This window comes from Marinobacter sp. R17, from assembly GCF_003789045.1.
GTDB lineage: Bacteria > Pseudomonadota > Gammaproteobacteria > Pseudomonadales > Oleiphilaceae > Marinobacter_A > Marinobacter_A mangrovi.
The window spans coordinates 1-197,164 of record NZ_RHGZ01000004.1; the positions used below are offsets into that span (position 1 = coordinate 1).

Genomic DNA, 197,164 nt, shown 5'->3' on the forward strand with positions numbered 1-197,164 from the left:
CCTGATACCTCCGGATCCACTTGTACGCCGTCTTGCGACTGATGCCGTATCCGCGGGCCAGGTCGCTCACACCATGCTCGCTCCGCAGCCAGTCTGCGATGAACTGCATCTTAAGATCCATTACACAAGTCTCTCTCCAGGGCATGGGCGCATCCTCCTTGCCCATACCGTAACTTGTGTCACCCATGTTCCCGGTTTGAGGTGTTACCTATGTTGCCGGTTTGCACACTCCAAACCTCTCTCCCTCGAGGGGAGAGAGGCTTCTTGGGCCTCTCACTCAGGGATCTACCTCGAGGGCGGCGGAAGCGATGGCCTCCATGGGTTTCTGACTCCCAACGCCTATTCCGCCCGCACATGGTGCACTATCTAACCAACTGACCCGAAACGGCTCTGTCACCTCGCACGCTGCCGAACCCGGGTTCACAGTAACCATCTGATGTTAAAAGAAATTAAAATCTGGCACGCCTAATGCTTAGTATTAAGTGACGATTACGCGTACTGAATCGGCTCAGTACCTCACGAGGGTGTTTCAAAAGCGTCGCGAGCGACGGCCAGACAAGGCGAAAATTAACGAAAGAGCGCAGTTTACGGGTTGTAAATGAGCATCTTGAGGCGATTTTCAACGCCGTATGGCCGAGCGCAGTAGCTTTTGCTCCACCCTCACACAGTTTGACTACAGACGATGACGATCTGCAGGCATTGGCGCCTGCCCCCGGCGACGGGGGTGGGCGTTTTTTTATGCCCAAAGGAAAAGATGACATAGGAGAGACGCATGGCGAGCCGTATCCTGACAGCAACCTTTGCTGCCGTATTGGGGCTGACACAATCCGTGACCGCATTCGGTGACGAGATCGGTCCCCCGGAAAAACCCGACCTCAAGCTGGGCTTTATCAAACTCACCGATATGGCCCCACTGGCTGTCGCCTGGGAAAACGGCTACTTCATGGATGAAGGCCTGTTCGTGGAACTGGAAGCCCAGGCCAACTGGAAAGTCCTGCTCGACCGGGTCATCACCGGTGAACTGGACGGTGCCCACATGCTGGCGGGCCAACCGCTGGGGGCCACCATTGGCTACGGCACCCAGGCCAACATCATCACCGCCTTCAGCATGGACCTGAACGGCAACGGCATCACGGTGTCCGACGGCGTCTGGGACCAGATGAAGCCGAACATTCCGACCAACGCCGACGGCAAACCCCAGCACCCGATCAGCGCCTCCGCGCTCAAGCCGGTCGTCGAGAAACAGCGCAACGCCGGCGAGCCGTTCAAGATGGGCATGGTGTTCCCGGTGTCGACCCACAACTACGAGCTGCGCTACTGGCTCGCAGCCGGCGGCCTGAACCCCGGGTATTACGCGCCGCAGAACGGCGACACCAGTGGCACCCTGCAGGCGGACGTGCAACTGTCCGTCACCCCGCCGCCGCAGATGCCCTCGACGCTGGAAGCCGGCACCATCCAGGGCTACTGCGTGGGTGAACCGTGGAACCAGCAGGCCGTGTTCAAAGGCATTGGCGTGCCGGTGATCACCGACTATGAGATCTGGCCCAACAACCCGGAGAAGGTCTTCGGCGTGACCGAGCAATGGGCCGAGAAATACCCCAACACCCATCTGCACCTGCTGCGTGCCCTGATCCGCGCCGCCTACTGGCTGGACGAGAACAACAACGCCAATCGTGAAGCCGCGGTGAAGATGTTGGCCCGACCCAATTACGTCGGTGCGGACGAAGAAGTCATCGCTAACTCCATGACCGGCACCTTCGAATACGAGAAAGGCGACGTGCGTGAAGTGCCCGACTTCAACGTCTTCTTCCGCTACTTCGCCACCTACCCGTACCCGTCGGATGCCATCTGGTACCTGACCCAGATGCGCCGTTGGGGCCAGATTCCGGAACAGAAGTCGGACGGCTGGTACATGGACATCGCCAAGAAAGTCTATCGCGCGGATATCTATGAGGAAGCCGCCAAGTCCCTGATCGCCGACGGCACGCTGCCGGCCAGCGCGTTCCCGGATTTCGACAAGGAAAACTTCACCCGCCCGCACGAGGGTGAATTCATCGACGGTGTGGCGTTCGATCCGAAACAGCCCAACGCCTATATCGACAGCTTCCCCATCGGACTTAAAGGCAAGGAGACCCCGTAACCGGGTCCCGGGAGACAAACCATGAGCACGCTAACGTCCACCAATCCACTGCTGCAGCTGATCCGACGCCGCTATCCGGACGTCACCGGCAAGGCACTGCTGCAGTCGGTGACCCTGCCGGTGCTGGGCATCGCGTTATTCCTGATTGCCTGGCAACTGGTCGCGCCCCAGATCAACACGTCGCTGGGCAATTTCCCGACCCCGGCCAACGTTTATGAACAGGCCGGTCAGTTGTGGCAGGAACACCAGAACGAACAGGATCGGGCGGACCGCTACGTCGAGATGCAGGAGAAGCGCAACGCGCGCATCCTTGCCGACAACCCGGATGCAGAAACCCGAATCCGGCCATATCCCGGGGCACCGACGTTCATCGACCAGATCTTCACCAGCCTGAAGACCGTGCTGGCCGGGTTCTTCCTGGCCACGATCATCGCGGTGCCGCTGGGGATCATGATCGGGCTCAATCGCTACTTCGCGGCAGCGGCCAACCCGATCATCCAGATCTTCAAACCGGTCTCGCCGCTGGCCTGGCTGCCGCTGGTGACCATGGTGGTCTCCGCCACTTACGTGAGTGACGACCCGATGTTCGAGAAGTCGTTCATCACCTCGATGGTTACCGTCACCCTGTGCAGCCTCTGGCCCACACTGATCAACACCGCCACGGGCGTGGCCCAGGTCAATCCGGATCTGGTGAACGTTTCCAAGGTGCTGCGCCTGCCGTTCTGGACCCACGCCCGCAAGGTGGTCCTGCCGGCGGCGGTGCCGATGATCTTCACCGGCCTGCGGGTTTCTCTGGGCATCGCGTGGATGGTGCTGATTGCCGCCGAAATGCTGGCCCAGAATCCCGGTCTGGGGAAATTCGTCTGGGACGAATTCCAGAACGGCAGCAGCGACTCCCTGAGCCGCATCATGGTGGCCGTGCTGGCCATCGGCTTCATCGGCTATGTGCTGGACCGGATCATGCTGATGATCCAGCGCAAAGTCGCCTGGGACGAATAAACACGGACTCTCGAGGAGACCGACCATGAGTAAATCGCATCTTGAACTCACCGGCGTCAGCATGAGCTTCGACACCCCCCAGGGTCCGTTCCAGGCGCTGGACACCATCAACCTGAAAATCCGCAAGGGCGAGTTCGTCTCGCTGATCGGCCACTCCGGCTGCGGCAAGTCCACGGTCCTGAACATCGTCGCTGGCCTGCTGCAGGCCAGCCAGGGCGGCTGCGTGCTCGACGGCCACGAGGTCAACACGCCGGGCCCCGAGCGGGCGGTAGTGTTCCAGAACCACGCCCTGATGCCCTGGCTGACCGTCTACGAGAACGTGGAGCTGGCCGTGCGTCAGGTTTTCCGCAAGACCATGACCAAGCGTGAGCGAACGGACTGGATCCTGCACAACCTGGAGCTGGTCAACATGGCCCACGCCCGGGACAAGCGCCCCGGCGAGATTTCCGGCGGCATGGCCCAGCGGGTCGGCATCGCCCGAGCCCTGTCCATGCGCCCCAGCGTCCTGCTGATGGACGAACCCTTCGGCGCGCTGGACGCCCTGACCCGCGCCCACCTGCAGGATGCCCTGATGGAAATCCAGCAGGATCTGAACAGCACGGTCATCATGATCACCCACGACGTGGACGAGGCGGTGCTGCTGTCGGACCGCATCGTGATGATGACCAACGGCCCGGCGGCCACCGTGGGCGAAGAACTGACCATCGACCTGCCACGCCCGCGCAACCGGGTCACCCTGGCGGATGACGACCAGTACGTTCACTACCGCCAGGCCGTGCTGCGCTTCCTGTACGAAAAGCAGCGTTTCCCGGGAAAGGGCAGCACACCGGAGACGGTGAAGACGGCCGAAGAAACGAGCGAAGCCGCGGAGTCGCCGATGGCCACCCCCGACCCGGTGTCGGCGGAACCGGTGAAGGCCGAAAAGCCGGTGGCCACGGCGGAGCATCACTGATCGTTTTTAGTGCATTTTCAACCCATCACGAACCAGTGCTGGGCAACCGAAAGAGGATGGAGAGAGCCGAAAAGCCGGTAACCGATTGTTTTTAAAGCCACACCAATACTGGCACGGTTATCGCTTTATATAGATCAGGACGACTTGCCCGATCAGGGATTGATCGGACCATCAAACATCGTTGTTGGCACTGACGCCGGACCATCGCTCTCCGCAAGGAGAAGATGCTCCGGCTTTTTTTGTTGGCGGAAAAAGGTCAGGAACCCATGGCAGAACGCACATTACTGGTGGTTGGACACGGCATGGTGGCCCAGCGTTTGCTGGAGCGACTGGTGGCCAGTGCCGATCATCCGTACACAAGCATCGACGTGCTGAGCGCCGAAGCCGTGCCCGCCTACAACCGGGTACTGCTGTCCTCGGTGCTGGCCGGCGACGCGAGTCTGGACGCCATCACCCTGCAACCACTGGACTGGTTCCGTGCCCACCGGATCCGCCTGCACCCGGACACCCGGGTGACCCGGCTGGACGCCAACGCAAAGCAGGTAACCGCCGAGGATGGCCGCACCTTCGGGTACGACGACCTGGTGATCGCCACCGGCGCACGGCCCTCGTCGCTGTCGCTCCCGGGGGAATCCCTGGAAGGCGTGGTGACCTTCCGCGACATCCGCGACACCGAGCAGCTGCTGGCCATGAGCGCTCATTACCGTCGTGCCGTCGTCATCGGTGGCGGCTTCCTGGGGCTGGAAGCCGCGGAAGGGCTGAGCCAGCAGGGCATGGCGGTCACCGTGATTCATCGCAGCCCCCACCTGCTCAACCGCCAGCTTGACCCCACCGCCGGGGAACTGCTCGGCGAGGCGCTGGAAGCCCGCGGCATTCACTGCATCACCGGCGAATCCCCGCGCAGCCTGGTGGGCCAGCGCCGGGTTCGGGCGGTGGAGCTGTCGAACGAAACCCTCGTCAGCACCGACCTGGTGGTCCTGGCCGCCGGCATTACGCCCAACGCCGAACTGGCCCGCGATGCCGGTCTGGACTGTGACCGGGGCATCCATATCGATCACCAGCTGCAAACGAGCGCGGACAACGTCTACGCCCTCGGCGAATGTTGCCAGTTGGGTGAGCACACCTTCGGGCTGGTGGAGCCGGGCTACCAGCAGGCCGAGATCCTGGCGGGCGTCCTATGCGGCGACGCCGAGCGGTTCGAGCCGAGCGATGTTGCCACCCGGCTCAAGATCAGCGGCATCCCCATTTTCTCCTGCGGCCAGGCCAGGCCCGGCCCGGACACCGAATCCGTGATCTGGCAGGACCACGAATCCGCCCGTTACTGCCACCTCCTGCTGCGGGATAACCGCCTGGCGGGCGCCGTCCTGTTTGGCGAGACCCAGGATGGCCCGTGGTATTTCGACCAACTTCAGCAACAGCGGGACCTGTCGGCCTACCGGCAGCAACTCGCTTTTGGCGCCGCTTACTGCGACGCCTGACGGACAGACAGAGAGAGAGACAGACCATGGCAAACAAAACATTGATCGTGATCGGGAATGGCATGGTTGGCCATCACTTTCTCGAACAGTTTGCAGAGACGCCCGCCGCCGCGGACTACGATATCCACGTGTTCGGCGAGGAACCGCTGATCGCCTACGACCGGGTTCATCTGTCCGAGTATTTCGGCGGTTCCACCCACGCCGACCTGGCGCTGGGTACCACCGAGGACTACGCCGCCAAAGGCCTGACCCTGCACCTGGACGAGCCGGTGACCGAACTGGACCGGGATAACCGCAAAGTCCTGACCCCCAAGGGGGAATACACCTACGACGCGGTGGTGCTGGCGACCGGTTCCTACCCGTTCGTGCCGCCCATCGACGGCCACGACCGGGACCACTGCCTGGTCTACCGCACCCTGGCGGACCTGGATGCCATTCGCGCCAGCGCCGAAGGCAGGAAAACCGGCGTCGTCGTTGGCGGCGGCCTGCTGGGACTCGAAGCGGCCAACGCCCTCAAGAGCCTGGGCCTGGAAGCCCACGTGGTGGAATTCGCCCCGCGCCTGATGCCGGTGCAGCTGGACGCCGACGGCGGCGCGCTGCTCAAGCGCAAGATCGAGGAATTGGGCGTTCAGGTGCACACCGAGAAGGCCACTACCGCTATCGTGCCGGGGGAGGAAGCCCGTCTGCGCATGAACTTCTCCGACGACACGCACCTGGAAACCGACCTGATCGTGTTCTCCGCCGGCATCCGCCCGCAGGACACCCTGGCCCGGTCCAGCGGCCTCGAGATCGGCGAGCGCGGCGGTATCGTCATCGACGACCAGTGCACCACGTCCGACCCGCAGGTGTTCGCGATCGGTGAGTGCGCGCTGTGGGACAACCGCATCTTTGGCCTGGTGGCCCCGGGCTACACCATGGCCCGCACGCTGGCGGCGCGCCTGAACCAGGACGCGGAAGCCGGCTTCCGTGGCGCCGACATGAGCACCAAGCTCAAGCTGCTGGGCGTGGATGTGGGCTCGATTGGTGACGCCCACGGTGCCACGCCGGGCGCCCGCAACATCCGCATCAACGACGAGCAGGCCGGCACCTACGGCCGCCTGGTGATCAGCGAAGACGGCAAGAAACTGCTGGGTGCCATCCTGGTGGGCGACAACGGGCCCTACGACACGCTGCTGCAATACGCGCTGAACGGCATCGACCTGCCCAAGAACCCGGAAAGCCTGATCCTGCCAGTCTCCGAGGGCGGCGCCCCGGCACTGGGCCCGGATGCGCTGCCGGAGACGGCCTCGATCTGCTCGTGCCACAACGTCAGCAAGGGCGACATCTGCGGCGCCATCGACGCCGGCTGCACGGACCTCGGCGCGGTGAAGGGCGAGACCAAGGCCAGCACCGGCTGCGGCGGCTGCGCGGCCCTGCTCAAATCCGTGGTGGACAACGAGCTGGAAAAACGCGGCGTGGAGGTCAGCAAGGACATCTGCGAACACTTCCCCTACAGCCGCCAGGAGCTGTTCCACCTGGTGAAGGTCAACGGCATCCGCACCTTCCACAGTCTGATCAAGCAGCACGGCAAGGGCCACGGTTGCGATATCTGTAAACCGGCGGTCGCCTCGATCCTGGCCACCTGCTGGAACGAGCACATCATGGCCACCGACCACGTGCCCCTGCAGGACACCAACGACACCTTCATGGCCAACATGCAGAAGAACGGCACCTACTCCATCGTGCCGCGCATCCCGGGCGGTGAAATCACCCCGGACAAGCTGATCGTGCTGGGTGAAGTGGCCAAGGAATACAACCTCTACACCAAGATCACCGGCGGCCAGCGGGTGGACCTGTTCGGCGCCACGCTCAGCGAGTTGCCGGAGATCTGGGAAAAACTGATCGCCGCCGGCTTCGAGACCGGCCACGCCTACGGCAAGTCGGTGCGCACGGTGAAATCCTGCGTCGGCAGCACCTGGTGCCGCTACGGCGTGCAGGACAGCGTGGGCATGGCCATCCGGCTGGAGGAGCGCTACAAGGGCCTGCGCTCCCCGCACAAGCTCAAGTTCGCCGTGTCCGGCTGTACCCGGGAATGCGCCGAGGCCCAGAGCAAGGACATCGGCGTGATTGCCACCGAGAACGGTTGGAACCTCTACGTCTGCGGCAACGGCGGCATGCGCCCACGCCACGCCGACCTGTTCGCCACCGACCTGTCCGACGACGAACTGATCCGCACCATCGACCGAGTGCTGATGTTCTATGTGCGCACCGCCGACCGCCTGCAGCGCACCAGCGTCTGGCTGGAGAACCTGGAAGGCGGCCTGGACTACCTGAAAGAGGTCGTGCTGGACGACAGCCTCGGCCTGGGCGAGGAACTGGAAGCCCACATGCAGGGCATCATCGGCACCTACCAGTGCGAGTGGAAGACCACCGTGGAGGATCCGGAGAAGCGCAAGCGCTTCCGCGAATTCGTCAACGCGCCGGAGAAGAAAGACCCGGTACAGCACTGGACCACCGAACGCGACCAGCGCCGCCCGCTGGCCAAAGCCGACATCGCCTGAGATCGATCTTCGGCCAGCATTTTATGGAAGGAGCAAACACCATGACTGCACACAACAACTGGGAAGCCGTCTGCACGGTGGACGATCTGGTGCCGGAGTCCGGCATCGCGGTCTGGACCGAAGCCGGTCCGGTGGCGGTGTTCTACCTGCCGCATCACCTGCCGGCCCTGTTCGCCATCAGCCACACCGACCCGTTCAGCGGCGCCAACGTGCTGGCCCGGGGCATTACCGGCGATCTGAAAGGGGAACCGGTGGTGGCGTCGCCGCTGTACAAGCAGCACTTCAGCCTGCGCACCGGGATCTGCATGGAAGACGAATCCGTGCGGGTGAAGGCCTATCCGGTATTGCTGGACGGCGACCGGGTGCGCCTGAAGGTGCCGGCGTCCCAGCGCCGGACCACCGCCGCCTGATGCCCGTTGCCGCCGCTACAGCCAGCGGCGGCGGCGAAAGTACCAGACCAGGGCCCCGGTCATGACGAGCATGACGCCCCACACCAGGGGGTAGCCGTAGCGGGCGTACAGTTCCGGCATCGCCCAGGGGTTGTCCGGGTTCCCGAAGTTCATACCGTAGACGCCAACGATGAAGGTCAACGGTATGAAGATGGTGGCGATGATGGTCAGCACCCGCATGGTGTCGTTCGTCCGGTTACTGATCGCCGACAGGTACAGGTCCAGCATGCTGGTGGCCATGTCCCGGAAGCTTTCCAGCAGCTCGATGATCTGCACGCTGTGGTCCATGCAGTCCCGCAGGTACACCAGGGTCTCCGGCTTGATTCGATGGTCCTCGGTCCGCATGGCGCTGGCGATCATCTCGCGCTGGGGCCAGAGTATCCGCCGCATGAGCAACAGCTCCCGCTTCAGGCGGTGGATGGCCGCCAGCGTCTGCCGGTCCGGATGTGCCAGCAACTCGCTTTCCAGGACTTCCAGATCGTCGCCGAACGACTCGAGGACGGGAAAACCGGAATCGACGACGAAGTCGAGCAGCGCGTAGAGCAGGTAGTCGATACCCCGGGAGGTAAACCGCCGGCCGTTCGGCTGGCGTATCCGTTTGCGGATGGGATCGAACGGGTCCGCGGCCAGCGGACAGAAGCAGATCAGGTAATTCTCGCCCACAAACAGGCTGATCTGGACTATTTCCAGACTGCCGTCGTTCAGTCGAGGGAAGGCCGCGGTGACGAAGAGCTGCTGGTCGTACGACTCGATCTTTGGCCGCTGGCCCGCGTTGAGGACATCCTCCAGGGCGAGATCATGCAGACCGAACAGGTCCCCGAACTGGCGCAAGGTATCCGGGCCGACGGCGCCGTTGATCTGCACCCAGGTCTTGGAGTCGCGTTCCAGGTAGCGGACGCAATCCTGCACGGCGTCCAGATCCAGCTCCTCGACGCCTTCCTCGGTGTAGTCCGTCAGATGCATCGACAGGGGCGCTGTCGTTGCCGGACTCCGCTGGACCAGCGTGCCCGGCGCCGTGCCCGGTTCGTGGTAATGCTTGCGAAAGTAGCTCATCGCGCTGACCGCCTCCGTTCGGTTACCGGAACATCGACCACGAATCAGTCCATGATGGACGCGTTCTTCACCGAGATCTGGTCGTTCAGCGTCCAGAAGTCATAGAGCACCCCCAGACCGCACAGTCCCAGGGTCAGCAGGTAGATCACACCGGTGATCCACTTGCCCATGTACATGCGATGAACACCGAACGCTCCCAAGAAGGTGAGCAGCAGCCAGGCGATGTTGTAGCTGGTATCGCCGCCGCGAAAGCGGAAATCGGCTTCCCGGTCCATCGACGGAATCAGGAACAGGTCGATGATCCAGCCGATGAAGAACAGACCCAGGGTGAAAAACCAGATGGTCCCGGTGACCGGCTTGCCGTAGTAGAAACGGTGCGACCCCAGGAACCCGAAAATCCAGAGCAGATAGCCAAACAGCTTGCTGTGCGTGTCCGTCTGCGGCATGCGTGCCTCTCCAGCCAGATGAGGTGTCTCGATCAGTCACACTTGCAGACCGGGGCTCAGGGCCCGAGTTCCGGCGCCGGGTCCGGCCCGTCCTCGCGGAATTCGCTCGCCGACTTGCCGGTCCACTTGCGGAAAGCGCGACTGAAGTTTGAAAGATCAGCATAACCCAGCTCGTAGGCAATTTCGCTAATCGATTGATTCGTGTAGCGCAGCAGCTGGATGGCGCGATCCTTGAGGACCGCTTCGACAATTTCACGGTAGGTGGTCTCCCGATCCGCCAGCCGGCGTTTCAGGGTGCGCGACGACACGCAGAAGCGCTCCGCCATGTCCTCCAGGGACGGCAGCGGGCCGGGCATCACGTGCAGCATGTTGCGGATGGCGATGACGATGTCCCCTTGTTCTTTCAGGGCTTTCTGCAATTCAAATTCACACTGGCTGCGCGCCATATCCGACGCATCGGCGTCCGCCAGGCGCATGCGGATATCCAGGAAACGCTTGGGGAAAATCAGCATCTCCGAATCCGCGCTGTAATCGAAACGGATCGGCAACTGATGCGCGAAATCCCGGTAGTAGGCGGGCTCCGGGCAGGACAAGCGCGCCGAGACGCCGGGCAGCTTGCCATTGCGCAATTCGAACCCCAGCTCCTCGCCGCTGGCGTGGTCCACCAGCTGTTCCGCCAGCAACACCAGCGTCGCCATCACGGTTTCCGCCAGGAAGTGATAGAGCGAAGGCACTTCGAATTCTGCTTTCAGCTGGACCAGCACGTGCTCGCCGGTGTCCCGCATGATCATACTCAGGAACGGCGCCCGCAGCTGCAGGTAACGACGCACGGAATCCAGCGCGCCGCCGACGGTTGGGCTGGTCAGTGCCGCAAAGCCCAGGGTGCCGTGGATGGTGACCCGCAGTTCCCGGGCCAGCGCAAAGCTCAGCCCCTTTTGACCGGCCAGCGCCACCGCGCGATCGGCCATGATCACGGCGTCGGTCACAAACACCCGGCTGTCGGCCGCCTGCAGATCGGTCTTTGAAAAGCTGAGCCCTTCGTACAGAGGCCGGTCGTCAAACCCCAGGCGCTTGACGGTATCCCCCAGGACACGCAAATACACGCCGGGCAACAGGAACAGCCCCAGCATCTGGCGCTCTCGATCCGGACTCACCTTGGCCATCCTGTTTCCTTCTTCGATTGACTCGGGGGGACACGGCCCATGGCGGGCCGACGGCATAGGTCGATGCTACCAGATGCACCGACCCCCCACTATTTGGCGTAGCGCCCGAAAATCCTGTCGTTCTGGTCAATTCAGGCCCGCAAAAACGCCCGTGTGTCCCATCATCCACGACGGCCGTCCCGTTTGCGCATGGCCGAAATCGCTTGCACCCCACAGACTGGCCCCATGACATCGCGGCTTGCGTCATTCACCACCATCACCGACGCAAGTCTGAGCCATGAGCGCCCCGACGTTTGGCGCATAGGAGGATCCATGCTGAGAACAGCGATCGCAAACAAAAAGGCAGCCGTCCGTAAACCCGACCATGTGGACATCAAACCCCAGCGCATGGGTTTCGAGTTCGGTGACCAGGTACCCCGTTACTGGCTCGACAACAGCCCGTTCCTGAGCCACATGATGAACGCGCTGTCGGTCCTGTTCCCCCAGGGCGAACAGTTCTTCGTCGATTCCGTCCGCTACTACCGGGACCAGATCACCGATCCGGCCCTGAAGAAAGAAGTCGCCGGCTTTATCGGCCAGGAAGCCATGCACTCGCTGGAACACATCGCCATGAACCAGCACGTGCGCGACCAAGACATGCCGGTGGAAGACATGGAACACCACCTGCGCATACTGCTGGACGGTTTCGGCAAGCGCCTGCCCAAGCGCCACCAGCTGGCCATCACCTGTGCCCTGGAGCACATGACCGCCATGATGGCCGACATGCTGCTCGAGCGTGACGACGTGCGCGAAGACATGCACGAAACCATGCGCCCGCTGTGGGTCTGGCACGCCATCGAGGAAACCGAGCACAAGGCGGTGACCTACGACGTGTTCCAGGAAGTGGGCGGCACCTACCTGGAGCGCTCGTTCTACCAGATCCTGAGCACCGCGCTGCTGGGCGTGATGACTACCTACTTCACCGCCCGCATGATGTGGAACGACAAGCGCGGCTTCTCACTGAAAGACGTGGGTAAAGGGATGTGGCGCATGTGGGGCACCGATGGCGTCTTTTCCAGCCTGATCCCCACCTGGATGGAATACTTCAAGCCCGGTTTCCATCCCTGGGAGCACGACAACAGCGAGCTGATCGCCCGCTTCAAGTCCGAGGTGGCCGAGTACATCGCGCCGCAATACCGCAACGGTAACCGCCGGACGCTGCAGTAATTCGAAGTCCTTGCCTGCCCGTTCGAGCCCGCCTTTGAGCGGGCTTTTTTGTGGGGGCATGGTCGAGATGTTCGGGATGACATCGGTTGTCCTGTGGACAGCTCCGAAGCTGAAGCGCCGGCTACATTCAAGAAGCCACCCCCAAACATGTAGCAGATGCTTCAGCTTCTGAGGCGCCGCCAGGTGCCCATCATTCACTCCAAGGTCCTGATCGCTGTCCGCGCACCATGGACGTTCTGCACGAGGCCCGATCGAAACCAATGGAGGCCATCGCTGGAGCAGAGGACAGGACGTCCTCGTCACATAAGCGGCCAGGGACGGCCCTCTTAGGTGACGGAAGCGATGGCCTCCATTGGTTTCAGACTCCCAAGGTCATTGCCACCTCCACTGAACCCACCCTCATTTTTCGATTGCTCTACGACAAAGGTTCATTTGACAGAAACCCGCTTTGGGTGAAGGTTTAAGGTTCGTCCGGATTGAATCGGATCATGCCAACAGGAGGGAGTCGAATATGAAACGTCTGCTAATGCTGGTCGGCGATTATGTCGAGGATTATGAAGTGATGGTGCCGTTCCAGGCGCTGATGGCGGTGGGCTACGAAGTCCATGCCGTGTGCCCGGACAAGAAGTCCGGCGAGACCGTCCGCACCGCCATCCATGATTTTGAAGGCGACCAGACCTACTCGGAAAAACCCGGCCACAACTTTGCGCTGAACGCCACCTTTGCGGCCATCAATCCATCGGACTATGACGGACTGGTGGTTCCAGGCGGTCGGGCGCCGGAATACCTGCGCCTGAATGAGGACGTGCTGAAAGTGGTACGGCACTTCTTCGAAACCAACAAACCGGTCGCCGCCATCTGTCACGGCGCCCAGCTGCTGGCAGCCGCGGGCGTACTGGAAGGCCGGGACTGCTCTGCCTATCCCGCCTGCGCGCCGGAAGTCACCGGTGCCGGCGGCCAGTATCAGTCCATCGAGGTGAACGAAGCCCACGTGGACGGCAACCTGGTCACGGCGCCAGCCTGGCCGGCGCATCCGGCGTGGATCGCCAAGTTCCTGGAGGTCATGGGCGCGAAGATTACATTGTAATGCACCAGGACCTGACCAGGCCGGGTGAACGCTCACCCGGCCTGTATTGAGTGCCGATCAGACGTACAGGTTCTTGCGCGAGAAGCGTGCGACCAGCGGCTGGTAGGCGGCGCCAAGGGCACGGTTGAGCACTTCGATACCCCAGGCGTCCGGTCCCACCAGAATGCGGGACTCGTCCTTTTCGATTCCGCGCACGATGATGTTCGCCGCCTTTTCCGGCGTGGTCATCGCCAGCTTGTCAAAGCCGCTGCGCTGGGCTTCGGCATTCTCCGACTTGCCCATGCGCGCGGCCCGGGCAATGTTGGTCTTGATGCCGCCCGGGTGCACGCAGCTGACGGTCACCGGCTGGTTCTCCAGCGCCATCTCCTGGCGCAGGGCTTCGGTGAAGCCGCGCACCGCAAACTTGGCGGCGTTGTAGGCACTCTGCTTGGGCACCCCAATCAGACCGAAAACACTGGAAATGTTGACCACATGCCCATCGCCGGAGTTGATCAGGTGCGGCAGGAACGCTCGCGTCCCGTGGGCCACGCCCCAGAAATCAATATCCATGATCCACTTGAAATCCTCGTCGGTCATCTCGCGGACCGACGCCGACAGGGCCACGCCGGCGTTGTTGATCACCAGATTCACCTGGCCGAAATCCCGGGCCACTTCCTCGGCGTGGGCGTAGATGGCATCCCGGTCGGACACATCCAGCAGATAGGTTTTGACTTCCACCGCACTGCAGGCGGCTGCGGTTTCCTTCAGGCCCGCCTCGTTCACGTCGGACAGGGCCAGGCGGCAGCCGCGGCTGGCCAGCTTGGCCGCCAGGGCCCGGCCAATGCCGGAGCCGGCGCCAGTCACAACGGCGACTTTATTCTGGAGTTCTTTCATCGGGTCATCCTCAGATTGGAGGGGGTGTCTGTGACAGGCCGACTTGCTGTGCGCCGACCGAATTAAAGCATTTACTTTAAATAGCACTTTATCAGCCGACGTCCACCTGAGAATGGCAGTAAAGGATGAAAACCCGGGCAATACGGCCACCACCGGGCATTGCCCCGGGCCTGATAGAATGAAGCACACCCACCAAGGAGCCGCCCATGCCTCATCCCCGCCCGGCCGTCATCGTCATCCTGGAGCGCGACGGCGCTTTCCTGCTGGTGCAACGGAGCAATCCGCCGGACAGCGGCCTCTGGGGCCATGCCGGCGGCAAGCTGGAATGGAGTGAAAGCCTGGAGCAGGCTGCCCTGCGGGAGTTGAAGGAAGAGACCGGCCTGGACGCCAGGCCATTGGGACGCCTGCCACCGCTGGATGTGGTGACGGACGGGCATCACTTCGTGCTCTGCCCGGTGCTATGTGAGGACCAGGGTGGTGAACCGGTGGCCGGCGACGATGCCTGCGCCACCGGCTGGTTTACCCTGGCGGAAATGCGGGCGCAGTCGGAACGGTTCAGTCGGGATGTCGCCCGGGTCTGTGAGCAGGCCCGGGTCTGGCAGGCGGGAAACGTCCCAGACTAGTCCGCGTCGCGTTCCTGCTCCAGCTCTTCCAGGGTCTGGTAGCCGCATTCCTTGGGCGCCTGGAAGCTGTCGGACGAATCCACCAGGACGTTGTCGTCCCCGAGGAAGCGACGCCCCAGCAGGATCGCGTAGTTGAAACGGCTGCGATCGGTCAGGGAAAACTGGGTTTCGTGCTTCTCGCCGGCGATGCAGAAGTCCATCTTCACCACGTAGCGGCGCTGGGACTCGGCGCCCTTGCGCTTGATCAGCACCGTGCGCTCCACCGGGCGCTCGAACTGCAGGACGATGTTGTCATCCTCGGCATCGTCCGGCGACTTGTGATCGTCCAGCGGCACCTCAAAGCTGACCCAGCGTTTGCCGTCCTTCTTGAACGGTTCCACGTTCACCGCGTGCAGCGACGACGTCTTGGCGCCGGTATCGAGCCGGGCCTTGAGCCGCACGCCGGAATCCTGCAGGACCACCCATTCCACAAAGCCGAGGGTTTCAGCGTCTTTCTTGTGATCGTCCGCGAAGGCGGCGGGAACGTTGATGACCAGCAGCGCAGCCAGCCACAGGGGAAATCCGAATCGCATGCAGTACTACTCCTTGTTCAGAAGGAACCATCACCGGCCAGAGCCGGACAGCGATTCGGATGATGCCAGAGCCGCGGGAACTCGGCCACGGTCCTGACGGAAAGGTAATCGCGCGGTAACGGCGGAACGGTCAGTCGACGGCCGCCAGGAGCTGGCGACGATTGCGATGGGCGCTCGGGCTGATGCCGGTCCAGCGCTTGAATGCGCGGGTGAAATTGGCCGCATCGGCGTAACCCAGGGCGTCGGCAATCTGGCTCAGGCTCATGCGGGTGTTGGCGAGCAGATCCCGGGCCCGCTCCAGGCGCACCTGGTCGACCAGCTGTTGGAAGCTGACATCCTCTTCCTGCAGGCGACGTTTCAGGGTTCGCTCGGACACAAACAGGGTGCCGGCCACCCGGCCCAGCTTGGGCGGGAAGGGATGACTGGTCTCGATCACCCGGCGAACCCGGGCGCCAAAGCCGGCGTCTTCAGTCAGCCGGTGCAGGGCCTGCTCGCACTGTTCCCGGGACGCGCGCGCCACTTCGTCGTCACTGAAACGGATGGGCGTGGCCAGGGCACCGCTGGGAATCACGATGGCGTCTTCGTCGCGCTCGTACTCCACTGGCAACGGCAACTGATTCCGGAAACGCTGCACGTAGCCCGGCTCGCGGCCCCGGCGATGCACCCGGGCGCCCCGCACCGGCTGGCCCAGCAACTGGGTGCCCATGGTCACACAACCGAACACCATGGCATCCATGATAAAGCTCTGCAGCGGCCCGAGTTCCAGGCCGGCCACCACGCGCAGGGTCGTGGTGTCGCCTTCGTTGACGCAGAAAATCCGCAGGTGCGGCGCGCGCAGGGTCAGGTAGCGCACCATCAGGTCCATCGCCTCACCCAGTGTGCGGCTGTTCATGGCGGCAATACCCAGGGCACCATGCAACGGCAGGCGAAGCTCCGAGGCCAGCAGGATGCCGAGCCCCGGCTCGCCACTCTCGACGATGGCCCGGGTCACGAATTCACTGGCCTGGGACAGGGACACACGAACGTCGTCATCGGCCAGGCACGCCGGATCCAGCCCCACTTTCGTCAGCAATGCCCGATCGTCCACGCCGCGCTGGCGCAGCAGTTCGGCAATGGTGTGCAGGTAAATCGCCGGTAAGCCCAGATCCTGAACCTGTGATGCGGCAGCAGGCATGTCATCCGTCCTCAGAAGTTGCATTATTGTAATAGTGCAACTGATTATGAATGGATCCGATCACCGACCCCATGACTCCAGTGACGCGTCAACGGGATGAAGGGGCCAATTGTTCCGGGAGGCGAGGCCAGCCAGGGCCTAACGGGGCGTGTGCCGGTCCAGGAAATCCATGAGGATGCGATGGGAGCCCAGCGGCTTTTCAAGCATGGGCAGGTGTCCGACTTTGGGCAGCATGTGAACTTCCGCGTGGGGGACCTGCTCGCGGTAGAAATCCACACAGCCGGGCAGGGTGATGCGATCCCGGTCCCCCCAGATCACCAGCAGCGGTGGCGTATCCGCGCCCAGTTCCTTCGCCGGGGCGTACGGATCGGCCACCATGTCGGCAAACACATGGCGGTTCTGGCCGGAGCGACGCAGCAGATCGACCCCCAGCAAACCCACCATGGCCAGACCTGCCGCCGTGGGCGTGCCGTTGCTGACGCTGTTGAACATGCGGTAGATACCGGGCCAGTCCTCCGGGAGCAAGAGCGAGGAATCGAAGCGCGGCGGCCGTGACAGATCCATGTCCGGCTGGGCCGGAATCCCGGCGCTGTTCATGACGGTCAGGCTGGCGACCCGTTCGCCGGCCCGGGCCGCCATCACCGTGGCAATGGCGCCGCCCATGGAGCTGCCCACCAGGTGCACCTGACCCAGACCGGCCGCACCCAGCCACTGCAACAGACGACCGGCCTGTTCCCGGTAGCCATAGCCGGCACCGACCTTGTAGTCGCTCTCACCGAAACCGGGGATGTCCACAGCCAGCACGTGACTGTCCGACGGGAACAGGGGCAACCAGGCGCTCCAGTTCTCCTTCATTGCCGCCAGACCGTGCAGCAACACGATGGACGGCCGGTCACTCCGCCGCCGGCCCCGCTCCAGCCAGACGATGCGGTGCCCATCCACGGTGGTGCTGTGTCGTTTGGCTCGCTGCAACCAGCGGTGCCCGGTCCGGGCCAGCGGCCAGGGGTTGGGCAGGCGATCTTGCAGCGTGTTGAACAACGGCGTGTTAGCGAGCATGAAGGGTAACCTTTGTTGCGTGGAGTCCTTTGACCCTGAGTCTAACCCGTCCTGCGTGACGTCCTATGGCCTCGCTGTCGCGTCGAACGGGGCGCGCCTGCCAGTCCCGCGTCAGAGTCGCAGGTCGAGATACACCGGATCATGATCGGAGGAACGCCAGGGGCCCGGACCATACAGCCGATCCGCGCGGTCACCGGAATGGTATTCGAGGTTGTAATCCAGCACCGGCGGTTCATCGGCATTGATGTGCCAGACGGCGCCACCCATCACACGCGCCTGCAGCGACGGATCCGGAAGGAGATAATCGAGGGTGCCGCGCACGCCGTGGAAGCGATAGCTGTAGCCGTCGTCGCCGGCCAGGACCGCCGGTCGACGGAAGCCGCCCTCGGCCAACATACGCAGCGGGGTGTCGGTAGCGTGGCTGTTGAGATCCCCCAGCACCAGCGTGCGCTGGGGCGGGAGGTCGTCCAGCCACGCCAGCAGCGTCCGGGCGGAGCGGGCCCGCACCGGCGCGTAGCAACCCTCACCGTCGCCCTGGTCGGCATTGGCGCCCCGGGCATGGCGGCAGGATCGGGATTTGAAATGATTGGCCACCACCCGCAGCGTCTCGCCGCTGTCGCGCACCCGGAAAGTCTGTGCCAGGGGAACCCGGCTGAAGGCATCGAAGGGCGCCTCATCCAGGCTGTCACTCTCACCCACCGGCTCAACGCGATCGGCGCGATACAACAGGCCCACCCGGATGGCATCGTCACCGGCGTCTTGCGGGCGAACCGCGGCCCAGTCGTGCCCCAGCGCGGCCACCAGTTGCGCCACCGCGGCATCCGGCCCGCGCCCGTCGTTTTCCAGCTCCATGACCCCCACGATATCGGCTTGCAGCCCTTCAATGGCGCTGACCAGCTTCTGGCGCTGACGCGTCAGTTCCGCCGGACTGTCCGCCCCCCGCGAGGTCGGGAAGCCGCCGCCCCGGCCGTCGCCGTTGAAAAAGTTGAGCAGGTTGAAACTGGCCACCCGCAGGGTGCCGTTAGCCGGGGGCGCCGGCCAGTCGGGGCGGGTGTTGCCGCCCACCACCGAGGGCCAGCGGTCAGGCTGCAGCCGCCAGCGATCGTAGCGGAAGTCGAGCACGCCCTCCACCGGCGACAGCAGGCTGCCCGACCTGAGCGTGTGGTTTGCGGTCAGCCCAGGCCGGGGCCAGGGCAGATCGGCGGGATTCTGGTCGAGGCTCCGGTCGTCGAGGAGGAGTTGCTGCTGTGGCGACAGCGAATAGGGATAGCGTGGATCGTTCCCGGCCAGCGTGACCAGACCGTAACGCCCCAGGTCGTGGGTGTCGACGACCGTTACCGGATCCGCGAACGCGACGCGCATCCCTTCCAGGGCTTCCGGGTCGGCGGGCAGGGGAAACGACAGGACGACCGGATCCGGCAAACCGCTGCGACCGCACACGCGTAGCTGATCCCCGGCTGCGATTTCCGTTAACCCATGAAATTCCTTCACCCGACCGCGCACCCGCACGTGCTGACCCACGGCACCGCCAGACGCCCGGGTATAGACAAATACGGCGTCCGAGGTGGTGGGATCGCGATCGGCGTCTTGCGGCAGGGCCTGCAGATAGAAGCCGCCCAAGCCCTGGGGGCCGCGGCCGTCGAGGGTGATCACGCCTTCGACCGCAACGCGGCGACCGGCCAGCGGTGACTGGTCGCCGGCACCCTGCACCTGGGACAGCGGAGTCGCGCTGTCTCCGCAGCGTTCCGCCAGGGCCGGGTTGGCCAGCAGAAGGCCGCCCAGGAGCGCGAGGTTGGAGGCGATGCCTTTCATGATGCCCTTCGTGAAACCATAATGCGTTGTGACCGATGTGCGACCGGCAGTGTCCCCAACGTTCACTGCAGATGCAATGGAGAAACGCAATGAGCCATCCCGTGATCCTGATTGTCGTGGCGCTGGCCGCCGTTGGCGCGCTGATGGTGTTTCAGGCGCGGCGCCGCAACCGTTCCATGGGCCAGTTACGTCGGGAAGGTTTCATCCCCGATCAGCGCTGGTCTTCCAGTCTTACGGTGGTCACCGAGCAGGGGACGGATCGTTTTGCCGTGGTCTGGCCAGGCCGCTACCAGATATTCCGGGCGGCCCAGATCGTCAACATCGAGGTCATCGGGCAGGAAATGGAATCGGCCCAGCATCGTCACAAGGTGCAGATCGAACTGGACGACCCCGACCATCAGGCCATCGGGCTGGCCACGCTCAACCGGCGTGACCGTGCGGAGAAATGGGCCCGGGAACTCCGCGACTGGCGGGCCGCCCACGTCGCGGACGGCTAGGCAGCTTACAGCCAGGCGCGCAGGTCGTCGCGATTGGCCAGCTCAAGCTGCTGGACCAGCGGATCGCTGTGCGGGGTATCGCCACTGAGCCCGGCCAGGGTCAGCATGTAGCGGACCAGGGCGGCCCGGCTTTCGATCTTCAGCTGGCCGTCGACCATGGCGTAATCGTTGGCCACAATGGCCTGCTGATCCGCCGACAGGCGCTGGTCCGGCCGCAGGATAATGTTGACCGTGGTGTTCCAGGCCTCGTCGTTGCGGGCCTTATGACGGCTGCGCTCGGGCAGGACCTGGGGCACACCGCGGAAGCGACTGAGCACGAAATCACGGTATTCGCCGTTGGTTTCGCACCAGGCGCGCACGTGCCAGCGCTGGCCGCTGTAGACCAGGGTATGCGGCTCGAGCGTTCGGCGTTCGCCTTCCGGCCGGGTGAGCGAGAAATATTCCGCCTCCAGGCGACGGCCCTGACGCGTCGCCAGGACAATCGGGCGCACCACTTCCGGCTCCGCCAGGCGGCGCGGTACGTGCAGGATCTCGGTGTTGGGCAGACCCAGATCGAGGGATTCGAAGGTCTCGCTCAGGGCGTGATCGCGGCCCAGCACTTCCAGGTATTCGTCCGAGCGCCCCTGCGTCACCGCGGGACGGAACTGATCGGCGGGGACGTAGCCTTTCAGGTGACGGTCGTATTCCAGGTTGCCTGGCGCGACCTCCCGCAAGTAGGTGTTGATGTCCTTTGATGCCTGCTGGCGACCAATCCCGAAAGCATGGCAGATGTGGTTGGTCGTCAGACGACCTTCCCACAATGCGATGATCTCAATCAGGCGGTAACGTAGCAGGAGATCCCATCGAATGGGCCAGTCCGTTTTCTTCATCATGTGGCGCTCTTTCTTGACTGATTGAATTTCGATCAATCCGTAACCAAAGTCGATATGCTAGCAGCTTCCCGACACGCCGCGTGTTACGGCACATTAATGTCAAATAACGTTAAACAGTGGACTAATAGTTTGGCTGTTTCCAGAGAAATCCACCACTTACATTCAGGTAACATCCGCCATTCGGGAAGTGCGTAATCGCTTACAAAGCCGGCCTCTGATTAAATCGCGGACGCCCGGCACGCTCTCCTGATGCCTGCTATGGTGTGTACGTATCTGCTGTCGCCAAAGGCCTCCGGAAAAACTGCCATGAGACGAATGGTCGCCTCCCTCTCTGCCCTGATTCTCAGCACCATGCTGCTGGTCAGCGGCAACGCTTTCCTGATGACGCTGCTGGGTATCCGACTGGGTCTCGAGTCCATTGATCCCGCCACCATCGGGCGCGTGCTGGCGTGCTACTCCATCGGCTTCGTCATCGGCACCCTGACCGTCAACCGGGTCATCGAGCGGGTGGGGCACATTCGCGCCTTCGCGGTGTTTTCGGCGCTGACGGCCGTCATGGCCCTGCTGTACCCGGTCGCCCTGTCGATGACCTTCTGGGCGTTCCTGCGGGTGCTGTCCGGATTCAGCATGGCCGGCGTGCTGCTGGTGGTGGAAAGCTGGTTCAGCAGTCGGGCCACCAACAGCAATCGCGGCACCCTGTTTGCCGTCTACCAGATCGTGTTCTTCGTGTCCGTGGCGGGCGGGCAGCTGATCGTCAACCTGGGCGACCCGGCGTCGTTCCTGCTCTACACGCTTGCCGCCATCCTGCTGACACTGTCGCTGATCCCCCTGTCCCTGACCCGGATGGAAGCGCCCGCCATCGAACAGGTGGCCCGCATTTCCATCTTCACCATGCTGGGCCAGTCCACCACCGGGGTGCTGGGCGCGCTCACCTGCGGCGTGCTGATCGGCACCTTCTACGCCCTGGGACCGGTCTACGCCACGCTGATTGGCCTCGACCTGGCACAAACCTCCGTCTTCATGGCCACGGCCATCATCGCCGCCATGTTGCTGGCCTGGCCCATGGGCCGGGTCTGTGACCGTTTCGACCGGCGGCGGGTGATGCTGACGCTGTCCTTCGTGGCCGCCCTCGCCGCCTGCGCGGCTGCGTTCCTGGGCGTCGACCATCCGGTTCTTCTGATCGTCGCGGTGGGCGCGTTTACCGGGCTGTCGGCGGCGCTCTACCCCATCGCCGTCGCCATCACCAACGACCGCATGGAGCAAACCCACATTGTGGCCGCCAGCGCCACGCTGCTGCTGAGCTACGGCCTGGGTAGCGTGTTGGGGCCGCTGGTGATCTCGGAGCTGATCGGTGTGATCGGCCCCGGCGGCCTGTTCCTGGGCAGCGCCGGCTTCCTGGTGCTGCTCGGCCTGATCACCGGCTGGTACATCTGGACCACCGAGGACATCCCGGTCGAGCAGCAGGAACACTTCGTCAGCACCATGCCCGAGGCCATGCCCGTGCTGACCGAGATGGATCCACGCAACGAGGAGTTCCACACCTCGCCGGAAGCGGCTGAAATCGCCGAAGAGATCGCCACCGAGCCCTCAGCCTGACGTGTCCGTGGGCTCGCCCCGGTCGCACTTCACACAATCCAGGCAGGCGCCCAGCCGGCTGTGCCGTCCCGCGTCGGTGGTCACCCAGGGGCGGTTGATGAACGGTGGCCGGTGCCGCACATGCTGGCCGTGACCGCAGGCCAGTTGCGCCACCCAGTCGCCGGCGTCGTCCTGATAAAAGCCCTTAATCGGTTGTTTCATGACCCGAAACGTTAATCAGTGGGTTCCTAAAGATTGCCCGGGCAAAGCGCTTTCGGTTTTCCCTCATGTTAATTCTGATCCCGCATCTGTTTTCATTACAACTGTTAGCAAACTAGTATTAATTATCCTGTCACGCGTTCTTTTTGTCATCCAGCGTGACCGCATCCTGTCGGGAGTTTTCTGATGAAAGACCAGTTTCCCTTCGCCGTGGCCCGGGTTACCCGCCGCTGGCGCAAACTGCTTGATGAACGCCTCAAAGACCTGGGCGTTACCCAGGCCCGCTGGACCACCATGGTCTATCTGCAGAAAGGCGGCGAAGGCCTGACCCAGCGCGAGCTGGCCAGCCTGATGGCAATTGAGAACCCGACGCTCGTGCGCCTGCTCGACAGCCTGGAAGGCCAGGGCCTGATCGAACGCCGCCCCTGCCAGAAAGACCGCCGTGCCCGCCGTCTGCACCTGACGTCCGCCGGTGAAGCCTTCATGGACGACCTCAACGGCCGCGGCGAAAAGCTCCGTGAGGAAATGCTCGAGGGCGTGGACGACGCCGACCTGGAAGTCGTACTTCGGGTCTTCAACCGCATCATGAAGAACGCCGAGCAGCTGCAGGGCCACTGACCCCTACCGATTCCGCCGACGCCATGGACGGAGGCACCCCCTGAAAGACTTCAGTCTGGACGCACTGCGTGAACGTCACGGTGCCCGCTGGCGCTGGCTGGCGGTCGCCACGGTGATGCTGGGCACCATGGCTACGGTGCTCAGCGCGACCATCGTCAACGTCGCGTTGCCGGACATCATGGCGTACTTCGCGATTGGCCAGGGCCAGGCCCACTGGCTGGTCACCGGTTTCATCGCCGCCATGACCACCACCATGCTGACTACCGGCTGGCTGCTGGACCATTTCGGCCTGCGCCGCACACTGGCCAGTGCCATGGTCCTGTTCAGCGTGATGTCGGTGGCCGGCGGTTTTGCCACGTCGCCGGAATGGCTGATCCTGTCCCGCATCGGCATGGGCGCCATGGCCGGCCTGATGCAGCCGATGGCCATGTACCTGGTGTTCCGGGCGTTTCCCCGGGAGCAGCGCGGCCAGGCCATGGGGATCTACGGGATGGGCGTCATCCTGGCGCCGGCACTGGGCCCCGTCATCGGCGGTTTTATCGTGGATCAACTGAGTTGGCGCTACGTGATGTTTGCGCCGGTCCCGGTGACCCTGCTGGGCGTGATCATGGTCTACCGCTATCTGCCCTGGCCTGTAAGCCGGCCGGCCCCGTACCGTTTCGACTTTGCCGGCTTCCTGTGGCTGGCCCTGTTCATTGCCACCAGCCTCGATGCCCTCAACACCCTACAACATGCCGAAGGCGAAGGTCTCCGTATTGCCCTCAGCGGCACCCTGGCCCTGCTGGCACTGATCCTGTTTGCCCGCCGCGAGCGCCGGGCCGCCAACCCGCTGCTGCACCTGGGGCTCATGCGCCGTCCGGAATTCCGCAGCGCTTGTCTGGGTGCCGTGGCCCTGGGGCTGGCGCTGTTCGGATCGACTTACCTGATTCCGCTGTTCGTGCAGTCGGCGCTGCAGTTCTCGGCCACCGAAGCCGGGCTCCTGATGCTGCCTGCCGGCATCGCCCTGGGCATCACCTTCCCGATCGCCGGCTGGCTGGCCGACCGCAAACCGGCACGGCGCATGATCGTCATCGGGATTCTGGTGTTTGCCCTGTCCACCGCGCTGTTTGCGGTTTCCGACCAGGCGCTGGGCTTTTTCTGGCTGGGCACCTGGGCCGTCATCGGCCGCGTCGGTCTGGGCCTGATCATGCCGTCCCTGTCCACCGGTGCCCTCAACCCGCTGGAGCCCCACGAGCTGGGCTACGGCTCCAGCATCATCAACTTCACCCGCCAACTCGGCGGCGCCTTTGGCGTCAACGTGGTGGCGCTGACGCTGGAGTACGGCGAGCACAGCCACGGCCTGCCCACCATCGACGCCTTCCACAGCGCCTGGTGGCTGGTGACGGCCTTTGTCCTGCTGGCGCTCTGGCCGGTTCGCCGCATCCCCGGCTGATCAAACGCCCTGGGCATTTCCTCCCTAACCTGACAGAGAGTTAATCCACCCGGTGGCGATTCCGGGTTGACTTTTCTGCACCCATTTAACGAGAATGATTCGCATTAGCTTATGCGTATATATAGCAATTACCCCGGCAATTGCTTCCTCCAACGCCAACCCGATGGATAAGGCTTATGATGGATCAACCAAGCCCGCTACACCCGTCCCTGTTTTCCACCACCTCAACCTCGATAGCCAACCCCGAAGATTTCCTGTTCAACGCCCAGCAATCCGAGCGTTACCGCGTCACACTGGAGCAGGGGATCGACCTGATCCAGCGCCGCCTGGCGTTGGCCGACCAGCCGTTCTCCGGGATCCTGCCCGGCGAGCTGGCACCCCGCTTTCAGGGGCTCGATCTGGATCAGCCGCTGGACGGCCTGGGCGAGGTGCTGTCCGAGTTGGATGAGCTGTACCTGCAGGACGCGGTCTACTTTCACCACCCCCGTTATGTGGCCCATCTCAACTGCCCCATCGTCACACCGGCCATCCTGGCGGAGCTGATCCTCAGCAGCGTGAACACCTCAGTGGACACCTGGGACCAGAGCGCCGGCGCCACGCTGATTGAGCAGAGCCTGATCGACTGGACGACCGGTCGCATCGGACTGGGTCCGAAAGCCGATGGCGTATTCACCTCCGGCGGCACCCAGTCCAACCTGATGGCCATGCTGCTGGCGCGGGACAACGCCTGCGAGCGGCTCTGGGGCCACAACGTCCGCGTGCTGGGCATTCCCAGCGAGGCCAGCCGCTTCCGGATTTTCTGCTCCGAGGTCAGCCACTTCAGCCTACAAAAGGCCGCGGCGCTACTGGGATTGGGCTACGACGCCGTGGTGCCGGTCGCCTGCGACGAGCACTTCCGCCTGGATCCCCACGCGCTTCGGGCATCACTGGATGCGGCCGCCGAGGCGGACCAGATCCCGCTGGCCATCGTCGGCACCGCCGGCACCACCGATTTCGGCAGCATCGACCCGTTGCCTGAGATCGCCGCCATCGCCCGCTCGGTGAACGCCTGGTTCCACGTGGATGCGGCCTATGGCTGCGGCCTGCTGCTGTCGCGCCATCACCGCCAGCGGCTGGCGGGCATCGAGCAGGCGGACTCGGTCACGATCGACTACCACAAATCGTTCTTCCAGCCGGTCTCCTGCAGTGCGCTGCTGGCCCGGGACAGCGCCAACCTCGGCTGCGTCACCTGGCACGCGGAATACCTCAACCCGCTGAGCCAGCGCCAGGAAGGTACGCCCAACCTGGTGGACAAGAGCCTGCAGACCACGCGCCGGTTCGACGCACTCAAGCTCTGGCTGACCCTGCGCACCATGGGGCCCGATGCCCTGGGCGACGCCTTTGAACGGGCCATGGCCCTGGCCCGCAAGACCTACCTGTTGCTGCTGTCCGACGAGCAGATCGACGTACTGCATCAGCCGGCCCTGAGCGCGCTGGTGTTCCGCTATCACCCGGCCCGGGCATGTTCCCCCGAGCAGCTGGACGCCGCCAACCGTGCGATCCGCAAAGCCATCATGCGCTCGGGCGAGGCCATGGTGGCAGCAACCCAGGTGCGTGGCCGCCACTACCTGAAATTCACCCTGCTGAATCCGGCGACCCGGATTCATGACATCCAGGCCATCCTGCGCCTGATCAAACAACACGGGGAGGCTTACTTCCGCGAGGCGGACAAGCCCCCGGTCCAAACGGCACGCAAGGAGGCGGTCCATGGCTGAGCGCATTTACGACGTTATCGGGATCGGGATCGGCCCGTTCAATCTGGGCCTGGCCTGCCTGGCGGAACCCATCGACGGTCTGGACAGCCTGTTCCTGGACGAGAACCCCGGCTTCGACTGGCATCCGGGGCTAATGATTGAGGGTGTCCACCTGCAGACGCCGTTCATGTCCGACCTGGTCACCCTGGCCGACCCCACCAGTCCCTACAGCTTCCTCAACTACATCAAGCAGCAGGGGCGCCTTTACAGCTTCTACATCCGGGAGGATTTCTTCCTCCAGCGGCGGGAGTACAACCAGTACTGCCAGTGGGCCAGCAAGCGGCTGCACAATGTCCGGTTCAACACCTTCGTCGAGCAGGTCGAGTTCGACAGCGACCGGGACTGCTACCGACTGCGCACGCTCTGCTCCCGAACCGGCCAGCCCCGGGATTACCTGACCCGCCGCCTGGTTCTGGGCACCGGGCCGCGCCCCCATTGCCCGAGCTGCTGTGACGACCTGGACGGCCCGGTCCTGCACGCCTCGGACTATCTCAATCGCAAGGAAGAGCTGCAGTCCCGGAACGCCATCACCCTTGTCGGCAGCGGCCAGAGCGCGGCGGAAATCTTCTACGACCTGCTGCAGGACATCGACAGCCACCACTACACCCTGAACTGGCTGACCCGCTCGCCCCGCTTCTTCCCGCTGGAATACAGCAAACTGACGCTGGAAATGACGTCCCCGGAGTATGTGGACTACTTCTTCAGCCTGCCGCGGGAAAAACGCGATCATCTGGTGACCCACCAGAAGCACCTGTACAAGGGCATAAACACCGACCTGATCAACGCCATCCACGACCTGCTGTATACCAAACGACTCGCCGGTCACGTGCCGGTGAATCTGCAGACCAACGCGGCACTGCTCGAGGCCCGCTTCAATCGCCAACGCCAGCGGTACGACCTGACCTTCGAGCAGGTGGAGCAGCAGCGGCGCTTCCATCACCAGACCGAAGCGCTGGTGCTGGCCACCGGCTACCAGTACCGGCCGCCGGCGTTCCTTGAGGGCATTGCCGACCGCATCCGCTGGGACGAGCAGGGACGCTTCGACGTGCGGCGCAATTACAGCATCGACCGTGAGGGCAGCCGTATCTTCGTGCAGAACGCCGAACTCCACACCCATGGTTTTGTGACGCCGGACCTGGGCATGGCCTGCTACCGCAACAGCTGCATCCTGCGCGAACTGACCGGCGGCGAGCCGTACCCGATCGAGGAACGCATTGCCTTCCAGCAGTTCGGGGTGTCCGACACAGAGGCGCTGACCCGCCCCCGGGACGCGCTGGCCTGATATGTCGGTGTCCATGAAAGCCTGGCTCATCGGCCTGACCGCCATCGCGGTGGTCAGCGACTCGATGCTGATTCCCTTCTATCCGCACTTTTTCGAGAGTGCGTTCGGCGTGACCGACGCCGGTCTGGTCGGCCTGTACATCGCCGCCTGCTGCCTGACGGTCATGCTGGCCTTCCCGGTGTGGGCGCGGGTGGCGCGACACCTGTCGTTGCTGCCCCTGCTGATCGGTACGCAACTGCTGGCCGGCGTGCTCAGCGTGCTGTGCTACTGGACCACCAGCCTGACCCAGTTCTGGGCCATCTCGCTGGCCATGCTGGTGTTCAAGGCCAGCTACCTGCTGATCTATCCCCAGATCATGCGGCTGGAGCAGGCCGACGCCCACGGCCGGACCATCGGCTTGCTGTCGGTGATCGTCCATTTCGGTGGCATCGGCGGCGCGCTGTTGGGTGGCGCGGTGCTGCAGTGGTTCGAACCGCGGCAGGTGTTCCTGTTAATGGCCGTGGGTGACTTCCTACAGACGGGTATCTGTTTCCTGCTGCGACGCCAAACGCCAGTCCCTTCAGCCGCCGATGACACTGAGGACACATCGACGCCCGCCTGCGGCGCCTCCAATACCCCCGTGGTACTGCGCCTGTGTCTGGTGATGGCGGTGTTCTACTTCAGCGCCTTCCTGGTGCGGCCGTTCTTCGTGCGCTACTGGGAAGCCCTGTCCGGCTGGAACGATGCGTTCTACGCCGGTGTGATTTTCGCGATTCCCGGCGCCGTGGCCCTGTTCGCGCTGTGGCGCAGCTATCGTCAACCGGTTGCGGCCGAAGCCCACTGGCAGATCCTGCCCGCCATGGTCTATGTGACGGTCGGCCTGCTGTTGCAGGCGGTGCCGTCGATGCCCGTGGTCCTGGTCGGTCGCCTGCTGTTCGGCTGGGGACTGTTCCGCGCCACCGTGCGGCTCGATCAACTGCTCTTCGCCCTGAGCCAACCCAAAGACTACGCCACCGACTTCAGCAAGGTCAGCTTCAGCCAGAACCTGGGCGTACTGGTCGCCTCCTGGGCCGCCGGCGCCGTGGTCGCGTCGACCGGCCTCGATGTTCCGTTCTACCTGGCGGCCGCCGGTCTGGTGCTCAGCGCCGGCCTGTTCTACGGCCTGCTCTATCGCCCGCAACGCCAGACGGGCGTTGCGTCCCCCTCACGTTCCCGCCTATCAAGGAGCGACGCATGAACGCATTACCGGCACAGCAGCCTTTCACCTACCTGGACCCGACTCTCGGCGCCTTCGAGATCCGGCCCCTGCAAGTACCCGACGATATCCCACTGGTCAGGAGCTGGCTGCGCCAGGAGCGTGCCCACTACTGGGGCATGCAGTCCATGGACGAAAATGACCTGGCCGCCTTCTACCGGGACCTGCCCGAATCCGGCAAGGGCGATGCCTTTATTGGCTACCACCAGGGCTACCCGGCCTTCCTGATGGAGTGCTACGACCCGGCCCGGGATCCCGTCGGTGAGCATTACACCGTCCAGCCCGGCGATCTGGGCATGCACATCCTGATCGCACCAACGGACACGCCACTCAAAGGTTTCAGCCGCGCGGTCTTCCGCGGCATCATGACGTTCATGTTCCGCCAACTGGGTGCGCAGCGGATCGTGGTGGAACCGGACACCCGCAACGAGGCCATCCACACACTCAACAAGGCGGTCGGTTTTGTCTATGAACGCCAAATAGAACTACCGGACAAGACCGCCGAGCTGGCGTTCTGCACCGCCGCCCAGTTCGAGGCGACCCAGCCGCAGAGAGCCTCCCGGCAAACGCCGCAGCGCCGCCCGGACCCGCGCACGGTCAGCGATCATCTGCAACCGGCGATCTGGGAGAAGGTCAACCGGCTGCTGGTGCGCAAAGCCATCAGCGAACTGTCCCACGAGCGGGTGCTGGCGCCGGATCCGATCGAAGGCGAAGACGGACGCTATCGGCTGTTTGCCGACGACGGCACCACCGAATACCGCTTCAACGGGCGCTGCATCACCCTGGATCACTGGCTGGTGGATCCGGACAGCCTGGAGAAGTGGGCCGATGGCGGCCAGGGCGAGATCGATGCCAGTCGCTTTATCCTCGAGTTCCGCGAGCAACTGGGTATCTCCGAAGCCATGTTGCCCACGTACCTGGAGGAAATTTCCAGCACGCTATACGGCAGCGCCTTCAAGCACCATCGATCCAGCCCCACCGCCGAGGCGCTGACCCGGGCCGACTTCCAGACCGTGGAAGCCAGCATGTCTGAAGGCCATCCCTGCTTTATCGCCAACAACGGTCGGATCGGCTTCGACGCGCTGGACTATCCGGCGTACGCCCCGGAATCCGGCCAGCCGGTGCAGCTCCTGTGGCTCGCCGCCCATCGTGACGATACGGTCTATGCCGGCACCGACGGACTGGACCACCGCAACCTGCTCCGGGATGAGTTGGGCGAAGGCCAGTTGCGCCGCTTCGACGACCAATTGCGCAACGACGGCCACGACCCGGCCGACTTCCACCTGATCCCCGTTCATCCGTGGCAGTGGTACAACAAACTCGCCCACCTGTTCGCCAAGGCGCTCGCCCAGGGACGACTGGTCTGCCTGGGCTACGGTGAAGACCAGTACCGCGCCCAGCAATCGATCCGCACCTTCTTCAACCAGGACCAGCCGGAAAAGCGCTACGTCAAAACAGCCCTGTCGATCCTCAACATGGGCTTCATGCGCGGCCTGTCGCCGTATTACATGAGCACCACGCCGGCCATCAACGATTTTATCCACAACCTGATCAGCCAGGATCCCTACCTGTCGGACACCGGCTTCAGCATCCTGCGGGAAGTGGCCGGGGTGGGTTACATGCACCCGGATTTCGAAACCACCCTCGACAAGCACAGCCCCTACCGCAAGATGCTCTCGGCGCTGTGGCGCGAAAGCCCGATCCCGACGCTCAAACCCGGTCAGCGACTGATGACCATGGCCTCCCTGCTGCACGTGGATAACGACGGCCGCGCCGTGCTGCCGGCGCTGATGCGGGCCTCGGGCCTGGCGCCGGAGGACTGGCTGAGACGTTACCTCAAAGCCTACCTGAGCCCGCTGCTGCACTGCTTCTATGCCCACGACCTGGTGTTCATGCCCCACGGCGAAAACCTGATCCTGGTGCTGGACGACCAGGTGCCGGTGCGCATGATCATGAAGGACATTGCCGAGGAAGTGGCGATCATGAACGAGGAGGTGGTGCTCTCGGAGAAGGTGCAGCGTCTGGCGGTGTCCGTGCCGGAAGAGCTGAAGATCCTGTCGATCTTTACCGACGTGTTCGACTGCATCTTCCGCTTTATCGGCGGCCTTCTCGAAGAGCAGGGGGATATCGGCGAGGACCGGTTCTGGGCCCTGGTGGCCGAGTGCGTGCACGACTACCAGGCTGCACATCCGCACATGGCCGACAAGTTTGCTGCCCACGACCTGTTTGCACCGGAGTTCACGCTGTCATGCCTGAACCGTCTGCAACTGGCCAACAACCAGCAGATGATCAACCTGACGGATCCGGCGGCCAACCTGCAGTTTGCCGGCACCCTGAAGAATCCGATTGCGGTTTATGCGAAGCGGCCGGAGGCGGTGGCGACGGCCGGGGACTGAGCGACACAAGCAAGCTGACGGGCCGTCCCAGGGACGGCTCGGAAGCTAAAGCGTCCGCTACATTACCCAGCCAACTCGAGCCTGTAGCAGATGCTTCAGCTTCTGAGGCGCCGGCAGGCGCACGTCGCCTCAACCATCCCCAAGGGCCTTTTGTTCCAAGAGAGTTTGCATGAGGTCTGATCGAAACCCATGAATGCCATCGCTGGAGCCGAGGACAGGATGTCCTCATCGCATAAGCGGCCATGGACGGCCCTCTTAGGCGACGGAAGCGATGGCATCCATGGGTTTCAGCCCCCAAGACAGCCCCGGGGGCATAGCTTCAAACCACCTACCGCAATCGCCGCCGAGCCAGCAGGTAAATGAAATAACTGCCCCCAAGGATGGCCGCAAGCGTCCCCGCCGGCATCTGCTTGGGATACAGCAACACCCAGCCCAGCCAGTCGGAAAACAGCATCAACACCATGCCGACCAGCGGTGCCAGCCACAGCTGCGGCCAGACCTTGCGCGCGCCCATCAGTGTCGCCACATGGGGCGCCAGCAGGCCGACAAAGGCAATCGGCCCCATCAGCGCCGTGACCAGGGCACAACAGGCGCACACCAGCACCAGCAGCACCAGACGGGCCCGGGACGCATTCAGACCACGCGCCTGGGCCATGTGATCGCCCGCCGAGATCAGCGTCAGCCAGCGCCCGGTCGCCAGCGACAACCCAAACAGCAGCACCGTGCCACCGGCGAACCAGAGCGCTTCGGCATCGGACACCCGATAGGTGGACCCGGACAGCCAGCCGATAATGGCGTAGGCCTGGTCGCTGCCCTTGGCGAGCACGAATTGCACCAGCGCCTCGATCAACGCCGACAGGGAAATCCCCACCAGAATCATGATGCCCGGGGCGTAGTGAGCCCGCCGCCCCAGCAGCAGAAGCAACACCAGAACCCCGGCGCTACCGGCAAAGGCAACGAAAGGCCCGGCTTCATGAATCGAACCGCCGATAAACACCGTGAAGGCGACCAGGGCAAACGTAGCGCCGGCCGACATCCCCAGGATATCGGGGCTGGCCAGGGGATTGCGGATCAGCCGCTGCAGGATCAGGCCCGCCAACGCCATGCCGATACCCGCACAGGCGGCCGTCACCAGCCGCGGCCAGCGCAGGGACAGTACCAGATCCGACGGCCACTGGAAGGCGACCCAGGGCTGACGCCAGCTGAAGGCATCCGGCACGAAACAGAGCCCCAGAATCACCAGCACGACCACGGCCAGCGGCGCCAGCCACCAGGACCAGCGACTGACCCGGGCCGCCCCTTCCGGCAGCTGCAGGGCCGTTTGATCCTTCGCCGACAGCTTGCGACGCACGAACCAGATCAAGGCCGGTGCGCCGATCAGGGCCACGGCCGTCCCGCTGGGCAACAGATCCGGGAGCCAGTCGCTGGCCATCACGGCCAGGCTGTCCGTCAACAGCAGGCCGGTTGCACCCAGCAGCAGGCTGAAGCACAACTCATCCCGGGGCGTGCGGGCACCCATGGAGCGGGCGATGTTCGGCGTGATCAAACCAATGAAGCTGATCACTCCAACAGCCGTGATGGCACTGGCCACCAGCCACAGGGACAGCATCAACAACACGACCAGGATCGGTCCGGTGCTCAAGCCCCGGGCCCCGGCACCGGCATCCCCCAAGCGCAACAGCGCCAGCGGTCGGGGGGCGATCAACAGCACCAGCAGCGCTACCGACAGCTTGGGCAACAGCCACTGCACCCAGCTCCAGTCGGTCTGGGTCAGGTCGCCGGCGCCCCAGATAAACAGGTTCTGGGTGGCGTACTGGTTGAGCAGGATGACGGCGGTCGCCACCGCGCCCATCAGGATATGGGTGGCCATGCCCGCCAGGATCACCGGCAATCCGCTGAGGCCGCTGCGCCCGGCGATCAGCAGCACCAGCACAACCGACGCCACGGCGCCGCCCAGGGCGAACCAGGAACGCCCATCCGGCGCCAGATCCGGCCACCAGACACTGACGCACACCAGCGCCAGCCAGGCCCCGGAGGCGGCCCCGAGAGTCATCGGCGACAGCAGCGGATTCTGGGTCACCTGTTGCAGCAGACTGCCGACCAGGGCCATCACGGCACCGACCAGAATGGCCAGCACCACGCGCGGCAGGGCGGCGTAGACAAACTGGATGTCGTCGAAGGTTTCCGGTGCGCGACCGAGGATCAGCGACCACTGCTGCGACAGGGACAGCGTCGAGTTGAGGTGCAGGTGCCACAGCAACGCCAACAGCAGGACCGCCAGCGCCGCCAGGTAACGACCGGCCGCACCCTGCCAGAGGGCCGGGCGGGGACTTGCCAGGGTGTCAGTACCGGACATCACGGCTCGATCGTCAGCAACGCGTCCGTCATGGCTTCCGCCAGGTAGCGTAACGACAGGGCGCCACCGTAGGACCAGGTGGATTCAACACCCGCCACGTGACCAGCTTTCACCACCGGCATCGCCTGCCACAGGGGCGATTCGAACAGTTTCTCCACGCCCGGCGCCGGCTTGAAATAGAGCAACACGTCGTCGGCCTTGAGCGTGCTCAGGGTGACCATCTTCTTCTGGGTCACCCCCCACTGGCTGGGTGGGATATCGAGCGCCGACGCCAGCCCCAGTTCACGCAGGACATAACTGGACATGGCGTTCTCACCGTAGACGAACACCACGGCGTTGTTGTTGAAGCGGATGTTGGCGACTCGCGGCAGGTCCGTACCAAAATGAGCGTGCAGCTGCTGCTTGAGCGTGTCAAAGCGGGTGTCCATGGCCGCCAGTTTCTGCTCGGCCACGTCCTCCTTGCCGAACAGATGGCCCAGCTTGCGGAAGATCCGGCGCGCCACGGTGGCGTTGTTGTGATCGGCACTGAAGGCATCGAAGTAGAGCACCGGCGCCACCTGCTCCAGCCGGTCGATCAAGTCTTCCTGACCGTTGGCCAGGATGATGACGTCCGGTTTGAGTGCCGCCAGTTCCTCGATGCTGGGCTCGTCCCGGGTGCCGATGTCCGCCACGCCTTCGGGAATGGACGGCCGCACCACCCAGGTGTGGTAACCGTCGATATCGGCCACGCCGACCGGTTTGACGCCCAGCTCGACCACGTCTTCAGTCATGGCCCAGCTCAGGGTCACCACCCGCTGGGGCGTGCGTTCGAAGGTGTGCTCACCACGAGCGTCCGTGATGGTCACCGCTCCCAGGGCCTGGCCGCAGAACAGCCCTGCCAACAATAAGACGAAGAAGCGGAATACGCCTCGAATCACCATAAAGGCCTCCGACAGTCAGGCGACGACAGCAACCGGACGTGACTTGCCGGGCTGGGGAATGAGTTGGATATCGATACCGTAAAGCTGGCTGAGACGATCCCGGGTGAGCATCTCGTCGGGCGTGCCGTCAAACACCAGCTCGCCGCCCTTGAGCGCCAAGATGCGGTCGGCGTAGCGGGCCGCCAGATTGACGTCGTGCAGGATCGCCACCACGCCGCGACCGGTGTCCTGGTTCAACTGACGCAGCAGGCCCATGGACTCGTACTGGTGGGACAGGTCCAGCGCCGAGGTGGGTTCGTCCAGCAACAGCAGGGGTGATTGCTGGGCCAGCAGCATGGCGATCCAGGCCCGCTGGCGCTCACCGCCGGAGAGCTGGTCGGTCAGGTGGTCGGCATACGCCAACACACCGGTCTGTGCCATGGCCTCATCGATGGCCTGGGCGTCCGTCGCCCGCCAGCGACCAAACAGGCCACGCCAGGGATAGCGCCCCAGGGCTACCAGTTCGCGCACGTTCAGGCCCGCCACCGGCGGCAGGTGTTGGGGCAGGTAGGCGATTTCCCGGGCCAGCGACCGCTGGGAATAAGCGTCCATCGGGCGGCGATTGAGCCGGATCTCGCCGGCATCCGGCGCCATCTGACGCGCCAGCAGGTTCATCAGAGTCGACTTGCCCGACCCGTTGTGACCGAGAATGACCGTGAATTCGTGACCGGAAATCGACAGCTCCGGCAGCGCCAGGATATCCCGGCCGTCCCGGTGGACGCGTATGCCGTTTAGTTCAAGCATCGTGCAACAGCTCTTCTTGCAGGCGGGTGAACCGGACCTCGTCCTTCTGCTTGGGGCAGGAAGCGCACAGTTCACCATCGTGGCGGCGGTAATGCATACAACAGCCCTTGCGGTCGAGCACCAGCGGGGTACGGCCATCGGCCAGGGGCAGCGGCATCAAGGCACTCTGGCCTTCCAGCCCCATCGCCCGCAGCCAGGTCCAGGCCAGTTCCAGCCGCTGGGTCTGGGTCAGCTCGGGGCGAATCCGGTCGAGTCCGGCGATGGCGCTCAACAGGCTGTCCGCCACCAGCCGCAGGGCATTGAGGGGCTTGATCAGCGTGATCTCGCGCAGCTCTGCCAAGAGGCTGTCGCAGAGTGCGCGCAGGGCCTGCCCGCCACGCTGGATCAGCTGTGCTTCCGTGCCGTGCTCCCAGCCGTCGTCCGGCAGCGAGTAACCCGCCACCATCAAGGTGCCCACGTTCTGTCGCAGATCCTGGAGCGGCGGCAACACACCGGCACCATGCACACCGATCACCGTCAGGATGATCGGCTGCCACACCATCAGCCCCCAGGTCCGCACGGACCAGTAGGGCATGCCGGCTTCCGGGTAGGCTTCACTCAGGGTGGCGTAGAGGGTTTCGAGGACCGCCCGATTGTCGTCCCGCGCGCACAGGCACTGGTCCACCGGCGGCACCTGATCGCCGGCCAGCACCGGATTGATCTCGGCCGAGATGGCGTAGAAGCGATCCAGGGCGATGTGCTTTGCCAGAGACTGTTGGGCCATGGACATCGTGCAACGACTCCCGCGATGTGAGCGCCAGCCGGTCGAGAACCTGACTGACCGAGAATGATCAGCAGTTTACCGAGCGCCTTCCATCAGCGCAAATGCAAATTGATCGCATTTAATTTCTCGTCACCACCTGGCCGCCCGTCAAGAGACCCGTTGTGCCGGGCAGGGGAGTTCGGTAAACTTCGCGCATCTCCGGGGGAGTAGTCTCCGCGAAGGACAGACTGGTTCTCACAGTCGGCCTTCCGGGTGGCGGTCAACAAACTTGAGGCACATCCTCATGGCTGCCACGTCCCACCTGTCATGGGATTGACGAGACCTGGGATAACGCGGTCTGCCGTTGGGGCGGAAGGCCGAGTTGTCCCTGTGTCATCGTAAATCCGCCCCTGCTTGGAGATTCAATGGACGCCTTCCTATCCTCGACCTTCGCCGTGGCCATCGCGGAAATCGGCGACAAGACCCAGTTATTGTCCCTGTTCCTGATCTGCCGTTTCAGTAAGCGGACACCCATCATTCTGGGCATCCTGTTTTCCACCCTGCTCAACCACGCCCTGTCCGCCCTGCTCGGCGCCTGGATAGCCAAGCTGATTCCCGCCAGCTGGCTGCCCTGGATTGTCGCCACCAGTTTTATCGCCATTGCGCTGTGGCTGTTGATTCCCGACAAGGACGACAGCGAGGATACCGGCCTGCTGCGCTATGGCGCGTTCTTCGCCACGCTGATCATGTTCTTCCTGGCGGAAATCGGTGACAAGACACAGATTGCGACCGTGGTGCTCGCCGCCCGTTTCGACGATACCGTCATGGTGGTTCTGGGCACCACGGTGGGCATGCTGCTGGCCAACGTTCCCGTCATCCTGGCCGGCCAGTGGCTGATGGATCGCATGCCCCTCGCCACGGCCCGCCTCTTTGCGTGTGGGCTGTTTATCGTGCTCGGGGTCATCACCCTGGTCGGGGCTTTCAGCGGCATCAGCCTGACGGCCGGCTGATTACTGATTCGTCATGCGTTTTTGCCGCAATCCAGCGGTGCGGGAGAAGAAACGCGCCGCACTCTGTGGAATAATGGGCTTTCTTAATAGGTGCCTATAAAGTAAACAGGTCGGCAGGCATCCCTGCTGGCCTGCGGTTCAACGAAGTGACGGAACACCTGTCCCAAGGATTTCAGTAATGACATGTTTCAGACGGGGCCTGATGGCAGCCTGCCTGCTGTTCTCCACCCAGGCTGCACTGGCCGGGCAACCGGTGATGCCGATCAAGGGCGACCTGATCGGTCACATGGAGACCATGAAAACCCGCTATGAAGACACCTTTGCGGACATCGGCACCCGCAACAGCATCGGCTACCTGGAGCTGGTCCACGCCAATCCGGGGGTCGATCCCTGGCTGCCGGGCGACGGCACGCAGATCACCCTGCCGGAACAGCACATCCTGCCGGATGCCCCACGCAAGGGCATCGTCATCAACCTGGCCGAATTCCGTCTCTACTATTACAGCGATGACGGCGTGCAGACCTACCCGGTCGGCGTCGGCACCGAACAGAACCCGTCACCGCTGACGCAAGCCAAGGTCACCATGCGCCTGGAATCCCCCGCCTGGTACCCGCCCACCAGCGTCCGCGAAGAGTACGAGAAAAACGGGGAACAGCTGCCGCTGATGGTGCCGCCGGGTCCGGAAAACCCGCTGGGGCCCTACGCCCTCAAATTGAGCGCCAAGGGCTACCTGATCCACGGCACCAACAAGAAATTCGGCATCGGCATGCAAGTCAGCCACGGCTGCATCCGCATGTACAACGACGACATTTCCCAACTGGTGTTCGAGGTGCCCAAGGGCACGCCGGTGCAGTTCGTCAAGCAGCCGGTCAAGGTGGGCATGAGCGGTAACGAGGTGTGGCTGGAGATCCATCGTCCCAAGGAAGAGATGGACAAGGCCACCAAGGACCAGCTTTGGAAGGACGTGATGCAGAAGATGGACAAACTGCTCGACAAACATCCCGGCATCGAATTCCAGCGCCATGCCGTGGAACTGGCGGTGGACCAGGCCGACGGCGTTCCGCGCCTGGTGGGTGAGCAGGTTCGCCAGATGGCCCAGAACCACGACAAGGAGACCGACGACAAGCCGTCGCTCTAAAGGCGCTCCTGAAGAACACTGAGTTTCTGCGCGGGCCCTGGCCCGCGTTATCGCAGCCAATCGATAACAATAAGGACACCGTCATGGCTAAAGCGGTACTGATCACCGGCGCCAGCTCCGGCCTGGGCGAGGGTATGGCGCGGGAATTTGCGGAACGGGGCTACGACCTGGCGCTTTGCGCCCGCCGCACTGAACGCCTCGAAACGCTGAAAACCGAGATCCAGCGCCGCCAGCCCAACATCCGCATCCTGATCCGGGCCCTGGACGTGAACCAGCACGATCAGGTCTTTGACGTGTTCAACGGATTCCACCAGGACCTGGGCCGACTCGACCGCATCATCGTCAATGCCGGCATCGGCAAGGGCCAGCCCCTCGGTTCTGGCGGCTTTAACGCCAACCGGGACACCGCCGAAACCAACTTCGTCGCCGCCCTGGCGCAAATGGAAGCCGGCATGGCCATCCTCCGTTCCCAAAACGAGGGCCAACTGGTGATAGTCTCTTCGGTTTCGGCGATCCGTGGCATGCCCGGTAACGTCACCACTTATGGCGCCACCAAAGCCGGCGTCGCCGCGCTCGCCGAAGGCCTGCGCGTGGAACTGGCAAAAACCCGCTCACCGATTCGCATCACCACGCTCTTTCCCGGCTATATCAGCACCGCCATCAACGCCGACATCAAACACAAGCCCTTCGTGGTGGACGCCGAGACGGGCTGCCGCGCCATGGTCAAAGCCATCGAATCCGAAAAGGCCGAAGTCTATGTGCCCGGTTGGCCCTGGCGCGCCATCGGGTTCATCATGAAACGGGTACCCACGTCCCTGCTGGCCCGGATGCTCTGAGTAACATCGGTTAATCCCCCCCGGTCAGGGAACGTATACTCTATAGACGGATCTTAAAAGCCAGGCGAGGGGCCAAACGCCCTCGCCCGGACGCAGCGAGCGGAGACCGATGGCCATGATCTGCAGTCAACGCCTCAAGCACAGCCTGTTCGCGTGGATGCTGGGATTAGGAGTCCTCCTGGTGCTGGCCGGATACGTCCAGGCCCAGTCGTCGGGTTCGGCCTCTTCGGGCAACGCCCGCCTGTTGACCGTCAACGGCGCCATCAGCCCGGCGACCATGGATTACCTGATGCGGGGTCTGGAGCAAGCCGCCGATGACCAGGATCCGCTGGTGATCATCGCCATGGACACGCCTGGCGGTCTGATGTCGTCCATGCGCAGCATCATCAAGGCTATCCTGGCCTCTCCGGTTCCGGTGGTCACTTACGTCTCGCCGTCTGGCGCACGCGCCGCCAGCGCGGGCACCTATATTCTCTACGGCAGCCACATCGCCGCCATGGCGCCCGCCACCCACCTGGGATCGGCGACACCGGTCCAGATGGGCGGCCTGCCCGGCCAGCCGGAGGAATCCCCGGCTCCGGACAAACAGCCGCCTGCCGACGACAGCAACAACGCATCAAAAGAAGAGCCCCATCAGGGCGGCAGCGCCATGGAGCGTAAGGTGCTGGAGGATGCCGTCGCCTACATCCGGGGCCTCGCCGACCGCCACGGACGCAACGCCGACTGGGCCGAACGGGCGGTGCGAGAGGCCGTCAACCTCAACGCCAACGATGCCCTGAAACAGAACGTGGTCGATGTGGTGGCCCGGGACATTCCCGACCTGCTGCGGCAGATCGACGGCCGAATAGTGGTCATGGCCGACGGCGAGCGGGTGCTGCAGACCGCCAACCTGACCGTCAAGCGCGCGGACCCGGGCTGGCGTACCGACTTGCTGTCCGTGCTGACCGATCCCAACGTCGCCTATTTCCTGATGATCATCGGTTTCTACGGGCTGATCTTCGAGCTGGCCAACCCCGGCAGCCTGTTCCCGGGGGTGATCGGCGCCATCTGCCTGGTGCTCGCCCTGTTCGCCTTCCAGGTCCTGTCGGTGAACTACGCCGGACTGGCGCTCATCCTGCTGGGCCTGGCGTTTATCGTGGCGGAGGCCTTCATGCCCAGCTTCGGGGTGATGGGGCTGGGCGGCCTGGCCGCCTTTGTGGTGGGGTCGGTGATCCTGATGGACGGCACCCACCAGGCCATTTCCCTGCCGATCATCGGCGGCACCGCCGCGGTGGCCGGCGGTTTCCTGCTGTGGGCGGTGACCCGGTTTGTCGGGCTGCGCAAACGGCGCGTGGTCAGCGGCAAGGAGCAGATGCAGGGTGAAAGCGGCATCGCCCTGGATACGTTTGTCATCGACGACGATCACTACAAGGGACATGTCCGACTGAATGGTGAGCGCTGGAACGCCACCAGCACGGCCGCGGTCCATGAGGGCCAGACCGTCCGCGTGGAGGCCATCGATGGCCTGACCGCCCGGGTCAGCCGCCAGGACGACACGGCGGACGCCCCAACGACGCACTGAATCAGGACAACCAACCGGAGGGAACAACATGCTGGGCAACCTGATACCGTACATTGCACCTCTCGTCATCCTGCTGATCATTCTCGGCAGTGCCATTCGCATCCTGCCGGAATACGAGCGCGGCGTCGTGTTCTTCCTGGGGCGCTTCCAGGGCGTCAAGGGACCGGGGCTGATCATCGTCATTCCCGGGATTCAACAGCTGATCCGGGTGGACCTGCGGGTGATCACGCTGGACGTTCCCAGTCAGGACGTGATCTCCAAGGACAACGTCACGGTGAAGGTCAACGCGGTGCTCTACTTCCGCGTAGTGGATCCGGAAAAGGCGATCATCCGGGTGGAAAACTACGGTGCGGCGACCAGCCAGCTGTCGCAGACCACCCTGCGTTCGGTGATGGGCAAACACGATCTGGATGAGATGTTGTCCGAACGGGACAAGATCAACGCCGATATCCAGGAGATCCTGGACACACAAACCGAGGAATGGGGCATCAAGGTCGCCAACGTGGAAATCAAGCACGTGGATCTGGATGAATCGATGATCCGGGCGATCGCCCGTCAGGCCGAGGCGGAGCGGGAACGCCGGGCCAAGGTCATCCATGCGGACGGTGAATTCCAGGCGTCACAGAAGCTGGTCGAAGCGGCGGATGTCATGTCCCGCAATCCGGCAGCCCTGCAACTGCGCTACCTGCAGACCCTGGCCGATATGAGCAACAACAACAGCTCCACCATCGTTTTCCCGCTGCCTATGGATATCATGAAGAGCTTCATGAAACCGGCTGGCGACAAGGCCCCCAAACCGGAAAACAGCCCGGAATAACCCAATCTGCAGACACAAAAAAAGGCCGGTCAAGCCGGCCTTTTTCGCATTCGTCAGAGCAACTTACTTCATGCTCGACTTCTGCAGCATACGCTTGGCGCGCTCGTTCGCTTCTTCAGCGGACTTCTGCGCTTGCATGGCAGCAGACATGGCTTCTTCTGCTTTTTCATAAGCAGCGTTGGCGCGGCTCTGTGCAGAGTTGGCAGTGCTCAGCGCGTTGCTGGCTGTCTGCTCTGCAGAGTTCGCAGTTGCTGCTGCGTCATCAATGGCTTCCTGGTTGGCTGTGCTGGCACAACCAGCAGTCATAGCGGTGGCCAGTGCAAAACCTGCGATCGTCAACTTACGCATTCTCATTACCCCTTATTGATGGTTATAGCTTCCTTAGACTGCAGAAGTCTTTGGAACCAACTCCCTGTCTGTTCCACAAGTTTGGACCACTGTCGTCCAAATCGTCATGAACAGTGTAGAACACTGCCTTACGAATTGAGAACTATAGATCAACCGATTACGTTCGCCAATTACCGGTTCGTAACGCGTCCACTTAAGTTACGCGTCAGGGAAGGATACGGATTGGTGTGCCGTCGGGAACCAGCGTCCAGATCTGATCCATGGCCTCGTTGGTCACGGCAATGCAGCCGTCGGTCCAGTCCAGCCCGGCAAACGCAAACGCCATATCACCGGCATCGTTGGGCAGCCCGTGAATCATGATCTCGCCGCCGGGGTTCAACCCCCAGTCAGAGGCCAGTTCGCGATCGTGGGCGTTGGGGTAGGAAATGTGAATGGACTTGTAGTAGCTGCTGCCCGGGTTACGCCAGTCAAGAACGTAATCGCCTTCGGGCGTACGCTCATCGCCCTCAAACAGCTTGTGGCCCGTGGGGTTGTCTCCCAGGGAGATGCGGAAGGTTTTCACGGCTTCGCCGTCCACCATCAGGTCCAGGCGCCGCTTGGCCTTGTGGACCACGACCCGATCCACCGCCAGCGATGCGTGGGCGGTTTCAGGCCGCTGATAATCGGTCGTTGCCATGGCGAGACTCTCGGCGGAGGCCAGGCCCGGTACCAGAATACTGAGCGAAAGCAACAACTGCGCTAGACGACGAAAAAGCATAGAAAACCAGCAGATTGCACAAAGTTAATGCGCATTTTATAGCACAACCCCGGAGGGTGTTCGATTTCTTAACGTTACAGTGAGAAATCGGCACGTTTCCGGGGGTAAATAATTTAGTCCAGCACCGTAGCACGCAACCGATCGTCCAGACAGGTCGCCTTCAACGGCTGGTCGGCGATCAGCTCCAGCCGGTTCTCCGGAGCCGGCGCGGTCGGATAGCGGCTGATTGCACCATCGCCACCATTGAAGGCAAGCCAGCCATCGGCCGTGTTCAGCACGGCCTTGTAGCGGGCGCAGTCGGTACCGGTCAGCCAGGCGACCACGGCGTCGGCATCAAAACGCCGATCGGGCGCAATCCGCCAGCCCAGGCTGACATAGCCCTGGCCGTGGTTTTCCCGCATCTGCCAGTCACGGTCCGCCCCATCATCCACCGCGCCGGGTTCGGCATGGTGATGGTCATGAGCATGGGGCGACTCGAATTGGGGTATCTGGGGCTGGGCATCCAGCCAGGCGAGCTCGAGCCGGCCCTGTCGGGTCTGGGCGATGCGCTGTTTGGCGGGCGCCAGCGCTTCGGCCCACTGCCAGAAGGAGCGGATTTGTTGGGGCGTACACAGGTCGGTCTTGTTGGCGACCAGCACATCGGCAGCGGCCACCTGATCCCGGAAGTGGACGTTGTCGGTGACCCGGGAATCTTCCAGGCGACGGGGATCCACCAAGCCAATGGTGGCACCGATCGTCAGGACGTCCTGATAGAACTCGTTTTGCAGCGTTTCGATGATGCGAGCCGGATGCCCAAGGCCCGTGGGCTCAATCAGAAGACGATCCGGACGCGCTTCACGGATGAGCATGTTTAGCCCCATCTGCATCGGTAAGCCGGCCACACAGCACATGCAACCGCCGGGCACTTCCCGCACAAAGGCACCGGTATCGGCCAGCAACTGGCCGTCGATGCCGATCTCGCCAAACTCGTTGACCAGCACCGCCCAGGTCTCGTTCGCCGGTTTGCGGGCCAGCAGATCGCGGATGGCCGTGGTTTTTCCCGCGCCCAGGAAGCCGAGAATGAGATGGGTTGGAATCGGCATGGCCGTCACTCAAAACGTTATATTATAACAACTGTACCATGCCGCAGGCGCAAAGAACGAATCGGTCAGAATTTGGACGGCGCGGCGCCCTCGTCCATTTTCAGACCGACCTTGGTGACCCGGTCGGCTTCGGTGGCCCGGGCCACCAGGGTGACCGGACCCAGCACCACCCGGTCGCCGACGACCGGATGCCCCTTGGCCCGTTTGGCGAAGCAGTCGGCCAGGGAGAGCTCCGGCGACAGCTCGTCGAACTCGATGCCGTAGACCTGCTCCACATCCCCCAGCAGCGCGTCGCCATTGAGCACGAAGTCGCCGAAGAAGGCCCGCTCCATCAAGTGACGCGGCGGCTGCCGGCCGCTGAGCGTGTGCCCCAGGTCGTTGAGGCTGTCCGACAGCGCGAAGACGGCCAGTACATCCCCTTGCTGGACCAGGGTGTCCGGCTGGGGTGACATGCAGAGCCGGTCCCGGAACACACCGGCGACGGCCGCATGCTTGGGCATGGTGATGCGCGACAGGGGACGCGGATCGGACCAGCGCTCGCCCCGCAGCGGGAACAGCATCAATTCGTGATCGCCGGCGGCCGGGACATCCAGCGGCAGACGCCGATAGGGCTCCTCCGGCGCCGGCACCTCCAGCTTCAGCCAGCGGGCAATGCGCGCCAGCGAGCTGCCCTGGACCACCAGCGACACCAGTACCACGAAGAAGGCGATGTTGAAGATCAGCGGCGCCTCGGGCAGGCCATCCATCATTGGAAACAGCGCCAGCACGATCGGCACTGCGCCGCGCAGGCCCACCCAGCTAATGAACGTCAGTTCACGGCGGTTGAAACTGAACGGCCACAGCGTGGCGAACACCGCCAACGGCCGGGCAAACAGGATCAGGATCAACGACAGTGCCAGGGCGCCGCCAACCAGCGGCATCAACTGGCTGGGGCTCACCAGCAGGCCCAGGATCAGGAACAGACTCATCTGCGCCAGCCAGGCCAGACCGTCGTGCACCTGAAGGATCAGCGGCATCATCCGCACCGAACGATTACCCAGCACCACCCCGGCCAGGTAGATCGCCAGGAAGCCACTGCCGGACAGCATGTTGGTCACCGAGAACAGGGCGATCCCGGCGGCGGCCACCAGCAGCGGATACAGCGCCGGCATCAATCGCGCCCAGTTGACCAGGCGCACCATCAGACGGCCGCCCAGTACGCCCATCACGGCGCCAATCCCGAACTGCTCGATCAGCAACCAGAGACTGCCCAGCAGCCCGGATTCTTCCTTGGTCATGATCGCCAGCAGCGCCAGGGTGAGGAAGATCGCCATCGGGTCGTTGCTGCCCGATTCAATCTCCAGGGTGGCGCCCACCCGTTCGTTCAGGTGCAGACCCCGACCCTGGAGCAGCGAGAACACGGCGGCAGCGTCGGTGGAGGAAATGATCGCGCCCATCAACAGGGACGGAATCCAGCCCATGTCGAACAGGTAGTGGGTGGCCACCGCGGCAATGCCGGCGGTTATGACCACGCCCAGCGAGGCCAGCAACAGAGCCGGCCGCAAGCCCACCCGGAAGGTGTCGGCACGGGTGCGCATACCACCGTCGAGCAGGATCACCGCCAGCGCCAGGTTGCCCACCAGGAAGGCCAGCTCGAAATCGTCGAAGCGGATGCCCCCCGGCCCGTCTTCGCCGGTGAGCATGCCGACCGCGAGAAATATCAGAAGCACCGGCATTCCCAGCCGGCTGGAAAGAGGGCTCAGGAGGATGCTGATCACCAGCATCAGGGCCCCGATTAGGGTGAGAGTTGGATCCATGCGAACTCCAGTCCATTCGAGTGCATGATAACAGCTCCCGGCCGCCAGTCAGAGATGCCGTGAGAGGAACATCAGTGCGACGGGATCAGAGGACCGGTTCCAGCGGGGCCGACACGACCTGGTCACGGCCATTGGCCTTGGCCAGATACAGCAGTTCATCGAGGCGCTTGAAGGCTTCGGGCATGGGCTCGTCCAGTTCAACTTCCACCACGCCGAAACTGGCCGTGACCCGATCCGGGAAGGGCATGGGATGCTGGCGCAGCTGGTCCCGCAGCAATTCGGCCAGACGGCGGGCGCCCCCGAGGTCGGTATCCTCGCACAGGATCAGGAACTCCTCGCCCCCGAGCCGGTACACCACATCCGTCGAACGCACTTCGTGGCGCAACAAGCGTCCGAGGCGAACCAGAACCTCATCCCCCACGTTGTGGCCGTGACTGTCATTGACGCGCTTGAAATGGTCGATATCCAGCATGATCATCGCAAACGCCAGGCCCTGGCGCCGGAAACGGGCCATTTCCCGCTGCCAGTGGGTTTCCAGGTGACGGCGGTTGAAGGCGCCGGTGAGCGGATCCATTGTCGCCTGTTCCCGCAGCTGGAATTCCAGCGTTTTCATCTGGGTGATGTCGGAAATATAGCCATGCCAATAGGTGCTGCCGTCTTCGGCCCGTCTCGGGGTCGACTCGCCCCGCAACCAGCGGATGCCGTGCTGCGGCAGCACCACCCGGAATTCACAGATCCATGGCACCAGGTTGGTCCGGGAGCGGTCGATAGAGGCCTGCACGGTGGCTGCATCGTCCATATGGATGCGTCTGAGCGCGTTGGTGGCATCCTGGTGGGCTTCTTCCGCGGTGATTTCGAACACGTCCCAGATCCCGTCACTGACGTAGGGGAACGACGCCGTGCCGTCCGGCCGGCTGAGGTACTGGTAAATGACGCCGGGCACGTTGGTGGTCAGGTCCTGGAGCAGGTGATCGTTCTGCTCCAGCGCTTCCATCGCCCGCAGGTATTCGGTCATGTCGATGGCGACACCGAGGTAACCCAGATCCTGTCCGGATTCATCGAAAATCTTGGACAGGGTCAGCTGCACTTTGCGGCGTTCACCGTCCTTGCGCACAAACGTCCAGCGTTCCGAGCGGTGCATCCCCTCTTCAATGCCCACCTGGAAGACCCGGAAGCCGGCCAACGGCTTGCCGGTGTATTGGGTCAGCCGCTCGCCCCAAGCCGCCACTTCCCCGGGATCGTGGAAAGCCAAAGGCGTCATCCGGCCCACCACCTCGGCCGCGCTGTAGCCCAGCAGGTGTTCCGCCCCGCGGTTGAACAGCGCGATCCTGCCGTCGGGACGGGCAACGATAATCGCCACGTCTTCCGCCGATGCAAAAATGCCCGAGAGGTAGGCATTCGCTTCACGCAGTTCCAGTTCGGTCTGTTTGACGTGGCTGATGTCGGAGTGTGTGCCGATCATCCGCGCGGGACGATCCGGCCCATGCCACTCAATGACTTTGCCGCGATCGAGGATCCACTTGTAGGTGCCGTCCTTGCAACGGAGTCGGTGCATGCTCTCGTAATAATCCGTGAGGCCCTTGAAGTGCGCATCTAAAGCCTTCTGACACGGGCCCAGATCCTCAGGGTGAACTCGGCCGGACCACTCGCTGAGGGTCTGGCCGATTTCGTCCGGCGTGTAGCCCAGCATGGTTTTCCAGCCCTCGGAGAAATACACCTCGTTCTCGGGCATGCGCCAGTCCCAGACGCCATCGCCGGACCCGTCGAGGGCGAACTGCCAGCGCGCTTCTGATTCGGACAGTGCTTGCAGGGCCTGCTGCAGTTCCTGGGTACGCCGCGTGACATTGGCCTCCGCCCGGGCCCGGCCCAGCAGGGCCATCGCCAGGTAGCCCGCGCAAAGCAGGGTAGCGCCCAGTCCGGTGATGACCACCAGCAGTGCGGTCTGGCGGGGCTGCCACTGCGCCGGGTCGGTCGGTTCCGCCCGGATCAAGACCGATCCGTCTGCCAGGTTGATATCGCGGGAAAAGGTCAGCCCCGGGTCGTGGTGATGATCCTCACTATGATCGAGCGTCACGGCCGGACTGTTCGAGGCGAATTCGTCAAAGCCCAGAGCGATGTCGGGTGAATCACTGTGCGCCGAGGACACCCATTGGGCCAGCGCGCTGAGGCGCAGCCCCAGACCGATAAATCCCCGCAGGTTTCCGTAGTGACGATCGGTCACATCCTTGACGGTGCCCTCGTTAAACACCGGAGCAAAGACGACGATGCCGGACTCGTCATCCGGGTCGTCAAGCGTGCGGATGCCGCCAATCATCACCGCTTTGCCCGTGGTCATGGCCTGTTCGAAGGCGTGGACCCGCGACGGCAGGTAGCTGACGTCCATACCCACCAGATTGGCGCCGGGGACGTTGGTCTTCTGGTAGGTGATGGGGAAATGGCGGCGAATGTCGCCGGAGCTCAGGTCCTCCACCGATTCGGGCAGGCGCAACCGGAACTGATGGTGGTAGTAATAGGCCATGCGCTCGCGGTACAGCGCCATCTGGCTGGCCGGCACGTTCTCGGTCCAGCTGACGGTCATCTCGATGCGATCGGACAGGCGGGTCAGCGTTTCAAACTCGTGGCGGGTGAGCTCCGACTCCAGGGTGATGAACCGGCGCATGGCGTCCAGCTCGCGCAGCTGGCCCTGGATCAGTTCTTCCACAAGCAGGATACGTGAGCGGGCCTCCTGCTCGAAACTGGATTGCACGATCTGGCGTTCGGCCTCTGCCGCCCGCTGGGCCAGAATCATTGTCAGCGCCGCCCCCAGTGCAAGCACCAGCAGGACAGGCCATCCCTGGACCAGAGCGCGTCTTAAAGCAGGGCGCGAATCGGTGGTCAAATCAGTCTTCCGGGGAGTTCAAACTCACGTCAAGAGAATAGCATAGGCAATCGCTACGTAGACCTTGCCTGACAAGAGTTCACAATCTATATTGGCTCCCTGCAAGGCCCCCGTCCCGGGGCACGGCAAGCGGGTGTAGCTCAATGGTAGAGCAGAGGCTTCCCAAGCCTACGACGAGGGTTCGATTCCCTTCACCCGCTCCACCTCCATTCCTGAAGCCTCAACATAGCGACATTCATTTTCAGGCCGCCGGATTGAACAGAATCGACCCACCACAGCCTCAGCCCCTCGGTAATGAAAATCTGTTCTGAGTAATCGATAACGCATGAATTCGAGCATTACTGTACTTCTACCTCAAGTTGTTTAGCTCAGAATCCTAAAGACATCACCTCGAACAAAGCAATTCAGTCATGAAAGAGACGAAGCACTTGTTAACCTGGTAGTATTACTCGCAAATTCGATGGAAGGTAGAGCAACAACGCATGATCACGTTTGCGGATCTTTTCTGTGGGGGTGGTTTCGGTGCAAGAGGTGCCGTGACTGCAGGCGCCCAACCAATCCTGGCGGTCGACGCATGGGATATCGCCACAGAAACATACAAAAGCAATTTCCCTACCGCAGAGGTACATTGCTCCCCCATTGAAAAAATTGATCCCAAAGAGCTGGCAAAAAAATACTGCCCTGACGTATTACTTACCTCTCCGGAATGCACGTCCCACTCAATTGCGCGCGGAGCTAAGCCAGGCTCCGAGCAAAGCAAGGAAACAGCCATCGGAATTATCCCTTGGATCGATGCAATGGCACCGCGCTGGTTGATCGTTGAAAACGTCAATCGCATGAAAAAATGGGGACGCCACAATGAGCTGGTGGACAGTATCGAGTCGCACGGCTACAAAGTGAACGATCTTGTTCTCAACGCCGCCGACTTCGGTGTGCCCCAGTCACGCAAACGAATGTTTCTAGTCTGCGACCGAGAGGGCTCTGAGATTTCAAGGGAAGATTTACTCTCGCTGCAGAAGCGATCAATTCAGACTGCTCGGTCCATCATCGACTGGTCTGGCGTTTACAAAAGCCGACCGCTATACACTGAAAAGAGAGCCCAGGCCACGATCGAAAGGGCTGAGAGAGCAATTAGAGAGCTTGGCCCTGGCAAAGATTTCATCGTTGTGTATTACGGCTCGGACTACGCTGGGGGGTGGCAATCACTGGATGTGCCTTTGCGTACTGTCACCACCCTCGATCGTTTTGGTTTGGTCACGTGGGAGAGTGGGATTCCCCATTTGAGGATGTTGCAGCCGCCGGAACTGCTGAAAGCAATGGGTGCAGGATCAAGGCACCTACTGCCGCATGGCAGTCGACGGGACAAGATCAAGTTGTGCGGTAACGGTGTATGTTCCCCCGTAATGGAGATCATCTTCAGGAAAATTGCGCAGATTGAAGATGAAGAGTTAGGACTGGCCTCCTGAATGAACTTGGCTGAAACTGATCTAATTGTCGACCACGTCTATGGCGGCTCCCGTAACGGAAACGCCTCGGATGATCCCTTGCCGCGACTGCTGGGTGTTGATAGTGGCGCCGGTTTTCGCCACCTTGGGAAGCGGCCAGGCATCGACACGCTGAAGTTACTAGCACTGGTCACCAACTTTAACGATCCTGACTGGCCGGACTATTTGGACACGGAAAGCGGGCTGTTCACTTACTATGGTGACAATAAAGAGGCCCGAGGGATCCACGACACACCCAGACAAGGCAACCAGATTCTTAGGAACTTGTTTGACGCCCGTCATTCTCCTATCTCCTTCGAACACTTCCCCGTTGTGCTTCTTTTTGGTGGTACCGGAGACTATCGGGATATGCGTTTCATGGGGCTCGCTGTACCGGGAGCTCAAAATCTAGGGTCTGACGACGACCTGGTGGCGATTTGGCGATCGAAGGGGCCTAACAATTTCAGATTTCAGAACTACAAGTCGATATTCACCATTCTTGACGTACCTGTCATCACTCGCAAATGGCTTGACGACATAAAGGCTGGAAAAGCAGTTTCGTCAAGACATGCACCCAAACCGTGGCTTGATTGGGTATCAGGACGGAAATACTCACCTTTATATGCGCCACACACAATCGACATCCGAACCAAAGAGCAGCAGCTTCCCCGGTCAGAGGAAGACTGCCGCATTCTCTCGCTGGTACATGAAACGTATCGGGAAAATCCGATAGCGTTCGAAGCGGCTGCGGTGGAGATATCTCGTCTTTTCATGCCGGACATCGGTCACTGTGAAATCACCCGCCCGTGGCGTGACGGTGGTCGGGACGCTGTTGGAGCATATAGGGTCGGAAAAGGTCGGAGTGCAATAGAAGTTGAGTTCGCGCTCGAAGCGAAATGCTATGCTCCGAACGGGAAGGGGGTTGGGGTCCGAGAACTTTCCAGACTCCTGTCACGCTTGCGGCACAGGCAATTTGGTGTTCTCGTGACGACGTCTTACCTTGGAGCGCAGGCATATAAAGAGCTGAAAGAAGATCAACATCCCGTTGTCATCATATCTGGCATAGATATCGTCACAACGCTGAAGAATCGTGTTGGATCTTTCGACCAGATAAAGAAATGGCTCGCTAGTTTGTAAGCCGCTTACTGTCCTTCTGCTCTTCCAATACTTGAACTACCCGGGCAATGCTGTCTTCCAGTGAAGACTTGATCTCATGCTCCCAAATACGAATGACCTGCCATCCCTGAGATTCCAGCGTTTCACTATTTTTATGATCCCTTTCGACATTTGCATCGATCTTACTCTGCCAGAAAATAGCTCTCTTCTTGGGCTGTACAAAATGATCGGGACATTTATGCCAGAAACAACCATCCACGAAAACTACAACTTTGTGCTTAGCGAAGACCAAATCGGGCTTTCCTGGTAGTTTGCTCTTTAGTCGATACCGATAGCCCATTCTCCATAATTGCTTTCTAAGAGCCATTTCTGGAGAGGTATTTTTACCCTTGATCTGCGACATGCAGTAAGAGCGCTGTTTGGGGCTTAGCGTATCCATTTAACTTAAGCTAACTATGCCAGGGCGAGTCGCCATTCTGCCGTACCAAGAGATAAACTCCTGGAGCATCTGTTCACGAACTCTTCCTACAAGTTCAAGCTTGGAAACCATAGGGACAAACGGAGGGCATTGTTCACGATCCCTGCTTGAAAAATACTCTGCTTGATCAGGAATTGACACTACTAACTTTGAATTAAGAACCAGATACCAAGTATCTTCCCCATTTTGTAGCTTTGGAGTAGCCTTCAAAAATTCGCCTGGAAGCTTCTTCCCACCATCTCTGTAGAAATGTTTCTTGGCTTTTTCATAAACAATTATGCCCACCAAAAACCTACGCCAAAACGCCTTGTCTTGCGCATGATCGCAGGCCGGAGTGATGTCGAACAAGATAGGCCTTACGTTCTTCAAAAACTCAGGATCTTTCCTGGCATCTCTTCTTTTATTTACGTCATCTCCTATAAACGCATCCATGATAAATTCTTTGATGTTGTCTTTAGATACACAGATAGTTCCAAGATTCACCAGCTCATCTGACGGCCATTCGTATACACAACCAGGGGAAGGGGTGATTTTTTTGGATGCAGAGTCCCAGTGTAGCATGCTGTTTATTCGTGGTGCCTCAACGCTCTGCTTAACATCATCAGGAACCTTCACCTCCGCAGAATTCATATGGCTCACTTTGTCATATAACATGCTTGACAATATTTGGTATAGCGGAAACGCCAAGTTGTCACTCTTCTTGAGTCGAGAACCTTCTTGAGCTTTTGCTAGCTGGTAAAGTACGCCGCCCAAACTTTTGTTTAATTCTTGAGGGGAGCTTGGAGGGACCATATTCCAAAGATTATGTAATACCCTAGAAGCACTGCTCCTAACGTTCGCTTCCCAGTGGGCGAGAGATTCAAGAGACTCTACAGGAGTTATGGAATCTTGGACATTATGAAATAGTCGATTCTTTTCTTCCATACTAAGGTCAGTTCTGACTGCTCCGTGTTCACGATCTTCTGCATACGGCCTCTTGTCAATAACGGCATATTGATATGGGCGCTTTCCGGAAGGAAGTCGTTCCGATAGATAGTCAAAAAGTTCTTGTGCATAACGGTTGCCGAGCTGCGGATCATTTCCCCACGTGGACCACGTTATTAAAAGCCACGGACCATTATTGTCGTCTAATATTCTGTCTATACCGGCTGCTGCTGCAGAATAGTCATCGTTCCCGGGAAAGTCTGGAGACACTAAGGCAATGTCTTGAAATATAAATCTAATGCCATCTAATTTTTTATTCGAGTCAAGACTCGAAATAACATCCTGATCGTAATGTAGAAAAAAGCTAGGCACCTGTAATTTCCATAGACTTCTAACGATTGCTTCCCCGTCTTCCGTCTTATCATCAATTACGACCACTCTACCTCTATGTGGCATATTACTCCCCCTTGAAAACCATCGCGACCAACGCACCATCACAGGCGGCCGGCACTTCAACCGCATTACTTTCAGGAAACGCAAGCCTACCTTCATGCGATTTCATGATCATATCGCTATAATAAAGCCCAATACCCATCCCGTCTGATTTTCTAGAGAAAAAAGGTTGTACTACATCTTCAGCACCATCGAGCAGGCCTGGGCCGTTGTCAGCTACGACGATCGCGTTACCTTCAAGGTCCCGGCTTGGGCCTACCCAAATAATAGCTTCGTCGGCTTCGGTTTGAGCACTCCAGTAAATCGCATTGTCGATAAGATTAACTAACGTAGCGGTTAACATACGACGTATACCGAGGACCTCGAAGTCCTTTTCAGGTTGGCTTTCGAAACCATTCTTAAAATTGATCTTGTGGTATTTGAAGCGAAGGTCTTGAGTAAGACAAGCGAACTCCACCAAGCGAGAGGCCGAAATCTTTTCCATTTTTCCTCTGCTGACCATATACATAGCGCCCTGGAGCAGAGATATTAATCCTTTTGATTGTTCTTTTAGCTGCTCTGGGGATTGGCCTTCCGATATAGAGGAATGTAGGTTTCGTACTCCCCTCTCTAATTCATGAAATACTGTGACCAAACCCATCCCTGCTCCGGCTGAACTTAGAAGAACGTCCCTGGTTTCTGTGTAGGATTTAGACACCTTGTCTACAATATCACCGATTTCGTTTGTCAACTTTTTTTCGAAAACTGCTGTTTTCAGTTCACTTAATAGTTCGTCAGTTGTTTTTCGCCGGTTTGGCTTATATTTCGAGGCGCCAGGAGGCGTGTCTAGTATAGAGCGAAGGAGCTTTTTATCCTTGTTTCGCTCAGCTTCAAAATCAGTGAGTATACAAAGCATCGCATATTGTAATTCGTAGTATGCATCGTTCTCTATAAACCCTTCTCGGTTCGTCTTCTCTCGAAGGTTGTAGCTGTCTGAAAGTTCAAGTTGAACTTCGCCAAGCATAAGTTGGTTGCTGAGTTTTCCTGTCGGCCTTTGAATGCGGCGGTGGTCTAGGCCCAGCCAGTCGTCGCCGGGTTCGCCGTAGTTATATACTCTAAGGCCATCCCTATATACTCTGACGCCGCCTTGCTCCTTCAAAAATTCTGAAAGACCTGACATCTCATCTTTTAAATATCTTTGTTTTACATCTCTATCCAAGTCGAACGCAATAATTGACCCTTTTAAAGGTCCTATTCCAAGGCTATTTTCATCTTCTGACTTGCCAAGGATGGGGCGTGCGGCCCGCTCGTTCCTTTTGCGCCATCCATCGTCACCAGGTGGCGCTTTTGTAAAGAATTCCGGATATTTCCTTTCGATCTCAATTTTTCGCCCCTCAATAATGTTTGGGTAATCGGATTTGATTGCTGGAAGCGGCTCAAACTTGTAGGTATATTTTAGGCCTTCGTCTGTTAGTTCGAAATCAAATTTGAACATTGCCTGGTCTCTGGCTGTTTCTGGATCAAAAAATCCATTAAGCCAACCGATATCAGGCTCAAGTGTAAAATCGACAGTGAAGTCATTTTCACCGTTTTGGCCGATCTTTCCGCTAGTCATTCCAAGGACTGATCGGTAAAGTTTCCTTACGTCACCCCTGCGCCATTTTTGTTTTAGACCGGATATGGTGATTCTTGTACCATGGGTTTGGTCAGAGAAGACTTCAGGGGGTCGTTCCTTAATTTGTACTTTTGCCTCATCTAAGTACTTATGGCTTTCTAAATCAAGCCAGTTAATATTAACAACAACCTCTGCCGACTCCTTTGATTTCGTTACGAGTTCGATTTCAGTTCCTAAGCGGTGCACTGCAAACCGACCTACGCCCTTTTCACCTACTGGAAGACGTCCCTTCTCGGTCCTAATTCCTTTCTTTCTGCTTTCGCCTTTATGACCATGTGCGGGTTCCATCCATATATTGGAAACTGTATCAAAGTCCATGCCAATACCATCATCTTGAACTTCAATCGCGCCGTCCTCGGCGTTTATGTTGAGCAAAAGTAAAGATACATTTTCGGCATCAGCGTCGTATGAATTTTTGATAAGTTCGAAAAGAGCTAGAGTATGACTCTTGATTAATTGCTCTCCCAAAAGCTCCATTATCCGTGCTCTTGGTCTAAACTCTTTCTTCGTTTCCTGCATACAAGGCCCGCTGTATTGATAAAATGATTGCCAGTTGTATAGAGATTCAATTTTTATAAGATATTTAATTTGGATATAATAGGCGCGTTATTTATAATGGTCTAAAGTGGGTTATTTAATGTATTAAGTATACCCGAGAGCCAATCTTCTGATTTTCTAGTTCGTAAATGGTGAGCGGACTGCCATGTATCACAATATTGGACGGTGGCGTCTCTTACGCTCGTCGACATCTCGAAAATTAGGACGCTAAAATCGTATTCGAGACTTTATTTTCGCTACAGTCAACCACATCTCGGGCTACGCCTTGCGATTTCGGTGTCAATTGACGAAGACTGGAGCGGTTTCTCAAGGTTTTGGCCCCACCCACAGCAGGGAGGGAAAGTTGTTGAAGGACAAAAAATGGTCGTCGGAGACTGACGATGCATTGTCTGCCCGCCTGGGGCAATTCCAGGAAGAGGCGCTCCGGGCCTTTGAGGGTAGGGAGGCTGAAGCTGTGATCGCAATTACACGGGTCCTGGACTTCACCACTGTGTCTGCCTTATGGCGATACTCCGGACAAGCAAATCCGGCGCGAGCTCAAAAAGTAAATCCGATGGTATTGCTTAAAGGATGTGCTCCTGCTCTTCGGCCATTCCTCGCTGCGACGAAATTCCAGGGCGGAGGTCTTCCGTTCGGGCCGAGCGATCCGGTTCAAACCGATTTCGCGTACTCCTATCTAAACGCTTGTGGCAGTTTGACCTTTCTTCGTCGTATGGCAGCCTTAGAGCGTTTCGGCTTGGCAAGTACTGAGAAGATCACCTCTGACCATTATAGGATCACCGTGTCGGCTGGTGTACCCGAGGAGGCTTCTCGTTATTTGCGGAGTATGCTCGCAGAGGAGCGCAAAACATTTCTAAGCACTCGAAAACGCAAGTACTGGAACAAGCTTCACGCCCGAATGAAGAAATACGTACAGCCGTCAGATGACTGGTTCATCCGCTACGACAATGACTGGCCGATTGTCGAAGCCTATCGTGAAAACGCTAGGCTTTTTTCTCGCTCGTTTCCCGAAGGAGAAGCTTTTCCGGATGAGACTCCCATTGGCGACAGGACGTTCGGCGACTGGAAAGAAGCATGCAACCAAGCTCTTGGCCGTATTTTGACCCATATAGATTTTGCGATGTTTCTTCATAACAAAAAGCCGTCTATAGCCCTCGACAATGTCCTTACCATCTTCATCAGGCGGGACGATGCGGAGGCGGTTTGGGAAGAGGCGGGTCTACCTCCCAGCCAGATCAGAGCCACGATGCGAGCTTTGACCCTTGAGCACGAGGATTTGGACGGGTGGGAGCAGGCGTTCGAGGTGCCCACGGTTTTCTATATTGGAATCGGAAAAAACTTTCTTCTACTCCCATGCTTTGGGGCACTTTTGAACTCTTATTTCGCCCTATTCCGTCATTTGCGAGATCGCTATCGGGTTGATTGGGACCGCGCAGTTGATAACCGTGAGGCTGTTTTCAGGGCGAGTTTGGGGGAGCTTTTCTCCCATTCAAGGTATTTAGTTCCAGACCACGGTTTCAAGCTTCGTCGCGAAAGTGGCTCTGTGATCACAGATATCGATGCTGTGATCGTTGATCGGGAAACCGGTGACCTTGCATTGGTTCAGCTTAAATGGCACGACGTGTTTGGCTTCTCATTAAAAGAGAGAGAAAGTCGAAGAAAAAATATTGAGAAAGCAAATGAATGGGTGAAGCGTGTTGTATCTTGGATTGACGGACGTTCTTCGCAGGAGGTTGCTGCGGGGCTTGGGATAGAGGGGACGCTGTCCCGCCGCCCGCCTGTTTTATACGTGATAGCGCGATACGAGGCTCGGTTCTCGGGAGACCATGTCTACGATGACCGAGCTTGCTGGCTAGGATGGCCGGAGATGCAGGCTGTCTATACTCATTTGTTGTCAGGCGCCGATTCACCGCTACTGGAAATTCCCGTTAGAGTAAAGGAAGGAGAAAGTTACTTTCACGAGCCGGAGTTTCTGAGTCGTGACTTCAAGTTTCCTAACTTGACTGTCACTCTTGATTATCCGTCTTACCCTTCTGACTCTGGAGAATGATAGGGCTGCAGCGCTAGGTGACGGGAGCGAATCGCTTCCGAAGTTACAAAAAATAACGAAAAATGCAGCGCCTGCCCGCTTGTATGGCGACTTGTATGGCGAACCAAGTATTCGCATCTAACCGCATGATCTATAAGTATAGTTAGATTCCCTTCACCCGCTCCATTTCCTCTGCCGATCGATGCCGCCCCAGCGTCTCCGCCAGCTCCGGTGGCCCAAACAGCACCAGACCCCGTTCTTTCAGCGTCAGCCCCGGCGCTACCAGGTCCCGGAACATGTCCCGCCACTCGTGGAAATTGAGCGTCACCGGGTTGTGGGTGCGGATCTGGCGCGGGATGCCGTAATCCGGCTTTTCCACCGCATCTTCTTCCACAAACGTGCCAAACAGACGATCCCAGATAATCAGGATGCCGCCGTAGTTCTTGTCGATATAGCGCGGGTTGCGACCGTGATGGGCCCGGTGGTGGGAGGGCGTATTGAGCACCCACTCCAGTGGGCCCAGCTTGCCGATGGCCTGGGTGTGGATAAAAAACTGGTACGCCAGGCTGATGGCGACGGCGAAGATGACCGTCTCCGGCGGAAAGCCGATAAACACGATCGGCAGCCAGAACAGCCACATGCCGGTGATCGGGTAGGTCACGCTCTGGCGGAAGGCGGTGGAGAGATTGAGCTTCTCCGAAGAATGATGCACCACGTGGGAGCACCAGAACCAGCGGATGCGATGGTGCGCCCGATGGAACCAGTAGTAGACAAAGTCCTGCACCAGGAACAGCAACGCCACCGACCAGCCGTTGAAGGGAATATCGAACAGGCGCACGTCGAACAGGGCGTTGTAGACCACGATAGTCAGCAGCGCCGCAATCACGTCGCTGGCCTGATAGAGCCCGGCCAGGGTCATGTTGCTCAGGGTATCGGCCCAGGTGTAGGTGGCTGACGGATAGGCCGCGCGGTTGTGGCGCAGATGCAGCCACTCACCCGCCATGGCGAGGAAGAAGGCCGGCGCCAGGGCCAGGGTGACCAGATGGGGATCGAAACCCAGTAGATCCGTCAGGGGGGTCGGTGACATACACACTCCAGTTTATCGTTGTACTGGATTCAGTATGTCACCGGAAGCCGTCGGGATCGGTGACCCATCCCGACGTTTTCACTGGCCGATGGCGTCAGTGCAGTTTCAGGCGCGGCTGCATCGCCCGGCTGATGCGATCCATGAACCAGATCACGCCGGTGCGCAGCAGGCCATGCAGCGCCACCTGGTGCATGCGGTAGAGGGACAGGTAGAACAACCGCGCCACCTTGCCTTCCACGTACATGCTGCGGCCAGACAGGTTGCCCATCAGGTTGCCGACGGTGGTGTAGCGGCTGAAGTTGATCAGCGAGCCGTGATCGTTGTAGACGAACGGCACCGCCTCCTTGCCTTCCAGACGGTTGACCAGCGACTTGTACAGCGTCGCCGCCTGCTGGTGCGCCGACTGGGCGCGCGGCGGCACCGGGCGGTCCGAATCCGGCTGCGGGCAGGCCGCGCAATCGCCGAGGGCGAAGATATTGTCGTCCTGGGTAGTCTGCAGCGTCTGCTTGACCAGCAACTGATTGCCCCGGCTGGTTTCCAGACCCAGCTTGGCCAGGAAGGCTGGCGCCTTGATACCGGCAGCCCAGATGGTCATTTCCGAGGGCAGTTCCGTGCCGTCCCTCATAACGATGCTGTCTTCACGCACCTCACTCACCGGCTGGCCGGTCAGCACGGTCACGTTCTGGTACTCCAGCTCTTTCGTGGCCGCCACGGACAACCGTGCCGGCAGGGCGGGCAAAATGCGTTCGGCGGCTTCGACCACCGAGATGCTGATGTCTTCCGGGCGCAGGTAGTTCATGCCGTACACCGGCAACTCGCGGGACGCCAGTCGCAGTTCCGCCGCCAGCTCCACACCGGTCGCACCGGCGCCGATGATGGTGATTGGAAGCTGGCCGCTGCCGCCTTCGCCAGCGTCGTGATTCTTGCGCAGGAAGGCATTGAGCATCAGGTCGTGGAAGCGCCGGGCCTGCTCCAGGCTGTCGAGGAACAGGCAGTTGGACTGGGCGCCCGGGGTGCCGAAATCGTTGGCCGTGCTGCCGACGGCGATCACGAGGGTGTCGTAGCCGATGCGCCGCTCCGGCACCACTTCCTCACCGTCCTGATCGTGGAACGCGTCGATGACCAGTTCGCGCTTATCCCGATCCAGGCCGGCCATGCGGCCAAGCTGGAACTCATAGTGGTGCTTGCGGGCGTGGGCCCGGTAATTGATCTCGTTGGCGCTGGCATCCAGAGATCCGGAGGCCACTTCGTGCAGCAGGGGTTTCCAGACGTGCGTCAGCCCGGCGTCCACCAGCGTGATGCGGGCTTTCTGCTTTTTGCCGAGCCGGTTGCCCAGACGCGTCACGAGTTCAAGACCGCCGGCGCCACCGCCGACGACGACAATATGATGCAGTTTATCCATTGCGGGGTTCCCGATAAGAAAAGACAGCCAACAGCTCTGACCGGACAACGGCACCGGACGGACCAGACGCTTTTGGCTGTCTTCACTCAGGGTGAGGAGGGCGTATCCTATCGAGTGGGCAGGATACACACAATGCGACTTCCGGAGGCAGCGTGGAAACTACCTGCACCGGTCGTTCGCTCGTGATTCGTGATGCGGACCCTCAATATGTCGTTATTTTACGACATCAACAGTGACGCTCCAAGGGCCGTGGTGGACCCGCGTCATCCGTCGACACTGACAAAACCGACACTGGACACAGGGAAAAACGCCCTGTTACAACGTATCTGGGAGTCTCTGGACAAGCGCTGCTGGGCCTCAGGTTGATCAGTGCTTGTTCAGCGGCTTCCCCCGTTCTCCAACACCAAAAGGAGCAAACCGTGAAACTGCAAGTGAAAGGGATTACCGAAGGCCAGCCCGTCCCGGAAACCTTCGCGTTCGGTGTCTACAGCGAAGAGGACCACATGAGCTTCGGCCCCAATCGCAACCCGGAAATGGAGTGGTCGGACGCCCCGGCCGGTACCCGGAGCTTCGTGGTCATGATGTATGACCCGGATGTGCCCAGCGTCGCCGACGACGTGAACCAGGAAGGTAAGACGGTCGACAAGGATCTGCCGCGGGTCGACTTTTTCCACTGGCTGCTGGTGGATGTCCCGGCCGACACGTCACGCATCCCCGAAGGCGCGGACAGCGACGGCGTGATCCCCAAGGGCAAGAAAGGCGGCCCGGGCCCGATCGGCATTCGCGGCATCAACACATACACCCATTTCCTGGCCGGCAACCCGGACATGGCCGGCACTTACGCCGGTTATGACGGTCCCTGCCCGCCCTGGAACGACGAGCTGGTGCACCGCTATTACTACGAGGTCCATGCCCTGGATGTGGAGACCCTGGGCCTGAGTGGCGATTTCGAAGGCGATGCCGTCCGCGAGGCCATGCAGGGCCACGTGCTGGCTAGCGCCCGTGTCAGCGCCACCTACACGCTGAACCCGGCGTTGCGCTGATCGACCATCTAACCCACACCAAAAACCAAGGGCATGCGCGAAAGCATGCCCTTTGTCGTTCCGGGTTCTGTCCTAGTGGTGCAGGATCTGCTTGAGGAACTGCTGGGTGCGGGGTTCCTGCGGGTTGTCGAAGAAATCATGCGGCGGCGCCGATTCCACGATCTCGCCGCCATCCATGAAGATCACCCGGTCGGCCACCGTCTTGGCGAAACCCATCTCGTGGGTCACGCAGAGCATGGTCATGCCGCTGGACGCCAGCTCGATCATGGTGTCGAGCACTTCCTTGATCATCTCCGGATCGAGCGCCGAGGTGGGCTCGTCGAACAGCATGATCTTGGGCTTCATGCACAGTGCCCGGGCGATCGCCACTCGCTGCTGCTGACCGCCGGACAACTGGCCGGGGTACTTGTTCGCCTGGTCCGGGATCTTGACCCGCTTGAGGTATTCCATCGCGGTCGCTTCCGCTTCCTTGCGCGGGGTCTTGCGGACCCAGATCGGCGCCACGCAGCAGTTCTCCAGCACCGTCATGTGCGGGAACAGGTTGAAGTGCTGGAACACCATGCCCACTTCCTTGCGCACGCTGTCGATGTGGCGCACGTCGTCGGTGAGCTCCACGCCATCCACCACGATCTTGCCTTGCTGGTGCTCTTCCAACCGGTTGATGCAGCGAATGAACGTGGACTTGCCGGACCCGGACGGGCCACAGATCACGATCCGCTCGCCCTGGGCCACATCCAGGTTGAGGTTCTTCAACACGTGGAAGCTGCCGTACCACTTGTGCATGGCTTCCACGTGAATGATGGTTTTGTCCGCCTTGGCGGAATCAACGACCGTCTGGCCCTGCTCGGATTGCATTTGTTCAGTCATGATAGTTATCCATCAGGTCTTGTGACCGGTATCCAGCTTGCGTTCCAGGTTCTGGCTGTAGCGCGACATGCCAAAACAGAACACCCAGAAACAGAAGGCAACGAAGACATAGCCTTCGATCGCGACGTTCTGCCACGCGGGGTCGGTGATCGTGGACTGCACCGTTCCCAGAATATCGAACAGGCCGATGATCAACACCAGCGTGGTGTCCATGAACAAGCCGATAAACGTGTTAACGATGCCCGGGATGACCAGCGTCAGTGCCTGCGGCAGGATAATCAGCCGCATCTTGCGCCAGTAGCCCAGACCCAGCGCACTGCCGGCCTCGTACTGACCACGGGGAATCGCCTGCAGACCGCCGCGGATGACTTCCGCCATGTAGGCCGACTGCCACAGGGTGATCCCGATCAGCGCCCGCAACAGCTTCTCGAAGTTCATGCCTTCAGGCAGGAACAGCGGCAGCATCACCGACGCCATGAACAGCACGGTGATCAGTGGTACCGCCCGCCAGACTTCAATGAAGATGACGCAGAAGCCCCGGATTACCGGCATTTCGGAGCGCCGGCCCAGCGCCAGGATGATCCCCAGCGGCAACGACCCGATGATGCCGACGTAGGCCAGGATCAGCGTCAGCATCAACCCGCCCCACTTGTTGCTCTGGACTTCTTCCAGCCCGAACCAGCCGCCGGGAATCAGGATGTAACCGATGATCGGCAGGCCGGTCATGCCGAAGATGCCCAGCCAGCGCCGCGCCGGGAAGCGCTCGATGAACTGGGGCACAAAGGCCACCGCCAGCAGGAAGAACATGATGTCCACCCGCCACTGCTGGGCATCCGGGTAGAAGCCATACATGAAGAAGTTCAACCGCTGGTTGATAAACAGCCAGCAGGCGCCATCGCCCACACAATCCTTGGGATCGGCGCCGGTGAACGTAGCGTCCAGGAACAGCCAGTTCAGCAGCGGTCCGATGCTGGTGCCGATCATGTAGACAACCACCACGGTCAACAGGATGTTGTACCAGGTGTTGAACAGGTTATCCCGCATCCACTGCACGGGCGCAAACGCGCGTTTGGGAGGTGCCATTGATTCGCTCATCATCTCTCCTTAAGCGCAGCGGCGCGGTTGTACAGGTTCATGAAGAAGGAGATCAGCAGACTGACCGTGAGGTACACCGCCATGGTCATGGCCACCACTTCCACGGCCTGACCGGTCTGGTTGAGCGTCGTGCCCATGAAGACCGACACGAGATCGGGATAGCCGATGGCCGTCGCCAGCGAGGAGTTCTTGAACAGGTTCAGGTACTGACTGGTCAGCGGCGGAATGATCACCCGCATGGCCTGGGGAATCACCACCAGACGCAAGGTCAGGCCGTTGTGAAGGCCCAGCGCGCGGGCGGCTTCGGTCTGTCCCTTGCTGACGGACAGGATCCCGGACCGCACGATCTCCGCGATAAAGGCCGCGGTAAACAGCGTCAGGGCCACCCACAGGGCCGCCAGCTCGGGAATCAGCGTGATGCCACCGCCGAAGTTGAAGCCCTTCAACGCCGGAATATCCCACTCAATGGGCCCACCGGTCGCCAGATACGCCAGCAGTGGCAGACCGATCAGGAGGCTGATGCCGACCTTGACCGTCGGGAAGATCTCCCCGGTAGCCAACTGGCGCTTCTTGGCCCAGCGCTTGATGACCACGACCGCCACGATGGCAATGACCAGCGCAGCCTCAACCCAGCCAAACCCGGGTTGCGCGATCGGATCGGGCAGGTAGAGCCCGCGGTTATTGAGGAAGAACACGCCACCCACATCCACGCTCTGGCGTGGTGTCGGCAGGCTGCGCAACACGGCGAAATACCAGAAGAAGATCTGAAGCAGGATGGGAATGTTGCGGATGATCTCGATGTAGGCCAGCGACAGCTTGGCGATCAGCCAGTTACTGGAGAGGCGGGCCACGCCGATGATGAAACCGAGTATGGTGGCCGCCACGATGCCCATGGCTGAGACCAACAAAGTATTGAGCAGCCCGACAAAGAACGTGCGGCCATAGCTATAGGTCGCGTCGTAGGGAATCAGGCTCATGATAATGCCGAAGCCGGCGGACTGGTCGAGGAAGCCAAACCCCGTGCTGATCCCGCGGCTCTCCATATTGGCGAGCGTGTTTTCGATCAGTGTCCAGCCGGACCAGGCGATCGCGGCGAGCGCCACGACCTGGAAGAAAATCGCGCGCACCCGCGGGTCGTTCCACGGTTTGCTGCGAGACGGTTGTAGAGGCGGATTATTATCGTTCATGGACAATCCCGGAAAGCAACTGGAGGGAATAAAACGTCATTCACGGCAAAACCGGCAGGGACGCACCCTGCCGGCTTCACAGCTGCTCTCAGGATTTACCGCATCGGCGGCGCGTACATGATGCCGCCTTCGGTCCACAGCGCGTTCAGACCACGGTCCAGATCCAGGGGCGTACCCGGTCCGACGTTACGGTTGTACATTTCGCCGTAGTTACCCACTTCCTTGATGACCTTGTAGCCGAAGTCAGCCGGCAGGCCCAGCTTCTCGCCCATGTCACCATCGGTGCCCAGCAGACGCTGGATGTTCGGGTTGTCGGACTTTTTCATGTCATCCACGTTTTCAGACGTCACGCCCAGTTCCTCGGCGTTGATCTGCGCGAACAGGACCCACTTCACGATGTTGAACCACTGGTCGTCACCCTGACGCACCACCGGGCCCAGCGGCTCCTTGGAGATGGTGTTCGGCAGGATCACAGCACTGGACGGATCCGCCAGCTTGGAGCGCAGGGCCGCCAACTGCGAACGGTCGGAGGTCAGTACGTCACAGCGGCCGGCTGCGAAGCCCTGAACCGTCTGCTCGGAGGTATCGAACACGATCGGCTTGAATTCCATGTCGTTGGCACGGAAGTAGTCCGCCAGGTTCAGCTCGGTGGTGGTACCGGCCTGGATACAGACGGTGGCGCCGTTCAGTTCCTTGGCATCGGTCACGCCGATGTCTTTCTTGATCAGGAAACCCTGACCGTCGTAGTAGTTGGTGCCGGTGAAGTTCAGACCCAGGGAGGCGTCACGGGTCAGGGTCCAGGTGGTGTTTCGCGAGAGCATATCGATCTCGCCGGATTGCAGCGCAGTGAAACGCTCCTTCGCCGTCAGCGGCGTGAACTGCACCTTGTCGGCATCGCCGAAAATGGCAGCAGCCACTGCGCGACAGGTGTCGACGTCAATACCGGTCCAATGGCCCTTATCATCCGGCTGGGAAAACCCCGGCAGACCGGAGGTAACACCACACTGGAGATGACCCTTGTCTTGAACAGCCTTCAAGGTTGTCGCCGCCATGGCGTTACCTGCCATCAGCGCGCTCAGCAGCGTAGCCGTACCTGCAGCGAGTGTGATCAGTTTTTTCATTATGAGTTGTCTCCGAATATCGGTTGTGTGCATAGCAACCCCGCACGAGCAAGGCCCAAGCCAAGCTTTGCAGGTTGTTGATTTTGTTGTCGTTGTTCGACGCTATCGCGCAAAACCACTGCTCTATCGGACCGCATCCGGCGATTTCTGCCTCACAATAGTGCGCACAGAATCGGTGCCGGCTCGTTGGCGGTCTGAATACAGGATAGGAGAAAAAGCAGGATTGCACCGAATTGGTGACATAAACATTGGTCGAAAGCCGACGCCCGCCTGTTCCGGCCCGCCATGGCGGCCGTTCGATCGACTCACCGCTGCGATGCGAGACCGCCCCCCCCCAACAGACGGCACCGACCATGGGCGTTGAGCCGGTTTCCAACCCTCCGGCACAACTTGCACATAGACAGTGCACCGGCTCCATGCATCCTGTCCCGGTTTTCCGACGTAGATGCTGCATACTCCAACGTTTCCCGTGGACAGGGGCGCCCGGTCTGCGATGAAATCGTTATAACTTTGTGACTTTCGCGTGCGAGGCGGGGTCCATAGTGGACACCATCCAACCATCCTCGCCGCCAATGACGGAGACACCATGACCATACTTGCCGGCACCGCTCAACGCATTCCGGCCACGGAGTTGGTTTCGCCGCGCCATCCAGACAGCTGGACCCACACCCGGAACGGCGATCCGCGCGGCTACATCGACGCGGACCAACTGACCGAGCTGTGGATCCACACCGGCACGGCCTGCAACCTGGCCTGCCCGTTCTGCCTGGAAGGCTCGCATCCCGGCGACGGCCGCATTCCCGGCATGACTCTGGACGACGTGCGCCCGTTTATCCACGAAGCGCTGGACATGGGCGTCGAGCAGTTTTCCTTTACCGGCGGTGAGCCGTTCGTCATTCGCGACTTCGTCAATATCCTGGACTACGCCAGCCAGCACCGGCCCTGTTTCGTGCTGACCAACGCCACCGATCCGCTGCTCAAGCGAACTCATCAGCTGTTGCCCTTGCGGGACAATCCCTATCCGATCCTTTTCCGCGTAAGCCTCGATTTCCCGGACCGGGCCCGGCACGACGTGGACCGGGGCGAGGGCAGTTTCGACAAGGCGCTGGAAGGCATCCGCTGGCTGCACGAAAACGGCTTTGCGGTTTCGATTGCCCGCCAGTCCGACGCCAACGAAGACCCGGAGCAGGTGGAAGCAGCCTTCCGCGCCATTTTTCGCGAGGCCGGCATTCCCGAGGATCTTGCCTTCACGGCGTTTCCGGATTTCGGCACACCGGGCGCCGAAGACGGCAGCCCCGAAATCACCGAAACCTGCATGGAGAAATACCCGACCCGGGAGAGCCGGTCCCACTTTATGTGCACCTACACGCGGATGCTGGTGAAGCAGGGCGATCAGGTCCGGGTCTATGCCTGCACGCTGGTAGATGACGATCCGGACTACGACCTGGGCGGCAGCCTGCGGGAAAGCATGGACACGCGCATCATGCTGCGACATCACCGCTGTTTTGCCTGCTACCGTTTCGGCGCCAGCTGCAGCGCCCCGGCCGGATCCTAACCGGGCGACACACGGGCCCGACAAACAACCATTGAAAAAGGAACCTGTCACCCATGTCGTTTGCTGAAGCGGGCCTGTTCTGGGGCTTTCTGGTGGTTTACGGGATCATCATGTACGCGCTGTCCCCACGCAGCCGGAATGCCGCGTCCTTCTATAAGGGCGCGGACGATCGGGGGAAACCCGTGAGTCAGTGGTCACTGACCGCCAGCATCTTTATCAGCTGGATTTTCGCCAAGTCGGTGACCAATGCCGCCAACCTGGGGGCGGCCTATGGCGTGGTCGGCGGGCTGGCCTACGCCACCTACTGGCTGTCCATTCCCGTCGCCGGCTACATCATCTACCTGATCCGCACCCAGACCGGCGCCCGCAGCCTGCAGGAATTCCTGACCTCACGCTTCGGTCGACTGGCTGCGGTCAGCTTTGCCGCCGCCATCCTGATTCGCCTCTATAACGAAGTCTGGAGCAACACCGCCGTGGTGGGCGGTTACTTTGGCCTGCCCGGCGATACCGCCTACTACGCCGCCGCCATGTTGTTCACCGCCTTCACGCTGGCCTACAGCCTCAAGGGCGGTCTGCGCAGCTCCATCTTTACCGATGTAATCCAGGCGATCCTGTTCGTGTTCTTCGTCGCGGCGGTGCTGTTCCTGATCGTTCCCGCCAACGATACGGGCACCCTGCTGACCACCGGCGAATTCAAACTCGACGCCGGCGCCGATCTGTTGCTGGTGGCCGGACTGCAGATCTTCAGCTATCCCTTCCACGATCCGGTGCTGACCGACCGCGGCTTCGTGAACAAGGAAAAGACCATGCTGAAGAGCTTTGTCGTCGCCGGGTTGCTGGGGTTTGTGGCGGTCTTTGTCTTCAGCCTGGTGGGCGTTCATGCCCAGCTGCACGGCATTGCCGCCAACGGTAACGCCCCCGCCGCGGTGGGCGCTGCCGCCGGTCTGACGGCCCTGTTCTTTATGAGCGTGGTGATGATGACGTCCGCCGGCTCGACCCTGGACTCCACCTTTACGTCGTTGTCCAAGTCCATTGCCGTAGATTTGCCACAGTTGGCGAAGCGTTCCGCCGACCGGCTGCCCAACATGCGCGTGGGCGCGGTGGTCATGGTGGCCTTCGCGATTCTCGGCAACCTGCCGATGTTTGCCGGCACCGACATCCTCAAGGCGACCACCATCTCCGGCACCATGGTGATGGGCCTGGCACCGGTGTTCCTGTTCTATGGCTTCACCCGCTGGTCACCCTGGAGTTTCCACCTCAGTTTCTGGACCGGCATCGCGCTGGGCCTGGGCCTCGCCCTGGGTCTGATCCCGGAGAGCTGGTCCATCGGCAACGGCCAGTACGCGGCGCTGTTGGGGGTGAACGCCTGGGGCATCCTGATCTGCACCGCCGGATTCTTCCTGCCGATCCTGGTGCAGCGGCTGCTGGGCCGCACGCCGGTCTCCAGCGGAGTCTCATGACATGACGGAGGCGCCCGGCCGGAGTTGTCCGATCCATTACCGGTATCGGCCCGAGCCATTGTGCGCCGACCCGCAGCCGGTCGATGCGGATGTGCTTTATGTGATTGGCGGGCTTTACGGCAATCCGGAGGCGCTGGACACCCTTGAGCGGATGGCCGCCGAGGAACAGGCGGCCGGTTACCGGGTGCGGCTGGTGTTCAATGGCGACTTCAACTGGTTCAACGCCGACCCCGAGACGTTTGCCCGCCTGAACGAACGCGTCCTGAATCACGACGTGATCCTCGGCAACGTGGAGTACGAGCTGGCGCATCCCAGCCCGGAGGCGGGTTGCGGTTGCGCCTATCCGGACTTTGTCGACCAGGACGTCGTGGAACGCTCCAACCGCATCATGGCGCGCCTGCAATCCGTAGCGGCCCGTTTTCCCGACCTGCAATCACGACTCGCGGCAGCCCCCCGCTGGCGCTGTTACGAGATGGCCGGCCAGATCCTGCTGATTCTGCATGGCGACCCGGAATCCCTGGCCGGCTGGGGGCTGGCCCACGAAAACCTCGCGCGCCCGGATCACGATGCCCGGGTTGCGGACTGGTTCAGGCTCACCGGCGCCGATGTTTTCGCCGGTACCCACACCTGCCTGCCCGCACTGTGGCAACGGTCTGTCGAGGACGGCGGAACACGCACCGTCATCAACAACGGTGCGGCCGGCATGGGTAACTTCCAACAGGACACGCGCGGTTTGATCACACGCATCGCGCCGGCGAATCTTGCACCGTGTATCCAACCGGTGGCGCAGGTCATGCAGGGCCCCTTGGCGCTCTCCCTGCTGCCGGTGGCCTTTCCCTTCGATCCGTGGATGAACCGATTCTCGACCTGGTGGCCGGAAGGCACCGACGCCAATCTGTCATACAGACGGCGCATCCTTGAGGGGACGGCATTGCGGCCTGAGCAGATCAATCTTTAGCCGGCCAAGCCCTTGCCAGCATTGGGATTACGCCCGTTTTCCGGTTGCAACTGTCGCTGTTGGCAACCCGTCCCGGTTTGATTTTTCTTTCGAGGTCTATATAATTACAACTCTAAAGATTAGCGCCGAGCCGCCATTATTGTTTCTATTTCAGCGGCTTATAGGCGATCGAAAGGCCCTTACGCGGTAACAACAGGCGTTTAAGCCCTTTCGAATGAATTCAACTCTAAATGACTGAGTGCCCAACACCGTTATGACCACTGAAGGTTCGAATACAACCGCCATCACCCTTCGTACTCCAAACAAGGATGATGGCTTCCGGCTCCACCAGTTGGTGGCTGAGTGTCCGCCGCTGGATCCGAATTCGATTTACTGCAACCTGCTGCAATGCAGCCACTTCGCCGAAACCGGCGTCGCTGCCGAAAAGGATGGCGATCTGGTTGGCTTTATCTCCGGCTATATTCCTCCTCAGCAGCCTGAGACCGTCTTTGTCTGGCAGGTCGCCGTCCATGAAAAGGGACGCGGCCAGGGTCTGGCAAAGCGGATGCTCAAGGCGATCGTGAGCCGGGATGCGTGCAAGAACGTATCTCATCTCGAGACCACGATCACCGCAGATAACGAAGCGTCCTGGGCGCTGTTCCGCTCGTTCGCCCGTGATCTCGGTGCTGAGCTCACCTATACCGAGCATTTTGAGAAGGAGGCCCACTTTGGCGGCCATCACGACTCAGAATTCCTGCTCCGTATCGGCCCCTTCACCCAGCCTGTAAACGGCTAGGAAGCGCGCCGACGCCTCCGGCAGGCCGGGCCTGCCGGGGCGGTATTCCCCGCAGCGCCGTGTCCCCTGGGCGACCGAGCACACGCGACCGGCGTTGCATTCACCTCGAACCTGACATGCTAAGAGGCAAGACAATGGAACTTTTCAAGACGACCGAATCCGAAGTCCGCGTTTATTCACGTGCCTTCCCGGTGATCTTCAACCGGGCCAAGAACGCACACCTGTACACCGAGGACGGCAAAGCCTACCTCGACTTCCTCGCAGGCGCGGGCTCGCTGAACTATGGTCACAACAACGACATCCTGAAGAAGGCTCTGTTGGAGTACATTGAGAACGACGGCGTCAGCCAGGGTCTTGATATGTTCACGACGGCCAAGCACGACTTCATGGAAGCGTACAAGCAGTACATCCTTGAGCCGCGCGGCCTGGACTACAAGATGCAGTTCACCGGCCCGACCGGCACCAACTGTGTCGAGGCGGCGCTGAAGCTGGCGCGCAAGGTGAAGGGTCGTGACACCATCATTTCCTTCACCAACGGTTTCCACGGCGTGTCCCTGGGCGCGGTTGCGGCCACCGGTAACAAGCACCACCGTGGCGGTGCCGGCGTTCCGCTGGGCGGCGTGAACTTCATGCCGTACGACGGCTACCTGGGCGACGACGTTGATACCATCGCCGTGATGGACAAGATGCTGAGCGACGGTTCTTCCGGCATCGAACTGCCGGCCGCTGTGATTGTCGAAGCGGTTCAGGGCGAAGGCGGTCTGAATGCCGCAAGCGCCGAGTGGCTGCAGAAGCTCGAGAAGCTGTGCCGCAAGCACGACATCCTGCTGATCGTCGACGACATCCAGGCGGGTAACGGTCGTACCGGCGAGTTCTTCAGCTTTGAATTCGCAGGCATCAAGCCGGATATCGTGACGGTGTCCAAGTCCCTGAGTGCCTACGGTCTGCCGATGGCCCTGGTGCTGTTCAAGCGTGAACTGGACGTGTGGACCTCCGGTGAGCACAACGGCACGTTCCGCGGCAACAACATGGCCTTCGCCACCGCCAAGGCGGCGCTGGAGACCTACTGGAAAGACAACAGCTTCGCCGATGAGGTGAAGAAAAAGGCAGGCATCCTGAACGCTGGCCTGAAAGCGATCGCCGATGAATTCAAGGGCGAGTTCAAGCTCAAGGGCCGTGGCATGATGCAGGGCATCGCCTGTCGTGACGGCGACCTGGCCGGCAAGATTTCGGCCCGCGCCTTCAAGAAAGACCTGATTATCGAAACCGCAGGTCCGGACGACGAAGTCGTCAAGTGCCTGATGCCGCTTACCATCAGTGAGGAAGACCTGCAAAAAGGTCTGTCCCTGCTGAAGGAAAGCGTGGAAGAGATCATGAAGGAAGACATGAGCGAAGCCTCCTGATCCAGGCAGTGCAGGAAGCCGAGAGGGACGGCAGGCGCGTGTAGGCGCGCCTCGTCATCCCTCGGGAGGGCCGCCTCCGGCCGGGACGCCGTCAGGCGCGACGGCCCTCCCGCTTTAACACTCCCGGCGCCCATTCAGAAGCGACCGAAGATCAGAATCATGACTAGCCAACAGCACACTGTAGAAAAAATCGGCGGTACGTCCATGAGCGACTACCAAGCCGTACGTGACAACATCATTGTCGGTGATCGCAGCGCCGACGACCTCTACCAGCGTATTTTCGTGGTTTCCGCCTACGGCGGCGTGACCGATGAGCTGCTGGAGCACAAGAAGACCGGTGAGCCGGGCGTTTACGCCCTGTTTGCTGACGCCGAATCCGACTGGGCCTGGGGCGACGACCTCAGCAAGCTGACCCAGTTCCTGACCGACTTCAACGGCGAACTGTTCGATGACCCGATGCTCAAGCAGCAGGCCGACCAGTTTATCGTGGACCGCATCGAAGGCGTCCGCGGCTGCCTGATCGACCTCCAGCGCCTGTGCTCCTACGGCCAGTTCCAGCTGGAAGAGCACCTGCTGACCGTGCGCGAAATGCTGGCCGGCATCGGCGAAGCCCACAGCGCCTTTAACACGGCACTGAAGCTGCAGGCCGAAGGCATCAATGCCCGTTTCGTCGACCTGACCGGCTGGCGCGACAACGAACTGCTGCCGCTGGACGAGAAGCTGAAGCAGGCGTTCGACAACGTCGACCTGAGCCGCGAGCTGCCCATCTGCACCGGCTACGCCCAGTGCGAGGAAGGCCTCATGCGGACCTTCGACCGCGGCTACAGCGAGATGACCTTCAGCCGCATTGCGGTCATCACGGAATCCGCCGAAGCGGTGATCCACAAGGAATATCACCTCAGTTCCGCCGATCCCAAGATCGTCGGCGAGGACAAGGTCGTGCCGATCGGCCGCACCAACTACGACGTGGCCGACCAGCTGGCCAACCTGGGGATGGAAGCGATTCACCCCCGGGCCGGTAAAGGCCTGCGCCAGAACGACATCCCGCTGCGGGTGAAGAACACCTTCGAGCCGGAGCACACCGGGACGCTGATCACCCGCGACTACATCAGCGAGAAGCCGCAGGTGGAAATCATCGCCGGCCGCAAGGGCGTGTTTGCGATCGAAGTGTTTGACCAGGACATGCAGGGCGATCCGGGTTCCGACCGCCGCATCCTGGACGTGCTGAGCCGCTTCAAGGTGCGTTGTGTCACCAAGGACACCAACGCCAATACGATCACGCACTACGTGGACAGCACCCTCAAGCACGTCAAGCGTGTGGTTCGCGCCCTGCAGGATGAATTCCCCAACGCGGAAATCGCCACCCGCAAGCTGGCGGTGGTCTCGGCCATCGGCAGCGACATGCAGGTGCCGGGCATCCTGGCCAAGACCGTGACCGCCCTGGCGGAAGAGGAAATCAGCATCGTCGCGCTGCACCAGTGCATGCGTCAGGTGGATATGCAGTTCATCATCGACGAGGACCATTACGAGAAGGCGATCGCCAAGTTGCACGCCACCCTCATCGAGCCGCATAACCACGAATACGCCATTGTTGCAGCGGTCGGCTGAAGAGCCCCGGGACCCGACAACGGGCCCGCCCTGGGCTGACAGAATTATCGGGGCCGGGAACGGTCGCCCTGGCTCCGGTAATGGAGGATGTCTTGCCTCCTGATCGGGCCGCCTGAACTGCGAATTTCGGGCGGTTCCGATCACCTTTTGCGACGGCGTCCATCTCGCCGCTTCCTGTCTCTTCGGTTCAATCCGCCGGCTCACGATCGTCGTACATACGGGTACATTCCAACCGGAACCCTCAGACGATGCGAGATACCCGTTGGCCCGACCGCCCCGTATCGGCGGAACACACTGACGACCTGGACTTCGCGGAACAACCGGCCCGCGCGCCCGAGGCGCTGCCGGCGTCCGACAGCGGCGGCGACAGCCTGTCGCTGATCTCCCATTATTTCCGCGATGCCGCCCATCATTCCCTGCTGGGGGAACGCGCCGAGCGCCGGCTGAGCACCCGACTCAATCGGGCCTTGCGCGTCTTGGAAACCCATCGTCAGCTGCCTCCCGGAACGCCACGCACATTACGTGATGTGCTGGATGGCCACAGCGAAGCGGATTTCAGATCCCCCCACGCGCGTCGGGCGGTTCGTCTGGCGCTGGCCTGCCGCCGCACCCTGATCGAGAGCAACCTGCGACTGGCGGTCCACCTGGCCCGACGCCATGTCAACCGCGGAATACCGCTGACGGACCTGATCCAGGACGGCAACATCGGCCTGATCAAGGCGGTGGAACGCTTCGCCCCGGACAAGGGCTTCCGCCTCTCCACCTACGCCTACTGGTGGATCAGTGAGGAGATCCGGCGCAGCCTCAAGCGCGGGCGCCGCATCGTGCGCACGCCGGAACAGGTGGTGGATGAGATCCGCGCCCTGCAGGCCGCCACCCACAAGCTGCAACAGGCCTCCGGTCAGGCGCCGTCGGCCCGGGAGCTGGCCAGCCACCTGGATACCACGCCGGAACGGGTCGAAGAATTGCGCGGGCTGTCCGTGCCGGAAGTGTCCACGGAGACGCCGCTCAGTGACAGCGAGGATATCCGCCTGGGCGACGCACTGGCGTCGGAAGCCCACCACACCCAGCCGGACCTGGCGCTGGTGCCTCGCGATCAGCAACGTCTGATGGATGATATCCTGTCCAACCTGACGGACCGGGAGCGGGACATCCTGTGCCGCCGCTTTGGCCTGGGGCTGCCCGAGCCGGAAACGCTGCAAAGCATCTCCGAGCATCTGGGCATCAGCCGCGAGCGGGTTCGTCAAATCGAGAAGGGTGCGCTGGCCAAGCTGCGGTCCCAGTACGCCAATCTGGCCAGCCTGGCTGGCAACTGAAGCTCAGGCGCTGACCGCCGGCGCCGCCAGCAGCCACACGGCAGCCAGGATCTGGCACAGGCACGCCACCAGGGTGAGCACCATGCGCAGCCGACGGTACCACCCCGGCCAATACAGGCGCATCCAGCGCACATCCACGATGTAGAGGATCAGGTAGGCCAGGGGATAGACCACGGTCTGTGCCGCCAGTGGCAGCAACAAAGCCAGACCGGCGGTGAGGAAGAACAGCTGGCTGATCACCAGCGTCCAGATAGGGGACAAGGGAAAACAGCGCTGCTCCAGCTGCAGGGCGATCGGCCAGTAGACGCCGGCCATGAACGCCAATACGCCGGCGCTGTAGATATAGAACAGTTTCACACACAATGCTTCAGCGGCCGGCCAGAGGATGATCGCCAGTGCCCCGAAGATGAACGGCACCAGACCGGCAAGGCCGATGGCGGTGGCCAGTCGAGCAACCGCAATCATGAGCGGCGGTCCTGAACGCGAATGCGCATTGGCTCGGCGGGGGCGTCCAGCCCCACCATCTCGTCGTAGGCGGAGGCATGAACGACTTCCGTGCGCTTCACATCGAACGAGCCCAGCAGATCCTGCGCCTGCCAGGCACTCTTGAGAAGACGCGTCTTGCCCTGGTCGTCGGACAGCACCTGCATACCGTCTTCCAGATGCAGTCTCGCCATGTAGAACTGACCTTCGAGGGATAACAGCTCAAGCAGATCGATCTGCGGGTTGCCCCGCTGCCTGAGTTCTTCCAGCGTGATACGCACGTTTATACCCTCCATCGGGCCAGACAAGCTGCACCCGGCGTTGCGTGTAAAACCTGCGAAGACATACGCCGGACCGGCGGGATAGGATCAGACGGCCGACGAATCCGGTCGGGGAAATGACGCGTCGTCGGCCAGTTCGGCACAGACCAGATGCTGGGGACAGTGCCAGAGGTGGTCATTCACCATGCCCACGGCCTGCATGAACGCGTAGACGATGGTGGGCCCGACGAACGTGAACCCGCGTTTCTTGAGGGCTTTGGAAAGCGCCTCGGCTTCGGGCGTCGTGGCCGGCACGTCGGACAGCTCGCGCCAGGCGCCCTGAATGGGTCGGTAGTCCACGAACGACCAGAGGAACTCGGAAAACGACTGGCCCTGCTCGGGAAACGCCAAAAAGGCCCGGGCGTTCTTGACGATGGACTGCACCTTGAGCCGGTTGCGGACAATGCCGGGATCCTGCAGCAGCTCGGCAATGCGGGCGTCGTCGTAGCGGGCGATCTTCTCCGGGTCGAAGTCGTCGAACGCCGCCTCGTAGTTGCCCTGCTTGCGCAGGATGGTGATCCAGCTCAGTCCGGCCTGCTGGCCATCGAGGCAGAGCTTGGCGAACAGCTCCCGATCATCGGAGACCGGGCGCCCCCAAACGTTGTCGTGATAATCGACGTAGAGCGGATCCGTGCCACACCAGCCACAGCGGTTGTCTGCGTCCATACCGACTCCTTTCCAACAGTTTTGTCCTGGCTACGGTTGCAGCCGCTGAATGCGCCAATGGCCGTCGTCACGCACGTATTCGAAGCGGTCGTGCAGTCGACTGGGCCGCCCCTGCCAGAATTCAAACCGTTCAGGGACCAGACGGTAGCCGCCCCAGAACGACGGCAACGGCACCTCACCCTTCTGGAAGCGCTGCTTCATCTCCGCGACCTTCTGCTCCAGCAGCCCGCGCGAGGTGATGGCCTGGCTCTGTTCGGACACCCACGCACCGATCTGGCTGCCCCGTGGCCGGGATGAAAAATAGCGCAACGACTCGGTCTTGCTGACCTTCTCCACCGCGCCCTGGATGATCACCTGACGATTCAGGGCCAGCCAGGGGAACAACATGGCCGCGCGGGGATTCTCGGCCAGTTCGTGAGCCTTGCGGCTCCCATAATTGGTGTAGAACACAAAGCCGGCGCCGTCGAAATACTTCAGCAACACGGTCCGCAAGCCGGGCTGCCCGTTGGCACCAACGGTGCTCAACGACAGTGCATTGGGCTCCAGCACGCCCGCTTCCCGGGCATGGTTGAACCAGGTTTCGAACTGGCGCACCGGATCCGCATCCAGTTGATCACGATCGAGCCCCTCGGACTCGAAATCCCGGCGCATGTCACTGATATCCATAATGTCGTCCCATCGCGACCTGTCTCGCCCAGGCCTGTTACCCATACATTCGATCGCCGCACCACCGGCGGATGCAGGCGGCTGTCGTCCGCCTGAAACATACGCGCAGACGGCCACCGCCGGTTCACGCCCCGCCACGCCGCAATTGGCTGGCATGGCCGTTGCTCCTTTCCGGAACAGGATGCATCCCGGGCCCGGCACGACCGAAAACGGCCCTTCAACCCCGAACGACACCCGGCGATGCGTTGCGGGTCCTCATGATACGGCGATGTGTGGCCTGATGGTATGTCGCGATCGTCGCATCAGCCTGCCACCCAACTTGATCCAGGTCATTATTTAGATGCCAAAGGTTTTTCGGGGCCGGATAATGGAGCGGGAATTGCCTAATCTGTTATGTATGCCGAACCGACATACCGTTCTAGCCTTTGATTTTAGGCTTTGATAGCGTGCAGAACAGTTTTTCCAGGGAAGGAAGATGCGTGTATGAGTGGGATTTCAAATTTTTACTATACTGAATAAATCATGGGGTAGAAGGCCGCGAGCCTCGCAGGACCACCTGAATGAAACCAAAAGTTGTTATCAAACACCTCTTCAAGGTCTTCGGGGATAACCCGGAAGAGGCAATGGCCCTGGTCAGACAGGGCGTTGGCAAGGCCGACATCTTCAAACAAACGGGTATGACCCTCGGCGTCATGGATGCCTCCTTCGAGATCTACGAAGGGGAGATCTTCGTCATCATGGGGCTTTCCGGTTCCGGCAAATCCACCCTGGTACGTCTGCTTAATCGCCTGATCGAGCCCACCGACGGTGAGGTCTGGGTCGGCGACCAGAACATCTCCTCTCTCTCGGAAACCGAGCTCAACGAACTGCGCCGCAAAAAGATGAGCATGGTGTTCCAGTCCTTCGCCCTCATGCCCCACATGAACGTAATCGACAACGCCGCATTCGGCCTGGAGCTGTCCGGTGTACCGCGCGACGAGCGCCACAAGCGGGCCCGGGCGGCCCTGGCGCAGGTCGGTCTCGAGGCCAACGCCCGCAGCTATCCCGACGAACTGTCCGGCGGCATGCAGCAGCGCGTGGGCCTGGCCCGGGCGCTGGCCAATGATCCCGAGATCATGCTGATGGACGAGGCCTTCTCGGCACTGGACCCCCTGATCCGGACCGAAATGCAGGACGAACTGGTCAAGCTGCAGAAAGACTCCAAGCGCACGGTCATCTTCATCTCCCACGACCTGGACGAAGCCATGCGCATCGGCGATCGCATCGCCATCATGGAAGGCGGTCGCGTGGTCCAGGTCGGTACACCTGACGAGATTCTCAAGAACCCGGCCGACGATTACGTGCGCTCCTTCTTCCGGGGCGTCGACGTGTCCACCGTGCTCTCCGCCAAGGACGTGGCCACCAAGAAACAGGTGACCGTCATCGAGCGCGAAGGGGCCGGCATTCCGGCCGCCGTGCAGCGCCTGCGCCACAACGAGCGTGACTTCGGCTACGTGGTCAGCCCGGACCAGGTGTATCACGGCGTGGTGTCGCTGGATTCCCTCCAGGCGGCGGAAAAGAACGGTCAGCGCGTGAGCGATGCCCTGCTGCCCGACATTGATCCGATCAACGCCTCCACCCCCCTGACCGACGTCATCGGACCGGTGGCCGAAGCCCCCTGTGGCCTGGCGGTCGTCGACGAGAACGGTCACTACCTGGGTGTCATTTCAAAAGCAGCGCTGCTGCAGGCTCTGGATCGGGAGGGCGAATAACATGGCGGATAACAACACCACACAGACAGGCGATACCGCTCCCCAGGACACGGGCGGCGCCAACCCCTGGGCCGACGCGACCCAACAACAGGGCTCCGGCGGCGATGCCAGCAATCCCTGGGGTGCGGCCAGTGGCGGCGCGGATGCCGGCGGCGACGGCGGTGCCAGTTGGCTGAACGGCGCCGACCAGGTGGACGTGGTCCACAACACCCTGGCCCACCCGTTCCAGACCGAATGGTTCGACATCCAGGGTGGCGTCGAACACGGCATCGACTGGATCGTCGACAACTTCCGGGTGTTCTTCCAGCTGGTCAAACAGCCGGTGGATCTGGCCCTGGGCTTCTTCGATGCGACGCTGCTCAGCGTGCCACCGGTGGTCATGATCATCCTGTTCGGCCTGGTGGCCTGGCAGCTGGCCGGCATCCGGCTGGCCATTGCGGCGATGGTCGGCATGACCGCCATGGGCGCCATCGGGGCCTGGCACGAGGCTATGACCACCCTGTCGCTGGTGATCACCTCCGTGCTGTTCTGCATGATCATCGGGATCCCGTCCGGCATCTGGATGGCCAAGAGCGACACCGTATCCCGCGTCATCCGCCCGATTCTCGACGCCATGCAGACCACCCCGGCGTTCGTTTACCTGGTGCCCATCGTCATGCTGTTCGGCATCGGTAACGTGCCGGGCGTCATCGTCACCATCATCTTTGCCGTGGCACCGGTGATCCGCCTGACCAACCTGGGGATACGGCAGGTGCCGTCGGACCTGGTGGAAGCGTCCCGTTCGTTCGGCGCCAATTCCCGTCAGCTGTTGTTCAAGGTCCAGCTGCCGCTGGCGATGCCCACGATCATGGCCGGCGTGAACCAGACGCTGATGCTGGCCCTGTCGATGGTCGTCATTGCCTCGATGATTGCCGTTCCGGGCCTGGGGCTGATGGTCCTGCGGGGCATCGGCCGGCTGGATATCGGCCTGGCCACCGTCGGCGGCATCGGCATTGTCATCATGGCCATCATCCTGGATCGCATGACCCAGGCACTGGGCCAGGACTCCCGGAATCGGGGGACCCGTCACTGGTACGAATCCGGCCCCGTGGGGCTGATCTACTCACTGGTAAAAAAGAAGAAAGAAGCCTGAACAAGGCTTTAAACCCGAAGCAGGAGGAGAATTAAATGACTCTCAAACAAGCACTGACAGGCGCGCTGTTGGCCGGCGGTGTCGTACTGGCCGCACAGGCTGAGGACATGCCCGGCAAGGGCGTGACCGTCCAGGCCGTCCAGAGCCCGATCGCCGAGGAAACCTTCCAGACCATGCTGGTTGACGAAGCCCTGCGTGACCTGGGCTACGACGTCAAGGACATCCAGGAAGTCGACTACAGCGCCGGCTACACCTCCATCGCCAACGGTGATGCCACGTTCATGGCGGTCAACTGGGATCCGCTACACAACACCATGTACAAGAACGCCGGCGGAGACGATGCGTTCTACCGCAAGGGGCAGTACATCGAAGGCGCAGCACAGGGCTACCTGATCGACAAGAAAACCGCCGACAAGTACGGCATCGACAACATTGCCGACTTCAAGGACCCCAAGATCGCCAAGCTGTTTGACACCGACGGTGACGGCAAGGCGGATCTCACCGGCTGCCAGGCCGGCTGGGGCTGCGAAGGTGTGATCGAGCACCAGCTCGATGCGTTCGATTTGCGCGGTTCCATTACCCACAAGCAGGGCCAGTATGCGGCCATCATTTCCGACACCATCACCCGTTACAACAACGGCGACCCGATCTTCTACTACACCTGGACACCGTACTGGGTCTCCGGTGTGCTGGTGCCGGGCAAGGACGTGGTCTGGCTGGAAGTGCCCTTCTCATCCAACCCGAACGGCGCCGATACCGAGCTGCCCAACGGCAAGAACTACGGGTTCCAGATCAACAGCGAGCGGATCGTGGCCAACAAGGAGTGGGCTGCAGAAAACCCCGCCGCTGCGAAGTTGTTCGAAGTCATGACACTCCCTGTCAACGACGTGAGTGCCGAAAACATGAAGATCCGCGACGGCGAAGACTCGTCGCAGGCGATCATGGGACACACCAAAGCCTGGATCAAGGCCCACCAGGACACTTACAACGGCTGGCTGGAACAGGCCCGAGCCGCCGCTGAGTAAGCGGCTACCCCGGGGTGCCTGCGGGCACCCCGTTTTCCCTTTCCCCATCCCTCTGTATCCATAACGCCGAATGACCCAATCGGCCATTCCGGACACGCCACCATCGAAGCAATGACAGTCACCTTGCCATCGGACTATGCTTCTATACTCGACATATCCCATTGTTTTGGTGACGTCCGGGGCTTGCCTGCATCCTGATGACACACCGACAATATCCGTGCCCCCGCAATAACAAGGAGAGAGTTCGTGGCCGACCCCAAGGCGCGCAAGCCCATCTACAAGATGGTCTCGTTCTGGCTGATCCTGCTGCTGGTCCTGTACACGCTGGCCGGCTTCATCGGATTACCCTGGTGGCTGCAGCGTCAGGTGCCGGCACAGCTCAAGACCCAGCTGGGCTGGGAGGGCTCGGTGACCGACGTCGACTTCAACCCGTTCACCATGACGCTGGATGTCGAGGGGCTGGACGCCAAGGATGCGGACGGCGAACCGGTCGTGTCGGCCAAACAGCTGCACGTGGATCTGACGGTCTGGCGACTGGTCACCGGCACCATCGCCTTCGAATCTATCCGGCTGGACTCACCTTTCGTTCGCGTTGATCTGCTCAAGGACTATGGCGTCAACCTGGTGCGGGATTGGACCCACAACCACCCCGCGAAAGACGAGCCACCCGAGGAACAAAGCGCCTCCAGCGAGCCACCGCACCTCTACTTCCATGAGATTCAGCTCAATGACGGCAACGTCCGCTTCCGCGACTACAGCCAGGGCGAACCGGAAACCTTCGACATCCAGCCGCTGAACGTCACCCTCAACGACCTGGCCACGTTCAGCGACGACGGCAACCCCAGCGACTACACCCTGTCGGCCGCCATCGGTGAGCAACAGATCGACTGGGACGGCAACATCGGTCTGATGCCTTTCCACTCCAACGGCCACATCCGGCTGAGCGACATCAGCCACACCACGCTGGTGCACTTCGCCTCGCCGTACGCCCCCTACGTGGTCAACCAGGGCACCCTGTCGCTGGATACCGACTACGCCATCTCCAGCGCCGGCGAATTTGCGCTGGTCACCCAGAACGGCGAACTGCGAATCGACAACCTCAGTGCCGGCCTGCCGGACGCCGATGCGCCGTTCGCCACCCTGGGCGCGCTGGTGGTCAAGGGCATCACGTTCAATCTCGGGGAACGCTCACTCGCCATCGGCTCGGTCGATCTGGATCAACTGAAAGGCGATGTCAGTCGCGACAAGGATGGCCTGATCAATGTCATCAAGCCGTTCACCGGCCAGCCGGAAGAGGACAAGCGCGATCAGGCTGAATCCGGTGGCGACAACGGTGGCACCGGCTTCAACTGGCGCATCGATACCGTGCGCCTGGCGGACAGCGAGGTCCACTGGCAGGACGCGGTGCCGGAGACGCCGGCCGACATCACCGCCAGCGGCATCAACGCCGAAATGGGGCCAATCAGCCAGGCACTGGATGAGCCGGTCCCCTACGACCTGAATCTGCGTACGGGCGAGGCGGGCAAGATTGCAGCCAAAGGGCAGGTAACGCTCGCACCATTCACCTTGGAATCCACCCTGTCGCTGGATGGCATTGCCCTGGCGCCGTTCCAGCCCTACGTCCAGCAGAGTGCCGATGTGGCCTTCGCCGGCGGCACCCTGAACGTCGAAGGGGAACTGGATCTGGACGACCAGACACCCGCCCTGACCGGCACCTTCAACGGCAACGGCCAGGTGAAGGACCTGAAACTCACCCGCGCCGGCCAGTCCGATTCGATCCTCAGCTGGTCCTCGTTGCGCCTCAACCCGGTGGAACTGAACCTGAACCCCGGCCGGCTGGAAATCGGCACCATCACCCTGACCGATCCGGATGCCCATATCGTGCGGGCCGCCGATGGCTCGACCAACCTCTCGGGGCTCATCAAAGGCAGTGACACGGCCGGACAGGACACCGCCGAAGAGCCCGCCAAGGAAGACAAGGGGGACAAGCCGGACTTCGTGTTCCGGGTGACCCAGGTCGAGTTGGAGAACGGCCAGTTCGATCTGGCGGATCGCACCGTCAAACCGGTCTTCACCACGGGCATGCGCAACGTCAACGGCATGATCGAAGGCCTGAGCAACGTACCGCCACAGCAGGGCAGCGTGCGCATGAGCGGCGAACTGGGCCAACGGGGGCATGTCAAAATGAACGGCTCCATCGGCACCCTGGGGCAGGAAGACACCACCCATCTGGAGCTCAACCTCGACAACATGGCCATGGCCGAACTCTCGCCCTATTTCGGCCGTTACCTGGGCTATGCGGTGGACAGCGGGAAGCTGCGGATGGACCTGAAATACGACATCACCGGTCCCCAGATCAAGGCGGATAACCGGATCGTGCTGGACCAGCTGACCCTGGGCCAGTCGGTCCAGAGCGACGACGCGGTGAACGTCCCGGTGAAGCTGGGGCTGACCCTGCTGCGCGACACCGATGGCGTGATCGATGTGGACCTGCCCATTTCGGGCAACCTGGACGATCCCGAATTCCGCGTTGGCCAGGTGGTGCTGCGGGCCTTCATCAACCTGCTGGCCAAGGCGGCCACGTCACCGTTCAACATGCTGGGTTCAGTGGCGGAGCTGGCCGGCTTCTCCGGGGAAGAACTGGGGCAGGTGGCCTTCGTGCCCGGCACCACCACCCTGGCGCCGGGTGAAGACAAGAAGCTGAAGCTGCTGGCGGATGCCATGGCCGACAAGCCGCAGCTGTTGCTGAACGTCCGTGGCGCGGTCGCGCCGGACATCGACGGCCTGGCCCTGAAAGCCGAGCGGCTCAATGCCCAGCTGGATCTCACCGCGGACGTCGACCGCAAGCAGCGGGTCCGCGCCCTGGAGAGTCAGGTGGTCAACCAGCAGGGCGAGGCGGCCCTCAAGAAGCTGCAGGCCGACAACAAACAGACCGGGGACGACCGGCTCAACAGCGCCGAGTGGGTCACGACCCTGGTCCGCGCCCTGACCAAAGACGTGCAGCTGCCACCGGAGGCGCTGAACCGACTGGCCCAGCAGCGCGGCGCGATCCTGCAGAAGCAGCTATCGGACCAGTACGATATTCCCGACGATCAACTGTTCCTGCTGGCGCCGTCCGAGGACGCCAAGACCGAGATGGGTGAAGACGCGATTCGCGTGATTGTGCCCTTCGCCATGGATGCCCGATAGATGAGCCGTCGCCTGAGCCATTTCTTCGCCTACATCGCCCGCCTGCGCTGGATCAAGCGCTGGGGGCTAATGCGCAACGCGATCGAGGAAAACGTGGCGACCCACTCCTGGGAAGTCGCCACCATCGCCCACGCCCTGGCGCTGATCCGCAACCGTCACTTTGGCGGCGCGGTGGATGCGGACCACATCGCTGCGGCGGCCCTCTACCACGACGCCACCGAAGTAATCACCGGCGATATGCCGACGCCGGTCAAATACCACTCCAGCGTCATGCGCGAGGCGTTCAGCGAGATCGAGCACAAGGCCGAGGATGAACTGCTCGATCTGCTCCCCGAGAGCCTGCAGGCGGACTTTGCCACCTACATCAAGGAATCCCGCTGGGATGACGATGTGAAAGTCCTGGTGAAAGCGGCCGACCGGCTGTCCGCCTGGCTCAAGTGCCAGGCCGAGATCCAGGCCGGCAACAAGGAGTTCGAGCCGGCGGCGGTGCAGATCCTGGAGCGGCTCAGGAGCGAGGACCTACCGGAAGTGCAGTATTTCCTGGACGTGTTCGCGCCCAGCTACAGCCAGCCGCTGGATCATTTGTTGGGGGATTAAGTCTCGGGCGAGGGCGCGCCGACTGGTAGGTTGGGCTGACGCAGGAAGCCCAACAATAGGCAAGTACCGGACGTTCTCGTTATCGTGGGCAGGCCTTGGGACATGGATTCTTAAAAACCGTCCTGGCGAGATAAGATCGGGCGCAATCCCGGTTTGTTGGGCTTCCTGCGTCAGCCCAACCTACGGTGCTGAAGAGGGTGTTGCAAAAGCCCCAGTATTCCAAAAGTTGCGTCGTACACTCCCTCTCCCCTCGAGGGAGAGGGCCGGGGAGAGGGGGAGGCGCCGTCAGGCGCCCTTCTATAGCAGGCGTTTATGTCCGGCGAGGCTTTCGCCTCGACCCCCTCTCTCCAAACCTCTCTCCCGCCAGGGGAGAGAGGCTTTTACCCGAAAGCTTTTGCAACACCCTCTTCAGCTTCGGAGCAGCCCGCAGGGCTGCCCATGGAGCCACGACAACGTTCTGACCCTCCACGCCTGAATCAATCAATCCCCACAATCTTGTGCATCTGCAGCGTCAGCCGCCACTGGGGGTGCGCCAGGCAGTAGTCCGTCGCCCGGCGCGTGTTGCTCTGCTTGACCGGATCCGGCCCGTTTTCGGGCAGCGTCGGCGACGCCATCGGGGACAGGAAAAAATGATCCGCCTGGATGTGCTCGAAACGCTCGGGCATCGCCAGCGGCTGCGGGTACACCAGTTTCAGCTCATTACAACGCTCCAGAACAATCTTGGCGTCGGCCTTCGGGCTCATGCACAGCCAGTCGATGCCGGCCGGCGCGGGCAAGGTGCCGTTGGTTTCCACACCCACTTCAAAACCGCGGGCATGAAACGCCTCGATCAGCGGTTCATCCAGCTGTAGCAGCGGCTCCCCCCCGGTGCAAACCACATAGGGCCGGCCGCTGTCGTGGGGCCAGAGCGCGGCGATGTGATCGGCCAGCGCGTCGGCGTCGGCAAACTGGCCGCCATTCTGCCCGTCCGTGCCGACGAAATCCGTATCGCAGAAATTGCAGACCGCGCTGGCCCGGTCCTTCTCGCGGCCGGTCCACAGGTTGCACTTGCTGAAGCGGCAGAACACCGCCGCGCGCCCGGCCTGGGCGCCTTCGCCCTGCAGGGTGTAGAAGGCTTCCTTGACCCGGTACATCAGACCTCGACCTCGTAAGGCAACGGATCGCGCAGGCCATGGGCGGCAAACGCCTCCAGGCGCTCCACGCAGGACCCGCAGCGGCCGCAGGCGGCGTCACGGCCGTTGTAGCAGGTCCAGGTCTGGCTGTAGTCCAGGTTCATGCCCAGGCCTTCGGCCAATATCTCGCCCTTATCGAGCGCCATGTAGGGCGCTTCGACGCGCACCGGCTCGTAGTTGGCGATCTGGCAGACGGCGTCCATTTTTTCCACGAACTCCGGGCGACAATCCGGATAGATCGCGTGATCCCCGCCGTGCGCGCCGAACCAGACCGCCTGGGCGCCGACCGACGCCGCATAGCCGGTGGCCAGGGCGATCAGGATCATGTTGCGGTTGGGCACCACGGTGGACTTCATGCTGTCCTCTTCGTAGTGGCCTTCCGGCACGTCGATGTCGTCGGTCAACGACGAGCCGCTGAGCAGGTCGCTCATAGGCGACATATCGACTACCTTGTGAGGGAGCCCCAGCTGTTCGCACACCGCCCTGGCGCATTCCAGTTCCCGCACGTGTCGCTGACCATAGTTGAACGACAGCGCATGCACCTCATAACCGGCGGCCCGGGCACGGTGCAGCAGCGTGAAGGAATCCATGCCACCGGAATAGATGACGACGACTTTCTGGGACATAGGTGGGCAACCTCATAACAGCCAATAACGGGAATGGACGAATTGTAACAGGGACGCGGCAGGATGGGTTCGCGTCCGGTCGCAGGGCCGGTTAAACTCAATGGATCATCCGGATCCAACCTGCCGACACAACCCCATCGGCAGGCTTAAAAGAACACAACCAGAACGACGCAGTATGAACGTTTCCGAGTCACCGGCATTTATCGATTTCGAGGCCTCCAGCCTGGACCTGATCGCCAGCTACCCGATCGAGGTGGGCGTCAGTCTGCCGGATGGAACCCTCCACAGTTGGCTGATCGCCCCCCACGTGCTTTGGCAGGACTGGTCGGACAGCGCCGAGGCCATCCACGGCATCAGCCGCGACACCCTGTGCCGGGAAGGTCACGAGGTGCGGGACGTCGCCCATGCCCTGAACGAGCTGTTGGGCGATGCGGTGTACTGCGATGCCTGGACGTTCGACAGCTTCTGGCTGCACCGCCTGTTCCGCGCCGCCCGCATTACGCCGACGTTCGTGCTGGAGTCGGTGTCCTCCATCCTCGACACCCACCAGGTGCAGTTGTGGGCGGAAGTCCGCCAGCAGGTGATCGAGTCCCTCGGCCTGCCGGTACACCGGGCGGCCAACGATGCCCTGATTCTGCAGGAAACCTGGCGCCGGGTGATGGATCAGGGCGCACACCGCAAGGCGGAAGTTCGCGCGGCGCGCTCCTGAGTCCCGGAATTCAGTGCTTTTTCGCCTGCAGGCGCTGGGCGACGACCTCAATCACATCCCCGGCCGTATTCAGCGTCCAGAAGGTCACCAGCGCCATCAGCGCGGCGCCTAAGGCGGTAAACGTCACGTCCGTTCCGACGACCTGACTCTTGGCCAGAACAAAATAAAGGGCCAGTGCCACGACCAGCAGTACTTCAATGACGATGTGGGATTTCAGTTTGACGATGCGGCCTGTGTCGTCGGACATGATGTTCTCGGTTTCACCTCGGTTTTGTGAGTTCAGGAATTGCCGGGCCAACACCCGGTAAGATAGTGTCCTAATTATCGCGCGCGCGCCTGAATAGGGCTGTACGAGGAACTCAGTACGCAACAACCGAGAGGGGAGCGTACAGGTAATACCAAGGATAAAAACGGGGATAAAAAAAAGACGCAGCCAAGAGGCTGCGCCATTAAAGGAGAGATTCATCATACCAACCCATCGTAGGTGGATAAGGGCTGATGAAATGCACAACGTAAACACGTGACAACATGCAGTATGGCGCCGGGAGGCCCTGTTATCTGTACGGGATTGCCGCAAACGGCCTCCCGGGCGGGGCTGGCGGGACGCGGACACAAAATGCCCGCTTCGCCCTATTGCAAAGTCCCCATGAACGGATAGACTGGCAACAGGTGACAACGGACAACCGTTGGCCGGCACCAACAGCGCCGGTTCAGACAGAGACAGCGACGAGTGATTGCATTGAATCGAAGCAAAGCCGAATAACCGACGAATCCCCGCAACCGGGCGATTCGCGGTGCGAATCTTCCGGTGGCAGAAAAGCCCGGAAGCACAATGATTCCGGGCTTTTTTTATGGTTTCGATTCAGCAACCCAGTGGAGAGGTCAGCCTCAGATGTACGGACAACCGAAGCTTGCAGTCAACCGCGAAGGCGCGGATCAGGCCCTGTACCAGGCGGGCATCCACGCCATTGTCATGCGCATGTTCTAACGGCTTCCCCAAACCCGGAAGCCGTTGGGCGACCGGGCCGAGATTCTCTCGAACAACCCCGGTCGCCCTGATCGGGGTTTGTTTTTTTGCACGCGCGATAGAGCAAAAAGGAGAGAATGATGAGAAAGCACCACAACCGCCCCGGCCCGCAAACCAAAGCGAATCCTCAAGGCGCCCTGCGCCGTCCGGCCAAGCTGCCGCTGCTGGAGGCCATCTGCAAGAAGCTCAACCAGCGCGTCAACCTGGACAGCGAACAGAGCGTTCTGGGTCTTTACGAGCGCGGCTGGATCTTCAATGGCGTGATCGCCACGATGGACAGCCAGGAGGCCCGCTATGTACGCGCCCTGGCCACCAAGTACAATTCCTGGATTGCCCGTCAGGTCGCCTGACCGCGGGTACGGGCACTCAGTAGGGTGTTGCAAAAGCGTCGCGAGCGATAGCCAGACAAGGCGAAAATCGACGAAAGAGCGCAGTTTACGGGCTGTAAATGAGCACCTTGAGGCGATTTTCAACGCCGTATGGTTGAGCGCAGTAGCTTTTGCAACACCCTCTCAGCCGTCAGTGATGGCGGCTGATACCTCGCAGGGCGTCACCTTCCCCGCCGTGAACCATCACGTAGTTGTTCACCACATCCTGAATCTTTTCCAGTGAATAGGGCTTGACCACATAGCCGTTGGCGCCGGCGCTGATCGCGCGCTGGATACTGTCGATGGAGTCGTCCGCAGTCACCAGGACGATGTGCTGCTGTTCGTTGGCCGCCTTGAATTCCTGCATCAGCTCATGGCCGTCCATGTCCGGCAGGCCCAGGTCGAGCATCACGATATGAAAGCTGCTTTCGGCAAACTGCTTGCGGGCACTGGCGGCATCGACACAATCCACCACCATGGTGGCGCCGGTCTGGTGCAGCATGTCCTTGAGCAGTTCGCGCATGGTCGGCTCGTCTTCGACCACGAGGACTCGCAGGTTTTCCATTCTCAATTCCTCTCAATAGGCATCATTCGTTTCGGCACCGGGTTACTCGCCGTTCGACGTCCGCCGCGGGATAACCAGGGGAGTGGGCGACGCGGATCGTCCGGCTGAAGACGACCGGGCCGCAGAGCCCCTCGTGTCGTCGTCCTCGCCGCCACGCAGCAGCAGGTTGCTGATGGAAATGGCCGTGGTATACAGCGAAATCGCCACGATCAGCAGCACCGGCTGCAGGAAGGCCACGAAACCGGGGACCTTGTCGCCACCGACAATACTCAGGATCAGGATGATCGCCGGCCCCATCACCAGGAACAGGGTCAGCGCAATGAAGAAGACGATGCGTTCCTTGTAGCGCCCCAGATCGCGATTCATGACCAGTCCCAGTACGAACTTGCCGATCGCCAGTCCGGCCAGGATCGCCGAGGCAATGCTCAGGTCCGGGCGCAGCAGCACCTCGGTCAGCTCGCCGTCCCACATCCGTTGCATAATGATCACCAGGAACGGGAACAGGACAAACAGGACGTCGGCGTAGGTCCCGAACATGGTGTTGAGAGACGGCGCTTCGTTGTTTTGCTTCTCGTCCACGACTAACGATCCTCAGTTGGCATCTCGGATGCGTAACGGCGGCTGGCGACCGCCTGGCGCATCAGGTTGATGAGTGTATCAGACTGTTCAGTGGCCTGACCGGTGTCCCCCCGCTTGATGGCCCCTTCGACCACCCCGGCCTGCTCGGTCATCAGCGGATAGCCCATGGCGCCGGCGGTGCCCTTGATCTGATGGGCCTGGTTCTGCAGGGTCGGCCAGTCGGCATCCGCCACAGCGGTTTCCACGATACGGATCCGCTCGGGTAGCCCGTCCAGGAACTGCGACACCAACGCCCGGATGCCCTCGCTCTCCTGACTGGCCGCTGCCGTCGCACCGCTGGCCGACAGGTAGCGGGCCAGCGTGGCGCCCAGGTGCCCGTTGTCGATCGGCTTGTTCAGGACGCCATCGCAGCCGGCGTCCACCAGCTCCTCGATTTCCCGCTGATCCCCGGCGGTAAAGGCGATAATCGGGCGCCGGAAACCGGTCTGACGCAGCATCCGGGTGGCGGCAGGCCCGTCCATATCCGGCATGTGGCGATCCATCAGCACCAGATGCACCGTTTTCGCCAGGGCGATCTGGACCGCCTCCCGGCCTGACGTCACGGCGATCACGTCGAGTCCGTAACGGCCCAGCAGGCGCTCCACGAGTCGGCGGTTGTCGTCGTTGTCTTCGGCCACCAGCACCGTGCCTTCGTACTGCTGGTCTTCCGCCGGCGTGGGCCACTCGTCCAGGGTCAGGTAACGGGCCAGGATTTCATAGAAGCGGCGTTTGTCGATGGGCTTGGCCAGATGATCGGTACAACCGGCACGGCGATAGTCCTCGATGTCCTCGGCCATGACGTTGGCGGTCAGGGCGATGATCGGCGTGTTGATCCCCGCCTCGCGCAGGGCCGCGGTGGCGTCGCGACCGTTCATGACCGGCATCTGGATGTCCATCAGGATCAGGTCGAAGGAACCATGGGTGGCCGCGTCCAGGGCTTCCGCGCCGTTGCTGACATGCACGATGTCCGCGCCGGTCCGCTGCACCATGAGTTCCACCAGTTTGCGGTTGACGTCGTTGTCCTCGGCGCACAGGATCCGTCCGCTCAGTCGCGGCGCCGTGACCATCGGCAGCAGGCGCCGGCGCTGGGTCAGTTCGGAGGCATCACGCAGCAGATGCACGCCTTCCAACGGCCCGGTGGCAATGGTGACTTCGAATTCGCTGCCCTCACCGTAGACGCTGTGGACGGCGATCGAGCCCCCCAGCAGTTCCGCCAGCCGCTTGGAAATGCTCAGGCCCAGGCCGGTGCCGCCATACTGGCGGGCAATCGCGGCGCTGCCCTGGGCAAACGGATCGAACAGGCGCTGGAGCTGTTCCGGCTTCATGCCGATGCCGCTGTCCACCACCCGGGCGACCAGGGTCTCGGTGTCCCGCTGGCAGCGAATGGACAGCGAGATCGATCCCTTTTCTGTGAATTTCAGCGCATTACCGCACAGGTTGATGATGATCTGCCGGAATCGGGTCGGATCAGTCCGGATCTGTTCGGGCAGGGGGAAATCGCAGTGAATCCCGAACTCGATGCCTTTTTCCCGGGCCCGCGGCACAAAGAACGCACGCACTTCGTCCAGCAATTCGGGCAGGTCGACGGTCAGGATCTCGACGTTCAGCTTGTTGGCGTCGATCTTGGAGTGGTCGAGGATGTCGTTGACCAGATCCAGCAGATGGCGGCCGCTGCGCACGACGGTCTCGGCGCTGTTGCGCTTCTCCTCGCCGTCCAGCTCCGGATCCAGCAGGTTCTCCCCGTAGCCGATGATCGCCGCCAGCGGCGTGCGGATCTCGTGACTCATGTTGGCCAGGAACTGGCTCTTGGCCTCGGCGGCGTTGCGGGCCAGCTCCTTTTCCATGCGTTCGTTTTCGCGCTCTTTCTCGATCACTTCACGCTGCATGCGCTCGGTGATGTCGATGCAGGTGCCTTCCAGGTGGATCGGCTCACCGTCGGCGTCATAGACGGTGTTGAGCGAGACGTTGAGCCAGCGCTCCTCGCCTTGCGGGGTGAAGCAACGGGTCTCCATGCCCTTGGCGCCACCGCTCACTTCCAGCCGCTCGATCACCTGCTGGCGCTGGCCGGGATCGGCGAAGCAGGCGGACAGCACGTCCGTCACCTCGCTCATCAGGGTTTCGGCGTCGTCATAGCCTAGCAGTTCGGCCATGGCCGGGTTGGCCGCCAGGAAGCGCCGCTCCAGGGACATCTGGAAAATGCCTTCCACGGCGTTGTTGAACAGCGACTGGTAGCGGGTCAGGTTGGACAGGGCGCGCCGGCTCCAGTCCAGTGCCTCCGCCTGGATCAGCTTGATCCGGTCAGCCAGGGCAAAGGAGAACAGGATGACCTGCGCGGTGAGGCCGATCTGCGGCGAATGGCCGGTGATGTAGTTGAGCGGGAAATAGCCCATCACCGTCAGCGCATAGAGCCCCACACCCGCCAGGGTGCAGGTCCAGGCGAAGAAATAGGTACGGGCCGCCGGATTGAAGTGCCGCCAGGCCCAGTAGCTGACCAGGATCATGATAATGGACAGACTGATCGAGCCGATGACCGTCCATTCCATCGCAATGTGATAGGGCATGAATAGGCTGAGCATGAACGTCAGCACCACGCCGCCCAGACAGACCCGCATGGTCTTGTCCAGCTCCGGAGCACGCTGGGGCAGTTCCAGCAGCTCCCGCGCCATCTGGATACCGAAGAACCAGGTGAGCAGGATCTGGTAGTGCAAGAAGTCCTTGTCCAGGAACCAGGGCCTATGGTCGAACAGCTGCAGGCCGTGGACCTGCTCGGTCGCGATGAACAGCGTGGCGAACACCAGGTACAGCACGTAATAGACGTTACTGCGCTCGCGGACCGACACCGCCACAAACAGGTTGTAGGCCAGGATGGCCAGAATGCTGCCCAGGAAAATCCCCTGGATGGTCTCGTCCACCGCCACCTTCTCCACATAGGCGTCCGGTGACCAGAGGGTCAGCGGCAGGCGGAAGGTGTTGGCGGTCTTGACCCGCAGGTAGATGCGGACCTTTTCGTCCGGATGCAGGGTGAGCTTGAACACCGGGTTGGGCACCAGCAGCTCGCGGTCCGCCCAGTCGGCGGTGTAGCCCAGCTCCCGTTCGTCGGTCAGGGTGCCGTCGCGGTAGACGTGGACGGCCACGTGGTCCACCAGCGGCAGGCTCAGCTCGAGGATGCGCTCGACCGGCATGTCGCCGGTGTAGTTGAGGTCGAAGCGGGCCCAGTAGGCGGATTCGGTATAACCGAAGTTGAGGATACCGCCGTCGTGCTTGCGGAAATCACCGGCCTGATCGCGCTGACGCACGTCCTCCAGGCTCAGCTCGGCGCTGGGATCCTCCAGGTACCAGAGGCAGGATGCCAGATCCACCTGGTCCCGGCCCGGATCCACCCGGACAGGCACTTCATGGCAGGCCGGCTGGGCCGCCAGCGCCGGAAACGACGCCAGCAGGGCCAGGGCGACAATGATCATCCGGAAAAGCGTTGCGGAGTAACGCGCCGGATGCTGATTGGGATACCGCAAAATGTGATCTCCGAGCGGGCAGGCACCCACGATTTCCGCTATCGTGCGGGATCGTTGGGCCGGGCTTTGTGATGTTATTGGATGAGCCCACTTCCTTAACCCAACTTTAGCGCGTTATCGGCATCTTCGCACCTGGGCAGCCTCTATCGAGTGCCTCCATGTTAACGGTGTTCGCGGCAAGGAATCCTGTAATGGCGACAGACAAGACGTTTTTGGCCCTGCTAGCCAGCCTGCTGGTCCTGGCCGGTTGCGGCGGTGGGGACAGTAACGGCGATGGCGGCAGCACGGCGGACTGCGGTTCCCAGTACAACCCGGCCAGCAACGTGCTGGCCAGTTTCAGCAGTTTTGACGTCAACGAACCGGAACGACTGGACTATCACATGTTCCGCGACGTGATCGCCGGCGTGCAGCCTGCCAACGACGGCGATGCCTACGGTCAGTCGGTCGCCGAAGACGTGTTTTCGGAAACCGCCCACTTCAACGGCGGCAGTCCTTCCAGTGGCGCCAGCGCCTATACCAGCGTGCGCAATCCGCTGGACCTGATCAACCTGGTGATCGGCGAAGGCACCATCAACAATTTCAACGTCGGCCGGCGCTATATCAGCACCTGCATCGATGCCGGCAATGCGGCTGATTACAGCAACAAGGCCAGCAGTACTGAAGATAAGCCAAATCGAATCGTGTTTAGTGAGGATGAAGGACAAAAGGAAGTTTATTACTACCCTGTTCTTCGCTGGGTCTACTCTCCAGATGAGGCTGACAAAGTCATTCGGGTGGCACAGTACCGGGGTTCCAGTGATAGCTGGCTGGACGGGGCAATCGCGGGTGCGCAATTTGATAGCAAGACTTTCTCAGCCATCGGTTTCAATAACCCCGAACTACTCACTGCATCATTTACTGCTAGCAACAACGAGGAACGATTAAGCCTTCAACAAGATTTCATCGATCTTGACCGGGACGAATGGATCCGCAGCAGCAGCAATACGTTCGACTTCGCTGACCAAACGGGCGTCGACTGCGCCCGCGTGGTGCTTGATTACGCCGAGCAGACCGCCGAGGTCTTCACCTCAACCTGCAGCCTCAGTGGCTCGGACTGCGACGACCCGGCGAAACGGGAGGCGCAGTACACCAGGACGCAGGACTATTGCGGTAACTTCGATGACGGGACAGGGAACAGCTATGCGACGCAAGCGGTGCCCGAACGCCAGTAAGCACGTCCGGGGTGCCGACGATCCGGTTCAGTTTGAGCGGTGACTTCTGCCGACCTGATTGCCCATCCCCCAGGTCGACATGAAGCCCTTCTTTCGATCGATCATCCTCTCGTAGGTGGCGATGATGATCGCAGTATGGGGCGCGCGGCTGCGGCGCAGGGATTCGATACGTTCTTCCAGGTCCGCCACTTCCCGGTTCAGGCGTTCCTGCAGGTGTTTGCGGACGCTCTCGTGACGGTTCAGGTTGGGCTGATGCGGGTGGCGTGGGCCACTCTGGTCAGGCAGGTCGGTTTCTTTCAACATGGGCTCTCTCATCCTTGAGTCGTTCAGCGACGTTATCATAACGCTCCGCGTACCCGGTGTGGGCTCCTCACATCCATGGAACCCGCATGCGGCAGGGCTTTATTGTGCACAACCCGATCAGGATCCGCAACAAAGTATGAACATAGGTTCATTTTACGGCCATAAACGCAGTCTACAGATCCTTACGCTCATCCTCGCGCCTGCTATTCTGGAATGCAACCCTACGTCTGACCGGAGCCTGACATGACCGCACCGTCCGTCGCCGATACCCTGCGGGAATACCTGTCCCTGCTGGAACTGCTGGATGACGCCTACTGGGAAGCGAGCACCATCCAGCACAAGGACCTGCTCTACGACATCATCAGCATCTTCCATCAGGAAGTCTCGGAGCTGAACAAGCTGAGCGTCATGGACCACCACTATCCCTACGAGGTGATCACCGAAGGCATCCGGCGGGTGATTCCCAAGCTGCACCAGCTGGAAGAACGCCAGGACGAGGTCATCCAGCGCACCCAGACGGTCACGGATTTCAAGGAAGTGCAGTCCTCCGTGCTGGCCATCCTGGAAGCCCAGCTGGACGACGTCTGACGCGGATAAGAGTCGGCAATCCGATCAGGCCACCACCCGACGGGCTTCTCCGGGGTGACGCGGGAACTGTCGACCGACGGACCACAGGAAGCGGGCCAGGGCGGGCAGGTGATGGGCGACGATCGGCAGGCCGGTGTTGACCAGGCTGACCGAGATGTCCCGGGATGGATCGGCCCAGCAGAATTTATTGATCAGCCCCACGTGCCCGAACGCTTCACGACTGTCCGGCCCCCATAACCCGACCGGGTTGCCCCCCAGCATGAAACCGGCGCTGAACCGCATGGGAATCATCAGGGTCCGGTCGATCTGGGGGGAGCCGAACTGCTGCACCGCCCGCCGGATCGTCTCCGGCTGGCAGATCCGCTGCCCGTGCCACTCGCCGCCGTTGAGCATCATCTGGAAGAAGCGACTCATCTCTTCGGCGGTACCGCACAGGTTCGCCGCCGGCACCACGGTTTCCTGGAACTGCGGATCGTTGACCACGGTTTCGATGGTGGCCATGTCACCGCCCAGCGCCCGACGCAGCACCCAGGACACCGGAAACACCGGGTTCGGACCGGTGGCGTAGTTCGAAGCCAGCTCCGACAGCTTTTCCCGGCGAATGCCGTAGGTAAACCATTGCATGCCCAGCGGCTGACGGATGTGGCGATCAAGGAAGGCCTCGATGGATTCCCCGGTCACCGTTTCCAAAACCCGCTGCAGGACAAAGCCTCCGGTAATGGCGTGATAGGCGAGCTTGGAGCCGTCCACTTCCACCGGCACCGCGTCGCACAGGATTTTCCAGATGGCGTCCCGGTCCCACAGGGTCTCCAGCGGCGTCTCCCGGGGAATGGCCGGAATGCCGCCGCGATGGGACAGGACCTGGTGAATGGTGATGGTGCCCTTGCCGTTGCGGGCGAATTCCGGGCAGTAATGGCTGACCGGATCGAGCAGGTTGATCCGCCCCTGTTCGGCCAGGATATGCATCAGCAGCGCCGTCACCGCCTTGGAGGCGGAGAAATAGCAGATCGGGGTATCGGTGGTCATGGCCACTCGCGGCGCATTCCGGCGATCCCGGGGGCCGTTACCGTGGGCGTGGCCGATCGCCCGATGCAGCACGACATCGCCCCGGTAGCGCAGGCACAGCTGCATGCCGGGGTGAACGCCGGTCCGGTACAACCGCTCCACCGAGTTCCAGATACCGCCAACCGCATCGGCGTTCAGACCCAGTGACGCCGGCGCCACTTCGGCCGCGTGATCGATGTGGGTGACAGCAGCCAGGTCCCGGGGAATGACACTGGTGTTGAAAGCGCGACGGGTGAGTTTGTTCATGGGCAGATATCCTCGTGGAGGGCGACAGCGGTATCCGCGTTCTTGTCGTTGTCAGGCACCGGTGCTGGACGGCCGTCCATCACCATCAGGAATGATGATACATTGCCCCGGACGCCCGCTGCGATGCCAACCGGTATGCAATGCGGGCCAACCCACAGAATGGAGTTCCCATGACGCCCCTGCTCTACGCGCTGTGTGTCGCCGTTGTGATCGCCCTGGCCGCCTGGCGCCTGTTCTTCTATCGCCGGGCCCGGAGGCAGCGGCTGGCCGCGAGCGCCTTTCCCGCCGAGTGGGCGCGCTGGCTGGAACGGGACATGGCACTCTACCGGCGACTGCCCGGGCCGGTCCGGGAGCGGGTCCACACCGGCACCCTGATCCTGATGGACGAGTTGGAATTCTACGGCTGCAACGGCCTGGAACTCACCGACGACATGCGCGTCCTGGTGGCCGCCCACGGCGCGCTGCTGGTGTCCGGACTGTCCATGGATTACTACGACAGCCTGCAGGCCGTGCTGATCTACCCCGACGCCTACCGGGCGCCCACCCACCATCGCGAAGGGCCGGTGGTGGTCGAGGGCACGGACACGCGGTTGGGCGAGTCCTGGGGAGAAGGTCGGGTGATCCTGGTGTGGGCGACGCTTCAGGCCGAGGCGGCCGATGAGTGGGCCGCCAGCAATGTGGCGCTGCACGAATTCGCCCACCAGCTCGATCAACTGGACGGCAGCTCCGACGGGGCACCGCCGCTGCATTCCGGGGAGCAGGCCCGCAACTGGCAGGCGGTGTTCAGTGACGCCTGGGAACGCCTCAAGCACGAGGCCCGCCATGGCGATACAGTGCTGGATCCCTATGGCGCCACCAATCCGGCGGAGTTCTTCGCCGTGGCCACGGAAGCGTTCTTCTGCGATCCGGAGGCGCTGCGTCACAGCGAGCCCCGGCTGTACGAATGCCTGAGCGGGTTCTATCAGCTGTCGCCGGCGGAGTGGGCCACACAGACCTGATTGCGCCCGGCCCGCTTGGCCGCGTACATCGCCTGGTCGGCCGCTTCACAGATGGCTTTGACCCCCTGCCCGTGTTCCGGGTAGATCGCAACACCCACACTGATCGACAGCGGCACGTCAACGTGATCGTTGATCCGGATGGGCTGGCTGGCCACCATCCGGCGCAGGCGCTCGGCCGTCTCGCGGGCTTCCGGCAGGTGATGCTCCGGCAGGATGACCACGAATTCCTCGCCGCCGTATCGCCCGACGATATCCACCGCGCGCACGGAATCCAACAACTGCTCGCTGACCCGGCGCAGCACCTCGTCGCCGCCGGCATGGCCGTGGGCGTCATTGACGTCCTTGAAGTGATCCAGGTCGATCCAGAGCACCGCCACCGGCCGCTTGTAGCGCTCGGCCCGGACCAGTTCCTCGCGCAGTCGCCGTTCCACCTCACGGCGATTGAACAGGCCGGTCAGGGCGTCGTGGGTGGCCAATCGCGCCAGCTCCTCTTCCAGCGCCTTGCGGTCACTGATGTCGAGGATGATGCCTTCCAGCATCAACTGGCCGTCCACTTCCACACTGCGGCCTTTCTCCCAGACCCAGATGCGGCTTCCGTCGCGCCGGGTGAGGCCGTATTCCAGCGCATAGGGCTCAGCGTTGCCGATGGCCTGTTCCACCGCCCGGGTACTGGTTTCGTTGTCCGCCGGATCGATGAGGTCGGCAAACGCGACCGTCCGGTTGTTGATCAGTTCGTCCGGCGAGTAACCCGTCAGCGAACGGCAGCCATCGGACACGAATTTCATGGTCCAGGATTCGTCGAACAGGCAGCGATAGGTCATGCCCGGCAGGTTGTCCATCAGGGTCTTGAGCTGGCGTTCGCTGTCGTGGGCCAGATTCTCCATCTGGCGCTGTTCGGTGAGATCCTGGCCAATGGTGATGGCACCAGCCACTTCGCCGTCCGGCGTAAAGAAACGCCGGGAATTCCAAGACATGGCCCGCAGCAGGCCCTGCTTGGTCTGGATCCGGCTTTCAAAACCGCTCAGGTCGAGCCCGTCACGGATAATGGATTCCGCCAGCTCCAGCACGTGAGCCCGGTACTCGTCATCCGGATATAACAGCCCCCACATGGAATCGGAGTGCAGCACCTCATCGCGGGTGTAGCCACTGATCCGCTCCGCCGCCTTGTTCCAGATCAGCACCCGGCCGGCGGGGTCGAGCACGTTGATCCAGATGCTGGCGTTGTCGATGATGCTCTCACGGAACTGGCTCAGATCGTGGATGGCTTCCGCCTGTTCGTGGTTGACGGCCAGCATGCGTGCATAGCGGCGAAACTGGTGGTAAATGAGGGTGAACAGGAAGAGGGATGTCACCAGGACGAACCCACAGCCTTTCCAGGTCTGGATACTGGTCAGGGTGTCCGGGTTATGCACCATCATGCCCAGCATGCGGTCACTGGCGGCCACCCACAGGGCGCTGAGGATGGCGTAGGCCAAGCAGATCAACAAGGCCCGGCGGAACGGCGAGCCGACTTCCCTGGACGCACTCATCTGATACGGAATCCCTCTCTATCAACGTCCCGTGGGGCATCGTCCAGGTGAAGCCGTCGCTGGCTCCGTGACACTCCCACCATGGAGCCTCTGATGACCACCTGAGACGCCTTCGGATCGCTCAAAGGGACCCCGGGCATTTTAATCGGAGACTCCCTAAGCAACTTAGCCGCTCCAGCGCCGGGCGTCGAGCCGCAAGCCCGTCAAACACCCTGTTTTCACAGCTTTTTGCAGGACAGTCCGATGCGCTACAGCTGCCGGGCCGACAGTTTGCGCAGCCGCCGGCTCCAGCGCTCCTTGGCGTAACGGCGCAGGTTGGCGACGTTGTCGGTCTCATCCATGATCTCCAGTCCCAGGATGGTTTCCAGGATGTCTTCCATGGTGACCACCCCGACCCAGGTATCCATCTCGTCGTAGACCACCGCCATATGCTGGCGTTCGCGCAGCATCAAACCGAACAGCCGCTCGATGTCGGTGCCGGCGCGGACGATCTCCATCTCCCGGGCCACGGTGTCGAGGCGCACGTCGCCGTCCACGTCCAGCACATCCGGCTTATGGACATAGCCCAGGCTTTTGCCGTCGGCATCGATCAGCGGGTAGCGGGTGAACGGCAGGTCCTGGAAGCGTTCACGAAATTCCGCCACCGTGGCATCCGGGCGCACCGTCTGGCACACGGTGCGCGGGGTCATGATCGAGCCCACCGTAATGTCATGCAGGCGCAGGATGTTCTGGATGACCCGGCGTTCGTCCTCGTCCAGCGCCCGCTGGTCCCGACCGATTTCGGTCAGGGCGCTGATTTCGGCGCGCAGGTCCACATCCGCAGCGTCTTCGCCGATCCGCCGTGTGATGAGATTCGACAGCCAGACGAACGGCGCCAGCGCAATCATGATCACCCGCAGGACACCGGGCAGCCAGGGCGCGAGACTGCGCCAGAACTTGGCCCCGATGGTCTTGGGGATAATCTCGGAAAAAATCAGGATGGCCAGGGTCATGATGCCCGACGCCAGCCCCACCCAGGTGCTGCCGAACAGACCCGCCACCTGGGCACCCACGCCGGTCGCCCCGACGGTATGGGCCACAGTATTGAGGGTGAGTATCGCCGCCAGGGGGTCATCCACGTTGTCCTTGAGATGGCGCAGGCGCCTGAAAAGCTCGGGGCGATCCTGCTTGAGGGAGGCAATGTAGCTGGGCGTGACCGACAGCAGGGCGGCCTCCAGCACGGAACACAAGAATGAAAAACCGATGGAAAGAGCGGCAAACAGTACAAGCAGCAGCATCCGGGGTATCCGTTGGCAGCGGAAAAGTCATTCTACCCACGGAGCTGGCGACGATTAAACCGCAAAACGGGGCGCGTCCCTGCGCCCGATGAGATCCCCGAAGACGCCTTTCAGGGAGTAAGCGCGCTCTGACCGTCCGACGCGAGCAGGGGGAGCCGGACACTCCCGTCCAGGACAAGGGAGTAACTGGTCAGATCGCGGGAAAACGCGCCAAGGTACGTGCTGGCATACTGGCCATAGACCATCAGGGCCAGCTTGTCGCCGGGCTGCAGGCGCTCGGCAATGCCGGTCAGCTCGATGTCGTGCTCACCCAGACCGCGCACCGGCTGCACCTGGCCGTCGATCAGTTCCGGCACGCCGTTGCGGATCCGGCCGATACCGACAAACACGATGGCGTCGCAGGTGCCCAGGCCAAGCACCGGATCGCCGTTGTCGAGGCAGGCGCTGTCGAGACCGTCCACCGGGAAGGACAGCGACAGCGTCGCCGTGGGAATGCCGGCAATCACGGCATCCTGGTCCACGGACGTCAGCGGAATCACGGTCGGTAACGGGTTCGGCCCCGCCAGCACCGTCACCGGCAGCGCTGCCGAGAGCGGGTTGTCGATGGGGAAGGCCTCCCCGCCCACGGTCATCGACGGCGCGTTGACCGAATCCCCCGGCGCCAGCGAGAAGCACACCTGGTGGCCGCTGGTGATCACGTTGTCGGCATTGCCCTCGCCACGCAGTTTCTCGTTGAACCAGGCCAGCGTCGCCTGGGTCACATCAATGTCGCCACAGCTGGAGAGCGGACCGGTGCCTTCCGATGGGAATTCGGGCAGCGCCTGAGCGTAGAAATCACCGTTCTCCAGCGTTTCCTGCACCAGCCCGACGCTGGGCGCCAGGTAATGATGGCCGAAGGGATAGGTCAGCAGGCGCACGTCACCACCGGCGGCCGCCATGGTCTTGTAGTTCTCGTAGGCTTCGTTGAGCGGAAACAGGTTGTCGCGCACACCCTGAAACATCAGCACGTCCACCGGGTAGGGCGCGCGCGGCGGCGTCTTGACCACGTAATGGCCGTCACCGGTGATGGGCAGCTGGCCGGTCAGCGGGTCGAGCAGGTAGTCGTCGGTGTTGCCGCTGTCATACAACGCAAGGTCCCGTCCGTTGTCGCTGAAATAGTCCGGGCTGTGGTAGTAGAAGAAATCCAGCGCGGTGTCGGGAATCCGGTTGGTGGCCACGCCTTCCAGCAACGTGGACCGGATAAACGGGTCCATGCTGAAGCCGGTGCCCGCATCGCCCAGGGACGCCAGCACCGCCGCCCAATAGGTTTTCACCACGCCGCCCGGATCGAGGCTGTCGGTCAGGTCGTGCCAGGTGATCTGCGGCACCATGGCGTCCATCCGCCGATCGGGATCCACGTTGTAGAGCATGTACTGGAAACCGCCGCCGTAGCTGCCGCCGACAGCACCCAGCAGCAGGTTGTCATCCCGGTAGGCCAGGTAATCCAGGTTGGCTTCGGCCCAATCGACGATCTGCACCAGGTCCTGGCCGGCGTAATCCGGATCCATCACCCGCACGGTGCCGCCGCTTTCACCATGGCCCCGTTCATCGATGCTGATCACGGTATAACCGGCATCCACCAGCGGCTGAACCGGGGCCAGCGGATCATTGCCCGCTTCGGTCTCGCGGCTGCCGCTGAAACCGTGACTCTGCAGGATCAGCGGATGGTGGTTGCGACAGTCAAACAGGCGCGGTTCGAACACCTGGAACACGATGGCGGCGCCGTCCACCCGAGACGGCATGTCCACCCGATAGCTGCGGTCGCCTTGCAGGTGCTCACCGGTTTCGCAGGAGGCGGCCTCCAGACCCACCGTCGCTTCGGGCAGGGCCCGCTGCTCGTCGGTGGCCGGTTGGGCCGGGGTGGTGGGGGATTCGTTGTCCGATGTGTCGGCGGCCTCCACGTCGCCCAGGACGGCCGAGTCGGAGTCCGAGTCGCCGGAACCACCACCGCCACAGCCGGACAGCAAAAGCAGAAGAAGACTGGCCGTTGTCAGGCCACTGACGTGCTTGTTCATTGGACTGTACCTGTTTGTTGTCTTTATTTTTCAGGTCCCGGCGCATCCTGCCGGATCCCGGACAGTCCCAGACTAATTTGGTACAAATGTACAATTCATTAGCCTTTGTTACACATTGTTACGTCAAGCGAGTCAACTTGTGGACAATTGATCGACAGATCAGGGCGTTGCCCGATCACCAGGAGAGAAACGGCGCCACACTCAGCCCCAGGATCAGGGCGACCGCCAGTAAGGTGGCGAGGATGGTCACTGGCCGGCGCCACAATCGCTGGGCAAAGGACGGCACCTCACCGGCCGCAAGTCGGCGCGCATAGTCGGCTCGCTGGGTATCCTGGCGGGACTGCTGATACGTGGCCAACAGGTCGCGGGCGCGCTCGGCCTCGTCGGCTTCCCGGGCCCAGAAGCCGCCCATGCTGATGCCCCAGCGACTGGGGGGCGTCTCGTAGTAATCCACGTCGTGCTCCTCGAACAGGGCGCGGATCTCGTCCGCCTCGTCGTCCGGGACATGGCGCAGGTTCATCAGGAAATGGGGCATCGGGCGTACTCGAATTCGGGATGACTGTCCGGTCATTGTAACGGCTTCGGCCGAAAAGCGGACGACGCAACGGCGCAGATCCGTGCCGGACACGCTATCATGGCGGATTACCCGGAGACGCCCATGACCGATACCCACAACCCCGCCATCGCCGACACCCGCCGCTGGGTCGAAACCGCCGTGATCGGCCTCAACCTGTGTCCGTTCGCCCGGGCCCCTTACGTGCGCTCTCAGGTGCATTTTGCCGTTACCGAAGCGACGGATGACGAGGGCATCGCCGAGGCCCTGCTGGCCGAAATTCACCAGCTTCAGGCGCTGCCCGCCGAAGAACGGGAAACCACCCTGCTGATCCTCACCGAGGGTCTGGCCGACTTCGACGCCTTCAACGACTTCCTGGGCCTGGCAGACAACCTGCTGGAACACCTGGAGCTCGACGGCACCTTCCAGATTGCCAGCTTCCACCCGGATTATCGCTTCGCCGACACGCCTGACGACGCCATCGACAACTACACCAACCGCTCACCGCTACCGATCCTGCATATACTGAGGGAAGACAGCGTGGCCGAGGCCGCCGAGGCCATGGACGATCCCGACGCCATCTACCGCGCCAACATCGAGCGCCTGCGCGCGCTGGGGCACGACGGCTGGCGGCGGCTCTGGCCATCAAACGCATCGCCGGACCGCCGCTAGCCGCCCGCGTTATCAAGCGGTTACACTCAAAACAACACCCACACCGCCAGACCTGAGGACCCGCCCCGGATGCGCCAACACCCCGTCACGCTGCTACTCGCCTTCGACGATCAGGTCCGGCGTGACCAGGCCCAGTCGGCCGCTTTCCTGCACCGGCGCGACCGGCGCTATGCGCTGAACTGCCAACAGGCAAGCCACCAGCCTTCCGTTGCGGGCTGGCTGCAGCACATCCAGCCCCATCGCACGCCCGGACCGGACGACGATCGCCGGCTGCGCACCTGGCGCCGCGTCTCACGCCTGCTGCTGCCGGCCGGGGCTGTACTGGGCATCCTCACCATGCTGGGCCTGCTGTTCTACGACGGGTCCCAGCAGATCAACGTCACAGTCATCATCGGCTTCATTGCCCTGCAGGGGTTGCTGGCGCTGGGCACCACGATCCAGGCCCTGATCGGCTGGCGCCCCTGGGGACGTTTGCTGAGCCCGCGCCGGGATGCCGACGACCGCCCCACGGCGCTGGATGAACTGCAACCCCAACTGGCAGCCTGCACCGCCCAGCAGACGGCCCTGGTGTTTACCCTGTTCGCCTGGCTGACACTGATGGGGCTGGTGGTGGTACAGGACCTGGCGTTTGGCTGGAGCACCACGCTGCGCGCCTCGGCCGAGACCTATGCCGGCCTGGTCCAGTCGCTGGCCACGCCCTGGCAGCACCTCTGGCCGGCGGCGTATCCGTCGCTGGCCCTGGTGGAGCAGACCCAGTTCTACCGGCTGGGCGAAACCGCGATCAACGAACCGGCCCGCTACGGCGACTGGTGGCCGTTTGTCAGCATGCTGTGGCTGACCTACGCCGTACTGCCTCGCCTGTTGCTGACTCTGTTCGCGCGCACTCACCTGCGCTGGCAGGCCCGGCGACTGCTCCGTCGGCACCCCGGGCGCAGCGCCCTGTGGCACCGTTTTGACACGCCCATCGTGGAATCGGTGGCGGAGGCGGACGACAGTCACCGGGAAGCGGTGTCGCAGCCGGGCAATGCCCTGCACACCCTGCCTCCCGGCCACGCGCTGATCCGCTGGGCCGGCACCGCAACCCACAACGAACCGGCGATCCGCGGATTGCTCGCGCAGCCGGACGCCCCGATTGTCAGCGCCGGCGGCACCCTGTCTCTCGCCGACGACCATGACGTGATCCGCCAACTCGCGGTCGGTCGCGACCCGGTCATCCTGCTAACCCGTGCCTGGGAGCCGCCCACCGGCGAGCTGGCGGACTTCCTGCACGATGCCCGCCGGGCCTGGTCCCGGGAGCGCCTGATCGCGCTGTTGCCAGTGGGCGGAGAAGCGCCGCTGGAACCCGCCAGCAGCGTGCAGCTGGCCCAGTGGCAGCGCTTCGCCGAACGTCAGCAGGACGCCAACCTCTGGGTCTGCCGCCTGCCGGATCACACGGAAGGGGTCCGACGTCATGGCTGATGCCCCGGTCTTTGCCGTCGTCGGCCACCCCAATCGCGGCAAGTCCAGCGTGGTGGCCACCCTGTCCCAGAACGACAGCATCGCCATCGCCATGGAACCCGGCACCACCCGGGAGAGCCACGCTTACCCGCTGACGGTGGACGGCGACGTGCTCTACACACTGATCGACACGCCGGGCTTCCAGCGACCGCGCAAGGTCATGGCCTGGCTGCAGGCCCACAGCGCGTCCGCGTCCGACCGGCCGGACACCGTGCGCGCCTTCTATCTCCAGCATCGGGACGATCCCCAGTTCCATGACGAATGCGAACTGCTGCGTCCGATCCTGGAGGAAGACGCCGGCATCATCTACGTGGTGGATGGGTCCGTGCCCTACAGCCCGGCCAACGAAGCCGAGATGACCATCCTCCAGTGGACCGGGCGACCCAGCCTGGCGCTGATCAACGCCATCGGCCCGGACGATCACAGCGACGACTGGGAAAAAGCCCTGGGCCAGTACTTCCGCATCGTGCGCCGCTTCAACGCGGTCACCGCCCCATTCGACCAGCACCTGGGTTTGCTGCGGGGGTTTGGTCAGCTCGAACACCGCTGGGAAGACCGTCTGACTCTCGCCACCGGGCACCTGCAGGCCCAGCGCCAGCAACGCCGGGACGACGCGGCCGACCTGATGGCCGCGGCCCTGGGTGACATGCTGCAGATGCGGGTCAGCGGACGCGTGGGCGAACACGATGACCGGCGTGCGGTACGCCAGCGGCTGCAGCAGAAGTGGCTGGACGCCCAGCGCCAACGGGAACGCCAGCTGCGCAAGTCCATCGAGGGACTGTATCGCCATCACCGGCTGCAGCGGCAGGAGGACGATCTCTACTGGCAGGACGAGGATCTGTTCAGCGAACACAGCCGGGCCCTTTGGGGCGTCAGCCGGACGTACCTGGCGACCATGGGTTTCGGCGCCGGAGCGCTCGGCGGCGTGGGCATCGACGCCCTGACCTTCGGGACGTCGCTGGGCGCCGGGGCGCTGGTCGGTGGGGTCCTCGGCGCCGCCGGCAGCTATTTCTACGCCGACCGTCTGGCACGCTGGTCACTGGGGCCGCTGCATTCAGGCGGGCGTGAGCTGCGCTACGGACCGGTGGCGGACCTGCAGTTCGGTTACGTCATCCTGGGCCGGGCCCTGAATCACTGGCACCAGATCAGCCACCGCAACCATGCCGGCCGTGGCCCGGTGCAGCTCGACCAGACCGGCGCGCGCTGGCTGGCCCACCTGTCCCGGGACGACCAGAAAGGCCTGCAGGCGATGTTGCAGCGACTGGCCAAAGGCAGTGGCGACGGCCGTGCCGCCAGCCGCTATCGACCGGTGATCCTGGCGGCCATGACGGCGTTCAGCGAATGGCAAGAGGCGTCACTGCACGCTACGATAAATCAGGAATACATTTGAACTGCCTGAATAGGCCATGTTTATACTAATGAGCTTATCCCCAGACTCCCCAAGGGTGATGCAGGCAGAGGCCGCGAGTCGCCTCCAGTCACCCTGAAGGAGTACTCGCCACAAAACGAGGATAGCCTCCAATGAAAATTGTTGACCTGCAAGAAATCATCGGAAGTGACGCTGACGTCTTCGGCCCGGGCGAAAAGCCCTGGAACAGCCGTCGACTGCTGCTGAAAAAGGATGGCATGGGCTTCTCCATGCACGAGACCATTATCCCGGCCAACAGCGAGTTTACCTTCTGGTACAAGAACCACCTGGAAGCCGTCTACTGTGTCTCCGGCAACGGCAGCATCGAAGACCTGGCGACCGGTGAAGTGCACCAGATCCGCGACGGCATCCTGTACGCACTGGATAAGCACGACAAGCACATCCTGCGTGGCGGCACCGAGGACATGCGCCTGATCTGTACCTTCAACCCGCCGGTGAGCGGCCGCGAGACCCACGACGCGGACGGCTCCTATAACCTGCCGGACGACGAGTAAGTCGCCCTGACATCGCCCGCCTGTCCAGCCGGACGGGCGGGCGGCACACCCCCGATATGCCCACCTGAAAGACACGTCCTCGCTCTTCTGAAGGCTTAACGCGACCACCTCAGTTATTGATAATTATTTGCATTTGTTAAAGCGCATTAATATTATTCGCCTTATTCATCAGGCAATAAATTGCCTCCAGCACGTCCGCATGATTGAGGTGTTCATGAGTTTGCATTCCCCGTCCGCCCGCTGGCGGTCCTGCGTTGTTCCCCTGGCCGTCCCGGCTGCACTGTTAAGCGTGGCGCCCATGGCGACCGCCCAGTCCGATGACAGCGACAGCTCGTCACTCAACACGCTGGTGGTTTCCGATACCGCGCTGAAAGTGGCAGCGCCGTTGGTGGAGACGCCCCGCCCCGCATCGGTGGTGGAGCAGGAAGAGCTGAAAGAGCGCAATGTCCAGTCACTGGACGAGACCTTCCGCTATCGCGCCGGCGTGCTGTCCGGCCAGTATGGTGACGACAACGATACGGACTGGTTCAAGGTGCGCGGCTACGACCAGTCCACCTATCAGGACGGTCTGCGCATCTACCGCGAGGGCTTCTATCAGTGGCTGCCGGAAACCTACGGACTGGAACGGGTGGAACTGCTCAAGGGACCGGCCTCGATTCTCTACGGTGAAGCCCCTCCGGGCGGGGTGATCAACGCCATCAGCAAACGGCCGACGGACACCACCCAGGGCGAAATCGTGGTCCAGGGCGGCACCAACAATCACCAGCAGTACGCCTTCGACACCAGCGGACCGGTGGCCGGCAGCGATGACGTTCGTTATCGCCTGGTCGGCCTGTACCGCAATGAAGACGGCGATATCGATGGCACCGAGGACGAGCGCTATTACATCGCGCCCAGCGTCGAGTGGGACATGTCCGACGACACCCAACTGACGATTCTGGCCAGTTTCCAGAAGGACAATGCGGTACCCTACAACGGCTTCAAGCTGGGCTACGGCACCGTCAACGATACACCGTTTGGCAAGGTCGATCCGTCCACCAACTACAGCGAGCCGGATTTCGACACCAATGAGCGCGAGCAGTCCGCCATCGGCTACCAACTGTCCCATCGCCTCAACGACACCTGGACCTTCGAACAGGACCTGCGCTATAGCCAGCTGGACTTGACCCTGCGCTCCAGCTACATCCTGTTCCAGACCGGCCCGCGGACCGGTCAACGTGGCCTGACCTATCGCGACGGCGACATCAAATCCTGGACGGTGGACAACCGGATGGTCGGCAAATGGTTCACCGACCGGACCGAGAACACCCTGCTGCTGGGCGTGGACTACCAGGACCTGGAAAACACCGGCGACGAATACGACGACTACGCGTTCGGCGAGATCGACCTGTTCAATCCGCGGTACGGCACCTACAACCCGGTCGACACCTCGGCGATCGTCAATCGCAAGATCAGCAAGCAGCAAACGGGTTACTACATCCAGGACCAGCTGCGCCTCGATGATCACTGGATCTTCCTGGCCGGCGCCCGCTACGACCAGGCGGACACCGATAACGTGAACCGCACCAGCGGCACCCGGGAAACCGCGGATGTCGACGAGGTCTCCCTGTCCGGCGGCATCATGTACCTGGCGGACAACGGCCTGTCGCCCTACGTCAGCTACAGCGAGTCGTTCCAGCCGATCGTGGGCACCGACAGCAATGGCGATCTCTACGATCCGCTGGAAGGCAAACAGATCGAAGCGGGTGTGAAGTACGCGCCAGACGGGTTGGACGGGTACGTGACCGCGTCCGTCTACCGCATCAACGAAAAGAACTCGCTGGTGACCACCGGCGGTATCCAGTCCCAGGCGGGTGAGCGCAACACCAACGGCTTCGAGCTGGAAGGCGTTGCCTACCTGACGCCGAACCTGCAGGCGACGGCCGCGTTCACCTTCAGCGACACCACCACCGAGAATACCGCCAGCAGCGATGACAAGGTTCAGGCGCCGCTGATTCCGCGGCAGATGGCCTCGGCCTGGCTGGACTACACGCTGGCCCAATGGGTGCCGGGCATGAAAGTGGGCGGTGGTGTGCGTTATGTCGGCAGCACCGAAGACAAGGCCAACGGCTATGAGGTGCCGTCCTACACCGTGTTCGACATGATGGCTCAGTACGACGTTACCCGGCACTGGCGTGTTCAGGTCAACGCCGACAACGTGTTCAACCGCGAGTACGTCGCCAGCTGCGATTACTGGTGTTACTACGGCGCCGAACGCCGGGTGATCGGCAGCGTCAGCTACCGCTGGTAAGTTCTGTTACCGGCCGGAGTACCATGCTCCGGCCGGTCTCAATTCCCGACTACGACTCTTCGCCATTCTCCACCAGCTTGTGGTGCAACCGTACCTTCTCCGCCCGTTTCTTGCGCATGCGCAGGTTGAGCAGTTCCACGCCGAAGGAGAAGGCCATGGAGAAGTAGATGTAGCCCTTGGGAATGTGCATATCGAAGCCTTCCCCCAGCAGGGCCACGCCCACCAGGATGAGGAAGCTCAGCGCCAGCATCTTGATGGTCGGGTGCTCGTCGACGAACTCGCCGATCGGCTTGGCAGCAAACATCATCACGCCCACCGCAAGAACCACCGCAATCACCATCACCGTCACGTGATCGGCCATGCCCACGGCGGTAATCACCGAGTCCAGGCTGAACACGATATCGAGCACGGCGATCTGCGCCAGGGTCGCCGCGAGGCCGGCCGTGGCCGCCGAGGCCCCACTCTCTTCCTCGCCCTCGAGGCTGTTATGGATTTCATGGGCACTCTTGGCCAGCAGGAACAGGCCACCGATGATCAGGATCAGGTCCCGGCCGGAGATCTCTTCTTCCAGGATCGTGAACAGGGGTTGGGTCAACGTCATCACCCAAGCCAGCGACAGCAGCAACAGGATGCGGGTGATCATCGCCAGCCCTAGGCCCATGATGCGGGCCCGGTTGCGCTGGTGTTCCGGCAGCCGGCCCACCAGGATCGAGATGAAGATGATGTTGTCGATGCCCAGAACAATTTCCAGCAGGGCCAGGGTGGCCAGGGCAATCCAGGCCTGGGGATCGCCGATCCAGCTGAACCATTCCACCATGGGGTCAGTCCTCAGTCAGTGATTTAGAAGGTGATTGAATCCGTGCGGGCGCCCTGCAGCCAGAGCGCCCAGTTGTCCTGCAGCACGCGCATGCCGCCGATGTAGTTGTCGTCCACCAGGCCCGCGGCCAGCGTGCGGTCGCCCCGCTGATACTGGTGGATCAGTCGCACCAGGAAGCTGCGGCCGGTGGGTGTGGACAGCAGGAAGTAGACGAACTCACCGGTCTGGGCCTGCAGTGAATAGCCCTTATCGGCGTAATGATTACGCCAGTCCCGGCTCTGCATCGCCAGAAAATCGGCCACGTCCGGCAGCATCCTGTTGGCCCGCATGTAGTCCACGATCCGGGTATTCTCCGGATGGGCATCGATCACCAGATGGCCGTCGCGGCGCCGGAGCATTTCCATCTGTTCCGCCAGGCCTTCGTTAAGCCAGGCCGGTACGTAAGGCGTCAGGGTCGCGACGATGGCGTGGGCGGTTTCGTGGCTGATGGTGCGGAGGGTATCTTCGCGGTTCTCCCGCAAATAGACCGCGATCTGGTTGCCTTTATTAAGGAATATGCCGCGGGACGGGGGAACCGGCCCTTTCGTGTTGGCGGCCACGAACTGGTTATAGGTCGCCTTGTCCGGCAGCACCCGGATGTTCACCGGTACGGTGCGGTGAATATCGAAATAGAGAATATCGTCGAAGAACGCGTAAACATTGTTCACGTTCGCCGAAATTTCCGCCCGTTCGTCATCGGTCAGGGTGACACCGTCGGTGACGATGTCGATCTGGAAGCGCTGGAATCGGGACGCGCTGCCACGCACTTCCACCCGTTCCTGCTGGCGATCCGGTTCCTTGCGATCACTGAAATGCACTACGCCGTTTTCGTCGGTGTAGCGATAGATGTCCGCGTGTCCCCACAGGGGCAACAGGCACAAGGCCAACAACAGCCCACGTGTCATACGTCTATCCGATCATCCTTGCCGTTACAGGCTGAGTGTATAGTGACCGGTCGGGAACAACCAGTACCCTGTCCGAATCCCGGCCGATTGCGGATAATGCGGTCCGTACGAAGCGATCTTTCTTTGCGAGGAGCCCCTGTGACGCCGTGGCGCAGTCGTCTGAAACGCTGGTTCGGTGTCCAAAAGCCGCCGGCGAACCTGATCATCGTGGGTGTGGGCTATCCCGGTTTCAGTCTGGGACAGGCCGTTCAGGCCAGCGGCCGTTTCCACCTCGTCGAGTTTATTGACGATGAGCCCTGGAACAACCGGACCCGGCTCCTGGGGGCGACGGTGCAATATCCCGGGGAACTGGCGGCACTGATCCAGCGGCATGAGGTCAAGGTGGTGGTTCGGATTGAGGGAGAGCCGCCGGTGATCGCGGATAATATCTGGGAGGAGGTTATGGCCACCGGTGTCCGGACGCTCACCTTGCGCGCGGATTCAGATACCGAGACACGCTTGTCGGAGTTGCGGGGCATTCAGGACTGACAACCAGCGCAATGGCGTAGGTTGGGCTGACGAAGGAAGCCCAACAAACCCGGTTGGCGGCCAACCTCATCCAATCCCATGGCCGCCAAGCCGGTTTTTGAGTACCCATGTTCCAAGCATGCCCGTGATAACGGGAACGTCTGGAGCCCGCTTATTGTTGGGCTTCCTTCGTCAGCCCAACCTACGATACGCGCTCCCCAAGGAACTCGCGATTAACACCATCCCTGTTCAACTGCTTCAGATGTAATAGTCCTGAAGCGGAGGAAAACCGTTGAAGCACACCGCGCTGTATGTGGTGGTGTACGCACCCGTGGTCAGCCAGTAAAGCCGGTCGCCCATCGCCAGGTTCAGCGGCAGGCCGTACTTGTAGTGTTCGTACATGATGTCGGCGCTGTCGCAGGTCGGGCCGGCGATCACCACGTCTTCGCATTCCCCGGTTTTCTCGGTGTGGATCGGGAACTTGATGGACTCGTCCAGGGTTTCGATCAGGCCCGAGAATTTGCCCACGTCGGTGAACACCCAGCGGTGCAGACCGGTGCGGGATTTACGGGAAATCAGCACCACCTCACTCACCAGCACGCCGGCGTTGGCAATCAGTGAACGACCCGGCTCGATGATCACTTCCGGGAAGTCGTCGCCGAAATCCTCACGGATAAAGCGCTGGATTTCCTCGGCGTAGGTGCCCAGTTCATTGGTCCGGGTCATGTAGTTGGCCGGGAAGCCACCGCCCATGTTGATCATCTTAAGCTCGATACCGTCTTCCTCGCGCAGGCGATCGAAGATCACCTTCACGTTGCCCAGCGCCGCGTCCCAGGCGCCGATTTCACGCTGCTGGGAACCCACGTGGAACGACACGCCGTAGGGCACCAGGCCCAGGTCGCGGGCCAGGATCAGCAGGTCCATCGCCATGTCGGTGTGGCAGCCGAACTTGCGGGACAGCGGCCAGTCGGCGGTCTGGGTGCCTTCGGTCAGAATGCGCACATACACCTTCGAGCCCGGCGCCGCCTTGGCGATGTTGCGCAGGTCCGCTTCGGAATCCGTGGCGAACAGGCGCACGCCCCGCTCGTAGAACGCGCGCACGTCCTTCGCCTTCTTGATGGTGTTGCCGTAGCTGATGCGATCCGGCGACACGTCCAGGGCCATCACCTTGTCCAGCTCGTAGATGGAGGCGATGTCGAAGCTGGAACCCTTGTCCCGCAGCATGGTCAGGATTTCCGGGGCCGGGTTGGCCTTCACCGCGTAATAGACTTTGGCGTACGGGAAATTTTCCACCAGTTCGTTGTACTGACGGTTGATCGTGGCCGTATCGACCACCAGGAACGGGGTTTCTTTCGTGTCGGCAAAGGTCTTGATGCGCTGGAAGGTCGCATCGTCGTAGTAGTCGGAAACCTGGATCGGGGCGTGTTCGTTCATGGACGTCTATGGGTTCCTCATCTGGGACGACGCCAATAAAAATGGCCCGGACAATGGTCCGGGCCGGTATGGGCGCGAATGTAGGAACAAATCGGGGACCCGGATAGTGCGCAAATCTACCCATAACCCGGCGACGCGATATGGCACGAAAGTTTCCCGCTACGTACCATCAACCCCTCACCTGACGATCAAGGAGCGACCATGGCCGCACAACGCCTGCAGGATCTGATGAATACCCTCCCGCAACAGGGCACACTTGAATGGATCGGCCTGCGGCCGGGCCGGGACGAACCCATGCTGGCGCCGGAATCCGCCACCATCGAGCGGGGCCAGGGGCTGATCGGCGACCGCTTCCGGGGCCGTCCGGAGAGCAAGCGCCAGGTGACACTGATCCAGGCGGAGCACCTGCCGGTGATTGCCTCGCTTGTACACCAGGACGCGATTACCCCCGACCGGCTGCGCCGCAACCTGGTGGTCCGCGGCCTCAACCTGCTGGCGCTCAAGGGCAAACGCTTCCGGGTGGGTGAGGCGGTGCTGGAAATGACCGGGCTGTGCGATCCCTGTTCCAAGATGGAGGCCGAACTCGGGCCCGGGGGTTACAACGCGATGCGCGGGCATGGCGGAATCACAACCCGGGTCATCGAGGGCGGCGAGATCCGGCTGGGGGATGGGGTCGAGGTGCAGGCGTCAGACCGCGCGCCGGTGCAGACGTCGTTCGATGACCTGACAACCGGGTGAGGTCACACCATGGATCGCGGATAGCGCCGCTTTCAGGGTGGCCGCCGCGATGGCCTCGTGCTGCTGTGGCAGGGCGTTGACGCGGATCGGCAGAAAATCCAGCAGGCGGTCGTCGCCGAAGGTGGCCAGGTGCAGGTCCGCGGGCAGGCCGTCCGGCCGCTCCAGCAACACGTCCAGCACCCCCTGGAGCAGGGAATAGGACGCCGTCACCAACGCGTCCGGCTGGCCCCGCCCCGCCAGCAGCTCCCGGGCCAGGGCGGCCCCGGAGGCCCGGTCGAACCGATCGCCGCTCATCACGATGGCCTCGCCGCTCCAGTCTGCGACGGCCTCTTCGAAGCCCTGGCGCCGCTGGCGGGTCATGGCCAGCTCGGGCAGGGCATCCAGCCAGACCACCGAATGCACCCCCGGGCCCAGCACCGAACGGGTGAGAGCGGCCGCGCCGGCCTGGTTATCGCTGACGATGCAGGTCAATTGTGAGGGATCCTGGGCCCGGTCCACGGCAATCACCGGCAGCCCCTCGGCCTGCAGATCCCGGTAGAAAGTGCTGTCCGGCGGCAGGCAGCTCGCCACGATCAGGGCGTCGCAACGCCGCGCCCGGAAGGACAGCGCCAGCGAGCGCTCCGTCTCGGCGTCATCGTCGGAGCCGGCGATCAGCAGCTGATAGCCTTCGGCGCGGGAACCCACTTCCAGCAACTTGGCCAAGCGGGCGTAACTGGCGTTCTCCAGGTCCGGCAGGATGAAGCCCAGGGTGCGCGACTGGCCGCCACGCAGCGCCGCCGCCTGGGCGTCGATGCGGAAACCGTGTTCCCGGGCCAGCGTGGTCACCCGCTCCACGGTCTCGGGCTTGATGCGGTTGGCAGCGGCCCGGCCATTGAGCACGTAGCTCGCCGTGGTGCGCGAAACGCCCGCCAGTCGGGCCAGTTCTGCCAAGGTCATTGCGGTCTCCTGCTGTGCCTGTTGCCGGGCGCCTGTCGATAAAGCCGACATTCTACGGGATCACCGAAGTCAACGTGACCCGACCGACGTGATTTGCATTGCTTGAAATCTGATCAATGTTGTTTCATGATCCATTCTAGTCATTGCTGACACGATTCAGCAAATGCTTAAATACGTTTTTAACCACGGCGCCTGACCGGCTGCTGTGAGACAACAACAAGGTCAACCAAGGGGATTTCCCCATGCTTACGTTAACTGCCGACGACATCCGTCTGGGCTGCCGCGCCGCCGACTGGCGCGAGGCCCTCGCCCTGGCCGGCGAGGAGCTGGAAGCCGCAGGCCGGACCACCCCCGAATACCTGCAAGGCCTGCTGGACCGCGAGGCCCAGTCCTCCACCGTCCTGGGCAACGGCATTGCCATCCCCCACGGCACGCCCGAGAGCCGCGAGCACGTCCGCTCTACCGGCATCCGGGTGCTGCAGTTTCCCGATGGCGTGACCTGGCACGACGATGCCCGGGTCCACGTGCTGGTGACCATCGCTGCCCAGTCCGACGAGCACCTGGACATCCTGCGCCACCTCACCCGGGTGCTGGACAAGCCGGGCCTGGCGCAACAGCTGGCCGAAGCCACGGAGCGGGACACCCTGCTGGCCTGCCTGTCTCGCACACCCGCCACGCCAAAATGCGATCGCGATACCCTGCTATTGAAGGTACCGGCCAGCGATACCCGCGAACTGGCGCTGACCGCCGCCGCCCGCCTGCAGAGCCTGGGCTGCGTCGAGCCGCCGTTTATTGCCAGCCTGGTGGCCCAGGCGCCACAAGCCCTGGGCCGCGGCCTGTGGCTGGTTCACGCCACCGATGGCGTCACCCAACCGGCCCTGGCGGTGGCCACCCCGGCCAAAGCCGATGACGCGCTGGACGGCGTGCTGTGCCTGGCCGGTCAGGGCGAGGACACTCAACCGCTGCTGGAGCAGATCGATCACCTGCTGACCCAGCCGGAATCCATTGCCAGCCTGTCCGCCGACGAGCTGCTGGCGCGCCTGGCCGGTGAACAGGCCAACGCCGTCACCCGCCAGGTTCGCCTGCTCAACGCCCACGGTCTGCATGCCCGTCCGGCCAAGCAACTGGTGCAGGTGGCCCGCCAGCAGTCGCTGCCCCTGCAGCTGCGCCTGCTCGAAGGCGACGCCCAGGCGGTGTCGGCCACCAGCCTGACCCGAGTCATCGGCCTTGGCGCACGTCGCGGTCAGACACTGGTGATCAGCGCCGCCGGTGACGGAGCCGAAGCGGCGGTGAAAGCCCTGGCCGAGGCCATCGAGTCCGGCCTGGGCGAGGCAGTGACCCCACTGCGCGCCCACGATGAACGCAAGACAACCGACAGCGATCAGCCGTCCCAACCGGTCGAACCGCTGGAGCCGGATACCCCGATCAAGGCCGTTGCGGCGTCCCCGGGACTGGCCGTGGCCCCGGCCTTCGTCATGCGCCTGCCCGAACTGACCTACGCGGCCACCGCCAACGATCCCGACCACCAGTGCGAGCGCCTGAACCAGGCCATCGACGACGCTTTCGAGCAACTGGAAGCCCTGATCCGACACGCCGAAGGCGGCGAGGCCGGTCCCATCCTCGCGGTCCACGCCGAGATGCTGCGTGACGACGACCTGCACCAGGCCGCGTTCGACATCATCCGCGAAGGCGCCTCGGCCGAGGCCGGTTGGTGGCAGGCGATCGACACCGCCGCCAAAGCCCAGGAAGCGCTCGCCGACCGTCTGCTGGCCGAACGCGCTGCGGACCTGCGCGACGTCGGTCGGCGTGTACTGGCCAACCTCTGCGGCGTGTCCATGCCGACACCCCCGGACGAGCCCTACATCCTGGTGGCCGACGACCTGGGCCCGTCCGATGTGGCCCGGCTGGATACCCAGCGGGTTCGGGGCCTGGTGACGGCCAAGGGCGGGGCCACCGCCCACAGCGCCATCCTCGCCCGCGCCCTCGGCCTGCCGGCCGTGGTGGGTGTGGGTGAGCGTTTGCTGACCCTGGAAAGCGGCACGGATGTCGTTGTGGATGGTGAGCGGGGCTGCATCGTCCCGGCACCCGGCAGCGAGCGTCGGCGCCGCCTGAACCAGCGCCTGGAGCAGCTGGAGCAGCTTCAGGCCAGGGCCCACGAAGCCCGCCACGAGCCGGCCAGCACGGTGGACGGTCATCAGGTGGAAGTCTGCGCCAACCTCGGCAACACCGCCCACACGCCGGAAGCGGTGGAACGCGGCGCCGACGGTGTGGGTCTGCTGCGTACCGAATTCATTTTCATGGCCCATTCCGAAGCCCCGGACCTGGCCACCCAGCGCACCGAGTACGCCAAGGCGTTCGACGCGCTCGACGGCCTGCCGCTGGTGGCCCGGACCCTGGACGTGGGCGGCGACAAGCCGCTGGATTACTGGCCGCTGCCCGAGGAAGACAACCCCTTCCTGGGCCTGCGCGGCATCCGCCTGTCCCTGACCCGGCCGGAGATCCTGGAGACCCAGCTGCGCGCGTTGCTGACCGAAGCCGGCAGCCGCCCGCTGCGGATCATGTTCCCCATGGTCAAGGACCTGGCCGAGTTCCGTGCCGCCAAGGCGCTGGTGGACAAGCTGCGCGAGGAAATCGACGCCCCGGACGTGCAGGTGGGCGTAATGATCGAGATCCCTTCCAGTGCGCTGCTAGCGCCGACCCTGGCGCCGGAGGTGGACTTCTTCTCCATCGGCACCAACGACCTGACCCAGTACACCCTGGCCATCGACCGCGGCCACCCACAGCTGTCGGCCGATTCCGACGGTCTGCATCCGGCCGTGCTGCGCCTGATCCAGATGACCGTCGAGGCGGCTCACGAACACGGTCGCTGGGTGGGTATCTGCGGGGAACTGGGGTCCGATCCCCAGGCGATTCCGGTGCTGCTGGGGCTGGGCGTGGACGAATTCTCCGTCACCAGCCGCCGGGTGCCACTGGTCAAGGCCTGCATCCGTAACCTGGCCCTGTCCGATGCGAAATCACTCGCTCAGCTGGCCCTGCAACAGGCCACGGCGAGTGACGTGCGGGACAAGCTGGAGGGCGCGTAATGGCTCGTGTACTGACCATCACCCTGAACCCGGCGCTGGACCTGTCGGTGGAAACCCCGCCGATTCGCCTCGGCGAGGTCAACCGCACCGAGCGGACCCAGCTGGACGCCGCGGGCAAGGGCATCAACCTGGCGCGGGTACTGCGCCGGCTGGGCCACGAGGTCATGGTGTCCGGCCTGATGGGCCTGGATAACGCGGCGCCGTTCGAGCAGCTGTTTGCCGACGAGGGCCTGGAAGATCACTTCCTGCGAGTGCCCGGAACCAGCCGCACCAACGTCAAACTGGCCGAAACCGGCGGACGGGTCACCGACCTCAATGGCACCGGTTTCGATACCCCGGCGGACGCCCTGAACCGGCTGCAGTTCCGCCTGAGCCCGTTGCTCGGCGACTGTGATGCGGTCGTCATCGCCGGCAGCCTGCCCCTGGGTTTCGCACCGGAAAAACTGGCCGGGCTGATCCGGCGCTGCGCCGAGGCCGATCGGCCGGTCTGGCTGGATACCAGCGGCCCCGCGCTGACGGCCGGCATCCGTGCCCGCCCCAGCGGCGTCAAACCCAACAACGAAGAACTGGCGGAATGGGCCGGCCGCCCCCTGCCCGACCTGACCGCCCAGGCCGACGCCGGCCGCCAGTTGCAGCAGTCGGGCATCGCCCACGTGGTGATTTCCCGCGGCCCGGAGGGCGTGCTCTGGCTCAACCCGCGCCGGGACCTGCTGGCCCGGGCCCCGCAGGTGCCGGTGGTCAGCACCGTCTGTGCCGGCGACACACTGCTGGCCGGCCTGCTCCATGGCGAACTCAGCGGCCTCAGTGACTTCGACACCCTGCAGCTGGCCACCGCCCTGTCCGCCGAGTGCGTCCGCCATGTGGGCGTGGGCAATCCCGACGCCGACGACTTCCTACAACTCCAACAACACACCAGGGTCACACCCTGGCCGGATACAACCCTGTCCGGGGAGGCATCATCATGAACCTGATTCTCGTTACCGCCTGTCCACAAGGACTGGCCACCTCATTCCTGGCCGCCCGGGCCCTGACCCGCGCCGCCGAAGCCCGCCACTGGCAGGTCACGGCCGAAGTCCACAGCCAGGCCAGTCCGGTCACACCGATCGATGACGACGCCATCGCCGCGGCCGATCTGGTGATTGTCGCCGCCAGCGCACCGGTCGATCTGAACCGGTTTGCCGGCAAGGCGCTGTATCACGCGCCGGTCACGGCGCCGCTGACCGATCCCGATCAGTTCCTGGACGAAGCGCAACAGGCCGCCACGCCCTACGTCCCGGATGACTCGGCGCCCGCCGCGCCCGCAACCGGTGCGCAGGGACTCTCCATCGTCGCGGTCACCGCCTGTCCCACCGGCGTGGCCCATACCTTTATGGCCGCTGAAGCGTTGAGCGAAGCCGCACGGGCCGCCGGCCACCGCATCCGGGTCGAGACCCAGGGCTCGGTCGGCGCCCAGGATGCGCTGACGGAGGCCGAGATCGCCGAGGCGGACGTGGTTGTCCTCGCCTGCGACATCGAGATCGATCCGGAGCGCTTTGCCGGCAAACGGGTCTGGCGCACCTCCACTGGCGCGGCCCTGAAGAAACCGGCCGACACCCTGCGCGATGCGCTGGACCAGGCGGAGACCGAAACCGGCGCCAGCACAAGCAAACCCGCCGGCAGCAAGAGCGGCGAACGCAAGGGCCCCTACAAGCACCTGCTGACCGGCGTGTCGTTCATGTTGCCGATGGTGGTCGCCGGGGGTCTGATGATCGCCCTGTCGTTCGTGTTCGGCATCCACGCGGCCGAGCAGAAAGGCACGCTGGCCGCAGCGCTGATGCAGATCGGCGGCGGCACCGCCTTCAAGCTGATGATTCCGCTGCTGGCCGGCTACATCGCCTACTCCATCGCCGACCGGCCGGGGATCGCCCCGGGCATGATCGGTGGCTACCTGGCGGGTACGCTGGGGGCGGGTTTCCTCGGCGGGATTGCCGCCGGCTTCCTGGCCGGCTATGCCGCGCGCCTGGTGAGCCAGAAGCTCCCGCTGCCGGAGAGCGTGGCCTCGCTGAAGCCGATCCTGATCATTCCCCTGCTGGCCAGCCTGTTCACGGGCCTGACCATGATCTACATCGTGGGCGAGCCCATCGCGGCCATCATGGCGACGATGACCGACTTCCTGACCAACATGAACACCGGCAATGCGGTCCTGCTCGGGGCGCTGCTGGGGGCCATGATGTGTTTCGATCTGGGCGGGCCGGTCAACAAGGCCGCCTACACCTTCGGGGTCGGCTTGCTGTCCGAGGGCGCCGGCGGTTCCGCGCCGATGGCAGCGATCATGGCTGCGGGCATGGTGCCGGCCATCGGTATGGGCATTGCCAGTCTGCTGGCCCGGAGCAAATTCGCCGACGACGAGCGTCAGGCGGGCAAAGCGTCGTTTGTACTGGGGCTGTGCTTCATCTCGGAAGGGGCCATTCCGTTCATGGCCAAGGATCCGCTGCGGGTGATTCCCATCTGCATGGTGGGCGGGGCCATCACCGGCGCGCTGTCGATGCTGTTCCAGGTCTCACTGATGGCGCCGCACGGCGGCTTGTTCGTGCTGCTGATCCCGCACGCGGTGAGCGCGGTGCTGCCCTACCTGTTCGCGATCACGGTCGGCTCGCTGGTGATCGGCATCAGCTATGCCTTCGCCAAGACCGGGAAAACCGCCCTGGCCAACGCCACCTGAAGGTAAAACGCCCGGCGATCAGGACGATCGTCGGGCGCTCTCATTGCTAGTGATGAATGCCGTGCTGGACGGGATCGAGACTATTTCCGGAAGAACAGCATGAACGCGCCGCCCACCGTCGCCGCGGCACCTGCAATCAGGAACCACATCGTATTCTCACTGAAACGTCCCGTCAGGCTCTGTGACAGCTGTTCACCCACGCTTTGCGTCGATTGCCAGCCGAAGTAGAGCAACAGGACACCCACCACGAGCGCTACCAGTCCAATTAGCCGAGTCGCAGCCAAGTAACTTCTCCTTTGACTTGGTGAAACCTTCTTTACCGAAGGCTCGAGGAGCCTCTGATCGACCCCTTCATTTAACATTTTTTTACGAAGCTACACGCCGCATCCCCAAATTGAAAGTTACGGATGCAGCGCCGGCCCGGTGTGACCTGTCGATGGCGGCTCTACGGCGGGTCGCAGACCACTGGCAATCGCCTGTTCAATCAGCCAGCGGCGCACCGCACGCAGGGCGGGCTCGTTGCGCCGGCTGGTCTTGTGGGCGAAGTAGAAACTGTCGCCGGTGATCAGGCTGTGGCAGGGCAGGCGCACGACATCCTCCGTGTCGGGATCCTCGCTCAGCATGTAGTCGTTGGTCAGGGCAATCCCCTGGTGGAACCGGGCACCTTCCAGCGCCATCAGCATGTGGCTGAAATGCTGGATCCGGGATCGCGCCGGCCGGCTTTCCCCGGCGACCTGGAACCAGGTGTCCCAGTCGCCGGCTTCCCGGTCGTAGATGCTGTAGGTGGAGAGCAGCGGAAAGCGGGCGATCTCCGCCGGTGTCAGCGGCCGGCTGTCGGCGGGATCCTCCGGCAAGCCCAGCGTCTCGCGGATCTGGCGCCAGTAGGGACGACTGCAGATCGGGAACAGGCGCTCCCGATACAACAGGTCGTAGCTGAAGGCGCGGGCACTGGTGTTGATGGTGATGAAGCAGTCCGCCACCCGGTCGGAAAGCTGCGGCGACGTGCTGGTCATCTCCAGCGCCAGGTCGATCTGGGAATGGGCCCGCTGCAGGCTGGGCAGGCGGGGAATCAGCCAGCGCACGCAGAAGGAACTGAACACCGCCAGGCGCAGGCGGGATGTCGGCGCGCCCAACAGGGTCTCGCTGGCCCGTTCGATCTGCAGCAGGGCCGAGGTCACGCTTTCCTGGAACGTACGGCCTTCATCGGTCAGCGTCAGATAACGGCCGCTGCGCTGGAACAGCGGTTCTCCCAGGTAGGTCTCCAGCGCCTTGATCTGGTGGCTGACGGCGCTCTGGCTCACCGCCAGCTCGTCCGCGGCTTTCGAGAAGCTGTTCAGCCGCGCCACCGCCTCGAACATGGGCAGGGCACGCAAAGGGGGCAGTTTCATCATGTTGCGCCGACTCCATTATCGATATTTCTCATACCTGAGCTCTAAATATCATTAAACAGCGGTGTTTGGCGACCGTACACTGTGGCTTCCATTCACTCGACGCAGGAGGCAGCCATGTCCGGACGGACCGTCAACAGCGCGATCCTGTTGCTCATCCTGGGCAACGCGATGGCGCTGGTTTCCGATGTGTTTATCAAGCTGCTGGATCCGGGCACGCCGGTGTTCCAGTTCGTGTTCCTGCGTTGTGTGATCACGCTGCTGTTGCTGCTGCCGCTGTGGCGCCAGATCGATCGCGGCCATTTCTTCGAGGGGCTGGGCATCCATACCGTGCGGGCGCACATCCACCTGGTGGGCATCGTCTGCATGGTGCTGGCGCTGGGCGCACTGCCGCTGGCGACGGCCAACGCCATTTTCTACGCCGCGCCGGTACTGGTGATGGTGTTTTCCGTCCTGTTCTTCCGGGGCCGTCTGGACGGAAGAAGCCTGTTCGCGGTGGTCAGCGGCTTCCTCGGCATTGTGGTGATCCTGCGGCCGGTGGCGGTCAACTGGATGGCGCTGAGTGCCCTGGCGGTCGCCGCCACGCTGGCCGTCAACGCGCTGCTGGTGCCCAAGCTGCCCAGTGGCCAGTCGATGGTCCACAAGCTGTTCCTGAATTACCTGCTGGTGCTGCCGGCCAGCGGCGCGCTGATGCTCTATGAGGGGGCCGACTGGGATCCGGACCTGCTGTTCAGCGCGGTCGGGTCGGCCCTGTTCATCCTGGGCTACAACATGACCATCCTGCTGGCCTACCGGCAGGTGGAAGCCAGCCAGGTCGCCAGCGCCGAATACACCGGTCTGATCTGGGCGGTGCTGTTCGGCTGGATCGGCTTCGGCGAGACCCCGGACCTGTGGTTTGCAGCCGGGTCGGCAATGATCGTGGTGCCGCTGTTGCTGATTGGCCTGCGTCAGCGGCGGGTCGGCCGGGCGAGGGGCTCGCTGGCCGGCGAATCCGGCTGAGTCACAGCCGCCTTGCCGAATGGTAAGGCGGCGGTCATCGAATCGTAGTCAATAACACTCCGCCGGACGGGCGCGCCGGCATACAATGGCGTTTTTGCCACAGGGAATGCGTTATGGCGGAGTCCTCCCAGCGTCTTCAGGCACTGGATGCCCTGCGTGGCCTCGCCGCGTGCGGGGTCATGCTGTTTCATTACGTCCCCTACTACGACGAGCTCTACGGGCACGATTTCGAACCGTGGAGCCCACTCTGGTACGGGCGCTACTGCGTCCACCTGTTCTATATCCTGAGTGGTTTCGTCATCTTCATGACGCTGGAGCGTACCCCCACCGCCGGCTGGTTCGGACTGGCCCGGGCGTTCCGTCTGTTGCCCGCGCTCTGGGTGGGGATTCTCCTGACCAACCTTTCCGTTTACTTTCTCGGCCCGATCGACCGCGGCGTCACACCCATTGAAACCCTGTGGAATTTCACCCTGCTGCACGAGTACCTGGGCATGCACCCGGTGGACGGCGCCTATTGGAGTCTGGTGGTGGAAGCCACGTTCTATGTGTGGATGGCGGTGCTGTTCTTCGGACTGGGAAAGGCGCGTCTGCGGAGTGTGTTCTGGGTCTGGGTGGCCGTCAGCTATGCCGGCGTGCTGTTCTGGAAGCAGATTCCGGATGGCCTGGATTTCCTGGTCAAGGACCTGCTGTTCGTCAAATACGCGCCGCTGTTCATCAGTGGCATGCTGCTCTACCGCTGGCACCACCACGGCAAGCCGCCGGTCAGCGAACGGGTACTGCTGGTGCTGGCGATGGCCCACTGCCTGTTCGCCTATAAGGCCCCGTTCAACGGGTTTGTGCTGGGCTGCTACGGCGTCTTTATCCTGGCGATCACCGGCTACCTCAACATTCTGGCCAATCGGGTCCTGCTGACGCTGGGCAGCCTGTCCTACGCGCTGTACCTGGTTCACCAGAACATTGGCTACGGCATCATGGACCTGGCTTACGACGCCGGGCTGCCCGGTCCGGTTGGCGTGGCGCTGGCCATCACCACCGCGCTGACCCTGGCGTTTGCGATCCATCACGGTGTGGAAAAACCCGCCCTGCGCTGGTTCCGCAACTACCGCCGGAATGCGATGGCGCAGCCGGCGCGGACGCCGGTACCGGAGCAGGTGAGCAGCCGTTAACGCCTAAAAGAAACTGGAGCCGACGAAGCCCAGGGTGCCCACGGTGACCAGCAGGGCGAACAGGGCCACGGCGCCGTCCCGGGCGATCATCGCCAGGCCGAACGCCACCAGGGCCGCGCCACCGCCATTGGCGCTGAAGGGCACGACTTCCATCGCCGGCATGGCCAGGGCCACCGCCACGCAGGCGAGGGAGAGGATAAGCAGACCCGGACCTTCAACGAACAGCGTCAGCCGCGGCCGGGTCCAGCGATCGATCCCACGCGCTGGCTTGCGGGACCAGGCCAGGCCCTTGCGCAACTTGTCAGTCGGCAGACGGCGCTTGACGATCCATCCCGGCAGCCAGATGTGCTGCCGACGGAACAGCAGTTGCCCGGCGGTGAGAACCACCAACAGTGCCAGCAGGGTGGGCACGCCGGGAATGTCCCCAACCAGCGGGGCCAGGGTGATCAGCCCCGCCACCAGTACCACCGGCCCGAAGGAGCGGTAACCCACCGCCTCCAGGATATCGTCCACCGCCACACGCTCCCGCTTTTGGGCAACGCTGTCGATGCGGTCAATCAGGTCTTCCAGATCGTTCAGGTCACCCCGAACATTCATGACTCGGTCATCCTTCTCCTTTCGGTCCACGTTTGGCCGTGGTCTAGCGCAGCTGATGGGTCAGCCAGGAATGGATCTGGGCCGCCGAGAGGGCGCCGCTCTGGCGCGCCACCTCCTGGCCGCCCCGGAACAGGATCATGGTCGGGATGCTGCGGATCCCGAAGCGGGCCGAGGCCTGCGGCGACTGCTCGGTATTCAGCTTGGCAAACAGGGCCTGCCCCTGCCAGTTGCGGGCCGCCTCGGCGAACGCCGGGGCCATCACCTTGCAGGGGCCGCACCAGCTGGCCCAGAAATCCACCAGCACCGGCAGGCTGGAACGCGCCGTGACGTTGGCCAGGCTGGCGTCGCTCAATTCGGCCACGGTGCCATCGAGCACGGGCTTGCCACAGGCGCCGCACTTGGGGCCTTCTTTCCGCCGCGCCTCAGGCACCCGATTGGTCTTGAGGCAGTGGGGACAGGGGATATTCAGGATGTCGGTCATGGCCGCACCTCGTCTGTCGATATATCCCCGTCTTGGGGGTGGATGGCGGCAATATCAAGCACCCGTGCCATCGGTGAACTGGGGCCAAATGCTTGGCCGCCGTTGTTTAAAACTTGCACGACCCCGGTGACTCGGGTTGAAATAAATAAAGCACATGCTTTATTCAACAAGAATCCGCCGTAACGAGGTCCAACACGATGGCCAACACGCATTTCGACGTCCTGATTGTCGGCGCCGGCATTTCCGGCATCGGCGCCGCCTATCACCTGCAGACTCACTGCCCCGACAAGCGCTACGCCATTCTGGAAGGTCGCGACAACATGGGCGGCACCTGGGACCTGTTCCGCTATCCGGGCATCCGCTCCGACTCGGACATGTACACCCTCGGCTTCAGCTTCCGGCCCTGGCGCCAGGGCAAAGCCATCGCCGACGGACCGTCGATCCTGGACTACCTCAAGAACACGGCCACAGAAAACGGCATCAATCAACAGATCCGTTACAACCACTGGGTGACCCACTACGATTGGTCCAGCGAGAACGCCACCTGGACGGTGACGGCGAAAAACCAGAAGACCGGACGCCCGGTCAAACTGACCTGCAACTTCCTGCTCAACTGCTCCGGCTATTACCGCTACGACCAGGGTTACATGCCGGACTTCCCGGGCATCAAGCAGTTCAAGGGTCAGGTGATACATCCCCAGCACTGGCCGGAAGATCTGGATTACACCGGCAAGCGGGTGGTGGTGATCGGCAGTGGCGCCACAGCCGTGACCCTGGTGCCGTCGATGGCGGACAAGGCGAAGCAGGTCACCATGCTGCAGCGCTCGCCCACCTACATCCTGTCGCTGCCGGATGTAGACTTGATCGCCCGCTGGCTGAACCGCCTGCTCCCGGCCAAGGCGGCCTACCAGATCACCCGCTGGAAGAACGTGTCCATGCAGACGCTGTTCTACCAGGCCTGCCGGCGCTACCCGAAGCTGATGCGTCGCGTATTGCGCCAGCACCTGAAATCCCAGCTGGGTAAAGACTTCGATATCGATACCCACTTCAACCCCAGCTACAACCCCTGGGACCAGCGCCTGTGCCTGGTGCCCAACGGCGACCTGTTCCGGGCCCTGCGCAAGGGCGACGCGGACATCGTCACCGACCACATCGACACCTTCACCGAGAACGGCATTCGCCTGAAGTCCGGCCAGGAACTGGAAGCGGACATCGTGATTTCCGCCACCGGCCTCAACCTGGTGACCCTCGGGGGCGCCGAGCTGCATGTGGACGGGCAGCTGATCCAGCCCAACGAGACCATGGGCTACAAAGGCATGATGCTCAGCAACGTGCCCAACCTGGCCATGGTGGTGGGGTACACCAACGCCTCCTGGACCCTCAAGGCGGACCTGACCAGCGAGTACGTCTGCCGCCTGCTGCAGCACATGGACAGCCAGGGCTACGACACGGTGACCCCGGTGGTCAGCGGCGACGTGGAAGAGGAGCCTTTCCTGGACCTCAACGCGGGTTACGTCCTCCGGGCGCTGGAGCACCTACCCAAGCAGGGTGACCGCAAACCCTGGAAGCTGTACCAGAATTACCTGCTGGATCTGATCAACCTGCGTTACGGCAAGGTGGACGACGACGCCCTGGTCTTCTCCCTGGCTGGTCAAACGGCCGGTCAGCCGGACCAACTGGCCACCGCCCAACAGGCCTGATCCCGCCGCCGGCAACCACCGCCCGGTTGCCGGCATTTCCCTTTTCCTTGATTCAGAACAAGGCCATCCCACCCGATTCTGCTAGTGTCCCGTGGACCGTTGTTTTATTGACCTTTTGCGTCTTTCCCACTGAAGATTCAGGCTCGCCTGTCGATAACCCCAAAGGACTGACAGGAAGGACCTGTTTCGGTGCTGTCACTGGAGAAACCCGGACGCCTATGATGAGCCTGCTGAAGAACGCCCGTCTCAAATACAAATTCTGGTTGCTCAACAACGTCGTATTGGCGGTGATGCTGTTGCTGGTGTTGTTTGCCATGTCGCGCATGGCCGATGCGACCGGGCAGCCCCTCAGCGTCATCGTCAGCGATCATGCAGCCGCTTTCGCCGGCGTCGTGGTGGTGCTGATGATCTTCGAAATGGCCTGCTCCCAGCTGTTGATCAGCTTTATCGAGCGCCACGTGCACCGACTCAAGGACACCATGGTGGAGGTTCAGGCCAGCGGCAACCTGAGCCTGCGCGCCCCGGTGGATTCCACCGACGAGATCGGCGCCATGGGCGAGGCGTTCAACGCCATGCAGGCCCGTACCGGTCGCGTGGTGAGCAGTATGAAGGCCGCCATCCAGCGACTCGAAAGTGAAGTCGCCGCGCTGACCGAAGCCGCCGAGCGCAGCCGGGACGAACTCAAACGCCAACAGACCGGTACCGACCGCTCTGCCGAGGCCATCCAGGCCATGCTGGAAAGCTTCCGTGGCATTGCCGGGCAGGCGGATGCGGCCAAGGAGCTGTCCCATGAGGCACGCCGTGCCGCGGTCGAGGGCAGTGAACGGGTGGCCCAGTCTTCCCGCTCCATCCAGCAACTGGCCGACGTCATCCAGAAATCCGCGGGCAGCGTGGAAGCGCTGGCCGAGAACAGCCGGGAAATCGGCAGTGCCGTCACCGAAATCCAGGGGATCGCTGAGCAGACCAACCTGTTGGCGTTGAATGCCGCGATCGAGGCCGCCCGGGCGGGCGATCAGGGTCGGGGCTTTGCGGTGGTTGCCGACGAAGTGCGAAAGCTGGCCCAGCGGGTGCAGGATTCCACCGAACAGATCCAGGGCACCATCGACCGGCTGTTGGGCACCATGGGCGAAGCCGTCCAGCAGATGAACACCAGCTCCGTGGACGCCAGCCGCTGCGTGGAAGAAGCCGACGCCGGCGCCGCCGCGCTGCAGGAAATCAGCGCCATGGTGCTGCGCATCGACGACACCAACCAGGACATCGCCGACGTGTCCGCCCAGCAGACCTCGGCCACCGACGAGGTGCAGCAGAACGTCCAGTGCATCCGCGAAACCACCCAGGCGATGGTCAATCAGCTGGTGGAAAGCGCCGACATGAGCCGGCGCCTGCGGGAACTCATCCGGGAACTGGAAAGCGCCGCGGCGCAGGTGTCGGTGGAGGACGCCTGAGCCGGATCAGCGACCGGGCTTCCAGGAGCGCTGCATTTCCAGGAACAGGAACGAGGCGCTCCAGGTGATCAGCACCAGCCCGGTCAGTGCCTCGATCCCGCACAGGAAGCGAATCGGTCCAAACGGCTCGATGTCACCAAAGCCCACGGTGGTGTAGGTGGTGAGCGAGAAGTAGACACAGTCCAGTAGCGTGCCGGAGAAATTGCCTGCCAGGTGCCCCCAGTAAGGCGACGCGTTCATCCAGTAATACACAACGCCAAACAGCCAGACTTCCACCATGTGCGCCAGCATGGCGCCGCCCACTCCGACCACGATGCGGAAATGATGGGGAATACCCAGCCGCGGTATGTAGCGGTTGAGCAAAGACAGCCCCCGGAAATGCACCAGCACCGCGATAGCCGTGACGAGCGTGTTGAGCGCCACCATGAGCGCCAGGGACACATCCGGTAAGTCCAGGGATTCGGGCATCCGTTTTCACTCCTGCCTGTCACCGGCCCAGCTTAAAGGGGACGGCGACCGGAAGCGAGACACCCCTGCGGCGATCAACCACAGCCCTCGACACATTCGCCGCCGGCGTCAAATGCCATGGTGCGGCCGCTCAGCGGCACATGCACCGGCACGTCGGACGCCTGAATAAACGCGTCGGTCCGCGTCCCCGGCCGGACCTTGCCCTTTTCCGTCGCCGGCTCATTGGCGTGGGATGGAATCACGCTGGCGGGCTTGACCATCTCGTTGATCACGTGGGCCGCTTCCTCTGGCCCGGTCGTGTAGGTGTCCCCAATGTTAATGACCGCCAGCTTGGCCCCGTAGTAGTCGTGCACCACGGCTTCCTGATCCGCGGTGATGCCGGTATCGCCGGACAGGTAGACCACCAGGCCGTTCGTGAACGTCAGTACGTAACCGGTGGGCGGGCCGACATAGGCGGTCAGCCCCGCCGCCGAGAGGATCTTGCCCATCTGCCCATCGATAAAGGCCGGCGACAGGCCGTTGCTGTGCACCGCCGGCACCGTGGTGATCCCCACGCCGCCTTCCTCCACATGGGCACCGAAGCGAACCAGCACCGAAGCCTTCGGGTCGCCGTCCGCCGCTTTCAGTCGCCCGGCAAAGAAACTCGCCATTTCACTGCCCGTTACGATCCGGGCGTTCTTCTTGACCGCAATCTTGACGCTGTTGGACAGCGGCGCGTCGTCTTCGGAGGCCGCCGGTGAGGCACAGCTGCCGGCGTTGGGTTCCGGAATGTGCCGGTCACCCAGATGGTCGCCGTGAACGTGGCTGACCAGGACCACGTCGATGTTGCCCAGGCGCGGGTCATCGGCCCCGGCGACCGTGCGGCCGGCGTCATACAGGATGCGCGTACCATTGGGGTCTTCGAACACCAGGGCCCGGTCGAGAACGCAGAACTCGCCGTCCTGACCGCCCAGTGGCGTGACGCGGACCGTATCGGCGGCACGCGCCACCGGCGTTACCAGTGCCAGCAAGGCGAGAGATACAAGGCTGTTTCGAATGAGGTGCATGAGCAGTCTCCCTGGGAATCAGAATCCATCGGTGTGTCGCTAATGCTACGTGGGTCGAAGTAAAGCCGATGTTTCGCCAATCGATTGCGACTTTGAACTATGTCAGTATGGTCGCCGAAAACCCATTCCACACATTTTGTCGCCAGGGGAGTCCACCGCACGCCGGCGGGCTGAGAATACGACGGGAAACCGTCCAAACCCTGGAACCTGATCCGGTTCATACCGGCGGAGGAAGTGCGACGTGATCATCACCGTAGCGGCCGTTGCCGCCGCATTGCTTGTCTTTACCTGGTTGGGCCTGCGCGCCCGTTTCGCGGATGGCGGCCTGGACGACTACGTCACCGCCCGCAACTCCCAGGGCGCCCAGGCTCTGGGGCTGTCCTTCCTGGCCTCCGGCATGGGCGGCTGGATCCTGTTTGCCCCGCCCGAAGTGGGGGCCATGGTGGGCCCAATTGCGCTGGCCGGCTACGCCGTCGGGGCGGCGCTGCCGTTCCTGGTGTTCGCGGCCTGCGGCCCGGCCATCCGGCGTCACCTGCCCGAAGGCCGCAGCATCGGCGAATTCGCCCAGGCCTGCTTCGGCACCGGCGTGCGCCGCTGGGTAGCCCTGATTTCCGTGCTCTACATGCTGTGTTTCCTGACCGCCGAACTCACGGCCGTGGGCGCCATCACCGGCCTGCTCACGGACCTCAACGGCAACCTCGCCATCCTCGGCGTGGCGATCACCACGCTGGTCTACACTGCCTGGGGCGGCTTGCGGGCGAGCCTGGTGACCGATCGCTGGCAGGGTCTGTTGCTGATCGCGCTGATCCTGCTGGTCGGGGCGGTGGCGATCCCGGCCTTGCCGGACGCGTCGGCCTCGGCCAGTCAGCCCCAGGTCCCGGTAGCGGATGCCCTGGCCGTGGCCCTGACCCTGGTGATCGCGGTGACCGCGGCCAACCTGTTCCATCAGGGCTACTGGCAACGGCTCTGGGCTGCGAAGGACGGCGCTGCCTTGGGTCGCGGAGCCATTCTGGGCGGTGTGACCACCGTACTGGTGGTGGCCCTGGTCGGTGGGCTTGGCATCGCCGCCGCGTTGAGTGGTGCCGACCTCGGCTCGCCGCCGATTCCGTTCTTCGCCCTGCTGCACAGCGCGCCGGCCTGGCTGGCGACTGTCGCGCTGGTCCTGGCTCTCACGCTGGTCGCGTCGTCGGTCGACACGTTGCAGAATGGCCTGGCGTCGCTGGCGGTCACCGAAAAGCGCGGCCTGTCCCTGACCGGTGCCCGCTGGCTGACGGTGCTGTTGATGGTGCCGGTGATTCTCATCGCCCTGCAGGGCTACTCGGTGCTGCGGCTGTTCCTGATTGCCGACCTGCTGTGCGCCACCACGGTGATTCCGGTGCTGCTGGGCCTCTGGTCACGGATGACCACCGCGGCTGCCGTCGCCGGTGCCACGGCCGGCCTGATCGGTGCCGTGCTGCCGGACTGGATCGCAACGGGCAGTGTGATTGAAGGCCTGCACGCCGCCAGCTTCCCCGGTGGCGTGCCGACCCTGGCGCCGTTCCTCGGCGCTCTGGTGGCGTCGGCGGCTGTCAGCGTCAGCCTGGGCTTGCTCCGTCCCAGCACAGCCGGTTAAAGGCGGCTGAGGCGCCGGTAGCCACCCTGCTATCGGCGCATTCCCAACCCGAGTGTCCATACTGGCGGACACTGTCTGTCAGGACGGACACCCAAAGCGGTTGCCCTGAGCCCTGTTTCCCAGTGGTTTCCTGCCTGCCGGGCCTCATCAGCTGTCCGGATTTCCGGATGGTTTTCCCCTGACCCAATCCTGCCTCGTTCATTACCTCGCTGTTTTACAAACGTTTTACCTTTTGGCACAGCATGCGCATAGGTGTTCCGGTGCCGGGCAGATTGCCCCTCCAACACAACAACAAGAGAGCAAGGAGCACGCTATGCCAATCCGACGTTTTATGGCGGTCGTCCTGACCGTGCTGATTCCGGCGCTGACCAGCGCCGGTACCGTGACATCCGACACCCTGCCGGCGGGCAGCTATTCCGCCTCCCGCGATCGGCAGTACCAGGTCTATGTCCCGGACGCCTTAACCACGCCCGCTCCGATGGTGATGGCACTGCATGGCTGCAGCCAGACCCAATCCAACGCCCTCAATGAGTGGGGCCTGAAAGCGGCGGCGGATCGCTACGGCTTTATCCTGGTCACGCCGTTTATCACCAGCTACGACGGCCTGCGCAATGAGAATTGCTGGGGCTTCTGGTTCGACCAGCACCAGCATGAAGGCTCCGGCGAGCCCCAGGACCTGCTGCGTATCGGCCAGGCGGTGGAGGCGGCATACAGCGTCGACCCAAACCGGCGCTACATCACGGGCCTGTCCTCCGGCGGCGCTATGACGGTGGTCGCCGCGATCGCCCACAACGAGTATTGGGCCGCGGCCGCCTCGGCTTCCGGTTTACCCTATGGCGAGGATTCTGCCTCGGTCTCCCTGTCCGGCCAGTGCCCCGGCTACGCCACCTTCCACAGCGTCAGTCAGGTGGCCAGTGATATGGAAGCCGAACTGGACGACACCTACCCGATCCCGTTGATGGTGCTGCAGAACAACAACGACTGCACCGTGATCCAGCCGGCCGGTCGCAATATCCGCGACGCCCACCTGCAGGTCTTCGGCGACGCCAGTCACAACACGCCCGCCCAGGCCCAGCAAAGTCAGGCCTCCTGCACGCCGTTCTACCAGGACAACTACGACTGCCTGCACACCCGCTACGGCAACGGCGATGGCCGCTCGGTGGTGGAAACGGTGTTCTTCGACGGGCCTACGACCACGGCCAACACCACGGATACCGACCACGGCCACTACTGGGTCGGCGGTGAGGACGGCAGTGAGGGCGCCTGGGCGGTCCGCGTCGGCCCCAGCTATCCGGACATCATCTGGGACTTCTTCAACCGTCACAGCCGGAACGGGTCGGGTGGCAGCAACGGCGATCCCACGCTGACGCTGAACGGCGAGAACCCACTGGACATTGACCTGGGCGCGTCCTTCACCGATCCCGGCGCCACCGCCACGGATCCCGAAGACGGCAGTCTGAACGTCTCGGCCGATTGCAGCAGCGTCGACACCAGCACCGAGGGGGACTACACCTGTACCTATTCCGCCACCGACAGCGATGACAACACCGTGACCCGCACCCGGACCGTTTCGGTCACCGATCCCAGCGCCCCGGATGTCACCTGCGACACTGCCGACGCGTCACCCAGCGGCCACATCACGGCGGGCCGCGCCATCGCCGGCGGCACCTCCAACCTGCGTGCCTTCTCGTTAACCGACCAGCAGGACATCGGCGGCTCCTTCGACACCTGGTCGACCGTCACGCTGTACCAGGGTGAGCCGGGCACCTGGTACGCCGCGGAACCGGAAGCCTGTCGCACGGGGGGCGGCGACAGCGGTGGTGGTACCGGCGATTGCCAGGACTGGTATGGCACCAACCTGCAACACGACTCCGCTGGCCGGGCCTACTACCAGATGGGCTATTACACGGTCGGGGGCGATGATTCACTGGGCGCTGTTTCCGGCACCTACAGCTGGGTCCACAGCAGTACGGCGGGCGTTTACGAAGTCGGGCAGTGCCCGTGACAATGGCGTCCCATTCGGTCCTGGACCGGATGGGACGGATACCATCCTTAACAACAATCGATAAAAACCGAGGAAATGACCATGCAACGCCTGACACGCTATGCCCTGCTGGGGGCCTGCACACTGGTACTGGCCGCCTGCAAGACCGATGACCTACCGATCACCGGCATCAACCAGAAACCGGACTTCCTGACCAGCGACATCGTTCACCAACGCTATGACGGCAGCAGCAACGACCTGCTGACCGGTGGTCTCGGCGCCAGCGGACTGGCCAGCGGCACCGCGCCGGCGCCGGCCGATCCACTGAATCCCACGGCGACCGAATTGCGCACGCTCGCGATCTACAACAACTACCGGGCGCTGGTGGATACCAGCGATGGCGGGGGCTACGGCACGCTGTTCGGCCCGCAGGTGGGAGCCGACGACAGCGAGGGCATGATCCCGGGAGACGAATACCTGGCCCTGATGACCCTCGACGACAGCGACGTACCGGCCACCGTGATGTTGCAGGTGCCGGACAGCTTCGATCCCGACAACGCCTGCATGATCACCGCACCGTCCTCCGGTTCCCGCGGGATTTATGGCGCCATCGGCACCGCGGGTGAGTGGGGCCTGAAAAAAGGCTGCGCGGTGATCTACACCGACAAGGGCACGGGCACCGGCGCCTTCAACCTGATGACCGGTGCCGGCCAGACCCTGCAGGGGCAGACAACGACCGATCCGACGGCCTCGCTCCAGTTCCGGCCGGATCTGTCCGCGTCTGACATCGAAACGTTCAACACCGACTGGCCGGATCGCTTTGCCGTCAAGCACACCCATTCGCAAACCAACCCCGAGGCGGACTGGGGCCAGTATGTGCTCAAGTCGATCGAATTCGGGTTCTACGTGCTGAATGAGGCCTACGGGGAGGCATTGCCCAACGGCAAGATCCGGGTGACGCTGAAACCGGGCAACACGCTGGTGATTGCCTCGTCGGTGTCCAACGGGGCTGGCGCCTCGGTGCGGGCGGCGGAAGAAGACAGTCGCGGCCTGATCGACGGCGTCGCCGTGTCCGAACCCAACGTGAACCCGACGGTGGATAGGAGCTTCAGCATCCGCCAGGGCAGCGCCACACCCATCACCGACCACAGCCGCAGCCTGCTGGATTACACCACCGCCCTGGCGGTCTACCAGGGCTGCGCCAACCTGGCACCGGGAGTGAAGGACACCGCGCCGTTCAACGGGATCCTCAACGACTTCACGGTGGATGACAACATCTGCAGCGCGCTGGCCGCCAAGGGGCTGGTGACGGGTGCGGACACCGACGCCCGGGCGACGGACGCCCAGCGGATCCTGAATGAGACCTTCGGCATCCAGCCGGAACAGAACCTCGTGGCCCCCAGTCACTTTGGTGCCGCGGTGGCCCAGAGCATCAGCATGACCTACGCCAACGCCTACGGTCGTTTCGACGTGACCGACCGCCTGTGTGAGCTGAGCTACGCCGCGACCAACGCCAGCACCGGTGCTGTCGAGCCACTGGCAGAGGCCGCCGAGGCCACGCTGTTTGCCACCAGCAACGGCATTCCGCCGTCGGCCGGTATCCATCAGGTCTACGACGCCGCCAGCGGCGGACCGACCAACCTCAAGCTGAGCACGTCACCCTCCAGCGGCCTGCAGGACTATGGCCTGGACGCCCTGCTGTGCCTGCGCAGCCTGGCCCAGGGCAGCAATGCGGTCACCGGGGCCGACCTGTCGGACGAACAGGCCAGCCAGGCGCAGCGGATTGCCGACGGCATCGACGCCATTCGAGCGAGCGGCGACCTGCACGGCATCCCGACGGTGATCGTGACCGGGCGATCCGACGCCATCCTGCCCATCAACCACACGTCGCGACCTTATTTCGGGTTGAACCGGACTGTCGAGGGCCAGAAAAGCCAATTGCATTACTACGAAGTGCTCAATGGCCATCACCTGGACGCATTCAATGCCTTCGCCGGCTTTGACGAGCGCTACATCCCGCTGCACCGCTACTATCTGGAGGGACTGGATCGGGTGTACGCGCACCTGACCGATGGCACAGCCCTGCCGCCCAGCCAGGTGGTCCGGACCACCCCTCGCGGCGCTGGCGCGCCGGCGATCACCGAGGCCAACGTGCCGCCGATCGCGGATAGTCCGGACGAAGCAGACCGGATCGTGTTTGAGGACAACGAGGTGCGTATTCCGGACTAGGCCGTTAAGCCACTACTCCAGGTCGATGCGGCGGATCGCCTGACGCAGGAAGTCCGCCCGGACCTGGAGCTGTTGGCGCAGGGTGGGATTCCGGCTGGCCTCGTACTGGCTTTCGACGCCGTCCAGCTCCTGCGACAGCCAGCCGCGGATCATGATGTAGTAGCGGCTGTCGGTGCCGTAGCGGACGATGGTCTCCAGGGACTCGGGATCCGCCGGGTGATCGATGGCCGCATCCACCGCCTGCACCATATGGCCGATCCGTTCAGCCTCCCCGGTCGGCTGTGTCTGACAGCCGGCCAGTCCCATCATGAGAACGACAGCCAGCAACAGGGAAGAACGACGCATCCGTTCGGTCATGGCCAGAGTCCTGTCAGCGAGCACCATTCGGTGCGGATTACCTAAGCTGGTCCAGCACCGCCTGGCAGGCCTGCTCCTGGTTCAGGGCATCGCAGTCGACGATGAGGTCGGCGTAACGCCGATACAGGGCGTTGCGCTCGGCGAACAGCTCGTCGATGGTCTGGTCGGGCCGCTTGGAGATGCCGCGCAGGCTGTAATCCCCGATACGATGCTGGACTGTGGCCAACGATACATCGAGAAACACCACGCGGCCATTTGTCTTCAGGTGCGACATGGCGGCGTCGCTGTAGACCGCGCTGCCCCCGGTGGAGATCACCGCGCCGTGAGCGTTGAGTTCACACAACACCCGCTCTTCGATGTGCCGCAGGGCCTGGTAGCCGGCGCCGTCGACGATCTCCTGCAGGGTCTGGCCCTCGGCCGACTGGATCAGCAGGTCGGTGTCGATAAAGTCCATGGCGGTGCGCTTGGCCAGCAGGACACCGACCGTGCTCTTGCCCGAACCGGGCATGCCGATCAGGACAATATTGGGGCGTTCGTTCATCTCAGGGTCGTCCTTCATTCCGCAGATTTTGGGACGCCCATCATACCGAGGCCGGTTGCAGCGAGCTTGCCTGCAAGCGCCCCAGTGCAGCGTCCCACTCCCAGAAGCGATCCGGCCGCAGGTGGACGCCACCGATCCAGCGATCGCGCACCATCAGGTCCCCCGCCGAGGCCTGGCCCGCCAACACGGCGCGGCCTTTTACGGAGAGGCTGAAGCGCTGCGTCGGATCGATCTGCCAGGCGGGCAGGGCGCTGTCCGTTTCCAGCAGCGGTTCGACGCCGGCACACAGGCTGTGCAGCAGCCAGCGAAACCCCAGATCCCCCATGAAACGGCGTTCTTCGGTGTTCTGGACTTCGCTGAACAGGGTGCTGAACGATTCTTCACCCTGACCGATCAGACTCAGGGCATGGTAGGCCGTGCGCGATAAGCCGGTGTGGGGTTGCGGGTATTCTTCCAGTAGCCGGCGGACCGCCCCCTCGAGGAACGGCAGGGCCTGCGTATCCTGCTCGAGCAATCCGGCCCATGGCTCCGGCGTGTCCGCGCGAAACGCCGCCCAGGCGGTTTGCGCCAGTTGCCTCTGGGCGTCGCTGACCGGCTGTTCGGCCGCTACGTAACGCTCGATCAGCTCGGGCGAGGCCGTGCCCAGATAATCATCCAGCGACAGCAGGGTAACCGGCGTGGACGGCGGATGGTCCGCCAGCCAGTCCAGGATTTGCAGCAGCTGCAACTGATCGTAGAGATCGTGTTCGAACCAGAGGCGAATGCGATCGTACTCGCCGCCTTTTGCTAACCGGGCATCCCGGGCTTCGAAATCTGCCTGCACCGGCTCCAGCGGCGCCCAGCCCCGCTCGCTGATGAAACGGGCCCGCAACACCGACAGTGCGGTGAGATCCAGTCCGGCCGGGACCGGACCTTCATGCAGGATATCCCGCCAGGGCAACCAGTCTCCCGGCTGCCCGGCCCGGGTCAGGGCCGCGACGGCGCAGTCCCCATTGGTGATGTTGAGAATACGCTCGCTCATCGCCGGTCAATCAGAGCTGGTCACCGGACACGAATTGCAGAACGACCTCGTTGTCGCTATCCAGCAGTTGCAGGATCGGCCCCCGGATCTGGTAATGGGTCGCGGCCTGCAGGGCCTTCTGGTACGCGTCTTCCTGCTCCATGCCCTTGAAACAGGCCATCATGGTGGAAGCCAGCGGGCCGACCTGGAGCTGGTCGCCATTGAGGGTGTAGGTGCCGGTGAACTGGTTGCAGCCGGAGAAGCCGGAAATCCGCTGACCTTCCTCGGACAGCACCATGTTCAGCTTGCGCTGGTCGCTTTCCTTGTTGAGGGCATCGCCACGGATCTCGGTCAGTTCCCAGAAGGTGCCCACCAGGCTGTTGGGCTCGCTGTCGGCCCGGGCCATATCGGCAACGCTCCCGCTGGCGCGGCTCACCATAATATCGACCGGCCCGGTGTCGCCCGGCAGTTCAACCGGGTAAGCCTGGGTGCTCATGAACAGCAGCCGGTCATCCAGGGTGACTTTGGCGCGGAGGTTGTAGCGACGACCTTCAATCACCTGTTCCGGATCGTAGGACAGGGTGAAGTCCCAGGGCGGCGCGCCCTCGGCCTTGAACTGTGTGTCAGCCACTGGCTCGGCTGGCGCATCGGCCAGCGACACGTCTTCCAGCGCCACCGTGACCTGGGCCTCAGGCGGCACCATCATGCGCTCCCGGTAGGTGACCGAGCCTTCGATCTGGCGCATTTTCGACGCCTGGAAACGTTCCATCATGGGCGCACACCCCGACAAGACACCGGCGGTGACCGCGGCCAGTGCGGCCATGGCCATACCCCGCACGATCCCGCCAAACGCTTGTTTACCCTGCATCATCCTGATTCCTCCTTCCGAGTATGGATATAGGATAGTCGTGACAAACCGGTTAATCAGATTTTTACCTGACCTCTGAGCTGTTTGGTACGCCCACGCTGGGTTTTGCGATCCATGCGTTTGCGCTGGGAACTGCGGGTGGGGCGGGTCGCCCGGCGTGCCTTGCGCGGGCGGGCGACGCTGCGGATCAGCGCCTGCAGACGGGCCAGCGCATCCTCCCGGTTCAGTTCCTGGGTACGGTATTGCTGGGCCTTGATGATGATCACGCCGTCCTTGCTGATGCGTTGGTCCGCCAGCGTCAGGAGCTGCTCCTTGTAGAACTCGGGTAACGACGAGGCCCGCACGTCGAAGCGAAGATGGATCGCCGACGACGTCTTGTTCACGTTCTGACCGCCGGCGCCTTGCGCCCGGATCGCGCTCAGTTCGATTTCGGACTCCGGCAGTGTGACATTGCGGGAAATCTCCAGCATCCGCTCTCCTGTGTTGCGTTGGCTCCGATTCAGTCGGCCGCCACCAGCGGCTTGACCAGGGCAGGCCCGCCCAGCTGGCGCATCTGGCGCAGGATCCAATCCACCCGCTGCCAGACATAGGCTGATGGGCGCGCGGCGCTCAGCGCCTTGGGGTTGGGCAGCACCGCCGCCAACCGCGCCGCCTGGCTGGCACTGAGCTGACTGGCGTGAATGCCATAGAAACGCAGGCTGGCCGCTTCCACACCGTACACGCCGTCGCCGAATTCAGCCACGTTGAGGTACACCTCCATAATGCGCCGCTTGTTCCAGAGCGCCTCCATGGCCAGCGTCAGGCCCGCTTCCAGCCCCTTGCGGATCAACTGGCGACCGTTCCACAGGAACAGGTTCTTGGCGGTCTGCTGGGAGATGGTGCTGGCCCCGCGCAGGCTGTCACCCTGCTGATAGTCTTCCACGGCGGTGGCGATGGCGTTCAGGTCCAGCCCCCAGTGCTGCAGGAAACGCTGGTCCTCGCTGGCCATCACCGCCAGCGGCATCCACGGCGACATCTTCTGGATCGGCACCCAGTTCTGCACCTGGCGACGCTCGGGATGGGCGATGTGGTCGGCGATCATGAACGCGGTGGTGGGTGGGTTGACGAAACGCAGCACGCCAATCACCACCAGCATGAACAGCATCACCCCGCACACCGTGTACAGCAGCCACCGGGCCGCGCGTTTCCAACCTGATTGTCGCGCCACGCGTGAACCTCACTCTCTTCAGACGATGGCTCATCATGCCCTGCCAGCCCCTCAGGTCAAGCGCGGTTGTTACCCGAGCGGCTGCAACCGGGTGCTCTCGAAACGGTCCAGCAGATGGTGCATCAGGTAGACGGCGGACAGGGCGGCCGAGACACCCACCGCCAGCGAACTGAAGCGGTAGAGGTCGCTGTAGATCAGATCCTGCTGCGGCGACAGGTACTGGCCGAACAGGATCGCCATGGTGGTCAGCCCACTGAAACCGGACGCCGACACCCCGCCTTCCAGCGTGTGCAGCCGGGCAAAGATGAACAGGCTCAGCCAGAGGCCGAAGGCGGTCAGCGGGAGGATGTTGAAGTGGTTGAACAGCAGCAGCTGCAGCAACAACCCGACGTTACAGCCCACCAGCGTGCCGATGGCACGGTTCCAGGCGGCCGGCCCGGCGCCTTTCCAGTTCAGCGGGAACAGGATCAGGATGGTCGCCACCTGGGCCGACAGGGAGCCGCGCAGGTCCATCACCTGGAAGGCGACGAACGACAGGGTCGCGACGGTGGTGGCCAGGATGACTTCGTGGCGCTGGTTGCTCGCGGGCTTTTTCGGCATTTGCCGGGGCTGACGCGGTTCCACATCCGGAAAAACCGTGTGCATCAGGCACGCGATAAACACCGTCAACAGGGTGGCCGCGCCGTTGGACAGCACCAGGTTCACCACGTCCGACCCGGGATAGCTGGCGAAATTGAACTGCATGGACAGGGCGACGATGGACTGGGCGCCGAACAGCAGGTTGGGCCCGCGCGCCATCTCCCGGAACAGCAGGGCAAAGAGGCCGGCCACCAGCAGCGTCATCGGCACCGGCTTGTCGCCGAACAGGCCGTGCAGCACCAGCACCACCACGGTCACCAGACCGGCGCTGGCGGCAAACTGGCGCAGGATGTGGGCATTGATTACCGGCACCATCCCCAGCAGCAGCATCGGGTAGACCACGTAGAAGGCGCCGTAGCTGCTATGGGTGAGCTTGCAGTACAGGAAGCCCAGGATGCCGCCAAAGGCAATGCGCAGGCACTGGCGCAGGTCATTGGCGTTCATCTCCCGCTTTTGCACCATCAGCAGGGGCTTGATACGGGGCATCGGCGAACCTCAGTAGATGTAGTGCATCAGGCTGACGGCGTGGATCTGGAGAGACCCCAGCCAGGCCGCCGGGCCGCCCACCGGAAACAGCTGCACCGTGGCTCGGGCGCCGGAAGGCAGCGTCTGCAGCAGCCCGGGGTTTTCGGTCAGGCTCAGATGCAGGCGCTGGCGCTGGGCATCGCGCACCCAGCGATCGGTGGACTGGGGCGCGGCCAGGGTCCCATCGGCGGCCAGCTGGCCCTGGCGGGTGCCCGCATCCACCGCATCCACGCGGGCGTCGAACACCTCGCCGGGCAGGGCATCGAACACCACCGCCGCACGGTCACCCGGCTTGACGTGGGACAGGGACTTCTCGCGGAAATCGGCGATCACGTCTGCCTCGTCACCGACCAGCGCGGCCAGGGAAGTGCCCGCCCTGGCGTAGGTGCCCGGCTCCACCTGGAGGTTGGAAATCACCCCGTCCTCCTCCGCGCGGATTTCGCTGTAGCTCAGGTTCAGCCTGGCCTGGGACAGGGCATTGCGGGCCTGCCGAAGGCGCAGGTTGGACTCGCCACTCAGGCCCCGCTGGACCTCCATCTGTTGCACCTGTGCCTCCGCGGCCTTGACCTTGGCCCGGGCCGCATCGTACTGGGACAACGTCTGGTCCGCCTGCTGGCGGGACACCCCCCCCTGCTTGATCAGGTGTTTCATGCGGGTGGCCTCGCGGGACAGTTCCGTCGCCTGCGCCCGGGCGGCAGCCAGGTTGGCTTCCGCCGAAGCGATCGAGGCGTCGTACTGGTCGTTCTGCACGCTGGCGTTTTCCAGCGCCAGCTGCGCCTTGTCCAGCGCAAGCTGGTAGGGCCGCTGGTCGAGGGTAAACATCACCTCACCGGCGTTCACGTGCTGGTTGTTATGCACATGGACTTCAGCCACCTGGCCACTGACCCGGGGCGCCACCTGCACCACGGTGTGCATGACCCGCGACTGGGGGGTCAGCGGCAGCCACAGATCCGCCACCAGGAAATAGATAAACAGGACAACAAACGCCACCAGGGACACATGGACCCACCGGGCAAACTTCTGATCCGGCGTCATGACGGGGACGACTCCTTCTGTTTGGCATCCGCAAGGTGTTGGCGGACATTGTTTTCCATGACGGTGATCACCTCGGCAAACTGATCCAGCTGCTCCGGCGTCAGGCCGTCGCAGATGTTGGCCCGCACCGTTTTGATCTGGGCCTCCATCTGCGTCACCCGCTCACGGCCGCGGCCGGTGAACCAGAGGGTGTGGGCCCGACGGTCATGGGGATCGGGGCGGCGTTCGATCAGCGCCTGATCCTCCAGCTGGTTGAGGGTGCGGGTCAGCGACGGCATCTCGATTTCCAGGGCGCGGGCCAGGCATTGCTGGCTGATGCCTTCGCCCAGCTTGAACAGGTGCACCATCACCGACCAGCGGCTCTCGGTCAGATCCATGGGCGCGACGGCGTTGGTGATGGCCCGGCGCCACAGACGGTGCAGCCGGCCCAGGGCGCCGCCCAGCGACGGCTTGAGGCCGTCATGGATCGATGATGTCAGCGGGCTGGCGGCGGCGTTGCCGCCGGATTCGGTATCCGTCATGGGGAAAACTCCTTGAGTCGCCGATGGAGCGGGCCGCCGGCGGACCAATTCGTTAGCAAGCTAATATGGGCCCATTCTACAACGGACCCCAATTGCTTAGCCAGCTACATATTGTAAGGGCATCCCCCTATGGCTGGGGGCGATATCCGCGATTCAACGAGCGGCAACAGGGTAATCCGGGGATCGGCGGAGGCAGGTCAGGCGCAAAGGTAGGTCCGGTGCCCGGCCTGAGGATCTCAGGCCGGGCACCGGAGGAGGATCACGGAGTGCGGGTTACCACATCAGATCGTCGGGAATCTGGTAGTCCTTGTAGGGATCGTCCTCGTCCGGCTGATCGGACTTGGGATCATGGAGGATCACGGGCATCTCGGCGTCCCGTTCCAGGATCTTGCTGGCGGTATCCGCCGGGATCAGGTGGAAGTCCTCGCCCAGCACCGCGATGGCCAGCCGGCCGCGGGCCAGCTTGTCCGCCTGCTCGGCGCTGACGTAGATCTTGTGGATTTTCGTACCCACCACGAACTGGTAGGGCGTCTCGCCCTTGTCCCGGGCGACGCCGTGCTGATCGACCATCTGCCGGATCTGCGCCTGACGGGCCTGTTGCGCCTGCTGTTTCTGGCGCTGGCGATTGATCTCACGGTCCCGCTCGACCTTTTCAGCGCGGGCTTTTTCGGCCTCCGCTTTACGGGCGGCCGCCTCGGCATCCGCCGGCTGTTTCTGTTTGCGGGCCTTGCGTTTTTCCTGCCGCACCTGGCGGGCTTTTTTCTCGTCCGCCAGGCCGGCCTGGAGAAGCTGTTCCTGCAGGGATTTCGCCATGATTCACTCTCTCTGCTTGCAATGGGCGCATTATCAACAATGCCCATGGGTAGAGGCAACGGTCAGAGCCGACCCTGTCGATGCAACCGGCGCAGCACCCAGCGCCGGTAGAGCCAGGACAGCAACGGCCTCACCACTGGCAGACCGATCAGCCAGGCCAGGGGTCTGAGGCGCGGCACCCGGGCCATCAGCAGGCGGTAGGCCTCGAGTTCCCGGTGGATACGGCCCTCCGCATCCCGGACGTGCAGTTCCCGCAGGGCCGTCCCGGGATCGATGCCCAGGGACGCCAGTTCCGCCTCCCGCCCGGTAATGTCGTACCAGACCACCGACTCGGCGGCCGGCCCGGCCCAGCGTTCATAGCGCCGCCGGTCCGCCCGGCAGCGTGGGCAGGCGCCGTCGTAGTAGACGGTGATCGGTGCCTTGTGGTCCGTCATGATTCCCCGTGTTTCATCCATCCGCACTCAAGGTGGTTATAATGGTCTGCGAAAAGCGACAGGACGAAGCCACCATGAAACGCCCGGCCTTCATTGTCCAACTGGAACAGGATCAGTCTTCGGGTGCCTCTCAACTGACGCTTGAGGCGCTGCAGGGGCTGGACGACTTCCTCGCCCATGAAGACAACCCCACCGTCGATCTGCTGAACGAGCTGGCCGATACCCTCGCCGACGCCCGTCCCAGCATGGTGCCGCTGGGCAACGCCATTCGCCGCTGGCTGGCAGCGATCGACCTGACACTGACCGGCGATGACCTTCGGCGACAGGCCCGCGATGCGGCCCAGGTGCTCCACCGCGACCTGACCCACGCCGGCCGCGACACGGCCCGGCACGCCGTCAACCTGGTTCCACCCGGTGCCGTGATCATGACCCACAGCCGCAGCGGCACGGTCATGCAGCTCTTCCAGGCGCTGGTGGACCGACAACGCCCGTTCAGCGTGGTCTGCACGCTCAGCGGCCCGGGCAACGAGGGGGTGCAGGTGGCCAATGAACTGGCCGGTCTGGCGGTGCCGGTGACCCTGATCACCGACGCCGAGATGGGCCTGTTCATGCCCCACGTCGACCTCAACCTCACCGGCTGCGACTGCTGGCTGGCGGACAATCATTTTCTCAACAAGACGGGCACCTACCTGCAGGCGCTGGCGGCGCGGGACCGGGGCAAACCCTTCTGGGTACTGGCGGACGGCTTCCGCGACAGCCCGCTGACCCGGGCCTCGGTCACACTGGAGGAAATGGACCCGGCCGAGGTGGATCGCATCGACAACCATCACATCCGCGTCCGCAACGTCTATTTCGAGCCCATACCCGCAACCCTGATCAGTGGCCGGGTGACCGAAAACGGCTTACAACCGACCGCTGGTACCGTTACTGGAGCCAGTCAAAAGAGTCGTTGAGGAACTGGTTGTCCTTTTCCCGGACCACTTCACCGTGGGCCATAATGATCCGCCGCGGCGTCCACGCCTTGATCTTCGCCAGGCCAGCCTGGGCCTGCGATTTGTGGAAGCTCAGCCTCCAATCCAGCGGCGTCTTGCCGTGCGGCGCAATGATCCCGGCCAGCCGGGCAATGGGTTTTTGCCACCAGTTGAAATGCCCGGCCGGGAAGTTCTCGATCAAGTCCGCGACGATCAGCGTCTCGGACGGCCGATGAAAGAACACCGCCTCCTCCATCAGACGGGAGCCGGTGAAGAGGACTTCATCGATTTCCTGTCGCCAGGACTCCCGATGCTGGCCGTCAAGCATCTCGTCGAAGTGAAGGTCCGGTCGCTTCTCCATCACCTGACGGGTGCCGTACACGGTCGCCTCGGGATAGGCCTCGATCCAGTCCGCCAGAAACAGGTGATGCAGATGGTTGGGGGCGATCAGGTGCGCAACCGGGCCCAGGCTGTCGACCCGGAAGCGCATGGCCGGCGTCAGGGTGACGGGGCTGTGCACCCAGAGCGTGCCGTCCGACAGCCGGACCACCGTCATGCGTGTGGTGTAGGGAAACCCGTGGAACGACACGGTTTCGCCATCCACCACCCAGAGATCTTTCGCCAGCTGTTCCATTGCGCTCTCCCCCCCGGCCTCCCTTCAGACCGCCTCGTCCGTGTTCTGCAGCCATTGCCGGGCCTCGCCCACGGCGGCTGCGGGGAACGTCTTCACCTGCGCGGCCACCAGATGGCTGCCAAGGGTCTCGGCCGCATTGACGACCCCGGAATCCGTCACCAGCGCCACGCGCCGGATGTGGCGATGGTGGTCCCGGACAAAGCGCAGGTGATGCTGCAGGGACGCAAACGACGCCCAGCCGGGAAACGACGCCACCTGGATCAGGAGTCCATTGAGGTCGCCGTGCTCTTCGATATACGGATCGATCACGTGGGCGGCACGCTGGACATCCTCCCGGGTGATGGCCCGGTCCGGCTCCAGCGTGGCGATGCCGTCATCACGATCCAGTGTCACCTTCAACATGGTCACCTCCCTGCGAGAACCGCGCTGTCGGTCGGGGCCCCGGTCTGGCCCCGGGAACTATTCCTCCATGCCCCAGTCTAGCGCCACAATCCCCGTGTCGGATAGCCGTCTGCCCGGGTGGTAATGAAGCGGCAAGGTTGCCCCCAATCGCGCTATACTCCCGTTAAACAAGAGCGCCTTGTGCAAGGCCCCATACAGCAAGAGCCAGCGTTGTCGATGACTGCCATTGAAGCCTACCGCCTGCGTCGAAAGCCGGCCCGGGTCCGCATCGAAAATTACCGCAAGTACGTGGTCCTGAACATCGCGGCCATCGCCGGGACGCTGGTGCATACCGGCTTCATTGCCCTGTTTGCCGTGATCGGCGCCGACACCCTGGCACAGTTCAACGTCTTCAGTGTGCTGGTCTGGGGCATAGCGCTGTGGTGCAACCGCAACGGCCGACACGCCACCACCATTTACCTCATGTGCCTGGAAATCGCCGGCCACGCCTTTCTGGCCACGGCCACCCTGGGCACCGCAGCGGGCTTCCACTATTACCTGTGGCCGGTGGCCTGCGTGGCGACCATCAACCCCCGGATGCTGCCCAAGCAGGCTGCGGTGATCGGCTATACCCTGATTGCCCTGTTCGCCTACCTGCAACTGCGCTATGCCGGTGTGCCCTATGTCTTCGATTATGCGGAATACCAGCCGTTGATGCTGTTTTTCAACATCATGGCCTCGGCGCTGCCATTGATCCTGGCGGTGGTGATCGTCCGGCACCTCAACGAATCCCAGGAGCGGCGCCTGACCGAGATTGCCAACCGGGACGAACTGACCGGTCTCTACAATCGCCGATTCGGCAACGATTTCCTGCACCAGACGTTCGCCGCCAGCGACCGTATGACCCGCAATTTCTGCATCGCCATGGGCGACATCGACCACTTCAAGCCGGTGAACGACCGCTACGGGCACGAAGCCGGGGATCAAGTGCTGGAAGACATTGCCATTGCGCTGCTGGGCGGGTTCCGACGTTCCGACTGCCTGTGCCGCTGGGGCGGCGAGGAATTCATGATCGCCTTCCCGGACACCACCCGTGAAACGGCGCAGGCGGCACTGGAACGCTTCCGGGACCGACTCGCCCGGCATCACTCCAGGGTCGGAGACGACCGGATCAACGTCACCATGAGTTTCGGTCTGGTGAGCGTGCGGCCCGGCGAATCCGTCGAGGCGGCCATCAAGCGGGCCGACCACTGGCTGTACGAGGCCAAGCGGCAGGGCCGCAATTGCATCGCCAGCGACCTTCACGACACCGGCGCGGATGTCCTCAGTCACACGGGCTAGCGCCCGCCGGCGACATCGATAAAGCTGCCGGTGACGTAGGACGCCTTGTCCGACGCCAGCCAGAGAATCGCTTCAGCCACTTCCTCCGGTTCGCCACCCCGCTGCATCGGCACCGCCGCCTTGACCCGCTCGACCCGGTCCGGCTCACCGCCACTGGCATGGATGTCGGTGCGTATCACCCCGGGGCGGACGGCGTTGACGCGAACCCCCTGGGCCGCCACTTCCTTTGACAGGCCGGTGGTGAGGGCATCCACGGCCGCTTTGGCCGCGGCATAATCCACGTACTCATTGGGCGCTCCCAGCCGCGCGGCCATGGAGGAGACATTAACAATGGCGCCGCCGGGGCCTTCATGGGCGGTTGACATACGCCGCACAGCCTCCCGGGCGCAGAGGAAAGCACCCTGCACGTTGACGGCGAAAACGCGGGCCAGGCGACCGCTGTCCATTTGTGCCACCGGCATTTGTCTCTCCAGAATGCCGGCGTTGTTAACCAGGACGGTGAGCCGGCCAAACGCCCGGTCCACGGTCTCGAACAGTTGCATCACCTCCGCTTCCACGGAGATGTCCGCCGCCACGGCCAGCGCACGACCTCCGTCCGCTTCAATCGCCCGAACCACGGCCTCGGCCGCGGACTGGTCATGCCGGTAGTTCACCGCCACCGCGTAACCCTGACGTGCCGCCAGTTGCGCCGTAGCTGCACCGATGCCACGGCTCGCTCCGGTAATGATCATCACCTGATCCATACATGCTGTCCTTACGACTGATGACCTGCTGATAGTAGCCGACTTTGATCCGACGGGCGTAGGGCTGGATTCTTCGCGCACCCAGGTACTAACCTGTCGCCATGAGCGAATCGTTGATGGTTGTCTTTGGCGGTACCGGCTTCCTGGGCGCCCGTATCGTGCGGGAAGCGCTATTGGCCGGCTACCGCGTACGCATCGTCGCCCGGCATCCGGGCACCTTGGCGGTGTCGTCCCCCCGGGTGGATTACCAGACCGCCAACCTGCTGGAACCGGCCACCGTTGACGCGGCACTGAACGGCGCCGATGCTGTGGTCAATGCCGTCAGCCTCTATGTGGAGAAGCCACCGGCACTGACCTTCGAATCGGTGCATGTGGCCGGCGCCGCCCTGCTGGCCCGTCACTGCCAGGAGCTGGGCATCCCACGGCTGATCCATCTGTCGGGACTCAACCCCGATCCCGCGTCCCGCTCGCGCTACGTGAGCGCCCGGGGCCGGGGTGAGGTGGCGGTGCGCGACGCGTTCCCGGATGCAACCATCCTGCGTCCAGGCGCCCTGTTCGGTGACGGCCAGGGGCTTCTGGCGACTCTCGCCGGCCTCACGCGTCTGCCGGTGATCCCTCTGTTCGGTCATGGCGACACGCGACTGCAACCGGTGCATGTGGATGACGTGGCCCGGGCCGCCCTGAACGCTCTGGATGATTCCACCACCCGCGGCCGGGTGTATGAGCTGGGCGGGGCCGATACGCTCAGTTATCGCGGTCTGCTGGAAGCGGTGATGCGCGCTCAGAAGCGGCGGCGCCCGCTACTGCCGGTGCCGTTCGGCCTGTGGTTTATCGGTGCCGCGCTGCTGTCCGTACTCGAATCACCGCCACTGACCCGGGACCAGCTGATCCTCATGGAAACGGATAATGTGGTGGGGCGGGAGGCTGCCGGCTTCGCGGACCTGGGCATCGAACCGCGGGGCATTGATCACGGACGATGATGTGCTGGGCCTGTGACGGCAAAAAAAGGAGCAACCGAAGTCGCTCCAAGGGGGTTCGATAACCACTGCCGCCTCGCTTGGCGGTCAGCGGCTCGGTTCAGATCGCCTCGGCTAAAAAGGCCCTGAGCTGGCCCAGTCCGGTGACGCCATTCTGCTGGGCAACCGCCTTGCCGCCGTTGAACACAATCAACGCCGGTACGCCACGAATGCCCATGGCAGCAGTAATCTCCGGGTTCTGGTCCACATTCACCTTGACCACATCCAGTGTGCCGGCAAACTCATCCGCCAATTCCTCCAGAAGCGGCGACAGCGTGTGGCACGGACCACACCAGGGCGCCCAGAAATCAACCAGGACGGGCCGTTTGGCCTGGATCACCGCCTCGGTAAACTCGTTGTCGGATACCTCACGGATCACATCGCTCATGGGGTCGTCTCCGTTCTGTGGACTGACTTGATGACACCATATTGGACGACCCGCCCCCGGCCGACTAATTGCCCGTCGGTATAGTGGACATCACGGCTGATGATGACAGGCGGCCTTTGGCATACTGATCCACCTTCCGCAGCCAACGTCACAAGGCGTTCGCCAAGGCCCGTCCATTGTCCGATCCACCGGCCAACGCAACGGGACGCGCCCCACCGGTCCGGAGTCATGCCATGAAAAACCAGGAACTGACCCTGCTCTATGTCTTCGACGCGATCATGACCGAAGGCTCGATCACCCGGGCGGCTGAGCGCCTGTCCATGACCCAGCCGGCGGTGTCCAACACCCTGTCGCGGATGCGCCAGGTCTGGAACGATCCGTTATTCATCAAGAAGGGCCGTAATATCGAGCCCACCTCCTACGCCTTGAGCCTGTGGAACCAGGTGCGCGGACCGATGTACGAGCTGTCCAACGCGGTCGAGGCCACTCATTTCGAGCCCGCCGAGTCCAAACGCGAATTCCGCATCGCCATTACCGACGCCATTCTCGAGCTGATCTGGCAGCCGTTGGTGTGTGAACTGGAAAAGCGGGCGCCGGGCATCGACCTGCATGCCGTGCCCTACACCGCAGAGACGGCATTCGGGCACTTGCGCGAGGCCCACGTGGATCTGGCCATCGGCCTGCTCACCGAACACGACCACAGTCTGCGCAGTATCTGGTTGTTCGACAGTGGCTACACCCTGGCGATGCGCGAAGATCACCCGCTGGCTGGCCAGCCCGTTTCGGTCGAGGACTTCATGGCGGCACGCCACCTGTTGGTGTCCATGTCCGGGGAGGCCACCGGGTTCGTGGATATGGCGCTGATGCGCAAAGGGCTCAAGCGTCGGGTCGCAGTGACCGTCAACCACTTCCCGGCGGTCCCCAAACTGCTGCGGACGTCGAACATGATTGCCGCCATCCCGGAAATCGCCACCAACGACGCCGGCTTCCACGACGGCATCTGGATGACCGACCTGCCGGTGGAGGTGGACCCCACCAGCCTGTACCTGATCTGGCACACCCGGCACGACCGGGATCCCGGCGTGGTGTGGATGCGGGAACTGGTGGAGCGGGTCACCAAGGAACGCTGGGCCACCTGCATGGGCCCGTCCAAAACCGGCCACCGCAAACCCGCCCTGCTGGCCGGCAACGGCTGATCGGTTCCGCGTCTTGCTGAACACCCGCCCGCCCCGGACCACGACGCGGCCCGCCTCGCCCCCTGTCACTTCCCGGGTGTGGGCGGCGGCAATCAGCCAGCCACAAACAATGGTCCCGGGAGGGCTTCTGCACGGTCTGCGACGGTTCTGTCGCGGTGTTGCCGACGCTCCTGACCGCGAAAGCAGGCCATTCCAAAAAATAATGGCAACTCGATAATCAATATATGAAAGGCATTGACATATTCAGGAAGTCATCCAATACACCGCTGATTTGTATGAAAAAATACGTACATCAGCAAACGTGATGTTTGAAATATCTCTATAGAATTATTCTATGCCGGCGGGAAGATTGATAATGATTGCATCTGGCGAGGAGGCCCTTCTCCCCTGACCAGCCTTTTCATTATCACGTTGATGAAGGAGTTATCACGATGCGTACTTCAGCTCTCAAAACTCTGCTCGCCGTTGCACTGACCGCCACTGCCCTGTCCGCGAACGCCAGCCTGGCCGACCGCGCTTCCGATGGCCCCGCCGAACCGATTGTGTCCTGCATGCCGCAAAGCACCGGTGATTTCGGCGATGTCAGCGGCTACAACAAGCCGACCGTCTGCGTTCCGCAGAGCACCGGCGACTACGGCGATGTCAGCGGCTACTGAGCCGCTCTGCGCACCGGTTCCGGGAAGGGCCTGACGGCCATCTTCCCGGCCGGATGCGGCTTTCCTCTCTATCCGGCCACTCACCACCATGACCTTATGGCAGAAAACGGGGCAAGATCAGTAAGACCACGCCCACCCCCATCATCGGCCACACCGCGCTGACCACGTACGGGTAGAACATCAGCCCCAGCCCCGTATAGAAATACCGCTTGTCCTGCTGACGCCGCCCATAGATGAAATAACCCAGTCCGATCGAACTGAACACCAGGGCCACCAACAGCGTTGTCGGATCCAGCATGTCGTTAATACCTCTCGTGTGTGTCACTTTCCCGGATAAAACTCTGCGGCGGCTTGCCAAAATGGCGTCGGAACGTCGCCACGAAAGCGCTGCTGCTGCGATAACCCAACGAATAGGCCACGGCGGCACTGCTTTCCCCCTCGCCCAGTCGGTTGATCGCCTCCAGCAATCGCAGACGGGTGCGCCACTGCTGGAAGCTCATGCCGGTTTCGGCGCGGAACAGCCGCTCCATGGTGCGGGGGCTGGCGCCACAGGGGCGGGCCAGTTCATCCAGTCGACCGGTTTCCGCCGGATTTTCCGTCAGCACCTGCATCAGGGCCTGTAATCGTCGATCCTGACCGGCCGGCAGGTACAGCGGCGAGGGCGTCAGCCGACCAATTTCGTCCAGGGCCACTTGCAGCAGACGCCCCTCGGCGCCGGCCACCGGTTGTGACAGATCCATCCCCATGATGCGTCGGATCAGCGCCCGCAGCAGCGCGGTCATTTCCATGACCTGGCAATGCTCCGGCAGGTCCCTGCAGGCGCTGGCATCCACGTAGAGATAGCGGACCGACGCCGGTGTGTGGGTGGTGACCTGATGATTCAACTGCGGCGCAATCCAGACGGCGTGGGTCGGCGGCACCACCCAGGCGCCGCTGTCGGTGTGGATCCGCAGGACGCCGGATTCCGCCCACGCCAGTTGGGCCCGCGGATGGCGGTGAACGCGCACGGTGCGATCGCTGCCGTAGACCGCCGCATGGCAGAGCACCGGCCGGTGGGGGTCCTCGATGAAGCCCTTGCCCTGGGGTTCATGCTGTGTCGTGTTTGCGATATCCATTGTCAGTCTGTCGTCTTTTCACATGACGAGCATACACCCATGATGGAGCCACTTTCACGACAGGAGTCACGACGTGCTTGATAAGCGTCATCTCAGCCAGGGCCTGGTGATCGTCGCCGTGTTCCTGGCGATTCTGGTCCAGATCCATCCCCCGGCCGCCCTGGACACCGAACAGACCCGAACGCTGGGCATCGTCCTGGTGACCCTGGTGCTCTGGGCCACCGGGGTATTGCCGGAATACCTGAGCGCGCTGATCTTCTTCCTCGCGGCGCTGTTGCTGGAGGTGGCCACACCGGCGCAGATCTTTTCCGGGTTTTCCTCTTCCGCCTGGTGGCTGATTTTCGCCGGCATGGTGATCGGCATGGCGATTCGCTCCACCGGTCTGGGCGATCGGGTGGCGGCCGTCCTGGGACGGCATCTGGCACACAGCTATCGCGGGTTGATCATCGGCCTGGTGGTGTTTTGCGGGTTGCTAGGTTTCGTCATGCCGTCGTCCATGGGGCGCATCCTGATGATGGTGCCGGTGGGCCTGGCACTGGCCGAGCGCTGCGGCTTCGGGGCCGGCAGCCAGGGCCGCACCGGCATCGCCCTGGCGGTCACCTTCGGCTGCCACGTGCCGACCTTTACCATCCTGCCGGCCAACATTCCCAACATGGTACTGGTGGGCGCCGCCAACACCATCTACGGCGTCGACTTCAGCTACACCCAGTACCTGCTGCTTCACTTTCCCATCCTGGGAGCGCTCAAGGCCGTGATCATTGCCGGCCTGATCCTGCGGTTCTTTCCCGCCCGTATCGCCGCTCAATCCGTCAACCCGGAAGCGCAGGTGCCCATCGGCCCGATGTCCGGGCAACAGCGCTACCTGTCAGGCATCCTGCTGCTGGCCCTGGCGCTGTGGCTGACCGACAGCTGGCACGGCGTCAGCCCGGCCTGGGTCGGACTGGGCGCCGCCATTTATCTGCTGCTGCCCCGAATCGGGCTGGTGGATAACAGCCGGGTGAGCCAGCAGCTGAACATCACGGTGCTGCTGTTCGTGGCCGGCGTGCTCGGGCTGGGCGCGGTGGTGAACAGTTCGGGACTGAGTCAGGTCCTGGCCGCCACCCTGGAGCGCTGGCTGCCACTGGCGCCGGGCGAGGATGCCCGCAACTTCTTCTCACTGGTAGGGATGGCCTTTTCCACCGGTATCCTGACCACACTGCCCGGCGTACCGGCGGTGCTGACCCCGATGGCCGGCCAACTGGCCGACTTGACCGGGATGAGTCTGGAGTCGGTGATCATGACCCAGGTGGTCGGCTTTTCCACGATCCTGCTGCCGTACCAGTCCGGCCCGCTGCTGGTGGGCATGCAGCTGGCCAATGAGCCGGTGCGCAGCCTGCTGAAGATCACCGTGCCCCTGACCGTGATCGCCCTGCTGATCCTGACGCCGCTGGATTACCTGTGGTGGCAGTTGCTGGGTATGTTCGATGGCGGTGGCTGATCAATGGTCGAAACGGCGGGCCTGACTGTATCGGTCCCGCCAGTAGTAGCCGTCGAGACGGGATTCGGTGACGCCGACCGACGATGAAGCGTGGATAAACCGCTCGTCGCCCATGTAGATGCCGGCGTGCTGGTCCTTGCCTTCGATGCGGAAGAACACCAGGTCGCCCGGCCGGATCTGGTTGAGGGGCACCACATCGCCCATGGCCAGCATCTGGTCGGTGGTGCGCGGCAGCAGCCGGTCCAGCCCCTCGCGATAGGCGGTCATGATAAACCCGGAGCAGTCGAAGCCATCGCCGTCGGTGCCGCCATAGCGGTAGGGCGTGCCCTCGTAACGTTCGAACACCTGCCACAGGCGGGCCGCCGTGTCCGACGTCGCGATCGTATCCGGCGGCGTCGCAGGGCTTCGCGGCAGGGCACTGTCGCTGGCGCAACCGCCCAGACCCAACATGACCAGCAGGAGCCCGGCGGCGGGCAGGGCGCCGCGCTTCCCGGCAAAAAGGCTGCAAAACAAGACACTGGCCATGATCGGATAACCAACCTGTGAAAACGGACGTGCACCCGCCTACTTTATAAGCGAATTCACAGGCTGTCAGGTTACGATTCCCTCAGCGGGTGACCCAACCGCCGCTCATCGGAAACACCTGCCCGACAAAGCAGTCCGCGGCGTCACTGCACAGGTAGGCCGCCAGGCTGGCATCCTCCCGGGGTGTCACCAATCGCCCCAGCGGCACCTCCCGCTGCACCCGTTCCTGAAAGCGGGGATTGGCCTGGACCTCCGGCGGGAAGTAGGTGGGGTTGTCCACGAAGTTCTGGGCGATGGCATTGAACTGGATGTTGTGCCGGGCCAGCTCCACGCCGGCCGACTGGACGTAGGCCAGCTGCGCGCCCCGGGCGGCGCTGTAGGTGGACGCCCGCTTCATGCCGCGCAGGGCCGAAGCGCTGCCCATCAGCAGGATCTTGCCGCTGCCATGGTCCAGCATGCCTGGCAGGACCGCCTGGACCAGCCGCGGCAGCGGATCCACCAGGGCGGAAAACACGTTGCGCCATTCGTCCTGGGTCACTTCATCCACGGGCGTGCTGGGCGCGGCAATCGCCAGGTTGGCCACCAGCACGTCCACATCGCCGGCGGCACGGACCACCTTGGCCGCAGCGCCGGTGGGCAACAGCGGCGTGGTGTCGTCGATCACCGTCGCGCCGTGTTCCGCCAGCACCTCGCACAGCGCCGGCCCCATAAAGGCATCCGCCTGGGTGACCAGAATGCGTTTACCGGCCAGGGATTGACCAGACAGGGACATAAGCACCTCCTGACAGACCCGGAATGTGTGGCCTTACCATAACCCGCTGATGTCGAGATTGCAGCCCGTCGCCGTCCTCGCCCCATCCCGGCCCACGTCGGGTCGCATCAGCCGGTCTCTCCATGCACCACCGCTCGATTGCGCCCCTGGCGCTTGGCCCGATAGAGCGCCCGATCCGCCTGCGCCAGCACCTCAGCCACCGGCTGTTCGTCCGCCGGCATCAGGGTGCTCAGACCGATGCTGATGGTCACCACCGGCGCCACCTCCGAATGGGCATGGGGAATCTGCAGGGCCTCGACCCGGGTGCGCAGCCGTTCGGCGATGGCCCGGGCGTCGGCTTCCGGCGTCATGGGCAGGACCAGCGCGAATTCCTCGCCACCATAGCGGGTCACCAGATCCGTGGGGCGGCGCACCACGTCCCTCAGGGCCTGCGCGATCGCCTGCAGGCAATCGTCGCCCGCCTGGTGGCCGTAGTGGTCGTTGAAGGCCTTGAAGCTGTCCACGTCGCACATCAGGATCGACGTCGGCAGTTGATCCTGGTGGGCCCGGCTCCAGTCGTGGTTGAGGAACTGATCCAGACTGCGCCGGTTAGCCAGGCCCGTGAGCTTGTCGGTGGTGCTCAGCTTTTCCAGGTTACGGTTTGACTGGATCAACTGGTCCTCGGCGTGATCGATCTCTTTCCGGAACAGGTGGGAAAAGCTGCCACTGAGGGTCATGGCCCCGACGACGCTCACCGCAAACATCCAGTTTACATAGGCCTCGGGCACCGGCGTCGCCGCCTCGGCAAACAGGAACTGGCACATCAGGAACAGGGTCACCAACCCGCCCAGCAGCCACACCAGCACCGCCGTGCGGTGGCGGATAAAGATCAGCGCCTGCACGCTGCCAATGGCGTAGTAGAAGAGATGGACACCGGCTGCTGCCCCGATGAAATAGGTCACCACGAGGATCTGGGTGCAGGCATTGATCAGCACCAGGTTCCGGGAATAGGTGTATCGATGACTTCGATTGAAGCCCAGCACCGTCAGGTAGCCCGCCATGAACAGCATGTTCAGGGAAAAAACCGGCCAGTACAGGGCGATGTCGTAGAACAGATAGAACACCTGGTACGGCAACGTCGCCATGGCACCGAACAACGCAATCTGGTTGGTCAACGCGATCTGACGACGCAGACGGGGCGGTCGGCCTGCCGTGCCCTGCAACCAGAGTTTTTCGATGGACGCGTACATAAAAGCCTTTTCCGGACATACTTCTACACTATAGGCCAGATGTACGATAGGAATGTTGTCGCAGCCCGCAACCTGTCCGGATTGTCATGTGACGCTCACCCGCCCGGACACTCCGCTCAGGGGCAGCTTTCGCGCACCATCAGGCGGGTCGGGATCAGGACGTTGCGATCAGGCTCTTCGCCCAGGAACAGGCGTGCCGCCATGCGTCCCTTTTCGGCACTCTGCTGGTAGACCGTCGTGAGCGATGGATGCAGGGTGTTGCCCTCGGGAATGCCATCGAAGCCGACAATGCGCAGGTCTTCGGGGATGCGCAGTTTCATCTGCAGCGCCACCTGGATCGCCGCCAGCGCCAGGCGATCGCTCATGCACAGCAGCAGGTCCGGCCGCTGGTCGCTGTTGAGCGCTTCCCAGGCGGCCTGATAGGCGTCGGGATGATCGTTGGTGGGAGTGGACCAGATGCGCTCGGCCGGCACGTCGTAGCCGGCGGCATGCAGGGCATCGAGATAGCCACCCAGGCGCCGCACGGACACAGCCCGCTGCTCACGGAACAGTTCCCGGCCGGCGATACGGCAGACCGTTTCCGACGCCACCAGTCGCAACCCGAGGATGCTGACCCGCTGCGGTGGCGTTTTCAGGGCGTGCTCGGCGCTGGTACGGGCGCCTTCATAGTTGTCGATATTGACCCAGGTGCAACCGTCCAGGTCGAAATCCACCGCCACCATGGGCTTGCCCTGTTGCAGCAACCGGTCGTAGGTGCGTCCTTTGGACAGCCAGCCGTAAATGATGAAGCCGTCCACCATGGCTTCCTGCAGATGGCTACGATACTCGCTGTCCGGATCCTGACTGGAGAGCAGCAGCATGTTCATGCGGTTCTGGTCGAAGACTTCAGCCAGGCCGTGCAGGAATTCGCTGGCCACGGGATCGGTCAGGGAGTAGGCGAGATTGTCCGCCAGCATCACGCCGACGTTGCCGGTGCGTCCGGTACGCAGGCTGCGGGCCGCGGCGTTGGGCCCCATGTAGCCCAGGCGCTTGCACTCGTCCAGAATCCAGCGCCGGCGGGCTTCGGACAGCTGATCCGGGCGGTTGAAGGCGTTGGAGATGGTCGCGGTGGAGACGTCAAGCAGCTCCGCCATGCGTTTGACGGTCAGCCGCTCCCTTCCTGGCCGCGACGGCGCTCCGGTGCCGGTCATCCCTGGGCACCTCCCATCCGGGCTTCCCCGACCTCATTGGCGGCCGGTGCGCGGGTCCGACGCAGCACCTGCCCGCTTTCATCGAACAGATGCGCGCTGTCGACGCTGATCACCGGCACCAGCGACTGGCCCTGGATGACCGGACAGGGCACCGGCTGGCGCACCACCAGGGGCTCGCCGGCGCCGGGTACGTCCAGATAGACGTAGGCCTCGTTGCCCAGGTATTCCACGTTCATCACCTCCAGCGGCGTGTCGTCGGGTCCCGGCTTGCGCAGTTGCAGATGCTCCGGGCGAATGCCCAGGGTCACCGTCGCGCCCGCCTCCAGCCGCGAACTATCGCACGCGCAGCTGGCCAGGCCAATCCCGTCCAGCGTGACCTCGCTGGTGTCCGCCCCGGGGGTTGTGAGAGTCCCGGGCAGCAGGTTCATCTTGGGCGAGCCAATAAAGCCCGCCACGAACAGGCTTTCCGGGTTCTCGTAGAGGTCAAACGGCGAGCCCACCTGCTCGATGTGGCCCTTGTTGAGCACCACGATCTTGTCCGCCAGGGTCATGGCTTCCACCTGGTCGTGAGTCACGTAGATCATGGTGGACTGCAGCCGGTTGTGCAGCTTGGCGATCTCGTTGCGCATCTGAACCCGCAGGCTGGCGTCCAGGTTCGACAGGGGTTCATCGAACAGCATGATGCGCGGCTCCCGCGCCATCGCCCGACCGATCGCCACGCGCTGGCGCTGGCCCCCGGACAACTCCCGGGGCTTACGGTGCAGCAGTTCGCCCAGCTGCAACACATCGGCGGTTTTCTGCACCCATTCGCGAATCTTCTCCTTGCCTGCGCCGCTGCCCAACTTGAGGCCAAAGGCAATGTTCTCGAAGACGCTCATGTGCGGGTAGAGGGCGTAGGACTGGAACACCATGCCCACGCCCCGCTCCTTGGGGGACAGCTCGTTGACGATCTCGCCGTCGATCTCCAGTTCACCGTCGGTGATTTCCTCCAGGCCGGCGATCAGCCGCAGCAGGGTCGACTTGCCGCAGCCGGAAGGGCCGACGAAGACCACGAACTCGCCGTCGTCCACCCGCAGGTCGATCTGGTGAATGATCTCCTCGTTGCCAAACGCCTTGGTGATGTCTTTCAGTTCCACACAAGCCATGTTCATTGCTCCCGGGCGTCGTACGCGCCCTGTCTCAGAGTTCGGCGTAAAAAGCCTGGTACGGCGGCAGGTCGATCTGACCGCCCTTCCATTGGCCGCTGAATCCGTGGCCCTCTACGGGCGTCAGTCCGGCTCCGGACCAGGTCAACGATTGCGCCTGGCCCGTGATATTGATGGCCACCAGCAGGGTCTGGTCCGGGTGACGGCGGATCCAGCACAGGACGTCACCGGTGTCCTCCACCAGCTCCAGTTCGCCACCGCACAACGCCGGCTGCTGCTGACGCCAACGAATCAGGGTGCGGACACGGTTGAGGATGGAATCGCTGTGTTCCTCCTGCACGCTGACCGCATACTCCAGATGATCACGATCGATCGGCAGCCAGGGTTCGCCGGTGGTGAAATCGGCCTTCTCGGTGGGTGTCCAGATCATCGGCGTGCGACAGCCGTCGCGGCCGCGGAACTCCGGCCAGAAGTTGATACCGTAGGGATCCTGCAGGCTTTCGAACGGCACGTCCGCCTCCGGCAGCCCCAGTTCCTCGCCCTGGTAGATGCAGACGCTGCCACGCAGGGACAGCAACAGGGCCATCAGCACCGGCGGGTAGGCCTGCGGGTCTTCGTCACCGTGGCTCCAGCGACTGACCACCCGCACCACATCGTGGTTGCTCAGCGCCCAGCAGGGCCAGCCGTCGCCGATCCCGTGCTCATAGTTGCGCACCACGTCGCGAATATAGGTCGGGCTGAAGCTGTCCGCCATCAGGTCGAAAGAGTAGGCCATGTGCAGCCGATGATCGCCGGCGGTGTACTCGGCCATGCGCTCGAGCGGCTTGTCGTCGCCGATTTCGCCGACCAGCGACGTGTCCGGGTAGCTGTCCATCAACGCCCGCATGTCGCTGAGGAAGTCCAGGTTTTCCGGCTGACTCAGGTCGTTGACGTGGCGCTGGTAGGTGTAGGGGTTCACCCCCTTGGCCACGACCGTTTTCTTCTCCCCCGCCGGCACCGCCGGGTTGTCCGCCAGCGAGCGGTTGTGGAAGAAGAAGTTGACGGTGTCCAGACGGAAGCCGTTCACCCCCAGATCCAACCAGAAGCGCATGTTGTCCAGGTGGGCCTGGCGCACGTCCGGGTTGTGGAAGTTCAGGTCCGGCTGGCTGGCCAGGAAGTTGTGCAGGTAATACTGCCCGCGCCGTGTGTCCCAGGCCCAGGCACTGCCGCCGAAGATCGACAGCCAGTTGTTGGGCGGCGTGCCGTCCGGGCGCGGGTCGGCCCAGACGAACCAGTCCGCCTTCGGGTTGTCACGGCTGGCCCGGCTCTCGGCAAACCAGGGGTGCTGGTCGGAGGTGTGGGACAGCACCTGGTCGATCATCACCTGCAGTCCCAGCCGGTGGGCCTCGGCGGTCAGCGCCCGGAAGTCGTCCAGGGTGCCGAACATCGGGTCCACCGCCCGGTAGTCGGAGACGTCGTAGCCGAAATCCTTCATCGGCGAGAGGAAAAACGGCGACAGCCAGATCGCGTCCACGCCCAGTGAGGCCACGTAGGGCAGGCGCGACGTGACGCCCTTGAGGTCGCCAATGCCGTCCCCGTTGCTGTCCATGAAGCTGCGGGGATAGATCTGGTAGATCAGCCCGCCTTTCCACCAGGGTCGTGCTTGGGTCATAAGAAGGAACTCCTAAAATCAGCCTTTGACCGCGCCCGCCGTCAGGCCGGACACGATGCGTCGTTGGAAGATCAGGACCAGCACGATCAGCGGCACGGTCACGATCACCGAGGCGGCCATCAGCGTGCCCCAGGGCAATTCATGCTGGGAACCGCCGGTGATCAGGGCGATGGCCACGGGTACCGTGCGCTGGTCGTTGGTCAGGGTGAAGGTCAGGGCAAACAGGAACTCGTTCCAGGCGGCGATGAAGGCCAGCAAACCGGTGGTGGCCATGGCCGGCCCCATCAGCGGCACGAACACCTTGAACAGGGTCACCACCGGTGACGCGCCATCCACGATGGCCGCCTCTTCCAGCTCCTTGGGCAGTTGCCGCATGAAGGTGGTCAGCACCCACACTGTGAACGGCAGGGTGAAGATGGTGTAGGAGAACACCAGCGACCAGGGGTTGTTGTACAGGTCCATCGCCCGGATGACCTCGAACAGGCCGGACAGCACCGCCACCTGCGGAAACATCGACACGCCCAGCACGATCATCAGGATCGGCCCGCGTCCGCGGAAGCGCACCCGGCCCAGGGCATAGGCAGCCGTCACACCCAGCAGCATGGCGATCAAGACGGTCATCGACGACACCAGCACCGAGTTCCAGATGCTGTCCAGGAACGACTGCTGGCCGAGTACCGAGGCGTAGTTGCCGACGTTCAGCGAGTGGATCCAGTAGTCCACCGTGAACAGCTCGGAGCCGCTCTTGAACGAGGTCAGGATCGCGTAATAGAACGGGAAAACGGTAAACAGCAGGATCGCCACGATCAGGAAGAAGAAGGCCACCTTGCCCACATAGCGTTTCAGCTTGCGACGGGACACCAACGGCTGCGCGCTCATGCGTCACCTCCGATCTGTTTTCGGCCCAGGTAGAGGTAGGTGATGGTCAGCAGGGCGATGATCAGGAACAGCACGGTTGAGGCTGCCGAACCGTAACCCACGTCCTGGAACTGCACCAGCTGCTGGCGGGCGTAGACCGACATGGACATGGTGTCCTCGCTGTTCGAGGTCAGCACGTAGATCACGTCGAATACCCGTAGGGCGTCGAGCACCCGGAAGATGATCGCCACCATCAGCGCCGGCGTGATCAGCGGCAGGGTCACCCGGAAGAACACTTTCACCGGGTTGATGCCGTCCACCTTCGCCGCCTCGTAGCAGTCCGACGGCAGCATCTGCAGCGCCGCCAGTGCCAGTAGCGCCATGAACGGCGTGGTTTTCCACACGTCCACCATGATCACCGCCCACATGGACAGGTCCGGATTGGCGGTCCAGTTCAGCGGCGAATCGATGACCCCCATGCCCAACAGGATATGGTTGATGATCCCGAACTGGTCGTGGAGCATCCAGCCCCACATCTTGGCAGAGACAATGGTGGGAATGGCCCAGGGCACCAGCGTGGCGGCCCGCACCCAGCCCCGACCGCGGAACTGCATGTTCAGGGTAAACGCGATCACCAGACCGAAGACGGTCTCCAGACTGACCGACACCACAGTAAAGAACACGGTGTTCCAGACCGCGTGCCACCAGACCGGATCGGCCAGTACGCCGTACCAGGCGCCATCGTCATAGACCAGGTAGTTCTCCAGGCCGATGAAGTGGTAGCTGGTCAGATCGGAGAAGCTGGCGTCAGTGAGCGAGAACCAGATGGTCCGCAGCAACGGCCAGCCAGCCACGCCGGCCAGAACCAACAGCATGGGGATCAGGAACAGCCAGGCGGCACGCACCCGCTGGCGGCTCACCCGGCCGCGCCGACGGGGCATTGCCTGCACCGGCGCAGGAGGGACCGGCCGCGTGGCGACCGGATCGGTTTTGGACAGAGCCATGGTGACCTCGATCGATAGGCGGCGGGCTTACCAGCCGCGCCGCCCCAGACGGTTCAGTTGGTGATCGAGGCTACCCAGGGCGTCCCCTGGTGAGCTCTCACCGGACAGCACGCTGTGTACCGCGTTGTAGAAGGCGTTGCTCACCCGACCGTACTTGTCGCCGGTGGCCGAAGAAGGCCGCGGTACGCCATTCTTGAAGGTCTCGAACAGGTCGCCAAAGAAGGGGACCTTGGCCAGCACCTCGTCGTCCTTGTAGAGGTCAGGACGGGTCGGGTTGTAGCTGCCTTCAATGGCGCGACGCTTCTGCTCCTCGTAGCTGGTGAGGTACATCACCAGGTCCGCCGCCACTTCGGGATGTTCGGAATATTTGGAAACCGCCAGCTGCCAGCCCCCCAGGGTGCCGGCGTGACGGCCGTCCTCGCCGCCCTTGGGCAGGGCGACCACACCGACCTTGCCCTTGACCGGGCTGTCGGCGCTCTGGGCCAGAGCCCAGGCGTAGGGCCAGTTGCGCATGAACACCGCATTGCCGGACTGGAACACGCCGCGGGCCTCTTCTTCGGTGTAGTTGAGGACGCTCACGGGGGAGATGGTATCGATCCAGCCCTGGGCCATTTTCAGGGCTTTAACGGCTTGCGGGTTGTCCACCGTGACCTTGCCGTCGCGATCGACGATGGTGCCGGCGTTGTAGCTGGCCAGCCATTCCAGGGCATCGCAGGTCAGGCCTTCGTACGCCCGGCCTTGCCAGACAAAGCCCCACATCTTGTCGTTGCCGGCCTTGCGCTCACCGGCCTGGACCGTCTTGGCCACATCGGTCAGCTGCTGCCAGGTTTCGGGCACGGGCTGGTCGTATTTCTCCAGCAGGTCCTTGCGGTAATAGAGCACCCCGGCATCGGTGAACCAGGGCATCGCGACCAGACGGCCATCCACCGTGTCGTTACGCACCAGGGACTGGAAATGCGCCTTCTCGGCCCCGTTGCTGTACTGGCTCAGGTCGATGAAGTTGTCTCCCAGCATGCCGGGCCAGATGACGTCGATCTGGAACACGTCCACATCGCCGGACTGGGCGGCCAGCAATTGCTGGTACAGGGAGAGACGCTCGGTGGAGGAATTCGGCGTGGAAACCACTTTGACCTGGTTGCCGGTCTTGTCGGCCCAGGCCTGGGTGCCCTGCTCACAGAGCTGACGCTCGGCACCCACGGCGCCGCAGGAGATGGTCACAGTGGTCGCCTGGACGGCGCTCACGCAAAAGCCGGAGAGAAACGCACCGGCCAGGATCAGGCTACGGATCGGTGTAGACATAGTAGAACCTCATCTTGTTTTTGTTGGGTTCGTGTCTTTTTTAGAGAGCCGTCCCACAAGCCCGGCGGTCTTTTGGACCGTCAGACCTTGAGCGATGGCCCGCTTACTTAATGCTTTAAGTTAACGTTTAATACGTTAGGAGACGTGTGGAACGGGTGCAACCGTCGGCGGGACTTAAATTTAACTTAAATTTGCAATGACTCCGGGAAGGGCTCCGACAGGGACGTCCAACACACCGCCCTGCCGGGAGGCACGGTTAACTGGACATAGATTTGGCGCCGTCCATGCGTTTTTCATGTGCCTCATCCATGTGATCGGCCAGTTGCTGGCGTGCCGACTCGAGGCGCTGCCAGGCGCTGCGTAATTCCGCAAGGTCTTCGTTGGGCGGCGCCTGGTCCTGCAGACCGCTATCCAGCGATTCATAGGCTTCATGCACCCGCTCCGACACATCCTGATAATGACGCCAGGCGGCATCATGCTCTTCGCGCAGGTTTTTCCATTCAGACGGCGCTGCCATGGTTTCCTCCGGTTTGTCGGTCCTTTGAAGTGTGCCTTCCACCCTAAACCCTCAGCCCCGGCCGACATCAACCCGATTCCATGAACCGGGGCTGAACGGCGCATGACGATCTGCTCATTCCCCGCGCCAGTTGACGCTGTATAACTCGTGCCGACGATCGTACAGGTTCTTCACCGTGCCGCTGTTGCGGGCGGTCAGCAGCACCTGCGGGCGCAGGTCAGCGAAAGCCACGGTTTCCACGTTGGGCGTAGTGTCGGCGGCAATGCCGTCGCGAGCGAAGGGGAAATCACAAGGCGTCAGGATGCAACTCTGGCCATACTGCAATTCCATGTTGGGCACATTGGGCAGGTTGCCGACGTTGCCGGACATCACCACGAACAGCTGGTTCTCCACCGCCCGGGCCTGGCAGCAGTATCGCACCCGCAGGTAACTCTGCCGCTCGTCGGTGCAGAAGGGCACGAACAGGATCTGGATGCCCTGGTCCACCAGGTGGCGGGTCACTTCAGGGAACTCGGCGTCATAACAGACCAGCACGCCGATCGGCCCACAGTCCGTTTCGATCGCGCTAACCCGGCCGACCGCCACGGATGTTCCACCAGTAGGCCTCGTTCGGCGTGGGGTGGATCTTGGGCTGGCTGAAGACCTGGCCGTCGCGCAGGAACACGTAGGCCATGTTGCGGATGGCATCGTCGTCCTCCCGCACCGGCGTGGACCCGCCGATGATGTTGATGTTGTAGCGCAGGGCCAGGTCCCGCATGAGGTCGTGGTAGGCCCCGGCGTATTCGGTGATCGCCTCGATCGCCGCCGCCGGACTCTCCTTGCGGCGCTCTATCGACAGCAACTGCAACGTGAACAGTTCGGGGAACACCACAAAGTCGCCCTTGTAGGTGGACACCACATCGACAAAGTAAGTGACGATGTCGCTGAATGCCTCGAAGGACGCCACCGGCCGCTGCTGGTATTGCACCGTGCCCACACGCACCGTGTCGGGCATGCGCTTGCCGTAGCGCTTCTGCTTGCCGCGGTCGCCGTTGCGTTCCACTGCCGGGTTGCGCCAGACCAGGTGAATGCCATAGCCCATGGAATCGTGATCGGCATCCAGGTAATGGGGAATGATGCCGTGGATCTCGAATGCGTTGTGGAGCTGGAAGGACAGCACGTCGTCGCGCTGTTTCTTGCTCTTGATCGCCTCGATGTAGACCTCGACGGATTCGAACTTGCGGATGCGCCGACGTAGAGACGGCAGCCGTCCCGCGAACACCACGCCCTGCAGCCCCAGGCTCTGACACAGGGCCTTGCGTTCGTTATACAGGCGCTGGCCAATGCGGTAGCCGCGGTAATCCGGGTCGACGCATACCTCCATGCCGTAGAGCCAGTCGCCCTCCGGGTCGTGTCGTGAGGCGTAGCCATTGCCGGTGATGGACGTCCAGTCGTGGGGCGCCAGGGCGACTTCCCCGGCAATGCGGAACGTCGCGCAGTAGCCCACCACCTGGTCACCCACGACGGCCACAAACTGGCCTTCGGGAAAGTTGTTCATCTGCCCGGTCAGCGGGCCTTCGGTGTAGCCGTACATGCCGGTGTTGGCATACACCCGGCGACTCAGCCGAATGATGCCGGGAATATCCTGCAGGGTGGCCTGACGTACAGACAGGTGTTGGCTGGGATCGCTAAACGGCGGACACATGGGCACCTCCAGAACGCAGCGATGGTTACGTCATCGTTCTCCGCGAATAGCCCCGCCGTCAAGAGAGTGCCGATCAACGATTGCCGGAAAGGCTCGTGCCCGGAAAAGACATGGTGGCAAGCCAGCGACGCGGCACTGTTAGACCTGGCGGGGTCGAACGACAGTCCATGCACCGCCAGCCCCAACGCAAAAAAGCGGACGACCTGTCCCGGAGAGAACGCTCCGGAACGCGGTGCCCGCCAAATAGGCTTAGTTGGAAAAGCACTGGGGTGCTCTCAGCACCCCATCGTCAGAACCTGAACAACCAGGGCAGGAGAACCTCGCCGTAACCCCAGAGCATCACGGTCACGGCCAGCAGACCTTCAAGTACCAGCACCCCGACGGCGAGGGTGGTACTGGAGACGATGAAGCCTTCTTCCGAGCTGATCCCCAGGAAGTAGGGAATCCCCAAGTAGAGGAGGTAGGCGCTGATACACAAGCCCACGATGCCGGCCAGCAGACACAGCCAGACCAGTGGATACACGGCAACCAGGCCGCTGAGGAACATGGGGGTCGCGATGTAACCGGCGAAGATCACGCAGCGGCGCCGACTCGGGGGTTTTCTGAACCGGTGGGCCATCCAGTAAATCACGTTGCCGACCAGGAACACGGCCGCCAGGATGGCGATATAGAAGGCAATACCGGCGTACAGCGCGCTCAGCAGGTCGAGCTTGATAAAGGCGTGTTCGCCTCCAAAGCCCCACCCCACCTGGGTCGTGCCAATGTAGGCGCAGATAACGGGAACAGCGGCGAGCGTAAACACGTGGTGCGCATACAGATGCGTTACCGTTTCGTGCTCGTCCTCGATGTGGCCCCATTCACTTTTCGGGTGAGTCAGAAGGCCCCAGACGTGTGTCAGCATACAAGCACCCCTCTCAATGGTGATGATGGCTTTCTACACTTAGCTTCTATTACTCAAACATATAGTTGATGATTCTGAAAATAGCACACCGGATATCGAACAGAAATTGCCCGAATCATGACTCAATCACAGGCCGGAAAGCGCTTTCAGTGAACAACAGCGTGGTGGGGATTTCGAGAATAAGGAAGGGAAAAACGAGCTGCTACAACACATTACAGCAGCTCGTCAGGATGGCGATTCAGGCCAGGAAAGCCGGCAGGACGCCGTTGATGCCCATCATCAGGCTCAGCACACACACCGTAAGAATGGAGAAGCCGAAGTTGCCCTTGGCCCACTTCACATTGTCTTCGGTGCGGAAACCGGCGATTCCCAGTTTCAGCCAGTACAGGCCCATCAGCAGCATCACCACGAAATAGGCGATGCCGGTGTAACCCGCCAGGCTCAGCGACAACGCCGCCAGCATAAAGGCCACGGTGTAACCCACAATGTGGATCTTGGCCGTGCGAATGCTCCGGGCCACCGGCAGGACCGGAATACCGGCCATTTGGTAGTCGCGGAAGCGGAAGATGGCAATCGCGTAGGAATGGGGCATCTGCCACAGGCAGAAGGTGACCAGGATGATCGCTGCACCAACGTCAAACTGACCCTTGACGGCGCAGTAGCCCACCACCGGCGGGACCGCCCCGGACAGGCTGCCAATCAACGTGCCGTATACGGAGTGCCGCTTTGAGTAGAGGCTGTAGGCGCCGACGTAAATCGCGAAGCCGAAGACCGCCAGACCCGCCGTCAGCACATTGGTGCTCAGCAGCATGGTGAATCCGGCCAGACCCAGCAGGGTCGCAAAACCCAGGGTCGTGGCCGGCGTGATCGTTCCCTGAACAAGAGGCCGGTTCCGGGTGCGTTCCATCACCGCATCGATATCGCGATCGATCAGGTTGTTGAACGCACAGCCAGAGGCAATCACCAGGGCCAGCCCCACCAGTGTGGCGATGAACAGGCCCGGGCTGAACTCACCCTGGGCGGCCAGAAAGAAGCCGCCCATGACGGAGATCGAATTACCGAAAATGATCCCCGGCTTGGTGAGCGCGATGAACTGCCCAAGCACGTCTTTGAAGGACGTGCCCGGCATTACATCAAGTTGATGTTCAGGTGATACATAATCCACAGGGTGCCACCAATGACGAGGACCAGGATCACGGCGGTGAAGAAGACGAAGGAACCGGAGTCTCGGCCTTCCTGTGTCTTCAGGTTCAGGTGCATGAACAGGATCAGCTGAATCAGCACCTGGAACACCGCCAGGATCGCAATTGCAATGACAACGAACGTCTCGTCGAATCCGCCTTTCATCACCATGCCGAACGGAATGATCGTCAGCAGGATGGAAAGGATCAGCCCGATAATGTAGGACTTGGTGCTGCCGTGGCTATGGCTGTCGTGGTCGTGAGAGTGACTCATTTACAGTGCTCCCATCAGGTAGACGAAGGTGAACACGCAGATCCACACGATATCGAGGAAGTGCCAGAACAGACTCAGGCACATGATGCGCGGACGCGTCATGTCAGTCAGGCCCTTGGTGGACAGCTGGATCAGCATGATCGCCATCCACAGCAGACCGAAGCTCACGTGCAGGCCGTGCGTGCCGACCAACGCGAAGAAGGAGGACAGGAACGCGCTGCGATCCGGCCCCAGGCCTTCCACGATCAGGTGATGGAATTCATAGATTTCCATCCCGACGAAGCCTGCACCACAGGCGAAGGTGACCAGCAGCCAGCCAATGACCTGCTTGACCTTGTCCTTGTGCATGGCCAGCACGGCCAGGCCATAGGTGAAACTGGAGAACAGCAGCAGGAAGGTTTCGACCAGGACGAAGTCCAGCTCGAAAATGTCCTTGCCACCCGGGCCACCGGCGGTGCCGTTGTGCAGCACGCCGTAAGTCGCGAACAACGAGCCGAAGATGATCAAGTCACTCATCAGGTACACCCAGAAGGCGTACATCTTCGTGCCGGTCATATCGTGATGTTCGTGATCGTCGTGGCCGTCATGCGCGGCCACGTGTTGGTTAGTCATCGTATCTGTTGCCATGATTACGCCTGCATCTCCACCTGTTTATGGTGTTCGGTTTCGATCCGCTTCACTTCCTCAGCGGGCACGTAATAGTCGATATCCTCGTTGAAGATCCGACCCATGAAGGCCGCGAACATACCCAGGGCGCCGACGCCGACCAGCCACCAGATGTGCCAGACCAGGGCGAAGCCAAACACGATGCTGAAGGCACCCATTACCGGACCGGCAACCGTGTTGCGCGGCATGTGGATGTCCTTGTACTCAATCGTTTCCGGATCAGCCAGCTGCGCCTTACCCTGATTCTTCTGCTTGTCTTCCCAGAAGTTATCGATCGAGTGGATCTCAGGCAGATGCGCGAAGTTGTAGTACGGGGGCGGTGAAGACACGGCCCACTCCAGGGTACGACCACCCCACGGATCGCCGGTGACGTCCTTGTTCTTCTCGCGATCGCGGATACTGACGATCAGCTGGATCGCGGTGCAGGCAATGCCGCACAGGATCAGGACCGCGCCGAACCAGGCGACGATCATCAGCGGCTGCCATTCGTCGTTGGCGTAGGACTGCATGCGACGGACCGCACCGTAGAAACTCAGGATGTACAGCGGCATGAAGGCCACGTAGAAGCCGACCAGCCAGAACCAGAAGGAGCGTTTGCCCCATTTCTCGTCCAGCTTGAAGCCAAACGCTTTCGGGAACCAGAAGGTGTAGCCGGCCATCATGCCGAACACCACGCCGCCGATGATGACGTTATGGAAGTGGGCAATTACGAACAGGCTGTTATGCAGGACAAAGTCCGCTGCCGGTACCGCCAGCATCACACCGGTCATACCACCGATGGTGAAGGTGATGATGAAGCCCAGGGTCCACAGCACCGGAGAGGAGAACTCCAGGCGACCACGGTACATGGTGAACAGCCAGTTGAAGATCTTCACACCGGTCGGTATCGCGATGATCATCGTCATGATGCCGAAGAAGGCGTTGACGTTGGCCCCCGCACCCATGGTGAAGAAGTGGTGCAGCCAGACGATGAACGACAGGACACCGATCGCCAGGGTCGCCCAGACCATGGTGTTGTAGCCGAACAGACGCTTCTTGGCGAAGGTCGAAATGACTTCAGAGAACACGCCGAATGCCGGCAGGATCAGGATGTACACCTCAGGATGGCCCCAGGCCCAGATGAGGTTCACGTACATCATCATGTTGCCGCCCATATCGTTCGTGAAGAAATGGAAATCGAAGTAACGATCCAGGGTCAGCAAGGCGATGGTCGCGGTCAGAATCGGGAAGGCCGCGATGATCAGGACGTTGGTCACCAGGCAGGTCCAGGTGAAGATCGGCAGACGGAACAGCGTCATGCCCTTGGTGCGCATCTTCATGATGGTGACGAAGAAGTTGATGCCGGTCAGGGTTGTCCCGATACCGGAGATCTGCAACGCCCATATCCAGTAATCCACCCCGACGCCGGGACTGTACTTGGCCTCAGACAGGGGCGCGTAAGCCAGCCAACCGGTCTTGGCGAATTCACCGACAAACAGGGACACGTTCACCAGCACAACGCCGGCGGCGAACAGCCAGAAGCTCAGGTTGTTCATGAACGGGAAAGCAACGTCGCGCGCACCGATCTGCAGCGGAACCACCAGGTTCATCAGACCGATCACCATCGGCATGGCGACGAAGAAGATCATGATCACGCCGTGGGCGGAGAAGATCTGGTCATAGTGCTCCGGGGGCAGGTAGCCCTCGGCACCGCCAGCGGCCATCGCCTGCTGGGTCCGCATCATGATGGCATCCGCGAAACCACGGACCAGCATGACCAGGGCCACCAGGAAGTACATGATGCCCAGTTTCTTGTGATCGATGGACGTGATCCACTCACTCCACAGATAGGTCCACTTCTTGTTGACCGTAATCCAGCCAACAAGCGCCGCGCCCACGATGGCAATCACGGCCACCGTCGACATGATGATCGGCTCGTGATAGGGAATCGAATCGAGACTTAATTTTCCGAACATATGCTTACTCCGCTGCCTCTGCGCTCATGCGCTCGCCATGCTCTTGTTCACCGGTTTCACCATGCTCATCACTGATGCCCTTGCGGAAGCTGTTGAGAATGTTGTTGTAAAGATTCGGTGAAACCTTCGAGAAGTATTGAACCGGCACGTCTTCGCTCGGCTTGGCCAGTTCCTGGTAACCGTCGTCAAAGGACAGGGTCTTGGACGACTCGTCCTTGACTTTCTGTACCCATGCCTTGAAGTCTTCCTCGGACAGGGAATGCGTCGGGAACGTCATCCCGGCGAAACCGGCGCCACTGTAGTTGGAAGACTTGCCCTGCCATTCCCCTGTTTCGTTGGCAATCAGGTGCAACTGACTGTCCATACCGGCCATGGCATAGATCTGCGTACCCAGTTCCGGCACCCAGAAGGAGTTCATGACCGAACCGGAGCTGATGTGGAAACGGATCGGCGTGTTGGTCGGAATCGCCAGCTCGTTAACGGTGGCAATCTTTTGTTCCGGATAGATGAACAGCCACTTCCAGTCGAGAGAGACCGCCTGGATTTCCATCGTCTCCTTGCCGTCTTCGGAGGCGATTGGCTTCATCGGGTTGAGGCTGTGAGAGGTGATCCAGGTGAGAATCGCGAGGACGACGATGATCACGCAGGGAACCAGCCAAACCACCACTTCGATCGCAGTGGAATGCGCCCAGTTCGGCTTGTAGGTCGCCTCTTTGTTGCTTTCGCGATAGCGGTAAGCGAAGAGCAGCGTCATCACGATTACGGGGATAACGACAATCAGCATCAAAGCGAAAGCCGTGATGATCAGGACCTTCTGTTCCTCACCGACCTGCCCCTTTGGATCCATCAGCGCCGAGCTACAACCCGACAACAGCAATGGCAAAGCGGCTAGTAGTACAGCGCCCAAGACGCGTAAATAGCTCTTCTCTCTCATTTTTCAACCTCATTAGAGCAAGGGCAGGCCAGGGCCTGGCGGGCAAGCTCATATGTAGCTATCAATGGATTACGGAAGTTTCAGGAATCTATAGCGGACAGTGCGGCCAGTCAGGCCCGACTGCGTGCAGGTGAAGCCTGACTCCATGCAGAAATCGGCGCCAATAGTGGAGTAGCTCACAGTCGGATTCCACCAGCAACTTGACCTACATCATGCAGAGACAATTGACGGCAGCGATTCTCCCAGTTAGTCAAGGGAATCAGCAACATCGCCTGACGCGACACATCCGCTGAAATCGCCGAATAGTCAGACAGACTGTCCGTCATATGACGGATTATCCTTAACGGATTGTCATGTCCGCCTTATGTCTCCAACCAGAACCGCTGCATTGACGCCGACATCAACATTGCGACACTGATCACTCCCTCAGCGGGGCGAGATTCTATCACACCGTTCATGTGGCTCCACGCCCCACCCAACCCTTGACCCTTTAGTGGCTCCAGGGTTTTAGGGTGAGGGCTACTGCGGGTGATAACGCGCTGGATGCCGTCAACACGGGCCGTAACGGGCCTCAGACTATATGAGAGCGCGGCACAGCCCCGGACGGATCACGCGCCATTGGGACGCGACATCCCCGCGACACTTTGTCGCGCCCGAATGGTCTGCAACACTGGGAAGCCTTATCGGATAGCCACTTCCAGTCGCTAAGGAGGTTGTTTTGAGCGGATTCGAGATGATTGCCTGGTTCTTCATTGTCCTGGGACTACTGACAGCCGCCGCCATTGCGCTTGATGTCAGACGCCATCCCCAGCATATGGCCATCATGAACATCACCTGGCCCGTGACCGGCCTCTACTTTCCGGTCGTTGGCTGGTGGCTCTACAAACGGATCGGCCTGAAAGGCCATGGCGACAAGCCATTGTGGCAGGGCGTTTTCGTGTCCACCACCCATTGCGGGGGCGGCTGCACCCTGGGGGATACGGTCGCGGCACCGCTGATGACCTTGTTGGGCGCAACCCTCTTTGGCTCGGCGCTGCTCGGACACTTTGCCGGCGAGTTCGTGGGCGCCTATCTGTTCGGCATCCTGTTCCAGTTTCTGCCCATCATGAGCATGGGCCACGGCAACTGGCGTAGCGCGCTGAAGGATGCGATTAAAGCCGACACCTTGTCGCTGATTGCTTTCGAGATCGGCATGTTCGGCTGGATGGCCATCGCTGCGGTCCTGTGGCTGGGCATGGAGCCCCGCCCCGACACCCCGCAGTTCTGGTTCATGATGCAGATCGGCATGGTACTCGGCTTCGCCACCGCCTACCCGGCCAACTGGTGGTTGGTCCAGCGGGGCGTGAAGCACGCCATGTAGCCCCGCCCCTTCAGGAGCGCCTGTCGTCGGACTCTTTTTCCTCGTCCGGCGACAGGTAATACTCGCTTTCCTCAAAGGGCTTGGCTTCGGGATTCTCAACGTCATTCTTGCGCCGGCCGCGGTAGAGCCAGATACCGACCACGATCGCCACAATAAGCACGATAATCCATTTCATCCGCCAAGCCTCCGCAAACCGTTGCTCATACCTCTGTTTAACGCCAGATTGTCAGCGCCGTCAACCACCAACAGACTGTGCGTACACTTAATGGCAAGCAGAAAATCTATCGGATGGCCTAAGCCATTTTCTCCAGCATCGCCGCCATCATCTCGTGAATCTTGTTTACTGCCTTCAGCGGTCGGACCATCACCTTGAAGTCCACGATTCGCCCCTCGCCGTCGCAGCGGATCATGTCGACGCCGTTGATCTGGATGCCTTCCAGTTCGGTGGTGAATTCCAGAACGGCGTTGTTGCCGTCAAGCACTTCGCGGGTGTAGTGGAAATGCTCGTTGTTGAGCGTGTGAAGGGCGGCAGTGAGGTAGAGCTTGGTGATCGCCTTGCCTTCCTGGGGCGTGTGCACCACCGGCGAGTGAAACTTCACCTCATCCACCAGAAGATCGTCCAGTGCCTGTGGGTTGCGGGCTTCGACCAGGTCGTGCCAACGTTTGATGGTTGTTGTGATCATGTCTGTGGTTTCCGTATCCGATGCCGTTGCCCTGTCCTGTGCAACCGGCCTATTAAAGTCAGGCCCGTTTCGGCCAACCCGATAAAGATACGAGTACAAACCGAAAGTTACAAAGCTCATCTTGTAGCCCGGCCTGTGTTTTTCCAATACTGACGCCACGATCCGGATCCATCGGGACCGCTCCGACAGCGGTCCCCGGCAGCTTCAAAGGAATCACACAGTGGCCACTCCCATCGACAAGTACCTCAATGTACTGGCAAAACACGACGGCTCCGATCTTTACCTGAGCACGGGCGCGCCGCCCAGCGCCAAATTCCAGGGCACGCTCAAGCCGCTGTCGCAGCAGACGCTGACGGCCGGGCAGGTCGAGGCCATCGCCATGGAGTTGATGGACGCCGAGCAGAAGCAGATCTTCGCCAACGAGCTGGAGATGAACCTGGCGGTATCAATCGCCGGTGTAGGCCGCTTCCGGGTGAACATCTTCAAGCAGCGCAATGAAGTCGCCATCGTCGCACGGAACATCAACACCGAGATCCCCAAATTCGAGGATCTTGGCCTGCCGCCGGTCCTCAAGAAGCTGGTGATGGAGAAGCGTGGGCTGATCCTGTTCGTCGGCGGCACCGGCTCGGGCAAGTCCACCTCGCTGGCGTCGCTGATTGACCTGCGCAATTCCTCCGTGGGCGGCCACATCATCACCATCGAGGATCCGGTGGAATATGTGCACAAGCACAAGAAATCCATCGTCAACCAGCGTGAAGTCGGGGTCGACACGCGCAGTTTCCGCAATGCCCTGAAGAACACCCTGCGTCAGGCGCCGGATGTGATCCTGATCGGCGAGATCCGCGACCGCGAAACCATGGAGCACGCCCTGGAATTCGCCGAAACCGGCCACCTGGCCATCTCGACCCTGCACGCCAACAACGCCAACCAGGCGCTGGAGCGGATCATCAACCTGTTCCCGGACGAGAAGCGCCCGGCATTGCTGATGTCCCTGGCGCAGAATATCCGCGGCTTCGTCTCCCAGCGTCTGATCCCGACCGTCGACGGCAAGCGCTGCGCGGCGGTGGAAGTCCTGCTGGGCACCAAGACGATCCAGGAACTGATCCTCAAGAACCGCCTGACCGAGATCAAGGAAATCATGGAGAAATCCGAGAACCTCGGCATGCAGACCTTCGATGCGGCACTGTTCAAGCTGCACCAGAGCGGGCGAATCAGCCTGGACGACGCCATCGCCAACGCCGATTCCCCCAATAACCTGCGGCTCAGAATCAAGCTGGAGAGTGGCGAAGCTGCGGCATCAACGGGCAAAGCCCCCGCCGCACCGGCAGCCACGGAAAAGCCCGCCAGCACCTCCAGCTTCATGGATCTGACGCTGGAAGACATCGATGACGACGAAGACGATCCGGACGCCAGCAATCCCGGCACCCTGCATCCCTGAGTCTTTCCAATCGGCGGGCCCGCCGGCCCGCCGTCGCCTCACCGTCATATCTGTCCGCTCATCATCGACCTATGGGTAGCTCCACGTAGTTGACAGTATCAACCAGCCGGCATTATGGTTGATAGTATCAACAATAAGGAGAGACCCATGTCACTCACCTCACTCGGTGAGCCGCTGCACCGACTGACCCACGCCTATCGCTCCTTCATGCGGTCGGCCGTCGTCGATGCCGGTATCGGCCTGCCGATCACTCACTTGCGTGTGCTCAAGGCGATCTGGAAGCAGGAGCGGTGTACCGCCCAGTTCATCGCCCAGCGCATGCGCCGGGACAAGGCCCAGATCACCCGGGTCCTTAATGAACTGCTGGGTGAGGGTCTGATCGTCAAAGTGGAGAATCCCGAGGACCGTCGCAGCCAGTTGCTGCGACTGACGCCCGACGGCGAATCCATGATCGACCGGATGCAGGCGGTGGAAACGATCGCCATGGACCGAATGACGCGTCATCTCAAACCGGACGACGTCGACACCTTCATCACCCTGGCAAACGTCATGGCCGACAACCTGCAGAACGCAGGAGGCGAGGCCGGGGCGACCACTACTGGAGAACCGAATCATGCCAAGACCGGCACCCCGTGAACTGGACGTTATCCGCTCCCGATATGTGACGCCACATATGCTGCGCGTCACCCTGGGCGGCGACAATCTGGCCGGCTTTCCCGAAGAGCAGGACAGTGCTTACATCAAACTCCTGTTTCCCCAACCCGGCGACGGGCAACCGCTTATGCGCACCTACACCATCCGCGAACAGCGGCCCCGGGAACTGGACGTGGATTTCATGATTCACGACACCGATGGGCCGGCCTCCGTATGGGCCCAACAAGCCCAACCCGGCGACCGCATTCTGGTCGGCGGCCCCGGCGCCCGCAAACTGATCAACCCGGAGGCCGACTGGTTCCTGCTGGCCGGCGACATGACCGCCCTGCCGGCGATCAGCGTCAACCTGGAGACGATGCCTGCAGATGCCCGCGGCTATGCCGTGATCGAAGTGCTCGACGAGGCCGACATCCAGCCACTGACGCACCCGGAAAACGTGGAACTGCACTGGGTGATCAATCCGGAGCCGGATCCGCGGGGCAAGGTGATTGTCGATCGCATCCGGCAGCTGGACTGGCTGGACGGTGAACCGTCGGTGTGGGCCGCCTGTGAATTCAGCGGCATGCGCAACCTGCGCCGCTATTTCAAGCAGGAGAAAGACGTGGGTCGCCGCAACCTGTATGTGTCCAGCTACTGGAAAATCGGCATCAGCGAGGACCAGCACAAAGTGGCCAAGCGCCAGGACGCCGAGACCGAAGACGCCTGACGGTCAGGCGTCCTGCTTGAGGTGGGGCGCCAGAATCGCGTGCAATTCGGGCCGATTCTGCGCGATCTCCGCCTCGGAAAGACCTTCCAGCGAATGGGGGTATTTCAGCCAGGCATCGGTTTCGTGGATGAAATAATGCGGCGCCCAGCCCACCTCGTTACGATCAGGCTTGTAGTAGGGCACGGCAACGCGGATGTCGTGCGGCGTGTTCAGGCGCGCCCGTTGGCGCAGCTCGCCGATGATCGCTTCGACGGAACGGCCGGTATCGAAGACGTCGTCGACGATCAGCAGGGAATCTTCGTGGGTGACGTGTTTGACCAGATAGTTGAGGCCATGCACCCGAACCGTCTTACTCTGCTGATCAATGCCGTGGTAGGACGAGGTGCGGATGGCGATGTGGTCCGTCTCGACACCGTGGTAATCCAGAAACTCCTGCACCGCGATACCAATCGGCGCACCACCGCGCCAGACGGCAATCATGAAGGTAGGACGGAAACCGGAGTTGAGAACCTGAGCCCCCAGCCGGAAGGCATCCTCCAGAAGGCTCTGCGCACAGATGTACTGTTTGTCTGCCATGGCACCACAACTGCTTGGATGATGGCGCCATAATCCCATTAAACCGCCGTTCGCGGCAAACCGTCAGTCGACAAGGACGCTGCTCCGACCGGGGGCTGGTGTCCGTTGGTGCCGACGATTAACCTATACGTCCCGGATGCGATACCATCCGGTCCTGATCCAATCCGCCATCATCGAGCCACCATGACCCAAACCACTCCGAAGCCCGCCCGTTCCCGTCGTTTCCTGCAGGAAGCCGACCTGATCGAAGACGCCTTCCGGTTGGGGGTCCAGGTGTTTGAAAGCGGATTCCGGCCCAACTTCATCGTCGGTCTGTGGCGGGGCGGCAGCGCCATCGGCATCTACGTACAGGAATGCCTGCAAACCCTGGGTGTGGCCACGGACCACATTGCCCTGCGCACCTCCTATCGCGGTATGCATGATTACGACGCCATGGTGGCCTCACCGCAGGAAAACATCCGCGTGCACGGTACCCACTATTTGCTGGACAACCTGAACCACGACGACCGCCTGCTGATCGTCGACGACGTGTTCAGCACCGGCTACAGCATCGCCGCCGTGCTGGAGCGACTCAACAGCCAGCTCAAACGCAACATGCCGCAGGACACCCGGATCGCCACGCTCTACCAGCGCCCGGGCGCGAACCGGACCGGGCTCAAGCCGGACTTCTGCCAGCACACCTCGGAAGACTGGCTGGTGTTTCCCTACGAAATGAACGGCCTGAGCCGTGACGAGATCGACGCCCAGAAGCCCTTCCTGGGCGCCATCCTGGACAGTGTGAAGACTGGCGAGTAGCGATCCGGTTCAACACCAGACACAGCAGAGCGGAATCACACACCACCCGCCTCTTGCCATATAGTCCATATGTAAACTATATTTGATTCACATGTGAACTGGATGGCCCGCCATGGATCAGCGACTCTTCTACCTGCTCAACAGCGCCCGCCAGCGCGTCTACAACTATGCCGACCAGCAAACCGAGAACGGCCTTGAGATTTCGGTCACCCAACTCGGTGCCCTGCTGCTGATTGCCGGTAATGAAGGCTGCCTGCTGAAAGACGTGGCCAGCGGCCTGCACCTGAACAACTCCGCGCTGACCGGGCTGGCCAACCGGATGATCCAGCGGGAACTGATCGAACGCCGTCCCTGCGAAACGGACGGCCGGGCCGGACGGCTCTACCTGACCGACCGCGGCCGCCAGAAGATCGAAGCCGCCAAACCGCTGGTCCGACAATTCAACGACACCATGAGCGCCGGCTTCACCGCCGAGGAGATGCAGGTGGTCTACCGCTTCCTGAATCACCTGGTCGACGACTTCTGAGGCGTGGGAGAGATCAATGACTATGCATGCACCCATCGAGACGGAACGACAGGATCTGGCACTGACCACTCCGGCCGGCTACGGCATACAACTACGCCTGTTTGAGTGCCCGGAGCCCCGCGCCGTGGTGATTATTGCCGGCGCCATGGGCGTGGGTCAGCACTGCTACGAGAAGTTCGCCCGCTTCCTGCAGGCCGAGGGCTTCAGTGCAATCACCTTTGACTACGCCGGCACCGGAGCCTCCCTGGAGGGCGCCATGCGGGATTGCCCGGTACGCGTCACCGACTGGGGCGAGCAGGACTGCCGAAGCGTGATCGACTTTGCCCGCAACCGCTATTCCGGTCGGCCCTGCCTCTGGATCGGCCACAGCGTGGGCGGGCAATTGCTGGGCATGACACCTAACGTGAACGATCTGGATCAGGCCATTACGGTTGCCTGCGGCAGCGGCTACTGGTGGGAAAACTCACCGCCCACCAAACGCATCGCCTGGCTGCTCTGGTACCTGATCGCCCCGGTGAGCGTGGCGATCGTGGGCTATTTCCCCGGCAACCGCCTGAAGATGGTGGGCGACCTGCCGCCCAACGTGATCCGCCAGTGGCGCCGCTGGTGCCTGGACCGGGAGTACGCCGTCGGCGCCGAAGGGCCGGCCATGCGCGAACGTTTTGGACAGGTGACGATTCCAATGACTGCGATAGCCTTCACCGACGATGAAATGATGTCCCGGCGCAATACCGAATCGCTCCACGGCTTTTACCGTAACGCGGACGTCACGATCCGGCGGATCGAGCCGGACGATATCGGCGAACGTCAGATCGGACATCTCGGCTGGTTCCGCGAGCGCTATCGAGAGTCCCTCTGGCAGGGCGTACTGCTGCCTCTGCTCACGAAAGGTCCGGCGGCAGTGCCCGAATAAAAACCAACCTGTGCTACTGTTTCCGCGACACAATGACGCAGGACTACCGTGAAAACAGCAGCAACGACGCGCCTGAAAGCGGGTAGAATGGCCGCCATGGAGTGGCTTACACAATCCCAGACCGGTTTTCGCCAGGCATCCCGCTACCTGTTGACCATGCGTGTGGCCATCGTCGCCATGCAGCTGGTCACGCTGGCGGTCACCCAGGCGGTGGCCCCCAGTTTCTACAGTACCGAGGCGCTGCTGCTGTGCCTCGTTTACGGCGTGTTCACCACCCTGATCTGGCTCTGGTTCCGGCAGCGTCCACCGCGTCACGCGCTCACGGTCACCGCCACCCTCGTTTTCGACCTGGTCCTGATCGGCACCTGGCTGCTGAAGACCGGCGGCTACACCAACCCATTAACCCCTGCGCTACTGCTGCCCATCGCCTTCGGCATCCTGCTGGTCCCGTTGCGCCACAGCATCGTACTGACAGGACTGACGATTACCGCCTATGCGGTGGAAATTCTCTGGCGCTCGCCGGTGCTGCCCAACGAAACCAACTCACACCTGCCGGACCTTTACCTGCTCGGCATGTGGGTGGCTTTCTCGTTGACCGCCGGCATCCTCATGCTGGTGGTCGGTTCGCTGGCCCGGCAGATCCGCGAACAGCAGGCTCAGCTGTCGGAAACCCGGGAGAGCCGCCTGCGGGACGAACAGATCATCGCTCTGGGTCTTTCCTCGGCCACGGTCGCTCATCGGCTGGGCACACCGCTGAACACCATGACGTTGCTGGTGGATGAGATGCGAGCCGAAGCCCCGCAGTTGGGGGATGACCTGAACATGCTGGAGGAACAGCTGCAGCTGTGTTCGGGCCACCTCAAGCAGCTGTCCACCGCCGCGATGCAGGTGCGGACAGCGCAGCTGGAAACCCTTACGGTGCAAGACTGGCTGGCGCGCCTGAGAGAGTCTGCCACACTGCTCTGGCCGGCCAGCCGCATTGGCTGGGAACAGCCGTATCCCGAGGCGCGGGTCGCTGTGGACGCCACGCTGGATCAGGCCGTGCTCAACTTGGTTGCCAACGCCCTGACCGCCAGCCCGGAATGGGTCTCCATTGGCGCCCAGGTGACCGGGCCGGATGGGGTCGAGATTGTCGTTCGCGATCATGGCAAAGGGTTGGACATTAGCGAGCAGGGCAGTCCGGGCGATCACGTCGTCAAGTCGGAGCGCGGCCTTGGCGTGGGCCTGTTCCTGTCCAATGCCACAATCCAGCGCCTGGGCGGGGCCCTCAAAGCCTTTACCACCGACGAGGGCACGACGATGATCATCGAACTGCCGCAAGCCGGGAAAGTCATAAGAGGAGAGTGAGATGAGCAAACCGCGTGACTGGCTTCTTGTCGACGACGATGTCGCTTTCCTGCAGGTCTTGCAACGCTCGCTGACCCGGCAGGGCATCCGCACCACCACCGCCAACACTGGCGAGCAGGCGCTGGACGCCCTGGCGGAGACCGAATTCGAGCGCTGCGTGCTGGATCTGAACCTCGCCGGCGAGAGCGGCCTGCAGTTACTGCCCGAACTGCTCGTACGGCAGCCGGATCTGGAAGTGCTGGTGCTCACCGGCTACGGCAGTATCGCCACCGCCGTGGAAGCCATGCGGCGCGGCGCCATCAACTACCTTTGCAAGCCCATCACGGCCAGTCAGCTGATGGGCGGCTTTGAACCCGTGGCGGATGAGCCCAACCTGCGCATGGCGCCGCCATCGGTGGAAGAAATGGAGTGGGAACACATCCAACGGGTCCTGAACGAACACGACGGCAACGTCTCCGCCACCGCCCGCGCGCTCAACATGCACCGGCGGACCCTGCAGCGGAAACTGCAGAAGCATTCGCGCTGGCGGGACTGAACCTCACAGCGTGAACTAGACGTTTTCGCCGCCACCATTGATGAACGAGAACAGCTCCACGTCCGAACGCCGCTGCCAGCCCAGACGATGCCAGAAGGCTTCTCCCAGCGCGTTGGTCCGCAGGATCATGACGTGTGACTTGATAATCCCCGCCTGCTGCAACGCCTCAAGGCAATTGGCCACCAAACGGGAGGCAATGCCCTGGCGGCGATGGTCTTCCGCAACCGCCAGATGCTGGATATACCCCCGCTTGCCATCATGGCCCGCCATAATCGTGCCGACGATGCGTCCGTCATCCAACGCCACCCAGCTCAATCCGGGATTACGCTCCAGATAGCGGGCGATGCCTTCCCGCGAGTCGGCATCGCGAAGCCGAACGCCGGCGGTGTCCTGCCAGAGCTGAATCGCGGCATTGTAGTCTTCTATCGCCATGGGGCGGTATTGCATCGAATATTCTCCAAATCATCCTTTCCCGTATCGATTCCGGAGCGATCCGAGCCATGGCAGATACGTTGGCAAAATCTCAATGATAAATCGAAACCAGGTTACCAAGCCGGCAACTAGCAGTATCAGAAATAAAGTGGCATCGGCCAGATTATTAGCAGTAACCGATGGCGGATCGGATGCCGAAATGCGCAATAGCGAGAACATCGAATGCGGCGTACTACAAACAGCCGCGACGTAACCTGGGTCACCGTGGTAGGTATAGATGGGCAGATAACATGCAGTGCCACGGCCTGGATCCGGCACCACCGAACCTGGAGAGGCCCACTGTGCCATCAGACCGATAACCAGCAACACGATGTAGAACATCAAGACGAGCCGAAACCACTGCTTGATTTTTTTCAAGGCGAATCCCTCGCTCTGTTATCGAGTCGGCCACCCGACTATTCTGTGAGTTCCGTTGGCAGATCGAGCTCCTGATCGACACCGCCAAACAGCGAACGCGATGAGGCGCCGCAGGATTCCCAGCAAGTCCACACAGAGGATTAACCCGGCTGCCTTTACGGTTACTGGCTGGCGTTGAGGTATTTACTGGCTCGGAACCCCTGAAACAGGGTGAATAGGCTCACCCCAAGCAAGAGTATCGACGGTGTCGGCGCCGAGGCGGTTATCAGCCCATAAAAGCCCATCAACCCGAACACAATGCCGCCGATCACGTACGCTCCAGGCGAATACCCGAAATCATAGTCCAACGGGTATTTCGCCAGTTGGGCGCCAAGCTCAATGGGACGTGCCAGTTCTTCGGCTTTGCCGCGCGCGAACCGATTCACTTTGTGCCGGGAGAATGACCAGTAGACAATTTCTTCGCTGGGCAAAGCCAGTACCCGGAAAGCATTGCATCCGGCGGCATTCACCTTGGTAATCCGCAGCCCTGTGACGCCATCGAGGCTTTCAAGCACCGTCGTTCCATCGACAAATCTTTTCCGTTTCATCCACAACCTGTCTTCGTCTATTTCCATTGGGATTGCAGTTTACCGATTACTGCCCCCGGACCGTACCAGCACCCAAAAGGCCAGGGCAGCCATGGCCAGCTCCAGCATCAGGTAAGTGACCATGGTCTGACTGGCCACGCCGTCGATGACCAGCCCGACGCTTCGCCCGCCGGCCATGCACAGCATCAGGATGACCACACCCAAAACGCCAAGGCGCAGCGTTTCCGTTTTCAGGGTCAGGATTAACAGCACGATTCCGATACCCAAGGACATGCCACCATAAGTCGCGCGCATGTCGGTCAGGCCAGTCGCCGAGGCAGGGATTTCACCGGTAACCATCCTGGATAGCGTTTCAGGCAATGCGATGAAGGCGATGCCATAAACAGCAAATATGGCGGCATTCAGTCGAACGAACGCAGCTTCAAGACTCATCGGATGTCACCTGACCAATCAATACGGCCTCCTCACTGATGCATGACATGGTTAACACCTTTTCCATGCCCACAGTGGCCTCCTCGTATTTCTTTATTTCGAAGCCCAGCTTCCTGTAAAACGTCGTAGCCGGGCTGGAATGAAAGGTTCGCAGCCGGAGCTTGAACAGATTTCTATCCCGTGACATTTGCTCGACTTGCCGCATGACCCAGGATCCAATGCCTTTTCCCTGATGGGCCGCCACGATTTGAAGATCTCTGATGTACGTACACGTATCGTCCATCACCAGCGACACGTAGCCGGCTCGTGAACCCTCAGACTCTAAAATCAGAGGGATGGCCTGCGCCCAGTTTTCGCGAAATCGATCCGGATCCCAGTTCATTCCATACTCCCGGAAATAGGGATCCATATTGTGGATAACCAGACTTTCGGCAAAGGGGATATCCATCTCAGTTGCTGAAACAAGCTTCACGGCGTTTCCTTGCTGGGCGATTTGTACCGAACGAATGCCGCCTTATTCCTCACAAAACCGCTTCAACTGCTGCAACACGTGCGCCCAGGCGAAGTTGTTGAAGCCCAGGAACTCGCTGCGCTCGTCGTAGTCGGTCTGGAAAAAATTCAGCGTACACAGGCGGGTGGAGTCGAAACCGGGATAGGCGCGCAGCACCCGGGTGGCGGGGGTTTCGGCTTCGGTGATTTCAAAGATGAAGTGCGTGCCCGTCCAGGCGGACGCCGGGCTGCTCGGCGGGTGGCGGCTTATGCACTCCCATTCCACCCATTGATCCCGCACATCCACGACCACACGCATCTGGACCACGCCGTGCTCGGGCCCGGGATCGTGCTCCAGTATCACCCCGTTTGGCGTATGCTGCACCGTCTGCCGATCCCACCATTCGCCGATCAGTTCCGGGTCGGTGAGGGCTTTGTAAATAATCCGCGGCGGCGCTTCTATAGCGAGCTGGTGATGAACCTTCATGACCTCCCATTCCTCCTGGATGGCCTGATCACCGGTTCTGCCCAGGCTTTTCGACTGCTCACCGAAAAGCCGTTTATCGCCAGCTCGCGTGTGTCACTGAATCCAGAAACCGGCAATGTCATCGTCCCGCAGCGCCATCTTGATCAGGTTGTCGTCTTTCTTCTCACTGTAGACAATCTTCCACAGGTATACCTTCAAACCGGCCTGATTCAGCGCGCCCAGATAGGTCGTCTCGTAACCCGCCTGCAACGGACCGCCCAGGGCCTGTGCGACCGAATGGAACTGTTCTTTCTCCAGGGTCTGGCGGAAGTGCGCGTCGGCATGCTCGACGAAACCGGCGTAATCGTCGGCCGCGATGGCTTTTAACTGACCGTCAAGCAAGGCCTCTGTGGCGGCACTGGGCCGGCCGTCAGCAAGCGCACCGAACGAGACGAGAGCGAGGGCCATAACGGCAATGCGAAATGAACGAATCATGGTCTGGAATCTCCTTTTCCGTTAGTCAATACCGGGACGACGGCCCCGGTTCTCCGATCACCTTAAACCAGACGGGGCACTAAATCCCCAACTGCAGCCCGATCTCGATCACCCGTCCCGCCGGAATCCGGTACAGCGAGGTCTCATGCAAGGTGTTGCGGACCATGAAGGCAAACATCCGGTCCCGCCAGGCCATCATACCGTCCTTCTTGCGGTCGGCGATGACCGAGGTGCGCCCCACGAAATAGGTGGTTTCGTTCAGGTCGATCGGCAGATTACGGTGCTCGATGCAGTAGGCCAGGTCCGACGGAATGTTGAAGCCCTGCATGAACCCGTAATTCAGGATGACCTCATAAAGTCCCTGGCCGCAATCCTTGATCTCCCAGCGCTCGTCGTTGGACACCCGCGGATCCCGCGTTACGTTCACATGCACGATCACGATCTTCTCATGCAGCAGTTTATTGAGGTTCAACAGTTGCATCATCGATCGCGGCACTTCCTCGGCCCGCGCCGTAAAGAACACCCCGGTGCCGGGCACACGGTGGGGCGGATCGTGTTCCAGCCGGCCCAGCAGTGTCTCGACGGAAACCGTGTTCGCCTCGTAGGATTGCACCAGCAATTCGCTGCCGCGCCGCCAGGTGACGATCACGGTGAAAATCGCCGCCCCCATCGCCACCGGGAACCAGCCGCCGCGGGGAATGGTTTCCGCATTGGCGGTCAGGAACGCCACGTCCACGCTCAGGAACACCAGCAGGAAGAAGCCTGCCTTGGCCAGGCTCCAGCCGCCGCGCTCCCGGGCCACATTGAAGGCGAGAATGGTCGTCACCAGCATGGTGGCGTTGACGCTGACGCCGTAGGCGGCAGCCAACCCTTCGGAAGACTGGAAGGTCACCACCAGCGCCAGGGCGGCCACCATCAGCAGCCAGTTGATGCCCGGCATGTAGATCTGGCCGTGGGAGTGTTCGGAAGTCTGGTGCACCTGCAACCGCGGCACGAAACCCAGTTGCACAGCCTGCCGGGTCAGGGAGAAGGCGCCGGTGATCACCGCCTGGGAGGCGATGATGGTCGCCGCCGTCGATAGCCCCACCAGCGGGAACAGCGCCCAGTCCGGCGCCAGATGAAAGAAGGGCTGCAGCGTGCCTTCCGGCTTGTCCAACAGCAACGCGCCCTGGCCGAAGTAGTTCAGCAGCAGGGCTGGTAGCACAAAGCCAAACCAGACCAGCCGGATCGGGGTCGGTCCGAAATGGCCCAGGTCCGCGTAGAGCGCTTCGCCGCCGGTCACCACCAGGAAAACACCGATCAGCACCAGGAAACCGGGCAGCCGGTTTTCGATCATGAACTGGACCGCGTACCAGGGCACCACGGCCTTCAGGACTTCCGGGTGCGCCACGATGCTGTTGATACCCAACACCGCCAGCGTCAGGAACCAGGCCACCATGATTGGCCCGAACAGCGTGCCCACCTTGGCGGTACCGTGCTTTTGCACCGCAAACAGGATCACGAGGATGGTGACCGTGATCGGCAGCACGTAGCTCTCCAGCGACGGCGCCGCCACCTCCAACCCTTCCACGGCACTGAGTACGGAGATCGCCGGTGTCAGCATGGTGCCGCCATACAGCAGCCCGGCCCCGAACAGGCCCAGCAACACCAACGTGCGGCGGGAACGGCTCTCCTGATTACGATCCGGCCGCAACAGGGCGAGCAGTGCGAAAATCCCGCCCTCGCCATGGTTGTTGGCGCGCAGGATAAACACCATGTATTTCAGGGAGATCACAATGATCAGCGCCCAGAAAATCAGCGACAGGATGCCGAGGATATTGGCCTCGGTGATGGGGACCGGGCTCACCCCGCGAAAACATTCACGCAGCGCATAGATCGGGCTGGTGCCGATATCGCCATAGACGATCCCCAGCACCGCCAGCCCGACCGCCGCGCGGCCGGGCTTCGCAGCCTCTCCGGATTCAGCCATGCTCAGTCCTTGTGATACGAGAAGGTCGCCGGGGCTGATGCCCCCGGAATGCTTCTATAGCGTAGCAGTCGCCAGCACAGGTGATCGATCCGCAACATGACCGAGTGAACCGGCCCCACCGAAAGATCCGGTTCTCATCTTTTCCAGCGACTGAGGCTATACTGTTCAGCGGCCGGAATCAGACCGCTGGCCGCCGGGGGACGCGGGTTGTCCCGCAGGACGACGCAGACGTAACGAGGATGTCCCCTATGATGACGTTGACCCTGAGGGCCAAGGTGCTGGCTGCGCTGTTGCTGAGCAGCCTGGGCGCCGTGCTGGTGGTGGCCCTGGTCACACCCTGGCTGATGGAACACCGATTCCTGGGCCAGGCCCGCAACACCCACTTCGACCACTTCACCCACCTGATCGAGCGCTACCAGCAGATGCCCGGGGCGTTGCCCTGGGGCAGTCGCGATGCCGCGCTGGATCTATACCACCGTATTATCGAAGTGGACAAGGCCAGGCACTCACAACGCCAGGCACAGGGCCCGGCCGGTCGAAGGCCGCCGCCAGGTTTTCCGCCCCCGCCCGGTTTCGGGCTACCCGGCCGGCAGCAGGGCGATCCCTTTGCCTCACAGGACATGCGATTCGTGCTGGCCGACACTGAAGGCTACGTCTTCCATCCGTTCTTCGACTACCAGGCCGGCCAGAAGCTGACCTGGCTGGAGCGCCTGCGGGCCGATGAGTTGACGCTCAACGGCCAACCGGTGGGCTACGCGTTGGCCGCCGGCACGGCACCGGAAACCGGCCTCGACGACAGCTACCGCACGCTGCTTTACCAGAGCCTCGCCGTCGCCGGCGGTGTCGCGCTGGTGCTCTCGTTCCTGGTGGCGTTTTTCCTGACCCGGCCGATGCTGCGCCAGTTGCGTCACCTGAGCAACGCCGTCCACGGGATGGAACCGGGTACCCGGAGCGAGCCGATCACCGTCTCAGGCCGGGATGAAATCGCCACACTGGCCCACGCCTTCAACCGGATGAGCGACGATCTCACCGACCAGTACCAGGCCCTGCAGTCCTCCAACGCCACCATCGCCCGGCAGGCCCAGACCCTGGAAAAGCTGAGCTACACCGATGAGCTGACCGGCCTGTACAACCGCCGCTACTTCAACGAACAGTTCGACCATTGGTTCGGCGAGTGCCGGCGCGAGGGGCGCCAGCTGGCCCTGATCATCATCGACGTCGACCACTTCAAACGCATCAACGACAACTTCTCCCACCAGACCGGCGACGCCGTGCTGCAACAGATCGCCCGCCTGCTGCGCGAGTGCGTGCGCAGCCACGACATCCTGGCCCGCTTCGGTGGGGAAGAGCTGATCCTGCTGATGCCGGACACGTCTTTGGAGAAGGCGGAAGAGATCGCCGAACGCATGCGCCGACACATCGAAGAGCACAGCTGGCACCAGATCGCCGTCGGCCTGCAGGTCACCGCCAGCTTTGGCCTGACCAGCCTGCAGACCACGCAGCACGACATGCTGCGGATCGCCGACGAACAGCTCTACCGGGCCAAGGACGGTGGCCGTAACAGCGTTTGCGTGGCCTGACGGCCGATTCGGCCCGGAACGTCATTTGCCTCTAGCAAAGAAGGTCTCGTGCTTGCGGAACGGGCCGGTGTTGTTTGTGGGCTCAAAGGCGCGTAACCCGTCGACATGGCTCAGTTCTTCCACCATCTGGCGGTTGAACGGGGAGTTGGTTTTGTCGGCAATGAAATCGTGCCAGTCGACCCAGCGAGCCTCGGCAATTTCCTCCGGATCCTGGATCGCGATGTCTTCAGTTAACGGCGCCAACCGACACACGAAATAGACGTTCGACTTGCCGAACCGGAACGGGTGGCGGGTCGTGAAGCCCACAATCGAGAGAAAGCGGGCCCGAATACCGGTCTCTTCCCAGACTTCCCGCACCACGGAATCCTCAATCCGCTCCCCCAGCTCCACATGCCCACCGGGCAGCTTGAAGCCGGTCATGCCCTGTTCCCGGATCACCAGGATCTGGCCCCGATCGTTGGTGATGATCGCCCCGGCTCCCACCGTGTGGGTCGGGATAAACGGCACGAAAGTTGTCGTCGGCGCCTTCAGGATCAGCGTCAGCTCATCTTCCTGACAGTTATGGAACACGAACCCCAGCTCCGTCGCCACCGCGATCAGGTGCGAACGTCGGATCGACAGCGTCAGCCAGACGATGTTCTTCGACTCACAGCGCGAGAACGTCACGATCTCCTGCAGGGCGTCGCGAAACGCCCCGGTTTCAGCGGGCATGGCGTCGGATTGGATGATGACGCCGTTGAAGGGGTCAAGTTCGAACGCCAAAAGCAATACCTGTGATTGGATGGGGATCGGGGCAGCACCGGACAGGCAGAGCAGCCATCCGGTCATTGCTTTTCGACTTTAGCGAAAACGATTCCGTCAGGCTATGGCAACGGGCCTGAGATTGGGCGTTGCTTCAATACCCAATTTGGGTACAAAAATACCCAAAGTGGGTATTCACGCCATTTACCCGATTCCGCGCAATTTTTTACAAGACCCGACGCCAAAATCGGTAATGATAGGCCTATGGAAAGACACGAACTGACCGAAAAGGTCCGCTTTGGCATGGTGCCCGGCCCCAGCGCGGGGCAGGATATCGAGATGGTCGAGGCGCAGTACCGCACGCATACCTTTGCCCGGCATGTGCATGAAACCTACACCATCGGCCTGGTGGAAACCGGGGCCCAACGTTTCTACCGGACCGGCGCCCAGCACATTGCTGCCCGGGACGGCATCATCCTGGTCAATGCGGATGACGTCCACACCGGCGAGGCAGAAACCGAAGGGGGCTGGGCCTATCGCGCGATCTACCCACTGCCCGACCATTTTGAACGGGTCTGCAACGGTTTGCTCTGCGGCGACCGGGGCGCTCCGTACTTTCCGGAAGCCGTGGTGGAAGACGCCCAGATCGCCGCCCAGTTGCGGCTGTTCTACGAACTTCTCGACAGCCCGTCCAACCGGTTGCTGTTGGACACGGTCCTGTATGCCATCCTCAGCGGGCTGGTACTGCGCCACTCAAGAACCCGCAAACCGTTGCAGCCAAGAAGGCCCGACAAGCCGGTGCTCCAACGGGTGCGCAGCTACCTCATGGATCATCTGGAGCAGAACCTGACCCTTGATGAGCTGTCCACCGTCGCCCAGCTCAGCCCCTACCATCTGGTCCGGCAGTTCAAGGCCGAGTTCGGACTGCCGCCCCATGCCTTCCAGGTCCAGGCCCGGGTCATTCGTGCCAAGGCCTTGCTGAAGGATGGCCTGAGTCCAGCAACCGTCGCCGTCGCCTGCGGCTTTCACGACCAGAGCCACCTGACCCACAATTTCAAGCGCTGCATGGGCACCACACCCGCCCGCTACCAGAAAGCTCTGAGCAAGACCGTACAAGCCGGATAGTCGTCGCGCGGATAGCCTGTCTGCCTCAATGAATCGACAGAGGCCGGCCCGCTATGCCCGTTGCTCCCTCCGTAAGCCCCTATCGCGAAGAAAGCCCGATTCGCCAGGGTATGGTGGATATCCTGCCGCTCGCCCTCGCCACGATCCCCTGGGGTATCCTGTGTGGTTCACTGGCGGTGGACGTGGGCCTGACGGCCGTCCAGGCCCAACTGATGTCCTTGCTGGTCTTCGCGGGTGCCGCTCAACTGGCCAGCCTGCAACTGTTTGCGGCCGGCGCCTCAACCGGCTCGCTGTTGGGCACAACCGCCGTAATCAGTGCCCGGCACCTGCTTTATGCCGCCGTGTTCCGGAACGAAGTGCGCAGCCTGAATCTCCAGTGGCGCCTGGCCCTGGCGTTTGTGTTGACCGACGAAATGTTCGCCGTTGTCACCAACCGGCTCGGGCGCGGCGCCGGCTTTTGCCCGCGTCACGCCCTCAGCGCCGGATTCACCATGTACGGCGTCTGGAATCTCGCGACGCTGGCCGGCATTGTCCTTGGCCATGCCGCTCCTGATCTCGATCAGTTTGGCTTCGACTTTGCCATCGCGGCCACCTTCATCGCCATCGTCATCCCCGGCATTCGCAGCCGTCCGACGCTGCTCTGTGTTATCACCAGTGGTGTCAGTGGCGTTAGCCTGAATCATCAGGGCGTTGAGCACGGGCTGATCCTGGCCACAGGCGCCGGTATGCTGGTCGGGCTTTTGGCGTCGATGAATGGCCCGCGTCGACGGGCCTCTGTATGAACACGTTGCTCAACATTGTTCTGATGGCCGTCGTCACCTTCAGCTGCCGGTATGTGTTCCTTGCTCAAAGCATGCGATTTGAGCTGCCCGGCTTATTCCGCAGAGCGCTGGATTTCACCGCGCCGGCCGTGCTCACCGCCATGTGGGCGCCCATCGTCTTCCAGACACCACAAGGCCCGGGCAGTGCGGTATCGCCCTATCTGCTGGCTGGCCTGTGTACGATTGCCCTGAGTCTGCTGACGCGCAAAACCCTCGTGGTCGTCGGCGTTGGCATGCTGCTGTTCGGGGTGGCGCGCTGGTGGTTGTCGCAGGGCGCCGCCGTGTAGGGCTCCCATGGGCCGCTCCCGCCACACGGTAACGAAGAGGCGCTGATCGTTGACACAGGTAAAACGATCACTTTACCCTGTTCAACATGGATATTAAGACAAAACTCATCACAGCCGCCGAACAACTCTTCGATCGACACGGGTTCACCGCCACCGGAATGGACCGGCTGACGAAGGCCGCCGGGTTTTCGAGTCGGACGGTCTACAAGCATGTCGGCAGCAAGGCCGCACTCTCGGCCCTGGTGCTTTCCGAGCGTGAGCGCCGCTTCATGCAGTATCTCGACGTTCACAGTGTGGATGCGCTCTTTGCCGCACTGGAAGACTGGGTTCGGGACGAGGGCTCGCGCGGTTGCCTGTTCCTTCGCGCCTATGGCGAGACCGGGGGCGACACGCCGGAAATTGCCGAGGCCGTGACCGCGCACAAGGCCGCGTTCAGAAGCCACATTGCCAACGTGGTTGCGCAGGATGTCGGGAAGACCGGCGGTGACGCATTGACCGACCAGATCCTGGTGCTCTTCGAAGGCGCAACGGCTGCATCCGTCTATCGGGGGCCGGAAGCCATTGCGGCGGCCCGGCAAGCGGCGGCGATCCTGATCGAACAGGTGCGGCCATGAGTCCGGCATTACGCCTCGGCATCGTCGGCTTCAGCCTGATTGGCGTCTGCTACGGCTTTGCGCGCTTTGCCTTTGGCCTGTTCCTCCCGGAGATTGATGCCGATCTGGCGCTCGGCCCCGCCCTCTCGGGTGTCATTTCTGGCGGCTCGTTTCTGGGTTACTGCCTTGCGATTGTCGGGTCGGCCTACCTGACCGAACGGATCGGCGCGCGGGCCGTCGCCGTCAGTGCCGCTCTGGTAGCGGCCGTGGGTATGGCGGGCATCGCAATGGCACCCAACGCCTTCTGGCTCGCCAGCGCCGTCATGCTGGCCGGCTCCAGCACCGGTCTGGCCTCCCCACCGATGGCGGCCGCGGTCGCCGCCGCGGTGCGCCGGGACCGGCAGGATAAAACCAATTCGACGATCAACGCCGGGACCAGCGTTGGCGTGGCGCTGTCCGGACCGGTCGCCCTGGCGATTGGCGGCCAGTGGCGCCTGGCGTTTGCCGCCTTTGCAGCAGCAGCGCTCGTACTGGCAATTGCCACCGCTCGCTGTGTGCCCTCGGCCACAAGCCGTTCGGCGACCGCCGGCGTCCTGCCACCCATCAACGACGACGTCGCCCGACTGATTATGGCTGCTTTCATCATGGGCGCCGCCAGCACCGCCATCTGGTCCTTTGGCGGGCAGCTGGCCACGCTCCGGCTGGGCTGGGGCACCACCGGCATCGGCCTGCTCTGGATCGCGATCGGCGCGGCCGGGATCGCCGGGGCCGGGGCCGGTTCGCTGGTTGGACGCTTCGGCATTGACCGGGTCCACTGGGGCTTCCTGGGCGCCATGGCGGTGAGTATTCTCGCCGTGGGTTCGGGCCTGGCGACACCGGGCACGACGATCGCGGGTGGCGCGCTGTTCGGTGCCGCCTACGTGATGCTGACCGGGGTCTACCTGATCTGGGGCGTCACGGCCCTGTCAGACCGGCCGGCCACCGGATTGATGGTTGGATTTCTTACCATCGCTATCGGCCAGACCGCCGGGGCACCGCTGTTCGGGCTGCTGCTGGACGCGCTCGGCCCCAACGTCACGGCGATGATCTTTGCCGGTATCGCGATGACCGCGGGGCTGGCCAGGGTCAATAGACGGGCGCCTCAGCCGCAGTGACCGAACGCTGCTCAGTAGCCCCGAGACGGCATAACCCGATTCAATAACGGCCGCCCGTCCTTCAGGCGGCGGTAGTTCTCGACGATCTGCGGAGCAACCGACACCGGATCGGTCAGGCTGGAGCAGTGCGGTGTCAGCCGTATTTTTTCATGGCGCCAGAAGGGATGACTCTCGGGGAGAGGTTCCTGCCGGAAGACGTCGAGACGGACGCCCCGCAACGTGCCCTCGTCGAGCGCGGTCAGCAGGTCGTCGTCAACCAGGTGTTCTCCGCGGGCGACGTTCACCAGACACGCGCCGGCCGGGAGTTTGCGCAAGTTGTCCAGATTGAGAATATCGCGGGTTTCATTCGTCAGGGGCAGCAGACAGACGAGTACATCGGTCTGCGACAGAAAAGCGTCCAGCTGCTCAGCTCCGGCGTAGGCCGTAATGCCCTCGATCGTTTTCGGTGTCCGGGACCAGCCGATTACGTTGAAGCCCAGCCTCGAAAGACGAATCGCCGAATACTCACCCAACTGCCCCAAGCCCATCATACCGACCGTCGTTTCGCCGATCGGCCTCGGCGCCCGCGGTTGCCACAGCGCCTGTTCCTGCTGGGCTCGGTAGGCGTCGAAGTCCCGGAAGTAAACCATCACCGCCGCGCAGACATACTCGAACATCGACTGCGCCAGTTGCGGATCGACCAGGCGAATGACCGGCACGCCTTCAGGCAACTGCGGGTCGCTCAACACATGATCCACGCCGGCCCCCATGGAACAGATGCAGCGGAGATTCGGGTAGTCCCGCAGTACGCCTTCGGGATGATTCCAGCACAGGGCGAAGGTCACGTCGGCTTTGCGGGCCTCGTTGGGATAGACCTGGAAGTCGAGCGCCGGATCCAGGCTTTTCAGGGCGCTAATCCACGGCTCGGGATCTTTATCGGGGGCGATGATGAGGATCGTCATGGGTTCCTTGTCCTTTCCCTATGTACAGGCCGGCAACGGCATCAACCAATATTCGCACCTGCCAAGCGCTGTTTCTGCGCTCGCACAGCCTCTGTCAGAAAATCCATCAGCGCGTGAATCCGCACGACGCCCCGCAGATCCGGATGCATCAGGAACCACAGGCCGTATTGCAGCTCGGGGATGGGGCTGGTGAGTTGCACGATGTCCGGATCGCCGTCGGCGAGATAGCAGGGCAGGACCGCCAGCCCCATGCCGGAGCGCACCGCACTCAGTATGCTCACCAGGGTATCCACCCGGTAGATGCAGGCGGCCTTCAGATTGTGCTTCTCCATCCACGGGTCCAGCGCGGAATCCTGCAGCCGGGGCCCGGCGCCGATCCAGGGCTGAGAGACCAGGGACTCGACGGGCGCCCCGGGCGTCAGACCCAGACTGCGGTGCCCGTAGACGGCCTGGCCGATGGTGGTCAACGGGCGGCCGATCAGGTTCTCCGGGGGCCGGTTGGACGGGCGAATAGCCACGTCCGCCTCCCGGCGGGTCAGGTTGAACAACTGGTTGGACACGGCCACGTCCAGCACGATGCCCGGATAGCGGTGCCGGAACTCCGTGAACAGCGGCGCCAGCAGGCCCATCAGCAGAGAGTCGGTGGTGGTGGTCCAGATCTCTCCCATCGGCTCCAGATCGCGCCCCGCCACTTTGCGTTCCGCAGCCAGGGCGGCTTCGTCCATCACCCGGGCCGTGTCGGCCAGCTCCTCACCCGCCAGGGTGGGTTGGTAACCGGTCCGGCTCCGCTCAAACAGCGCTACCCCCAACCGCCGCTCGATCTCGCCCAACCGCCGGAACACCGTGGCGTGACTGACACCCAGGGTGCGCGAGGCGCCGGATAGCGAGCCCGCCGTCGCAATGGCCAGGACGAGCTCAAAGTCATTCCAGGCCAGGGCGCTGCGTGTTTTCTGCGCTTTGGATGCGGCCGGTTGGCCGGATTCACCTGTTCGTTTTTGCAAAGTAAACACTCACGTTTATGGAATGTTGTGCAACAGAGAACAAGGTTAGCATTTTCCTGAATCCACGGGATAACCAACGCCCCCTGATTGGAGGCGGCGTTAAGGAGGTCACACGATGATGGTTTCAGGACAAGCACCCTACATGCCCCGCCGCCTGGTCACACGTCAGGATCACGCCGGTGAGGAGAGGGAATCACTCAAGGAGAGCATTTCGCCCCGGTACCGCGACGGACTGGGCGGTATTGATCTGGAGCGGGTCAAACGGGATCAGCGCCGCGCCCGGCGGGAGGTCTTCCGAGCCCTGATCCGGCGTTTGAAATGAGCGGATGCCAACGAAGTCGGTCAAGAGACAAACCGGGACGACGCGGAGGAACCCCGACGTCCCGGTTTGCCGTTACCTGAATGCCGAGCAAAACTCCCGCGCTGACGCGCCGCGCGGTACCTCACCTACAGCACCCACATCAGAATAAACACGCTCACCAGAAAGACCCATCCCAAGCCTCTGTAAAACTTATGGATCGCCGCCTCGTCGGCTCCGATCTTATTCATGCCGGTGAGATTCGTGATGGCCTCGGGGAAGATAATCATCGCGGCGCCAATGCAGGGAACGGTCGAAAACAGGGCCGAGGCGCGGCGGGCCATCGCTGCAGCGATTTGAGCATCCAGGAAAACGGGCACGAAATAGATCACGATGATGATCAGCGAAAAAACGACAAGCGCCGCTTTGGGCTGCCATCCCTCGAAGTAGTAGCCCAGGTCATCCTGAAGGGTGTACCGCACATAGAGCGCGCATGCCCACAGAGGGATCGTGACGAGAATGAGAGAGACCACTATGGACAACATGGTGACCGTTCCTTGGTGAGATTATGTTTAATGTTGCGCCGTCCTGAGGCGCAGCTTGCAGACCATGCAGAATTTGGATGCTCTTTACAACGGTTATGAACGCAAAAGGAATGGTCGGAGAGTGGTGCAAGGCCGCTCTTTCTGCGTCTCACGCCAGGCAAGCCATTCATTTTAATGACCTAAAACAGTCATATTGACAAATAAGCGCAGCTTATTGACTAAATCCCACCAAAAAATCAAAATAACGAGTGGTAAGCCATATTAAGTGAATTATTAGTCAATATATTGAACGTCATAGAATGAGGTGTTCGGCCATGGCTGACGATGTCCGCACAAAAGCCACGATTGTTGCGGCGCTCAAGCATCAAATCACGTCGCTCCAGACGCTCGTGGACGATCTTGAGCACTCCACCACGCCGGATCTCCGGGAAATCCGGCATCTGCCCGATCTGCTCCAGGAGCGGCGCGAGCAGCTCAGGCTCAGCCCGGTGGAAACGGCCGAGCTGGCTGGTCTGTCGCCCAACACCTACCGGGCCCTGGAACGAGCCGATGGCAACCCGCGGCTTGAGACGCTTGAAAGCGTGGGACAGGTCCTGAACTTCAAGCTCTGGATCGAGATGGTATGAGAGCCCACGTCTACCTGCATGGCGAGCTGGCCGGAACACTGGAGAGAAAGCCCGATGGTGCCGTGATGTTCCAGTACGCCCCGGATTATCTGGCCCGGTCTCGCCCACCACTCAGCATGAGCCTGCCGCTGCAGGAAGCGCCGTTTATCACCCAGGGGCTGCCCGGCTATTTCAGCGGACTGGTGAGTGAAGGGTGGCTCAAGCGCATGCAGTCCCAGCAGCAGCATATTGATCCCAACGACCAGTTCGCCTTGCTGGTTCATAACGGCAGAGACCTGCCGGGAGCGGTGACCATTGAACTGTCAGATTTGTCTTAAGGATTCAGGCAACAAGCCGTATCACCCGGCCTGCCTGAAAACGCTCTTCGGGAGCGCGAAAGTCTCAACGAACCTTGCCGCAACACGGGGCGACCTGGTCCGTGAGATGCCGCGCATGACCCAGGGGTTTTCCATCAGTGGCGTCCAGATCAAGGCCCAGTTGAAGGTTGTTAACGAAAAACTGGAGCTGGTGGACCACGATGGCGACCTGATCCTCAAGCCCAGCCCGGAGTCTTTTGAATACGTTGCCGAAAACGAGCACCTGACCCTGACGTTGATGCGCCAGGTGGGGTTTGAAGTCCCCCCGTGTGGCTTGATCACCTTGCAGGACAGTCACCGCGTTTTCGTCATTCGCCGCTACGATCGCACCGCCGATGGCAAACGCCATCAAGAGGACGCGATGCAGGCCCTCGGAATCCGCAACGACGCGTCCGACTCCAAGTACGACGCAGCCAGTTACTCCGAAGTGCTGACGCTGACGCAGGAGCGCTGCGGCACGGCGGTTGCCGCAAGATTGCTGGATCGCCTGGCCTTTTCCTACCTGGTCGGCAACGACGACCATCACCTCAAGAACATCAGCTTTGTCCTGGGCCAACCGATCGTCCTGGCGCCCGCCTACGACGTCCTCGCCGCCAGTCTATACAATCAGGGCTGCCGGGCGATGGCGCTCAAATTCTTCCCGGACCGGGAACCGACCTACCACGCTGAAATGGGCAATGGCCATTACTCGGGATCGGATTTCGTCGAACTCGCTTCGAGTGCAAGTTTGGGAGAGAAGGCTGCCGCCAGCCGTATTCGCCGGTTGGCCGGACGAGTGGAAAAAGCAGCGCCGGACTTGATTCGATCGAGTTACCTCCCCGACGAGATGAAGGCTCGGTATCAGGCTCTGGTTTCGGAAAGGCTTCTGTTTATCGGGGTTATTTGAGGGAGTAGGAATACGCCCTCTTTGGCGGTAATTCCTGTCAAAAGAGATGCGCTCCTATAGGGGCCAGTTGGCTCCACTTCACCGCTTTGACTTTGAAGTCGGTGTTGTACTGCTGGGTTTTCTTCCCCGTGATCATTTCCGGCATCGGCTTTCTCCTGCTTGGGAGTTAGCGATGCGTGTCCACTCGACGGGGGAAGTCCACCATATACTGCTGCGCCTTGTTAAATTATTGGCGGATGAAGTACTCATTGAACTCAACATCCGATTGGTCCTGCCAGCTAACCCAGTAAAGATCTGGGCTCTCAAATGTGATGACTCCCTTACCCATGAGCCGTCAACCAACCTTCATTTGATAAGAACCTTATTTTCTCCTCGCTTGAGCACCTTGTATGGAAAGCGACCGTTTGCAGCGGTCCACTCGTAATTTTTGCCATCGATGGTAAGTGTCGTCGCCGGAGAATTTTCAATCAGTGACTGCGCTTCGTAGGTTATGGTCAATAGCCCTACTGTTTGCCGGATAAAGCTACGGGTATTGGGAGCCAACTCTTCAATATCATTTTCGGCGAGACTGACCTCTAGCCCGGATTTCTCACAGGGCATAAAAGAAAGCGGCTGAAAGTGTTAAGGTTTCAAGACCTTACCCAAGAAACCAACACCAACAGCCGCTTCCAAAATGGTACCTGAAAAACTGACCTTCACGCC

190 protein-coding genes, 1 tRNA gene and 1 riboswitch are annotated in these 197,164 nt (G+C 62.2%); of the genes, 86 read left to right on the forward strand and 105 right to left on the reverse strand.

Going from position 1 to position 197,164, the window contains the following annotated elements:
- The coding region (locus tag EB809_RS21235; protein WP_317848697.1) for a helix-turn-helix domain-containing protein at positions 1-187 on the reverse strand (187 nt) is incomplete at its 3' end.
- A gap of 585 nt (positions 188-772) precedes the next feature.
- Here EB809_RS21235 and EB809_RS04195 point away from each other — a divergent pair.
- The 6 genes from EB809_RS04195 (at position 773) to nirD (ending at position 8,519) form a co-directional block, all read left to right on the forward strand.
- The gene (locus tag EB809_RS04195) at positions 773-2,140 is read left to right on the forward strand and encodes a CmpA/NrtA family ABC transporter substrate-binding protein (protein ID WP_123633566.1); all 1,368 of its coding nucleotides are present in this window, start codon (positions 773-775) and stop codon (positions 2,138-2,140) included.
- Positions 2,141-2,161: 21 nt separating this feature from the next.
- On the forward strand, positions 2,162-3,139 hold the full coding sequence (locus tag EB809_RS04200) for an ABC transporter permease (protein WP_123633567.1): 978 nt from the start codon (positions 2,162-2,164) through the stop codon (positions 3,137-3,139).
- A gap of 25 nt (positions 3,140-3,164) precedes the next feature.
- Positions 3,165-4,091: an ABC transporter ATP-binding protein gene (locus tag EB809_RS04205; RefSeq protein WP_123633568.1), complete on the forward strand. Its 927-nt coding sequence runs from the start codon at positions 3,165-3,167 to the stop codon at positions 4,089-4,091.
- Positions 4,092-4,357: 266 nt separating this feature from the next.
- Positions 4,358-5,569 (forward strand): NAD(P)/FAD-dependent oxidoreductase, encoded by a 1,212-nt coding sequence (locus tag EB809_RS04210; protein WP_123633569.1) that lies wholly within the window; start codon positions 4,358-4,360, stop codon positions 5,567-5,569.
- Between the two features lie 26 nt (positions 5,570-5,595).
- Positions 5,596-8,109: a nitrite reductase large subunit NirB gene (nirB, locus tag EB809_RS04215; RefSeq protein ID WP_123633570.1), complete on the forward strand. Its 2,514-nt coding sequence runs from the start codon at positions 5,596-5,598 to the stop codon at positions 8,107-8,109.
- 41 nt (positions 8,110-8,150) lie between these two features.
- Positions 8,151-8,519 carry a nitrite reductase small subunit NirD gene (nirD, locus tag EB809_RS04220; RefSeq protein WP_123633571.1) on the forward strand — a complete coding sequence of 123 codons (369 nt, stop codon included), beginning with the start codon at positions 8,151-8,153 and terminating at the stop codon, positions 8,517-8,519.
- A 15-nt stretch (positions 8,520-8,534) separates the two neighbouring features.
- On the opposite strand, the gene corA is transcribed toward nirD, so the two are convergent.
- Genes corA through EB809_RS04235 form a run of 3 tightly spaced genes read right to left on the reverse strand, consistent with a single transcriptional unit; the run spans position 8,535 to position 11,220 of the window.
- On the reverse strand, positions 8,535-9,611 hold the full coding sequence (gene corA / locus EB809_RS04225; protein ID WP_123633572.1) for a magnesium/cobalt transporter CorA: 1,077 nt from the start codon (positions 9,609-9,611) through the stop codon (positions 8,535-8,537).
- A gap of 44 nt (positions 9,612-9,655) precedes the next feature.
- Positions 9,656-10,057: an NINE protein gene (locus EB809_RS04230; protein ID WP_123633573.1), complete on the reverse strand. Its 402-nt coding sequence runs from the start codon at positions 10,055-10,057 to the stop codon at positions 9,656-9,658.
- 56 nt (positions 10,058-10,113) lie between these two features.
- Positions 10,114-11,220 (reverse strand): helix-turn-helix transcriptional regulator, encoded by a 1,107-nt coding sequence (locus tag EB809_RS04235; RefSeq protein WP_123633574.1) that lies wholly within the window; start codon positions 11,218-11,220, stop codon positions 10,114-10,116.
- Between the two features lie 312 nt (positions 11,221-11,532).
- Here EB809_RS04235 and EB809_RS04240 point away from each other — a divergent pair, with 312 nt between their 5' ends.
- Entirely contained in the window at positions 11,533-12,426 is an 894-nt protein-coding gene (locus EB809_RS04240; protein WP_123633575.1) for a metal-dependent hydrolase, read from the forward strand.
- Between the two features lie 511 nt (positions 12,427-12,937).
- On the forward strand, positions 12,938-13,513 hold the full coding sequence (locus EB809_RS04245; RefSeq protein ID WP_123633576.1) for a DJ-1/PfpI family protein: 576 nt from the start codon (positions 12,938-12,940) through the stop codon (positions 13,511-13,513).
- A gap of 57 nt (positions 13,514-13,570) precedes the next feature.
- On the opposite strand, the gene EB809_RS04250 is transcribed toward EB809_RS04245, so the two are convergent.
- Positions 13,571-14,386 (reverse strand): SDR family NAD(P)-dependent oxidoreductase, encoded by an 816-nt coding sequence (locus tag EB809_RS04250; RefSeq protein WP_123633577.1) that lies wholly within the window; start codon positions 14,384-14,386, stop codon positions 13,571-13,573.
- A 206-nt stretch (positions 14,387-14,592) separates the two neighbouring features.
- On the opposite strand from EB809_RS04250, the gene EB809_RS04255 reads away from it, so the two are divergent.
- Positions 14,593-15,009, forward strand: coding sequence for an NUDIX hydrolase (locus tag EB809_RS04255; protein ID WP_123633578.1), 417 nt, complete (start codon positions 14,593-14,595; stop codon positions 15,007-15,009).
- Here EB809_RS04255 and EB809_RS04260 read toward each other — a convergent pair.
- The 4 genes from EB809_RS04260 to EB809_RS04275 all read right to left on the reverse strand — a co-directional run bounded on the left by EB809_RS04260 (position 15,006) and on the right by EB809_RS04275 (position 19,623).
- Complete coding sequence (locus EB809_RS04260) at positions 15,006-15,581, reverse strand: ATP-dependent zinc protease (protein WP_123633579.1); 576 nt, start codon at positions 15,579-15,581, stop codon at positions 15,006-15,008. The genes EB809_RS04255 and EB809_RS04260 overlap by 4 nt on opposite strands.
- A 130-nt stretch (positions 15,582-15,711) precedes the next feature.
- On the reverse strand, positions 15,712-16,755 hold the full coding sequence (locus EB809_RS04265; protein ID WP_123633580.1) for an AraC family transcriptional regulator: 1,044 nt from the start codon (positions 16,753-16,755) through the stop codon (positions 15,712-15,714).
- A gap of 138 nt (positions 16,756-16,893) precedes the next feature.
- Positions 16,894-17,811: an alpha/beta fold hydrolase gene (locus tag EB809_RS04270; RefSeq protein WP_190294818.1), complete on the reverse strand. Its 918-nt coding sequence runs from the start codon at positions 17,809-17,811 to the stop codon at positions 16,894-16,896.
- A gap of 111 nt (positions 17,812-17,922) precedes the next feature.
- Complete coding sequence (locus EB809_RS04275) at positions 17,923-19,623, reverse strand: ExeM/NucH family extracellular endonuclease (protein ID WP_123633581.1); 1,701 nt, start codon at positions 19,621-19,623, stop codon at positions 17,923-17,925.
- A gap of 89 nt (positions 19,624-19,712) precedes the next feature.
- Here EB809_RS04275 and EB809_RS04280 point away from each other — a divergent pair, with 89 nt between their 5' ends.
- Positions 19,713-20,120: a hypothetical protein gene (locus EB809_RS04280; protein ID WP_123633582.1), complete on the forward strand. Its 408-nt coding sequence runs from the start codon at positions 19,713-19,715 to the stop codon at positions 20,118-20,120.
- A 5-nt stretch (positions 20,121-20,125) separates the two neighbouring features.
- Here EB809_RS04280 and EB809_RS04285 read toward each other — a convergent pair whose 3' ends face one another.
- Positions 20,126-20,989 (reverse strand): helix-turn-helix transcriptional regulator, encoded by an 864-nt coding sequence (locus tag EB809_RS04285; protein ID WP_123633734.1) that lies wholly within the window; start codon positions 20,987-20,989, stop codon positions 20,126-20,128.
- 309 nt (positions 20,990-21,298) lie between these two features.
- Here EB809_RS04285 and EB809_RS04290 point away from each other — a divergent pair, with 309 nt between their 5' ends.
- A complete protein-coding gene (locus EB809_RS04290; RefSeq protein ID WP_123633583.1) occupies positions 21,299-22,588 on the forward strand; it encodes an MFS transporter in 1,290 nt (429 codons plus the stop codon).
- Here the strand turns inward: EB809_RS04290 and EB809_RS04295 are convergent.
- Complete coding sequence (locus tag EB809_RS04295; protein WP_123633584.1) at positions 22,580-22,789, reverse strand: DUF3565 domain-containing protein; 210 nt, start codon at positions 22,787-22,789, stop codon at positions 22,580-22,582. The genes EB809_RS04290 and EB809_RS04295 overlap by 9 nt on opposite strands.
- A 183-nt stretch (positions 22,790-22,972) precedes the next feature.
- Here EB809_RS04295 and slyA point away from each other — a divergent pair, with 183 nt between their 5' ends.
- From slyA to EB809_RS04325, 6 genes are all read left to right on the forward strand, one after another.
- Positions 22,973-23,404, forward strand: a complete 432-nt coding sequence (slyA, locus tag EB809_RS04300) for a transcriptional regulator SlyA (protein ID WP_123633585.1) — start codon at positions 22,973-22,975, stop codon at positions 23,402-23,404.
- A gap of 115 nt (positions 23,405-23,519) precedes the next feature.
- Complete coding sequence (locus tag EB809_RS04305; RefSeq protein ID WP_411711059.1) at positions 23,520-24,836, forward strand: MDR family MFS transporter; 1,317 nt, start codon at positions 23,520-23,522, stop codon at positions 24,834-24,836.
- A gap of 176 nt (positions 24,837-25,012) precedes the next feature.
- Positions 25,013-26,590 carry a pyridoxal phosphate-dependent decarboxylase family protein gene (locus EB809_RS04310; RefSeq protein ID WP_223807808.1) on the forward strand — a complete coding sequence of 526 codons (1,578 nt, stop codon included), beginning with the start codon at positions 25,013-25,015 and terminating at the stop codon, positions 26,588-26,590.
- The gene (locus tag EB809_RS04315; protein WP_123633587.1) at positions 26,583-27,911 is read left to right on the forward strand and encodes a lysine N(6)-hydroxylase/L-ornithine N(5)-oxygenase family protein; all 1,329 of its coding nucleotides are present in this window, start codon (positions 26,583-26,585) and stop codon (positions 27,909-27,911) included. The genes EB809_RS04310 and EB809_RS04315 overlap by 8 nt, the downstream gene beginning before the upstream one ends.
- A 13-nt stretch (positions 27,912-27,924) precedes the next feature.
- On the forward strand, positions 27,925-29,127 hold the full coding sequence (locus EB809_RS04320; RefSeq protein ID WP_223807809.1) for an MFS transporter: 1,203 nt from the start codon (positions 27,925-27,927) through the stop codon (positions 29,125-29,127).
- Positions 29,124-31,541 (forward strand): GNAT family N-acetyltransferase, encoded by a 2,418-nt coding sequence (locus EB809_RS04325; RefSeq protein ID WP_123633589.1) that lies wholly within the window; start codon positions 29,124-29,126, stop codon positions 31,539-31,541. The genes EB809_RS04320 and EB809_RS04325 overlap by 4 nt, the downstream gene beginning before the upstream one ends.
- 328 nt (positions 31,542-31,869) lie before the next feature.
- Here the strand turns inward: EB809_RS04325 and fhuB are convergent, their stop codons facing one another.
- Genes fhuB through EB809_RS04345 form a run of 4 tightly spaced genes read right to left on the reverse strand, consistent with a single transcriptional unit; the run spans position 31,870 to position 36,369 of the window.
- Positions 31,870-33,897: a Fe(3+)-hydroxamate ABC transporter permease FhuB gene (fhuB, locus tag EB809_RS04330; RefSeq protein ID WP_123633590.1), complete on the reverse strand. Its 2,028-nt coding sequence runs from the start codon at positions 33,895-33,897 to the stop codon at positions 31,870-31,872.
- Positions 33,897-34,817 carry an iron-siderophore ABC transporter substrate-binding protein gene (locus EB809_RS04335; RefSeq protein WP_123633591.1) on the reverse strand — a complete coding sequence of 307 codons (921 nt, stop codon included), beginning with the start codon at positions 34,815-34,817 and terminating at the stop codon, positions 33,897-33,899. Before EB809_RS04335 ends, fhuB begins: the two co-directional genes overlap by 1 nt.
- A gap of 15 nt (positions 34,818-34,832) precedes the next feature.
- The gene (locus EB809_RS04340; protein ID WP_123633592.1) at positions 34,833-35,600 is read right to left on the reverse strand and encodes an ABC transporter ATP-binding protein; all 768 of its coding nucleotides are present in this window, start codon (positions 35,598-35,600) and stop codon (positions 34,833-34,835) included.
- On the reverse strand, positions 35,593-36,369 hold the full coding sequence (locus EB809_RS04345) for a siderophore ferric iron reductase (RefSeq protein WP_123633593.1): 777 nt from the start codon (positions 36,367-36,369) through the stop codon (positions 35,593-35,595). Before EB809_RS04345 ends, EB809_RS04340 begins: the two co-directional genes overlap by 8 nt.
- 398 nt (positions 36,370-36,767) lie before the next feature.
- On the opposite strand from EB809_RS04345, the gene EB809_RS04350 reads away from it, so the two are divergent.
- The 5 genes from EB809_RS04350 (at position 36,768) to EB809_RS04370 (ending at position 41,704) form a co-directional block, all read left to right on the forward strand.
- Positions 36,768-37,352, forward strand: coding sequence for a TMEM165/GDT1 family protein (locus EB809_RS04350; protein WP_123633594.1), 585 nt, complete (start codon positions 36,768-36,770; stop codon positions 37,350-37,352).
- Between the two features lie 202 nt (positions 37,353-37,554).
- On the forward strand, positions 37,555-38,490 hold the full coding sequence (locus tag EB809_RS04355) for a L,D-transpeptidase family protein (protein WP_223807823.1): 936 nt from the start codon (positions 37,555-37,557) through the stop codon (positions 38,488-38,490).
- An 83-nt stretch (positions 38,491-38,573) separates the two neighbouring features.
- Positions 38,574-39,326, forward strand: coding sequence for an SDR family oxidoreductase (locus EB809_RS04360; protein ID WP_123633596.1), 753 nt, complete (start codon positions 38,574-38,576; stop codon positions 39,324-39,326).
- A gap of 115 nt (positions 39,327-39,441) precedes the next feature.
- The gene (locus tag EB809_RS04365; protein WP_223807810.1) at positions 39,442-40,887 is read left to right on the forward strand and encodes an NfeD family protein; all 1,446 of its coding nucleotides are present in this window, start codon (positions 39,442-39,444) and stop codon (positions 40,885-40,887) included.
- Between the two features lie 28 nt (positions 40,888-40,915).
- Positions 40,916-41,704 carry a slipin family protein gene (locus tag EB809_RS04370; protein WP_123633597.1) on the forward strand — a complete coding sequence of 263 codons (789 nt, stop codon included), beginning with the start codon at positions 40,916-40,918 and terminating at the stop codon, positions 41,702-41,704.
- A gap of 63 nt (positions 41,705-41,767) precedes the next feature.
- On the opposite strand, the gene EB809_RS04375 is transcribed toward EB809_RS04370, so the two are convergent.
- From EB809_RS04375 to EB809_RS04395, 5 genes are all read right to left on the reverse strand, one after another.
- Complete coding sequence (locus EB809_RS04375) at positions 41,768-42,052, reverse strand: Lpp/OprI family alanine-zipper lipoprotein (RefSeq protein ID WP_123633598.1); 285 nt, start codon at positions 42,050-42,052, stop codon at positions 41,768-41,770.
- Between the two features lie 205 nt (positions 42,053-42,257).
- Entirely contained in the window at positions 42,258-42,728 is a 471-nt protein-coding gene (locus tag EB809_RS04380) for a murein L,D-transpeptidase family protein (RefSeq protein ID WP_223807811.1), read from the reverse strand.
- Between the two features lie 194 nt (positions 42,729-42,922).
- Positions 42,923-43,891 carry a CobW family GTP-binding protein gene (locus EB809_RS04385; RefSeq protein ID WP_123633600.1) on the reverse strand — a complete coding sequence of 323 codons (969 nt, stop codon included), beginning with the start codon at positions 43,889-43,891 and terminating at the stop codon, positions 42,923-42,925.
- Between the two features lie 65 nt (positions 43,892-43,956).
- Complete coding sequence (locus EB809_RS04390) at positions 43,957-45,687, reverse strand: potassium/proton antiporter (protein WP_123633601.1); 1,731 nt, start codon at positions 45,685-45,687, stop codon at positions 43,957-43,959.
- An 85-nt stretch (positions 45,688-45,772) separates the two neighbouring features.
- A complete protein-coding gene (locus EB809_RS04395) occupies positions 45,773-48,475 on the reverse strand; it encodes a diguanylate cyclase (protein ID WP_123633602.1) in 2,703 nt (900 codons plus the stop codon).
- 219 nt (positions 48,476-48,694) lie between these two features.
- Between EB809_RS04395 and EB809_RS04400 the strand changes: the two genes are divergently transcribed.
- The 3 genes from EB809_RS04400 to EB809_RS04410 all read left to right on the forward strand — a co-directional run bounded on the left by EB809_RS04400 (position 48,695) and on the right by EB809_RS04410 (position 51,186).
- Positions 48,695-48,768 (forward strand) — tRNA-Gly (locus EB809_RS04400).
- Between the two features lie 279 nt (positions 48,769-49,047).
- The gene (locus EB809_RS04405) at positions 49,048-50,031 is read left to right on the forward strand and encodes a DNA cytosine methyltransferase (RefSeq protein ID WP_123633603.1); all 984 of its coding nucleotides are present in this window, start codon (positions 49,048-49,050) and stop codon (positions 50,029-50,031) included.
- The gene (locus tag EB809_RS04410) at positions 50,032-51,186 is read left to right on the forward strand and encodes a restriction endonuclease (RefSeq protein ID WP_123633604.1); all 1,155 of its coding nucleotides are present in this window, start codon (positions 50,032-50,034) and stop codon (positions 51,184-51,186) included.
- Here EB809_RS04410 and EB809_RS04415 read toward each other — a convergent pair.
- From EB809_RS04415 to EB809_RS04425, 3 genes are read right to left on the reverse strand one after another with little or no spacing between them, the layout of a single operon-like run.
- Positions 51,176-51,604 carry a very short patch repair endonuclease gene (locus EB809_RS04415; RefSeq protein ID WP_123633605.1) on the reverse strand — a complete coding sequence of 143 codons (429 nt, stop codon included), beginning with the start codon at positions 51,602-51,604 and terminating at the stop codon, positions 51,176-51,178. The two genes, EB809_RS04410 and EB809_RS04415, sit on opposite strands and share 11 nt — an antisense overlap.
- Positions 51,605-53,005, reverse strand: coding sequence for a hypothetical protein (locus tag EB809_RS04420; RefSeq protein WP_123633606.1), 1,401 nt, complete (start codon positions 53,003-53,005; stop codon positions 51,605-51,607).
- 19 nt (positions 53,006-53,024) lie between these two features.
- Complete coding sequence (locus EB809_RS04425) at positions 53,025-55,193, reverse strand: ATP-binding protein (protein ID WP_123633607.1); 2,169 nt, start codon at positions 55,191-55,193, stop codon at positions 53,025-53,027.
- A gap of 382 nt (positions 55,194-55,575) precedes the next feature.
- Here EB809_RS04425 and EB809_RS04430 point away from each other — a divergent pair, with 382 nt between their 5' ends.
- Positions 55,576-57,282, forward strand: a complete 1,707-nt coding sequence (locus tag EB809_RS04430; protein ID WP_123633608.1) for a hypothetical protein — start codon at positions 55,576-55,578, stop codon at positions 57,280-57,282.
- Between the two features lie 142 nt (positions 57,283-57,424).
- On the opposite strand, the gene EB809_RS04435 is transcribed toward EB809_RS04430, so the two are convergent.
- Together EB809_RS04435 and EB809_RS04440 are read right to left on the reverse strand one after the other, a co-directional pair.
- A complete protein-coding gene (locus EB809_RS04435) occupies positions 57,425-58,348 on the reverse strand; it encodes a sterol desaturase family protein (protein ID WP_123633609.1) in 924 nt (307 codons plus the stop codon).
- 94 nt (positions 58,349-58,442) lie between these two features.
- Positions 58,443-59,750: an NAD(P)/FAD-dependent oxidoreductase gene (locus tag EB809_RS04440; RefSeq protein WP_123633610.1), complete on the reverse strand. Its 1,308-nt coding sequence runs from the start codon at positions 59,748-59,750 to the stop codon at positions 58,443-58,445.
- 419 nt (positions 59,751-60,169) lie between these two features.
- On the opposite strand from EB809_RS04440, the gene EB809_RS04445 reads away from it, so the two are divergent.
- Positions 60,170-60,793, forward strand: a complete 624-nt coding sequence (locus tag EB809_RS04445; RefSeq protein ID WP_123633611.1) for a YbhB/YbcL family Raf kinase inhibitor-like protein — start codon at positions 60,170-60,172, stop codon at positions 60,791-60,793.
- A 72-nt stretch (positions 60,794-60,865) separates the two neighbouring features.
- On the opposite strand, the gene EB809_RS04450 is transcribed toward EB809_RS04445, so the two are convergent.
- The 4 genes from EB809_RS04450 to EB809_RS04465 all read right to left on the reverse strand — a co-directional run bounded on the left by EB809_RS04450 (position 60,866) and on the right by EB809_RS04465 (position 65,063).
- Positions 60,866-61,576 carry an amino acid ABC transporter ATP-binding protein gene (locus EB809_RS04450; RefSeq protein WP_407944060.1) on the reverse strand — a complete coding sequence of 237 codons (711 nt, stop codon included), beginning with the start codon at positions 61,574-61,576 and terminating at the stop codon, positions 60,866-60,868.
- Between the two features lie 96 nt (positions 61,577-61,672).
- Complete coding sequence (locus EB809_RS04455; protein WP_411711058.1) at positions 61,673-62,743, reverse strand: amino acid ABC transporter permease; 1,071 nt, start codon at positions 62,741-62,743, stop codon at positions 61,673-61,675.
- A gap of 11 nt (positions 62,744-62,754) precedes the next feature.
- On the reverse strand, positions 62,755-63,942 hold the full coding sequence (locus EB809_RS04460) for an amino acid ABC transporter permease (RefSeq protein WP_123633613.1): 1,188 nt from the start codon (positions 63,940-63,942) through the stop codon (positions 62,755-62,757).
- Between the two features lie 95 nt (positions 63,943-64,037).
- On the reverse strand, positions 64,038-65,063 hold the full coding sequence (locus tag EB809_RS04465; RefSeq protein ID WP_123633614.1) for an amino acid ABC transporter substrate-binding protein: 1,026 nt from the start codon (positions 65,061-65,063) through the stop codon (positions 64,038-64,040).
- A 586-nt stretch (positions 65,064-65,649) separates the two neighbouring features.
- On the opposite strand from EB809_RS04465, the gene EB809_RS04470 reads away from it, so the two are divergent.
- The 7 genes from EB809_RS04470 to EB809_RS04500 all read left to right on the forward strand — a co-directional run bounded on the left by EB809_RS04470 (position 65,650) and on the right by EB809_RS04500 (position 74,138).
- Positions 65,650-66,618, forward strand: coding sequence for a radical SAM protein (locus EB809_RS04470; RefSeq protein WP_123633615.1), 969 nt, complete (start codon positions 65,650-65,652; stop codon positions 66,616-66,618).
- Between the two features lie 53 nt (positions 66,619-66,671).
- Positions 66,672-68,078 carry a sodium:solute symporter family transporter gene (locus EB809_RS04475; RefSeq protein ID WP_123633616.1) on the forward strand — a complete coding sequence of 469 codons (1,407 nt, stop codon included), beginning with the start codon at positions 66,672-66,674 and terminating at the stop codon, positions 68,076-68,078.
- 1 nt (position 68,079) lies between these two features.
- On the forward strand, positions 68,080-69,036 hold the full coding sequence (locus EB809_RS04480) for a hypothetical protein (protein ID WP_123633617.1): 957 nt from the start codon (positions 68,080-68,082) through the stop codon (positions 69,034-69,036).
- Positions 69,037-69,289: 253 nt separating this feature from the next.
- The gene (ectA, locus tag EB809_RS04485; protein WP_123633618.1) at positions 69,290-69,811 is read left to right on the forward strand and encodes a diaminobutyrate acetyltransferase; all 522 of its coding nucleotides are present in this window, start codon (positions 69,290-69,292) and stop codon (positions 69,809-69,811) included.
- Positions 69,812-69,945: 134 nt separating this feature from the next.
- The gene (ectB, locus tag EB809_RS04490; protein WP_123633619.1) at positions 69,946-71,214 is read left to right on the forward strand and encodes a diaminobutyrate--2-oxoglutarate transaminase; all 1,269 of its coding nucleotides are present in this window, start codon (positions 69,946-69,948) and stop codon (positions 71,212-71,214) included.
- Between the two features lie 159 nt (positions 71,215-71,373).
- Complete coding sequence (locus tag EB809_RS04495) at positions 71,374-72,822, forward strand: aspartate kinase (RefSeq protein ID WP_123633620.1); 1,449 nt, start codon at positions 71,374-71,376, stop codon at positions 72,820-72,822.
- 248 nt (positions 72,823-73,070) lie between these two features.
- Positions 73,071-74,138, forward strand: a complete 1,068-nt coding sequence (locus tag EB809_RS04500; RefSeq protein WP_123633621.1) for an RNA polymerase sigma factor RpoD/SigA — start codon at positions 73,071-73,073, stop codon at positions 74,136-74,138.
- A gap of 3 nt (positions 74,139-74,141) precedes the next feature.
- Here EB809_RS04500 and EB809_RS04505 read toward each other — a convergent pair whose 3' ends face one another.
- The 4 genes from EB809_RS04505 to pdxH form a co-directional block, all read right to left on the reverse strand.
- Entirely contained in the window at positions 74,142-74,603 is a 462-nt protein-coding gene (locus EB809_RS04505) for a DUF3429 domain-containing protein (protein ID WP_123633622.1), read from the reverse strand.
- Positions 74,600-74,902, reverse strand: coding sequence for a DUF6482 family protein (locus EB809_RS04510; RefSeq protein ID WP_123633623.1), 303 nt, complete (start codon positions 74,900-74,902; stop codon positions 74,600-74,602). Before EB809_RS04510 ends, EB809_RS04505 begins: the two co-directional genes overlap by 4 nt.
- 87 nt (positions 74,903-74,989) lie before the next feature.
- A complete protein-coding gene (locus EB809_RS04515) occupies positions 74,990-75,607 on the reverse strand; it encodes a DNA-3-methyladenine glycosylase I (RefSeq protein WP_123633624.1) in 618 nt (205 codons plus the stop codon).
- Between the two features lie 30 nt (positions 75,608-75,637).
- Complete coding sequence (pdxH, locus tag EB809_RS04520; protein ID WP_123633625.1) at positions 75,638-76,273, reverse strand: pyridoxamine 5'-phosphate oxidase; 636 nt, start codon at positions 76,271-76,273, stop codon at positions 75,638-75,640.
- A gap of 560 nt (positions 76,274-76,833) precedes the next feature.
- Between pdxH and proV the strand changes: the two genes are divergently transcribed.
- From proV to yfbR, 5 genes are all read left to right on the forward strand, one after another.
- On the forward strand, positions 76,834-78,024 hold the full coding sequence (gene proV, locus EB809_RS04525) for a glycine betaine/L-proline ABC transporter ATP-binding protein ProV (protein ID WP_123633626.1): 1,191 nt from the start codon (positions 76,834-76,836) through the stop codon (positions 78,022-78,024).
- Position 78,025: 1 nt separating this feature from the next.
- Entirely contained in the window at positions 78,026-79,156 is a 1,131-nt protein-coding gene (gene proW, locus EB809_RS04530) for a glycine betaine/L-proline ABC transporter permease ProW (RefSeq protein ID WP_123633627.1), read from the forward strand.
- A gap of 35 nt (positions 79,157-79,191) precedes the next feature.
- The gene (gene proX / locus EB809_RS04535) at positions 79,192-80,181 is read left to right on the forward strand and encodes a glycine betaine/L-proline ABC transporter substrate-binding protein ProX (protein WP_123633628.1); all 990 of its coding nucleotides are present in this window, start codon (positions 79,192-79,194) and stop codon (positions 80,179-80,181) included.
- Positions 80,182-80,427: 246 nt separating this feature from the next.
- Positions 80,428-83,370 (forward strand): DUF748 domain-containing protein, encoded by a 2,943-nt coding sequence (locus EB809_RS04540; RefSeq protein ID WP_123633629.1) that lies wholly within the window; start codon positions 80,428-80,430, stop codon positions 83,368-83,370.
- Positions 83,371-83,967 carry a 5'-deoxynucleotidase gene (yfbR, locus tag EB809_RS04545; protein ID WP_123633630.1) on the forward strand — a complete coding sequence of 199 codons (597 nt, stop codon included), beginning with the start codon at positions 83,371-83,373 and terminating at the stop codon, positions 83,965-83,967.
- 476 nt (positions 83,968-84,443) lie between these two features.
- On the opposite strand, the gene queE is transcribed toward yfbR, so the two are convergent.
- Together queE and queC are read right to left on the reverse strand one after the other, a co-directional pair.
- Positions 84,444-85,100, reverse strand: a complete 657-nt coding sequence (gene queE, locus EB809_RS04550; RefSeq protein WP_123633631.1) for a 7-carboxy-7-deazaguanine synthase — start codon at positions 85,098-85,100, stop codon at positions 84,444-84,446.
- Complete coding sequence (gene queC / locus EB809_RS04555; RefSeq protein ID WP_123633632.1) at positions 85,100-85,765, reverse strand: 7-cyano-7-deazaguanine synthase QueC; 666 nt, start codon at positions 85,763-85,765, stop codon at positions 85,100-85,102. Before queC ends, queE begins: the two co-directional genes overlap by 1 nt.
- A gap of 175 nt (positions 85,766-85,940) precedes the next feature.
- Here queC and EB809_RS04560 point away from each other — a divergent pair, with 175 nt between their 5' ends.
- Positions 85,941-86,474: a hypothetical protein gene (locus tag EB809_RS04560; protein WP_123633633.1), complete on the forward strand. Its 534-nt coding sequence runs from the start codon at positions 85,941-85,943 to the stop codon at positions 86,472-86,474.
- Positions 86,475-86,484: 10 nt separating this feature from the next.
- Here EB809_RS04560 and EB809_RS04565 read toward each other — a convergent pair whose 3' ends face one another.
- Positions 86,485-86,721, reverse strand: coding sequence for a hypothetical protein (locus tag EB809_RS04565; RefSeq protein ID WP_123633634.1), 237 nt, complete (start codon positions 86,719-86,721; stop codon positions 86,485-86,487).
- Between the two features lie 857 nt (positions 86,722-87,578).
- Between EB809_RS04565 and EB809_RS04570 the strand changes: the two genes are divergently transcribed.
- Positions 87,579-87,851 (forward strand): hypothetical protein, encoded by a 273-nt coding sequence (locus EB809_RS04570; protein WP_223807812.1) that lies wholly within the window; start codon positions 87,579-87,581, stop codon positions 87,849-87,851.
- 169 nt (positions 87,852-88,020) lie between these two features.
- Here the strand turns inward: EB809_RS04570 and EB809_RS04575 are convergent, their stop codons facing one another.
- From EB809_RS04575 to EB809_RS04585, 3 genes are read right to left on the reverse strand one after another with little or no spacing between them, the layout of a single operon-like run.
- Entirely contained in the window at positions 88,021-88,434 is a 414-nt protein-coding gene (locus EB809_RS04575) for a response regulator (RefSeq protein WP_123633635.1), read from the reverse strand.
- Positions 88,435-88,476: 42 nt separating this feature from the next.
- On the reverse strand, positions 88,477-88,971 hold the full coding sequence (locus tag EB809_RS04580; protein ID WP_123633739.1) for a hypothetical protein: 495 nt from the start codon (positions 88,969-88,971) through the stop codon (positions 88,477-88,479).
- Between the two features lie 44 nt (positions 88,972-89,015).
- Positions 89,016-92,513, reverse strand: a complete 3,498-nt coding sequence (locus tag EB809_RS04585) for a response regulator (RefSeq protein ID WP_123633740.1) — start codon at positions 92,511-92,513, stop codon at positions 89,016-89,018.
- 242 nt (positions 92,514-92,755) lie between these two features.
- Between EB809_RS04585 and EB809_RS04590 the strand changes: the two genes are divergently transcribed.
- Complete coding sequence (locus tag EB809_RS04590; protein ID WP_123633636.1) at positions 92,756-93,775, forward strand: hypothetical protein; 1,020 nt, start codon at positions 92,756-92,758, stop codon at positions 93,773-93,775.
- 27 nt (positions 93,776-93,802) lie between these two features.
- On the opposite strand, the gene EB809_RS04595 is transcribed toward EB809_RS04590, so the two are convergent.
- On the reverse strand, positions 93,803-94,078 hold the full coding sequence (locus tag EB809_RS04595; protein ID WP_123633637.1) for a hypothetical protein: 276 nt from the start codon (positions 94,076-94,078) through the stop codon (positions 93,803-93,805).
- Positions 94,079-94,321: 243 nt separating this feature from the next.
- On the opposite strand from EB809_RS04595, the gene EB809_RS04600 reads away from it, so the two are divergent.
- On the forward strand, positions 94,322-94,666 hold the full coding sequence (locus EB809_RS04600) for a hypothetical protein (protein ID WP_123633638.1): 345 nt from the start codon (positions 94,322-94,324) through the stop codon (positions 94,664-94,666).
- A gap of 24 nt (positions 94,667-94,690) precedes the next feature.
- Here the strand turns inward: EB809_RS04600 and EB809_RS04605 are convergent, their stop codons facing one another.
- Positions 94,691-95,977 carry a serine hydrolase domain-containing protein gene (locus EB809_RS04605; RefSeq protein WP_123633639.1) on the reverse strand — a complete coding sequence of 429 codons (1,287 nt, stop codon included), beginning with the start codon at positions 95,975-95,977 and terminating at the stop codon, positions 94,691-94,693.
- Between the two features lie 170 nt (positions 95,978-96,147).
- Here EB809_RS04605 and EB809_RS04610 point away from each other — a divergent pair, with 170 nt between their 5' ends.
- A complete protein-coding gene (locus EB809_RS04610; RefSeq protein WP_190294820.1) occupies positions 96,148-96,975 on the forward strand; it encodes a zinc-dependent peptidase in 828 nt (275 codons plus the stop codon).
- On the opposite strand, the gene EB809_RS04615 is transcribed toward EB809_RS04610, so the two are convergent.
- From EB809_RS04615 to EB809_RS04630, 4 genes are all read right to left on the reverse strand, one after another.
- Positions 96,939-98,504: a sensor domain-containing diguanylate cyclase gene (locus tag EB809_RS04615; protein WP_123633641.1), complete on the reverse strand. Its 1,566-nt coding sequence runs from the start codon at positions 98,502-98,504 to the stop codon at positions 96,939-96,941. The two genes, EB809_RS04610 and EB809_RS04615, sit on opposite strands and share 37 nt — an antisense overlap.
- Before the next feature lie 248 nt (positions 98,505-98,752).
- Positions 98,753-99,781, reverse strand: a complete 1,029-nt coding sequence (locus tag EB809_RS04620; protein ID WP_123633642.1) for a CNNM domain-containing protein — start codon at positions 99,779-99,781, stop codon at positions 98,753-98,755.
- Positions 99,782-99,891: 110 nt separating this feature from the next.
- The gene (locus EB809_RS04625) at positions 99,892-101,835 is read right to left on the reverse strand and encodes a CocE/NonD family hydrolase (protein WP_123633643.1); all 1,944 of its coding nucleotides are present in this window, start codon (positions 101,833-101,835) and stop codon (positions 99,892-99,894) included.
- A 175-nt stretch (positions 101,836-102,010) separates the two neighbouring features.
- The gene (locus EB809_RS04630; RefSeq protein ID WP_123633644.1) at positions 102,011-102,370 is read right to left on the reverse strand and encodes a DUF6164 family protein; all 360 of its coding nucleotides are present in this window, start codon (positions 102,368-102,370) and stop codon (positions 102,011-102,013) included.
- Between the two features lie 99 nt (positions 102,371-102,469).
- Here EB809_RS04630 and EB809_RS04635 point away from each other — a divergent pair, with 99 nt between their 5' ends.
- The 5 genes from EB809_RS04635 to EB809_RS04655 all read left to right on the forward strand — a co-directional run bounded on the left by EB809_RS04635 (position 102,470) and on the right by EB809_RS04655 (position 108,770).
- Complete coding sequence (locus tag EB809_RS04635) at positions 102,470-103,060, forward strand: DUF1415 domain-containing protein (protein ID WP_223807813.1); 591 nt, start codon at positions 102,470-102,472, stop codon at positions 103,058-103,060.
- Between the two features lie 69 nt (positions 103,061-103,129).
- Complete coding sequence (locus EB809_RS04640) at positions 103,130-104,518, forward strand: DUF2868 domain-containing protein (protein ID WP_123633645.1); 1,389 nt, start codon at positions 103,130-103,132, stop codon at positions 104,516-104,518.
- Positions 104,511-105,947, forward strand: coding sequence for a GTPase/DUF3482 domain-containing protein (locus EB809_RS04645; protein ID WP_123633646.1), 1,437 nt, complete (start codon positions 104,511-104,513; stop codon positions 105,945-105,947). The genes EB809_RS04640 and EB809_RS04645 overlap by 8 nt, the downstream gene beginning before the upstream one ends.
- A 131-nt stretch (positions 105,948-106,078) precedes the next feature.
- On the forward strand, positions 106,079-106,480 hold the full coding sequence (locus EB809_RS04650; protein ID WP_123633647.1) for an ectoine synthase: 402 nt from the start codon (positions 106,079-106,081) through the stop codon (positions 106,478-106,480).
- A 298-nt stretch (positions 106,481-106,778) separates the two neighbouring features.
- A complete protein-coding gene (locus EB809_RS04655; RefSeq protein ID WP_123633742.1) occupies positions 106,779-108,770 on the forward strand; it encodes a TonB-dependent siderophore receptor in 1,992 nt (663 codons plus the stop codon).
- 49 nt (positions 108,771-108,819) lie between these two features.
- On the opposite strand, the gene EB809_RS04660 is transcribed toward EB809_RS04655, so the two are convergent.
- Together EB809_RS04660 and EB809_RS04665 are read right to left on the reverse strand one after the other, a co-directional pair.
- The gene (locus EB809_RS04660) at positions 108,820-109,587 is read right to left on the reverse strand and encodes a TerC family protein (RefSeq protein WP_123633648.1); all 768 of its coding nucleotides are present in this window, start codon (positions 109,585-109,587) and stop codon (positions 108,820-108,822) included.
- A gap of 23 nt (positions 109,588-109,610) precedes the next feature.
- The gene (locus tag EB809_RS04665; RefSeq protein WP_123633649.1) at positions 109,611-110,531 is read right to left on the reverse strand and encodes a DUF4124 domain-containing protein; all 921 of its coding nucleotides are present in this window, start codon (positions 110,529-110,531) and stop codon (positions 109,611-109,613) included.
- A gap of 138 nt (positions 110,532-110,669) precedes the next feature.
- On the opposite strand from EB809_RS04665, the gene EB809_RS04670 reads away from it, so the two are divergent.
- Positions 110,670-111,059: a nucleoside-diphosphate sugar epimerase/dehydratase gene (locus EB809_RS04670; RefSeq protein ID WP_223807815.1), complete on the forward strand. Its 390-nt coding sequence runs from the start codon at positions 110,670-110,672 to the stop codon at positions 111,057-111,059.
- Positions 111,060-111,296: 237 nt separating this feature from the next.
- On the opposite strand, the gene EB809_RS04675 is transcribed toward EB809_RS04670, so the two are convergent.
- Entirely contained in the window at positions 111,297-112,472 is a 1,176-nt protein-coding gene (locus EB809_RS04675) for a type III PLP-dependent enzyme (RefSeq protein ID WP_123633650.1), read from the reverse strand.
- Positions 112,473-112,673: 201 nt separating this feature from the next.
- On the opposite strand from EB809_RS04675, the gene EB809_RS04680 reads away from it, so the two are divergent.
- Positions 112,674-113,210, forward strand: a complete 537-nt coding sequence (locus EB809_RS04680; protein ID WP_123633651.1) for an MOSC domain-containing protein — start codon at positions 112,674-112,676, stop codon at positions 113,208-113,210.
- On the opposite strand, the gene cra is transcribed toward EB809_RS04680, so the two are convergent.
- Complete coding sequence (gene cra, locus EB809_RS04685; RefSeq protein WP_123633652.1) at positions 113,160-114,146, reverse strand: catabolite repressor/activator; 987 nt, start codon at positions 114,144-114,146, stop codon at positions 113,160-113,162. The two genes, EB809_RS04680 and cra, sit on opposite strands and share 51 nt — an antisense overlap.
- Positions 114,147-114,388: 242 nt before the next feature.
- On the opposite strand from cra, the gene ptsP reads away from it, so the two are divergent.
- From ptsP to EB809_RS04700, 3 genes are read left to right on the forward strand one after another with little or no spacing between them, the layout of a single operon-like run.
- A complete protein-coding gene (gene ptsP / locus EB809_RS04690; RefSeq protein ID WP_123633653.1) occupies positions 114,389-117,229 on the forward strand; it encodes a phosphoenolpyruvate--protein phosphotransferase in 2,841 nt (946 codons plus the stop codon).
- Positions 117,229-118,194: a 1-phosphofructokinase gene (gene pfkB / locus EB809_RS04695; protein WP_123633654.1), complete on the forward strand. Its 966-nt coding sequence runs from the start codon at positions 117,229-117,231 to the stop codon at positions 118,192-118,194. The genes ptsP and pfkB overlap by 1 nt, the downstream gene beginning before the upstream one ends.
- Positions 118,191-119,930, forward strand: a complete 1,740-nt coding sequence (locus EB809_RS04700) for a PTS fructose-like transporter subunit IIB (RefSeq protein WP_123633655.1) — start codon at positions 118,191-118,193, stop codon at positions 119,928-119,930. Before pfkB ends, EB809_RS04700 begins: the two co-directional genes overlap by 4 nt.
- Positions 119,931-120,010: 80 nt before the next feature.
- Here the strand turns inward: EB809_RS04700 and EB809_RS04705 are convergent, their stop codons facing one another.
- Both EB809_RS04705 and EB809_RS04710 read right to left on the reverse strand, forming a co-directional pair.
- On the reverse strand, positions 120,011-120,214 hold the full coding sequence (locus tag EB809_RS04705; protein WP_123633656.1) for a DUF3185 family protein: 204 nt from the start codon (positions 120,212-120,214) through the stop codon (positions 120,011-120,013).
- Between the two features lie 117 nt (positions 120,215-120,331).
- Entirely contained in the window at positions 120,332-121,318 is a 987-nt protein-coding gene (locus EB809_RS04710; protein ID WP_123633744.1) for a LysR family transcriptional regulator, read from the reverse strand.
- A 117-nt stretch (positions 121,319-121,435) separates the two neighbouring features.
- Between EB809_RS04710 and EB809_RS04715 the strand changes: the two genes are divergently transcribed.
- Together EB809_RS04715 and EB809_RS04720 are read left to right on the forward strand one after the other, a co-directional pair.
- Positions 121,436-122,317, forward strand: coding sequence for a DMT family transporter (locus EB809_RS04715; RefSeq protein WP_123633657.1), 882 nt, complete (start codon positions 121,436-121,438; stop codon positions 122,315-122,317).
- Positions 122,318-122,430: 113 nt separating this feature from the next.
- Positions 122,431-123,483 (forward strand): acyltransferase family protein, encoded by a 1,053-nt coding sequence (locus EB809_RS04720; RefSeq protein ID WP_123633658.1) that lies wholly within the window; start codon positions 122,431-122,433, stop codon positions 123,481-123,483.
- Between the two features lie 3 nt (positions 123,484-123,486).
- Here EB809_RS04720 and EB809_RS04725 read toward each other — a convergent pair whose 3' ends face one another.
- On the reverse strand, positions 123,487-124,080 hold the full coding sequence (locus tag EB809_RS04725; protein WP_123633659.1) for an exopolysaccharide biosynthesis protein: 594 nt from the start codon (positions 124,078-124,080) through the stop codon (positions 123,487-123,489).
- 43 nt (positions 124,081-124,123) lie between these two features.
- Entirely contained in the window at positions 124,124-124,561 is a 438-nt protein-coding gene (gene trxC / locus EB809_RS04730; protein WP_123633660.1) for a thioredoxin TrxC, read from the reverse strand.
- Between the two features lie 197 nt (positions 124,562-124,758).
- Here trxC and EB809_RS04735 point away from each other — a divergent pair, with 197 nt between their 5' ends.
- Entirely contained in the window at positions 124,759-126,261 is a 1,503-nt protein-coding gene (locus EB809_RS04735) for a flavin-containing monooxygenase (protein WP_123633661.1), read from the forward strand.
- Positions 126,262-126,479: 218 nt separating this feature from the next.
- Positions 126,480-127,706, forward strand: coding sequence for a methyl-accepting chemotaxis protein (locus EB809_RS04740; RefSeq protein ID WP_123633662.1), 1,227 nt, complete (start codon positions 126,480-126,482; stop codon positions 127,704-127,706).
- A gap of 6 nt (positions 127,707-127,712) precedes the next feature.
- Here EB809_RS04740 and EB809_RS04745 read toward each other — a convergent pair whose 3' ends face one another.
- Together EB809_RS04745 and EB809_RS04750 are read right to left on the reverse strand one after the other, a co-directional pair.
- Positions 127,713-128,174, reverse strand: coding sequence for a potassium channel family protein (locus EB809_RS04745; RefSeq protein WP_203142000.1), 462 nt, complete (start codon positions 128,172-128,174; stop codon positions 127,713-127,715).
- A 74-nt stretch (positions 128,175-128,248) separates the two neighbouring features.
- Entirely contained in the window at positions 128,249-129,220 is a 972-nt protein-coding gene (locus tag EB809_RS04750) for an MBL fold metallo-hydrolase (protein ID WP_123633663.1), read from the reverse strand.
- Positions 129,221-129,354: 134 nt separating this feature from the next.
- A riboswitch (TPP riboswitch) is annotated at positions 129,355-129,472 on the forward strand.
- Between EB809_RS04750 and EB809_RS04755 the strand changes: the two genes are divergently transcribed.
- The 3 genes from EB809_RS04755 (at position 129,462) to EB809_RS04765 (ending at position 135,045) form a co-directional block, all read left to right on the forward strand.
- The gene (locus tag EB809_RS04755) at positions 129,462-130,832 is read left to right on the forward strand and encodes a sodium:solute symporter (protein WP_123633664.1); all 1,371 of its coding nucleotides are present in this window, start codon (positions 129,462-129,464) and stop codon (positions 130,830-130,832) included. It overlaps the preceding riboswitch by 11 nt.
- A 313-nt stretch (positions 130,833-131,145) precedes the next feature.
- Complete coding sequence (locus EB809_RS04760) at positions 131,146-132,837, forward strand: PHB depolymerase family esterase (protein ID WP_123633665.1); 1,692 nt, start codon at positions 131,146-131,148, stop codon at positions 132,835-132,837.
- An 81-nt stretch (positions 132,838-132,918) separates the two neighbouring features.
- The gene (locus tag EB809_RS04765) at positions 132,919-135,045 is read left to right on the forward strand and encodes a 3-hydroxybutyrate oligomer hydrolase family protein (protein ID WP_123633666.1); all 2,127 of its coding nucleotides are present in this window, start codon (positions 132,919-132,921) and stop codon (positions 135,043-135,045) included.
- 12 nt (positions 135,046-135,057) lie between these two features.
- Here the strand turns inward: EB809_RS04765 and EB809_RS04770 are convergent, their stop codons facing one another.
- The 11 genes from EB809_RS04770 to EB809_RS04820 all read right to left on the reverse strand — a co-directional run bounded on the left by EB809_RS04770 (position 135,058) and on the right by EB809_RS04820 (position 142,985).
- Positions 135,058-135,402: a hypothetical protein gene (locus tag EB809_RS04770; RefSeq protein WP_223807816.1), complete on the reverse strand. Its 345-nt coding sequence runs from the start codon at positions 135,400-135,402 to the stop codon at positions 135,058-135,060.
- Positions 135,403-135,439: 37 nt separating this feature from the next.
- The gene (locus EB809_RS04775) at positions 135,440-135,943 is read right to left on the reverse strand and encodes a shikimate kinase (RefSeq protein ID WP_123633667.1); all 504 of its coding nucleotides are present in this window, start codon (positions 135,941-135,943) and stop codon (positions 135,440-135,442) included.
- A gap of 40 nt (positions 135,944-135,983) precedes the next feature.
- Entirely contained in the window at positions 135,984-136,964 is a 981-nt protein-coding gene (locus tag EB809_RS04780) for a hypothetical protein (protein WP_123633668.1), read from the reverse strand.
- A gap of 10 nt (positions 136,965-136,974) precedes the next feature.
- Positions 136,975-137,814 (reverse strand): YbaY family lipoprotein, encoded by an 840-nt coding sequence (locus EB809_RS04785; RefSeq protein WP_123633669.1) that lies wholly within the window; start codon positions 137,812-137,814, stop codon positions 136,975-136,977.
- 53 nt (positions 137,815-137,867) lie between these two features.
- On the reverse strand, positions 137,868-138,281 hold the full coding sequence (arfB, locus tag EB809_RS04790) for an alternative ribosome rescue aminoacyl-tRNA hydrolase ArfB (protein WP_123633670.1): 414 nt from the start codon (positions 138,279-138,281) through the stop codon (positions 137,868-137,870).
- A 29-nt stretch (positions 138,282-138,310) separates the two neighbouring features.
- Positions 138,311-139,018, reverse strand: coding sequence for a monofunctional biosynthetic peptidoglycan transglycosylase (gene mtgA / locus EB809_RS04795; RefSeq protein ID WP_123633671.1), 708 nt, complete (start codon positions 139,016-139,018; stop codon positions 138,311-138,313).
- Between the two features lie 69 nt (positions 139,019-139,087).
- Positions 139,088-140,143, reverse strand: coding sequence for a DUF2955 domain-containing protein (locus tag EB809_RS04800; protein ID WP_123633672.1), 1,056 nt, complete (start codon positions 140,141-140,143; stop codon positions 139,088-139,090).
- Positions 140,144-140,152: 9 nt separating this feature from the next.
- Positions 140,153-141,217: an HlyD family secretion protein gene (locus EB809_RS04805; protein WP_123633673.1), complete on the reverse strand. Its 1,065-nt coding sequence runs from the start codon at positions 141,215-141,217 to the stop codon at positions 140,153-140,155.
- Complete coding sequence (locus EB809_RS04810; protein ID WP_123633674.1) at positions 141,214-141,738, reverse strand: MarR family transcriptional regulator; 525 nt, start codon at positions 141,736-141,738, stop codon at positions 141,214-141,216. Before EB809_RS04810 ends, EB809_RS04805 begins: the two co-directional genes overlap by 4 nt.
- Before the next feature lie 273 nt (positions 141,739-142,011).
- A complete protein-coding gene (locus tag EB809_RS04815; RefSeq protein WP_123633675.1) occupies positions 142,012-142,551 on the reverse strand; it encodes a DUF2058 domain-containing protein in 540 nt (179 codons plus the stop codon).
- A gap of 62 nt (positions 142,552-142,613) precedes the next feature.
- Positions 142,614-142,985, reverse strand: a complete 372-nt coding sequence (locus EB809_RS04820) for a thiol-disulfide oxidoreductase DCC family protein (protein WP_123633676.1) — start codon at positions 142,983-142,985, stop codon at positions 142,614-142,616.
- Positions 142,986-143,059: 74 nt separating this feature from the next.
- Here EB809_RS04820 and EB809_RS04825 point away from each other — a divergent pair, with 74 nt between their 5' ends.
- Positions 143,060-143,938, forward strand: a complete 879-nt coding sequence (locus EB809_RS04825) for a translation initiation factor eIF-2B (RefSeq protein WP_123633677.1) — start codon at positions 143,060-143,062, stop codon at positions 143,936-143,938.
- Here EB809_RS04825 and EB809_RS04830 read toward each other — a convergent pair.
- Together EB809_RS04830 and EB809_RS04835 are read right to left on the reverse strand one after the other, a co-directional pair.
- Positions 143,910-144,590: a DUF4336 domain-containing protein gene (locus EB809_RS04830; protein ID WP_123633678.1), complete on the reverse strand. Its 681-nt coding sequence runs from the start codon at positions 144,588-144,590 to the stop codon at positions 143,910-143,912. The two genes, EB809_RS04825 and EB809_RS04830, sit on opposite strands and share 29 nt — an antisense overlap.
- Before the next feature lie 24 nt (positions 144,591-144,614).
- On the reverse strand, positions 144,615-144,992 hold the full coding sequence (locus EB809_RS04835) for an STAS/SEC14 domain-containing protein (protein ID WP_123633679.1): 378 nt from the start codon (positions 144,990-144,992) through the stop codon (positions 144,615-144,617).
- A 216-nt stretch (positions 144,993-145,208) separates the two neighbouring features.
- Here EB809_RS04835 and EB809_RS04840 point away from each other — a divergent pair, with 216 nt between their 5' ends.
- Complete coding sequence (locus EB809_RS04840; RefSeq protein ID WP_190294821.1) at positions 145,209-146,312, forward strand: diguanylate cyclase; 1,104 nt, start codon at positions 145,209-145,211, stop codon at positions 146,310-146,312.
- Here the strand turns inward: EB809_RS04840 and EB809_RS04845 are convergent.
- Positions 146,309-147,055: an SDR family oxidoreductase gene (locus EB809_RS04845; protein ID WP_123633681.1), complete on the reverse strand. Its 747-nt coding sequence runs from the start codon at positions 147,053-147,055 to the stop codon at positions 146,309-146,311. The genes EB809_RS04840 and EB809_RS04845 overlap by 4 nt on opposite strands.
- A 101-nt stretch (positions 147,056-147,156) precedes the next feature.
- Between EB809_RS04845 and EB809_RS04850 the strand changes: the two genes are divergently transcribed.
- The gene (locus tag EB809_RS04850) at positions 147,157-148,035 is read left to right on the forward strand and encodes a complex I NDUFA9 subunit family protein (RefSeq protein ID WP_123633682.1); all 879 of its coding nucleotides are present in this window, start codon (positions 147,157-147,159) and stop codon (positions 148,033-148,035) included.
- Positions 148,036-148,132: 97 nt separating this feature from the next.
- Here the strand turns inward: EB809_RS04850 and trxA are convergent, their stop codons facing one another.
- Positions 148,133-148,459, reverse strand: a complete 327-nt coding sequence (trxA, locus tag EB809_RS04855; protein WP_123633683.1) for a thioredoxin — start codon at positions 148,457-148,459, stop codon at positions 148,133-148,135.
- Between the two features lie 233 nt (positions 148,460-148,692).
- Here trxA and EB809_RS04860 point away from each other — a divergent pair, with 233 nt between their 5' ends.
- The gene (locus EB809_RS04860) at positions 148,693-149,655 is read left to right on the forward strand and encodes a LysR family transcriptional regulator (RefSeq protein ID WP_123633684.1); all 963 of its coding nucleotides are present in this window, start codon (positions 148,693-148,695) and stop codon (positions 149,653-149,655) included.
- A 431-nt stretch (positions 149,656-150,086) separates the two neighbouring features.
- Positions 150,087-150,311 carry a hypothetical protein gene (locus EB809_RS04865; protein WP_123633685.1) on the forward strand — a complete coding sequence of 75 codons (225 nt, stop codon included), beginning with the start codon at positions 150,087-150,089 and terminating at the stop codon, positions 150,309-150,311.
- Between the two features lie 94 nt (positions 150,312-150,405).
- Here EB809_RS04865 and EB809_RS04870 read toward each other — a convergent pair whose 3' ends face one another.
- Positions 150,406-150,609 (reverse strand): hypothetical protein, encoded by a 204-nt coding sequence (locus EB809_RS04870; protein ID WP_123633686.1) that lies wholly within the window; start codon positions 150,607-150,609, stop codon positions 150,406-150,408.
- Positions 150,610-150,613: 4 nt separating this feature from the next.
- Positions 150,614-151,426: an AraC family transcriptional regulator gene (locus EB809_RS04875; protein ID WP_123633687.1), complete on the reverse strand. Its 813-nt coding sequence runs from the start codon at positions 151,424-151,426 to the stop codon at positions 150,614-150,616.
- A 73-nt stretch (positions 151,427-151,499) separates the two neighbouring features.
- On the opposite strand from EB809_RS04875, the gene EB809_RS04880 reads away from it, so the two are divergent.
- Complete coding sequence (locus tag EB809_RS04880) at positions 151,500-152,903, forward strand: SLC13 family permease (protein WP_123633688.1); 1,404 nt, start codon at positions 151,500-151,502, stop codon at positions 152,901-152,903.
- On the opposite strand, the gene EB809_RS04885 is transcribed toward EB809_RS04880, so the two are convergent.
- The 18 genes from EB809_RS04885 to cyoA form a co-directional block, all read right to left on the reverse strand.
- Entirely contained in the window at positions 152,904-153,428 is a 525-nt protein-coding gene (locus EB809_RS04885; protein WP_223807817.1) for a C40 family peptidase, read from the reverse strand.
- Positions 153,429-153,510: 82 nt separating this feature from the next.
- Positions 153,511-154,200 carry an SDR family oxidoreductase gene (locus tag EB809_RS04890; protein WP_123633689.1) on the reverse strand — a complete coding sequence of 230 codons (690 nt, stop codon included), beginning with the start codon at positions 154,198-154,200 and terminating at the stop codon, positions 153,511-153,513.
- 107 nt (positions 154,201-154,307) lie between these two features.
- Positions 154,308-155,429: a diguanylate cyclase gene (locus EB809_RS04895; RefSeq protein WP_123633690.1), complete on the reverse strand. Its 1,122-nt coding sequence runs from the start codon at positions 155,427-155,429 to the stop codon at positions 154,308-154,310.
- Positions 155,430-155,545: 116 nt separating this feature from the next.
- The gene (locus EB809_RS04900) at positions 155,546-156,619 is read right to left on the reverse strand and encodes a LacI family DNA-binding transcriptional regulator (protein ID WP_123633691.1); all 1,074 of its coding nucleotides are present in this window, start codon (positions 156,617-156,619) and stop codon (positions 155,546-155,548) included.
- The gene (locus EB809_RS04905) at positions 156,616-157,764 is read right to left on the reverse strand and encodes an ABC transporter ATP-binding protein (RefSeq protein ID WP_123633692.1); all 1,149 of its coding nucleotides are present in this window, start codon (positions 157,762-157,764) and stop codon (positions 156,616-156,618) included. The genes EB809_RS04900 and EB809_RS04905 overlap by 4 nt, the downstream gene beginning before the upstream one ends.
- Positions 157,765-157,798: 34 nt before the next feature.
- Entirely contained in the window at positions 157,799-159,415 is a 1,617-nt protein-coding gene (locus tag EB809_RS04910) for an alpha-glucosidase family protein (RefSeq protein WP_123633693.1), read from the reverse strand.
- A gap of 18 nt (positions 159,416-159,433) precedes the next feature.
- Positions 159,434-160,276 (reverse strand): carbohydrate ABC transporter permease, encoded by an 843-nt coding sequence (locus tag EB809_RS04915; RefSeq protein ID WP_190294827.1) that lies wholly within the window; start codon positions 160,274-160,276, stop codon positions 159,434-159,436.
- 14 nt (positions 160,277-160,290) lie between these two features.
- Positions 160,291-161,214, reverse strand: coding sequence for a carbohydrate ABC transporter permease (locus EB809_RS04920; protein ID WP_190294828.1), 924 nt, complete (start codon positions 161,212-161,214; stop codon positions 160,291-160,293).
- Between the two features lie 90 nt (positions 161,215-161,304).
- The gene (locus EB809_RS04925) at positions 161,305-162,576 is read right to left on the reverse strand and encodes an ABC transporter substrate-binding protein (protein ID WP_123633696.1); all 1,272 of its coding nucleotides are present in this window, start codon (positions 162,574-162,576) and stop codon (positions 161,305-161,307) included.
- A gap of 256 nt (positions 162,577-162,832) precedes the next feature.
- Positions 162,833-163,093 carry a hypothetical protein gene (locus tag EB809_RS04930; RefSeq protein ID WP_123633697.1) on the reverse strand — a complete coding sequence of 87 codons (261 nt, stop codon included), beginning with the start codon at positions 163,091-163,093 and terminating at the stop codon, positions 162,833-162,835.
- Between the two features lie 114 nt (positions 163,094-163,207).
- A complete protein-coding gene (locus EB809_RS21160; protein ID WP_263316974.1) occupies positions 163,208-163,678 on the reverse strand; it encodes a nitrilase-related carbon-nitrogen hydrolase in 471 nt (156 codons plus the stop codon).
- Positions 163,659-164,777, reverse strand: coding sequence for a GNAT family N-acetyltransferase (locus EB809_RS21165; protein WP_263316975.1), 1,119 nt, complete (start codon positions 164,775-164,777; stop codon positions 163,659-163,661). Before EB809_RS21165 ends, EB809_RS21160 begins: the two co-directional genes overlap by 20 nt.
- 289 nt (positions 164,778-165,066) lie before the next feature.
- Entirely contained in the window at positions 165,067-165,678 is a 612-nt protein-coding gene (locus EB809_RS04940; RefSeq protein WP_123633698.1) for a Yip1 family protein, read from the reverse strand.
- 238 nt (positions 165,679-165,916) lie between these two features.
- A complete protein-coding gene (cyoE, locus tag EB809_RS04945; RefSeq protein ID WP_190294822.1) occupies positions 165,917-166,807 on the reverse strand; it encodes a heme o synthase in 891 nt (296 codons plus the stop codon).
- Positions 166,807-167,133 (reverse strand): cytochrome o ubiquinol oxidase subunit IV, encoded by a 327-nt coding sequence (cyoD, locus tag EB809_RS04950; protein WP_123633699.1) that lies wholly within the window; start codon positions 167,131-167,133, stop codon positions 166,807-166,809. Before cyoD ends, cyoE begins: the two co-directional genes overlap by 1 nt.
- Positions 167,134-167,760 (reverse strand): cytochrome o ubiquinol oxidase subunit III, encoded by a 627-nt coding sequence (locus EB809_RS04955; RefSeq protein WP_123633700.1) that lies wholly within the window; start codon positions 167,758-167,760, stop codon positions 167,134-167,136. It abuts the gene before it with no gap.
- A 2-nt stretch (positions 167,761-167,762) separates the two neighbouring features.
- Positions 167,763-169,754 carry a cytochrome o ubiquinol oxidase subunit I gene (gene cyoB / locus EB809_RS04960; protein ID WP_123633701.1) on the reverse strand — a complete coding sequence of 664 codons (1,992 nt, stop codon included), beginning with the start codon at positions 169,752-169,754 and terminating at the stop codon, positions 167,763-167,765.
- Between the two features lie 4 nt (positions 169,755-169,758).
- Positions 169,759-170,688, reverse strand: a complete 930-nt coding sequence (gene cyoA / locus EB809_RS04965; protein ID WP_123633702.1) for a ubiquinol oxidase subunit II — start codon at positions 170,686-170,688, stop codon at positions 169,759-169,761.
- Positions 170,689-171,406: 718 nt separating this feature from the next.
- Between cyoA and EB809_RS04970 the strand changes: the two genes are divergently transcribed.
- Positions 171,407-172,048 carry a DUF4396 domain-containing protein gene (locus EB809_RS04970; RefSeq protein WP_223807818.1) on the forward strand — a complete coding sequence of 214 codons (642 nt, stop codon included), beginning with the start codon at positions 171,407-171,409 and terminating at the stop codon, positions 172,046-172,048.
- Positions 172,049-172,058: 10 nt separating this feature from the next.
- Here EB809_RS04970 and EB809_RS20915 read toward each other — a convergent pair whose 3' ends face one another.
- Both EB809_RS20915 and EB809_RS04975 read right to left on the reverse strand, forming a co-directional pair.
- A complete protein-coding gene (locus EB809_RS20915; protein WP_190294823.1) occupies positions 172,059-172,223 on the reverse strand; it encodes a hypothetical protein in 165 nt (54 codons plus the stop codon).
- 118 nt (positions 172,224-172,341) lie between these two features.
- Positions 172,342-172,731 (reverse strand): nuclear transport factor 2 family protein, encoded by a 390-nt coding sequence (locus tag EB809_RS04975; protein WP_123633703.1) that lies wholly within the window; start codon positions 172,729-172,731, stop codon positions 172,342-172,344.
- A 220-nt stretch (positions 172,732-172,951) separates the two neighbouring features.
- Here EB809_RS04975 and EB809_RS04980 point away from each other — a divergent pair, with 220 nt between their 5' ends.
- From EB809_RS04980 to EB809_RS04990, 3 genes are all read left to right on the forward strand, one after another.
- Positions 172,952-174,169, forward strand: a complete 1,218-nt coding sequence (locus EB809_RS04980; RefSeq protein ID WP_123633704.1) for a PilT/PilU family type 4a pilus ATPase — start codon at positions 172,952-172,954, stop codon at positions 174,167-174,169.
- 147 nt (positions 174,170-174,316) lie between these two features.
- Positions 174,317-174,805, forward strand: coding sequence for a MarR family winged helix-turn-helix transcriptional regulator (locus EB809_RS04985; RefSeq protein WP_123633705.1), 489 nt, complete (start codon positions 174,317-174,319; stop codon positions 174,803-174,805).
- Complete coding sequence (locus tag EB809_RS04990) at positions 174,783-175,529, forward strand: siderophore-interacting protein (RefSeq protein WP_123633706.1); 747 nt, start codon at positions 174,783-174,785, stop codon at positions 175,527-175,529. The genes EB809_RS04985 and EB809_RS04990 overlap by 23 nt, the downstream gene beginning before the upstream one ends.
- Before the next feature lie 3 nt (positions 175,530-175,532).
- On the opposite strand, the gene EB809_RS04995 is transcribed toward EB809_RS04990, so the two are convergent.
- Complete coding sequence (locus EB809_RS04995; protein WP_123633707.1) at positions 175,533-176,105, reverse strand: phosphoribosyltransferase; 573 nt, start codon at positions 176,103-176,105, stop codon at positions 175,533-175,535.
- 183 nt (positions 176,106-176,288) lie between these two features.
- On the opposite strand from EB809_RS04995, the gene EB809_RS05000 reads away from it, so the two are divergent.
- The 5 genes from EB809_RS05000 (at position 176,289) to EB809_RS05020 (ending at position 180,221) form a co-directional block, all read left to right on the forward strand.
- Complete coding sequence (locus EB809_RS05000) at positions 176,289-176,900, forward strand: phosphoribosyltransferase (RefSeq protein ID WP_123633708.1); 612 nt, start codon at positions 176,289-176,291, stop codon at positions 176,898-176,900.
- A 112-nt stretch (positions 176,901-177,012) separates the two neighbouring features.
- The gene (locus EB809_RS05005; RefSeq protein WP_123633709.1) at positions 177,013-177,426 is read left to right on the forward strand and encodes a MarR family winged helix-turn-helix transcriptional regulator; all 414 of its coding nucleotides are present in this window, start codon (positions 177,013-177,015) and stop codon (positions 177,424-177,426) included.
- Positions 177,427-177,442: 16 nt separating this feature from the next.
- A complete protein-coding gene (locus tag EB809_RS05010) occupies positions 177,443-178,339 on the forward strand; it encodes an alpha/beta fold hydrolase (RefSeq protein WP_123633710.1) in 897 nt (298 codons plus the stop codon).
- 48 nt (positions 178,340-178,387) lie between these two features.
- Complete coding sequence (locus EB809_RS05015; RefSeq protein ID WP_317848699.1) at positions 178,388-179,686, forward strand: HAMP domain-containing sensor histidine kinase; 1,299 nt, start codon at positions 178,388-178,390, stop codon at positions 179,684-179,686.
- Position 179,687: 1 nt separating this feature from the next.
- Positions 179,688-180,221, forward strand: coding sequence for a response regulator transcription factor (locus EB809_RS05020; protein ID WP_123633711.1), 534 nt, complete (start codon positions 179,688-179,690; stop codon positions 180,219-180,221).
- 15 nt (positions 180,222-180,236) lie between these two features.
- Here EB809_RS05020 and EB809_RS05025 read toward each other — a convergent pair whose 3' ends face one another.
- The 8 genes from EB809_RS05025 to EB809_RS05060 all read right to left on the reverse strand — a co-directional run bounded on the left by EB809_RS05025 (position 180,237) and on the right by EB809_RS05060 (position 185,508).
- Positions 180,237-180,668, reverse strand: coding sequence for a GNAT family N-acetyltransferase (locus tag EB809_RS05025; RefSeq protein WP_123633712.1), 432 nt, complete (start codon positions 180,666-180,668; stop codon positions 180,237-180,239).
- A gap of 15 nt (positions 180,669-180,683) precedes the next feature.
- On the reverse strand, positions 180,684-181,070 hold the full coding sequence (locus tag EB809_RS05030; RefSeq protein WP_123633713.1) for a hypothetical protein: 387 nt from the start codon (positions 181,068-181,070) through the stop codon (positions 180,684-180,686).
- Between the two features lie 161 nt (positions 181,071-181,231).
- Positions 181,232-181,657 (reverse strand): hypothetical protein, encoded by a 426-nt coding sequence (locus EB809_RS05035; protein ID WP_148079174.1) that lies wholly within the window; start codon positions 181,655-181,657, stop codon positions 181,232-181,234.
- A gap of 39 nt (positions 181,658-181,696) precedes the next feature.
- Positions 181,697-182,089, reverse strand: coding sequence for a DUF4345 domain-containing protein (locus EB809_RS05040; RefSeq protein WP_123633715.1), 393 nt, complete (start codon positions 182,087-182,089; stop codon positions 181,697-181,699).
- Complete coding sequence (locus EB809_RS05045; protein ID WP_123633716.1) at positions 182,079-182,561, reverse strand: GNAT family N-acetyltransferase; 483 nt, start codon at positions 182,559-182,561, stop codon at positions 182,079-182,081. The genes EB809_RS05040 and EB809_RS05045 overlap by 11 nt, the downstream gene beginning before the upstream one ends.
- A gap of 42 nt (positions 182,562-182,603) precedes the next feature.
- On the reverse strand, positions 182,604-183,065 hold the full coding sequence (locus EB809_RS05050) for a hypothetical protein (RefSeq protein WP_123633717.1): 462 nt from the start codon (positions 183,063-183,065) through the stop codon (positions 182,604-182,606).
- Between the two features lie 93 nt (positions 183,066-183,158).
- Positions 183,159-183,539, reverse strand: coding sequence for a hypothetical protein (locus EB809_RS05055; RefSeq protein ID WP_123633718.1), 381 nt, complete (start codon positions 183,537-183,539; stop codon positions 183,159-183,161).
- Between the two features lie 79 nt (positions 183,540-183,618).
- Positions 183,619-185,508 carry a potassium transporter Kup gene (locus EB809_RS05060; protein ID WP_123633719.1) on the reverse strand — a complete coding sequence of 630 codons (1,890 nt, stop codon included), beginning with the start codon at positions 185,506-185,508 and terminating at the stop codon, positions 183,619-183,621.
- A gap of 248 nt (positions 185,509-185,756) precedes the next feature.
- Here EB809_RS05060 and EB809_RS05065 point away from each other — a divergent pair, with 248 nt between their 5' ends.
- Positions 185,757-187,088, forward strand: coding sequence for a GGDEF domain-containing protein (locus EB809_RS05065; RefSeq protein WP_190294824.1), 1,332 nt, complete (start codon positions 185,757-185,759; stop codon positions 187,086-187,088).
- 21 nt (positions 187,089-187,109) lie between these two features.
- Here EB809_RS05065 and EB809_RS05070 read toward each other — a convergent pair whose 3' ends face one another.
- The gene (locus EB809_RS05070; protein ID WP_123633721.1) at positions 187,110-187,850 is read right to left on the reverse strand and encodes an NUDIX hydrolase; all 741 of its coding nucleotides are present in this window, start codon (positions 187,848-187,850) and stop codon (positions 187,110-187,112) included.
- 243 nt (positions 187,851-188,093) lie between these two features.
- On the opposite strand from EB809_RS05070, the gene EB809_RS05075 reads away from it, so the two are divergent.
- The 5 genes from EB809_RS05075 to EB809_RS05095 all read left to right on the forward strand — a co-directional run bounded on the left by EB809_RS05075 (position 188,094) and on the right by EB809_RS05095 (position 191,809).
- Positions 188,094-188,954, forward strand: a complete 861-nt coding sequence (locus EB809_RS05075; protein ID WP_223807819.1) for an AraC family transcriptional regulator — start codon at positions 188,094-188,096, stop codon at positions 188,952-188,954.
- 53 nt (positions 188,955-189,007) lie between these two features.
- Positions 189,008-189,736 carry an AzlC family ABC transporter permease gene (locus EB809_RS05080; RefSeq protein WP_223807820.1) on the forward strand — a complete coding sequence of 243 codons (729 nt, stop codon included), beginning with the start codon at positions 189,008-189,010 and terminating at the stop codon, positions 189,734-189,736.
- Complete coding sequence (locus EB809_RS05085) at positions 189,733-190,062, forward strand: AzlD domain-containing protein (RefSeq protein ID WP_123633722.1); 330 nt, start codon at positions 189,733-189,735, stop codon at positions 190,060-190,062. The genes EB809_RS05080 and EB809_RS05085 overlap by 4 nt, the downstream gene beginning before the upstream one ends.
- Before the next feature lie 86 nt (positions 190,063-190,148).
- The gene (locus EB809_RS05090; RefSeq protein ID WP_123633723.1) at positions 190,149-190,676 is read left to right on the forward strand and encodes a TetR/AcrR family transcriptional regulator; all 528 of its coding nucleotides are present in this window, start codon (positions 190,149-190,151) and stop codon (positions 190,674-190,676) included.
- The gene (locus EB809_RS05095) at positions 190,673-191,809 is read left to right on the forward strand and encodes an MFS transporter (protein ID WP_123633724.1); all 1,137 of its coding nucleotides are present in this window, start codon (positions 190,673-190,675) and stop codon (positions 191,807-191,809) included. The genes EB809_RS05090 and EB809_RS05095 overlap by 4 nt, the downstream gene beginning before the upstream one ends.
- 11 nt (positions 191,810-191,820) lie before the next feature.
- Here EB809_RS05095 and EB809_RS05100 read toward each other — a convergent pair whose 3' ends face one another.
- Positions 191,821-192,750, reverse strand: coding sequence for a 2-hydroxyacid dehydrogenase (locus EB809_RS05100; protein ID WP_123633725.1), 930 nt, complete (start codon positions 192,748-192,750; stop codon positions 191,821-191,823).
- Positions 192,751-192,791: 41 nt separating this feature from the next.
- A complete protein-coding gene (locus EB809_RS05105; protein ID WP_123633726.1) occupies positions 192,792-193,751 on the reverse strand; it encodes a LysR family transcriptional regulator in 960 nt (319 codons plus the stop codon).
- A gap of 115 nt (positions 193,752-193,866) precedes the next feature.
- Between EB809_RS05105 and EB809_RS05110 the strand changes: the two genes are divergently transcribed.
- Positions 193,867-194,073: a hypothetical protein gene (locus EB809_RS05110; protein WP_148079175.1), complete on the forward strand. Its 207-nt coding sequence runs from the start codon at positions 193,867-193,869 to the stop codon at positions 194,071-194,073.
- A 125-nt stretch (positions 194,074-194,198) separates the two neighbouring features.
- On the opposite strand, the gene EB809_RS05115 is transcribed toward EB809_RS05110, so the two are convergent.
- Entirely contained in the window at positions 194,199-194,594 is a 396-nt protein-coding gene (locus EB809_RS05115) for a hypothetical protein (RefSeq protein WP_123633728.1), read from the reverse strand.
- Between the two features lie 314 nt (positions 194,595-194,908).
- Here EB809_RS05115 and EB809_RS05120 point away from each other — a divergent pair, with 314 nt between their 5' ends.
- From EB809_RS05120 to EB809_RS05130, 3 genes are all read left to right on the forward strand, one after another.
- Positions 194,909-195,220: a multiprotein-bridging factor 1 family protein gene (locus EB809_RS05120; protein ID WP_190294825.1), complete on the forward strand. Its 312-nt coding sequence runs from the start codon at positions 194,909-194,911 to the stop codon at positions 195,218-195,220.
- Positions 195,217-195,537, forward strand: a complete 321-nt coding sequence (locus tag EB809_RS05125; RefSeq protein WP_123633730.1) for a HipA N-terminal domain-containing protein — start codon at positions 195,217-195,219, stop codon at positions 195,535-195,537. Before EB809_RS05120 ends, EB809_RS05125 begins: the two co-directional genes overlap by 4 nt.
- Before the next feature lie 115 nt (positions 195,538-195,652).
- Positions 195,653-196,462 (forward strand): HipA domain-containing protein, encoded by an 810-nt coding sequence (locus EB809_RS05130; protein ID WP_190294826.1) that lies wholly within the window; start codon positions 195,653-195,655, stop codon positions 196,460-196,462.
- Positions 196,463-197,164 lie beyond the last annotated feature (702 nt).

Excerpts from the sequence above, each read along its gene's own strand:
- EB809_RS04785 (WP_123633669.1), bottom strand. The coding sequence starts at position 137,814 with ATGATGCAGGGTAAACAAGCGTTTGGCGGGATCGTGCGGGGTATGGCC.
- EB809_RS04975 (WP_123633703.1), bottom strand. The coding sequence starts at position 172,731 with ATGATCACAACAACCATCAAACGTTGGCACGACCTGGTCGAAGCCCGC.
- ptsP (WP_123633653.1), top strand. The coding sequence starts at position 114,389 with ATGCTTACGTTAACTGCCGACGACATCCGTCTGGGCTGCCGCGCCGCC.
- EB809_RS04990 (WP_123633706.1), top strand. The coding sequence starts at position 174,783 with ATGCCAAGACCGGCACCCCGTGAACTGGACGTTATCCGCTCCCGATAT.
- EB809_RS05055 (WP_123633718.1), bottom strand. The coding sequence starts at position 183,539 with ATGATTCGTTCATTTCGCATTGCCGTTATGGCCCTCGCTCTCGTCTCG.
- EB809_RS04360 (WP_123633596.1), top strand. The coding sequence starts at position 38,574 with ATGGCTAAAGCGGTACTGATCACCGGCGCCAGCTCCGGCCTGGGCGAG.
- EB809_RS05000 (WP_123633708.1), top strand. The coding sequence starts at position 176,289 with ATGACCCAAACCACTCCGAAGCCCGCCCGTTCCCGTCGTTTCCTGCAG.
- EB809_RS04195 (WP_123633566.1), top strand. The coding sequence starts at position 773 with ATGGCGAGCCGTATCCTGACAGCAACCTTTGCTGCCGTATTGGGGCTG.
- EB809_RS04700 (WP_123633655.1), top strand. The coding sequence starts at position 118,191 with ATGAACCTGATTCTCGTTACCGCCTGTCCACAAGGACTGGCCACCTCA.
- EB809_RS04750 (WP_123633663.1), bottom strand. The coding sequence starts at position 129,220 with ATGCACCTCATTCGAAACAGCCTTGTATCTCTCGCCTTGCTGGCACTG.
- EB809_RS04240 (WP_123633575.1), top strand. The coding sequence starts at position 11,533 with ATGCTGAGAACAGCGATCGCAAACAAAAAGGCAGCCGTCCGTAAACCC.
- EB809_RS05120 (WP_190294825.1), top strand. The coding sequence starts at position 194,909 with ATGGCTGACGATGTCCGCACAAAAGCCACGATTGTTGCGGCGCTCAAG.
- EB809_RS04805 (WP_123633673.1), bottom strand. The coding sequence starts at position 141,217 with ATGACGCCGGATCAGAAGTTTGCCCGGTGGGTCCATGTGTCCCTGGTG.
- EB809_RS04275 (WP_123633581.1), bottom strand. The coding sequence starts at position 19,623 with ATGAAAGGCATCGCCTCCAACCTCGCGCTCCTGGGCGGCCTTCTGCTG.
- EB809_RS04660 (WP_123633648.1), bottom strand. The coding sequence starts at position 109,587 with ATGGTGGAATGGTTCAGCTGGATCGGCGATCCCCAGGCCTGGATTGCC.
- EB809_RS04320 (WP_223807809.1), top strand. The coding sequence starts at position 27,925 with ATGAAAGCCTGGCTCATCGGCCTGACCGCCATCGCGGTGGTCAGCGAC.
- EB809_RS04720 (WP_123633658.1), top strand. The coding sequence starts at position 122,431 with ATGGCGGAGTCCTCCCAGCGTCTTCAGGCACTGGATGCCCTGCGTGGC.
- cyoA (WP_123633702.1), bottom strand. The coding sequence starts at position 170,688 with ATGAGAGAGAAGAGCTATTTACGCGTCTTGGGCGCTGTACTACTAGCC.
- EB809_RS04815 (WP_123633675.1), bottom strand. The coding sequence starts at position 142,551 with ATGGCGAAATCCCTGCAGGAACAGCTTCTCCAGGCCGGCCTGGCGGAC.
- cyoE (WP_190294822.1), bottom strand. The coding sequence starts at position 166,807 with ATGCCGGGCACGTCCTTCAAAGACGTGCTTGGGCAGTTCATCGCGCTC.
- EB809_RS04845 (WP_123633681.1), bottom strand. The coding sequence starts at position 147,055 with ATGGATCAGGTGATGATCATTACCGGAGCGAGCCGTGGCATCGGTGCA.
- EB809_RS04370 (WP_123633597.1), top strand. The coding sequence starts at position 40,916 with ATGCTGGGCAACCTGATACCGTACATTGCACCTCTCGTCATCCTGCTG.
- EB809_RS04470 (WP_123633615.1), top strand. The coding sequence starts at position 65,650 with ATGACCATACTTGCCGGCACCGCTCAACGCATTCCGGCCACGGAGTTG.
- fhuB (WP_123633590.1), bottom strand. The coding sequence starts at position 33,897 with ATGTCCGGTACTGACACCCTGGCAAGTCCCCGCCCGGCCCTCTGGCAG.
- cra (WP_123633652.1), bottom strand. The coding sequence starts at position 114,146 with ATGACCTTGGCAGAACTGGCCCGACTGGCGGGCGTTTCGCGCACCACG.
- EB809_RS04305 (WP_411711059.1), top strand. The coding sequence starts at position 23,520 with ATGCTGGGCACCATGGCTACGGTGCTCAGCGCGACCATCGTCAACGTC.
- EB809_RS04625 (WP_123633643.1), bottom strand. The coding sequence starts at position 101,835 with ATGAACAAGCACGTCAGTGGCCTGACAACGGCCAGTCTTCTTCTGCTT.
- EB809_RS04450 (WP_407944060.1), bottom strand. The coding sequence starts at position 61,576 with ATGCACAAGTGGTACGGCAGCTTCCACGTGTTGAAGAACCTCAACCTG.
- EB809_RS05130 (WP_190294826.1), top strand. The coding sequence starts at position 195,653 with ATGACCCAGGGGTTTTCCATCAGTGGCGTCCAGATCAAGGCCCAGTTG.
- EB809_RS05080 (WP_223807820.1), top strand. The coding sequence starts at position 189,008 with ATGCCCGTTGCTCCCTCCGTAAGCCCCTATCGCGAAGAAAGCCCGATT.
- EB809_RS04340 (WP_123633592.1), bottom strand. The coding sequence starts at position 35,600 with ATGCTTGAACTAAACGGCATACGCGTCCACCGGGACGGCCGGGATATC.
- EB809_RS04740 (WP_123633662.1), top strand. The coding sequence starts at position 126,480 with ATGATGAGCCTGCTGAAGAACGCCCGTCTCAAATACAAATTCTGGTTG.
- EB809_RS04235 (WP_123633574.1), bottom strand. The coding sequence starts at position 11,220 with ATGGCCAAGGTGAGTCCGGATCGAGAGCGCCAGATGCTGGGGCTGTTC.
- EB809_RS04665 (WP_123633649.1), bottom strand. The coding sequence starts at position 110,531 with ATGACACGTGGGCTGTTGTTGGCCTTGTGCCTGTTGCCCCTGTGGGGA.
- EB809_RS04250 (WP_123633577.1), bottom strand. The coding sequence starts at position 14,386 with ATGAAAGAACTCCAGAATAAAGTCGCCGTTGTGACTGGCGCCGGCTCC.
- EB809_RS04415 (WP_123633605.1), bottom strand. The coding sequence starts at position 51,604 with ATGGATACGCTAAGCCCCAAACAGCGCTCTTACTGCATGTCGCAGATC.
- cyoB (WP_123633701.1), bottom strand. The coding sequence starts at position 169,754 with ATGTTCGGAAAATTAAGTCTCGATTCGATTCCCTATCACGAGCCGATC.
- EB809_RS04605 (WP_123633639.1), bottom strand. The coding sequence starts at position 95,977 with ATGAACAAACTCACCCGTCGCGCTTTCAACACCAGTGTCATTCCCCGG.
- EB809_RS04630 (WP_123633644.1), bottom strand. The coding sequence starts at position 102,370 with ATGCCCCATTTCCTGATGAACCTGCGCCATGTCCCGGACGACGAGGCG.
- EB809_RS04475 (WP_123633616.1), top strand. The coding sequence starts at position 66,672 with ATGTCGTTTGCTGAAGCGGGCCTGTTCTGGGGCTTTCTGGTGGTTTAC.
- EB809_RS04515 (WP_123633624.1), bottom strand. The coding sequence starts at position 75,607 with ATGGACGCAGACAACCGCTGTGGCTGGTGTGGCACGGATCCGCTCTAC.
- EB809_RS04570 (WP_223807812.1), top strand. The coding sequence starts at position 87,579 with ATGATGAGAAAGCACCACAACCGCCCCGGCCCGCAAACCAAAGCGAAT.
- EB809_RS04635 (WP_223807813.1), top strand. The coding sequence starts at position 102,470 with ATGGCGGATTACCCGGAGACGCCCATGACCGATACCCACAACCCCGCC.
- proW (WP_123633627.1), top strand. The coding sequence starts at position 78,026 with ATGGCGGATAACAACACCACACAGACAGGCGATACCGCTCCCCAGGAC.
- EB809_RS05010 (WP_123633710.1), top strand. The coding sequence starts at position 177,443 with ATGACTATGCATGCACCCATCGAGACGGAACGACAGGATCTGGCACTG.
- EB809_RS04775 (WP_123633667.1), bottom strand. The coding sequence starts at position 135,943 with ATGAACGAACGCCCCAATATTGTCCTGATCGGCATGCCCGGTTCGGGC.
- EB809_RS04745 (WP_203142000.1), bottom strand. The coding sequence starts at position 128,174 with ATGCCCGAATCCCTGGACTTACCGGATGTGTCCCTGGCGCTCATGGTG.
- EB809_RS04870 (WP_123633686.1), bottom strand. The coding sequence starts at position 150,609 with ATGCTGGATCCGACAACGCTGTTGGTGGCCCTGGTGTTCAGTTCGATC.
- EB809_RS04495 (WP_123633620.1), top strand. The coding sequence starts at position 71,374 with ATGACTAGCCAACAGCACACTGTAGAAAAAATCGGCGGTACGTCCATG.
- EB809_RS04245 (WP_123633576.1), top strand. The coding sequence starts at position 12,938 with ATGAAACGTCTGCTAATGCTGGTCGGCGATTATGTCGAGGATTATGAA.
- EB809_RS04290 (WP_123633583.1), top strand. The coding sequence starts at position 21,299 with ATGAGACGAATGGTCGCCTCCCTCTCTGCCCTGATTCTCAGCACCATG.
- EB809_RS04200 (WP_123633567.1), top strand. The coding sequence starts at position 2,162 with ATGAGCACGCTAACGTCCACCAATCCACTGCTGCAGCTGATCCGACGC.
- corA (WP_123633572.1), bottom strand. The coding sequence starts at position 9,611 with ATGAGCTACTTTCGCAAGCATTACCACGAACCGGGCACGGCGCCGGGC.
- EB809_RS04735 (WP_123633661.1), top strand. The coding sequence starts at position 124,759 with ATGGCCAACACGCATTTCGACGTCCTGATTGTCGGCGCCGGCATTTCC.
- EB809_RS04810 (WP_123633674.1), bottom strand. The coding sequence starts at position 141,738 with ATGACGGATACCGAATCCGGCGGCAACGCCGCCGCCAGCCCGCTGACA.
- EB809_RS04830 (WP_123633678.1), bottom strand. The coding sequence starts at position 144,590 with ATGGAACAGCTGGCGAAAGATCTCTGGGTGGTGGATGGCGAAACCGTG.
- EB809_RS04405 (WP_123633603.1), top strand. The coding sequence starts at position 49,048 with ATGATCACGTTTGCGGATCTTTTCTGTGGGGGTGGTTTCGGTGCAAGA.
- EB809_RS04365 (WP_223807810.1), top strand. The coding sequence starts at position 39,442 with ATGATCTGCAGTCAACGCCTCAAGCACAGCCTGTTCGCGTGGATGCTG.
- cyoD (WP_123633699.1), bottom strand. The coding sequence starts at position 167,133 with ATGAGTCACTCTCACGACCACGACAGCCATAGCCACGGCAGCACCAAG.
- EB809_RS04930 (WP_123633697.1), bottom strand. The coding sequence starts at position 163,093 with ATGGCAGCGCCGTCTGAATGGAAAAACCTGCGCGAAGAGCATGATGCC.
- EB809_RS05090 (WP_123633723.1), top strand. The coding sequence starts at position 190,149 with ATGGATATTAAGACAAAACTCATCACAGCCGCCGAACAACTCTTCGAT.
- ectB (WP_123633619.1), top strand. The coding sequence starts at position 69,946 with ATGGAACTTTTCAAGACGACCGAATCCGAAGTCCGCGTTTATTCACGT.
- EB809_RS05095 (WP_123633724.1), top strand. The coding sequence starts at position 190,673 with ATGAGTCCGGCATTACGCCTCGGCATCGTCGGCTTCAGCCTGATTGGC.
- EB809_RS04280 (WP_123633582.1), top strand. The coding sequence starts at position 19,713 with ATGAGCCATCCCGTGATCCTGATTGTCGTGGCGCTGGCCGCCGTTGGC.
- EB809_RS04900 (WP_123633691.1), bottom strand. The coding sequence starts at position 156,619 with ATGACCGGCACCGGAGCGCCGTCGCGGCCAGGAAGGGAGCGGCTGACC.
- EB809_RS04640 (WP_123633645.1), top strand. The coding sequence starts at position 103,130 with ATGCGCCAACACCCCGTCACGCTGCTACTCGCCTTCGACGATCAGGTC.
- EB809_RS04460 (WP_123633613.1), bottom strand. The coding sequence starts at position 63,942 with ATGAACGATAATAATCCGCCTCTACAACCGTCTCGCAGCAAACCGTGG.
- EB809_RS05050 (WP_123633717.1), bottom strand. The coding sequence starts at position 183,065 with ATGAAGGTTCATCACCAGCTCGCTATAGAAGCGCCGCCGCGGATTATT.
- EB809_RS04985 (WP_123633705.1), top strand. The coding sequence starts at position 174,317 with ATGTCACTCACCTCACTCGGTGAGCCGCTGCACCGACTGACCCACGCC.
- EB809_RS04580 (WP_123633739.1), bottom strand. The coding sequence starts at position 88,971 with ATGTTCGGGACCTACGCCGACGTCCTGTTTGTCCTGTTCCCGTTCCTG.
- EB809_RS04825 (WP_123633677.1), top strand. The coding sequence starts at position 143,060 with ATGAAACGCCCGGCCTTCATTGTCCAACTGGAACAGGATCAGTCTTCG.
- EB809_RS04895 (WP_123633690.1), bottom strand. The coding sequence starts at position 155,429 with ATGTACGCGTCCATCGAAAAACTCTGGTTGCAGGGCACGGCAGGCCGA.
- nirB (WP_123633570.1), top strand. The coding sequence starts at position 5,596 with ATGGCAAACAAAACATTGATCGTGATCGGGAATGGCATGGTTGGCCAT.
- EB809_RS04350 (WP_123633594.1), top strand. The coding sequence starts at position 36,768 with ATGGACGCCTTCCTATCCTCGACCTTCGCCGTGGCCATCGCGGAAATC.
- EB809_RS04890 (WP_123633689.1), bottom strand. The coding sequence starts at position 154,200 with ATGTCCCTGTCTGGTCAATCCCTGGCCGGTAAACGCATTCTGGTCACC.
- EB809_RS04465 (WP_123633614.1), bottom strand. The coding sequence starts at position 65,063 with ATGAAAAAACTGATCACACTCGCTGCAGGTACGGCTACGCTGCTGAGC.
- EB809_RS04995 (WP_123633707.1), bottom strand. The coding sequence starts at position 176,105 with ATGGCAGACAAACAGTACATCTGTGCGCAGAGCCTTCTGGAGGATGCC.
- EB809_RS05040 (WP_123633715.1), bottom strand. The coding sequence starts at position 182,089 with ATGAGTCTTGAAGCTGCGTTCGTTCGACTGAATGCCGCCATATTTGCT.
- EB809_RS04850 (WP_123633682.1), top strand. The coding sequence starts at position 147,157 with ATGAGCGAATCGTTGATGGTTGTCTTTGGCGGTACCGGCTTCCTGGGC.
- EB809_RS04255 (WP_123633578.1), top strand. The coding sequence starts at position 14,593 with ATGCCTCATCCCCGCCCGGCCGTCATCGTCATCCTGGAGCGCGACGGC.
- EB809_RS04940 (WP_123633698.1), bottom strand. The coding sequence starts at position 165,678 with ATGCTGACACACGTCTGGGGCCTTCTGACTCACCCGAAAAGTGAATGG.
- EB809_RS05035 (WP_148079174.1), bottom strand. The coding sequence starts at position 181,657 with ATGAAACGGAAAAGATTTGTCGATGGAACGACGGTGCTTGAAAGCCTC.
- EB809_RS04355 (WP_223807823.1), top strand. The coding sequence starts at position 37,555 with ATGGCAGCCTGCCTGCTGTTCTCCACCCAGGCTGCACTGGCCGGGCAA.
- EB809_RS04760 (WP_123633665.1), top strand. The coding sequence starts at position 131,146 with ATGCCAATCCGACGTTTTATGGCGGTCGTCCTGACCGTGCTGATTCCG.
- EB809_RS04335 (WP_123633591.1), bottom strand. The coding sequence starts at position 34,817 with ATGGTGATTCGAGGCGTATTCCGCTTCTTCGTCTTATTGTTGGCAGGG.
- EB809_RS05025 (WP_123633712.1), bottom strand. The coding sequence starts at position 180,668 with ATGCAATACCGCCCCATGGCGATAGAAGACTACAATGCCGCGATTCAG.
- proX (WP_123633628.1), top strand. The coding sequence starts at position 79,192 with ATGACTCTCAAACAAGCACTGACAGGCGCGCTGTTGGCCGGCGGTGTC.
- EB809_RS04680 (WP_123633651.1), top strand. The coding sequence starts at position 112,674 with ATGGCCGCACAACGCCTGCAGGATCTGATGAATACCCTCCCGCAACAG.
- EB809_RS04860 (WP_123633684.1), top strand. The coding sequence starts at position 148,693 with ATGAAAAACCAGGAACTGACCCTGCTCTATGTCTTCGACGCGATCATG.
- EB809_RS04480 (WP_123633617.1), top strand. The coding sequence starts at position 68,080 with ATGACGGAGGCGCCCGGCCGGAGTTGTCCGATCCATTACCGGTATCGG.
- EB809_RS04395 (WP_123633602.1), bottom strand. The coding sequence starts at position 48,475 with ATGATTCTGGCCCAGCGGGCGGCAGAGGCCGAACGCCAGATCGTGCAA.
- EB809_RS04715 (WP_123633657.1), top strand. The coding sequence starts at position 121,436 with ATGTCCGGACGGACCGTCAACAGCGCGATCCTGTTGCTCATCCTGGGC.
- EB809_RS04765 (WP_123633666.1), top strand. The coding sequence starts at position 132,919 with ATGCAACGCCTGACACGCTATGCCCTGCTGGGGGCCTGCACACTGGTA.
- EB809_RS04820 (WP_123633676.1), bottom strand. The coding sequence starts at position 142,985 with ATGACGGACCACAAGGCACCGATCACCGTCTACTACGACGGCGCCTGC.
- EB809_RS04675 (WP_123633650.1), bottom strand. The coding sequence starts at position 112,472 with ATGAACGAACACGCCCCGATCCAGGTTTCCGACTACTACGACGATGCG.
- EB809_RS04885 (WP_223807817.1), bottom strand. The coding sequence starts at position 153,428 with ATGGCCAGTGTCTTGTTTTGCAGCCTTTTTGCCGGGAAGCGCGGCGCC.
- EB809_RS04500 (WP_123633621.1), top strand. The coding sequence starts at position 73,071 with ATGCGAGATACCCGTTGGCCCGACCGCCCCGTATCGGCGGAACACACT.
- EB809_RS04800 (WP_123633672.1), bottom strand. The coding sequence starts at position 140,143 with ATGCCCCGTATCAAGCCCCTGCTGATGGTGCAAAAGCGGGAGATGAAC.
- EB809_RS04435 (WP_123633609.1), bottom strand. The coding sequence starts at position 58,348 with ATGTCACCGACCCCCCTGACGGATCTACTGGGTTTCGATCCCCATCTG.
- EB809_RS04840 (WP_190294821.1), top strand. The coding sequence starts at position 145,209 with ATGACTGCCATTGAAGCCTACCGCCTGCGTCGAAAGCCGGCCCGGGTC.
- EB809_RS04260 (WP_123633579.1), bottom strand. The coding sequence starts at position 15,581 with ATGCGATTCGGATTTCCCCTGTGGCTGGCTGCGCTGCTGGTCATCAAC.
- EB809_RS04610 (WP_190294820.1), top strand. The coding sequence starts at position 96,148 with ATGACGCCCCTGCTCTACGCGCTGTGTGTCGCCGTTGTGATCGCCCTG.
- EB809_RS04505 (WP_123633622.1), bottom strand. The coding sequence starts at position 74,603 with ATGATTGCGGTTGCTCGACTGGCCACCGCCATCGGCCTTGCCGGTCTG.
- EB809_RS04440 (WP_123633610.1), bottom strand. The coding sequence starts at position 59,750 with ATGGATAAACTGCATCATATTGTCGTCGTCGGCGGTGGCGCCGGCGGT.
- EB809_RS04925 (WP_123633696.1), bottom strand. The coding sequence starts at position 162,576 with ATGTCTACACCGATCCGTAGCCTGATCCTGGCCGGTGCGTTTCTCTCC.
- EB809_RS05100 (WP_123633725.1), bottom strand. The coding sequence starts at position 192,750 with ATGACGATCCTCATCATCGCCCCCGATAAAGATCCCGAGCCGTGGATT.
- EB809_RS04385 (WP_123633600.1), bottom strand. The coding sequence starts at position 43,891 with ATGCCGATTCCAACCCATCTCATTCTCGGCTTCCTGGGCGCGGGAAAA.
- EB809_RS04620 (WP_123633642.1), bottom strand. The coding sequence starts at position 99,781 with ATGCTGCTGCTTGTACTGTTTGCCGCTCTTTCCATCGGTTTTTCATTC.
- EB809_RS04560 (WP_123633633.1), top strand. The coding sequence starts at position 85,941 with ATGAACGTTTCCGAGTCACCGGCATTTATCGATTTCGAGGCCTCCAGC.
- EB809_RS04910 (WP_123633693.1), bottom strand. The coding sequence starts at position 159,415 with ATGACCCAAGCACGACCCTGGTGGAAAGGCGGGCTGATCTACCAGATC.
- EB809_RS21165 (WP_263316975.1), bottom strand. The coding sequence starts at position 164,777 with ATGTGTCCGCCGTTTAGCGATCCCAGCCAACACCTGTCTGTACGTCAG.
- EB809_RS05065 (WP_190294824.1), top strand. The coding sequence starts at position 185,757 with ATGATGACGTTGACCCTGAGGGCCAAGGTGCTGGCTGCGCTGTTGCTG.
- EB809_RS04645 (WP_123633646.1), top strand. The coding sequence starts at position 104,511 with ATGGCTGATGCCCCGGTCTTTGCCGTCGTCGGCCACCCCAATCGCGGC.
- EB809_RS04310 (WP_223807808.1), top strand. The coding sequence starts at position 25,013 with ATGATGGATCAACCAAGCCCGCTACACCCGTCCCTGTTTTCCACCACC.
- EB809_RS20915 (WP_190294823.1), bottom strand. The coding sequence starts at position 172,223 with ATGAAATGGATTATCGTGCTTATTGTGGCGATCGTGGTCGGTATCTGG.
- EB809_RS04265 (WP_123633580.1), bottom strand. The coding sequence starts at position 16,755 with ATGCCTGCTGCCGCATCACAGGTTCAGGATCTGGGCTTACCGGCGATT.
- EB809_RS04315 (WP_123633587.1), top strand. The coding sequence starts at position 26,583 with ATGGCTGAGCGCATTTACGACGTTATCGGGATCGGGATCGGCCCGTTC.
- EB809_RS04920 (WP_190294828.1), bottom strand. The coding sequence starts at position 161,214 with ATGCCCCGTCGGCGCGGCCGGGTGAGCCGCCAGCGGGTGCGTGCCGCC.
- EB809_RS04410 (WP_123633604.1), top strand. The coding sequence starts at position 50,032 with ATGAACTTGGCTGAAACTGATCTAATTGTCGACCACGTCTATGGCGGC.
- EB809_RS05075 (WP_223807819.1), top strand. The coding sequence starts at position 188,094 with ATGGAAAGACACGAACTGACCGAAAAGGTCCGCTTTGGCATGGTGCCC.
- EB809_RS04345 (WP_123633593.1), bottom strand. The coding sequence starts at position 36,369 with ATGTCCATGGCCCAACAGTCTCTGGCAAAGCACATCGCCCTGGATCGC.
- EB809_RS05005 (WP_123633709.1), top strand. The coding sequence starts at position 177,013 with ATGGATCAGCGACTCTTCTACCTGCTCAACAGCGCCCGCCAGCGCGTC.
- EB809_RS04780 (WP_123633668.1), bottom strand. The coding sequence starts at position 136,964 with ATGAGCGAGCGTATTCTCAACATCACCAATGGGGACTGCGCCGTCGCG.
- EB809_RS04585 (WP_123633740.1), bottom strand. The coding sequence starts at position 92,513 with ATGATCATTGTCGCCCTGGCCCTGCTGGCGTCGTTTCCGGCGCTGGCG.
- EB809_RS04205 (WP_123633568.1), top strand. The coding sequence starts at position 3,165 with ATGAGTAAATCGCATCTTGAACTCACCGGCGTCAGCATGAGCTTCGAC.
- pfkB (WP_123633654.1), top strand. The coding sequence starts at position 117,229 with ATGGCTCGTGTACTGACCATCACCCTGAACCCGGCGCTGGACCTGTCG.
- arfB (WP_123633670.1), bottom strand. The coding sequence starts at position 138,281 with ATGCTGGAGATTTCCCGCAATGTCACACTGCCGGAGTCCGAAATCGAA.
- EB809_RS04905 (WP_123633692.1), bottom strand. The coding sequence starts at position 157,764 with ATGGCTTGTGTGGAACTGAAAGACATCACCAAGGCGTTTGGCAACGAG.
- EB809_RS04565 (WP_123633634.1), bottom strand. The coding sequence starts at position 86,721 with ATGTCCGACGACACAGGCCGCATCGTCAAACTGAAATCCCACATCGTC.
- EB809_RS04425 (WP_123633607.1), bottom strand. The coding sequence starts at position 55,193 with ATGCAGGAAACGAAGAAAGAGTTTAGACCAAGAGCACGGATAATGGAG.
- queC (WP_123633632.1), bottom strand. The coding sequence starts at position 85,765 with ATGTCCCAGAAAGTCGTCGTCATCTATTCCGGTGGCATGGATTCCTTC.
- pdxH (WP_123633625.1), bottom strand. The coding sequence starts at position 76,273 with ATGGATATCAGTGACATGCGCCGGGATTTCGAGTCCGAGGGGCTCGAT.
- EB809_RS04875 (WP_123633687.1), bottom strand. The coding sequence starts at position 151,426 with ATGGATATCGCAAACACGACACAGCATGAACCCCAGGGCAAGGGCTTC.
- EB809_RS05110 (WP_148079175.1), top strand. The coding sequence starts at position 193,867 with ATGATGGTTTCAGGACAAGCACCCTACATGCCCCGCCGCCTGGTCACA.
- EB809_RS04285 (WP_123633734.1), bottom strand. The coding sequence starts at position 20,989 with ATGAAGAAAACGGACTGGCCCATTCGATGGGATCTCCTGCTACGTTAC.
- EB809_RS04230 (WP_123633573.1), bottom strand. The coding sequence starts at position 10,057 with ATGCCGCAGACGGACACGCACAGCAAGCTGTTTGGCTATCTGCTCTGG.
- EB809_RS04375 (WP_123633598.1), bottom strand. The coding sequence starts at position 42,052 with ATGCGTAAGTTGACGATCGCAGGTTTTGCACTGGCCACCGCTATGACT.
- EB809_RS04325 (WP_123633589.1), top strand. The coding sequence starts at position 29,124 with ATGAACGCATTACCGGCACAGCAGCCTTTCACCTACCTGGACCCGACT.
- EB809_RS05020 (WP_123633711.1), top strand. The coding sequence starts at position 179,688 with ATGAGCAAACCGCGTGACTGGCTTCTTGTCGACGACGATGTCGCTTTC.
- proV (WP_123633626.1), top strand. The coding sequence starts at position 76,834 with ATGAAACCAAAAGTTGTTATCAAACACCTCTTCAAGGTCTTCGGGGAT.
- yfbR (WP_123633630.1), top strand. The coding sequence starts at position 83,371 with ATGAGCCGTCGCCTGAGCCATTTCTTCGCCTACATCGCCCGCCTGCGC.
- EB809_RS05085 (WP_123633722.1), top strand. The coding sequence starts at position 189,733 with ATGAACACGTTGCTCAACATTGTTCTGATGGCCGTCGTCACCTTCAGC.
- EB809_RS05125 (WP_123633730.1), top strand. The coding sequence starts at position 195,217 with ATGAGAGCCCACGTCTACCTGCATGGCGAGCTGGCCGGAACACTGGAG.
- EB809_RS04295 (WP_123633584.1), bottom strand. The coding sequence starts at position 22,789 with ATGAAACAACCGATTAAGGGCTTTTATCAGGACGACGCCGGCGACTGG.
- EB809_RS04650 (WP_123633647.1), top strand. The coding sequence starts at position 106,079 with ATGAAAATTGTTGACCTGCAAGAAATCATCGGAAGTGACGCTGACGTC.
- trxA (WP_123633683.1), bottom strand. The coding sequence starts at position 148,459 with ATGAGCGATGTGATCCGTGAGGTATCCGACAACGAGTTTACCGAGGCG.
- EB809_RS04390 (WP_123633601.1), bottom strand. The coding sequence starts at position 45,687 with ATGGATCCAACTCTCACCCTAATCGGGGCCCTGATGCTGGTGATCAGC.
- nirD (WP_123633571.1), top strand. The coding sequence starts at position 8,151 with ATGACTGCACACAACAACTGGGAAGCCGTCTGCACGGTGGACGATCTG.
- EB809_RS04210 (WP_123633569.1), top strand. The coding sequence starts at position 4,358 with ATGGCAGAACGCACATTACTGGTGGTTGGACACGGCATGGTGGCCCAG.
- EB809_RS04590 (WP_123633636.1), top strand. The coding sequence starts at position 92,756 with ATGGCGACAGACAAGACGTTTTTGGCCCTGCTAGCCAGCCTGCTGGTC.
- EB809_RS04380 (WP_223807811.1), bottom strand. The coding sequence starts at position 42,728 with ATGGCAACGACCGATTATCAGCGGCCTGAAACCGCCCACGCATCGCTG.
- EB809_RS04655 (WP_123633742.1), top strand. The coding sequence starts at position 106,779 with ATGGCGACCGCCCAGTCCGATGACAGCGACAGCTCGTCACTCAACACG.
- EB809_RS04575 (WP_123633635.1), bottom strand. The coding sequence starts at position 88,434 with ATGGAAAACCTGCGAGTCCTCGTGGTCGAAGACGAGCCGACCATGCGC.
- EB809_RS04270 (WP_190294818.1), bottom strand. The coding sequence starts at position 17,811 with ATGCTCGCTAACACGCCGTTGTTCAACACGCTGCAAGATCGCCTGCCC.
- queE (WP_123633631.1), bottom strand. The coding sequence starts at position 85,100 with ATGTACCGGGTCAAGGAAGCCTTCTACACCCTGCAGGGCGAAGGCGCC.
- EB809_RS04865 (WP_123633685.1), top strand. The coding sequence starts at position 150,087 with ATGCGTACTTCAGCTCTCAAAACTCTGCTCGCCGTTGCACTGACCGCC.
- EB809_RS04615 (WP_123633641.1), bottom strand. The coding sequence starts at position 98,504 with ATGAGTGCGTCCAGGGAAGTCGGCTCGCCGTTCCGCCGGGCCTTGTTG.
- EB809_RS04725 (WP_123633659.1), bottom strand. The coding sequence starts at position 124,080 with ATGAATGTTCGGGGTGACCTGAACGATCTGGAAGACCTGATTGACCGC.
- EB809_RS04835 (WP_123633679.1), bottom strand. The coding sequence starts at position 144,992 with ATGTTGAAGGTGACACTGGATCGTGATGACGGCATCGCCACGCTGGAG.
- trxC (WP_123633660.1), bottom strand. The coding sequence starts at position 124,561 with ATGACCGACATCCTGAATATCCCCTGTCCCCACTGCCTCAAGACCAAT.
- EB809_RS05115 (WP_123633728.1), bottom strand. The coding sequence starts at position 194,594 with ATGTTGTCCATAGTGGTCTCTCTCATTCTCGTCACGATCCCTCTGTGG.
- EB809_RS04600 (WP_123633638.1), top strand. The coding sequence starts at position 94,322 with ATGACCGCACCGTCCGTCGCCGATACCCTGCGGGAATACCTGTCCCTG.
- EB809_RS04955 (WP_123633700.1), bottom strand. The coding sequence starts at position 167,760 with ATGGCAACAGATACGATGACTAACCAACACGTGGCCGCGCATGACGGC.
- slyA (WP_123633585.1), top strand. The coding sequence starts at position 22,973 with ATGAAAGACCAGTTTCCCTTCGCCGTGGCCCGGGTTACCCGCCGCTGG.
- EB809_RS05060 (WP_123633719.1), bottom strand. The coding sequence starts at position 185,508 with ATGGCTGAATCCGGAGAGGCTGCGAAGCCCGGCCGCGCGGCGGTCGGG.
- EB809_RS04770 (WP_223807816.1), bottom strand. The coding sequence starts at position 135,402 with ATGACCGAACGGATGCGTCGTTCTTCCCTGTTGCTGGCTGTCGTTCTC.
- EB809_RS04595 (WP_123633637.1), bottom strand. The coding sequence starts at position 94,078 with ATGTTGAAAGAAACCGACCTGCCTGACCAGAGTGGCCCACGCCACCCG.
- EB809_RS04710 (WP_123633744.1), bottom strand. The coding sequence starts at position 121,318 with ATGAAACTGCCCCCTTTGCGTGCCCTGCCCATGTTCGAGGCGGTGGCG.
- EB809_RS04455 (WP_411711058.1), bottom strand. The coding sequence starts at position 62,743 with ATGGCACCTCCCAAACGCGCGTTTGCGCCCGTGCAGTGGATGCGGGAT.
- ectA (WP_123633618.1), top strand. The coding sequence starts at position 69,290 with ATGACCACTGAAGGTTCGAATACAACCGCCATCACCCTTCGTACTCCA.